General features: G+C 68.2%; 208 protein-coding genes, 1 tRNA gene, 2 pseudogenes and 1 riboswitch (2 of these 212 cut by a window edge). Of the genes and pseudogenes, 108 read left to right on the top strand and 103 right to left on the bottom strand.

Features of this window, described 5'->3' with window-relative positions:
- A protein-coding gene (locus ACT009_RS11400; protein ID WP_445191198.1) for a sigma-54 interaction domain-containing protein crosses the window boundary here: on the bottom strand, window positions 1–387 show its 5' portion. Its footprint begins 930 nt before the window's first position; 387 of the gene's 1,317 nt are visible here — the first part of the coding sequence; it begins with the start codon at window positions 385–387; the stop codon falls past the left edge of the window.
- A gap of 281 nt (window positions 388–668) precedes the next feature.
- Here ACT009_RS11400 and ACT009_RS11395 point away from each other — a divergent pair, with 281 nt between their 5' ends.
- Window positions 669–1,490 (top strand): flagellin, encoded by an 822-nt coding sequence (locus tag ACT009_RS11395; protein ID WP_445191197.1) that lies wholly within the window; start codon window positions 669–671, stop codon window positions 1,488–1,490.
- Window positions 1,491–1,644: 154 nt separating this feature from the next.
- Here the strand turns inward: ACT009_RS11395 and ACT009_RS11390 are convergent, their stop codons facing one another.
- From ACT009_RS11390 to ACT009_RS11350, 9 genes are all read right to left on the bottom strand, one after another.
- Window positions 1,645–2,268: a hypothetical protein gene (locus tag ACT009_RS11390; protein ID WP_445191196.1), complete on the bottom strand. Its 624-nt coding sequence runs from the start codon at window positions 2,266–2,268 to the stop codon at window positions 1,645–1,647.
- 86 nt (window positions 2,269–2,354) lie between these two features.
- Window positions 2,355–3,104, bottom strand: a complete 750-nt coding sequence (locus ACT009_RS11385) for a sigma-70 family RNA polymerase sigma factor (protein ID WP_445191195.1) — start codon at window positions 3,102–3,104, stop codon at window positions 2,355–2,357.
- Window positions 3,101–5,170 carry a flagellar biosynthesis protein FlhA gene (gene flhA, locus ACT009_RS11380; protein WP_445194073.1) on the bottom strand — a complete coding sequence of 690 codons (2,070 nt, stop codon included), beginning with the start codon at window positions 5,168–5,170 and terminating at the stop codon, window positions 3,101–3,103. The genes ACT009_RS11385 and flhA overlap by 4 nt, the downstream gene beginning before the upstream one ends.
- Before the next feature lies 1 nt (window position 5,171).
- On the bottom strand, window positions 5,172–6,026 hold the full coding sequence (locus ACT009_RS11375; protein WP_445191194.1) for a lytic transglycosylase domain-containing protein: 855 nt from the start codon (window positions 6,024–6,026) through the stop codon (window positions 5,172–5,174).
- A 191-nt stretch (window positions 6,027–6,217) separates the two neighbouring features.
- Window positions 6,218–6,532, bottom strand: a complete 315-nt coding sequence (locus tag ACT009_RS11370; RefSeq protein WP_445191193.1) for a flagellar protein FlgN — start codon at window positions 6,530–6,532, stop codon at window positions 6,218–6,220.
- Complete coding sequence (gene flgM / locus ACT009_RS11365; RefSeq protein WP_445191192.1) at window positions 6,519–6,836, bottom strand: flagellar biosynthesis anti-sigma factor FlgM; 318 nt, start codon at window positions 6,834–6,836, stop codon at window positions 6,519–6,521. The genes ACT009_RS11370 and flgM overlap by 14 nt, the downstream gene beginning before the upstream one ends.
- 71 nt (window positions 6,837–6,907) lie before the next feature.
- A complete protein-coding gene (locus ACT009_RS11360; protein WP_445191191.1) occupies window positions 6,908–7,405 on the bottom strand; it encodes a flagella basal body P-ring formation protein FlgA in 498 nt (165 codons plus the stop codon).
- Window positions 7,402–7,917, bottom strand: coding sequence for a hypothetical protein (locus tag ACT009_RS11355; RefSeq protein WP_445191190.1), 516 nt, complete (start codon window positions 7,915–7,917; stop codon window positions 7,402–7,404). The genes ACT009_RS11360 and ACT009_RS11355 overlap by 4 nt, the downstream gene beginning before the upstream one ends.
- Window positions 7,914–8,579 (bottom strand): MotA/TolQ/ExbB proton channel family protein, encoded by a 666-nt coding sequence (locus ACT009_RS11350; RefSeq protein ID WP_445191189.1) that lies wholly within the window; start codon window positions 8,577–8,579, stop codon window positions 7,914–7,916. The genes ACT009_RS11355 and ACT009_RS11350 overlap by 4 nt, the downstream gene beginning before the upstream one ends.
- 310 nt (window positions 8,580–8,889) lie before the next feature.
- On the opposite strand from ACT009_RS11350, the gene ACT009_RS11345 reads away from it, so the two are divergent.
- The 13 genes from ACT009_RS11345 to ACT009_RS11285 all read left to right on the top strand — a co-directional run bounded on the left by ACT009_RS11345 (window position 8,890) and on the right by ACT009_RS11285 (window position 19,470).
- Window positions 8,890–9,234, top strand: a complete 345-nt coding sequence (locus ACT009_RS11345; protein ID WP_445191188.1) for a flagellar basal body rod protein FlgB — start codon at window positions 8,890–8,892, stop codon at window positions 9,232–9,234.
- A gap of 1 nt (window position 9,235) precedes the next feature.
- On the top strand, window positions 9,236–9,643 hold the full coding sequence (gene flgC / locus ACT009_RS11340) for a flagellar basal body rod protein FlgC (protein ID WP_445191187.1): 408 nt from the start codon (window positions 9,236–9,238) through the stop codon (window positions 9,641–9,643).
- A gap of 2 nt (window positions 9,644–9,645) precedes the next feature.
- Window positions 9,646–10,323 (top strand): flagellar hook assembly protein FlgD, encoded by a 678-nt coding sequence (locus ACT009_RS11335; RefSeq protein WP_445191186.1) that lies wholly within the window; start codon window positions 9,646–9,648, stop codon window positions 10,321–10,323.
- A gap of 26 nt (window positions 10,324–10,349) precedes the next feature.
- Window positions 10,350–11,618, top strand: a complete 1,269-nt coding sequence (locus tag ACT009_RS11330) for a flagellar hook protein FlgE (protein ID WP_445191185.1) — start codon at window positions 10,350–10,352, stop codon at window positions 11,616–11,618.
- Between the two features lie 23 nt (window positions 11,619–11,641).
- Window positions 11,642–12,394, top strand: coding sequence for a flagellar basal body rod protein FlgF (locus ACT009_RS11325; protein WP_445191184.1), 753 nt, complete (start codon window positions 11,642–11,644; stop codon window positions 12,392–12,394).
- Window positions 12,395–12,406: 12 nt separating this feature from the next.
- A complete protein-coding gene (flgG, locus tag ACT009_RS11320; RefSeq protein ID WP_445191183.1) occupies window positions 12,407–13,195 on the top strand; it encodes a flagellar basal-body rod protein FlgG in 789 nt (262 codons plus the stop codon).
- Entirely contained in the window at window positions 13,195–13,878 is a 684-nt protein-coding gene (locus ACT009_RS11315; RefSeq protein ID WP_445191182.1) for a flagellar basal body L-ring protein FlgH, read from the top strand. The genes flgG and ACT009_RS11315 overlap by 1 nt, the downstream gene beginning before the upstream one ends.
- A 38-nt stretch (window positions 13,879–13,916) precedes the next feature.
- On the top strand, window positions 13,917–15,014 hold the full coding sequence (locus ACT009_RS11310) for a flagellar basal body P-ring protein FlgI (RefSeq protein ID WP_445194072.1): 1,098 nt from the start codon (window positions 13,917–13,919) through the stop codon (window positions 15,012–15,014).
- The gene (locus ACT009_RS11305) at window positions 15,011–15,340 is read left to right on the top strand and encodes a rod-binding protein (protein ID WP_445191181.1); all 330 of its coding nucleotides are present in this window, start codon (window positions 15,011–15,013) and stop codon (window positions 15,338–15,340) included. The genes ACT009_RS11310 and ACT009_RS11305 overlap by 4 nt, the downstream gene beginning before the upstream one ends.
- Window positions 15,337–16,683 (top strand): flagellar hook-associated protein FlgK, encoded by a 1,347-nt coding sequence (gene flgK, locus ACT009_RS11300; protein ID WP_445191180.1) that lies wholly within the window; start codon window positions 15,337–15,339, stop codon window positions 16,681–16,683. Before ACT009_RS11305 ends, flgK begins: the two co-directional genes overlap by 4 nt.
- Window positions 16,684–16,688: 5 nt before the next feature.
- A complete protein-coding gene (locus ACT009_RS11295; RefSeq protein WP_445191179.1) occupies window positions 16,689–17,579 on the top strand; it encodes a flagellin N-terminal helical domain-containing protein in 891 nt (296 codons plus the stop codon).
- Between the two features lie 91 nt (window positions 17,580–17,670).
- On the top strand, window positions 17,671–18,534 hold the full coding sequence (motA, locus tag ACT009_RS11290) for a flagellar motor stator protein MotA (protein ID WP_445191178.1): 864 nt from the start codon (window positions 17,671–17,673) through the stop codon (window positions 18,532–18,534).
- Between the two features lie 18 nt (window positions 18,535–18,552).
- On the top strand, window positions 18,553–19,470 hold the full coding sequence (locus ACT009_RS11285; RefSeq protein ID WP_445191177.1) for a flagellar motor protein MotB: 918 nt from the start codon (window positions 18,553–18,555) through the stop codon (window positions 19,468–19,470).
- Between the two features lie 104 nt (window positions 19,471–19,574).
- On the opposite strand, the gene ACT009_RS11280 is transcribed toward ACT009_RS11285, so the two are convergent.
- On the bottom strand, window positions 19,575–20,057 hold the full coding sequence (locus ACT009_RS11280; protein WP_445191176.1) for a MucR family transcriptional regulator: 483 nt from the start codon (window positions 20,055–20,057) through the stop codon (window positions 19,575–19,577).
- Window positions 20,058–20,403: 346 nt separating this feature from the next.
- Here ACT009_RS11280 and ACT009_RS11275 point away from each other — a divergent pair, with 346 nt between their 5' ends.
- From ACT009_RS11275 to phbB, 3 genes are read left to right on the top strand one after another with little or no spacing between them, the layout of a single operon-like run.
- A complete protein-coding gene (locus ACT009_RS11275; RefSeq protein WP_445194071.1) occupies window positions 20,404–22,614 on the top strand; it encodes a molybdopterin cofactor-binding domain-containing protein in 2,211 nt (736 codons plus the stop codon).
- A gap of 31 nt (window positions 22,615–22,645) precedes the next feature.
- Window positions 22,646–23,653: a ferrochelatase gene (gene hemH / locus ACT009_RS11270; protein WP_445191175.1), complete on the top strand. Its 1,008-nt coding sequence runs from the start codon at window positions 22,646–22,648 to the stop codon at window positions 23,651–23,653.
- Window positions 23,654–23,684: 31 nt separating this feature from the next.
- Window positions 23,685–24,407, top strand: coding sequence for an acetoacetyl-CoA reductase (phbB, locus tag ACT009_RS11265; RefSeq protein WP_445191174.1), 723 nt, complete (start codon window positions 23,685–23,687; stop codon window positions 24,405–24,407).
- Between the two features lie 353 nt (window positions 24,408–24,760).
- Here phbB and ACT009_RS11260 read toward each other — a convergent pair whose 3' ends face one another.
- Window positions 24,761–25,138, bottom strand: a complete 378-nt coding sequence (locus ACT009_RS11260) for a glycine zipper 2TM domain-containing protein (RefSeq protein WP_445191173.1) — start codon at window positions 25,136–25,138, stop codon at window positions 24,761–24,763.
- A gap of 158 nt (window positions 25,139–25,296) precedes the next feature.
- Here ACT009_RS11260 and ACT009_RS11255 point away from each other — a divergent pair, with 158 nt between their 5' ends.
- A complete protein-coding gene (locus ACT009_RS11255; RefSeq protein ID WP_445191172.1) occupies window positions 25,297–26,304 on the top strand; it encodes an esterase-like activity of phytase family protein in 1,008 nt (335 codons plus the stop codon).
- Window positions 26,305–26,365: 61 nt separating this feature from the next.
- On the opposite strand, the gene rpmB is transcribed toward ACT009_RS11255, so the two are convergent.
- Window positions 26,366–26,659 (bottom strand): 50S ribosomal protein L28, encoded by a 294-nt coding sequence (gene rpmB, locus ACT009_RS11250; RefSeq protein WP_445191171.1) that lies wholly within the window; start codon window positions 26,657–26,659, stop codon window positions 26,366–26,368.
- Between the two features lie 158 nt (window positions 26,660–26,817).
- Between rpmB and ACT009_RS11245 the strand changes: the two genes are divergently transcribed.
- Together ACT009_RS11245 and ACT009_RS11240 are read left to right on the top strand one after the other, a co-directional pair.
- On the top strand, window positions 26,818–27,027 hold the full coding sequence (locus tag ACT009_RS11245) for a hypothetical protein (RefSeq protein WP_445191170.1): 210 nt from the start codon (window positions 26,818–26,820) through the stop codon (window positions 27,025–27,027).
- A gap of 57 nt (window positions 27,028–27,084) precedes the next feature.
- Window positions 27,085–27,513, top strand: a complete 429-nt coding sequence (locus ACT009_RS11240; protein WP_445194070.1) for a nucleoside deaminase — start codon at window positions 27,085–27,087, stop codon at window positions 27,511–27,513.
- Between the two features lie 20 nt (window positions 27,514–27,533).
- On the opposite strand, the gene ACT009_RS11235 is transcribed toward ACT009_RS11240, so the two are convergent.
- Complete coding sequence (locus ACT009_RS11235; RefSeq protein WP_445191169.1) at window positions 27,534–28,214, bottom strand: OmpA family protein; 681 nt, start codon at window positions 28,212–28,214, stop codon at window positions 27,534–27,536.
- A gap of 227 nt (window positions 28,215–28,441) precedes the next feature.
- Here ACT009_RS11235 and ACT009_RS11230 point away from each other — a divergent pair, with 227 nt between their 5' ends.
- Complete coding sequence (locus ACT009_RS11230) at window positions 28,442–29,743, top strand: hemolysin family protein (protein ID WP_445191168.1); 1,302 nt, start codon at window positions 28,442–28,444, stop codon at window positions 29,741–29,743.
- Between the two features lie 35 nt (window positions 29,744–29,778).
- Here the strand turns inward: ACT009_RS11230 and ACT009_RS11225 are convergent, their stop codons facing one another.
- Both ACT009_RS11225 and galA read right to left on the bottom strand, forming a co-directional pair.
- Window positions 29,779–31,659 (bottom strand): methyl-accepting chemotaxis protein, encoded by a 1,881-nt coding sequence (locus ACT009_RS11225; RefSeq protein WP_445191167.1) that lies wholly within the window; start codon window positions 31,657–31,659, stop codon window positions 29,779–29,781.
- A 182-nt stretch (window positions 31,660–31,841) separates the two neighbouring features.
- Window positions 31,842–34,745, bottom strand: coding sequence for a beta-galactosidase GalA (gene galA / locus ACT009_RS11220; protein ID WP_445191166.1), 2,904 nt, complete (start codon window positions 34,743–34,745; stop codon window positions 31,842–31,844).
- A gap of 196 nt (window positions 34,746–34,941) precedes the next feature.
- Between galA and ACT009_RS11215 the strand changes: the two genes are divergently transcribed.
- Window positions 34,942–36,264, top strand: a complete 1,323-nt coding sequence (locus ACT009_RS11215; RefSeq protein ID WP_445191165.1) for an amidohydrolase family protein — start codon at window positions 34,942–34,944, stop codon at window positions 36,262–36,264.
- A 65-nt stretch (window positions 36,265–36,329) separates the two neighbouring features.
- Here ACT009_RS11215 and ACT009_RS11210 read toward each other — a convergent pair whose 3' ends face one another.
- Window positions 36,330–37,967 carry an NAD(P)/FAD-dependent oxidoreductase gene (locus ACT009_RS11210; protein WP_445191164.1) on the bottom strand — a complete coding sequence of 546 codons (1,638 nt, stop codon included), beginning with the start codon at window positions 37,965–37,967 and terminating at the stop codon, window positions 36,330–36,332.
- A 92-nt stretch (window positions 37,968–38,059) separates the two neighbouring features.
- On the opposite strand from ACT009_RS11210, the gene ACT009_RS11205 reads away from it, so the two are divergent.
- Window positions 38,060–38,863, top strand: a complete 804-nt coding sequence (locus ACT009_RS11205) for a DUF72 domain-containing protein (RefSeq protein ID WP_445191163.1) — start codon at window positions 38,060–38,062, stop codon at window positions 38,861–38,863.
- Between the two features lie 214 nt (window positions 38,864–39,077).
- Here ACT009_RS11205 and ACT009_RS11200 read toward each other — a convergent pair whose 3' ends face one another.
- From ACT009_RS11200 to hemC, 3 genes are read right to left on the bottom strand one after another with little or no spacing between them, the layout of a single operon-like run.
- Window positions 39,078–39,986, bottom strand: coding sequence for a hypothetical protein (locus tag ACT009_RS11200; RefSeq protein ID WP_445191162.1), 909 nt, complete (start codon window positions 39,984–39,986; stop codon window positions 39,078–39,080).
- Window positions 39,987–39,990: 4 nt separating this feature from the next.
- Entirely contained in the window at window positions 39,991–40,656 is a 666-nt protein-coding gene (locus ACT009_RS11195) for a uroporphyrinogen-III synthase (RefSeq protein WP_445194069.1), read from the bottom strand.
- A 2-nt stretch (window positions 40,657–40,658) separates the two neighbouring features.
- Entirely contained in the window at window positions 40,659–41,570 is a 912-nt protein-coding gene (gene hemC / locus ACT009_RS11190; RefSeq protein ID WP_445191161.1) for a hydroxymethylbilane synthase, read from the bottom strand.
- 63 nt (window positions 41,571–41,633) lie between these two features.
- Between hemC and tsaD the strand changes: the two genes are divergently transcribed.
- Entirely contained in the window at window positions 41,634–42,656 is a 1,023-nt protein-coding gene (gene tsaD, locus ACT009_RS11185) for a tRNA (adenosine(37)-N6)-threonylcarbamoyltransferase complex transferase subunit TsaD (RefSeq protein ID WP_445191160.1), read from the top strand.
- Window positions 42,653–43,630, top strand: a complete 978-nt coding sequence (locus tag ACT009_RS11180; protein ID WP_445191159.1) for an NAD(P)H-dependent glycerol-3-phosphate dehydrogenase — start codon at window positions 42,653–42,655, stop codon at window positions 43,628–43,630. Before tsaD ends, ACT009_RS11180 begins: the two co-directional genes overlap by 4 nt.
- A gap of 31 nt (window positions 43,631–43,661) precedes the next feature.
- Here the strand turns inward: ACT009_RS11180 and ACT009_RS11175 are convergent, their stop codons facing one another.
- Complete coding sequence (locus tag ACT009_RS11175; RefSeq protein ID WP_375422145.1) at window positions 43,662–43,823, bottom strand: DUF1674 domain-containing protein; 162 nt, start codon at window positions 43,821–43,823, stop codon at window positions 43,662–43,664.
- Window positions 43,824–43,935: 112 nt separating this feature from the next.
- Here ACT009_RS11175 and ACT009_RS11170 point away from each other — a divergent pair, with 112 nt between their 5' ends.
- The 4 genes from ACT009_RS11170 to purH all read left to right on the top strand — a co-directional run bounded on the left by ACT009_RS11170 (window position 43,936) and on the right by purH (window position 49,312).
- Window positions 43,936–45,207, top strand: a complete 1,272-nt coding sequence (locus ACT009_RS11170) for an RsmB/NOP family class I SAM-dependent RNA methyltransferase (RefSeq protein WP_445191158.1) — start codon at window positions 43,936–43,938, stop codon at window positions 45,205–45,207.
- A gap of 109 nt (window positions 45,208–45,316) precedes the next feature.
- Complete coding sequence (rpe, locus tag ACT009_RS11165) at window positions 45,317–45,976, top strand: ribulose-phosphate 3-epimerase (protein ID WP_445191157.1); 660 nt, start codon at window positions 45,317–45,319, stop codon at window positions 45,974–45,976.
- Complete coding sequence (locus ACT009_RS11160; protein WP_445191156.1) at window positions 45,973–47,706, top strand: heparinase II/III family protein; 1,734 nt, start codon at window positions 45,973–45,975, stop codon at window positions 47,704–47,706. Before rpe ends, ACT009_RS11160 begins: the two co-directional genes overlap by 4 nt.
- Window positions 47,707–47,740: 34 nt before the next feature.
- Complete coding sequence (purH, locus tag ACT009_RS11155; protein WP_445191155.1) at window positions 47,741–49,312, top strand: bifunctional phosphoribosylaminoimidazolecarboxamide formyltransferase/IMP cyclohydrolase; 1,572 nt, start codon at window positions 47,741–47,743, stop codon at window positions 49,310–49,312.
- 345 nt (window positions 49,313–49,657) lie between these two features.
- Here the strand turns inward: purH and ACT009_RS11150 are convergent, their stop codons facing one another.
- Together ACT009_RS11150 and polA are read right to left on the bottom strand one after the other, a co-directional pair.
- A complete protein-coding gene (locus tag ACT009_RS11150) occupies window positions 49,658–51,187 on the bottom strand; it encodes a lipopolysaccharide biosynthesis protein (protein WP_445191154.1) in 1,530 nt (509 codons plus the stop codon).
- Window positions 51,188–51,218: 31 nt separating this feature from the next.
- A complete protein-coding gene (gene polA / locus ACT009_RS11145; RefSeq protein WP_445191153.1) occupies window positions 51,219–53,972 on the bottom strand; it encodes a DNA polymerase I in 2,754 nt (917 codons plus the stop codon).
- A gap of 537 nt (window positions 53,973–54,509) precedes the next feature.
- Between polA and ACT009_RS11140 the strand changes: the two genes are divergently transcribed.
- The 3 genes from ACT009_RS11140 to ACT009_RS11130 all read left to right on the top strand — a co-directional run bounded on the left by ACT009_RS11140 (window position 54,510) and on the right by ACT009_RS11130 (window position 58,961).
- Window positions 54,510–56,621, top strand: coding sequence for a transglycosylase domain-containing protein (locus tag ACT009_RS11140; RefSeq protein ID WP_445191152.1), 2,112 nt, complete (start codon window positions 54,510–54,512; stop codon window positions 56,619–56,621).
- 416 nt (window positions 56,622–57,037) lie between these two features.
- Complete coding sequence (locus tag ACT009_RS11135) at window positions 57,038–58,039, top strand: threonine aldolase family protein (RefSeq protein ID WP_445191151.1); 1,002 nt, start codon at window positions 57,038–57,040, stop codon at window positions 58,037–58,039.
- Entirely contained in the window at window positions 58,002–58,961 is a 960-nt protein-coding gene (locus tag ACT009_RS11130; protein WP_445191150.1) for a DMT family transporter, read from the top strand. The genes ACT009_RS11135 and ACT009_RS11130 overlap by 38 nt, the downstream gene beginning before the upstream one ends.
- Here the strand turns inward: ACT009_RS11130 and ACT009_RS11125 are convergent.
- Both ACT009_RS11125 and ACT009_RS11120 read right to left on the bottom strand, forming a co-directional pair.
- Window positions 58,871–59,707, bottom strand: coding sequence for an NAD(P)-dependent oxidoreductase (locus ACT009_RS11125; RefSeq protein ID WP_445191149.1), 837 nt, complete (start codon window positions 59,705–59,707; stop codon window positions 58,871–58,873). The two genes, ACT009_RS11130 and ACT009_RS11125, sit on opposite strands and share 91 nt — an antisense overlap.
- Window positions 59,707–61,377: a M28 family metallopeptidase gene (locus tag ACT009_RS11120; protein WP_445191148.1), complete on the bottom strand. Its 1,671-nt coding sequence runs from the start codon at window positions 61,375–61,377 to the stop codon at window positions 59,707–59,709. The genes ACT009_RS11125 and ACT009_RS11120 overlap by 1 nt, the downstream gene beginning before the upstream one ends.
- A 97-nt stretch (window positions 61,378–61,474) precedes the next feature.
- Here ACT009_RS11120 and pepN point away from each other — a divergent pair, with 97 nt between their 5' ends.
- The 4 genes from pepN (at window position 61,475) to ACT009_RS11100 (ending at window position 65,389) form a co-directional block, all read left to right on the top strand.
- Complete coding sequence (pepN, locus tag ACT009_RS11115; RefSeq protein ID WP_445191147.1) at window positions 61,475–64,075, top strand: aminopeptidase N; 2,601 nt, start codon at window positions 61,475–61,477, stop codon at window positions 64,073–64,075.
- Between the two features lie 47 nt (window positions 64,076–64,122).
- Complete coding sequence (locus ACT009_RS11110; RefSeq protein WP_375422124.1) at window positions 64,123–64,248, top strand: hypothetical protein; 126 nt, start codon at window positions 64,123–64,125, stop codon at window positions 64,246–64,248.
- Window positions 64,249–64,376: 128 nt separating this feature from the next.
- Window positions 64,377–65,057, top strand: coding sequence for a uracil-DNA glycosylase (ung, locus tag ACT009_RS11105; RefSeq protein ID WP_445194068.1), 681 nt, complete (start codon window positions 64,377–64,379; stop codon window positions 65,055–65,057).
- A gap of 53 nt (window positions 65,058–65,110) precedes the next feature.
- Window positions 65,111–65,389 (top strand): hypothetical protein, encoded by a 279-nt coding sequence (locus ACT009_RS11100; protein ID WP_445191146.1) that lies wholly within the window; start codon window positions 65,111–65,113, stop codon window positions 65,387–65,389.
- A gap of 134 nt (window positions 65,390–65,523) precedes the next feature.
- Here ACT009_RS11100 and thiC read toward each other — a convergent pair whose 3' ends face one another.
- From thiC to ACT009_RS11060, 8 genes are all read right to left on the bottom strand, one after another.
- The gene (gene thiC / locus ACT009_RS11095; protein WP_445191145.1) at window positions 65,524–67,386 is read right to left on the bottom strand and encodes a phosphomethylpyrimidine synthase ThiC; all 1,863 of its coding nucleotides are present in this window, start codon (window positions 67,384–67,386) and stop codon (window positions 65,524–65,526) included.
- Window positions 67,387–67,425: 39 nt separating this feature from the next.
- Window positions 67,426–67,535: riboswitch (TPP riboswitch) on the bottom strand.
- 50 nt (window positions 67,536–67,585) lie between these two features.
- Complete coding sequence (locus tag ACT009_RS11090) at window positions 67,586–68,593, bottom strand: ferritin-like domain-containing protein (protein WP_445194067.1); 1,008 nt, start codon at window positions 68,591–68,593, stop codon at window positions 67,586–67,588.
- A gap of 79 nt (window positions 68,594–68,672) precedes the next feature.
- Window positions 68,673–69,668, bottom strand: coding sequence for a ferritin-like domain-containing protein (locus tag ACT009_RS11085; RefSeq protein WP_445191144.1), 996 nt, complete (start codon window positions 69,666–69,668; stop codon window positions 68,673–68,675).
- 160 nt (window positions 69,669–69,828) lie between these two features.
- Complete coding sequence (locus ACT009_RS11080) at window positions 69,829–70,824, bottom strand: ferritin-like domain-containing protein (RefSeq protein ID WP_445191143.1); 996 nt, start codon at window positions 70,822–70,824, stop codon at window positions 69,829–69,831.
- A gap of 17 nt (window positions 70,825–70,841) precedes the next feature.
- A complete protein-coding gene (locus tag ACT009_RS11075; protein WP_445191142.1) occupies window positions 70,842–71,798 on the bottom strand; it encodes a ferritin-like domain-containing protein in 957 nt (318 codons plus the stop codon).
- A 203-nt stretch (window positions 71,799–72,001) separates the two neighbouring features.
- Entirely contained in the window at window positions 72,002–72,892 is an 891-nt protein-coding gene (locus ACT009_RS11070) for a MipA/OmpV family protein (protein WP_445194066.1), read from the bottom strand.
- Window positions 72,893–72,953: 61 nt separating this feature from the next.
- Complete coding sequence (locus ACT009_RS11065) at window positions 72,954–73,352, bottom strand: DUF2141 domain-containing protein (RefSeq protein WP_445191141.1); 399 nt, start codon at window positions 73,350–73,352, stop codon at window positions 72,954–72,956.
- Window positions 73,309–74,130, bottom strand: a complete 822-nt coding sequence (locus ACT009_RS11060) for a sterol desaturase family protein (RefSeq protein WP_445191140.1) — start codon at window positions 74,128–74,130, stop codon at window positions 73,309–73,311. Before ACT009_RS11060 ends, ACT009_RS11065 begins: the two co-directional genes overlap by 44 nt.
- Before the next feature lie 116 nt (window positions 74,131–74,246).
- On the opposite strand from ACT009_RS11060, the gene crtY reads away from it, so the two are divergent.
- Genes crtY through ACT009_RS11040 form a run of 4 tightly spaced genes read left to right on the top strand, consistent with a single transcriptional unit; the run spans window position 74,247 to window position 78,415 of the window.
- Entirely contained in the window at window positions 74,247–75,407 is a 1,161-nt protein-coding gene (crtY, locus tag ACT009_RS11055; RefSeq protein ID WP_445191139.1) for a lycopene beta-cyclase CrtY, read from the top strand.
- A complete protein-coding gene (locus ACT009_RS11050) occupies window positions 75,404–76,882 on the top strand; it encodes a phytoene desaturase (RefSeq protein WP_445191138.1) in 1,479 nt (492 codons plus the stop codon). Before crtY ends, ACT009_RS11050 begins: the two co-directional genes overlap by 4 nt.
- Window positions 76,879–77,460 (top strand): LOG family protein, encoded by a 582-nt coding sequence (locus ACT009_RS11045; RefSeq protein ID WP_445191137.1) that lies wholly within the window; start codon window positions 76,879–76,881, stop codon window positions 77,458–77,460. The genes ACT009_RS11050 and ACT009_RS11045 overlap by 4 nt, the downstream gene beginning before the upstream one ends.
- Before the next feature lie 10 nt (window positions 77,461–77,470).
- On the top strand, window positions 77,471–78,415 hold the full coding sequence (locus ACT009_RS11040) for a phytoene/squalene synthase family protein (RefSeq protein ID WP_445191136.1): 945 nt from the start codon (window positions 77,471–77,473) through the stop codon (window positions 78,413–78,415).
- A gap of 651 nt (window positions 78,416–79,066) precedes the next feature.
- Here ACT009_RS11040 and ACT009_RS11035 read toward each other — a convergent pair.
- The 5 genes and pseudogenes from ACT009_RS11035 to ACT009_RS11015 form a co-directional block, all read right to left on the bottom strand.
- A pseudogene (locus ACT009_RS11035) lies at window positions 79,067–79,186 on the bottom strand (PEPxxWA-CTERM sorting domain-containing protein); the annotation flags it as partial.
- Between the two features lie 78 nt (window positions 79,187–79,264).
- Window positions 79,265–80,317: pseudogene (locus tag ACT009_RS11030) on the bottom strand (NF038122 family metalloprotease); the annotation flags it as partial.
- A 191-nt stretch (window positions 80,318–80,508) separates the two neighbouring features.
- A complete protein-coding gene (locus ACT009_RS11025; RefSeq protein WP_445191135.1) occupies window positions 80,509–81,720 on the bottom strand; it encodes an NF038122 family metalloprotease in 1,212 nt (403 codons plus the stop codon).
- Window positions 81,721–81,940: 220 nt separating this feature from the next.
- Window positions 81,941–82,030 carry a PEP-CTERM sorting domain-containing protein gene (locus tag ACT009_RS11020; RefSeq protein WP_445191134.1) on the bottom strand — a complete coding sequence of 30 codons (90 nt, stop codon included), beginning with the start codon at window positions 82,028–82,030 and terminating at the stop codon, window positions 81,941–81,943.
- 547 nt (window positions 82,031–82,577) lie between these two features.
- Window positions 82,578–83,804: an NF038122 family metalloprotease gene (locus ACT009_RS11015; RefSeq protein WP_445191133.1), complete on the bottom strand. Its 1,227-nt coding sequence runs from the start codon at window positions 83,802–83,804 to the stop codon at window positions 82,578–82,580.
- Window positions 83,805–84,024: 220 nt separating this feature from the next.
- On the opposite strand from ACT009_RS11015, the gene ACT009_RS11010 reads away from it, so the two are divergent.
- Window positions 84,025–85,485 (top strand): sulfotransferase, encoded by a 1,461-nt coding sequence (locus tag ACT009_RS11010; RefSeq protein ID WP_445191132.1) that lies wholly within the window; start codon window positions 84,025–84,027, stop codon window positions 85,483–85,485.
- Here the strand turns inward: ACT009_RS11010 and ACT009_RS11005 are convergent.
- A complete protein-coding gene (locus ACT009_RS11005; RefSeq protein ID WP_445191131.1) occupies window positions 85,482–85,712 on the bottom strand; it encodes a hypothetical protein in 231 nt (76 codons plus the stop codon). The genes ACT009_RS11010 and ACT009_RS11005 overlap by 4 nt on opposite strands.
- Window positions 85,713–85,824: 112 nt before the next feature.
- Between ACT009_RS11005 and ACT009_RS11000 the strand changes: the two genes are divergently transcribed.
- The 5 genes from ACT009_RS11000 (at window position 85,825) to ACT009_RS10980 (ending at window position 91,340) form a co-directional block, all read left to right on the top strand.
- Complete coding sequence (locus ACT009_RS11000; RefSeq protein ID WP_445191130.1) at window positions 85,825–87,639, top strand: ABCB family ABC transporter ATP-binding protein/permease; 1,815 nt, start codon at window positions 85,825–85,827, stop codon at window positions 87,637–87,639.
- 40 nt (window positions 87,640–87,679) lie between these two features.
- Entirely contained in the window at window positions 87,680–89,443 is a 1,764-nt protein-coding gene (recQ, locus tag ACT009_RS10995) for a DNA helicase RecQ (protein ID WP_445191129.1), read from the top strand.
- Window positions 89,444–89,544: 101 nt separating this feature from the next.
- Window positions 89,545–89,979 carry a TIGR01244 family sulfur transferase gene (locus ACT009_RS10990; protein ID WP_445191128.1) on the top strand — a complete coding sequence of 145 codons (435 nt, stop codon included), beginning with the start codon at window positions 89,545–89,547 and terminating at the stop codon, window positions 89,977–89,979.
- Window positions 89,976–90,368, top strand: coding sequence for a hypothetical protein (locus ACT009_RS10985; RefSeq protein WP_445191127.1), 393 nt, complete (start codon window positions 89,976–89,978; stop codon window positions 90,366–90,368). The genes ACT009_RS10990 and ACT009_RS10985 overlap by 4 nt, the downstream gene beginning before the upstream one ends.
- A gap of 45 nt (window positions 90,369–90,413) precedes the next feature.
- Window positions 90,414–91,340: a sterol desaturase family protein gene (locus ACT009_RS10980; protein WP_445191126.1), complete on the top strand. Its 927-nt coding sequence runs from the start codon at window positions 90,414–90,416 to the stop codon at window positions 91,338–91,340.
- An 86-nt stretch (window positions 91,341–91,426) separates the two neighbouring features.
- On the opposite strand, the gene ribH is transcribed toward ACT009_RS10980, so the two are convergent.
- From ribH to ACT009_RS10940, 8 genes are all read right to left on the bottom strand, one after another.
- Window positions 91,427–91,849 carry a 6,7-dimethyl-8-ribityllumazine synthase gene (ribH, locus tag ACT009_RS10975; protein ID WP_445191125.1) on the bottom strand — a complete coding sequence of 141 codons (423 nt, stop codon included), beginning with the start codon at window positions 91,847–91,849 and terminating at the stop codon, window positions 91,427–91,429.
- Between the two features lie 25 nt (window positions 91,850–91,874).
- A complete protein-coding gene (gene ribB / locus ACT009_RS10970; RefSeq protein WP_445191124.1) occupies window positions 91,875–93,014 on the bottom strand; it encodes a 3,4-dihydroxy-2-butanone-4-phosphate synthase in 1,140 nt (379 codons plus the stop codon).
- The gene (locus tag ACT009_RS10965) at window positions 92,998–93,609 is read right to left on the bottom strand and encodes a riboflavin synthase (RefSeq protein WP_445191123.1); all 612 of its coding nucleotides are present in this window, start codon (window positions 93,607–93,609) and stop codon (window positions 92,998–93,000) included. The genes ribB and ACT009_RS10965 overlap by 17 nt, the downstream gene beginning before the upstream one ends.
- Window positions 93,609–94,580 carry a bifunctional diaminohydroxyphosphoribosylaminopyrimidine deaminase/5-amino-6-(5-phosphoribosylamino)uracil reductase RibD gene (ribD, locus tag ACT009_RS10960; protein ID WP_445191122.1) on the bottom strand — a complete coding sequence of 324 codons (972 nt, stop codon included), beginning with the start codon at window positions 94,578–94,580 and terminating at the stop codon, window positions 93,609–93,611. Before ribD ends, ACT009_RS10965 begins: the two co-directional genes overlap by 1 nt.
- Window positions 94,568–94,915 (bottom strand): hypothetical protein, encoded by a 348-nt coding sequence (locus tag ACT009_RS10955; RefSeq protein WP_445191121.1) that lies wholly within the window; start codon window positions 94,913–94,915, stop codon window positions 94,568–94,570. Before ACT009_RS10955 ends, ribD begins: the two co-directional genes overlap by 13 nt.
- Before the next feature lie 274 nt (window positions 94,916–95,189).
- Complete coding sequence (locus tag ACT009_RS10950; RefSeq protein ID WP_445191120.1) at window positions 95,190–95,489, bottom strand: hypothetical protein; 300 nt, start codon at window positions 95,487–95,489, stop codon at window positions 95,190–95,192.
- A 25-nt stretch (window positions 95,490–95,514) separates the two neighbouring features.
- On the bottom strand, window positions 95,515–98,340 hold the full coding sequence (locus ACT009_RS10945) for a M16 family metallopeptidase (protein WP_445191119.1): 2,826 nt from the start codon (window positions 98,338–98,340) through the stop codon (window positions 95,515–95,517).
- Window positions 98,341–98,516: 176 nt separating this feature from the next.
- Window positions 98,517–100,853 carry a TonB-dependent receptor gene (locus ACT009_RS10940; protein ID WP_445191118.1) on the bottom strand — a complete coding sequence of 779 codons (2,337 nt, stop codon included), beginning with the start codon at window positions 100,851–100,853 and terminating at the stop codon, window positions 98,517–98,519.
- 236 nt (window positions 100,854–101,089) lie between these two features.
- Between ACT009_RS10940 and clpB the strand changes: the two genes are divergently transcribed.
- Window positions 101,090–103,669 (top strand): ATP-dependent chaperone ClpB, encoded by a 2,580-nt coding sequence (gene clpB / locus ACT009_RS10935; RefSeq protein ID WP_445191117.1) that lies wholly within the window; start codon window positions 101,090–101,092, stop codon window positions 103,667–103,669.
- A gap of 57 nt (window positions 103,670–103,726) precedes the next feature.
- Here clpB and ACT009_RS10930 read toward each other — a convergent pair whose 3' ends face one another.
- The 3 genes from ACT009_RS10930 to ACT009_RS10920 all read right to left on the bottom strand — a co-directional run bounded on the left by ACT009_RS10930 (window position 103,727) and on the right by ACT009_RS10920 (window position 111,488).
- A complete protein-coding gene (locus ACT009_RS10930; protein WP_445191116.1) occupies window positions 103,727–106,753 on the bottom strand; it encodes a TonB-dependent receptor domain-containing protein in 3,027 nt (1,008 codons plus the stop codon).
- A gap of 349 nt (window positions 106,754–107,102) precedes the next feature.
- The gene (locus ACT009_RS10925) at window positions 107,103–108,386 is read right to left on the bottom strand and encodes an aspartyl/asparaginyl beta-hydroxylase domain-containing protein (RefSeq protein WP_445191115.1); all 1,284 of its coding nucleotides are present in this window, start codon (window positions 108,384–108,386) and stop codon (window positions 107,103–107,105) included.
- Window positions 108,387–108,494: 108 nt separating this feature from the next.
- Window positions 108,495–111,488, bottom strand: coding sequence for a TonB-dependent receptor domain-containing protein (locus ACT009_RS10920; protein WP_445191114.1), 2,994 nt, complete (start codon window positions 111,486–111,488; stop codon window positions 108,495–108,497).
- A 227-nt stretch (window positions 111,489–111,715) separates the two neighbouring features.
- On the opposite strand from ACT009_RS10920, the gene ACT009_RS10915 reads away from it, so the two are divergent.
- The gene (locus tag ACT009_RS10915; protein ID WP_445191113.1) at window positions 111,716–112,222 is read left to right on the top strand and encodes a hypothetical protein; all 507 of its coding nucleotides are present in this window, start codon (window positions 111,716–111,718) and stop codon (window positions 112,220–112,222) included.
- A gap of 26 nt (window positions 112,223–112,248) precedes the next feature.
- Here ACT009_RS10915 and ACT009_RS10910 read toward each other — a convergent pair whose 3' ends face one another.
- Genes ACT009_RS10910 through xseA form a run of 3 tightly spaced genes read right to left on the bottom strand, consistent with a single transcriptional unit; the run spans window position 112,249 to window position 114,746 of the window.
- Complete coding sequence (locus tag ACT009_RS10910) at window positions 112,249–113,148, bottom strand: M23 family metallopeptidase (RefSeq protein WP_445191112.1); 900 nt, start codon at window positions 113,146–113,148, stop codon at window positions 112,249–112,251.
- On the bottom strand, window positions 113,145–113,345 hold the full coding sequence (locus tag ACT009_RS10905; RefSeq protein WP_445191111.1) for a DUF2093 domain-containing protein: 201 nt from the start codon (window positions 113,343–113,345) through the stop codon (window positions 113,145–113,147). The genes ACT009_RS10910 and ACT009_RS10905 overlap by 4 nt, the downstream gene beginning before the upstream one ends.
- Before the next feature lie 27 nt (window positions 113,346–113,372).
- Window positions 113,373–114,746 (bottom strand): exodeoxyribonuclease VII large subunit, encoded by a 1,374-nt coding sequence (gene xseA, locus ACT009_RS10900; protein ID WP_445191110.1) that lies wholly within the window; start codon window positions 114,744–114,746, stop codon window positions 113,373–113,375.
- On the opposite strand from xseA, the gene purD reads away from it, so the two are divergent.
- From purD to ACT009_RS10885, 3 genes are all read left to right on the top strand, one after another.
- Entirely contained in the window at window positions 114,745–116,025 is a 1,281-nt protein-coding gene (purD, locus tag ACT009_RS10895) for a phosphoribosylamine--glycine ligase (RefSeq protein WP_445191109.1), read from the top strand. The genes xseA and purD overlap by 2 nt on opposite strands.
- 38 nt (window positions 116,026–116,063) lie before the next feature.
- Window positions 116,064–116,684, top strand: a complete 621-nt coding sequence (locus ACT009_RS10890; protein ID WP_445191108.1) for a hypothetical protein — start codon at window positions 116,064–116,066, stop codon at window positions 116,682–116,684.
- 211 nt (window positions 116,685–116,895) lie between these two features.
- On the top strand, window positions 116,896–118,779 hold the full coding sequence (locus tag ACT009_RS10885; RefSeq protein WP_445191107.1) for a methyl-accepting chemotaxis protein: 1,884 nt from the start codon (window positions 116,896–116,898) through the stop codon (window positions 118,777–118,779).
- 422 nt (window positions 118,780–119,201) lie between these two features.
- On the opposite strand, the gene ACT009_RS10880 is transcribed toward ACT009_RS10885, so the two are convergent.
- Window positions 119,202–119,276 (bottom strand) — tRNA-Gly (locus ACT009_RS10880).
- A gap of 135 nt (window positions 119,277–119,411) precedes the next feature.
- Here ACT009_RS10880 and ACT009_RS10875 point away from each other — a divergent pair.
- The 10 genes from ACT009_RS10875 to ACT009_RS10830 all read left to right on the top strand — a co-directional run bounded on the left by ACT009_RS10875 (window position 119,412) and on the right by ACT009_RS10830 (window position 131,913).
- Window positions 119,412–120,191 (top strand): hypothetical protein, encoded by a 780-nt coding sequence (locus ACT009_RS10875; RefSeq protein WP_445191106.1) that lies wholly within the window; start codon window positions 119,412–119,414, stop codon window positions 120,189–120,191.
- Window positions 120,151–121,650, top strand: coding sequence for a DinB/UmuC family translesion DNA polymerase (locus ACT009_RS10870; protein WP_445194065.1), 1,500 nt, complete (start codon window positions 120,151–120,153; stop codon window positions 121,648–121,650). Before ACT009_RS10875 ends, ACT009_RS10870 begins: the two co-directional genes overlap by 41 nt.
- A 309-nt stretch (window positions 121,651–121,959) precedes the next feature.
- Entirely contained in the window at window positions 121,960–125,421 is a 3,462-nt protein-coding gene (locus tag ACT009_RS10865) for an error-prone DNA polymerase (RefSeq protein ID WP_445191105.1), read from the top strand.
- Window positions 125,422–125,483: 62 nt separating this feature from the next.
- The gene (locus tag ACT009_RS10860; RefSeq protein WP_445194064.1) at window positions 125,484–126,380 is read left to right on the top strand and encodes a tetratricopeptide repeat protein; all 897 of its coding nucleotides are present in this window, start codon (window positions 125,484–125,486) and stop codon (window positions 126,378–126,380) included.
- Window positions 126,377–126,988 (top strand): LON peptidase substrate-binding domain-containing protein, encoded by a 612-nt coding sequence (locus tag ACT009_RS10855; RefSeq protein WP_445191104.1) that lies wholly within the window; start codon window positions 126,377–126,379, stop codon window positions 126,986–126,988. The genes ACT009_RS10860 and ACT009_RS10855 overlap by 4 nt, the downstream gene beginning before the upstream one ends.
- Window positions 126,985–127,170: a Trm112 family protein gene (locus tag ACT009_RS10850; RefSeq protein WP_445191103.1), complete on the top strand. Its 186-nt coding sequence runs from the start codon at window positions 126,985–126,987 to the stop codon at window positions 127,168–127,170. The genes ACT009_RS10855 and ACT009_RS10850 overlap by 4 nt, the downstream gene beginning before the upstream one ends.
- 41 nt (window positions 127,171–127,211) lie before the next feature.
- Entirely contained in the window at window positions 127,212–128,792 is a 1,581-nt protein-coding gene (locus ACT009_RS10845; protein ID WP_445191102.1) for a lysine--tRNA ligase, read from the top strand.
- Window positions 128,793–128,912: 120 nt separating this feature from the next.
- A complete protein-coding gene (locus tag ACT009_RS10840) occupies window positions 128,913–130,112 on the top strand; it encodes an MFS transporter (RefSeq protein ID WP_445191101.1) in 1,200 nt (399 codons plus the stop codon).
- Window positions 130,109–131,311 (top strand): Na+/H+ antiporter NhaA, encoded by a 1,203-nt coding sequence (gene nhaA / locus ACT009_RS10835; protein WP_445191100.1) that lies wholly within the window; start codon window positions 130,109–130,111, stop codon window positions 131,309–131,311. Before ACT009_RS10840 ends, nhaA begins: the two co-directional genes overlap by 4 nt.
- 62 nt (window positions 131,312–131,373) lie before the next feature.
- Window positions 131,374–131,913 carry a hypothetical protein gene (locus ACT009_RS10830; RefSeq protein WP_445191099.1) on the top strand — a complete coding sequence of 180 codons (540 nt, stop codon included), beginning with the start codon at window positions 131,374–131,376 and terminating at the stop codon, window positions 131,911–131,913.
- An 18-nt stretch (window positions 131,914–131,931) separates the two neighbouring features.
- Here the strand turns inward: ACT009_RS10830 and ACT009_RS10825 are convergent, their stop codons facing one another.
- Complete coding sequence (locus ACT009_RS10825) at window positions 131,932–133,191, bottom strand: dipeptidase (protein ID WP_445191098.1); 1,260 nt, start codon at window positions 133,189–133,191, stop codon at window positions 131,932–131,934.
- 94 nt (window positions 133,192–133,285) lie between these two features.
- On the opposite strand from ACT009_RS10825, the gene ACT009_RS10820 reads away from it, so the two are divergent.
- Window positions 133,286–136,018, top strand: coding sequence for an ATP-dependent DNA helicase (locus tag ACT009_RS10820; RefSeq protein ID WP_445191097.1), 2,733 nt, complete (start codon window positions 133,286–133,288; stop codon window positions 136,016–136,018).
- A 12-nt stretch (window positions 136,019–136,030) separates the two neighbouring features.
- Entirely contained in the window at window positions 136,031–136,570 is a 540-nt protein-coding gene (locus ACT009_RS10815) for a SixA phosphatase family protein (RefSeq protein WP_445191096.1), read from the top strand.
- A gap of 1 nt (window position 136,571) precedes the next feature.
- Here ACT009_RS10815 and ACT009_RS10810 read toward each other — a convergent pair whose 3' ends face one another.
- Window positions 136,572–137,090, bottom strand: a complete 519-nt coding sequence (locus tag ACT009_RS10810) for a YceD family protein (RefSeq protein ID WP_445191095.1) — start codon at window positions 137,088–137,090, stop codon at window positions 136,572–136,574.
- Window positions 137,087–137,593, bottom strand: coding sequence for a ubiquinol-cytochrome C chaperone family protein (locus tag ACT009_RS10805; protein ID WP_445191094.1), 507 nt, complete (start codon window positions 137,591–137,593; stop codon window positions 137,087–137,089). The genes ACT009_RS10810 and ACT009_RS10805 overlap by 4 nt, the downstream gene beginning before the upstream one ends.
- 112 nt (window positions 137,594–137,705) lie before the next feature.
- Between ACT009_RS10805 and ACT009_RS10800 the strand changes: the two genes are divergently transcribed.
- From ACT009_RS10800 to ACT009_RS10770, 7 genes are all read left to right on the top strand, one after another.
- Window positions 137,706–138,200: an outer membrane protein assembly factor BamE gene (locus tag ACT009_RS10800; protein WP_445191093.1), complete on the top strand. Its 495-nt coding sequence runs from the start codon at window positions 137,706–137,708 to the stop codon at window positions 138,198–138,200.
- A 335-nt stretch (window positions 138,201–138,535) separates the two neighbouring features.
- Entirely contained in the window at window positions 138,536–139,042 is a 507-nt protein-coding gene (locus tag ACT009_RS10795) for an RcnB family protein (RefSeq protein ID WP_445191092.1), read from the top strand.
- 269 nt (window positions 139,043–139,311) lie between these two features.
- The gene (locus ACT009_RS10790) at window positions 139,312–140,718 is read left to right on the top strand and encodes a glycosyl transferase family protein (RefSeq protein ID WP_445191091.1); all 1,407 of its coding nucleotides are present in this window, start codon (window positions 139,312–139,314) and stop codon (window positions 140,716–140,718) included.
- Window positions 140,715–141,686, top strand: coding sequence for a hypothetical protein (locus tag ACT009_RS10785; RefSeq protein WP_445191090.1), 972 nt, complete (start codon window positions 140,715–140,717; stop codon window positions 141,684–141,686). The genes ACT009_RS10790 and ACT009_RS10785 overlap by 4 nt, the downstream gene beginning before the upstream one ends.
- A 32-nt stretch (window positions 141,687–141,718) precedes the next feature.
- Window positions 141,719–142,627, top strand: coding sequence for a sulfite exporter TauE/SafE family protein (locus ACT009_RS10780; RefSeq protein ID WP_445191089.1), 909 nt, complete (start codon window positions 141,719–141,721; stop codon window positions 142,625–142,627).
- A 32-nt stretch (window positions 142,628–142,659) separates the two neighbouring features.
- Complete coding sequence (locus ACT009_RS10775; protein ID WP_445194063.1) at window positions 142,660–143,379, top strand: TIGR02186 family protein; 720 nt, start codon at window positions 142,660–142,662, stop codon at window positions 143,377–143,379.
- A gap of 259 nt (window positions 143,380–143,638) precedes the next feature.
- The gene (locus ACT009_RS10770) at window positions 143,639–145,309 is read left to right on the top strand and encodes an ATP-binding protein (RefSeq protein WP_445191088.1); all 1,671 of its coding nucleotides are present in this window, start codon (window positions 143,639–143,641) and stop codon (window positions 145,307–145,309) included.
- A 102-nt stretch (window positions 145,310–145,411) separates the two neighbouring features.
- Here the strand turns inward: ACT009_RS10770 and ACT009_RS10765 are convergent, their stop codons facing one another.
- Window positions 145,412–146,905 carry a peptidoglycan DD-metalloendopeptidase family protein gene (locus tag ACT009_RS10765; protein ID WP_445191087.1) on the bottom strand — a complete coding sequence of 498 codons (1,494 nt, stop codon included), beginning with the start codon at window positions 146,903–146,905 and terminating at the stop codon, window positions 145,412–145,414.
- Window positions 146,906–147,127: 222 nt separating this feature from the next.
- Here ACT009_RS10765 and ACT009_RS10760 point away from each other — a divergent pair, with 222 nt between their 5' ends.
- The 6 genes from ACT009_RS10760 (at window position 147,128) to ACT009_RS10735 (ending at window position 152,644) form a co-directional block, all read left to right on the top strand.
- On the top strand, window positions 147,128–149,602 hold the full coding sequence (locus ACT009_RS10760) for a helicase-related protein (RefSeq protein WP_445191086.1): 2,475 nt from the start codon (window positions 147,128–147,130) through the stop codon (window positions 149,600–149,602).
- Window positions 149,595–149,888 carry an RNA-binding S4 domain-containing protein gene (locus ACT009_RS10755; protein ID WP_445191085.1) on the top strand — a complete coding sequence of 98 codons (294 nt, stop codon included), beginning with the start codon at window positions 149,595–149,597 and terminating at the stop codon, window positions 149,886–149,888. The genes ACT009_RS10760 and ACT009_RS10755 overlap by 8 nt, the downstream gene beginning before the upstream one ends.
- A 68-nt stretch (window positions 149,889–149,956) precedes the next feature.
- Window positions 149,957–150,298 (top strand): ferredoxin FdxA, encoded by a 342-nt coding sequence (gene fdxA, locus ACT009_RS10750; protein WP_445191084.1) that lies wholly within the window; start codon window positions 149,957–149,959, stop codon window positions 150,296–150,298.
- 228 nt (window positions 150,299–150,526) lie between these two features.
- A complete protein-coding gene (locus ACT009_RS10745) occupies window positions 150,527–151,060 on the top strand; it encodes a CarD family transcriptional regulator (protein ID WP_375421648.1) in 534 nt (177 codons plus the stop codon).
- Window positions 151,061–151,178: 118 nt separating this feature from the next.
- A complete protein-coding gene (locus ACT009_RS10740) occupies window positions 151,179–151,901 on the top strand; it encodes a head GIN domain-containing protein (RefSeq protein ID WP_445191083.1) in 723 nt (240 codons plus the stop codon).
- Between the two features lie 47 nt (window positions 151,902–151,948).
- Entirely contained in the window at window positions 151,949–152,644 is a 696-nt protein-coding gene (locus tag ACT009_RS10735) for a GIN domain-containing protein (RefSeq protein WP_445191082.1), read from the top strand.
- On the opposite strand, the gene ACT009_RS10730 is transcribed toward ACT009_RS10735, so the two are convergent.
- Window positions 152,645–153,049 carry a DUF1489 family protein gene (locus ACT009_RS10730; protein WP_445191081.1) on the bottom strand — a complete coding sequence of 135 codons (405 nt, stop codon included), beginning with the start codon at window positions 153,047–153,049 and terminating at the stop codon, window positions 152,645–152,647. It abuts the gene before it with no gap.
- A gap of 42 nt (window positions 153,050–153,091) precedes the next feature.
- Window positions 153,092–154,501 carry a magnesium transporter gene (mgtE, locus tag ACT009_RS10725; RefSeq protein WP_445191080.1) on the bottom strand — a complete coding sequence of 470 codons (1,410 nt, stop codon included), beginning with the start codon at window positions 154,499–154,501 and terminating at the stop codon, window positions 153,092–153,094.
- 111 nt (window positions 154,502–154,612) lie between these two features.
- Here mgtE and ACT009_RS10720 point away from each other — a divergent pair, with 111 nt between their 5' ends.
- The gene (locus ACT009_RS10720) at window positions 154,613–155,068 is read left to right on the top strand and encodes a peptidylprolyl isomerase (RefSeq protein WP_445191079.1); all 456 of its coding nucleotides are present in this window, start codon (window positions 154,613–154,615) and stop codon (window positions 155,066–155,068) included.
- A 193-nt stretch (window positions 155,069–155,261) separates the two neighbouring features.
- On the opposite strand, the gene ACT009_RS10715 is transcribed toward ACT009_RS10720, so the two are convergent.
- Window positions 155,262–156,149 carry a LysR substrate-binding domain-containing protein gene (locus ACT009_RS10715; protein WP_445191078.1) on the bottom strand — a complete coding sequence of 296 codons (888 nt, stop codon included), beginning with the start codon at window positions 156,147–156,149 and terminating at the stop codon, window positions 155,262–155,264.
- A 261-nt stretch (window positions 156,150–156,410) separates the two neighbouring features.
- Between ACT009_RS10715 and ACT009_RS10710 the strand changes: the two genes are divergently transcribed.
- Entirely contained in the window at window positions 156,411–158,705 is a 2,295-nt protein-coding gene (locus ACT009_RS10710) for a CDC48 family AAA ATPase (protein ID WP_445191077.1), read from the top strand.
- A gap of 47 nt (window positions 158,706–158,752) precedes the next feature.
- On the opposite strand, the gene ACT009_RS10705 is transcribed toward ACT009_RS10710, so the two are convergent.
- From ACT009_RS10705 to ACT009_RS10695, 3 genes are read right to left on the bottom strand one after another with little or no spacing between them, the layout of a single operon-like run.
- Complete coding sequence (locus ACT009_RS10705; RefSeq protein WP_445191076.1) at window positions 158,753–159,802, bottom strand: 5-(carboxyamino)imidazole ribonucleotide synthase; 1,050 nt, start codon at window positions 159,800–159,802, stop codon at window positions 158,753–158,755.
- Window positions 159,799–160,281, bottom strand: coding sequence for a 5-(carboxyamino)imidazole ribonucleotide mutase (purE, locus tag ACT009_RS10700; protein ID WP_445191075.1), 483 nt, complete (start codon window positions 160,279–160,281; stop codon window positions 159,799–159,801). The genes ACT009_RS10705 and purE overlap by 4 nt, the downstream gene beginning before the upstream one ends.
- Before the next feature lie 53 nt (window positions 160,282–160,334).
- Entirely contained in the window at window positions 160,335–161,531 is a 1,197-nt protein-coding gene (locus ACT009_RS10695; protein WP_445191074.1) for an acetyl-CoA C-acyltransferase, read from the bottom strand.
- A gap of 121 nt (window positions 161,532–161,652) precedes the next feature.
- Between ACT009_RS10695 and ACT009_RS10690 the strand changes: the two genes are divergently transcribed.
- Window positions 161,653–162,432, top strand: coding sequence for an enoyl-CoA hydratase/isomerase family protein (locus ACT009_RS10690; protein WP_445191073.1), 780 nt, complete (start codon window positions 161,653–161,655; stop codon window positions 162,430–162,432).
- A 186-nt stretch (window positions 162,433–162,618) separates the two neighbouring features.
- Here the strand turns inward: ACT009_RS10690 and gorA are convergent, their stop codons facing one another.
- Genes gorA through pgi form a run of 4 tightly spaced genes read right to left on the bottom strand, consistent with a single transcriptional unit; the run spans window position 162,619 to window position 166,119 of the window.
- Window positions 162,619–163,968: a glutathione-disulfide reductase gene (gene gorA / locus ACT009_RS10685; RefSeq protein ID WP_445191072.1), complete on the bottom strand. Its 1,350-nt coding sequence runs from the start codon at window positions 163,966–163,968 to the stop codon at window positions 162,619–162,621.
- Window positions 163,968–164,381: a type II toxin-antitoxin system VapC family toxin gene (gene vapC / locus ACT009_RS10680; RefSeq protein ID WP_445191071.1), complete on the bottom strand. Its 414-nt coding sequence runs from the start codon at window positions 164,379–164,381 to the stop codon at window positions 163,968–163,970. The genes gorA and vapC overlap by 1 nt, the downstream gene beginning before the upstream one ends.
- The gene (locus ACT009_RS10675) at window positions 164,378–164,584 is read right to left on the bottom strand and encodes a type II toxin-antitoxin system VapB family antitoxin (protein WP_445191070.1); all 207 of its coding nucleotides are present in this window, start codon (window positions 164,582–164,584) and stop codon (window positions 164,378–164,380) included. Before ACT009_RS10675 ends, vapC begins: the two co-directional genes overlap by 4 nt.
- A 44-nt stretch (window positions 164,585–164,628) precedes the next feature.
- Window positions 164,629–166,119 (bottom strand): glucose-6-phosphate isomerase, encoded by a 1,491-nt coding sequence (gene pgi, locus ACT009_RS10670; protein WP_445191069.1) that lies wholly within the window; start codon window positions 166,117–166,119, stop codon window positions 164,629–164,631.
- Between the two features lie 160 nt (window positions 166,120–166,279).
- Between pgi and lepB the strand changes: the two genes are divergently transcribed.
- A complete protein-coding gene (lepB, locus tag ACT009_RS10665; protein ID WP_445191068.1) occupies window positions 166,280–167,083 on the top strand; it encodes a signal peptidase I in 804 nt (267 codons plus the stop codon).
- Complete coding sequence (rnc, locus tag ACT009_RS10660) at window positions 167,080–167,748, top strand: ribonuclease III (RefSeq protein WP_445194062.1); 669 nt, start codon at window positions 167,080–167,082, stop codon at window positions 167,746–167,748. The genes lepB and rnc overlap by 4 nt, the downstream gene beginning before the upstream one ends.
- An 80-nt stretch (window positions 167,749–167,828) precedes the next feature.
- Here rnc and ACT009_RS10655 read toward each other — a convergent pair whose 3' ends face one another.
- The 4 genes from ACT009_RS10655 to ACT009_RS10640 form a co-directional block, all read right to left on the bottom strand.
- The gene (locus ACT009_RS10655) at window positions 167,829–169,430 is read right to left on the bottom strand and encodes a cisplatin damage response ATP-dependent DNA ligase (RefSeq protein WP_445191067.1); all 1,602 of its coding nucleotides are present in this window, start codon (window positions 169,428–169,430) and stop codon (window positions 167,829–167,831) included.
- A 49-nt stretch (window positions 169,431–169,479) separates the two neighbouring features.
- Window positions 169,480–169,971 (bottom strand): Dps family protein, encoded by a 492-nt coding sequence (locus ACT009_RS10650; RefSeq protein ID WP_445191066.1) that lies wholly within the window; start codon window positions 169,969–169,971, stop codon window positions 169,480–169,482.
- 66 nt (window positions 169,972–170,037) lie between these two features.
- Window positions 170,038–170,604, bottom strand: a complete 567-nt coding sequence (locus tag ACT009_RS10645; protein WP_445191065.1) for a TMEM165/GDT1 family protein — start codon at window positions 170,602–170,604, stop codon at window positions 170,038–170,040.
- Window position 170,605: 1 nt separating this feature from the next.
- Window positions 170,606–170,926, bottom strand: coding sequence for a hypothetical protein (locus ACT009_RS10640; RefSeq protein WP_445191064.1), 321 nt, complete (start codon window positions 170,924–170,926; stop codon window positions 170,606–170,608).
- Window positions 170,927–171,090: 164 nt separating this feature from the next.
- Between ACT009_RS10640 and rpmG the strand changes: the two genes are divergently transcribed.
- Window positions 171,091–171,258 carry a 50S ribosomal protein L33 gene (rpmG, locus tag ACT009_RS10635; protein WP_445191063.1) on the top strand — a complete coding sequence of 56 codons (168 nt, stop codon included), beginning with the start codon at window positions 171,091–171,093 and terminating at the stop codon, window positions 171,256–171,258.
- Window positions 171,259–171,701: 443 nt separating this feature from the next.
- Here the strand turns inward: rpmG and ACT009_RS10630 are convergent, their stop codons facing one another.
- On the bottom strand, window positions 171,702–172,064 hold the full coding sequence (locus tag ACT009_RS10630; protein ID WP_445191062.1) for a response regulator: 363 nt from the start codon (window positions 172,062–172,064) through the stop codon (window positions 171,702–171,704).
- A 33-nt stretch (window positions 172,065–172,097) separates the two neighbouring features.
- Here ACT009_RS10630 and ACT009_RS10625 point away from each other — a divergent pair, with 33 nt between their 5' ends.
- The 4 genes from ACT009_RS10625 to ACT009_RS10610 all read left to right on the top strand — a co-directional run bounded on the left by ACT009_RS10625 (window position 172,098) and on the right by ACT009_RS10610 (window position 174,854).
- The gene (locus ACT009_RS10625) at window positions 172,098–172,370 is read left to right on the top strand and encodes a DUF3572 domain-containing protein (protein ID WP_445191061.1); all 273 of its coding nucleotides are present in this window, start codon (window positions 172,098–172,100) and stop codon (window positions 172,368–172,370) included.
- Window positions 172,367–173,014: an HAD family hydrolase gene (locus tag ACT009_RS10620; RefSeq protein WP_445191060.1), complete on the top strand. Its 648-nt coding sequence runs from the start codon at window positions 172,367–172,369 to the stop codon at window positions 173,012–173,014. The genes ACT009_RS10625 and ACT009_RS10620 overlap by 4 nt, the downstream gene beginning before the upstream one ends.
- Window positions 173,011–173,475: a RidA family protein gene (locus tag ACT009_RS10615; RefSeq protein ID WP_445191059.1), complete on the top strand. Its 465-nt coding sequence runs from the start codon at window positions 173,011–173,013 to the stop codon at window positions 173,473–173,475. The genes ACT009_RS10620 and ACT009_RS10615 overlap by 4 nt, the downstream gene beginning before the upstream one ends.
- A gap of 242 nt (window positions 173,476–173,717) precedes the next feature.
- Complete coding sequence (locus ACT009_RS10610; protein WP_445191058.1) at window positions 173,718–174,854, top strand: GNAT family N-acetyltransferase; 1,137 nt, start codon at window positions 173,718–173,720, stop codon at window positions 174,852–174,854.
- On the opposite strand, the gene ACT009_RS10605 is transcribed toward ACT009_RS10610, so the two are convergent.
- The 4 genes from ACT009_RS10605 to ACT009_RS10590 all read right to left on the bottom strand — a co-directional run bounded on the left by ACT009_RS10605 (window position 174,826) and on the right by ACT009_RS10590 (window position 181,110).
- Window positions 174,826–176,412: a hypothetical protein gene (locus tag ACT009_RS10605; RefSeq protein ID WP_445191057.1), complete on the bottom strand. Its 1,587-nt coding sequence runs from the start codon at window positions 176,410–176,412 to the stop codon at window positions 174,826–174,828. The two genes, ACT009_RS10610 and ACT009_RS10605, sit on opposite strands and share 29 nt — an antisense overlap.
- Window positions 176,413–176,428: 16 nt before the next feature.
- Window positions 176,429–178,216 (bottom strand): hypothetical protein, encoded by a 1,788-nt coding sequence (locus ACT009_RS10600; protein ID WP_445191056.1) that lies wholly within the window; start codon window positions 178,214–178,216, stop codon window positions 176,429–176,431.
- A complete protein-coding gene (locus ACT009_RS10595; RefSeq protein ID WP_445191055.1) occupies window positions 178,213–179,727 on the bottom strand; it encodes an NAD(P)/FAD-dependent oxidoreductase in 1,515 nt (504 codons plus the stop codon). Before ACT009_RS10595 ends, ACT009_RS10600 begins: the two co-directional genes overlap by 4 nt.
- Before the next feature lie 165 nt (window positions 179,728–179,892).
- Window positions 179,893–181,110: an argininosuccinate synthase gene (locus ACT009_RS10590; RefSeq protein ID WP_445191054.1), complete on the bottom strand. Its 1,218-nt coding sequence runs from the start codon at window positions 181,108–181,110 to the stop codon at window positions 179,893–179,895.
- A gap of 109 nt (window positions 181,111–181,219) precedes the next feature.
- Between ACT009_RS10590 and ACT009_RS10585 the strand changes: the two genes are divergently transcribed.
- On the top strand, window positions 181,220–181,603 hold the full coding sequence (locus tag ACT009_RS10585) for an EF-hand domain-containing protein (RefSeq protein WP_445191053.1): 384 nt from the start codon (window positions 181,220–181,222) through the stop codon (window positions 181,601–181,603).
- Between the two features lie 36 nt (window positions 181,604–181,639).
- Here ACT009_RS10585 and ACT009_RS10580 read toward each other — a convergent pair whose 3' ends face one another.
- From ACT009_RS10580 to ACT009_RS10570, 3 genes are read right to left on the bottom strand one after another with little or no spacing between them, the layout of a single operon-like run.
- On the bottom strand, window positions 181,640–182,896 hold the full coding sequence (locus tag ACT009_RS10580; protein ID WP_445191052.1) for a class I SAM-dependent methyltransferase: 1,257 nt from the start codon (window positions 182,894–182,896) through the stop codon (window positions 181,640–181,642).
- A gap of 23 nt (window positions 182,897–182,919) precedes the next feature.
- Window positions 182,920–183,681, bottom strand: a complete 762-nt coding sequence (locus tag ACT009_RS10575) for a molybdopterin-dependent oxidoreductase (RefSeq protein ID WP_445191051.1) — start codon at window positions 183,679–183,681, stop codon at window positions 182,920–182,922.
- Window positions 183,678–184,394 (bottom strand): cytochrome b/b6 domain-containing protein, encoded by a 717-nt coding sequence (locus tag ACT009_RS10570; protein WP_445191050.1) that lies wholly within the window; start codon window positions 184,392–184,394, stop codon window positions 183,678–183,680. The genes ACT009_RS10575 and ACT009_RS10570 overlap by 4 nt, the downstream gene beginning before the upstream one ends.
- Before the next feature lie 48 nt (window positions 184,395–184,442).
- Between ACT009_RS10570 and ACT009_RS10565 the strand changes: the two genes are divergently transcribed.
- Window positions 184,443–185,063 (top strand): flavin reductase family protein, encoded by a 621-nt coding sequence (locus ACT009_RS10565; RefSeq protein ID WP_445191049.1) that lies wholly within the window; start codon window positions 184,443–184,445, stop codon window positions 185,061–185,063.
- Between the two features lie 334 nt (window positions 185,064–185,397).
- Here the strand turns inward: ACT009_RS10565 and ACT009_RS10560 are convergent, their stop codons facing one another.
- From ACT009_RS10560 to ACT009_RS10545, 4 genes are all read right to left on the bottom strand, one after another.
- The gene (locus ACT009_RS10560) at window positions 185,398–186,165 is read right to left on the bottom strand and encodes a sulfite exporter TauE/SafE family protein (RefSeq protein ID WP_445191048.1); all 768 of its coding nucleotides are present in this window, start codon (window positions 186,163–186,165) and stop codon (window positions 185,398–185,400) included.
- The gene (gene rlmN / locus ACT009_RS10555; protein ID WP_445191047.1) at window positions 186,162–187,370 is read right to left on the bottom strand and encodes a 23S rRNA (adenine(2503)-C(2))-methyltransferase RlmN; all 1,209 of its coding nucleotides are present in this window, start codon (window positions 187,368–187,370) and stop codon (window positions 186,162–186,164) included. The genes ACT009_RS10560 and rlmN overlap by 4 nt, the downstream gene beginning before the upstream one ends.
- A 217-nt stretch (window positions 187,371–187,587) precedes the next feature.
- Window positions 187,588–188,076: an invasion associated locus B family protein gene (locus ACT009_RS10550; RefSeq protein ID WP_445191046.1), complete on the bottom strand. Its 489-nt coding sequence runs from the start codon at window positions 188,074–188,076 to the stop codon at window positions 187,588–187,590.
- Window positions 188,073–188,708, bottom strand: a complete 636-nt coding sequence (locus ACT009_RS10545; protein ID WP_445191045.1) for a histidine phosphatase family protein — start codon at window positions 188,706–188,708, stop codon at window positions 188,073–188,075. The genes ACT009_RS10550 and ACT009_RS10545 overlap by 4 nt, the downstream gene beginning before the upstream one ends.
- A gap of 140 nt (window positions 188,709–188,848) precedes the next feature.
- Between ACT009_RS10545 and ACT009_RS10540 the strand changes: the two genes are divergently transcribed.
- From ACT009_RS10540 to gyrB, 5 genes are all read left to right on the top strand, one after another.
- The gene (locus tag ACT009_RS10540) at window positions 188,849–189,460 is read left to right on the top strand and encodes an outer membrane protein (protein ID WP_445191044.1); all 612 of its coding nucleotides are present in this window, start codon (window positions 188,849–188,851) and stop codon (window positions 189,458–189,460) included.
- Between the two features lie 118 nt (window positions 189,461–189,578).
- Complete coding sequence (dnaN, locus tag ACT009_RS10535; RefSeq protein ID WP_375422665.1) at window positions 189,579–190,694, top strand: DNA polymerase III subunit beta; 1,116 nt, start codon at window positions 189,579–189,581, stop codon at window positions 190,692–190,694.
- A gap of 269 nt (window positions 190,695–190,963) precedes the next feature.
- Entirely contained in the window at window positions 190,964–191,731 is a 768-nt protein-coding gene (locus tag ACT009_RS10530) for a Coq4 family protein (RefSeq protein WP_445191043.1), read from the top strand.
- A gap of 46 nt (window positions 191,732–191,777) precedes the next feature.
- Window positions 191,778–192,818 (top strand): DNA replication/repair protein RecF, encoded by a 1,041-nt coding sequence (recF, locus tag ACT009_RS10525; protein ID WP_445191042.1) that lies wholly within the window; start codon window positions 191,778–191,780, stop codon window positions 192,816–192,818.
- 83 nt (window positions 192,819–192,901) lie between these two features.
- Window positions 192,902–195,421: a DNA topoisomerase (ATP-hydrolyzing) subunit B gene (gyrB, locus tag ACT009_RS10520; protein WP_445191041.1), complete on the top strand. Its 2,520-nt coding sequence runs from the start codon at window positions 192,902–192,904 to the stop codon at window positions 195,419–195,421.
- A 568-nt stretch (window positions 195,422–195,989) separates the two neighbouring features.
- Here gyrB and ACT009_RS10515 read toward each other — a convergent pair.
- From ACT009_RS10515 to ACT009_RS10485, 7 genes are all read right to left on the bottom strand, one after another.
- Window positions 195,990–197,021, bottom strand: a complete 1,032-nt coding sequence (locus ACT009_RS10515) for a sensor histidine kinase (protein WP_445191040.1) — start codon at window positions 197,019–197,021, stop codon at window positions 195,990–195,992.
- Window positions 197,018–197,464: a response regulator gene (locus tag ACT009_RS10510; RefSeq protein WP_445191039.1), complete on the bottom strand. Its 447-nt coding sequence runs from the start codon at window positions 197,462–197,464 to the stop codon at window positions 197,018–197,020. The genes ACT009_RS10515 and ACT009_RS10510 overlap by 4 nt, the downstream gene beginning before the upstream one ends.
- On the bottom strand, window positions 197,461–198,972 hold the full coding sequence (locus ACT009_RS10505; RefSeq protein ID WP_445191038.1) for a sensor histidine kinase: 1,512 nt from the start codon (window positions 198,970–198,972) through the stop codon (window positions 197,461–197,463). Before ACT009_RS10505 ends, ACT009_RS10510 begins: the two co-directional genes overlap by 4 nt.
- A 56-nt stretch (window positions 198,973–199,028) precedes the next feature.
- Window positions 199,029–199,790, bottom strand: a complete 762-nt coding sequence (locus ACT009_RS10500) for an exonuclease domain-containing protein (RefSeq protein WP_445191037.1) — start codon at window positions 199,788–199,790, stop codon at window positions 199,029–199,031.
- A 64-nt stretch (window positions 199,791–199,854) separates the two neighbouring features.
- The gene (locus tag ACT009_RS10495) at window positions 199,855–200,319 is read right to left on the bottom strand and encodes a PH domain-containing protein (RefSeq protein ID WP_445191036.1); all 465 of its coding nucleotides are present in this window, start codon (window positions 200,317–200,319) and stop codon (window positions 199,855–199,857) included.
- Window positions 200,316–200,591, bottom strand: a complete 276-nt coding sequence (locus ACT009_RS10490) for a DnaJ domain-containing protein (RefSeq protein WP_445191035.1) — start codon at window positions 200,589–200,591, stop codon at window positions 200,316–200,318. Before ACT009_RS10490 ends, ACT009_RS10495 begins: the two co-directional genes overlap by 4 nt.
- Before the next feature lie 24 nt (window positions 200,592–200,615).
- The gene (locus tag ACT009_RS10485; protein WP_445191034.1) at window positions 200,616–201,401 is read right to left on the bottom strand and encodes a division plane positioning ATPase MipZ; all 786 of its coding nucleotides are present in this window, start codon (window positions 201,399–201,401) and stop codon (window positions 200,616–200,618) included.
- A 73-nt stretch (window positions 201,402–201,474) separates the two neighbouring features.
- On the opposite strand from ACT009_RS10485, the gene panC reads away from it, so the two are divergent.
- Window positions 201,475–202,317, top strand: coding sequence for a pantoate--beta-alanine ligase (gene panC / locus ACT009_RS10480; protein ID WP_445191033.1), 843 nt, complete (start codon window positions 201,475–201,477; stop codon window positions 202,315–202,317).
- Window positions 202,318–202,382: 65 nt separating this feature from the next.
- Window positions 202,383–202,679, top strand: a complete 297-nt coding sequence (locus ACT009_RS10475; protein WP_445191032.1) for a hypothetical protein — start codon at window positions 202,383–202,385, stop codon at window positions 202,677–202,679.
- A 1-nt stretch (window position 202,680) separates the two neighbouring features.
- On the opposite strand, the gene ACT009_RS10470 is transcribed toward ACT009_RS10475, so the two are convergent.
- The 4 genes from ACT009_RS10470 to plsY all read right to left on the bottom strand — a co-directional run bounded on the left by ACT009_RS10470 (window position 202,681) and on the right by plsY (window position 209,449).
- Window positions 202,681–204,810 (bottom strand): S9 family peptidase, encoded by a 2,130-nt coding sequence (locus tag ACT009_RS10470; protein WP_445191031.1) that lies wholly within the window; start codon window positions 204,808–204,810, stop codon window positions 202,681–202,683.
- Window positions 204,811–205,027: 217 nt separating this feature from the next.
- Window positions 205,028–207,550: a type I DNA topoisomerase gene (gene topA / locus ACT009_RS10465; RefSeq protein WP_445191030.1), complete on the bottom strand. Its 2,523-nt coding sequence runs from the start codon at window positions 207,548–207,550 to the stop codon at window positions 205,028–205,030.
- A gap of 227 nt (window positions 207,551–207,777) precedes the next feature.
- Complete coding sequence (gene dprA, locus ACT009_RS10460) at window positions 207,778–208,851, bottom strand: DNA-processing protein DprA (protein WP_445191029.1); 1,074 nt, start codon at window positions 208,849–208,851, stop codon at window positions 207,778–207,780.
- Window positions 208,844–209,449 carry a glycerol-3-phosphate 1-O-acyltransferase PlsY gene (plsY, locus tag ACT009_RS10455; RefSeq protein WP_445191028.1) on the bottom strand — a complete coding sequence of 202 codons (606 nt, stop codon included), beginning with the start codon at window positions 209,447–209,449 and terminating at the stop codon, window positions 208,844–208,846. The genes dprA and plsY overlap by 8 nt, the downstream gene beginning before the upstream one ends.
- Before the next feature lie 100 nt (window positions 209,450–209,549).
- On the opposite strand from plsY, the gene murI reads away from it, so the two are divergent.
- Window positions 209,550–210,344, top strand: a complete 795-nt coding sequence (gene murI, locus ACT009_RS10450; RefSeq protein ID WP_445191027.1) for a glutamate racemase — start codon at window positions 209,550–209,552, stop codon at window positions 210,342–210,344.
- Between the two features lie 66 nt (window positions 210,345–210,410).
- The gene (gene hemA / locus ACT009_RS10445; RefSeq protein ID WP_445191026.1) at window positions 210,411–211,658 is read left to right on the top strand and encodes a 5-aminolevulinate synthase; all 1,248 of its coding nucleotides are present in this window, start codon (window positions 210,411–210,413) and stop codon (window positions 211,656–211,658) included.
- Window positions 211,659–211,670: 12 nt separating this feature from the next.
- Here hemA and ACT009_RS10440 read toward each other — a convergent pair whose 3' ends face one another.
- The 5 genes from ACT009_RS10440 to ACT009_RS10420 all read right to left on the bottom strand — a co-directional run bounded on the left by ACT009_RS10440 (window position 211,671) and on the right by ACT009_RS10420 (window position 214,601).
- Complete coding sequence (locus ACT009_RS10440; RefSeq protein WP_445191025.1) at window positions 211,671–212,132, bottom strand: DUF3429 domain-containing protein; 462 nt, start codon at window positions 212,130–212,132, stop codon at window positions 211,671–211,673.
- Window positions 212,129–212,680, bottom strand: coding sequence for a Uma2 family endonuclease (locus ACT009_RS10435; RefSeq protein WP_445191024.1), 552 nt, complete (start codon window positions 212,678–212,680; stop codon window positions 212,129–212,131). The genes ACT009_RS10440 and ACT009_RS10435 overlap by 4 nt, the downstream gene beginning before the upstream one ends.
- A 221-nt stretch (window positions 212,681–212,901) precedes the next feature.
- On the bottom strand, window positions 212,902–213,609 hold the full coding sequence (locus tag ACT009_RS10430; protein ID WP_445191023.1) for an anti-sigma factor: 708 nt from the start codon (window positions 213,607–213,609) through the stop codon (window positions 212,902–212,904).
- Window positions 213,599–214,171, bottom strand: coding sequence for a sigma-70 family RNA polymerase sigma factor (locus ACT009_RS10425; RefSeq protein WP_445191022.1), 573 nt, complete (start codon window positions 214,169–214,171; stop codon window positions 213,599–213,601). The genes ACT009_RS10430 and ACT009_RS10425 overlap by 11 nt, the downstream gene beginning before the upstream one ends.
- Before the next feature lie 22 nt (window positions 214,172–214,193).
- Window positions 214,194–214,601 (bottom strand): hypothetical protein, encoded by a 408-nt coding sequence (locus ACT009_RS10420; RefSeq protein ID WP_445191021.1) that lies wholly within the window; start codon window positions 214,599–214,601, stop codon window positions 214,194–214,196.
- A 137-nt stretch (window positions 214,602–214,738) separates the two neighbouring features.
- On the opposite strand from ACT009_RS10420, the gene rpiB reads away from it, so the two are divergent.
- The 5 genes from rpiB (at window position 214,739) to ACT009_RS10395 (ending at window position 218,488) form a co-directional block, all read left to right on the top strand.
- On the top strand, window positions 214,739–215,179 hold the full coding sequence (gene rpiB, locus ACT009_RS10415; RefSeq protein ID WP_445191020.1) for a ribose 5-phosphate isomerase B: 441 nt from the start codon (window positions 214,739–214,741) through the stop codon (window positions 215,177–215,179).
- A complete protein-coding gene (gene glyA, locus ACT009_RS10410; protein ID WP_445191019.1) occupies window positions 215,176–216,486 on the top strand; it encodes a serine hydroxymethyltransferase in 1,311 nt (436 codons plus the stop codon). The genes rpiB and glyA overlap by 4 nt, the downstream gene beginning before the upstream one ends.
- A 4-nt stretch (window positions 216,487–216,490) precedes the next feature.
- Window positions 216,491–216,670 carry a hypothetical protein gene (locus ACT009_RS10405; RefSeq protein ID WP_445191018.1) on the top strand — a complete coding sequence of 60 codons (180 nt, stop codon included), beginning with the start codon at window positions 216,491–216,493 and terminating at the stop codon, window positions 216,668–216,670.
- Window positions 216,671–217,129, top strand: coding sequence for a transcriptional regulator NrdR (gene nrdR / locus ACT009_RS10400; protein ID WP_445191017.1), 459 nt, complete (start codon window positions 216,671–216,673; stop codon window positions 217,127–217,129).
- Window positions 217,130–217,354: 225 nt separating this feature from the next.
- Window positions 217,355–218,488 carry a TrmH family RNA methyltransferase gene (locus ACT009_RS10395; RefSeq protein ID WP_445191016.1) on the top strand — a complete coding sequence of 378 codons (1,134 nt, stop codon included), beginning with the start codon at window positions 217,355–217,357 and terminating at the stop codon, window positions 218,486–218,488.
- Between the two features lie 107 nt (window positions 218,489–218,595).
- On the opposite strand, the gene ACT009_RS10390 is transcribed toward ACT009_RS10395, so the two are convergent.
- Window positions 218,596–218,910, bottom strand: a complete 315-nt coding sequence (locus ACT009_RS10390) for a chorismate mutase (protein WP_445191015.1) — start codon at window positions 218,908–218,910, stop codon at window positions 218,596–218,598.
- Window positions 218,911–219,088: 178 nt separating this feature from the next.
- On the opposite strand from ACT009_RS10390, the gene rpsD reads away from it, so the two are divergent.
- From rpsD to aguB, 4 genes are all read left to right on the top strand, one after another.
- Window positions 219,089–219,703 carry a 30S ribosomal protein S4 gene (gene rpsD, locus ACT009_RS10385; protein WP_375419849.1) on the top strand — a complete coding sequence of 205 codons (615 nt, stop codon included), beginning with the start codon at window positions 219,089–219,091 and terminating at the stop codon, window positions 219,701–219,703.
- A 111-nt stretch (window positions 219,704–219,814) separates the two neighbouring features.
- Window positions 219,815–221,446 (top strand): M28 family metallopeptidase, encoded by a 1,632-nt coding sequence (locus tag ACT009_RS10380; protein ID WP_445191014.1) that lies wholly within the window; start codon window positions 219,815–219,817, stop codon window positions 221,444–221,446.
- Window positions 221,443–222,411 carry an agmatine deiminase family protein gene (locus ACT009_RS10375; RefSeq protein WP_445191013.1) on the top strand — a complete coding sequence of 323 codons (969 nt, stop codon included), beginning with the start codon at window positions 221,443–221,445 and terminating at the stop codon, window positions 222,409–222,411. The genes ACT009_RS10380 and ACT009_RS10375 overlap by 4 nt, the downstream gene beginning before the upstream one ends.
- A 31-nt stretch (window positions 222,412–222,442) precedes the next feature.
- The gene (gene aguB, locus ACT009_RS10370) at window positions 222,443–223,291 is read left to right on the top strand and encodes an N-carbamoylputrescine amidase (protein ID WP_445191012.1); all 849 of its coding nucleotides are present in this window, start codon (window positions 222,443–222,445) and stop codon (window positions 223,289–223,291) included.
- 131 nt (window positions 223,292–223,422) lie between these two features.
- Here aguB and pdeM read toward each other — a convergent pair whose 3' ends face one another.
- Window positions 223,423–224,085, bottom strand: a complete 663-nt coding sequence (gene pdeM, locus ACT009_RS10365; protein WP_445194061.1) for a ligase-associated DNA damage response endonuclease PdeM — start codon at window positions 224,083–224,085, stop codon at window positions 223,423–223,425.
- Window positions 224,086–224,241: 156 nt separating this feature from the next.
- On the opposite strand from pdeM, the gene ACT009_RS10360 reads away from it, so the two are divergent.
- Both ACT009_RS10360 and ACT009_RS10355 read left to right on the top strand, forming a co-directional pair.
- Entirely contained in the window at window positions 224,242–226,182 is a 1,941-nt protein-coding gene (locus ACT009_RS10360; protein ID WP_445191011.1) for a potassium transporter Kup, read from the top strand.
- 227 nt (window positions 226,183–226,409) lie between these two features.
- On the top strand, window positions 226,410–226,724 hold the full coding sequence (locus ACT009_RS10355; RefSeq protein WP_445191010.1) for a hypothetical protein: 315 nt from the start codon (window positions 226,410–226,412) through the stop codon (window positions 226,722–226,724).
- Here the strand turns inward: ACT009_RS10355 and ACT009_RS10350 are convergent.
- Window positions 226,705–227,671 carry the 3' portion of a M20/M25/M40 family metallo-hydrolase gene (locus tag ACT009_RS10350; protein ID WP_445191009.1) on the bottom strand. Its footprint extends 428 nt past the window's final position, so only the last 967 of its 1,395 coding nucleotides appear in the window; its start codon lies off the right edge, out of view — the gene reads right to left on this strand; the stop codon is at window positions 226,705–226,707. The two genes, ACT009_RS10355 and ACT009_RS10350, sit on opposite strands and share 20 nt — an antisense overlap.

Raw genomic sequence — 227,671 nt, 5'->3', positions numbered from 1 at the left:
GCCGTTGATCAGCACGGTGATGTCGGCCTGTGCGACACGCTCGGCGAGCGCGAGGAGGGCGAGGCTCTCGGGGTCCGCCGCGGTCGGGGTGTCGGGTCCGGCGACGAGGGCGCGGGCGAAGCCGTAGCCGATCGCGGCATCGGCGGCGCCGAACGCGATCCGCGCCGGGTTGCCGTCCTGCGACGGGATGACGTGGCGGCCGTCTTCGCCGATCACCACGGTGCGCGCCGGGGCGGTCACCGCCTCGCCGTCGGCGACCAGGAACAGATCGCGCGGGCCCGCCGGCCCGGTCTCGAAGGACCCGACGCCGAACCCCTGAGCCCGAAGGCTGGAGATCAGCGCGTAGCGGCGGGCGGTAACGGCAGCAGTCGGAAAGATCGTACGCATGGTGTTCCCCCAAGAACAGCCCGGGGAATGCGACCAAGGTGGTAAATCTCTGGTTAAAGGCCTTGCCGCCCCGGCAAATTATTTCCGGGCGCACATACGGGCGGGCGCGCCGCCGCCTACGCGCGCGCGTGAACGGAGCCGGGCGGGGGCGGCAACGGGCGCCCAGGGACGATGCATTTTCCCGCTAAAGCCCGGTCCTGTCCTGCCGTTCTAGCATTTGGATGCTTGGTCCTTCCGCTCTGGGGGCGGCGGGGAGCACCGATCAGACGGAGATTTGGACCATGACTGTTATCGCTTCCAACATCTCGGCGCTTCGCTCGGCGAATGCGTCGATGAAGGCCAATACCATGTTGTCGACCGCGATGGAGCGGCTCTCGACGGGCAAGCGCATCAATTCGGCCAAGGACGATGCGGCCGGCCTCGCGATCGCCTCGTCGATGACCGCGCAGGTCCGCGGCATGAACCAGGGCGTGCGCAACGCCAACGACGGCATCTCGATGATCCAGACTGCCGACGGCGCGCTCGACGAGGTCACCAACATGGTGCAGCGGATGCGCGAACTGGCGGTGCAGGCGGGCAACGGCACCTATTCGGTCGACGATCGCAAGAACATCAAGGAAGAGATGGACGCGCTCGGCAAGCAGATCGACAGCACGCTGACCAACACCAAGTTCAACAACGTCGCGCTGTTCCCGACCACCGCCGCGACCGTGAAGGTCCAGGCCGGTGCGGTCGCCGCCGACGCGGTCGACATCAGCTTCGGCGGCGTCGACGTCTCGGGCGTCGCGACGTCGAGCGGCTCGGCGATCGACGTCAGCACCGCGACCTATACCTTCAGCGAGACCGCGTTCGACACCGCGCTGACCAACGTCACCACGGCACGCGCAAAGCTCGGCGCCTCGCAGAACCGGCTGCAGTCGGCGGTCACCAACCTGACCTCGAACGCGACCAACCTGTCGGACGCCAAGAGCCGCATCGAAGACGCCGACTTCTCGGCGGAATCGACCGCGCTCGCCAAGGCATCGATCCTGAGCCAGGCGTCCACCGCGATGCTCGCCCAGGCGAACCAGACCCAGCAGAGCGTGCTTCAGCTGCTGAAGTAATCAGGCGTTCCCGCCCCGGCACCGCCCCCCAAGGGTGACGGTGGCGGACCACAGCGAACCCCGGTGGCCACCAGCCGCCGGGGTTTTGTTGTTTTCGAGGGGGCTCAGGCATGGCCGGAGGTAAGCGGAACGCCAGCCGCTAGACCCCGCCCGCTCAGAACGAAAACGACGTCAGGATCAGCCACCCGGTCTGGGCGACGTCCTTGAAGCGGATCTCGGTCTCGTTGCCGGGCAACGGCTTGTTCTTGACGATCCCGTCACCGAGCACACGGGTGTTGGGATCGACCACATAGCCGACGCCGACGTTGAAGCTCTGTCCGGTCTGGCCGCGGCGGAACCCCACCATCACGCCCATGCCGACCGCCTCGATCACTTCGTCGGTGCCCGGCTGGAGCGCGACGAACGGACCGACGCCCCAGCGCGCGAGCTTGACGTCCTTGCCGTCGCCCATCGCCGATCCGACACCGGGGGTGAAGAAATAATGCGACTCGAGCATGACGCGCGCACGGTCGTTGTTCTCGTCCTCGATCCGCACGAGATTGTCGACCAGCGTCGCGGTGACCACGCGGTCGCGGACCCCGATGTCGACCGAGAACGACAGTCCGACACCGAAGTCGAGCCCCGCGAACTGTCGGTTGCTCTCCTCGGTCTTCGCGTTTTTGTCGGCCAGCGTCTTGATCGTCTCGGCCCGCGCGGCCTCGTCGGCCTGCGCAGAAGCGGCAACGGGTGCCGCCGCGATCATCGCAGCGCACCCGATCGATATCAGTTTCGTTATCATGCCAGTGTCCCCCCTTGCATCGACGGGGAGAGGCTCGATCGGATCGCCCGCTGGTTCCAGCGGAGATGGATCGATAACGGTGCGACCTAAATTCGGCGGCCGAGCGCGCGCTTCAGCTTGGCATGGGCGGCGCTCTTGATCTGGCAGACGCGTGCCGAACCGACGCCGAGCACCAGGCCGATCTCCTCGAGATTGAGTTCCTCGACATAGTAGAGCTGGATCACCTGAGCCTCGCGCTCGGGCAGTGCCGAGATCGCTGCGATCAGCGTATCGCGCAGGTCGCTGTCGGCGAGCTGTTCGAACGCGTCGGGCGCGTCGTCGGCGAACCACGGCAGGTCGTCGGCATAGACGTCGTCGATCGGTTCGAACCGGATCGCCTCCGCGGTGACATAGTCCGCACGCAGCTTCTCGATCGTGACGCCGAGGTGGTTGGCGAGCATGGCTTCTCCCGGGGCGGTGCCCGTCGCTGAGGTAAGGGTTGCGACCGCGGTGGCGTATTGACGTCGCCGGCGCATCGCGCCCCGCGTCGTCGTGGCCTGGCGGCGCAGTTCGTCGATCATCGCGCCACGCAGGCGGGTCTGCAGATAGCTGCGGAAGCTCGGGCCCTGTTCTTCGGCCGCGCCCGCCGCCTCGACCAGCGCGACCAGGCCGATCTGGACGAGATCCTCGACCTCGACGATCGAACTCATCGATCCGTGGACGTGCCACGCGATCCGGCGGACCAGCGGCAGATGCTGGCGGACCAGCGCCTCCGCGTCGCCGCCCGGGCGCTGCTTGGGCGAATAGGTCAGCGGCTGGGCCGCGGCGAACGCGCCCTTCATCGGTTCCGCGCTCATGCCGCGAGCGCCGGCTGCGCGGCGCCGATCACGGCGACGACTTCGACCGACTTCTCCTCGGGCACTTCGAAGAAGGACAGCACCGGGGTGTCGGGCAAACAGGTCTTGACGAGCTTGCGGATCGCGATCCGGATCGCGGGCTGGACGACCAGCGCGAACGGCTTCGCCTCGGCGACCAGCGGCGCGGCGGCGCGTTGCAGCGCCTCGACGATGCGGCGGCCGAGATCGGGCTCGATGACGTGGCGGCGCGACGTGTCCGCGCGCATCGCCTGGCCGAGTAGCCCTTCGAGCTGCCCCTCCAGCGTCATGACGCGCAACGGCTCGCGCACACCGCACAGCTTCTGGATGATAAGCGCGCCGAGTTCGGGGCGGATCATCTCGATGATCTCCTCGGCATCCTGCGAGCGTTGCGCGGCGACGGTGATCGCCTGCGCGATGCGACGGAATTCCTTCAACGGGATGTTCTCCGCGAGCAGACCCTTCAGCACCTGGGTCAGCGTGGTCAGTGACAGCGGCTGCGGGGTGAGCGAGGCGACCAGATGCCCGGCGCGCTCCTTCAGCCCGTCGAGCAGCGCCTGAACTTCGTCGGGGCCGAGCAGATCGGTGGCGTTCTGGCCCAGCAGGTGGTTGAGGTGCGTCGCCATCACCGTGCCCGCATCGACCACAAGGTAGCCCGCACCGGTCGCGGCGTCGGCATCGCCCGGCGCGATCCAGGTCGCGTCGAGCCCGAAGGTCGGGTCCTTGGCGGTCTTGCCGGACAGCGCGCCGAACGCCTGGCCGGTGTCGAGCGCGAGCATGTCGTCGGGCGAGACCTGGTCCTCGCCGACGATCACGCCGTTGACGAGGATGCGATAGGTATAGGGCGCCAGATTGATGTCGTCGCGGACCCGGCATTGCGGGACGACGAAGCCGAGTTCCTTCGACAGCTGTCGCCGAACGCCGGTGATCCGCCCCATCAACGGCGCGCCGCGGCGCTCGTCGACCAGCGGCACCAGCCCGTAGCCGATGTCGAGATTGACCTGCATGCCGTCGGCGACCTCGTCCCAGCCGATCCGCGACTGGTCGACGGCCTCGACCGGCACCTCGACCACCGGCGGCGGACGACGCTCGATCTGGCGCAGCTTCCACGCGGCGAAGCCGGCGATCGCGGCGGCGGTGAGGATCACCAGATGCGGCATGCCGGGGAATACCCCGAGCAGGCCGAGGATGCCCGCGACCGGCATCCAGGTCCGCGATGCGCCGAACTGGCTGCCGATCTGGCCGGCAAGGTCCTTGTCCGACGCGACCCGAGTGACGATCGCGGCGGCGGCGATCGATAGCATCAGCGACGGCAGCTGCGCGACCAGCGCGTCGCCGATCGCGAGCAGGATGTAGCTCTTGGCGGCCGCTGCGATCGTCATGCCGTGGCTGACCGGGCCGAGGATCAGCCCGCCGATCACGTTGGCGGCGAGGATCAGCATCGCCGCGACCGCATCGCCCTTCACGAACTTCGACGAACCATCCATCGAGCCGTAGAAATCGGCCTCGGTCGATACTTCGACCCGGCGCGCCTTGGCTTCGTCGGGCGTGATCAGGCCGGCGTTGAGATCGGCGTCGATCGCCATCTGCTTGCCGGGCAACGCATCGAGCGTGAACCGCGCCGACACTTCGGACACCCGGCCCGCGCCCTTGGTGACGACGATCAGGTTGATGATCATCAGGATCGCGAACACGAAGATGCCGACGACATAGTCGCCGCCGATCAGGAAGGTGCCGAACGCCTCGATCACATGGCCGGCCGCGGCCTCGCCTTCATGGCCATGGACCAGCACGATGCGGGTCGAGGCGACGTTGAGGCCGAGGCGGAACAGCGTCGCGAACAGCAGCACCGTCGGGAAGGCGGAGAAATCGAGCGGCTTCTGCGCGTTGAGCGCGACCATCAGCACCGCGAGGCTGATCGCGATGTTGGCGACGAAGAACACGTCGAGCAGCGCCGCCGGGATCGGCACCACCATCACCACGACCAGCAGCAGGATCGCGAGTGGCAGCGCCGCGGCGCGGCCGTTGGAGAGCAGCTTGTTGAGCATCTCAGCCACCCATCCGCGCGAGCATCATGTATGCGAGGCGGGCGGTGTCGGGGGTCGGCCGCAACAGGCTGGCGCTGGCGACTTGGGTATCGCCCTTGAACCGGCCGATCGCCGCGGTCGCCCAGCTGAGCGCGTCCTCGGCGCTCTGGTTGGTCCCGGTGATGACGGTCGATCCGTCGACGTCGAGCGCCTGCGCGGCGTAGTTGGCCGTGGCCGCGGCGCCCGGAACGACGCCCGCGCTGGCGGACGCGTTGTCGAGCTTGGCCGCGAACCGGTCGTAGATCTGCGACAGCGAGCGGGGCTGCCCGTTGGCGGCGTAGAAGATGTTGCGGTTGGCGCCGGCAGCGGCGGGGAACAACGCCGATGCGCCGGCGTCCGGATTGTTCTGCATCGCCGACAGGAACTTCTTGGCGCCGCCGAGCCCCAGGAAATGTGCCATGTAGAGATCGGTGCCGTTGGCGGTCCGCCCCAGCGTGCCTTCCAGCGCGCTCTTGTTGTCCGACGCATGCTCAGCGGCCATCAGCGAGGCGGCGGCCGGATCGTTGCGCAGCGCGAGGATCGACTGGCGCGTCGCGCCGTCGGCGACGGTGTAGCGGCCGCTGCCGGTCTGGCCGATGCTGTCGGCGGCCCAGGCCATGCCGTTCTCGGCGCCGTGCTTCTTAACCACCGCGAGCCAGCTCTGTTCGATGAACTGGTACAGCCCCGACGCCGAGGAGGTGCCCGCGCGCGCGGACGCGTTCAGCCCGCTCTCGAGCTTGGCCTGGCCGAGCAGATACGAGAAATCGACGCCGGTCCGGCTGCTCGCCTGGGCGATCGCCGACTGGATCCGGCCGGTGGTGATGGAGTTGACGGTCATGCTGGTGGATTATCAGCAAGACGCGTGCCAGAATGGATGCGCGGAGCCGTCGCTATCTCAAGTCACCACCCCGGCGAAGGCCGGGGCCCAGGTAAACGGGCTTGGGTGACGGAGCGCGGCGATCAACCGCTTGGCTTCCCCACCTGGGCCCCGGGCTTCGCCGGGGTGGTGGAAGCGGGGAGGGTAATCCCCTACGCGTACGCCCCGGCAAGCGTCGGCCGGTAGCCGGCACCGCTTTCGCCGGTCAGAACTTGCAGGCGGCGGCGGACATTTGCCGCCATCAGGTTGACATAGATCCGGCTGGTCTCGTTCAGCCGGTTCGCCTCATCGGCGAGTTCGCGCAGCTCGGGGCCGGCGGGGCCGGTGCCGAGCAGGGCGAGCGTCTCGATGCCCGCGAGCTTGTCCGCGGTCGCGCGTTCCAGCGCCACCACGTCGTTGGCCTTCAGCGCCGCGATCTCCGCATGGAGCGCGTCGATCACCCGGATCAGGGCCTCACGCTTTGCCATTGGGTGCCCATTCGAGCCGGAGGGCGAGCAGCCGATCGGCGATCGTCGACGGCAGGATCGGGAAGGATCCGTCCGCGATGGCGCGCTTGATCGCGGCGACGCGTTCCATGTCGACCGGGGGCGACGAGGAGAGCTGCTTGGCGACGCCGGCTGCCTGGCTGGCGATCGGCGAGGGTGCCGGGGTGGGGGTGGGTGCCGGGGTCGGCGTGGCGGCGCTTGCCACCGGCGTCGCAGGCGCGGTCGCGGCGATGCGCGTGACGCTTCGCTCCCCTCCTACTGCCTTGATCCCGATCGCTTCCATCATGTCCGCACCCTTCTGGTCTGGCTGACACGTGGATAAACGGCCTGCCGCGGACGAAGTTTAGCGAAAAAGATTCACTCGCCCCAGCCCGGCAGCGTGGCGCGGCCATCGGCGACCGCGACCGCCTGGACCGGCTGGCGCGCATCGTCGACGCGGACCAGGAAACGCGCGCCCGGCTGGGCGTCGGCCAGCGCGACGCCTTCGCGGCTGATGGCGAAGCCCGTCGACCCTGCCTCGATCACCACCGGATCGCCGCGGCGGATCACCGGATCGACCTTGATCGGCTTGGCATAGGCGGCGGGCTGCACCCGGGCGGCGGCGGCACCGACCGGCATGTTGACAGGCACGTAGATCCGCCAGTCGGGGCCCGCGCAGCTCACCACCACCGCGTCGTGCGCCTCGGTACGCCACGACAACGCCACCGTCGGGCAGGCGGCGAGCCGCAGCCGCGTGTCGATCGGGGTGCGCGCGCCGCCTTCGGCGCCGAGCGGGCGGCCGGTGAAGGCGGAGACCGTGCGGTCGAGCGAGGCGGTATCCTGGAAGGCGGCGGCGAGAAGCAGCAGGGCGATCATGGTTGGTCCTTGCGCTCGCCGGCGAAGGCGAGGGTGACCAGCGCGGCGCGACGGCCCGGCGTTTGGCTGGTGGTGATGGCGATCCGCGCGCTGGTGCTGCCCGCGATCGCCGCCGCGACCGCGCGGGCGCGATCCGCTGCCAACAACGCAGCGCTGCGCGTGGCGGGATCGACGTCCGCGGCGCTGCCGTCGACGAAGCCGGTGACGGTGAGCATCACCCGCGGATCGCGTGCGGCGTCGCTCGCCCATCGCGCGATCGCGTCGGTCGAGCCGGGCAGCGCTGCCGAACCGGGGGCGAAATCGAATACACCGTCGGCGGCGACCGGCAGGGGGGTGGGATCGGGGGTGGAGACGCCGAAGCCTTCGCGCAAACCGCGCGCCAGCGCCGCGCGATCGTTGCCCTGGGCCTGGAGCAGCACGAAGAAGCCGACCAGCAACAGTGCGAGATCGGCGAGCGTCACCAGCCAGAGCGGGCGGCCGGCGGGCGGATCGGGATAGGCGATCGCGGTCACGCGGCGTTCTGCAACGTCGTCGCGGGGGTCAGCGCGCGCGGGGTCTCGCGCGTCGCCAGCCTGGCGAGCGGCGCGGCGATGCGCGCGCGCTCGGATGCCTCGGCACGCCCCGCAGTGCGGAGCCGGCTGGCGACCGGCAGGAAGACGAGGTTGCCGAGCAGCGCGCCATAGAGCGTCGCGAGCAGCGCGATCGCCATCGCCGCGCCGATCGCGCCCGGATCGCTCATCGCCGAGAACATCCGCGCGAGCCCGACCAGCGTGCCGATCATGCCCATCGCGGGCGCGGCCTCGGCGGCGGCGGCCCAGACGTCGGCGGCGGCGACGTGGCGATCGATCCGCGCGCGGCGGCGATCGTCGACCAGCGCGGTGACCTCGTCGGCGGGCAGGCCATCGACGATGGCGGCGATCCCTGCGGCGAGATCGGGGTCGGTGATCACCGATTTGTCGAGCGTGATGACGCCGTGGCGCTTGGCGATCCGGGCGAGGGCGGCGAGCTGTTCGACCAGCGGCGTCGCGTCGAACCGCCGCCGCGCCAGCGTCCGCAGCGCCGACAGCGCCCGAGCGATATCGCGCGCCGGCGTCCGCAGGCAAACTGCGAGCAGCGTACCGCCACCGACGATGGCGACCGCGGCGGGATCGATGAGGAAGGCGACTGCATCCATGCGCGAGGGCTGTGCAAGGGGCGTGCCAACGGGGCTTTGAATTGGTGGAGAGGCCCCCTCCGCCACCAGCGAAATCGGGGGAGGATCTACACTCCTCCCATGCCGGGGGTGCGAGGTAAGCACGGGAGCTATCCCGGACCTCCCCGGCAACCGACCCTTGCCGCACCGGCAACAACTTGCCGTTATCGTTGCCGGTCCCCCGCTCGCACCCGAAAAACCGGCAAATTCATCGCTTTCGACCCACTGATCCACAATCTGGCACGTCCATTGCTTAGTCGACCATGCGCACTCAAGCGCAGGAGATACGGCGATGGCCGGAGAAAGTCTGTTCGGGGTTCATGGTGCGGCGCTCGCGGTGCGGTCGCAGCGCATGGGCGTGCTGGCGTCGAACATCGCCAACGCCTCGACCCCCGGCTTCAAGGCACGCGACATCGACTTCAAGGCGGCGCTCGCGTCGGCCGAGGGCGACAATGCGGGCGGGATCGAGGCGGCGACCAAATACCGGGTGCCGCTGCAGACCTCGATGGACGGCAACACCGTCGAACTGAGCCAGGAACAGACCGCCTTCGCCGAGAACGCCGTCCAGTATCAGACCACCTTGTCGTTCCTCAACGGCCGTATCGGGCAAATCACCCGCGCGCTGAAGGGCGAATAGGATGGCCGACCCGCTCTCCATCTTCCAGGTCGCCGGCCGGGCGATGACCGCGCAGCTCGTGCGCATGAACACAACCGCGTCGAACCTCGCCAATGTCGGCGGCACCGCGGGATCGGCGGAGGCCGCGTACAAGACGATGAAGCCGGTGTTCCGCACCAGCTTCGACGCCGCGTCGGGCATGTCCACCGTCGACGTCGAGAAGGTCGTCACCGCGGGCGAAGAGCCGACCAAGCGCTACGATCCGTCCAACCCGCTCGCCGACAAGGACGGCAACGTCTTCGCTGCCGCGGTCGACGAGACTCGCGAGCTGGTCGACATGATGGAGACCGCGCGCTCCTACCAGAACAATGTCGAGGTGATGCAGACCGCCAAGTCGCTGATCATCGACACCCTCAAGATGGGCCGCTGATCATGGCAACTTCCTTCGACACCACGCTCGCCAACCTCGGCATCGCGCGGACCTCCAACCCTGCGACCGTGAAGGCGTCGGGCGCCTCGACGCTCGGGCAGAACGACTTCCTGAAGCTGATGACCGCGCAGATGAAGAACCAGGACCCCTTCAGTCCGGTCGACAACACCCAGATGGTCGCGCAGATGGCGCAATTCTCGTCGCTCGCTGGCATCTCCGAGATGTCGTCGACGCTGAAGTCGATCTCCGACAAGCTGGGCGGCACGACCACCGCCGATGCGGTCTCGTATATCGGCAAGACCGTGCTGACCGCCGGCAACACCGCCTACCCGCGCAGCTCGGGCGGGATCTCCGGCGCGGTCGAGGTCGGCGCCGCCGCCTCCGACGTCCGCGTCACGATCGCCGACAGCAACGGCGCGGTGCTGAAGACGATGTCGCTCGGCAAGCAGGCGAAGGGCACCACCAGCTTCGACTGGGACGGCACCACCGCCTCGGGCGAAGCCGCCGGCCCCGGCCCCTACACCGTCAGCGTCTCCGCACAGAACAACGGCACCACGGTCGGCGCCACCGCGCTGGTCTGGGCGCCCGTCGAATCGGTGTCGACCGCCTCGGGTGCCGCCACCCTCACCCTGCCCGGCATCGGCCAGGTCCCCGTCACCGCCATCCGCTCGATCGGCTGAAACCCGTTTTCCAGGAGTAAATTCCCATGTCCTTCTACACTTCGCTTTCTGGTCTCCAGGCCTCGCAGACCGAAATGGCGACGATCTCGCACAATCTGGCGAACGTCGCGACCAACGGCTTCAAGAAGAGCCGCACCGAATTCGCCGACGTCATCGCTTCGTCGGTGTCGCTGAACCCCGCGCAGCAGGTCGGGTCGGGCACCGTGGTGAAGGCCAATCGCCAGCAGTTTGGCCAGGGCAACCTGATCCAGTCGGCCAACACGCTCGATCTCGCGATTTCCGGCGACGGGTTCTTCGCGGTCAAGCCCGAACTCGAGAGCGCACGGGTCGACTATACCCGCAACGGCGGCTTTCTGGTCGATGCCGATCGCTACGTCGTCGATTCGCAGGGTGGCCACCTCCAGGTCTATCCGGTCGACGGTTCGGGCGCCGTCGTCGCCACCGGCCTCGACGCCGCGATCAGCCTGCAGCTTCCCGCGACCAGCGGCACCGCGGTGCCGACCAAGAACGTCGCGATGTCGCTGAACCTCAACGCCAACGCCGCGGTGCCGTCGACCGCCACCTTCGACCGGTTCGATCCGACCAGCTACAATCAGTCGGCGCAGACCACGGTGTACGACACCAACGGCAACGCGCTGACGCTGACCAACTATTTCAAGCGCGCGACGACACCGACCGGCACCGATCCGAACAGCACCTGGCAGGTCTACAGCTTCGTCGGCGACAAGCAGCTGACCGTCGGCAGCCAGCCGAGCGTCACCGCGACCTTCGATCCCAGCGGCGCGCTCGTCAGCCCGACCAGCGCCTTCAACTTCGACCAGTTCACCACCGCGGGCAGCACCTCTCCGCAGCAGTTCGCCTTCCAGTTCGGGGTCGATTCGACTCAGCTGGCGCAGCCGTTCAACGTGTCGTCACGCAGCCAGGACGGCAAGGCGGTCGGCCAGATCCAGGGCGTGTCGGTCGACGAGCGCGGGATCGTGAAGGCGAGCTTCTCGAACGGCGACACCCAGGCGCTCGGTCAGGTCGTGCTCGCCAACTTCTCCAACCCCGAAGGGCTTCGCCAGCTCGGCAGCAGCTATTGGCAGGCGACCGGCATCTCGGGCGAAGCGAAGCTCGGCTCCGCGGGCGTCAACGGCTTCGGCAATCTGATGTCGGGCACGATCGAACGGTCGAATGTCGATATCACCGAGGAACTGGTCAACCTGATCGCCGCGCAACGCGATTTCCAGGCGAACGCCAAGGCGCTCGATACCGCGAGCCAGATCTCGCAGACCATCTTCAACATCCGCTCGTGATCGACGCGGGCCGGGGATAGCGCATGGACAAGCTGGTCTACACCGCGGCGACGGGCCTGCGCGCGCACATGGCGGCGCAGGCCGCGATCGCCAACAACATGGCGAATTCGTCGACGACCGGCTTTCGCGCCGATCGCGTGGTGTTCGACCGGATCAGCCTGACCGGCAACGGCACCACGCTGGAGGCGCGCGCGCCGACCAGCGAGGAAGTCACCGACGCGGATCGTTCGCCCGGCTCGATCCAGCAGACCGGACGTCCGCTCGACATCGCGATCAACGGCAACGACGATTGGCTCGCGGTGCAGGCCGGCGACGGCAGCGAGGCCTATACCCGCCGCGGCGATCTCGAGGTCGCGCCTTCGGGCGTGCTCCAGACCGGCGACGGCTTCATCGTCCAGGGCCAGTCGGGCCCGATCACGGTGCCGCCGTACGATTCGTTCTCGATCGCGGGCGACGGGACGATCTCGATCGTGCCGCGCGGTGGCGATCCAAAGGCACCGACGGTGCTCGACAAGCTGAAGATCGCGTCGACCAAGGGTTCCGACACGGTGAAGGGCCTCGACAATCTGCTCCGCGTCCGCGGCGGCGGGGCGCTGCCCGACAATGCCGATGCCAAGATCCAGGGCGGTGCGCTCGAAGGATCGAACGTCAACATGACCCAGGCGCTGGTCGACATGATCGAGAACCAGCGCAGCTACGAAGTGCAGGCCAACCTGCTGAAGTCCGCCAAGGACATGGACGAGAGCGGTGCATCGCTGATGCGCCTGCCGAGCTGAAGGATCTGATCGATGCCGACATCCGCCATGCACGTCGCACGTACCGGGCTCGACGCCCAGGACATGCGCATGCGCGTCATCTCGAACAACCTCGCCAACGTCAACACGACGGGGTTCAAGCGTGATCGCGCCGCGTTCGAGACGCTCGCCTACCAGATCGTCACCGCGCCCGGCGCGGCGAGCAGTTCCGAAACCAAATACGCGACCGGGCTGAACCTCGGCACCGGCGTCAAGATCCAGGGCACTGCGCGGATCGACACCCAAGGATCGATGCAGACCACCGGCAACAGCCTCGATCTCGCGCTGGACGGCGACGGGTATTTCCAGGTGCAGCTGCCCGGCGGCCAGCTCGGCTACACCCGCGCGGGCAATTTCTCGCGCAGCCCCGAAGGGCTGGTGATCACCAGCGAAGGCTATCAGGTGATGCCGGGGATCACGATCCCCGAAGGCACCACCAACATCACGATTGGGACCGACGGAACCGTGTCCGCGACCGTGCCCGGCGCCGATGCCGCGCAGCAGGTCGGCCAGATCCAGATCGCGAGCTTCCCCAACGGCGCCGGGCTCCAGTCCAAGGGCGACAACTATCTGCTGGAGACCGCGGCATCGGGCGCGGCGAACCTCGGCATCGCGGGGCAGGAGGGTCGCGGCAACGTCCGTCAGGGCATGCTGGAGGCGTCGAACGTCAACGTCGTCGAGGAACTCGTCGACATGATCGAGACCCAGCGCGCGTACGAGGTCAATTCGAAGATGATCTCCGCGACCGACGACATGCTCAAATACGTCAACCAGAACATCTGATGCGCCGCACCCTCACGCTCGCCGCATTGCTCGCCGTCGCGCTCGCCCCGGTCGGTGCCGACGCGCGCCTCTTCAAGAAGCGCAAGCCGCCCGAGGACTTCTCCTCGGCGCGCGCCCCGATCGCGCCGGCGACGCCGCCCGCTTATGCCAACGGCTCGATCTTCCAGGCGTCGACCGGCTATTCGGCACTGTACGAGGGCTGGCGCGCCGGCCGCGTCGGCGATCCGCTGACGATCGTGCTGGTCGAACGCACCGCGGCGTCGAAGTCGGCGAGCTCCAAGCTCGACAGCAGCGGCAGCGGCGGCATCACCCCGCCCGCGACCGGGTTGCTCAACCTGTTTAGCCGCAGCGACGCGAGCGCCAGCGGCAACCGCAGCTTCGACGGCAAGGGATCGACCGACCAGGCGAACTCGCTGTCGGGCGAGGTCAGCGTCACGGTGGCGGAGGTCTATCCCAACGGCACGATGCTGGTTCGCGGCGAAAAGCGCGTCACGCTCAACCGCGGCGACGAATATGTCCGGATCAAGGGGCTCGTCCGCCTCGCCGACATCAGCGCCGACAACCGCGTCCTGTCGACCCGCGTCGCCGATGCGCAGATCGCCTATACCGGCAAGGGCGACGTCGCCCGCGCCAGCCGACAGGGGTGGCTGAGCCGCTTCTTCTCGGTCGTGAGCCCGTTTTGAGGATGCCCGGCATGTTTTCCTTCGGTGTGTTCCGCGCGATGCGCACGGGCTTTATGGCGATCGCGTCGACCTTCATGCTGCTCGCCACGCCCGCCCAGGCCGACCGGATCAAGGATCTCGGCGGTTTCCAGGGGATCCGGTCGAACCAGCTCACCGGCTACGGCGTCGTCGTCGGCCTGCCCGGCACCGGCGACGACAATCTCGAATATACCGTGCAATCGCTGAAGGCGGTCGCATCGCGGTTCGGGCTGCAACTGCCGCCGAGCGCGAATCCGGGAATGAAGAACGCCGCGGTGGTGCTGATCACCGCCGATCTGCCGCCTTTCGCAAAGCCCGGCCAGAAGCTCGACATCACCGTCGCGTCGATGGGCAAGGCCAAGTCGCTGCGCGGTGGCAGCCTGATCCTCACCCCGCTGCTCGGCGCCGACGGCCAGATCTACGCGATGGCGCAGGGCAATCTCGCGGTCGGCGGGCTCGGCGCGGAAGGTGCCGACGGCTCCAAGATCGTCGTCAACATCCCTTCCAGCGGCCGCATTCCCGAAGGTGCCACCGTCGAACGCGCGGTGGAAACCGGCTTCGACAAGGCGCCGACGCTGACCTTCAACCTTGCCCAGGCCGATTTCACCACCGCGCAGAACGTCGCCGGGGTGATCAACGGCAAGCTCGGCGCGGGCACCGCGCAGGCGATCGACGCGGTTTCGGTGGCGGTCCGCGCGCCGTTCGGCGCCGACGTTCGCGCGACGCTGATGTCGACGATCGAGAACCTCGACGTGACCTCCGCCGAGCCGTCCGCGAAAGTAATTGTAAATGCGCGGACCGGAACGGTCGTTATCAACTCTGCGGTACGGGTCGGTCCGGCCGCGGTGACCCACGGCAAGCTGACCGTGCGCATCGACGAGAACCAGCGGATCAGCCAGCCGGCGCCGCTCAGCCAGGGCCAGACCGCGGTCGAGCAACGCTCGAACGTGGGGGTCGAAGAGGAGAAGAAGCCGATGTTCCTGCTCGCTCCCGGACCCCGGCTGGCGGACGTCGTGAAGGCGGTGAACGCGATCGGAGCATCGCCCGCGGACCTCGTCGCGATCCTCGAGGCGCTGAAGCAGGCCGGTGCGCTGAAGGCCGAGTTGATCGTGCTATGACACCGATCGCCACCACGCCGTCGATCGCCCCTACCGGCATCGGCAACGACAGCAGCCGGCTGAAGTCGACCGACAATCTCGACAAGGCGGGGCAGAAGTTCGAGGCGATCTTCACCGGCATGATGCTGAAGAGCATGCGCCAGGCCAAGCTAAGCGATTCGCTGTTCGAATCGAAGGCGCTCGATACCTTTACCGAGATGCAGGACGGCGAGGTCGCGAAGGCGATGGCGTCGCATACCCCGCTCGGCATCGGCAAGGCGATGACCGACTTCCTGTCGAAATCTCAACCCGATCTTAACCAGCCGACGTCAGACCCGCCGAAATGAGCGACCTGCTCTCGATCGGCGCGTCGGGCGTCCGCGCGTATCAGACCGCGCTCAACACCGTTGGCGAGAATATCGCCAATACCGGGGTTGCGGGATACACGCGTCGTACGACCGGGCTGTCCGAGATCTCCGCGACGTCGAGCTCGATCAACGCGCGCTACGTCACCAGCGGCAATGGGGTCGCGATCACCGGCATCGGCCGCAACGCCGACATGTTCAAGGCGGCATCGGTCCGCCAGTCCTCCAGCGATCTCGGCCGCACCGAAACCGGCGCGACCTGGCTCGACCGGATCGAAAGCGGGCTGACCGAAGGCGGGCTGTCCGACAAGCTCACCGGCTTCTTCACCGCCGCGCGCACGCTCTCCGCGGATCCGACCTCGATCCCCGCCCGCGCGGTGCTGATCGAATCGGCGACCTCGGCGGCGCTCGGCTTCCAGCAGACCGGCACCGCGCTCGATCGCTCGATGACCGAGCTCGATGCGACCGCGCAGCAGGCGACGCGCAGCCTCAACGTGCTCGGCACGCAGCTCGCGGCGATCAACGATGGCCTCGGCCGCACCTCGCCGAACAGCGCGACCGCGGCGCAGCTGATGGACCAGCGCGACCAGGCGCTCGAACAGATGAGCGCGTTGAGCGACATGACCGTCAAGCTCGACGATCTCGGCCGCGCCACCGTGTCGCTGGGCGGCACCAACGGCCCGATGTTCGTCGCCGGCAACGTCAGCGGCACCGTCTCCTATCGGCGCAGCGCCACCGGCGTCGCCTCCTACCTCGTCCAGCGCACCGGCACCGTCGCGACGATGTCGCCGACCGGCGGCGCGCTCGCCGGGATCGTCGACGGCGCGCAGCGGATCGCGGAGACGCGGACCTCGCTCAACGCGATCGCCGCGGATTTTACCAGGCAGGTCAACGCGGTGCAGGCGCAGGGTCGCGACCTCGACGGCGTCGCCGGCCAGCCGATGTTCGCGACCGGCGACACCCCGACCGACATCACCGTCACCCTGACCGATCCGCGCGGCATCGCCGCCGCGTCCGGCACCGGCGGCACTCGCGACGCATCGAACCTGGTCGCGCTCCAGTCGCTGCGCACCGGCAGCAATTACGAAGGGCGCACCACCGCGCTGATCACCGCCAACGCCGCGGCGCTCGACCAGAAGAAGCAGGTCGCCGGCGCGCAGAGCTCGATCCTCGACGGCGCGGTGGCGGCGCGCGATGCGGTGTCGGCGGTCGATCTCGACGCCGAGGCGGTCGAGCTGCTCCGCTTCCAACAGGCCTATCAGGCATCCGCCCGCGTGATCCAGGTCGCGCGCGAGACGATGCAGTCCATCCTCGAGATCCGGTAGTCGCCATGCAGATTCCGACGAACGCCTTTTACGATCGCGCGACCCAGTCGATGCGCGGGCTGACCGTGCAGGCGGATTCGCTCCAGACCCAGATCTCCACCGGCAAGAAGCTGTCGGCACCGTCGCAGAACACCGCCGCCTATCAGCGTCTCGCGACGCTGAAGCAGGCGGGCGCCGATGCCGACGCCTATGGCACCAATCTCAGCCTCGCCGGGTCGCTGCTCGCCGGCGCCGACACGACGCTCGGCGCGATCGGCAGTCAGTTGCAGCGCGCCTCCGAACTGACGCTGCAGGCACGCAACGGCACCCAGAACGATTCGAGCCGCAAGGCGATTTCCGACGAACTCGACCAGATCGTCGAATCGCTGGTCGCGCTCGGCAACACCCGCGATCCGCGCGGCCAGCCGCTGTTCGGCGGCGTCGACGGCGGCGCCGCGGTGACCAAGGTCAATGGCGGCTACAGCTTCGCGAGCACGCCGCTGACCGCGATCCCGATCGGCGACGCGCAATCGGTCCAGGCGACCGAGCCTTCCGCACGCGTGTTCGCATCGGGCAGCACCGACATCCTCACCGCGCTGTCCGCCTTCTCGACCGCGTTGAAGGCCGGCGGCGACATCGACACCGCCGCGACTACCGCGCTCGGCGACATCGCCGCCTCGAGCGAGCAGGTCGATACCATCCAGGCGTCGCTCGGCGCCCGCGCCGCGCGGGTCGACCTCGAACAGAGCCAGCAGAAGAGCGCATCGACCGATCGCGAAGTGGTCCGTTCCTCGCTCGAGGATACCGACATCGCGACCGCGATCACCCAGTTGCAGAAGACGATGACGATCCTGTCGGCGACCCAGGCGAGCTTCAGCAAGCTCTCCAGCCTGACGCTGTTCAATTATATCAAGTAACGACGTTCATGGTAACCGAATGGACAGGATATCGAGTTAATCCGGGACCCTAAGCCGTCGGCATCGCCGACATAGCCCAGGGGTCTGCCACTTGTTTCCTGCCATCGGCCTCGTCGTCCTGCTCGCCATGGTGTTCGGCGGATTCGCCATCACCGGTGGTGCGCTCGGACCCGTCATGGAGGCGATCCCTCATGAAATGCTGATCATCGGCGGCGCCGCGGCCGGCGCGCTGATCATCGGCAATTCGGGGACCGAACTGAAGGCGATGGGCGGTGGCCTCGCCAAGGTCTTCAAGGGCCCGAAATACAAGAAGCAGGATTATCTCGACGCGATCTTCCTGGTCTCGAAGCTGATGAAGATGCTGCGGATGGACGGGCCGATCGCGCTCGAGCCGCATGTCGAGGATCCGAAATCCTCCGCGGTGTTCGCCGAATATCCGCGGCTGCTCGCCGATCACACGCTGATCGACCTGATCGCCGACACGCTGCGCCTGGTCGTGGTGTCGTCGGGCACGCTGGACGTCCACGCGGTCGAGGAGGTGATGGATCACGCCATCAAGACACATCATCACGCCGTAGAAGGCCCGCACACGACGCTGTCGAGCCTGGCCGATTCGCTCCCCGCGCTCGGCATCGTCGCCGCGGTGCTCGGCATCGTGAAGACGATGGGCTCGATCGACAAGCCGCCCGCGGTGCTCGGCGGCATGATCGGTTCGGCGCTGGTCGGCACCTTCATGGGCGTGCTGCTCGCCTACGGCATCGTCTCGCCGCTCGCCGGCCGGCTGAAGCAGGTGATCGACGCCGACGGCGCGATCTACGATGTCGTCAAGCAGATCATCATCGCCTCGCTCCACGGCCACCCGCAGCCGCTGGTGATCGAAGCCGCGCGATCGGGCATCGCCCACAAGAACCAGCCGGGCTTCGCCGAAGTTTTCGACGGCCTGCGCGGCAAGTAAGGCGACGGACCCCGTATCATGGCCGCGCGCGCACCCCATGGCTCCAACCAGCCACCCAAGGTCATCGTCAAGAAGATCTATATCGAAGGGCATGGCGGGCATCACGGCGGTGCGTGGAAGGTCGCCTATGCCGATTTCGTGACCGCGATGATGGCGTTCTTCCTGCTGCTGTGGCTGCTCGGCGCGACCACCGAGAAGCAGCGCAAGGGCATCGCCGACTATTTTGCGCCGACGCTGATCGATACGCATGCGGTAGGGATGGGCGGATCGGGCGTGCTCGGCGGCGAATCGATCATGAGCAACAACAAGACCGGGCCGCGCGCCGCCGCCGCGCGCATTGCCTCGGTCGGCATGCCGTCTCCCCCCGCGGACGGGCCGATGGACGGCACCGGCAAGAAGGGCTCGTTGCGCAGCAGCACCGCGATGGCGGCCGAGGACAAGAAGAACTTCGACGCGATCCACCGCCAGCTCGCCCGCGAGATCTCGACTTCGGCGAAGCTGGCGCGGCTGGCGAGCCATGTCCGGTTCGTGCCGACGCATGACGGACTGCGCATCGATCTGGTCGACGACGCGGATTATTCGATGTTCGCGCTCGGCACGACGACGCTCGCGCCCGAGGCGGCGGAGCTGATCGGGCTGATCGCGGGATCGGTGAAGGGCATGAAGAACGCGCTGATGATCCGCGGCCACACCGACAGCGTGCCCTATGGCGATCCGCGCGCGATGAACAACTGGATGCTGTCGTCGGGCCGCGCCGAAGCGACGCGTCGCCGGCTTGCCCAGGGTGGCCTGCCCGAGGCGCGGTTCGAACGGATCGAAGGCGTCGCCGACCGCGAACCGATGATCGAGCAGAACCGGCTCGATCCACGCAATCGGCGGGTCGCGATCACCCTGCTCTACCGGCGCAGCAGCGCAGTGGCGACCGATCCGGCGTGATCGGGTAGCTAATTGTGCTTCCGCGAAGGCGGGAGCCCAGTACCGGGACCCCGCCTTCGCGGGGACACATCGGACTGGAACTCCAATCGCCCGAACGTTTATTCTTACTCCGGCGCGTCGGTCTTGCGCTTGCGGCCGGCGGGTGCCGCGTCGGGCTTGCGCGCGCCGGGCTTGCGGCCGAGGCCGATCTTCTTGGCCATCGCGCGGCGGCTTTCCGAATAGGTCTCGGCGACCATCGGATAGTCCGCCTTCAGGCCGTAGCGTTCGCGATATTCGGGGGGCGTCATGCCGTGCGTCGCGAGGTGGCGGCGCAGCGTCTTGTAGGGCTTGCCGTCGATCATCGAGATGATGTGATCCTTCGACGCCAGCGATTTCCGCACCGACACGGCAGGAGTGTATTCGGTCGCGGCAGGGGCATCTGCCGCGGGGGCGCCCGATCCGAGCAACGCCGACACGGTATCGTGCATCTTGCCGAGAAACGCCGGAACATCTTCGGCAGAGCTCCGTGTGTTGGGATTGCCGAGCCAGGCAATGGTCAGTTCCGTTGCCAGCTCAACGGCATTCATATCGGTAGTTTCGTCAGTCATCGTTCGCTCCTTTGACTAAATACAGCCCTAGACGCGTTCAGACTAGCGTCAAGAGCCATTTGCCCGCATATCTGGCCTTGAGGCAATCCCAACAAGACCCGCTTGCGATCTGACCACCGATCAAGAATAGCGTCGTCTTGTGCCGATGCACTGCCATGAAACCGCGAGCATCTTGTATTTCGTGGATATTATCGTGACGACGCCCCGGCACGACGATCACCTTGGCGGCGCATGATCGCACGATTTCGAAACGGCGGATCGCGGCCCGATCCCCGATCCGGCCATGATTTGGTCTGCATTCCTCGCGTGCTGGCGCTTGCGCAAGGCCATCGGTAGAGCGGTGACGATGGCGGGGATCGACAGACGCAGCATCTTGATCGGCGGTGGCGCCGGCGTCGGGCTGATCGTCGCCTGGGCGCTGTGGCCGCGCAGCTACCGGGAGACGCTGGTCGCGGGGCCCGACGAACGCGTGTTCGGCGCCTGGCTCAAGATCGGCGTCGACGGCCATGTCACCGTCGCGGTGCCGCAGCTCGAACATGGCCAGGGCGTCTACACCGCCTTGCCGCAGATCGTCGCCGACGAACTCGGCGCCGACTGGCGCACCGTCGGGGTCGAGCCGGCGCCGCTCAGCCCGCTCTACGCCAACCCGCTGGCGTTGGACGAGCTGTTCGACGGCGCCTTTGCGGGCATCCCCGCCGCGGTCCGCGCCACGCTCGCCGAACGATCGTCGCTGATGCTCACCGGCGGATCGACCTCGATCCGGATGTTCGAGGAGGCGTGCCGCACCGCGGGCGCCGCGGCGCGCGCGCTGCTGTGCCAGGCGGCGGCGGCGCGCTGGGACGTGGCATGGACCGACTGCGCGGTCGACAAGGGCTTCGTCACCCATGCCGGCAAGAAGATTCGCTTCGCCGATCTGGCGGACGCCGCGGCGACGCTCGAGATTCCCGACCCGCTGCCGATCGGCGTGCAGGGCGCGGGGTCGCTGATCGGCCAGTCGGTGCCGCGGCTCGACACCCCGGCCAAGGTCGACGGCTCCGCCAATTTCGCGGGCGACATCCGCCTGCCAGACATGGTCCATGCCGCGATCCGCCAGGCGCCGGCCGGCGGGCGGCTGGTCGCGGTCGATCGTGCCGCGGCGGACCGGGTGTTCGGCGTGCTCCAGATCGTCGAGCAGCCCGGCTGGGTCGCGGCGGTGGCGACGACGTGGTGGGCGGCGGCGAAGGCGCTCGATGCGATGCGGCCGCGCTTCGCAGTGCAATCGGAACGAACGATCGACAGTGCCGGGATCGACCGCGCGCTCGCCGCCGCGATCGAGGCGCCCGGCACGCGAATGGCGTCGGCGGGCGATCTTGCCGCGGTGTTCGCCGGTGCGCAGGTGGTGACCGCGGACTATTCGGTGGCGCCCGGCGTGCATGCCGCGGTCGAGACGACGAGCGCCACCGCGGCCTATCGCGGTGGTCGGCTGGAGCTGTGGCTGCCGACCGCGGCGCCCGGCCTCGCACGCGACGCCGCGGTGCGCGCGACCGGCCTGTCGGCAGGCGACGTGATCGTCCATCCGATGCTCGCGGGCGGCTCGTTCGGTGCCGATCTGGAAACAAGCGTGGCGGAGCAGGCGGCGGTGCTCGCGGTGACGCTGAAGCGCCCGGTCGCGCTGGTCTGGTCGCGCGGCGAGGATGCGCTGCACGACCGCTTCCGCCCACCGGCGCGCGCGCGGATGGCGGCTCGGCTCGGCGGCAACGGCGCAATCCTCGGCTGGAGCGCCAGGATCGCCGCCCCCGCCACCGGACGCGAACTCGCCGATCGGGTCATGCCCGGTGCGCTGTCCACCGCCGCGGCCGCTGCGACCAGCGGCGATCGCTATGCCGTCGCGGGCGCCCTGCCCGCCTATCGCCTCCCCGCCTATGCGATCGAGCATCACGTCGCCGAGATCGGCGTGCCGACCGGGCATCTGCGCGGCGGTGCGCATGGCTACACCGCCTTCTTCACCGAATGCTTCATCGACGAGCTCGCCCAGGTCGCGTCGAACGAACCGCTCAGCTATCGGATCGGCATGCTCGGCGGGCAGGTACGGCTGGCGCGCTGCCTGTCGACGGTCGCGGCGCTCGGCGGCTGGGACGGCGGGGGGCGGGGCAGCACGCAGGGGATCGCGTGCCACGCGTTCCGCGGCAGCTATATCGCGGTGCTGGCGGAGGCGCATGTCGGCGACGGTCGCCGGATCGTCGTCGACCGGCTGGTCGCCGCGGTCGATTGCGGGCGTATGATCAACCCCGATCTGGTCCGCCAGCAGATCGAGGGCGGATTGCTGTTCGGCATGGCGAGTGCGCTCGGCGCCTCGACCGCGATCGCGCGCACCCTGCCGACCACGCGGGGGCTCGCCGGGCTCGATCTGCCGCTGCTCGATCACACCCCCGACATCAACGTCGAATTCGTCCGCAGCGACGAGGCACCCGGCGGCGCCGGCGATCTCGGCGTTCCCGCGGTCGCCCCCGCGATCGCCAACGCGCTGCACGCGGCGACGGGGGTGCGGATCAGGCAATTGCCGCTGCGGATCGGTTGAGGCGCCCGCGATCATCGCCTAGGCCGTCCGCATGCTCCCACCCCCCAATCACCCGCCGATCGTGCCGCCACGTATCGGTGTGTTGCTGATCAACCTCGGCACCCCCGACGGCCCCGATGCGCGGTCGGTCAAACGCTACCTCGGCGAGTTCCTGTCCGATCGCCGCGTCGTCGAACTCCCGGCGATCGCGTGGCAGCCGATCCTGCGCGGGATCATCCTCAATACCCGTCCGAAGAAATCGGCGCACGCCTATGGGTTGGTCTGGCGCGAGGACGGGTCTCCGCTCGCCGCGATCACCCGTGCGCAGAGCGAGGCGTTGCAGGGCGCGTTCGGCGCCGGCGTCACGGTGGACTGGGCGATGCGCTACGGCAACCCGTCGATTCCCGATCGGCTCGCGGCGATGAAGGCGGCGGGGTGCGAGCGCATCTTGCTCGCGCCGCTCTACCCGCAATATTGCGCGGCGACGACCGCAACCGCCAACGACAAGGCGTTCGCAGTGCTGGCGGGAATGCGCTGGCAGCCCGCGATCCGCACCTTGCCGCCCTATCACGACGATGCCGGCTATATCGACGCGCTGAAGACCTCGCTCGAGGCGGGGCTGGCAACGCTCGATTTCCAACCTGACACTATCCTCGCCAGCTTCCACGGCATGCCGAAACGGACGCTGCAGCTCGGCGACCCCTATCATTGCCATTGCCAGAAGACCGCGCGGCTGCTCGGCGAGGCGACGGGTCGCGATCTGGTGATCGCGTTCCAGTCACGCTTCGGCCCCGCCAAATGGCTCGGCCCGGCGACCGACGAGACGCTGGAGGCGTTGGCGCGGGCGGGCAAGAAGAAGGCCGTGGTGATCGCGCCGGGGTTCTCCGCCGACTGTCTGGAGACGCTGGAGGAGCTCGCGATCCGCGGCCGCGAGTCCTTCGTCGGCGCGGGCGGCACCGACTTCGCCTATCTGCCGTGCCTCAACGACGGCGAGCCGGGGATGGCCATGTTGCGGCGTTTGCTCGCACGCGAGCTTGAAGGCTGGGTGCGCTCCGCCTAGCCTGTCGCGAAACGGCGTTAGGAGAGTATGGATGGCACGGGTCGCAATCGTAACCGGCGGGACACGCGGAATCGGCGAGGCGATTAGCCTGGCACTGCACGAGGCGGGGATGATCGTCGCCGCCAACTATGCCGGCAACGACGAGCGCGCGAACGGCTTCACCGAGCGTACGGGCATTCGCGCGTTCAAATGGGACGTCGCGGATTACGACGCCTGTCAGGCGGGCTGCGCACAGGTCGCCGAGGAGCTCGGCGCGATCGATGTGGTCATCAACAATGCCGGCATCACCCGCGACGGCACCATCCTGAAGCTGACCTATCAGGCGTGGAAGGAAGTGATCGACACCAATCTGGGCGGTTGCTTCAACATGGCGAAGGCGACGTTCCCCGGCATGCGCGAGCGCAAATGGGGGCGGATCGTCAACATCGGCTCGATCAACGGACAGGCCGGGCAATATGGCCAGGTCAATTATGCTGCGGCGAAATCGGGCATCCACGGCTTCACCAAGGCGCTGGCGCAGGAAGGCGCCCGCGTCGGCGTCACCGTCAACGCGATCGCGCCGGGCTATATCGACACCGACATGGTCGCCGCGGTGCCGGCCGACGTGCTCGAGAAGATCGTCGCCAAGATCCCGGTCGGACGGCTGGGCCAGGCGTCCGAGATCGCGCGCGGGGTGGCGTTCCTGTGTTCGGACGAGGCGGGTTTCGTGACCGGATCGACGCTGAGCATCAATGGCGGGCAGCATATGTACTGACGGGCGCAGGCGGCAAGGCGCCGGTGCGCCTGCGGCGCAGCGCCCGGCGGGCGGTCAAAGCCGGACCCGACCGACGGCGGCTTTGCCGTCGTGCATTTAAGACGCAAGTCCTTCCCCGCAAAACGGGAGCGCAGGGCTCGATTACCCCCGGCAATCCAGCCTCGCTATCCTGGCGCGGGGAGGGGCTTGGGCGCGCGCAAGGCGCACGGCAACCAATGCTACCGCCCGCCGGCCGGTTCGCCTTCGCGGTGGCCGCGTCGCCGCGCCCCAAGGCGAATTAAAGGAGGGCCGGCCCTTTCGGACCGACCCTCCACCCTCAATACGCAACGCGAGGGATACTCAACTGCCGCCGATCAGCGGCAGTATCCGCGATTACCCGACTTATCGATCGCCCGGCCTGCCAGCGCGCCGCCGGCGCCGCCGATCACCGTGCCGAGAAGCTTGTCGCCGCGACCCGCGACGGTGTTGCCGAGCAAGCCGCCTGCGATCGCGCCGATCACCGTGCCGCCATCGCCGTTGCTGCAGCCGCGACCGCGATTGTTGCGATAGTAGCGGCGATCGTCATAGCCGCGACGATCGTCGTACCGGCGATTGTCGTAGCCGCGACGCTCGTAGCTGCGCTCGTAGCGATCGCCGTAATAGCCGCGCTGCGCGACCGACGGGGTGGCAGGGATGATGGCCGCCGCGCTCATCGCGAAAACGGCACCGGCGAGGGACAGCTTCTTGAACATCGGTCTTCTCCCAAAAATTCCTGGTGGCGCTGGCTCCGAGGAGCCGGGGGTCACCGTCGATGGAGAGGTTTTGCCCGAGTCGCATTGAGCGGAGCCTGAATGCCCTCGTTATCGTGGGTTCATGCTGTCGCCGCCAGCGAACCGCCTTATGAGGCGGCGTGCGAATCCTCTTCGTCATCCTGTGCGTGCTGCTGATCGTGCCCGGCTGGACCCGCGAAGAGCGCGTTACCGCCTACCCGGCGCGACCGACGGTGACCGTGATCCCGGTCAAGCTCGACCCGGATGATCCCGCGCGGCGGCGCGTCGGTGCGCTGACCTTTCTGGGCGGTGTCAGCCTGTCGAGCGCGACGCGCGGGTTCGGCGGCTTCTCCTCGATCGCGGTGGCGGGGGATCGCTTCGCGCTGCTGAGCGACAGCGGCAACATGCTCCGCTTTCGCTTGGACGCAGGCTGGCGGATCCATGACGTGACGGGAGTCGACTTGCCGGCGGGGCCGGGCACCGGGTGGGACAAGCGCGACCGCGACAGCGAGTCGATGGTGGTCGATTCGGCGGGCAAGCATCTCTGGGTAGGCTTCGAGCGCGCGAACCAGATCTGGCGCTATTCGGCGGACCTCCTTCGAGCGGACGGGCGGGTGGCCCCGCCGGCGATGAAGCGCTGGCCATCGAACGGCGGTGCCGAGGCGATGGCGCGGCTCCGCGACGGCCGGTTCGTCGTGATCAGCGAGGAGGCGCGGGTGCCGAAGCGGCGCTGGCCCGGCAGAGACGATGCCAGGAAGACCAGCCGCGAAGGGCTGATCTTCCCCCGCGATCCGCTGGCCGGGGACGTGCCGAAGCACTTCACCTACTTGGTCCACCCGAAATTCGACGTTGCCGATGCGGTGGCGCTACCCGGTGGCGACCTGCTGGTGGTCGAGCGCCGCTTCCAGCTGCCGTATCGCTTCACGACGATCGTCACCCGAGTCGCGGCAGCGGATATCGCCGAAAACGTGATCGCGCGCCCACGCGAAGTCGCGACGCTGGCATCGCCGCTGATCCACGACAATTTCGAGGGGATCGCAGTCGCACGCGAGGGCACGGCGACGATTATATGGCTGGTGTCGGACGACAACCAGTCGCTGCTCCAACGCAGCCTGCTGTTGAAATTCAGGCTCGATCGACGCCCATAGAAACGCCGACGGCCCGCGGCCCCGGTGGAGCGGCGAGCCGGACGACGGGCAGCACGACCACTTATGCGGCGGCGGCGGCGCGCTTCTTGACGATGTCGCGCTTCAGGCGGCGGCAGCGCAGCGACAGCTTGTCGTCGCTGGTCTTCACCAGCCAATTGTCGAGACCGCCATTATGCTCGACCGACCGCAGGCCATGGGTCGAAACCCGCAAGCGCACACTCGTCTCGAGCGAATCGGAGATCAGCGTGACGTTCTGCAGGTTCGGCAGAAAGGTACGCTTGGTCTTGTTATTGGCGTGGGAAACATTGTGACCCACCTGCCGGCCCTTGCCGGTCAGCTCGCAAATGCGCGACATGCGTTTTATCCTGAGTTTCGGTTGCCCGGAAAGTGGGCGCCGATAACGACTGACCGCGCCGCCGTCAACCTTCGGGTGGACCGAGCGCCGGTGCAACCCCGCCGCACCGCCGGCGTTGTTACGATCACGAATCGGTTTTCGCAAAAGGGATAATCATCATGCGCTCGCTTCTCGCCCTGCTCGGGGTCGCTGCACTGGTCGTGGTCGCGCTCATGTATTTCGGCCTGATCAACATCGATCAGACCAGCCCGGCCGTCGTCCAGGCACCGACCTTCAAGGCCGATGTCGCACGGGTGTCGGTGGGCCGCGAGGACAAGACGGTGTCGGTTCCTACCGTCAACGTCGAACGCCCCGGCAACGCCCAATAGGCTTTACGCCCGTCGCGGGGGCGGGCAGGGCGGGGCGTGCTCGCGCTGCCTTTCCAGATGCGTGCCGCGCTCGACGCGGCACGCGATGCCGCCGCAGCGGGTGAAGTGCCGGTCGGCGCGGTCATCGTCCGGGCAGGGCGGATCGTGGCGCAGGCGGGCAATGCCCCGCGCCGCCTCACCGATCCGACCGCGCATGCCGAGATGCGAGTGATCCGCGAGGCGGCGGCGACGCTGGGCCGAGATCGGCTGGAGGATTGCGACCTGTGGGTGACGCTCGAGCCATGCGCGATGTGCGCCGGGGCGATCGCCCATGCCCGGATTGCGCGGCTCTATTACGCCGCGCCGGATCCGAAAGGCGGCGCGGTCGAACACGGCCCGCGTCTCTTCGCGCAGCCCACCTGCCACCACCGGCCGGAAATCTATTCCGGCATCGGCGAGAGCCAGGCGGCCGGCATGTTGCGCGATTTCTTCGCGGGCCGGCGCTAGCCGCACGCCGGCCTAGCGCCTCAGCCGCCGACGTCATTCTGGGTGATCGGCACGATCTTGACCTCGACCCGGCGGTTCGCGGCGCGCCCGGCGTCGGTGTCGTTCGATGCGATCGGCTGGGTCTCGCCATAGCCGCGGGTGCCGATCCGCGCGGTCTGGACGCCACGGCTCGACAGATAATCCGCGACCGCGGTGGCGCGACGTTCGGACAGCGTCTGGTTGTAGCTGTCGCTGCCGGTCGAATCGGTGTGCCCGTATACGTCGATATAGGTCTGGTTGTATTGCGACAGCGTGCTCGCGACCTGATCCAGCGTGCGCTGGAACTGCGGCTGCACGTCGGCGCTATCATAGGCGAAGGTGATCCCGGACGGGATGTTGAGCACCAGATTATCGCCCTCGCGCGTCACCTGCACATCGGTGCCCGCGGTCCGCGCGCGCAGGTCGCGCTCCTGCTTGTCCATGTACGCGCCGATGCCCGCACCCGCGAGGCCGCCGATTCCTGCGCCCAGGATCTTCTCGGTCCGGTCGCGGCGCCCACCGACCAAATCGCCGAGCAGATACCCACCGAGTGCGCCGCCGATGCCGCCCAGCGCGGTCTTCGAGATACGGCGCTCGCCGGTCTCGGGATCGGTGGTGCAAGCGGTAGTCGTGACGAGGGCGCCGAGCGCGGCGGCGGCCAGGATCCTGGACTTGAAGATCATCGAAACGCTCCCTTTGCTGTTGCCGGGTCAAACCCGTGCCGATGGCGGGTTGTTCCGCCTCCGCACTGAACCGGGGATGAGCGACAGCGCGCCGATTTGCGCAGCTTGGTGTCCGCTTGGATATGCGCTGAAGGCGCAGTTCGGCTCTTTCGTCGAATTCAAAAGAGACTCTTCGCGACTGAGTTGTTGTCGTTGCGACCGTTGTGCGGCAAAGCGGTTGCGCGCCGATGGCACCGCTTCCCCCCTTCCCCTGGATCGACGTCCTGATCATCCTCGCGCTGGTCGCGCTCAACGGCGTATTCGCGATGAGCGAGCTGGCGATCGTATCGTCGCGCAAGGCGCGGCTGGAAGCGATGGCGCGGACCGGGCGCAAGGGTGCCAGCGCGGCGATCCTGCTGGCCGCCGATCCCGGCAAGTTCCTGTCGACCGTCCAGATCGGCATCACCCTGATCGGCATCGTCGCCGGCGCCTATTCGGGCTCCAGCCTCGGCATGCCGACCGCGCTGCGGCTCGAGGCGGCGGGGCTGGCGCCGGAGACCGCGCGCTCGGTCGGCTTCGCGCTCGTGATCGGCCTCACCACCTATGCCTCGCTGATCATCGGCGAACTCGTCCCGAAACAGTTCGCGCTGCGCAAGCCGGAGGCGATCGCGGCGTTGGTCGCGCGGCCGATGCAGTGGCTCGCGATCGGCACCGCACCGCTCGGCTGGCTGCTCGATCGCACCAGCGCGCTGATCTTCAAGCTGCTCCGGCTCGATCGCGAGACCCAGGAACACGTCACCGCGGAGGAGCTCCACCTGATCGTCGCGGAGGCGTCCAAATCGGGGGTGATCGAGGAGCATGAACGCACGATCATCTCGGGCGTGGTGCGGCTCGCCGATCGCCCGGTTCGCGAGGTCATGACGCCGCGGACCGAAGTGGACTGGCTGGATTGCTCGCTCGACGCCGACGGCATCCGCGACAAGCTGCTCGCGACCCCGCATACCCGGCTGCCGGTCGCGGACGGATCGGTCGACGCGGTGATCGGCGTGGTCCAATCGCGCGACATCGCCGCGGCGCTGTTCAGGGGCCAGGCGCTCGACTTGAAGGCGTTGATGCGCAAGGCGCCGGTGGTGATCGATCAGATCGACGCGATGGACGCGCTGATCGCGCTACGCGAGGCCGAGGTGCCGATGGCGCTGATCCACGATGAATACGGGCATTTCGAAGGCATTGTCACCCCGGCGGACCTGCTGGCGGCGATCGCGGGCGAATTCGCTTCGGATACCGACCCCGACGATGCGCCGTCGGTCGTGGTCCGCGAGGACGGCTCGCTGCTGGTCGCGGGGACGATGGCCGCCGACACGCTCGCCGAACGGCTCGGCATCGATCTGCCCGAGGACCGCGACTATGCGACCGTCGCCGGCCTTGCCCTCGCCGCCTTCCGCCACCTGCCCGGTGAAGGCGAGAGCTTCACCGAGCAGGGCTGGCGGTTCGAAGTGGTCGATCTCGACGGCCGCCGCATCGACAAGCTGCTCGTCAGCGAAACCTGAGCGAGCGAGCTCCCGCGTTCGCTAGTTTGCGCTCGTCAGAAGTCCTTCCAGTCGTCGGCGCTTGCCGGGGTCAGCGCGGCGACGGCGGCGGCGGGGAGGGGCTTGATCGGGGAGCTGTAGCCCGACGCCTTGGCGAAGGAGGCGGCCTTGGCGGTCTTGGCGGGCGGGCGCGTCGCGCCGGCTTGCGTGCCGGTGTTGAAGCGGCTGGCCTGGTCGCTGAGGCTGGTGACCTCGCTGACCAGGTTGCGGGCGGCAGCGGAGGTCTCCTCGACCATCGCGGCGTTCTGCTGGGTGGACTGGTCCATCGTCCCGACCGCGGCCGAGATCTGGGTGATCGCCGCCGACTGCGCCTGGTTGTCCGCGGCCATCGTCGCGAGCAGTTCGTGGACCTGGGTGACGTCGCCCGAGATCGCCGCGAGCGCGCCGTCGACCTTCTGCACCGCCTCGACCGCGGTGACGATGTCGGTCTGGGTGACGGTCAGCTGGTCGCGCGCGCGCTTGGCCTCCTCCTCGGCGCGCATCGCCAGCGCGGAGACGAGATCGGCGACCACCGCGAAGCCGCGCCCGGCATCGCCGGCACGCCCCGCCTCGACCGCGGCGTTCATCGCCAGCACCCGGGTCTGGAAGGCGATCTTGTCGAGCCCTTCGATGACGCTGTCGATGCCCTTGGCGCTGTCCGACACCCGGCCCATCGCCTGTACCGCCTCGTCGGCGACCGCACGCCCGCCGCCGACGGTGGCGATCGCCTGGTCGGCGCGCTCGACGGTGCGGCTGGCCGCCCCCGCCGATGTTTTCAGCCGGCCGTCCATCTGGGTGATCGACGCCGCGGTCTCCTCCAGGCTGGCCGCGTTGCTCTCGGTACGCCGCGCCAGATCCTCCGAGGCCTGCGCGATCTCGCCCGATCCGGTGCGGATCGAATTCGCGCTCTCGCCCACCGCCGCGATCAGGTCGCGCAGCTTGTCGAGCGCATCGTTGAAGTTGGTCTTGAGGATCGCGTAATCGCCCGGGAACTCGGTCTTGATCGACGCGGTGAGATCGCCGTCCGACAGGTGCGCGAGATGCGACGACACCGTGTCGACCACCACCTTCTGCTCGGCATCCGCGCGCGCCTTGGCCTTGTCGGCCGCCTCCTTGGCGATGCCGTTCTCGCGGAACACCCGCACCGCCTTGGCCATCGCCCCGACCTCGTCGCCGCGATCCGTCCCGGCGACGTCCTTGGCGTAATCCCCGCCCGCGATCTCGCCCATCTGCGCCTGCAACCGCGACAACGGACCGGTGATGCCGGCGCGCACCACGAACAGTGCGAGCGCGCTGGCCGCGACGATGCTGCCGATCGCGAGCATCCACAGCGTCGTCCGCGTGCTCAGCGCGGTCGCGGACAATTCGTTCGAGATCCGCGCGTTCCCGGCGGCGCGTTCGCTGAGGAGGTCGCGCATATAGGGCGACAATCGCTGCTCGATCGCGTCGCCATCCGCGAGTACCCGCTGCGCCTCATCGTTGCGATTGGCTAGACCCAGCTCACTTGCGCGCCCGGTGATCGCGTGAAGCGCGTCGAGATCGCGCTGCAGCCGCTTGGTCACCGGATCGCCGGGTAGCGACGTCTCGGCCTCCTTCAGCCGCATCGACCCGCCTCGATAGTCCTCCTCGACCTGCTTGGCGGCGGCCCGCGCCTCGGCGCTGGCGCCGTCATAGACCAGCGTCCGGTACGTATTGTACAACATGGCCGTCATTCGCTGATAGGACCGCCCCTGCGCCAGGGTGGCCGCGGCCTTCGAATCCGCCAGGACGCCGTAGGCAGCGTCGCTCGCCATCAACCGCGACGATCCGAACCACGCCACGAACATCGTGACCGTCCCCAGCAAGAGCAACAGGCCGATGATCTTCGGCAGGATCGTGGTTCTTTCCAGCAGCTTCACGGCGTTCTCCACAGCTACGATGTGCGGCGGCCACGGGCGCGCCTTCGACGAAGCGTCGATGCCGGTCCGCTCACCGGATCGACCAACGACTTCATAGGACTGCGCCGGCCGATACGGTCCGGTTTGGCCCTATTTAATCGTCGGGGAAGTCGGGCGGAACGCCGCCGCCCGGCAGGCATGGCTCACCCCATCGGCTGGATGGTGACCCCGCCGGTCAGGCCCGAGGGCTGGCCCGCCGGCGCCGCCACCATCAGCACGATGATGCGCGTGCCGCTGCCCTTCGGGAAGTCGACCGTCAGCGGCGCGGTGCCGGCGACCGTCTTTTCGGCAACGCGCCTGCCGTCGATGAACAGCGCCGCGCGCCCGGCGACGCCGGCGAACGTGAGCCGCCCGCCATCCGCCGCGATCCGCCGGCGCGGCGTAACCACGATCCGGTAGAGCCGGTAACCCGCCGCCGGCTCGGCCGCGGTCTCGCTCCCGGCCCGAACGAAGGCCCAGCTGTTGTTGTCGCCGTCCGCGGGCGCGAGCGTGGGATCGGGACGCTCGGCGAACACCGGCGAGCGCCGCCATTCGCGCAGCGTCATCGGCGCCACCGTCACCGCGACCTGCGCGCGCGGCGCCACCGCCGCGCGGCCCAGCGTCAGCGTCGCGGGTTTCAGCCCGTCCGCGGTCGCACGGACCGTGATCGTGCCGCGCCCCGTGCCCGCCTGGACGATCATCTGGGCGAGCCCGTTGAACAAGGCGCGTTGGCCGCCCTTTTCCGGTTCGTGGCTGGTCGGGTCGCCATTGCCGACCCCGATGATCGTGGCGCCGTCGACGGTGAAGCGCGTCATCAGATTGGCAGTGGGCACGTGCCGCCCCTTGGCATCGACCGCGTCGATGGTGATCGGCTGGACGTCCTCGCCGTCGCCCGCGAGCGTCGTCCGTGCCGGCGTCAGGCGAAGCGCCACCGGCGCGCCGGTGGTCTCGTGCACCGCGCGCGCGACCTCGCGGCCACCGCGATAGGCGATCGCCTCGATCCGCCCCGGCGCGTATGGCACCGACCATTCGTTGCCCATCACCCGGTCGACCGCCTGTTCGCCGATCGCGCGGCCGTTGAGCCGCAGCGCGACGCGGTCGGCGTTGCTGGTGACGAAGACCTTGATGGCTTCGCCCTCGCGCCCCGGCCAGGTCCAGTGCGGTGCGAGTCCCACCACCGGGGCATCGTCGACCCAGTGCGCGCGGTGGATGTCGAACGCGGTCTTGGGAAAGCCGCACAGGTCCATGATCCCGAAATAGCTGGAGATCACCGGCCAGGCATTGGGGGTCGGTTCGCCGTGATAATCGAACCCGGTCCAGACGAAGGTGCCCGCGACGAACGGGCGTTCGACGATCGCCTTCCAGGTGTTGCGGTGGGTGGCGCCCCAGTCCGCCGCCTCGGTATCGTAGGACGAGATCACCTTCTTCGCGGGATCGTTGGCGAAGGCGCCGCGGGTCTCGAACGAGCTGGTGTCCTCCGAGCTGGTGATCGGTTGCTTGGGGCGCAGCGCATGGAAGCGGTCGTAATCGCCGATATAATAGTTGAACCCGGTGACGTCGACGACCTGCGAGACGTTGACCGGTTCGAAGAAGGCGCCGTTCATCGCCGCGGTGACCGGCCGGCCGTCGTCGAGCCGGTGCACCGCGGCGGCCATCCGCCGGACCATCTCGACCCCCGATTCGGTGCCCTGCATCGGTTCTTCGTTGAACACCGACCACATGATCACGCTCGGGTGGTTGCGGTCGCGGCGGACCAGCCATTCGAGCTGCGCCATGTAATCGGGCGCGGGATTAAAGTTGCGGTTCTCGTCCATGACCAGGAAACCCATCCGGTCGCACAGGTCGAGCAGCTCGGCGGTGGGCGCGTTGTGCGACGATCGGATCGCGTTGCAGCCCATCGCCTTCAGCCGCTGCAGCCGCCACGCGATCAGCGCATCGGGCACCGCGACGCCGACCCCGGCATGGTCCTGGTGGATGCACACGCCCTTCAGCTTAACGACGCGCTCGTTGAGCAGGAACCCGCGATCCGCATCGAACCGGGCGGTGCGGAACCCGATCGGCGTCCGGCGTTCGTCGACGATGCTGCCGCCGCGCAGCACCCGGGTGCGCACCGTGTAGAGGGTGGGCTGATCGACCGACCAGCGCTCGGGCGTCCCCGCCTCGATCGTCATCGTCGCCTCAGCGGTGCCGAGCGCGGGCACCGTCGCGGTGGTGCGCGCGGTCGCGACCACGCCGCCGCGCGGATCGAGCAGCGTCGCCTCGACCTCGATCGCCGCCGCGCCCGCTTCGATGCTGGCGAGGCTCACCGCGACCGGCACGCGCCACGTGCCGCCATCGGCCAGGCGAGGGTCGCAATGCACCCCATCGGTGACGATCGCGACGGGCGCGCGGCGGGCGAGCCAGACGTGTCGGTAGAGCCCGGCACCCTCGTACCACCAGCCCTCCATCGCATCCGCATCGACGCGGATCGCGATGATGTTGAGCTCGTCGTCGTAACGCGCGAACGGGGTCAGATCGATATAGACGCTGTTGTAGCCCGACCAGTTGTGCGCGGCGATCGAGCCGTTGACCCAGATCGTCGCATTGGTCGCGATCGCGTCGAATTGCAGCTCGATGCACTTGCCGCGGTCCGCCGGATCGAGCCGCAGCGCGCGACGATACCAGCCGATCCCGCGCGGGCGGGAGCCCTGCGAGAGGTTCGCGCTCTCGACGAACGGCTGGAACGACGCCCAGTCGTGGGGCAGCGACACCGTCGGCCAGTCGCTGTCGTCGTAATCCATCGCCGCCGCGCCCGCGGCGCTCGCCGCCTTGGCGCGCGAATAGGTCTCGTTGTGGCCGACCGGCATCGGCATCGGGATGTCGCCTTCGTGGAACAGCCAGCCGCGATCGAGCAGCATACGCGAGGGATCCTGCACCGGCAGCGGCGGCGGCAGCGCGCGCGTCGGCGGGGGCATCGGCAGCCCGGTGCCCGCCGTCGCGTCCGATTGCGCCGCCGCCGCACCGAGCGGATCGACCGCCAGCAGGATCGAACCGCCGGCCGTGCCGACGAGGAGCTGACGACGGTTCATTGGCGGCTGATCCCTCTCTCTGGCCGGATCTCGTATCCGGTCCGATGCGCCACATGCTAGAGCCTGTGGCGACATCCGCAACCATATTCACATGCGAAAACGCGTTTGCATGACGGAAAGCAACCTAAGGCGCTTGCGATCGATGCTTGCCCCGGGCGCGGGCTTCGACGAGCATGGCGCGATTAGGGGAGATACGATGATGAAGCCATTCCTGCTCGCACTGCTGGCGACCGTCGCCGCACCGGTCGCGGCCCAGGCGCCGGCGACGACTGCCGACGGCACGACGTCGACGACGACCTACATCCAGGCGGGCAACGTGCTGGACCGGCCCGGCCAGGCGCCGCGCGGCAAGACCACGATCATCGTCCGCGACGGCAAGGTAGTCGAGCTGCGCGACGGCTTTGTCGCGCCCGAGGCGGGGGCAGCGCTGGTCGATCTGCGCGACCGCTTCGTGCTGCCGGGGCTGGTCGACATGCACGTCCATCTCTGGGGGATCGGCGGCGATCCGATGCGGGCGCGGCTGGAGGCGCTCAATCGCGACCGGTTCGACGACGAGATGACCGCGGTCGCGAACGCCCGTGCCACGCTGGCGGCGGGCTTCACCTCGGTCCGCGATCTCGGCGGCGACCCGCGCGGCATCCGCGCGCTGCGCGATGCGATCGATGCCAGGATCGTCGACGGGCCGAGCATCACCAATGCCGGCGAGATGATCTCGGTCACCGGCGGCCACGGCGACGGCGGCAACGGGCTGGCCGAGGAGTTCGCCGACATGGTGCATTCGCGCGAGGTCAACCTCTGCGACGGCCCTGACGATTGCCGCCGCGCGGTGCGCGCGCAGGTCGCGCTCGGCGCGCGGGTGATCAAGTTCGCCGCGACCGGGGGCGTGCTGTCGAACGTCAGCGGCGGGCTCGGCCGCGCGATGACGCCGGAGGAGATGCGCGCGATCATCGAGACCGCGCATACGCTCGGCCGCAAGGTCGCCGCGCACAGCCACGCCGCGGAGGGCACCCGCGCGGCGCTGGAGGCGGGGGTCGATTCGATCGAGCACGGCACCTTCCTGGACGCCGACACGATCAAGCTGTTCAAGACCAAGGGCGCCTATCTGGTGCCGACCGAGATCGCCCCGGTCGCCGCGCTCGCGCAGGCGCGGGGCGGCGCGCTGCCCCCGGCGACGATCGAAAAGGCCGAAGCCGCCGCCGCGGCGATGGCCGCCAGCCACCGCCGCGCCTATGCGGCCGGCGTGAAGGTCGCGTTCGGGACCGACACCGGCGTGTCGAAGCACGGCGACAACGCCACCGAATTCGCGTGGCTGGTGAAGAACGGCCTCACCCCCGCCCAGGCGATCGCCGCCGCGACGGTCGGTGCCGCCGACCTGCTCGGCCGCGACGACATCGGCACCCTCGCCCCCGGCAAGACCGCCGACATCATCGCGGTCGCCGCCTCGCCGCTCGATGACGTGACGCGGCTGGAACATGTCGACTTCGTGATGCACCGCGGCAAGGTGCTGGCGGCGCGATAGATAGGCCGGGGCCGCGGGAGATACTCCCCCGCTTCAGCGGGGGGAGGCGCCTATCCGCTTGGCGCTCACCCTTGAGCCGCAGCCGCCCCCACCAAGCTAGTCGCGACCGCCTCCGCCACCTTGATCCCGTCGACCGCCGCCGACAGGATCCCGCCTGCATACCCGGCGCCCTCGCCCGCGGGAAACAGCCCGACCGTGTTGAGGCTCTGGAAATCCTGACCACGGGTGAAGCGCACCGGCGACGAGGTCCGCGTCTCGACCCCGGTCAGCGTCACGTCGGGATGGTCGTAGCCGGGGATCTGCCGCCCGAACACCGGCAGCGCCTCGCGCATCGCGGTCACCGCGAAGTCCGGGAGGCATTCGGCGAGATCGGTCAGGTGCACCCCCGGCCGATAGGAGGGGATCACCTCGCCGAGCGCGGTCGACGCCTGCCCGCGCAGGAAATCGCCGAGCTTCTGCGCGGGCGCGGCATAGGTCGATCCGCCCGCCACATAGGCACGCGATTCCCAGTGCCGCTGGAAATCGATGCCCGCCAGCGCGCCGCCGGGATAGTCGCGCGCCGGATCGATCGCGACCACCAGCCCGGAGTTGGCGTTGCGTTCGTTACGCGAATATTGGCTCATGCCGTTGGTGGCGACCCGTCCCTCCTCCGACGTCGCCGCGACCACCGTGCCGCCCGGGCACATGCAGAAGCTGTAGACCGTGCGCCCGTTCGAACAATGGTGCGACAGGCTATAGTCCGCCGCGCCGAGCACCGGATGCCCAGCACTCGCGCCGAACCGCGCCCGGTCGATCCAGGATTGCGGGTGTTCGATGCGCACGCCGATGGAGAACGGCTTGGCCTCGACATGCACCCCCGCCTCCAGCAGCATCGCGAAGGTGTCGCGCGCACTGTGGCCGACCGCGAGCACGACGTGATCCGCGGCCAGATATTCGCCGGTATGCAGGTGCAGCCCGCGCATCCGCCGCGTGCCGCCCGCCTCGGTGACGATGTCGAGCCCGTCGACGCGGTGCCCGAAGCGATACTCGCCCCCCAACCCCTCGACCGTCTCGCGCATGCTCTCGACCATCGTCACCAGCCGGAACGTGCCGATATGCGGATGCGCCTCGGTGAGGATCTCGGCCGGCGCGCCCGCCTTCACGAATTCGGTCAGCACCTTGCGATCGAGATGCCGCGCGTCCTTGATCCGGCTGTAGAGCTTGCCGTCGGAGAAGGTGCCCGCCCCGCCCTCGCCGAACTGGACGTTGGATTCGGGGTTGAGGACACTGCGCCGCCACAGGCCCCAGGTATCCTTGGTCCGCTCCCGCACCATCTTTCCGCGATCGAGGATGATCGGCCGCAATCCCATCTGCGCCAGGATCAGCCCCGCGAACAGGCCGCACGGCCCTGTTCCGATCACCACCGGACGCCTGGCCGTACCGCCGGGCGGCGCCTGCGCGACGAACTTGTAGCGGGTGTCGGGCGTCGGCTGGACGTGGCGGTCCTTGCGGAACCGGGTGAGGATCGCCGCCTCGTTCTTCAGCGTGACGTCGACCGAATAGACCAGCATGATGTCCGTCTTGTCTCGCGCGTCGTGCGCCCGCCGCGCCACCGCGAACCGGATCAGCTCGCGCGGGGTGATCCGCAGCCGCTTGCAGATCGCCGCCGGCAACGCCTCGTCGGCATGGTGGAGCGGCAAGGCCAGTTCGGTGACGCGCAACATCCGCGCGCTCTAGCCCCACCCCGGCCATCGCGGCAATCGCGCCGCGTCCGGAACCACGCTAGGGTTGCGCTCAGGGCAACGAGGACGGGCGCATGGCGAAGGCGGGAACGATCCGGGTCGGCATCGGCGGATGGAGCTTCGCGCCGTGGCGCGATAGCTTCTACCCGCCCAAATGGCCGCAGAAGCGCGAGCTCGAATATGCCGCGTCGAAGCTCACCGCGATCGAGGTCAACGGCACCTTCTACAGCGGCTTCAAGCCCGCGACCTTCGCCGGTTGGGCGGAAAGCGTGCCCGACGGCTTCGTGTTCGCGCTGAAGGCATCGCGCTACTGCACCACGCGCAAGATCCTCGCCGAGGCGGGCGACTCGATCGAGCGGTTCGTCGGCCAGGGCATCGTCGAACTCGGCGACAAGCTCGGCCCGATCCTCTGGCAATTCGCGGGCACCAAGAAGTTCGACCCCGACGACATGCGGGCGTTCCTGGCACTGCTGCCCGCGCGCCACGCCGGCGTCGCGTTGCGCCACGCGGTCCATGTCCGCCACGACAGCTTCGCGGTGCCCGAATTCATTGCGATGGCCCGCGCCGCCGGAGTCGCGATCGTGTTCGCGGATTCGACCGACTATCCCGCGATCGCCGACGTCACCGCCGACTTCATGTACGCCCGCCTCGAAGCCGGCATCGAGGAACACGCTACCGGCTACGACGCCGCCGCGCTCGACCGCTGGGCCGATGCGGCGCGCGCCTGGAGCGAAGGCGGCGCCCCTCCTGGGCTGCCCTATGTCGAGGAAACACCGCCGGCGAAGAAAGCCCGCGACACCTTCGTCTTCTTCATCAGCGGCGCGAAGGTCCGCGCCCCCCACGGCGCGATGGCGTTGATCGAGCGGGTCGCGCGTTAGTCACGCTCGGCCGGCATCCGATCGATGCTGATCCTCCCCTGCAAGGGGAGGTGGCAGTCCGCAGGACTGACGGAGGGGTGACCCGCAATCCGGAGAAGGTGTCACCCCTCCGTCTGGCTGACGCCAGCCACCTCCCCTTGCAGGGGAGGAGCTTAGAGGCGTTCCGCTTGGCTCGATGCCTCCGGCAAGCATCGGTCCAACCGCGCCACGACCACTACGGCGCCGGCGTCACCGCCGCGGCGGCGGGTTGCGCGCCCTGTCCGAGGATCGCGGCGCTTTCCACACGGTCGAGTGCGTTGCGGGCGGCGATGTAGCGGTCGGCGGCGGCGGTCCAGTTGGCGGCGTCGCCGGCGCCGGGCAGCCGGGCGACTTCGGCGCGGGCGGCTTCGACCTGGCCGCCGTCGAGCAGCCGCTTGGCGCGGGCGAGGCGGTCCGCGGGTAGCGGCGACGGGGTGCCCGCCTTGCGGAGCACCACCAGCGTGCCGATCTCGCGGCGCAGCGCGCGCCACCAGCTGTCGTCGCTGACCGTCGCGATGTTGGGCGCCACCGCATCGAGCCCCTGGCGCAGCGCCTCCAGCGTCAGCGGCTGGCGCGACGCCTCGATGATCGTCGCCACCGCCGCGGGCTGCGCCGTGCCGAAGCGCGCGCGCAGCTGTTCCTCGAGATAGCCGAGCCCCAGGCCGCGATCGAGCGCCCGGCGCGCGGCGAAGGCGACCAGCAGCCCTTCCGCGCGGGTCGCCTGGCTGGCCGCGCCGACCGCCTCGGTCTGCACCGTCGCGGTGCGGGTCTCCAGCGCGGTCAGCTGCCCGGCGAGCGCGGCTTCGCGCGTCGCGAGCGTGTTGACGTCGATACCGGGGGCGTTGCCGCTGGCGTCGAGCGGGTTGGCGGGCAGATATTCGCCACCGCCATTGCCGGTGGTCCGCGCGGCGGTCGCGGTTGCGGGGGCGGCCTGCCCGCCGATCGCGGCGAACCAAGGCACCTGGCGAAGCGCGAAGCCGGCGAGGACGAGACCGGCGGCGAAGGCCAGGAGGATCAGGACGACGATCAGCCCGGTCCGCGATCCGCGCGCGCCGCCACGGGGGTCGCGCGTACGCAGCGGATCGATCGGCGCATAGTCGGTCATGCGGTCACTTATCCGCGCGCGGTGGGCGCTGGTCAATCGCGGCCTCGATCAGCGCGGGATCGGTCGGCGCCGACGCGATCGCGACCTCCTGCCAGCCGTCGCCCACCGCCGCCGCGACCGCCGGACTGAACGCCGCCAATCGCACCCTGGCCCGATCGATCCCGTCCCGATCGACCAGCCGGGCGACCATCGTCGCAGCGCGCGCCGAATGGAGCAGGACGGTCGCGCCCGCGAATCGTGCGACGTCATCCGGCGACACGGCTAGCGCTTCGCTGGCATAGACCGTGATCGCCGTCGCACCCGCCGCTTTTCGGTCGCGCCCGGCGAGGTGCAGCAGCCGGCCGAGCCCCGCCGACGCGGCCTCGTCGCACACCCGCGCGACGTCGCCATCGCCGGTCAGCGCGACCACGAACCCGGCAGCCCTGGCCGCCGCCGCGGTCGCCGCACCGACCGCGACGACCGGCAGCCGGCGCAGGCGATCGAGGCCGGTGCCGCCATGACGTAAGGCATTGGCGCTGGTGAGCAGCAACGCGTCGAACGCGGCGGGTTCGGGCGGCGTCCATGCGACCGGCCGAACTGCGAACAGGGGGATCAACTCCACATCCACGCCTCGCGCGGCGAGCCGTTCCAGCGTCCGCGCATCGCCCGGCGCGGGCCGGACGACGATCATCCTCACGCCGCGAACAGCCTCCGCACCGCTTCCGGCGCGCGATCGAGCAGGTCGGCGGCGAGCGCGGGGCCGAGATCGTCGCCGATCGCCCCCTCGATCGCCCCGGTGACGAAGGCCGATCCATCCTCCGCGATCAGCTCCGCGCGAAGCGACAGCGTCTCCCCCGCCAGCGCAGCGAGCGCCGCAACCGGCGAGTGGCAATCCGCCTTCAACGCCGCGAGCAGCGCGCGTTCGGTGTTGACGCAAAGGCTGGTCGCACGGTCGTCGATCGCCGCGACCAGCACCGCCGCGCCTTCGTCGGCCATCCGCACCTCGATGCCAACCGCGCCCTGCGCCGGTGCGGGTAGCATCGCGTCGGTCGGGATCGCCACGCCCACGGTGTCGCGCCCGAGCCGGTCGAGCCCCGCCGCCGCGAGCAGCGTCGCATCGACCTCCCCCGCCGCCAGCTTGGCGAGCCGGGTGTCGACGTTGCCGCGGAAGGTGATCACCGACAGATCCGGCCGTTCGCGCAGCAATTGCGCGCGCCGTCGCGGCGAGCTCGTCCCGATCACCGCACCCTGGCGCAAATCCGCAACGGCGTCGGCGCCGATCAGCCGGTCGCGGACGTCGCCACGCGGCAGCATCGCGGCGATCGCGATTCCCGCAGGGCGCACCGTCTCGACATCCTTCATCGAATGCACGCACCCGTCGATCTCGCCGCCGAGCAGCGCACGATCGAGCTCCTTCGTCCACAGCGCCTTGCCGCCGATCTCTGCCAGAGCCCGGTCCTGCACCCGGTCGCCGGTGGTGCGGATCACCACCGTCTCGATCTCGTCGTCGCGCCAGCCATGCGCGGCGCACAGCGCGGAACGGACCATCGCCGCCTGGGTGAGCGCCAGCGGCGAACCGCGCGTGCCGAGCCTGAACCGGATCATCGCGCGGCCATGCCCAAAGCACCCCCCTTCGACAAGGGGAAGCCGAGCCGCTAGACCGACGCGATGATCGTGCTCGGCCTCGAATCCTCCTGCGACGAGACCGCCGCCGCCCTCGTCATGCACGATCGCCGCGTGCTCGCGCACCGGCTGGCGGGTCAGGAAGCCGCACACGCGCCGTTCGGCGGGGTGGTGCCGGAGATCGCGGCCCGCGCGCATGTCGAGGCGCTGGAGCCCCTGATCGCGGCGGCGCTCGCCGATGCCGGACTGACGCTCGGCCAGGTCGATGCGGTCGCGGCGACCGCGGGGCCGGGGCTGATCGGCGGGGTGATGGTCGGGCTCGTCACCGGCAAGGCACTCGCGCATGCCGCCGGCAAGCCGCTGATCGCGGTCAACCATCTCGAGGGCCATGCGCTCAGCCCGCGACTGTCCGATCCCGACCTCGATTTCCCCTATTTGCTGCTGCTGGTGTCGGGCGGGCATTGTCAGCTGCTGCTGGTCGAAAGCGTCGCGCGCTATCGCCGGCTCGCGACGACGATCGACGATGCGGTCGGCGAGGCGTTCGACAAGACCGCCAAGCTGCTCGGCCTCGGCTTTCCCGGTGGCCCTGCGGTCGAGCGGGCGGCGGCACTCGGCGATGCCCGCAAGGTCCCGCTGCCGCGCCCGCTGAAGGGCTCGCCCGAGCCGCATTTCTCGTTTGCGGGGCTGAAGAGCGCGGTGTCGCGCGCGGTCGGGCATCATGCGCCGGAGGACATTGCGGCGTCGTTCCAGGCGGCGGTGGTCGATTGCCTGCTCGATCGCACCAAGCGGGCGCTGGCGTCGGTCGAGGCGACCGCGCTGGTGGTCGCGGGCGGGGTCGCCGCGAACGGTGCGGTCCGCGCGTCAATGCAGGCGCTGGCCGAGGCGCACGGCCTCCGCTTCGTCGCGCCGCCGCTATGGCTGTGCACCGACAACGCGGCGATGATCGCCTGGGCGGGCGCCGAGCGCTTCGCGGCGGGGCTGACCGATCCGCTCGACGTTCCCGCCCGCGCGCGCTGGCCGCTCGATCCGTCCGCCGAGGCGGTACGCGGCGCGGGGGTCAAGGCATGAGGATCGGGGTGATCGGCGGCGGCGCCTGGGGCACCGCGCTGGCGCAGATCGCCGCGCATGGCGGCCGGGCGGTGACCTTGTGGGCACGCGAGCCCGAGGTGGTCGCCGACATCACCGCGCATCACGAGAATCGCAGCTTCCTGGCGGGCGTCGCGCTGTCGCCGACGATCACGGCAACGGAATCGCTCGACGATCTGGCGGGGTGCGACGCGATCCTCGTCGTCGCGCCGGCGCAACACGTCCGCACGGTGCTGGCGCAGGCGCCGGTCGGGACGACGCCGCTGGTGCTCTGCGCCAAGGGGATCGAGGCAGGCACCCGCCTGCTGGTCGGCGAGGTCGCGCGCCAGGTGCATCCGCAGGCGCCGGTCGCGGTGCTGTCGGGGCCGACCTTCGCGCACGAGGTCGCGGCGGGGCTGCCGACCGCGGTGACGCTGGCCGCGGTGGATCCGGCATTGCGCCGGCGCCTGTCGGACCGGCTCGCCGCCCCGCATTTCCGCCCCTACGCGAGCGGCGACGTGATCGGCGCGGAGATCGGCGGCGCGGTCAAGAACGTGCTCGCGATCGCATGCGGCGTAGTCGAGGGCGCGGGGCTGGGCCAGAACGCCCGCGCCGCGTTGATCGCGCGCGGATTCGCGGAGATGACCCGGTTCGGCCTCGCGCGCGGCGCGCGTGCCGAGACGCTGGCGGGGCTGTCGGGGCTCGGCGACCTGGTGCTGACCTGTTCGTCGACAAGCTCGCGCAACTTCTCGCTCGGCGTCGGGCTGGGCCGCGGCGGCAGCGCGGCGGAGTTGCTCGCCGATCGCCGCACCGTCGCGGAAGGCGCGTTCACCGCCCCCGTGCTCGCCGAGGCGGCCCGCGAGGCGGGAGTGGACATGCCGGTGACCGACGCAGTGTGCCGCCTGTTGTCGGGCGTCGCCGCGAGCGCGGTGATCGGCGACCTGCTGGCACGGCCGTTGCGGGAAGAGGGGGCTTAGGGTTCGATCGTTGCGCGGGAAGGCGCCCCCATCAGAAATCGATCGCGATGCCCTTCAGCTCCCAGTCGCCATACCGCACCGGGTCTCGCCCCAGGGGATCCACCGCAGGCCGCGGCTTGTCTTCGGGGGTCGGCACCGGGGTGTTCTTGCTCAGATAAGCCGGTGGTTTCACATGATCTGGACGCTGTCCCATGCGGCCGATGTAAGGTGCGCGCGCGGCGATGCAAAGACGTGCGCGGGCGACAATGATTGCGCTGGCGCCGCGCGCACGCCACATCGCCCGCGATGACGACCGTTTCCGCCTGATGGCCAAGCCCCCCGAACCACTCGGCACCGCATCGCGCCGTGCCGCGATGCGGCTGCTCGACGCGGTGCTGCGCCGTGGCGAGCCGCTCGAACAGGCGCTGACCGCGGCGACGCGCGGCGTGCACGGCCCCGACCGCGGGCTGGCGCATGCGATCGCGGCCGAGGCGCTGCGCCGGCTGCCCGACCTCGACGCGCTGATCGATTCGGTCACCGACCGCGCCTTGCCCGACGATGCCAAGGCACGCACCGCGCTACGCATCGCGCTGGTCCAGGCGCTGGTGCTCGGCACCCCGCCGCACGCCGCGATCTCGACGGTGCTGCCGCTGGTCGATGGCGGTCCGCGCAAGCTGGTGCACGGCGTGTTCGGCACGATCATGCGCAGCGGCGTACTGCTGCCCGAACTGCCCGCGCTCCCCGCCCCGGTCGAGCTGCGCTGGGACGCCGCCTGGGGTGAGGCGATGGTCGACGCCGCCGCACGCGCGATCGCGGCGCCGCCGTTGCTCGACGTCACGCTGGCCGATGCCGCCATGACCGATCACTGGCGGGAGACGCTCGGCGGGACCAGCCTCGCGCCCGGCCATATCCGCGTCGCCGAACACGGCCCGGTGCCCGAGACGCCGGGCTTCGCGGAAGGCGCCTGGTGGGTGCAGGACATCGCCGCCTCGATCCCCGCGCGGCTGCTCGGCGCTGGCGAGGGCCGGCACGTGCTCGATCTCTGCGCCGCGCCGGGCGGCAAGACGCTGCAGCTCGCCGCCGCCGGCTGGCGGGTAGGCGCGGTCGACGCGTCGCCGCAGCGGATCAAGCGGCTGCGCGAGAACCTGTTCCGCGCGCGGCAGAAGGCCGAAGTGGTGGTCGCCGACGTCCGCCGCTGGACCCCGCCCGAGCCCGCCGACGCGATCCTGCTCGATGCGCCGTGCAGCGCCACCGGGATCTTCCGCCGCCATCCCGACGTGCTCCACCGCGTCCGCCCGTCGATCGTCGCCGAGATGGCGGTGCTCCAGGCCGAGCTGCTGGCGCGCGCCGCCGACTGGGTGAAGCCGGGCGGAAGCCTGGTCTACGCGTCCTGCTCGCTCGAACCCGCCGAGGGCGAGCGCCAGGTCGAGGCGCTCCTCGCCGCGCGCCCCGATTACGCGATCGCGCCGCCCGACGCGGCGCTGCTGCCCGCGGGCATACCGGTCGCCGAGCAGGGCTGGGTCCGCTTGCTGCCCGGGATGCTCGCCGACCACGGCGGCTGCGACGGCTTCTTCATCGCCCGCCTCGTCCGCCGCTAGGGCACGTCAACGCGTCAACCTCCGTTCGCTAGAAGATGGACATCGGCCCATCGCGAGCCGCGGCTGAAACGGGTTCCACCCGCGCGCATCCGCCGATAGAGCGGCGGCCATGCAATCCGTTCGCATCGCGCCATCGATCCTGTCCGCCGACTTCGCGATGCTCGGCGAGGAGGTCCGTGCGATCGACGCGGCGGGGGCCGACTGGATCCATATCGACGTGATGGACGGGCATTTCGTCCCCAACATCACGATGGGGCCTGCGGTGGTGAAGGCGATCCGCCCGCACACCACCAAGCCGTTCGACGTCCACCTGATGATCTCGCCCGTCGATGCCTATCTCGATGCCTTTGCCGAGGCCGGGGCCGACACCATCACCGTGCATGTCGAGGCGGGGCCGCACATCCACCGCTCGCTCCAGCATATCCGCGGGCTCGGCAAGCGCGCCGGGGTGGTGCTGTGCCCGGGCACGCCTGCCAAGATGCTCGACTATCTCGTCGACATGGTCGACCTGATCCTGGTGATGAGCGTCAACCCCGGCTTCGGCGGGCAGAGCTTCATCGACAGCCAGCTGAAGAAGATCGCCGCGATCCGCAAGATGATCGACGCGAGCGGCCGCACGATCGATCTCGAGGTCGATGGCGGGGTCGATCCCATCACCGCGAGACAATGCATCGATGCGGGCGCCGACGCGCTGGTCGCGGGCACCGCGGTGTTTCGCGGCGGACGCGACGCCTATGCCGCCAACATCGCCGCGCTGAGAGGCGGTTGACCGCGCCGGCGCCCGACCCCGCGACCGACGGGATCGAGGAAGGCAAGCGGCTGATCACGCTGGGCGGCGACAAGGGTCTGTCGCTGGCCGAGCGACTGGCCGACCGGTTCCAGCGGCTGACGTGGCGCACCCCGCTCCACGGCATAAGGCTGAAGGGACGCTATCCGCTGAAGCTGATCGCGGTGCCCAACGATCCCGTGCCAGGTGACGTCCGCCGCGGCCGCGCGCTGCTCGCCGGCATGGTGTCGTTCCGGGGCGAGAGCCGCGCGATCGACCGGCTCGACTATGCCGAGCGCGATTGGGGGCGGCCGTTCGCGGATCACCTCCACGGCTTCGGCTGGCTGCGCGACCTGTCGACCGTCGCCACCCGCGCGCAGGGCGCGCCGGTCGCCGAGACGCTGATGGCGAAGTGGCTCGCCGCCTATGCCGACAAGGTCGACGCGCACGCCTGGCGCCCCGATCTCTGGGGGCGTCGCATCCTGCTCTGGACCGCGCACGCGCCGCTGATCCTGTCGTCGAGCGACATCGTCTATCGGTCGAGCGTGCTGAACGCACTCGCCCGCGGCGCGCGCCACCTCGATCGCGGTGCGGACAAGGCGTCGCCGGGTGCACCGCGGATCGCCGCTTGGTCGGGGCTGATCGCGGCGGGGTTGCTGATCCCCGGCGGCGACCCGCGGCGCAGCTTCGGCGAGGCGGGGCTGATCCGCGCGCTCGGCACCGGGCTGTTCGACGATGGCGGGTCGGTCTCGCGCAGCCCGGCGATGCTGCTCGATTCGATCATGCTGCTGGCGATGCTGCGGGAGACCTATGCCGCGCGCCGGCTGGTGCTGCCGGAGCCGGTGCAGGCCGCGCTCAACCGGATGGTCGCGGCCTTGCTCGGCGTCACGCATGGCGACCGCGCCCTCGCCAGCTGGCAGGGCGGCGGCCCGGCGACCGCCGAACAGGTCGCTGCAGTGATCGACGCCAGCGGGGTGCGCACCCGGCCGCTTCGGCAGGCGCGCGACTGGGGCTATCAGCGGCTCGCCGCGGGCACCACGACCCTGATCGTCGACGCTGCCCCGCCCCCCGTCGCGCGGGTGGTCGAGGGCGGCTGCGCATCGACGCTGGCGTTCGAATTCTCCGACGGCGCGGCGCGGCTGATCGTCAATTGCGGCGGTGCGCGCGCCGCGACCGCGCGCCTGCCCGCCTCCTTCGCCGCCGGGCTGCGCACCACCGCGGCACATTCGACGCTGACCGTCGCCGATAGCAACTCGACCGCGATCCATGCCGACGGCACGCTCGGCCGCGGGGTGTCGTCGGTCGAGCTCAGCCGCCAGGAAAGCGACGCCGCGAGCCGGATCGAGGCGACCCATGACGGCTATGTCCGCCGCTTCGGCTTCGTCCACCGCCGCCAGCTGCTGCTCACCGGCGACGGCCGCGAGCTGCGCGGCGAGGACTCGCTGTTGCCGCAGGGGCGCAAGGGCCGGGTCGGCGCGAACAGGTTCGCGGTCCGCTTCCACCTCGGCGTCGGGGTCCAGGCATCGCCGACCGCCGACGGCATGGCCGCGATCCTGCGCCTGCCCGGCGGTCCGCTCTGGCAGTTCCGCTGCCGCGGCGGCATGCTGGGGATCGAGGACTCGCTGTGGATCGACGGCGACGGTCGTCCGGTCCCGACCCAGCAGCTGGTGATCAGCGGCGAGGCCCAGGCGGGCGGCGCCAGCGTCAGCTGGGCGATGAAGCGCGCGCTGTAGTCGCTACCCCATTTTTCTGTCGAAGGCCGAGACGATGACCACGATCCCGATCACCCGCGCGCTGCTCTCCGTTTCCGACAAGACCGGGATTGTCGATCTCGCCCGTTCGCTGGCCGCCGCCGGCGTCGAGCTGGTCTCGACCGGCGGCACCGCCACCGCGCTGCGCGACGCCGGGCTGACGGTGCGCGACGTGTCCGATCTCACCGGCTTTCCCGAGATGATGGACGGTCGGGTCAAGACGCTACACCCGATGGTGCATGGTGGCCTGCTGGCGGTCCGCGACGATCCCGGCCACGTCGCCTCAATGCAGGAGCACGGGATCGGCGCGATCGACCTGGTCGTGGTCAATCTCTACCCGTTCGAGGCGACCGTCGCGAAGGGCGCGGACCGCGACACGATCATCGAGAATATCGACATCGGCGGCCCGTCGATGGTGCGATCGGCGGCGAAGAACCACGCTCATGTCGCGATCGTCACTGATCCGGCGGATTACGCGCTGGTTGCGGACGGCAGTACGACGATCGCGGATCGCAGACGCCTCGCCGCCAAGGCCTATGCCGCCACCGCCGCCTATGACGGCGCGATCGCCGCCTGGTTCGCGGGCGTCGACCAGGGCGAGACCTTCCCCGAGCGGCTGACTCTGTCCTACCGCCGCGGCCAGACGCTGCGTTATGGGGAAAACCCGCATCAGCAGGCGGCTCTCTACGTGCCCGAGCCGCCCGTGCCCGGCAGCCTCGCCGCTGCCGAGCAGGTCCAGGGCAAGGAGCTCAGCTACAACAACATCGCCGATGCCGACGCCGCGCTCGAACTCGTTGCCGAGTTCCGCGACGGTCCGCCGACCGTCGTGATCGTCAAGCACGCCAACCCCTGCGGCGTCGCCACCGGCGAGACGCTCGTCGAGGCGTATGAGAAGGCGCTGGCCTGCGACAGCGTCTCCGCGTTCGGCGGGATCATCGCGGTCAATCGCCCGCTCGACGGCCCGACCGCCGAGGCAATGACCGGGATCTTCACCGAAGTCGTCGCCGCCCCGGCCGCCGACGAGGCGGCACGTGCGGTGTTCGCCGCCAAGAAGAACCTGCGGCTGTTGCTGGTCGGCGACCTGCCCGATCCGGCGCGCGCGGGCATGACCGTAAAGACCGCTGCCGGGGGGGCGCTGTTCCAGTCGCGCGACGCCGGGACGCTCGACGACGCGATGATCAAGATCGTCACCAGGCGCGCGCCCTCCGACCGCGAACTCGCCGATTGCCGCTTCGCCTGGACGATCGCCAAGCACGTCAAGTCGAACGCGATCGTCTATGCCAAGGACGGCGTCAGCGCAGGGATCGGCGCGGGGCAGATGAACCGGCTGGAATCCGCGCGTATCGCCGCGTGGAAGGCGAAGGACGCCGCCGAGAAGGCGGGCTGGGCGGAGCCGAAGACGATCGGCTCGGCGGTCGCGTCCGACGCGTTCTTCCCGTTCGCCGACGGGCTGCTCGCCGCGGTCGAGGCGGGTGCCACCGCGGTGATCCAGCCGGGCGGATCGATCCGCGACACCGACGTCATCGCCGCCGCGGACGAGGCCGGCCTCGCGATGATCTTCACCGGGATGCGCCACTTCCGGCATTGATGGAGAGGTTTTGGCCCGGCGGCGAGGCCCCCTCCACCAATCGCTACGCGAGCGGTCCCCCTCCCTGCGAGGGCAGGGCAATCGCATATGAATTGCGCCCTCTTGATCTTCTTCCGTCACCCCGGACCTGATCCGGGGTCCCGCTAATCGTACGAGGCGGCTTCGTGAATCTCGGAAAAAGCGGGACCCCGGATCGAGTCCGGGGTGACGGAAGATTATGGGAAGTCTGATGACAACTGCGGCCGACCGCGCAGCCATCGTCCATATGCGATAGCCCTGCCCGCAAGGGGAGGTGGCAGTCCGCAGGACTGATGGAGGGGGAGGTAACTCCGGAAGCTCTCGCCGCTAGCGGATCGGCGACCCGAGATGGGGCAGCGTCGCCTCCTCCCGCCCCGGCATCTTGCCGAATAGCGCGCGGTCGGCGGGGCCGAAGGCGTAGCGCCACAGGATGAACAGGTAGACCGACGCGATCGCGGGTTCGCCGAACAGCAGTTCCGCCCATTCGAGACTCGGCGGCAGCGCGGTGAACAGTGCGCCGACCAGCCCCGCCGCCAGCCCCGCCCACACCAGCGGCCAGCGCCACGGCGACACCGGCGCGGCCAGGATGGCCGACAGCAACCGCGCCTTGAACACCGATGTAAGCCCGACGCTGACCATCAACGCCACCGCCGGCCCTGCCGCCTGCCAGGTCCGCGGCCATTCCAGCCGCCGCATCGCCAGGATCAGCGCGAAGCTCAGCGCGATCTGGAAGGCGAGCATGACGATCGAGATGATCAGGTTACGGTGCCGCGCGGTGTAGACCAGCGCCGATTCGCACACCGCGCCGGTCGAGGCGAGCACCTCCGCCGCCAGCAGGAAGCCGAGCGCCGCGGTCCCCGCCACGAATTGCGGACCGACGACGCCCATCACCGCCTCGCCGGGGATCGAGCCCATCAACGCCAGCCCGCCCTGCGCCGCCATGATCCAGAACGCCACCTGGCGCACCTGGTTGGCGATCGCCGCGCGGTCGTCGTTCGCCAGCGACTGGGTGATCACCGGGCCCAGGATCGGATCGAAGCTCGTCTTCAGCTTCTGCGGCAACGATGCGACCTGTTGCGCCATATAATAGATGCCGACGATCTTGGGTTCGAACATCACCCCGAGGATGAAGCGATCGACGTTGCGACTGCCCCATTCCAGCGCGTCGGCGCCCGCCAGCGGCATGTTCGACCGGGCCAGCGCTGCGAGCGGGCGGACGTGCGGCGACCATCCATGCGGCAAGCCGTAGCTGCGCAGGAACGGCACGATGCTCGCGATCAGCGCCGCGGTCATCGATGCGACATAGGCGAGCACCAGCCCGTCCTTGGTGGTGAAGAACGAGAACGCCCACGCCGCGATCGAGATCGTCCACGGCTCCACCACCGCACGCGCGGTCACCGCCGCCTTCACGTTCAGCCGATAGGCGAGCGCGGCGAGGCTGACGTCGGACCAGGCGATCGCGACGATGATGCACGGCAGCCAGCGGTCGAGCCCGGTAATTGCGCTGTTCGGGTACATGATCTGCGGGAAGGTGCAGAGCACCGCACTCGCCGCGATCGAGGCGATGAACGCGACCGCGAGCGCGTCCCAGACCACGCAGGCATGCGGCCGTTCCGCCGACGCCAGCGCCTGCGCCAGCCCGCGCTTCAGCCCCAGCGTCGCGAGCAGCGCCGCGATCTCGACCACCAGCACCGCCAGCGCGAAGCGGCCGACCAGGTCCGGCCCGTACAGCCGCCCGGCGATGAACAGGAACGGGATCCGCGCGAGCAGCCGAAGCACGAACCCCGCGATGTTGGTCCGCCCGCCCTTGGCGAGCGTATCGATATGCTGGTCCTGCGCGGATGCGTCAGCCGTCACGGGCAATTCCCGTGGCGCGGTCGGACCACGATCAATGCGCCGCGCCCCAGCTCTTGCCGGTGCCGATCTCGACCGCAAGCGGCACCGACAGCGGCATTGCCGGCGCGGCGGCCCCCGCCATCACCGCTTCGATCACCGGCGTCGCGGCGGCGACGTCGCCTTCCGGCATTTCGAAGACCAGTTCGTCGTGGACCTGGAGGAGCATGCGGACGTGACCGAGGCCCGCCGCGGCAAGCGCGGGTTCCATGCGCACCATCGCGCGCTTGATGATGTCGGCGCAGGTTCCCTGAATCGGCGCGTTGATCGCGGCGCGTTCGGCGCCCTGGCGCTCGTGCTGGACCTTGCTGCGGATCCGCGGAAAGTGGGTCTTGCGCCCGAACAGCGTGGTGGTGAAGCCGCGCCCGCGCACCTCCTCCAGCGTCTCGGCGATGTAGCGGTTGATCCCCGGGAAGCGCTCGAAATAGCGATCGATCATCGCCTGCGCCTCATCGGCGGTGACGTCGAGGCGGCCGGCCAGCCCCCATCGGCTGATGCCGTAGAGGATCGCGAAGTTGATCGTCTTGGCGCGCCCGCGGGTGTCGCGGTTGACCTCGCCGAACAGCTCCATCGCGGTCAGGCTGTGGATGTCGTCGCCGCGCGCGAACGCCTCCTTAAGCGCAGGCACATCGGCCATATGCGCCGCGAGCCGGAGCTCTATCTGCGAATAATCGGCCGCGAGCAGGACGTTGCCCGGCTCTGCCACGAAGGCGTCGCGGATCTGGCGGCCGATCTCGGTGCGGATCGGGATGTTCTGCAGATTGGGTTCAGTCGACGACAGCCGCCCGGTCTGCGCGCCGGTCAGGCTGTAGCTCGTGTGCACGCGGCCGGTGACCGGGTGGATCTGCTGCTGGAGCGCATCGGTATAGGTGTTCTTGAGCTTGGCGAGCTGCCGCCAGTCGAGCACGCGGGCGGAGATCTCCGCGCCGGGCGAATCCTTATCCGCGGCGATCCGCTCCAGCTCGGTCACGTCGGTCGAATAGACCCCCGACTTGCCCTTTCGCCCACCCTTGATCCCCATCCGCTCGAACAGCACGTCGCCGAGTTGCTTGGGGCTGCCGATCGTGAACGGCGCTCCCGCCAGACCGTGGATCACGGTCTCGAGGTCCGCCATCCGCGTCGAGAAATCCGCCGACAGACGCGAGAGCACGTCGCGATCGACCTTGATCCCGCGCTGCTCCATCCGCGCGATCACCGGCACCAGCGGCCGATCGACCATCTCGTACACTCGGGTCGCCGCCTCGGCGGGCAGCCGTGCCCTGAACCGCTTCCACAAGCGATAGGTGACGTCGGCGTCCTCCGCGGCGTAGCGGGTCGCGGCCTTCAGATCGACTTCGTGGAAGCCGCGCTGGGTCTTGCCGGTGCCGACCACGTCCTTGAACGCGATGCAACTGTGCGACAGGTGCGTCGCCGCCAGTTCGTCCATGCCGTGGCCGTGCAGCCCGGCGTCGAGATCGAAGCTCATCACGATCGTGTCGTCGAACGGCGCGACCTCGATCCCGCACATCCCGAGCACGACCATGTCGTATTTGAGGTTGTGCCCGATCTTCAGCACCGCGGGATCCTCGAACAGGTCCTTCAGCGCGGCGAGCGCGGCGGTGCGATCGACCTGGACCGGGTTCTCGGCGAGCAGATCGGTGCCGCCATGGCCGAGCGGCACGTAGCAGGCGCGGTTGGGATGGAGCGCCATCGACACCCCGACCAGATCGGCGCGGGTCGCGTCCGTCCCGGTGGTCTCGGTATCGATCGCGATCCAGCCCTGGTGCCGTGCCTTCGCGATCCAGTCGTCGAGCGCGGCGAGATCGACCACGGTCTCGTAGCCATCGTGATCGCAGGGCGGATCCTGCTCGAACGGCACGCTGGCGGGGGCCGGCACCGGGGCGTCGGCGACTTGGCCGAGCTTGGTCAGCAGCGACTTGAAGCCATGATGTTCGAGGAACGCGCGCAGCGGCGCGTCGGGAATGCCCTTCAGCTCGAGCTCGTCGAGAGGCTCGGGCAGCGGCTCGGTGCAGTTGAGCGTGACCAGCACTTTGCTGAGCCGCGCATTGTCGGCCTGTTCGATCAGGTTGTCGCGCAGCTTGCCGGGCTTCATCGACGGCGCCGCGGCGAGCACGCCCTCTAGATCGCCATGTTCGTTGATCAGCTTCGACGCGGTCTTGGGGCCGACCCCGGTGACGCCCGGCACGTTGTCGACGCTGTCGCCCATCAGCGCGAGCACGTCGCCGAGCCGATCGGGCATCACCCCGAACTTCTCCACCACATGCTCCGCACCCAGGCGACGGTTGTTCATCGTGTCGTAGAGGTCGAGCCCGGGCTCGATCAGCTGCATCAGGTCCTTGTCCGAACTGACGATCGTCACCGCCCAGCCCTGCGCCAGCGCCGCCTTGGCATAGCAGGCGATGATGTCGTCCGCCTCCAGCCCCTCGGTCTCGATGCACGGCAGCGAGAAGGCGCGGGTCGCGTCGCGGATCATCGGGAACTGGGGGACCAGATCCTCGGGCGGCGGCGGACGGTGCGCCTTGTACTGATCGTAGAGGTCGTTGCGGAAGGTCTTCGACGATTTGTCGAGGATCACGGCCATGTGCGTCGGCCCGTCGGCCGCATGGACCTCGTCCGCGAGCTTCCACAGCATCGTCGTGTAGCCATAGACGGCGCCGACCGGCTCGCCATGCACGTTGGTGAGCGGCGGCAAGCGGTGATAGGCGCGAAAGATATAGCCGGAGCCGTCGACGAGATAGAGATGGGGCATCGTTCGCGCGGTCTAGCGGATGCACCGCACGCGACCAACCAAATGTTCCGGCGGTTGGGGGCCGGGGGTGGTGCAATGTCCAACACCGCTCTTCCGGGTCACCCCGTCATCCAATTCCGTTCGTCTCGAGTAGGGATCGAGCGAAGTCGAGAGCCCGTATCGAGAGACAGTGCCCCAAGAGAGCACCTCTCGATACGCCGTCTCGACGAGCTCGACGGCTACTCGAGGCGAACGGAAGTGGGGCTTGGCCGGGGTGGCTGGCTCTGGTTCACGCGAAGGCGCGAGGGCGCCAAGAAAGGGATTTCACGCGGAGACGCGGAAGAAGAACGAGAGAAGCGAGAAGGAGGATGCCTGCGGCGCTTGGCTCCCCATTCGGCACCTCCGCGGCTCCGCGTGAACCCTCTTAAAATCTTCGCGCCTTCGCGCCTTCGCGTGAACACCCCCCGAAACTCAAGGGTGACGCCCCAACCCATAACCCGCTAAACCCCCGCAACCGCATGAAGCTTGCACCAGCTGTCTTGGGAAGATAATACACCGATGGCTGACCGCCAGGATAAGCCGATGCGCTACGACCCGTTGGATGCCACCTCCCGTTCCTCCATCGCAAAACGCTACGCGCTCGACGAGCCCGTCGCGCCCGGCGATTGGGAGGATGCGCCGTACGGCGGCCCCTACGACGCCCCGTTGCCGAGCCGGCGCGCGACGATCCTACGCTGGACGCTGCGCGCGGTGGCGGCGGGGATCGTGCTGCTGGTGATCGCGATCGCGTGGCTGGCGATCACCGCGCCGCTGTCCAAGTCGCTCGAGCCGCCCACCCCGCCGTCGATCACGCTGACCGCGGACGACGGCACGCCGATCGCGCGCCGTGGCGCGATCATCGGCGCGCCGGTCGATGCCGCCAAGCTGCCCAGGCACGTCACCGAGGCGTTCCTGGCGATCGAGGATCGCCGCTTCTATTCGCATTGGGGCATCGACCCCCGCGGCATCGCCCGCGCCGCGGTGTCGAACGTCGGGTCTGGCGGCGTTCGCCAGGGCGGCAGCACGATCACCCAGCAGCTGGCGAAGAACGCGTTCCTCGATTCGGATCGCACCGCCGCGCGCAAGATTCGCGAGATGCTGATCTCGTTCTGGCTGGAGGCGTGGCTGACCAAGGACCAGATCCTGTCGCGCTACCTGTCGAACGTCTATTTCGGCGACAACGTCTATGGGCTGAGCGCGGCGTCGAAGCATTATTTCGGCCGCACGCCGCAGACGCTCAACATCGGCCAGGCGGCGATGCTCGCAGGGCTGGTGAAGGCGCCGTCGCGGCTCGCGCCGACCGGCAATCTGGAGGGCGCGCGCAAGCGCCAGATGCTGGTGGTGTCGGCGATGGTCGACGCCGGCTTCCTCGCCAAGGCGGAGGCGGACCGCGTCCAGCCGCAGCGCGTGCTCGCCGCGTCGCCGACGCAATTGCCGAGCGGCACCTATTTCGCGGACTGGGTGCTGCCCGCCGCGCGCGACCAGGCCGGCGAGATCAAGACCGAGGCGACCGTCGAGACCACGCTCGATCGCCGGCTGCAGCGGGCCGCCGAACGCGCGGTACGCGGCGCCGGGCTGCGCCAGGCCCAGGTCGCGCTGGTGGCGATGCGCCCCGACGGCCGGGTCGTCGCGATGGTCGGCGGGCGCGACTACGGCAAGAGCCCGTTCAATCGCGCGACCCAGGCGCGGCGGCAGCCGGGGTCGACCTTCAAGCTGTTCGTGTACCTCGCAGCGATGCGGGCGGGGATGACGCCGTCGTCGACGGTCGACGATTCGCCGGTCGACATCGCCGGGTGGAAGCCGCGCAACGACGATGGCCGCTATCTCGGGCAGATCAGCCTTGCACAGGCGTTCGCGCGATCGTCCAACGTCGCCGCGGCACGGCTGACCCAGGAGCTCGGCGTCCGCAACGTCATCAAGGCCGCGCGCGATCTCGGCATTTCGACGCCGATCCCGGCCGAGGCGACGATCGGGCTCGGCACCGCGGAGGTCTCGCTGCTCGAACTCACCTCGGCCTATGCCGCGGTCGCGTCGGGCCGCTACCCGGTCCAGCCGCGCGGCGTGGAGAAGCCGAGCGAGGATGGCGGCTGGCTGAAGTCGCTGACCGGCGGCACCACCGAGATGCCCGACGAGATCCGCACCAACATGCTCTCGCTGCTCAATTCCTCGATCCGCGGCACCGGGCGCGAGGCGGTGCTGAGCGTGAAGGCCTATGGCAAGACCGGCACCTCGCAGGATAGCCGCGACGCCTGGTTCATCGGCTTCGCGGGCGATCTGGTGGTCGGCGTGTGGGTCGGCAACGACGACAATTCCGCCAACCCGGGGCTTCACGGCGGCACCGTCCCGGCGCGAATCTGGCGATCGTTCATGCAGGCGGGGCTCGGGCTGGCGCCGCCGGTCCAGCCGGTGATGGTGGAGGACACCGGCGACGACGAAGCGATCGACAATGCCGGCGACGGCGACGTGCTGCCGAACGACGCGACGCTGCGGGGCCTCGGCGTCGAGATGAAGCTCGACCGCGACGGCAGCTTCACCGTCGGTCCCGACCGCAGCCGCGACGAGCCACCGCCCCCGTCCCGCAACGATCGCCGCCCGCCCGAGGAGGAGCCCTCGCCGGATGAGGGGTTCTGAGCCCCAGGTCTCTACCACCCCGGCGGAGGCCGGGGCCCAGTCGGGAGACGATCGTGATGACGGGCAGCGCTCCGTTACCTCGGCCTTCCCAACTGGGCCCCGGCCTCCGCCGGGGTGGTGGATCAACAGGGCGCAAAGAAGCAGCGGGTTCTCCCCTCGACCCCCAGGGCAATCGCATATGAACTGCGGCCTCTTGACCTTCTTCCGTCACCCCGGACCTGATCCGGGGTCCCGCTAACCGCACGAGGCGGGATCGTGGATCTCGGCGAAAGCGGGACCCCGGATCAAGTCCGGGGTGACGAAAATTATGGAAAGTCTGACGACAATCGCGTCTGACCGAGCAGCCATCGTCCAAATGCGATAGCCCAGCCTCATCCCCGTTGACCCACGCGGGCACGCGCCTCAAAGCCCCACCCATGCGCTTCTTTTCCGACAATGCCGCGCCGGTTCACCCGAAGGTGATGCAGGCGATCGTCGACGCCAACACGCTCGACACCGCCTATGACGGCGACGCCCGGTCGAAATCTCTCGATGCCCGAATGTCCGCGCTGTTCGAGACCGACTGCCGGGTCTTGTGGGTGCCGTCGGGCACCGCGGCCAATTGCCTCGCGCTCGCGGCCTTGTGCCCGCCGCATGGCGGCATCGTCTGCCACCGCGACGCGCACATCCAGAACGACGAGGGCGGCGCGCCGGAGTTCTACACCCATGGCGCCAAGCTGTTCCTGGCGGGCGGGGACGGCGCCAAGCTTACCCCGGCGACGATCGCCGAGACGCTCGACGCGATCGTCGACGACGTCCACCGCGTCCAGCCGCACGCGATCTCGATCACCAACGCGACCGAATATGGCCGCGTCTACACGCCCGCGGAGGTCGCCGCGATCGGCACGATCGCGCGAGACCGCGGGCTCGGGCTGCACATGGATGGCGCGCGCTTCGCCAACGCGGTCGCGCATCTCGACTGTAGCCCGGCGGACGTGACGTGGCGCGCCGGGGTCGATGCGCTGAGCTTCGGCTTCGTCAAGAATGGCGGCATGAGTGCGGAAGCGCTGGTTTTCTTCCGTCCCAATCTCACCGGCGCCAGCTTCTACCGCCGCAAGCGCGCGGGACTGCTGCTGTCGAAGGGGCGATACCTGGCCGCGCAGATCCTCGCGATGCTCGACGGCGACCTGTGGCTCGATTGCGCCCGTGCCGCCAACGACCGTGCGCAGACGATCGCTGCGGCGGCCGGCGGCCGACTGGTCCATCCGGTCGAGGCCAACGAGGTGTTCCTCCACGCCTCGCCCGGCGAAGCCGCGACGCTGCGCGCGCATGGCTTCGACTTCTACGACTGGGCGCCGGGCGAAATCCGGCTGGTCACCGCCTGGGACAGCGATGCCGGGCATGTCGACCGGCTCGCCAACGCGATCGCCGCGTTGTGACCGGGGCGTGACTGCGTCGCCACCGCAATCGACCCGCGCCGCGATCCTGATCCCGTTCGCGATCGTCACGCTGATCTGGGGATCGACCTGGCTGGTGATCCGTGACCAGATCGCGGTGGTGCCGCCGAGCTGGTCGGTCAGCTATCGCTTTCTGATCGCCGGCATCGCGATGGGCATCTACGCACTGGCCCGCGGCGAGCGGTTCACGCTGGATGCGCGGGGATGGGGGTTCGCCACAGCGACCGCGCTCACCCAGTTCTGCCTCAACTTCAACTTCGTCTACCGCGCCGAACAGTTCATCACCTCGGGGCTGGTCGCGGTGGTGTTCGCGATGCTGCTGGTGCCCAATGCCGGGCTGGCGCGGATCTTTCTCGGCCAGCGGCTGGGCCGGCAGCTGGTGATCGGATCGTCGATCGCGATGGCGGGGGTCGTGCTGCTGTTCATCCACGAGGCGCGGAGCGATCCGAACGGGCCGAGCGCGTCGCTGGCGGGGATCGGCTTCACGCTGCTCGCGATCGGATCGGCGTCGATCGCCAACGTCATGCAGGCGACCGAGACAGCCAAACGCTATCCGATGGTGCCGTTGCTCGCGGTGGCGATGCTGATAGGATCGGCGATGGACGCGGTGCTCGCCTGGTGGCTGACCGGGCCGCCGGTGTTCGAGGCACGGTTCGGCTATGTCGCCGGGATCGTCTATCTCGGGCTGTTCGCGTCGGCGCTGGCGTTCCCGCTCTATTTCACCGTGCTGCGGGTGATCGGCCCCGCGAAGGCGGCCTATTCGAGCGTGATCGTGCCCGTGATCGCCATGCTGCTGTCGACGCTATTCGAGGGTTACCGCTGGTCGCCGCTCGCCGTCGGGGGTGCGGTGCTGACCGGGATCGGGCTGGTGGTGGCACTGAGGGCACGCAGGCCCGCGCGGTAATTGGGAAAGCGCGGCGCCCAGCCGAGCAGCCGCTTGGCTTTGCCGCTCGCGACCCGCCGGTTCTCCGCATAGAAGCCGCGCGCCATGGGCGACAGCGTGTCGAGCGTCACGAAGGGCGGCGCCGGCTGCCCCAGCAGTCGCGCGGCGAATTCGATCACGCTGTTCTGCGAGCATGGATAATCATCGGCGAGGTTGTACGCCCCCGCCGGCCCGTCGAACCCGGCGATCACTCCCGCCGCGATATCGTCGACATGGACCCGGCTGAACACCTGGTCGGGCAGGTCGACGCGGTGCGCCTTGCCCTCCGCGACCCGGTCCAGCGCCGATCGGCCCGGCCCGTAGATGCCAGGCAGGCGGAACACCCGCGCGCCGATCGCGAGCCAGTCGCGGTCGGCGGCGTTGCGGGCCGGCCGCCGCCCCGCGACCGGCGCGGTCTCGTCGACCCACGCGCCAGCCGCGTCGCCATAGACGCCGGTGGAGGAGAGATAGCCGACCCACCGCGACGTCCGGGCGATGGCGGCGCCATAGCCGGCCAGCACCGGGTCGACTCCGTCCATCGGCGGCACCGACGAAAGGACGTGCGTCGCCGCCGCGATTTCCGCCGCCACCGCGTCGCGATCGTCGAAGCGCAGCGTCCCCGCCCGTCCGTCGCGCGAGGTGCCGACGACGTGCCACCCCTCGCCCGCTAGCCGTCCGGCCAGATGCGACGCGGCATAGCCGAGCCCGAAGATCAGCAGCCGCGCCACTATCGCGCCATCGGGCCCTTGTAGAGCGTGCCGAAATAGTCGCCCTTGTTCCACACCGGCCGGGTCGGCCCGTCCGCGATCTCGCGCGCGATCCGGTAGTTGGCATCGACGAAGCGGATGCCCTGGTCCCACAGGATCGCCTGCGACAGGTCGTCGCTCGGTTTGTGGTAGTTGTTGGCCATGAAGAAGTCGGTGGCGGCCTTGCCCGTGCCCTTCGGCCCCGGCCACAGGAACACCGACGGGATGCCCTTCTGGACGAAGCGGAAGTGATCCGATCGCACGAAGATGCCCTGTTCGGGCATCGGATCTGGGGACAACCCGACCCCGATCGTGCCGATCGCGCGCCGCACCACCGGGCCGAGCGTCGACCGCTCCGCGCCGTACACGATCATGTCCTCGAACTTGTAGGTCAGGATCGGCATGTCGAGATTGACGTCCGCCACGATCGACGAGAGCGGCATCAACGGATGATTGACGAAATAATCGGAGCCGACCAGCCCCTTCTCCTCGCCGGTCACCGCCAGGAACAGGATCGAGCGTTTCGGCGGCTGGCCGCTCGCGGCGAAGCGCTTCGCCTCCTCGATCAGGCTGGCGATACCGATCGCATTGTCGAGCGCACCGTTGTTGATGCGGTCGCCGGACCCGGTCTTGCTGATCCCGATATGGTCGAGGTGCGCCGACAGCACGACCACTTCCTTGCCGAGCACCGGGTCGGCGCCGGGGATCAGCCCGGCGACATTGCTGCTCGACAGCGCGGTGAAGCCGGTGCGCGTCGCTACCGACAACGTGCCCGGCAGCGCTTCCGCCTTGAACCGGGCGTCGTCCTTCTGTGCTTCGACCGCGATCTTCGACCAGGGTATGCGGGCGGCGGCGAACAGCCTGGTCGCGCCGGCGTCGCTCAGCGTCGCGAGGACCGGCGTCTCGGGCGCCACCGCGTTGCCGGTGCCGTCCGCCTTGGCCCAGGTTACCCGCGGGTTCTCGTAAGTTTCCACCATCCGCGCGAACGGCTGCACGCGGCTACGAACACTCGGCAGGTTGACGATGCCGATCGCGCCGCGATCGCGCGCGATCGTCGCCTTGGTGCCGGGCGATCCGAAGAAGGCACGCTCCTCGCCGCCGAACCGGGCGGGGGCGCCACCAATCACCGCGACGATCTTGCCGCGGACGTCGACCCCGGCATAGCCGTTCTCGCGATACTGGGAGGCGACGATGCCGTAGCCGACGAATACGACCGGCGCGGAGACGCTGGTCTCCGCCCGCGCCGGGTTGGCGGCAGGGACGTAGTCCTCCCCGAACGCGAGCGGTGCCGGCGCCGAGCCGCGCCGCGGGCTCCACACCATGTCACCCTTCGACCCCGAGCGGTACGACACCAACGGCACCCGCTGGCGATACCCGCCGTCGTCGCCGGCCGGCCGCAGCCCTGCCGCGTAGAATTGCGCCGCGACATACGCGGCGGCGATGTCGAATTCCGGCGTCCCCGCCTCGCGGCCCTTCATGGCGTCGTCGGCGAGGAACAGCACATGCGCCTTCATCGCCGCCTGATCCGCGGGCAGCGGCGCCGCGAGTCGGGCGTTGACGGCGGCCGCGGACTCGGCCACCGGCGGCTTGTCTTGCGCGGGCGCGGTACCGGCGAGCGCGAGCAGCGACAAGGCTGCCATCGTACGGAACATGCGGGAGTAATCCTTCGGCGATACGTCGCCCTGCGCTACCACAGGCGGCGCCCCGCGCAAGCTTCCGCAGCGGCATCCGCGCTCCTATAGCAGCAGCATGCTCGACGCCCTGCAAAGCCTTGCCCATCCCGCCGCCACCCGCCGCAGCGACTATGTCGCGCCCGCCTGGTCGATCCCCGACATCAGGCTGCACTTCGATCTCGATCCCACCGCCACGCGGGTTCGCGCGACGTTGTCGGTTGAGCGCACCGCGGGGCGGCACGATCCGTTGCGGCTGGACGGCGCCGGCCAGGCGCTGCTGTCGGTCACCGTCGACGGCATCGCCACCGACGACTGGCGGATCGAAGGCGAGCAGCTGGTGATCCCGCTCGCCGGCGACGCGCATGTCGTCACCACCGAGGTCGAGATCGCGCCCGATCGCAACACCCAACTGATGGGGCTTTATGCGTCGAACGGAATTCTCTGCACCCAGTGCGAAGCTGAGGGCTTTCGCCGGATCACCTATTTTCCCGATCGGCCCGACGTGCTCAGCCGCTATTCTGTCACGATGGCCGCAGACAAGCTGCGCTTTCCGGTACTGCTCGCCAATGGCGATCCGATCGGCGCGGGCGATCTCGACGACGGGCGTCACTGGGCCGAATGGAACGATCCCTTCCCCAAACCGAGCTATCTGTTCGCGCTGGTCGCGGGCGATCTCGCGGTCAACCGCGGCGCGTTCACGACGCGCACGGGACGTGAGGTCAGCCTCGGCATCTGGGTGCGCGAGGCGGATCTGGCCAAGACCGGGCACGCGCTGCACGCGCTCGAACTGGCGATGGCGTGGGACGAGCGAGTCTATGGCCGCGACTACGATCTCGACGTGTTCAACATCGTCGCGGTCGACGACTTCAACTTCGGCGCGATGGAGAACAAGGGGCTCAACATCTTCAATTCGCGGTACATCCTCGCCGATCCGGACACCGCCACCGACTATGACTACGACGCGATCTCGACCGTCGTCGCGCATGAATATTTCCACAATTGGTCGGGCAACCGGGTCACCTGTCGCGACTGGTTCCAGCTGTCGCTGAAGGAAGGCTTCACCGTCTACCGCGACCAGGGCTTCTCCGCCGACCAGGGATCCGCCGCGGTCAAGCGGATCGAGGACGTCCGCACGCTCCGCGCCGCACAGTTTCCGGAGGATGCGGGGCCGCTCGCGCACCCGGTCCGCCCCGAAAGCTATCTGGAGATCTCCAACTTCTACACCGCGACGATCTACAACAAGGGCGCCGAGCTGATCCGGATGCTCGCGACGATGCTCGGGCCGGTCGCGTTCCGTGCTGGATGCGAACTGTATTTCGACCGGTTCGACGGCACCGCGGCGACCTGCGAGGATTATGTCGCGTGCATGGAGGAGGCGAGCGGCGTCGATCTGGCGCAGTTCCGCCTCTGGTACAGCCAGGCCGGCACGCCTCGGGTATCCGCCAGCCTGACCCAGCAGCCAGGCGGCGGCCGTGCCGAGCTGCGGCTGGCGCAGCAGGTGCCCGCAACCCCGGGCCAGCCGGTGAAATCGCCGATGGTGCTGCCGTTGCGGCTGAAGCTGTTCGCCGCCGCGAGCGGCCGGGCGCTGGTCGAGGAGCAGCTGGCTTTGCTCACCGATACCAGCGAGACGATCGTGTTCGACGGGCTGACCGAGCGCGCGATCCTGTCGATCAACCGCGGCTTTTCAGCGCCGGTGATCGTCGAGAGCGACCGCACCGCCGAGGAGCTGGCATTCCTCAGCGCGCATGACGACGATCCCTTCGCGCGGTACGAGGCGATGCAGCAGTTGATGCTCGACACGCTGGTCGCGGGCGCGGTGTCGGGCGGGCACGGCCATCATCATGCGGTGGTCACCGCGATCGCGCAGATTCTTGCCGACCCCGATCTCGATCCCGCCTTCGTCGCGGAGGCAGTGCTGCTGCCGTCGGAAAGCTTCATCGGCGACCAGATGGCAACAGTCGAACCCGACGCGATCTTCGCAGCGCGCGAGGCGCTGAGAACCGAGATCGGCCGCCAGCTCGCCGACCAATGGCGTCATGCCTATGATACCGCGCCCCCCGAACCCTATGCCTATACTCCCGCCGCCAAGGGCCGGCGCCGGGTGCGCAGCGTGGCGCTGAGCTACATCGCGGCGAGCGGCGCAGCGGATGCGGCCTCGATCGCGTTTGCGCAGTTCGAGAGCGCGGACAACATGACCGACCGCCAGGGCGCGCTGACGACGTTGTCGAACGGCACGGCGATGGAACGCGAGCGCGCGCTCGACCAGTTCTACGATCGCTATGCGGGCAACTCGCTGGTGCTCGACAAATGGTTCCAGACCCAGGCGCTGGCGACCCGCGACGATACCGCGGCGGTGGTGGCGGCGCTGGCGGGACATCCCGATTTCACGCTCGCCAACCCGAACCGGGCGCGCTCGCTGATCGGCGCGTTCGGCGCGAACCAGCGCAGCTTCCACGTCGCGGGCGGGGCCGGATACCGCTTCCTCGCCGACCAGTTGATCGCGCTTGATCGGCTCAACCCGCAGACCGCGGCGAAGCTGCTGCCTCCGCTCGGCCGCTGGCGGCGGTTCGCCGAAGACCGATCGACGCTGATGCGCGCGGAACTCGAACGGATCGTCGCGACGCCCGGGTTGTCGAAGGATCTGTTCGAACAGGCATCCAAGAGCCTCGAAGGATAGCCGCGGCGACGGCGATGCCGTAAAGAAGCGCTTGAAGGAGAACGACGATGGCCAAGGGTCAGATGAAGTCGAACAAGGAAACCCGCAAGCCGAAGGCGGAGAAGGCGCCCAAGCAGAACGCGTCGAACCCGACGACCAAGGGCAAGGCGCCGGAAACCTCGCCCAAGCCGTAACGCCCGCGCGCGGCGCGATTGACAGCGTCGCGCCGGCCCGGACAGAAGCGGCGATGACCACCGCGCCACCGACCGATCACGTGGGCACCGATCCCGTCGGCATCGACCCCTTAAGAGTCGACAAGGTAATGCTGCCCGACGCGTGGCGCGAGGCGCTCGCCGCGGAGATGGACGCGCCTCACATGGCGACGCTGCGCGATTTCCTGCAGCGCGAGATCGCTGCGGGAGAGCGAATCTTCCCGCGCGGCGCCGATTGGTTTCGCGCGCTGGACCTGACCCCGCCCGATGCGGTCCGGGTCGTGATCCTCGGCCAGGATCCCTATCACGGCGCCGGGCAGGCGCACGGGCTGTGCTTCTCGGTCAAACGGGGCGTTCGCACGCCGCCGAGCCTGGTCAACATCTACAAGGAACTGCGCAGCGATCTCGGCATCGAGCCTGCCCGCCACGGGTCCCTGGATCATTGGGCGGCACAAGGCGTGCTGCTGCTCAACGCGGTGCTGACGGTGCGGATGGGCGTCGCCGGATCGCACCAGAAGCGCGGGTGGGAGCGATTCACCGACGCGGTAGTCCGCATCGTCGCGGCGAGCGAGCAGCCGATCGTGTTCATGCTCTGGGGCGCGCATGCCCAGAAGAAGGCCGCGTTCGTCGAGGACGTCGCGCGCGGCGGGCGCCATCTCGTGCTCACCGCCGCGCATCCGTCGCCGCTGTCGGCGCATGGCGGCTTCTTCGGCTCCCGGCATTTCTCGAAGGCTAACGCGTTTTTGGTCGCTAACGGCCGGTTGCCGATCGACTGGGCACTTCCGGCGTAACGGAACCTCTGCGCCTTCCGCCCATTGAGCCGCTCTCAACAGGGAGACCGACCATGTCCTTTCCAATCAAGGCCGCCGCGGTGGCGGGCGCGCTGCTTCTGACCGCCTGCGGCGGCAATGCCGATGACCGCGCCGCGGACAACATCGAATCGATGACCGACAACCGCGCCGACGCACTCGACGCGCAGGCCGACGCGACCACCAACGAACAAGCCGCGGACGCGCTGGAAGACCGTGCCGACAACGTCCGCGACATGGGCGAGAAGAAGGCCGAGGAAGCCGACGACAACGACGATGCGCGGGTCGAGGGTCAGGTCGCCAACGCGATGTGAGGTACGGGGGGCGAGAGCTCCGCCCTTACCTCCCCCTCCGTCAGCCTGACGGCTGCCACCTCCCCCTTGCGGGGGAGAGGAACAGCGGCCGAAGACAGTGGTGGAGGGGGCCTCTCCGCCAGACGCGACGGCGTCTACTCCGCCGGCAGGTAAACCTCGCCGCCCTTTTCGCGGAAGCGGTCGCTCATTTCCGCCATTCCCGCTTCCGCATCGGCGGCGGCGATGAACGCGTCCGCCGGCTGGTTCTGCTTGGCGGCGAAGTCGCGGACTTCCTGGGTGATCTTCATCGAACAGAATTTGGGCCCGCACATCGAACAGAAATGCGCGGTCTTGGCGCCTTCCGCGGGTAGCGTCTGATCGTGATACTGCTCCGCGGTGTCAGGATCGAGCGACAGGTTGAACTGGTCGCGCCAACGGAATTCAAAACGGGCGCGTGACAGCGCATCGTCGCGCATCTTCGCCGCGGGATGCCCCTTGGCGAGATCCGCGGCATGCGCCGCGAGCTTGTAGGTGACGACCCCGACCTTCACGTCGTCCCGGTCGGGCAGGCCCAGATGCTCCTTCGGCGTCACGTAGCAGAGCATCGCGGTTCCATACCAACCAATCATCGCCGCGCCGATGCCGCTGGTGATGTGGTCGTATCCCGGCGCGATATCGGTGGTGAGCGGCCCAAGCGTGTAGAAGGGCGCCTCCCCACAGACCTCGAGCTGCTTGTCCATGTTCTCCTTGATCTTGTGCATCGGCACATGGCCGGGCCCCTCGATCATTACTTGGACATCGCTCTTCCACGCGCGGTGGGTGAGTTCGCCTAGCGTATAGAGTTCACTGAATTGCGCCTCGTCATTGGCATCGGCGATGCTGCCCGGCCGCAGCCCGTCGCCGAGAGAATAGGCGATGTCGTATGCCTTCATGATCTCGGTGATCTCGTCGAAGCGTTCGTACAGGAAGCTCTCGCGGTGGTGGCTGAGGCACCATTTCGCCATGATCGATCCGCCGCGCGAGACGATGCCGGTGACGCGCTTGGCGGTCATCGGGATGTACGCCAGCCGCACGCCCGCATGGATGGTGAAATAATCGACGCCCTGTTCGGCCTGTTCGATCAGCGTGTCCCGGAAGATCTCCCAGGTCAGGTCTTCGGCGACGCCGCCGACCTTCTCCAGCGCCTGATAGATCGGCACGGTGCCGATCGGTACCGGCGAGTTGCGGATGATCCATTCGCGAGTGTCGTGGATGTTGCGACCGGTCGACAGGTCCATCACCGTGTCCGCGCCCCAGCGGATCGACCAGACCATCTTGTCGACTTCGTTGGCGACGTTGCTCGCGACCGCACTGTTGCCGATATTGGCGTTGATCTTGACCAGGAAGTTGCGCCCGATCGCCATCGGCTCGCTCTCGGGATGATTGACGTTGTTGGGGATGATCGCGCGGCCGCGCGCGATCTCGTCGCGGACGAATTCGGGTGTGACATAATCGGGGATCGACGCGCCGAAATCCTGGCCGTCGCGGATCAGCGCTTCCTTTAGCTGCGCGCGGCCGAGATTCTCGCGGGTCGCGACATAGTGCATCTCCGGCGTGACGATGCCCTGCCGCGCATAGTGCATCTGGCTGACATTGGCGCCGGCCCGGGCGCGCAGCGGACGCTTGACCGGGTTGGGGAAGCGCGGGACGCCGCCCGAACGATCCGGCCCCAGCTGGCCATTGTCCTCCGGCCGCATCTCGCGCCCGTCGTAGCTCTCGACGTCGCCGCGCGCCTCGATCCAGGCGCGGCGGAGCTGGGGCAGGCCCTTGTCGATGTCGATCGTCGCGGCGGGATCGCTGTAAGGCCCGCTGGTGTCGTAGACCCGGAGCGGCGGCTCGCTGCACGTCGGATCGAGCATGATCTCGCGCATAGCGACGCGGTGTTCGCCGACATGGATCTTGCGGCTGCCGCGGATCGGGCCGGTGGTGACGCCGATCGCGGCGGCTTCCTTTTCGTAATGCGCAGGAATGTCGGCCATCGTGCTTGCTCCAAATGCGTCGGAGCGAGGACGGTCCTGTGGTGGCGACCGCTCCCTCCCTCCGCCGGCGCTAACCGGATCAGGTTCAGCGGGTCGAGAGCTGCGGCTCTCCTCTCAGCCGCTCAGTCGCGGCCCCCCGGGGATACGCCGAGCATAGGCGCATGCGGCGCGCGCGCAAACCGAAAAGGGGGCGGGGCGGTCAGGCGTTTGCGGCGGAGGTGCGGATGTTGCCGTTGACGCCCGACGGGAAGAACCCGCCGCTCGAGATCGCGGCCTTGCTGAGATAGGCGATGTTCAGCACCTGCCCGGTCGAGCGGCTGAACGCGATCGCGTTGCCGTCGGCGGGCACGATGTTCGAGACCAGGGCGGTACCGAGGATCCCCTGGTCGTCGTCGCCGATCACCCCCGTCGCCGCGTTCGACACGGTGCCGTCGAGGCTGTCGCGCGCGTCGCTGATCAGCCCGGCATTGGTCGCGAGCGCTGGCGTGTCGAGCCCCTTGCGGTACAACAGCGTCCGGATCAGCCCGGCATGATAGGCCTCGGTAGCGAGGATGCCCGCCGCGGCCTCGATATAGGTCTTGTTGGTGATCAGCGGCGCAGCGCCCTTGTAGGCACTTACGCCGACATCCTCGAAGATGAACGCGCCGAGCAGGAAGCTGTTATCGTCGGCATAGGGGTTGAATACCCCGGTGGCGTCGACCACGCCGGCCGCGCGCGCCGCCTGCGTGAAGGCGCCGGTCGCGCTGCCGTCGATGTTGATCGCGGGCATCGCCACGGTGGCGCTGCCGAGCGCGGTGCGCAGGAAGGCGACGTGCGCGATTTCGTCGAACGCGATCTCACGCGCATAGGCGGCGACCAGCGTGTCCTGGAACGACACCGCCGCGCCGCCGGTCACCGTACCGGGCGTGCCGATCCCGGTGGTCAGCGACGCGTCGAGCCCGCGCCCGAAGCACGCCCAGGAATAGAATTGCGCCTCGAGATATTCGAGGTTCAGCGCAAAGTTGAGCACGTCGATGTCGAGGTTTGCGGTGGTCGGCGTCGGCGTTGGGGTCGGCGCGGGATCGCTGTTGCCGCCGCAGGCCGACAGCAACGCAGCGCCGCCGGCTACCGCGGCCGCGCCACCGGCATAGCGCAGGAAGCCACGCCGCGCGGCACGACGCTGCTCGATCGCGGCGAACACGCCGCCCGTATCGATTTCGGCGGACATACTGGCCGGAGCGATCGCGGCCTCGAAGCTATGGTCGGTCATGATACTCTCCCAGGGGCGGGGCAGGAGGCGCAAAGGCTCACGCTGCGGCGGCCGCGGTCTTGATGGTGCCGTTGACGCCAGCCGGGAAGAACCCGCCGAGCCCCGCCGCGGTGGCGGTCAGGTAAACGATGTTGAGCACTTGGCCGGGGGTGCGGCTGTACGCGATCGCGTTGGCGTCGGTCGGTGCGACGTTCGACGTGGTGTAGGTAGTCGTGGTGGTGCCGTTGACCACCGACACGCTGCGCGGGCTGATGCCCTGATCGATCTCGGTACCGCCGTCGAGCGTGTCGCGCGCGTTGGAGATCGCATCGGCTTGGGTCAGCAGCGTCGGGATCGCGAAGCCCTTGCTGCTGAGCGTCGTGCGGATGATCGCGGCATGATAGGCCTCGACCGCGAGGATGCCGGCGGCGGCCTCCAGATAGGTCTTGTTGGTGAGCAGCGGCGCTGCGCCCTTGTAGGCGGTGACCCCGACATCCTCGAAGATGAACGCGCCGAGCAGGAAATTCTCGTCGTTAAGATAGGGATCGAAGGTCTGCCCCGCGGTGATCAGCCCGGCGGCGGTCGCAGCCTTGGAGAAGGCGCTGGTCGCGCTGACGCTGACGTCGATCGCCGGCTGCGCGACCGCGGCGGTGCCGAGTTGCGCACGCAAGAAGGTGACGTGCGCCACCTCGTCGGCGGCGATCTCGCGCGCATAGGCGGCGACCGCAGGATCGGTGAAGGTCACGCGTCGCCCGCCGGACACCGCGCCCGGTGCGCCGGTGCCGCCGAGCAGCGTGTCGGGCAGGCCGACATCGTTGGCGGCGAAAGAATAGAATTGCGCCTCGAGATATTCGAGGTTGAGCGCGAAGTTGAGGACGTCGGCATCGGTGTAGGTGACGGTCTGCGCCGCCGCCTCGCTGCCGATCGACAGCGCCGAGGCCCCCGCCGCAGTGATTGCCGCAGCGCCGATCGCGGTTTTGAAGAACGCGCGGCGATCCTCGCGTCGCCGCACCCGCGCGTCGAGCGCGTCGATCAGTTGCTCGCTGTCGGTCATTCGCAGGTCCTCGCCTTGCCTTATCGGATCATCTTCCCGCGTCTGGTCGATTCAACGGCCATAATCAACGGGTCGCGCGCTTTGCGCGACCAGACGAAAAGGGCCGCGTGATCGCTCACGCGGCCCGGATCGCCTCGATCGAGACGCTCGTCGGCAGTCGTTATACCGCGGCGACGCTCGTCTTGATGTTGCCGTTCAGGCCCGACGGGAAGAACCCGCCGCTCGATGCGGCCTTGTTGTTGAGGTAGACGATGTTGAGCACCTGGCTGGTGCTGCGGCTGAACGCGATGCCGTCGATATCGGTTGGCACGATGTTCGACATGGTCGCGGTGCCGGTAATCCCCTGGTCGAGATCCGATGCCCCATCCAGGCTGTCGCGGGCGTTCGAGATCGCATCCGCCGAGGTGCGCAGCGACGGCGTCGCCAACCCCTTCGAATAGAGCACGGTGCGCACCAGGCCGGCATGATAAGCCTCTGCGGCGAGGATGCCGGCGGCTGCCTCCAGATAGGTCTTGTTCACGAGCAGCGGCGAGGCACCCTTATAGGCGCTGACCCCGACATCCTCGAAGATGAACGCGCCAAGCAGGAAGTTCTCGTCCGACGCGTAAGGATCGAAAGTGCCAGTCATCGGCACCAGTCCCGCCGCGCGCGCCGCCGCGGTGAACGCACCCGTCGCGCCGCCGTCGATGTTGAGCGCGGGCAATGCCACCGCCTGCGACCCGAGCGCCGCACGGAGGAAGTTGACGTGCGCGACCTCGTCCGCCGCAATCTCGAGCGCATATTGCTGCACGACCGGGTCGGTGAAGCTCACCTTGCGGCCGCCGGTGACGGTGCCCGCTGTTCCGGTGCCAGACGTGCTGAGGGTCGACAGCGGCGAGCCGAACGCGGCGTAGGAATAGAACGTCGCCTCGAGATATTCGAGGTTGAGCGCGAAGTTCAGCACGTCGAGATCGATCTGCGCGACCGACGCGGTCGGCGCGGGAGTCGGCGTCGGCGCCGGAACCGACTTGTCGTCGTCGCCTCCGCAGGCGGAAAGCATCGCGAGGCCACCGGCGGCGGCAACCGCGCTGCCGGCCGTCTTCATGAAGCGCCGACGCTCGGTGCGACGCTGTTCGGAGCGCTCGAGGATCTCGAGCATCATGGTGTTCTGGATCATGGATTGTCTCCCCTGGATCAGGCGTTGTTGGCGCTGGTCTTGATCGACCCGTTCACGCCGGCGGGGAAAAATCCGCCCATCGTGACAGCCGCCTTGTTGAGGTAGACGATGTTGAGCACTTGCCCCGTCGTCCGGCTGAAGGCGATGCCGTTATTGTCGAGCGGCACGATGTTGGACGTGAGCCCGGTTCCGGTAGTGACCGGCGAGATCCCCTGATCGAGATCGGTCGAGCCATCCAGGCTGTCGCGCGCGTTCGAGATGGCGTCGGCCGAGGTGCGCAGCGACGGCGTCGCGATGCCCTTCGCATAGAGCACGGTACGCACGATGCTGGCGTGATACGCCTCGACCGCGAGGATGCCGGCGGCGGCTTCCAAATACGCCTTGTTGGTGATCAGCGGCGCCGCACCCTTGTAGGCGGTAACGCCGACGTCCTCGAAGATGAAGGCGCCGAGCAGGAAGGCTTCGTCGCTCGCATAGGGATCGAAGAAGCTGGTCGCGCCCGTGATCAGCCCGGCCGCACGGGCGGCATTGCTGAAGGCCCCGTCGGGGCCGATGCCCACGTCGATCGTCGGCTGCGCGGTGGCGGCGCTGGTCAGCGCGCTGCGCAGAAAGGCGACGTGCGCGATCTCGTCCTGCGCGATCTCGTTCGCATAGTCGCGCACCACCGGATCGGTGAATGTCACCTTACGGCCGCCGGTCGCCAGGCCCTGAGTACCGGTGCCGGTGACCAGCGAAGGTGCGATCGGCGTGCCGAACACCGCATAGGAATAGAAGTTCGCCTCAAGATATTCGAGGTTCAGCGCGAAATTGAGCACGTCGGTGTCGGTCACCGCCTGCGCTTCGGCTGCACTGGCGAACGCGAAGGCGCCGCCTACCGCTGCTGCGCCCAGCGCCGCTTTGAAAAAGTCGCGCCGCCCTTCGCGCCGCTTTACGCGCCCGTCGAGCGCTTCCATCATCAGCGTGCTATCGGTCATCCGTCATCACTCCCTGGCCGTTATCAGGAGAGGGCGATGCGGCCTAAGTGCCCGGAACCACGCACGAACCTGCTTATGGTACGCAGCGGTAAGCGGACACGATCGAGCCGATCGCTTGCTTTCCATCAGTGAGGTACGGCGCAGGTCGTGGTGCGGACGCAATCGGTGACGTCGTGACGTCGAATTGCGAAAACTTCTTCCGATCAGAAGGTGTAGGCGACGCCCAGCACGCCCAGCCACTGGGTGCGGCTGCCGGCGATCCGAACCACCGGGCTGCTGGCGAAGCGGTCGAACTGGCGGCCATAGGTACCGCCGCCGACGAGCTTGAACCCGTGAAGTAGGTCGCCGGTCAGCGAGTAGGTGCCGAGCGCTCCCAGCGTCCAGTTCTTCCAGCCACGCGGCGCGGCGTAGACGGGCAGGCCGCTCGCGACGCTCTGCGCCGCGTCGACGCCGAAATAGGCGCGGCCATAGCCCCGCTCGACCCGCTCGGCCGAAGCGAACAGCCCGAACGCCGCCTTGCGGCTGAGCGGGGTCAGGTAGGTGACCGACGGTTGCAGGATACCGCTGCTGTGCGCGCCATTGACGTCGTAGCGATAGCTGAGCGACACCGACAGCTTGTCGTAGGGGCTGGTGATCACCCCGGTCTTGCCGAGACCGACATAGCCGCCGAGTTCGATTCCCGCGTCGCGTTCGCCCAGCGCGCGCACGCGGCGATCGTCGATATTGTCGATGTTGGTACGGTTGAGGTTGAGGACTGCGATCGGCCCTGCCTGCACGTCCCAGCTCGGGCCGGGCTTGTTGGGGATCAGATCGAGCGATGCGCGGTTTCCCGCGACCGTAAACGAATAGCCGCGATAGGACCCGATCGCGCCGGGGGCGGGGGTGAAGCGATAGTCGTTCGACCCCTCGTAATCGGGCAGATACGCGAAGCCGCCGCCGAGCGTGATCGAATCGCCGTCGAAATCGGCCGCTGCGACCGCACTGCCCGTGTCGGGCGGCGCGATCGTCGTATCCTGCGCGAAAGCCGGTGAGGTGACGCTCGCGAGCGCGAACGCCGCGGCGAGCGTGGATAGGATCTGACGCTGCAAGGAAATCGCTCCAATTCTGTTACGTCCGCGCAACGCAGCAGCAAGCGTATCTTTCCGTCGGACTCGCTCAGAGGATGTAGCGCATCCTGATGCGTTGTATTTCGGCATCACTCGTCACCGCGAATTTGGCCGCGGCGAACCGCGGCGGGCCGAAGGTAATTGCGGGGTTCTGCGAGAAGCCGAAGCCTTCGCGCGGGATGCCGGCGAGCGTGTCGAGCTTCGAATTGCCGTTCTCGTCATGGATCACCGCGATCGCGTAATTGCCGTGGGGCAGCCCGTCGAACCGCATCATATGGGTGTTTGCGGCGACGGTGCGGGTGATCGCGTCGGCATCGTCGACGCAGGCGGGGAAGTTCGCCGGATCGGCGGTGAGGCAGACCCGGATCAAACCCTTGGCCGAGCGCAGCTTGTCGACCGCGACGTCAAGCCGTCCGATCGGCGCCGCGCCGACCAGCATCGACGCCATCGCGGGGAGCGCCAGTGCCGCGACCCACCGCGCGCTGCCTAGCCTGCGCATGCGATCGGGCGAAGTCGCCGACGCCGCCGTCGGTGCCGCAGAGCCGGTCCCAGATGCGGAAATAGAGCCCATAATTGCACCCATATTGCTCATGATGACGCTGATGGTGGCTCGCGGTGATCAGCCAGCCCCCCAGCCGCCCGCCCCACATGAACCTTGGGAAAATCTCCCAGCCCATATGGTTGGTCACGCCCATAACCGTCATGATCGCCAGCACGAAGCCCAAGCTGCTGACATGGATCGGAATCACGAACACCAGTAGCGGAATTGCCACAGCCCCGGTCAGGGCCTCGATCGGGTGGAACGCCATTGCCGCCCACGCGGTCGGCGGGCGGCTGGCGTGATGGACCGCATGAGCCAGCCGGAACGGCTTAGGGCGGTGCATCCAGCGATGCGTCCAGTAGAACCAGCAATCGTGCGCCAGCATGTAGAGCAGCACCGACACAGGAAGATACCATAGCGGATAGGCGTCGACGTGGTCGTAGATCCTGGTCCACCCGCGATTATGCCAGCCCCAGGCGACAACGCCGGCGGGAATGCCGTAGATCGCTGCCGACGCCAGGCTCCAGACGATCTCGCGCCGCATCTGCCGGTCGAGCCCCTGGTACAGCCCGGGGTGCCGCGCCCTGGTCGCCGCGGCGAACGCGCCCGACACGATCAGATAGCGCAGGCCGACGATGAGGGTCATCGCCAGCGCCGACAGCAGGATCGCGAAAACGGCGGTCATTCCCGCCCCTTACCCGCAATGCGCACTACCGGCCAGCGTCGCGGTCATAAGGCGTCTTACGAACATCGCGAGCACGCCTTCTCGCCGCCCGCGCTTTGGGCTAGTCGCCTCGGACGATGGGATCGACGATCACTTGCGACGTTGCGATCGTCGGCGGCGGGCTCGCCGGCGGCCTGATTGCGCTCGCGCTGAAGGCACGGCATCCCGCGCTCGACGTCCGGATGATCGACGCTGCCCGGGTGGTCGGCGGCAATCACCGGTGGTCGTTCTTCGACAGCGACGTGTCGGAGGGCGACCGGTGGATCGTCGCGCCCCTGATCGGCAATAGCTGGATGAGCTACGAGGTCGCCTTCCCGGCGCATCGACGCACCATCGGGACCGTCTATCATTCAATCGACAGCGAGCGACTCGACGCCGTGGTGCGGCAGACGCTGAAACCGTCGGCGCTGATGCTGTCGCGCGTGGTGACCGAATTATCGGCGACCAGGATATCTTTCGCGGACGGCGACCGCCTCGATGCGCGCGGCGTGATCGATGCGCGCGGGACCGGCGACCTGTCGGTGCTCGATCTGGGCTGGCAGAAATTTGTCGGTCGCGAATTGCGGCTATCGGTTCCGCACGGCAGCGAGCGGCCGATGGTGATGGACGCCACGGTCGATCAGCTCGACGGCTATCGCTTCGTGTACTGCCTGCCGCTGGCGCCCGATCGGATGTTCGTTGAAGACACCTATTATAGCGACCACCCCACACTCGACCGGGCGGCGATCGGCGACCGCATCCATGATTATGCCGTCGATCAGGGATGGCAGGTAGAACAGGCGGGCCGCGAGGAAGCCGGTGTGCTTCCGGTCGTCATGAGCGGCGATTTCGAGCGATATTGGCAATCCTCCGGCGCCGGCATCGCGAAGGCCGGGATGCGCGCCGGGCTGTTCCACCCGACCACCGGCTATTCGCTGCCCGACGCAGTGCGCACCGCGGCCCTGATCGCGGCCCGCACCGACTTCACCGGCGTAGGGCTGCATGAAGCCACCCACGAATTCGCCCGGGAAAAATGGCGGCGACGGGGTTTTTTTCGGATGCTCGACACCATGTTGTTCAAGGCGGCGGATCCGGCGGAGCGTTATCGCATCCTGGAACGCTTCTACCGGCTCGATCCTTCCCTGATCGGTCGCTTCTATGCAGGAACTTCGACGATGATCGACAAGGCACGCGTACTGACCGGCAAGCCGCCGGTGCCGATCGGCCGCGCAGTCCGCGCGCTGGCGGGCCGGTCATGACGTCGGCGGTGGTGATCGGCGCCGGCTTTGGCGGGCTCGCGCTCGCGATCCGGCTGCAATCCGCGGGCGTCTCTACGACGATCGTCGAGGCGCGCGACAAGCCCGGCGGCCGCGGCTATTATTGGGAACGCGACGGCTTCACCTTCGACGCAGGCCCGACCGTGATCACCGATCCCGATTGCCTGCAGGAGCTGTGGGCGCTGACTGGGCGCGACATGACCGAGGACGTGACGCTGGCGCCGGTCAGCCCCTTCTATCGCCTCAACTGGCCCGACGGCACAAATTTCGACTACACCAACGACGACGTCCTGCTGCGGTCGGAGATCGCCAAGCTCGATCCAGCCGACGTCGAGGGTTACGGCCAGTTCCTCGACTACGCCGCCGGGGTCTATGAGGAAGGCTATCTGAAGCTCGGCCATGTTGCGTTCCTCGACTTCGCGTCGATGATCAAGGCTGCGCCCGCACTCGCCAAATACCAGGCGTGGCGTTCGGTCTATTCGATCGTGTCGAAATACATCCGCAACGAGAAATTGCGCGAGGCGCTGTCCTTCCACACGCTGCTGGTCGGCGGCAACCCGATGACCACCAGCGCGATCTACGCGCTGATCCACAAGCTGGAGCGCGACGGCGGCGTCTGGTTCGCGATGGGCGGCACCAACCGGCTGATCGCGGCGATGGTCACCCAGTTCCAGCGGATCGGCGGCACCATCCGCCTCGGCGATCCGGTCGCGCAGATCGAGACGCTCGGCGATCGCGCCACCGGCGTCATCACCGCGAGCGGCTGGCGCGCCGATGCCGACATGGTCGCCGCCAATGCCGATATCGTCCACACCTATCGCACCCTGCTGTCGGGATCGCGCAGCGCGCAGCGCACCGCGGGCAAGCTCGAGAACAAGAAGTACTCGCCGTCGCTGTTCGTGGTGCATTTCGGTATCAAGGGCAGCTGGCCGGGCATTCCGCACCACATGATCCTGTTCGGCCCGCGCTATAAGGGGCTGCTCGCCGACATCTACGATCACGGCGTGCTGAGCCAGGATTTCTCGCTCTACCTCCACCACCCGACCGTCACCGATCCGTCGCTGGCGCCGGAGGGGCATTCGACCTTCTATGCGTTGGCGCCCGTGCCGCACATGGGCAAGTTCCCGGTCGACTGGGACGAGATCGGCCCAATCCTCGAAAAGCGCATCCTGGACGAGATCGGGCGCCGCCTGATCCCCGACATCCACGAGCGGATCGTGACGAAGTTCTCCTACGCGCCGAACGATTTCGCGCGGGATCTGAACGCGCATCTCGGCAGCGCGTTCAGCCTGGAACCGACGTTGACCCAGAGCGCATGGTTCCGCGTCCACAATCGCGACGATCACATCCCCAACCTCTATTTCGTCGGCGCGGGCACGCATCCGGGCGCCGGCATCCCCGGCGTGGTCGGCAGCGCCAAGGCCACCGCGGCGCTGATGCTGGAAGGCGCGCGGTGAAGCGTGTCGCGGTCTATTGCGGATCGGCCACCCCCGCGGATCCGCGCTATCTCGAGGATGCCCGCGCGGTCGGCACCACGCTCGCCAAACGCGGGATCGGGGTTGTCTATGGCGGCGGTCGGCTTGGGCTGATGGGCGCGATTGCCGACGCTGCGCTGGCGGCGGGCGGCGAGGTGATCGGGGTGATCCCGCAGGCGCTGGTCGACGCCGAGGTCGCGCATAGCGGCCTCACCGAGCTCCACGTCGTCGGCGGGATGCACGAACGCAAGGCGAAGTTCACCGATCTGTCGGACGGCTTCGTCACCATCCCTGGCGGCACCGGCACGATGGACGAATTGTGGGAGGCGCTGAGCTGGGCGCAGCTCGGCTATCACGCGAAGCCGGTCGGACTGCTCAACAGCGCCGGCTATTACGATCATCTGATCGCGTTCTGGGAGAAGATGGCCGAGGTCGGCTTTCTCCGCGCGCAGCACCGCGACCTGCTGATCGTCGGCGATACGCTCGACGCGCTGCTCGCGGGGATGAGTGCACATGTCCCGACCCAGCCGATCGTGCGAATGGCGATGTCGGACCTGTGAGCACGGATCGGTGAACGAGGCATTGCCGTCGCGCGACGCGATCGTCGCGACCGCGCGTGAATCGATCGCGAAGGGGTCCAAGAGCTTCGCGACCGCCAGCCTGTTGTTCGACCGCGCGACCCGCGAGCGGGCGTGGCTGCTCTATGCGTGGTGCCGTGCCTGTGACGACATCGCAGATGGCCAGGATCACGGCCACACCATGCATGCGGTCGACGACGCCCCGGCGCGCACCGCGGCGATGGCAGTGCTCACCGATGCCGCGCTGGATGGCGAGGTGATCGGTGAGCCCGCGTTCGATGCCCTGCGGATCGTCGCCGCCGAAACCGGCATGCCGCGGCGGCTGGCTCATGACCTGATCGCCGGGTTCCAGCTCGATGCCGAAGAATGGCAGCCGCGCACCGAGGACGATCTGTACCGGTATTGCTATCATGTCGCGGGGGTGGTCGGCTGCATGATGGCGGTGGTGATGGGGGTGTCGCCCGACGACGACGCGACGCTCGACCGCGCGTGCGACCTCGGCATGGCGTTCCAGCTCGCGAATATCGCCCGCGACATCGACGAGGATTCGCGTGCGGGGCGCTGCTATCTGCCGAGCGAATGGCTCGCCGAGATGGACATCCCGCCCGGCGAGCAGATGAAACCCGTCTACCGCCCGCGGGTGGCGACGCTCGCTCGCCGGCTGGCCGACCGCGCCGCTTCGTTCGAGGCGAGCGCGCGCCAGGGGACGCGCGCCCTGTCGTTCCGCTCGGCGTGGGCGGTGCTGTCGGCCGCGGAGATCTACGGGGCGATTGCGCACAAGGTCGCCGCCGCGGGCGATCTCGCCTGGGACAACCGCGTCACCACGTCGAAGGGCGAGAAGCTGGCCTTCATCGTCCGCGCCTGGCTCGCCGCACGCCGACGCTCGCTGGCGCCGGTCGAGCCGCGCTCGCCGGGATTGTGGACGCGGCCTCGGTAAAGGCGTCGTTTGGGGAAATCGCCGAAACGGGGTGTTCGCGCAGAGACGCGGAGAACGCAGAGGGATTAAGATGACAGCCGCGTTGCAGGGTCGTTCGTCGCGATCGATCCATTGATGAAGGCACTACGCGCGGCCGACCATTCTTCCGCAAGCAACCACCACCATGCCCGTGCTCCTGCAAACGCAGGAGCCCAGAGCCACGCACGCCACGCTCGGCCACCCTGGACCCTGCTACGCAGGAGCACGCAAACGATCTTCACTGCGGCGGCTGTCCAGCAAGATGCCGACCCACATGATGACGCGCCGCTTCTTCTCCGCTTTTCCGCGTCTCCGCGTGAACCAAAACCTTCGCTCGGCGGGCAGAACCCCGACGCCGCTCCTGACCCGCCGCGGCGGCAGCGCGACTTCGATCGTCGATTAGGTGAGGAGCATCATCGCCAGCCATTGCCTTCGCCGGCCAAGCCCGCGCTCCCTCAATGGAAATACGTCCGCGAGACGACCTCGCTTTGCGCCAGCGTCCAAAAGAGTTGTTCACGCGGAGGCGCGGAGAAGAAGAGGGGAGGAGATCGGTTGCCTGCGCCGCCGGGCGGCGCTCAGCGCGGTCCCGATCCCGCTGCTTTCTCCTGATCGCCTCCGCGTGAACCCCAAACCTCATCCCGCGGAGGCAATCCCAAAACCGGTTCCGGAACGCCGCGCGCGCAACATGCCGCCCACCATGGCGAAGCCGGCGAGCATCATCGCCCAGGTCGCAGGCTCGGGAACCGCGGGCGTGAACCGGCGGTAGATCTCCGCGGTAGACATCCGATAGCCGGGGTTCTTCAGCACATCGACGTTGAGGTTCCAGCCGATCGCGTCGAACGCGGCGAGATCGAGCGCGGTGACCTCGCCGAGCTGGCCGGGGCAAATCAACGGGTCGATCAAACCCAAGTCCGTGTTGCAGAGCGCGTCATAGGTACTGCCGATATTGTCGCGCCAGTGCGAGGCCTGGTAGCCGTCGCCATTATAGCCGCCGGTCGAGAAGGCATTGTCGAAAAGGGCGCGCTTGCCGCCATCGATCGAGAAGTAGCTTTTCGTGCCGATCGACAGGTCGAGCACGGGTGCGTCGCCGTCGATCATGTTCTTGGGATCGTCGCTGTAGCGGAACATATCGAGCGGGGTGAAGAGCGGCGTATCGACGAGCGAGCCGGCCCCGGTGCCCGCTGTCTGGCCATACGGATCAGCATGTTCGTCGAGCGCATCGACACCCGAGATGAAGCCGAGCGCGTGGCCGAGTTCGTGGATGGCCATGGCGATGAAGTCGAACGAATTCGATCCCAGGCCGTCGCTCGGATCGAAATCGAAATCGAGGCCGGTGGTGTCGAACAGATCATTGGTGAAGATGATGCTGCCGTCCAGATTTCCATAGGTCGGGTCGTCGGCGGTGAGCGCGCCGATCGCCTTCAGCACCGACGTGTTCGCAAAGAGCTTCTTGCTGCTGACCGCGTCCCCATCGACGACCCTCAGGATCGTGCTGTCGTCATAGCCGTCCGCGTTGGTCCCATTGGTGACGAAGGTCGCCCCGCCCTGTGCGTTCAGGGCCGGCAACACCGCCATCTGGTCGAGCAGTGAATCGCTGCGGGTCTGCGCGATCCGCTGTTCCCAGTCGCCGACGCTGTACGCGGTCTGGATGGCGTCGGTGCCGCCGAGCCGCCCGAACTTCAGCTTCGCGTAGCTTATTCCGATGTTGATTGTCACATCGTTGGTCAGCACCGATTCCCAATACCGCGCCGCGGTCTCGAATCCACGCTCGGCAGGCGAGCCTCTGACGCCCCCCTGATCGACCAGGTTGATGACCGCGGCACTGGCGCCCGTGCTGGTGACGCAAGCTGCCGATATGCAGCAGAGATAATGCTTGAATTTCATTGTCCACCCCAGATTGAATGCCCCATCCACCGACAGCGGATAATGAATATTCCGTTGAAATAACGACAGGAGTCAACAGGATATTATTCAATTAGAAGTGTCGTTTTAAGAGGTTCGTCATTTCGTCGCCGAATACGTAACATCGCCGGCCTCTCGGACCGGCGATGTTTGTACTTGTCGCAACTATACGATCAGCCTGCAAAGCTAACCTTGACCTTGGTTCGCGGACGGCCGCCGCGCAGCGCGCCGCCGACCATCGCAAAGCCGGTGAGCATCATCGCCCAGGTCGTCGGTTCGGGCACCGCCGACAGGAACTGGCGGTAGATATCCGCGGTGTTCACAAGATAGCCGGGGTTGTCCAGCACGTCGAAGCTGATGTTCCAGCCCATCGCGTCGAACGACGCGAGGTCGAGCGCGTTGACCTCACCAATCTGTGCGCGACACGAGGTCGGATCCATGATCCCCAACTGCTCGACGCAACGCTTGTCGCCATATGTATCACGCCAGTGCGACGCCTGGCGACTGTCGCCGTTATAAGCGCCGGTCGAGAAGAAATTGTCGGACAGCGCGGTCTGCCCGCCATCGATCGAAAAATAGGACTCCGTGCCGACGGACAGGTCCAGGACTGCCTTGGTGCCGGATACCAGGTTCGTCGGATCCTTGCTGTAGCGGAACATGTCGAGCGGGCTGAAAATTCCGGTTTCTTGAAGGCTGGATCCGAACCTGCCGGCACCGGGACCGTCTGGATAGCTATAGATATCGAGGAGATCGACGCCTGAAGCGAAACCGAGCGCATGACCGATCTCGTGAAGGGCGACGCTGATGAAATCGTAAGCATCCTCATCGATGCCGTCGGTCGGATTGAAATCGAACTTCAACTTGGTGCTGAAATAGACCCTCGCATCGAGCGCGGTGTTGGTCTTGATCGCGCCCATCGCCTTCAGGAGCGACGTATTGGTGTAGAGGAGCTGGCTGCTGACGGTGTCGCCGAGGACCACCGACCGCTTGGTCGCGTCGTCCGCGCCTTCGGCGTCGATACCGTTGGTGATGAAGGTCGCACCGCCAGCCTCGTTGAGCTTCGGCAGGATCGCAGTCCGGTCCAGCCGTGAATCGCTCTTGGTCAGGCCGATCTGTCGTTCCCAATCGGCCACCAAATAGTCGGCGCGGCTGGAGCCGGTCGAACCGATGACCCTGTCCGACAACGGCTGGAAGCCGATAGCGATATTGATCTCTGCGTCGTTGGTCAGCACCGATTCCCAGTAGAGTGCGGCCATCTTGAAGCCGTGTTCGGCCGGCGAACCGGCCACGCCGCCCTCGTCGATCAGGTTGAGCTTCGCGGCATGCGCCACAGAGCTGGCGCTGCACGCCGCAAGTAGACAGTAAATATAGTATCTTTTTTTCATCGACCGACCCCCGATTATCAGTGATCATGCCCCCTGCATGATTAATGGATATTCACTTGAGCACTCATCGGAGTCAACAGGATATCGACTGTTTAAACACGCGTTTGCAGTAGTTCGCGTCGTGCTAGATACTAATACGCAGCCGACCCCTTTGGGTTGACGGCGTCTGTACTTATCGCGAGTAGATGGTCGGCCTGCGAAGCTTAACCTTTATTTTGATTCACGTACGGCGTTGGAAGAGCGCGCCGCCGACCATCGCGATGCCGGTCAGCATCCTCGGCCACGTCGTCGGTTCAGGCACTGCCGTCATGAACTGGCATTCCGCAATTCCGTGGTGCAGCGTTCGCCGCCGACGCGTCGCGCCGAGGCGACTTCTGGCCACTGTCGCCGTGATAATCGCCGGTCGAGACGCTGTTGCCGATCAGCGTGTCTTACCGCCGTCGACCGAGTAATAGCTCTCCGCCCCCGGCCGATAAATCGAACACCGGATCGGTGCCGGGAACCGGATCGGTCCGATCCTTGCTGTAGCGGAACATGTCCAGCGCACCGTAGATCGCCGAGTAGTTCAAGCTGTAGCCGAGCGTGCCCGCCTCCGGTCCATTGAATCAGCAATATTCGTCGAGTAAATCAAGACCCGAGGAGAAGACGAGCGTATTGCCGATCTTTATGGATCGCCACATCCCGCCCCCGGTTACGACTATCTCATGCCCGACACGAATGATGTATACTCGTCCAACGAAGATATGGAATTGAAAAGGATACTATCAGTCACAAGTTTAACTCGTCTTGTGCTTCGGACACGACAACGCCGCCGATCCTTGCGGACCGGCGGCGCTGTTCTTGTCGCAACTAAACCATCAGCCTGCGAAGCTAACCTTGACCTTCGTCCGCGAACGGCCACCACGCAGCGCGCCGCCGACCATCGCAAAACCAGTCAGCATCATCGCCCAAGTCGTCGGCTCGGGCACCGCCGACAGGAACTGGCTGTAGATGCTTGACGTCGTCGCCAGGTAGCCGGGGTTCTGCAGCACGTCGAAGCTGATGTTCCAGCCCATCGCGTCGTAGGCGGCGAGATCTAGCGCCGTCACTTCGCCACGCTGCCCGCGGCAGAAAGTCGGATCCATGATCCCCAGCTGCTTGGTGCAGACCTGCTCGTACGTCGTGCCCATCGCGTCGCGCCAGTGCGACGCCTGGCTCTCGTCACCATTGAAGGCCCCGGTCGAGTAGGTATTGCCGAACAGCGCGGTCTTGCCGCCGTCGATCGAAAAGTAGCTGTCGGTCCCCACCGACAGATCGAGCACCGGCTTGTTGCCGAAGACGAGGTTCGACGGATCCTTGCTGTAGCGGAACATGTCGAGCGCGCTGTAGATCGACGTATCGTTCAGGCTGTAGCCGAGCGTGCCGGCCTTCGGTCCGTTCGGGCCTCCATAATAATCGATGATATCGACGCCCGAGACGAACCCGAGCGCATGGCCGATTTCATGAATCGCGACACCGATGAAGTCGAACGAATTGCGATCGACCCCGTCGGATGGATTGAAATCGAACGCGAAATCACTGCTGAAGGTGACGTTGCCGTCGATCGCAGGGTTGTTGGAGTTGCGCGCGCCGATCGCTTTCAGGACCGACGTATTGGCGTACAGAATCTGGCTACTCGTTGTGTCGCCGAGAACGACCGCCTTCACGCTCGTATCGTCGTTGCCGTCCGCATCGACGCCGTTGGTGATGAAAGTCGCGCCGCGATCGCCGCCGAGCTTGGGCAGGATCGCGGTCCGATCGAGCAGCGAACCACTCTTCGTCAGGCCGATCTGGCGCTCCCAGTTCGATACCGAATAGTCGGCGCGGCTGCTGCCGGTCGAGCCGAGGACGTTTGGCGCCAGGGAACTGAAGCCGACTCCGAGGTTGATCGTGACGTCATTGGTGAGGACCGATCCCCAATACAGCGCGGCGATCTTGAACCCGTTTTCGGCCGGCGAGCCGTTCACGCCGCCGATGTCGATCAGGTTGATCACCGCTGCATTCGCGTTGGTCGCGGAGAGTGCGATTGCCGCACCGCAGCAGAGAAGTTGCTTCAGCTTCATCATGGACCCCTGTTGTCGGACCGCACATTTGCTGCCGGTCGCTTGCAGTCCACACATGCGTTGTCAGTTTGTTAACTGTCAATCGGACGGTAACCATGATCGTGAACCATAATGGCACCGTCGGGTTATTGCGCGATCTCTGTTGCTCTGCAGCAACACCGGTTTCATCTGTTATCGTCACCGGGCACCGTGACGAACCGTCATTTGCGGGATAGGATCGAGCGTGACCTCATCGCCCTCAGCCCTTACCGCGACCGTCGCCGCCCTGAAGCAGGCGACCGCGACTCGCGACCGTGCGGGTACGCGGGAGGCGGTGCGTCGACTGATCGCGATGCGCGCGCCGATCGGCGGCGAATGGCGACGGATCGCCGAGCTGATGCGCATCAGCGGCGAGGTGGCGCTGGCGCATGACGCGATCGATGCGTTCGTCGCGGCGGCCGGCGATACGCCAGCGGCGCGGCTGTCGAAGGTCGTGCTGCTCACGCAGACTGGCCGGATTCGCGAGGCGCACGCGCTGATCTCGACGCTGCCCGACACCGTCCCCGATCGCGGGGGCCATGCCTACCTGCGCGGCAACACCGCCATGACGCTGGGAATGGTCGAGGAGGGCCGCGAGCAGCTCGATTTGGCGCTGCGCGAACGCCCGGGCTGGGGCCCCGCCTGGCTGACCCTCGCATCGGCCTTTAACCTCGCCAAGGATCCGATCGGCAACCGCCTGCTTGCGGATGCCTCGATCGCCGAACGCCAGCCACCGGCAGAATTCGCGCGCTATTGCTACGCGCTCGGCAAGCTCCACGCCGATCGCAAGGACCATCAAGCCGCCTGCGCCGCTTATTCACGCGGCGCATCGCTGCTCCGGGCGGAGATACCGTATAGCCGCCAAGGCAACGAGGCCGCCGCCGAGCGCGCTATGACCGGCTTCGACGCGGGCTTCTTCGACCGTCATCGTCGCGCGGCGACACACGGGACCGATCGGCCGATCTTCGTCACCGGCCTGCCGCGATCGGGCACCACCCTGGTCGAACAGATCCTGACCAGCCACAGCGAGGTCGCGGACGGTGGCGAAATCAGCCTCGCGCATCATCTAGCGGTCGAAGCCGGCGGCGTGTCCGGCGACGCGATCGAGCGTCGCATCGCCGGCGGCGGATCGCTGGCGACGCTGGGCGATCTGTATCTGCACCTGCTCACCGAGCGGTTCGGCGGCGGCGGGCGGATCGTCGACAAGACCATCGACAACAGCCGCTTTCTCGGGCTGATCGCGGCGGCGCTCCCCGATGCGCCGCTGATCTGGATGCGTCGCGATCCGCTGGACAGCGCCTGGGCGTGTTTCCGCACCTTCTTCATCCACGGCGTCGCGTGGAGCTACGATCTCGAAGACATCGCGCATCACTTCCGGCTGGAGGACGCGTTGCTGGCCTATTGGCAGGAGCGGTTGGGCGATCGGCTGCTCGTGGTGCCGTTCACCGACTTCGTGACCAGACCCGACGCCTGGATCGCGCGGCTGCTCGCGCATTGCGGTTTGGCGGAGGAACCCGGCGTTTACCGCTTCTACGAAACCAATCGCGCGGTCGCGACCGCGAGCAGCCTGCAGGTGCGCCGGCCGATCAACCGCGACGGCGTCGGTGTCGCCGAGCCCTATCGCGCGTTCCTGCAGCCGTTCGAACAGGCCTATACCCGCGGTTAGCCGTGCGGCGGCTTCGCCTCGGCCTTCGCCACCATCATGCCCTGCCCGCGGCAGGCGGCACCGATCATCGGGTACGGCACGTCGGTGTTACGCGCGATCTGGTCGGGCAGCGCCGCGCGGCACGCCGCCATGCTTTCGTAGCGGACCGGCACAATCCGCGCTTCGGTGCATTGGACGTTGCCGTCGCCGCAGCCCATGATCGCCATCACGTAGATCAGCGGTTCCATCGGATCCTCCACTCGCAGCACACGGGTCCCGGCATCAATGACCGGTCCTGCGCAATGTTCCGGTCGAGGTGCTTTGCGATTCGGGGGCACGCGTCCTACATCGGCACGACCGATGCCCCCGCAAAGCCTTGCCCCTTCGAGCGAACAGCCGCTGCTGCCGACGCTGCGCCGTTTCCTGCCCTATCTCTGGCCCGCGGGCGAGACCGGGCTGAAGGTGCGCATCGTCGGCGCAATGACGCTCGTCGTCATGTCGAAACTGGTCCAGGTCTATGGCGCGCCGTTCGCGTTGCAGGGCGCGGTCGACGGCATGGGAGCGGGGGACCGTTCGGCGACGACGCTGATCGTGATGTTGGTGCTCGGCTATGCTGCGGCGCGCTTCGGCACCACCTTGTTCGACAATCTGCGTAACACCGTGTTCGAACGCGTCGGGCAGGATGCGACCCGCCGTCTCGCGGCGCAGGTGTTCCGGCATCTTCATGCGTTGAGCCTCGACTTCCACCTGTCGCGGCGTACGGGCGCGGTGACCAAGGTCATCGAGCGCGGCACCAAGAGCATCGACACGATGCTGTATTTCCTGCTGTTTAACATCGCGCCGACCGTGCTCGAGCTGGCGCTGGTGATAGGTCTATTCTGGACCAAGTTCGGGTGGCCGCTGGTCGCCGCGACCCTGATCATGGTGGTCGCCTATATTTGGTTCACCCGTGTCGTCACCGATTGGCGCGCGGCGCTGCGCACCCAGATGAACGATCTGGACACCGGTGCGGTCGCGCATGCGGTGGATTCGCTGCTGAATTTCGAGACGGTGAAATATTTCGGTGCCGAGGAGCGCGAAGCGCGGCGCTACGATCGCGCGGTCGACGCCTATGCGCGCGCGGCAGTGCGGTCGGAGAATTCCCTGGCGTGGCTCAACGTCGGGCAGGCGGTAATCACCAACCTGATGCTCGGCGCCGGTATGGCCTATATCGTCTGGGGCTGGAGCCAGGGCCGCTTCACCGCGGGCAACGTCGTGTTCGTGTCGACGCTGCTGGCGCAGCTGTTCCGCCCGCTCGACCTGCTCGGCATGGTCTATCGCACGATCCGCCAGGGGGTGATCGACATGGGCGCGATGTTCGAGCTGGTGGATACGCCCGCGACCATCGTCGATGCGCTTGGCGCTGCGACGCTTTCGATCGGGCGTGGGCATGTCCGCTTCGAAGGCGTTCGGTTCGGCTATGAGGCGGGACGCGATATCCTTCATGGACTGGACCTCGACGTGCCGGCGGGCAGCACGCTCGCGGTGGTCGGCCGGTCTGGCGCGGGCAAGTCGACGCTCGCACGGCTGCTGTTCCGCTTCTACGACCTCACCGGCGGCCGGATCACCATCGACGGTCAGGACATCGCGCAGGTGACGCAGGCATCCTTGCGTCGGGCGATCGGCATCGTCCCGCAGGACACCGTGCTGTTCAACGACACGATCGGCTACAACATCGCCTATGGCCGCGAAGGCGCCGGGACCGACGAGATCGCCGGCGCCGCGCGTGGTGCCGCGATCGCCGACTTCATCGAGCGCCAGACCGACGGCTACGGCACCCGCGTCGGCGAGCGCGGGCTGAAACTGTCGGGCGGCGAGAAGCAGCGCGTCGCGATCGCGCGGACGCTGCTCAAGAACCCGCCGATCCTGATCCTCGATGAGGCGACCAGCGCGCTCGACAGCCGCACCGAGGCCGACATCCTCGCCACCCTGGAGGCCATCGAGCGCGGCCGCACCACGATCGTCATCGCGCACCGCCTGTCGACGGTGGTCCATGCCGACCAGATCGTCGTGCTCGACGCCGGCCGCGTCGCCGAGCGCGGCACCCATGCCGAGCTGCTCCGCCGTGGCGGCATCTATGCAGAGATGTGGGCACGCCAGGCGCAGGAGCGGCAAGAGGCGCTCGCCGCGGAGTGATCGCTCGACCCTGTGTCCCCCGCCCGCTACAGCGCCGCCGATGATTGCCGACCCCCTTCCGACCCTGCAGCGCGTCTTCGGCTTTCCTGCCTTTCGGGGCGTGCAGGCCGATGTTGTCGACCGCGTGCTCGCGGCGAAGCGGACGCTGGCGGTAATGCCGACCGGGGCGGGCAAGTCGCTCTGCTACCAGTTGCCCGCGGTAATGCTGGAGGGGACCTGCGTCGTCGTCTCGCCACTCATCGCGCTGATGCACGACCAGCTTCGCGCCGCGGAGGCGGTCGGCATCCGCGCCGCCACGCTCACCAGTGTCGACGAGAACCGCGCCGAGACGATCGCGCGTTTCCGCGACGGCGCGCTCGACCTGCTCTACATCGCCCCCGAGCGCGCCTCGACCGGTCATTTCCGCGACATGCTCGGCCAGGCGCCGCTATCGCTGTTCGCGATCGACGAGGCCCACTGCGTTAGCGAATGGGGCCACGACTTCCGCCCCGATTATCGTCTGCTCGAACCGTTGCTCGACGCGTTTCCGGACGTCCCGCGGCTCGCGCTGACTGCCACCGCCGACGCGCACACCCGCGCCGACATCTGCAAGCAGCTCGGCATCCCGGTCGAGGGCATGATCGTCAGCGGTTTCGACCGGCCCAACATCCGCTACGCGATCAGCCCCCGCGCTAATACGTCCAAACAGATCGCCGACGTCATCGCCGCGACCCCGGGCCCCGGCATCGTCTATGCGCAGACCCGGGCCGCGACCGAGAAGCTCGCGGAGGCGCTCGCGCGCACCGGCCGCCCGACGCGTGCCTATCATGCCGGGCTCGACGCGCGCATCCGCCAGAAGAACCAGGCCGATTTCGTCGCCAGCGAAGACATGGTCATCTGCGCCACCGTCGCGTTCGGGATGGGGATCGACAAGCCCGACGTCCGCTTCGTCGCGCATGCCGGGCTGCCGAAGTCGATCGAGGCCTATTATCAGGAAACCGGCCGCGCCGGTCGCGACGGCGATCCTGCGATCGCGCATCTGTTCTGGGGCGCGGAGGATTTCGCGCGCGCTCGCCAGCGGATCGGCGAAGTCGAGCCCGAACGCCAGCCCGGCGAACGCACACGTCTCGCGGCGCTCGGCGCGCTGGTCGAGACCGCGGGCTGCCGCCGTCGCATCCTGCTCAAGCATTTTGGCGAGGACCGCGTCGACGATTGCGGCAATTGCGACAATTGCCTCGGCACCACCGAAGCGATCGACGCGACCGAGACCGCCAAGAAGTTCCTGAGCGCGGTGTTCCGCACCGGGCAAATGTTCGGGGTCGGCTATGTCGAGCAGGTGCTGTGCGGCCAAGCCACCGACCGCAGCGTCGATCGCGGCCACGAGGCGCTGTCGGTCTGGGGTATCGTCGAGGGCGAAGAGGCGGCGCTGATCAAGCCGGTCGCGCGCGCGCTGCTGCTGCGCGATGCGCTGCGCACCAACGCGCATGGCGGGCTGGAATTCGGGCCCGGTGCGCGGCCGATCCTGAAGGAGGATGCGCGGGTGACGCTGGTGGTTCCGCCCAAGCGCGCGCGGTCGCGTAAGCGCGATGCCGCGATCGCGGGTGATCCCGCCGACAGCCCGCTGTTCGAGGCCCTGCGCGCATGCCGCCGCGATCTCGCCAAGGATGCCGGGGTGCCGCCCTATGTGATCTTCCACGATTCGGTGCTGCGCGACATGGCGGCGCGGCGGCCGGCGAGCCGCGCGGAGTTGATGCACCTTTCGGGGATCGGCGCACGCAAGCTGGAGGCTTATGGCGACGCGTTTCTGGCGGTGATCCGGGGTTGATGGGATAGGACCCGAAAATACCTCTCTCTAGCCACCGAACAAACGCGATTTTGCCACGGTTCACCCTCCCGCTTGCAGGCCGATGACGCTATAGCGCCGGGATGCTCGATATCCGTACGCTCAACGATCATGTCTCGGTCGCGCCGCAGATCGCTCCCGAGGACATCGCCGCGATCAAGGCGGCGGGCTTCGTCGCGATCGTCAATAACCGGCCAGACGACGAAGAGGCCGGGCAGCCGTCGGGCGACGCGATCCGCATGGCCGCGGAGGATGCGGGGCTCGCCTACACCTCGATTCCCGTGACCCATGCCGGTTTCTCACACCCCCAGCTCGACGCCATGGCGGCGGCGCTGGCGGCGGTGGAGGGGCCGGTGCTCGCCTATTGCCGCTCGGGAACACGATCGTGCAACCTGTGGGCGCTCGCCGCGGCCAAGGCAGGTCGCGCGCCGCACGTGCTCGTCGCGCAGGCGGAGGGCGCGGGCTACGATTTGGGCGCTATCCGCCCGACGCTGGATGCGCTGTCGGGCGGACGATGAACTGGCCGGTGCTCGGCGGCTCGCTCGCCGCGATCCTGGTGCTCGCCGGCCTCTGCTGGGTGCTTAAGCTGGGCCGCGTCGAACGGATAGCGAGTGCCGAGGACGCGGCCGACGCGGCGGATCAGTCGCTGCCGGGATTCGTGACGATCGGCGCGGCGGTCGGGGCGGACGGCAGCGGCGCCTTGGCGGTCACTGACGACGGGCGGGTCGCGGTGATGAAGCGTCACGGCGCGCGGATCGCGGTGCGCGAGGTTACCTGGAACGCACTGCGCTCGACCCCCGGCGGGATCGTCGTCGAGACAGGCGAGAGGCGGTTCGGCTCGGTTGCGCTCACCGGGGTGAACGCGCTCGATATCCGCCGGCTGGCGCCGCAACTGACACGGGTGTAAGCGACTACCGACGCCGCGCGGCAACCGATCGTGTGCGTCGGAGGGATGCCGTTGGTCCTGCCCAACCCGATCGACTATGCCATTCCGGCGTTCGTGCTGCTGGTGCTCGCCGAGATGCTGTTCGCGCGGCTGCGCCATCGCGACCGCTACGAACCGCGCGATACCCTGACCAGCCTGGCGCTCGGGCTTGGCAGCACCGTCGCCGGCGTGCTCTCCGCCGGCGCAGTGCTCGCGCTCGCCACCTGGGTGTGGGGGTTCCGCCTTTTCGACATCGACTATGCCTGGTATTGGTTTGCGCTCTGCTTCGTGCTCGACGATCTGGCCTATTACGCCTTCCACCGTTCCGCGCACCGTGTGCGCTGGTTCTGGGCGAGCCACGTCATCCACCATTCGAGCCAGCATTATAACCTGTCGACCGCGCTGCGGCAGACCTGGACCGGCTTCTTCAGCCTTGCCTTCCTGTTCCGGCTGCCGCTGTTCCTGATCGGCTTTCCGCCCGCGATGGTGTTCTTCGTCGCGGCGCTGAACCTGATCTACCAATTCTGGATCCATACCGAGGCGATTGGCCGCCTGCCGCGCTGGTTCGAAGCGGTGATGAACACGCCGTCGCACCACCGCGTCCACCATGCGACCAACGCGCGCTATCTCGACCGCAACTATGCAGGGGTATTCATCGTCTGGGACCGGATGTTCGGCACCTTCGTCGGCGAACGCGACGACGATCGACCACGCTACGGCCTAGTCAGAAACCTCGGTTCGTTCAGCCTATGGTGGGCGGCATGCCACGAATGGATCGGCATCGCACGCGATGTATGGCAGGCGCCGTGGCGCGCCAAGCTCAGCTATGTCTGGCGCCCACCCGGCTGGAGCCATGACGGCAGCCGCGAGACCAGCGAGACGATCCGCGCGCGCTGGGAAGAAGTTGAAGCGAGGCGAAAGGGAGAGCCGAATCGGCCGTCACCTTGGGCTTGACCCAGGGTCCCGGTTTTTGGGACCCCAGTTGTAGCGGGTTTCCGGGTCGAGCCCGGGGTGACGAGAGTTGGGTGGGACTTGGCGTCCTACCCCGCGAACCGTTCGCGCAGCGCCAGCATCGCCAGTGCCGCCTCGGCCGCGCCGCCGCCCTTGTCGAGCTCGGTCGGGCGTGCCCGGGTCAGCGCCTGCGCCTCGTTCTCCGTCGTCAAGATGCCGTTGCCGATGCACAGCCCGTCCATCGTCAATGCCATGATGCCACGCGCGCTCTCGCCCGCGACGACTTCGAAATGATAGGTCTCGCCGCGGATCACCACGCCCAGCGCGACGAACGCGTCATAGTCGCCGCCCTCCGCCGCCAGCGCGATCGCGCCAGGCACCTCGAGCGCACCCGGCACCGTGATCGTCTCGTGCTGGTGCCCCCCGCGCTCGATCGCGGCGCGCGCGCCGGCGAGCAGCAGGTCGTTCAGATGGTCGTAGAAGCGCGCCTCGACGATCAGTATTCTGGCCATGTGCTATTCCGTTCGGATGTACGGGTCAGTCCGCGACGTCGATCGCGCGTTCGCCGACGATCGACAGCCCATAGCCGTCGAGGCCGACCAGCGTGTGGTGGGTGTTGGTCAACAACACCATCTCCTCGACGCCGAGTTCGGTGAGGATCATCGCACCGACGCCATAATCGCGCAGCTCTTCCATGTCCGCGGCGGGCAACGTCCCGGCCTTCGCCTGCAGCGCAACGGTGAACTGGTCGGTGCGCGGGCGGTTGATCACTACAACGACCCCCGCGCCCTCGGCGCCGATGATCTCCATTGAACGGTGGAGCAGATTGCCGCGCGCGCTGTCCTCGCCGAAGATGTCGGCGAAGGTCGACAGCGCGTGCATGCGCACCAGCGTCGGCTTGGCGGGATCGACCTTGCCCTTCACCAGCGCGATCTGTTCGGTGCCGGTCGCCTTGTTCCAATAGGTCAGCGCGGTCCACTCGCCACCCCAGCGGCTGACGAACTTGGCCTCTGCGCGCTTCTCGACGAGGTGATCATAGCGGCGGCGGAACGCGATCAAGTCGCGGATCGTGCCGATCTTGAGGTTGTGGTGCTGCGCGAAGGCGACGAGGTCGTCCATCCGCGCCATCGTCCCATCCTCGTTCATGATCTCGCAGATCACGCCGGACGGGTTGAGCCCGGCAAGGCGCGACACGTCGACCGCAGCCTCGGTATGCCCGGTGCGGACCAGCACGCCGCCATCGCGCGCGACCAGCGGAAAGACGTGGCCGGGGGTGACGATCTCGTCCTTGCCCTTAGACGAATCGATCGCGACCGCGATCGTCCGGGCGCGGTCGGCAGCCGAGATCCCGGTGGTGACGCCATCGCGCGCCTCGATCGAGGTGGTGAAGGCGGTTTCGTAGCGGGTGCCGTTGTTGCGGCTCATCAACTGGAGCCCGAGCTCCTCTACCCGGCGCTTGGTCAGCGCGAGGCAGACCAGGCCGCGGCCGTGCTTGGCCATGAAGTTGATCTTCTCAGGCGTCGCCATCTGCGCGGGGATGACGAGGTCGCCCTCGTTCTCGCGATCCTCGTCGTCGACCAGGATGAACATCCGCCCGTTCTTCGCCTCGTCGATGATCTCCTCAGGCGACGAGAGAAATCCATGACGCAGGCGTGCGAGTTCAACCGGCTTTGGCACGATAATGCTCCATCCGTTGCAGGTAGCGAGCCAGCACGTCGATCTCGATGTTGACCGCTTGTCCGGGCTCAAGCGTGCCGAGCGTGGTCATCGCCTGGGTGTGCGGGATTATGTTGACGCCGAAGCGGCTGGCGGTGGCATCGTCCTGCACCTTGTTGACGGTCAGCGACACGCCGTCGATCGTGATCGATCCCTTGGTTGCGACGAACGGCGCGATGTCGCTCGGCACCACCACCTCGATGCGCAGCGAATCGCCGTCGGGCGCGACCGCCGCGACCTCGGCGATGCCGTCGACATGCCCGGTAACGATGTGCCCGCCGAGCTCGTCGCCGAGCTTCATCGCGCGTTCGAGGTTTAGGCGCCGCCCGGCGATCCACTGGCCCTGCGCGGTGCGGTCGATCGTCTCGCCCGACACATCAACCGCGAACCAGTTAGGCCCCTTGTCGACGACGGTCAGGCAGACCCCCGAACAGGCGATCGAGGCGCCCAGATCGACCGTCGTCGTATCATAGGCGGTGCTGACGACGATCCGCGTGTCGCCGCGCGGTTCGACGCGGTCGATCGTGCCGATGTCAGAGACGATTCCGGTAAACATCAGCTGCGCTCGTAGACCTCCAGCCGGTCACTGCCAAGCATGCGGCTGTCGTGCAGCCGCCAGACGCCGTGAGCCGCGTCAAGCCCGGTCAACCCGATGTCGCCGAGCGCGGGCTTGCCGCTGCCGATCAGAATCGGGGCCCGGTACAGCAGCAGCCGATCGACCAGGTCCGCGGCAAGGAACGCCGCCGCCGCTTGTGCGCCGCCTTCGACCAGCAAATGATCGACGTCTGCCAACGCCGCGATCGCCGCGGGGTGGGGGACGACCTCCCAACCGGGCGGCGCCTCCCCGCGCGACAGCAGCAACCGGCGCAGCGCGCGCATCTCGAGCCCGGCAAGGCGGACGTCGAGAGTCGGGGCATCGACGTCGAGCGTGCCCCGCCCGATCAGGATCGCGTCGTGCCGGCTACGCTCCAGATGCGCGTGCGCGCGGGCAGGGGCGCCGGTGATCCAGCGGCTGGTGCCGTCCGTCATCGCGATGCGGCCGTCGAGCGAGGTGGCAAGCTTCAGCGTGACATGGGGACGCCCGAGCGAGCGGCGGGTCAGGAAGCCCGCCATCGACCGTCGCGCCTCGTCGGCTCGGACCTCGACCGCGGTGGCGATGCCCGCGCTGCGCAGCCGGTCCAGCCCCGCGCCGTCGGTGCGCGGATCGGGGTCGCCGATCGCCGCGACCACCCGCGCGACGCCGGCCTCGATCAGCAGATCGGTACAGCCGGGGCCGCGGGCCGAGACGTGCGCACAGGGCTCGAGCGTGACGTAGCAAGTTGCGCCGCGCGACTTCGTGCCGGCCTCGGCCAGCGCCATCGCCTCGGCATGCGGGCGGCCACCGGGCTGGGTCCAGCCACGGCCGACGACGCGATCCTGCGCGACGATGATGCACCCGACATTGGGATTGGGGACGGTCCGTCCGCGACCGCGTTCCGCGAGCGCCAGGGCGGCACCGATCCAGCGCCGATCGGTCAGAGACCCCATTTCGTCATCTGGTCGTCGAGCTTCTTGAACGACGCGCGCTTCTTGTCGTCGAACGCCTTTTCTTCCGCGAGCCGCTTTTCCTTCTTCGCCTGGTCGACGATCTGCGCGGCGCGGATCTCGGCATCGGTGCGGTTCAGCGTCCACTGCTCCACATAGATGATCTCGGGCTTGTACGCCGGCTCGCGGTAGCTGTCCTTCAGCAACGCCCAGACGACGACCCCGGTGACCGCCATCGCCAGCGCCAGAAAGCCGAGCTCGTAAGGCTGGCGCTGGGCGAGGAATAAGCGGAGATCCTTGTACGCGCGCAGTGGCGAGAGACGGGCGAAGAACTGCATGATCGCCAAGATAGGTAAGTGGACGCGCTGAAGCCAGCCCCGCCTTCAGACGTTCCCCTCGTCGGACACCGCCGGGCCATGACCAAACACCACCCCGGCGCAGGCCGGGGCCCAGTCGGAAAGACCAGGATTACGGAGCGCTGGCCCAAGCCACCTCTGTCGCCCACCTGGGCCCCGGCCTCCGCCGGGGTGGTGTCGTGACTATCCGTTCGAAACTCGAAAAAGGCCTGCCGCCGTCGCCGGAAGCAGGCCCTTCGAACGCAACCGAGCCCGCTCAGGCGGTACGGGTGCCCGACAGCGGGAAGCTGCCGAACGCGCCGGCGCCGACGGTGCCGGTCAGCGTGTCGCCCTCCGCCGTCGCCTTGCAGTCGAGCGTCATCGGCATCGGCACGGTCATCTGCTGCTTCCAGCTGATGGTGTTGCCGTCGGCCTCGCCGCTTAGATCGCTCGATCCCATCGCGCCGGCGACGGTGCCGTTCCAGCTATTGCCCTCGGTCTTGACCACGACGGTCATCTTCTGGTCGCCCAGCGGCGATTTGACGGTGCAATCCCAGCTGCCATCGACATCGGCCATCATATTCTCCTTGGTGAATCTGAATCTATCGTGCGCCGGTGACCGACGCCGCGGGAACGACGTCGACCGGGAGGCCGACCCTGTCAAGCTGCGGCCTGACCTTGCCGGCGTCACCAATTACAACCCATGTGATCGCCGCCGGATCCAGCGCCCTGGCGATATCGGCGCGCACCTGCGGCAGGGTCAGCGCGCGGTAGCGCCCGGTGATCGTGGCATAGTAATCGTCGGGCCGGCGGAACAGGTCGTTGGTCTGCATCGCGGTGAGCACCGCGCCCGACGTCTCGAACTGCCCCGACATCGCCCGCACCGCGCCGTTGATCGACCGGTCGAATTCGACCTGCGTCATCGGCTTGGTGGTGACGAAGTCGGTCACGTCCTGGCGCAGCGCCGCGACCGACGGACCGGTCTGGTCCGCCTGCACCGGCGCGGACACCGAATAGGGCGCGGCGAATTCGTTGCGGTTGAAGCCGCCGAACACCCCGTAGGACCAGTGCTTGTCTTCGCGCAGGTTCATGTTCAGCCGGCCGAGGAAGCTGCCGCCGAGCGCATCGTTGGCGGCGATCAGCGGCAACAGTTCGTCGGTGCCCTTCAAGCGGGTCGGCAGCGCGACCGAGATCAGCGACTGCGGGCTGTCGGGCCGGTCGACCAGCACGATCTTCGCAGCGGCGGGGGCGGGAAGCGAGGTCGGGAAGCTCTTGGTTCCGCCCGTGCCGATCGCCTTCCAGTCGCCGAAGCCCGCGGCCATCGCAGCGCTGATCTCGGCCAGCGGCCGATCGCTGACGACGAAGATCTTGGCCTTGTCGGGCCGCAGCCAGGCCTGTTGGAACGCGATCAGATCGGTGCGCGAAAGTGACGCGACGACCTTGGGATCGCCGCTGCCACCGGGACGGCCATAGGGCGAGGTCGCGCCGTAGAGATAGCCGGGCAGCACCCGCTGCGCGAGACCCTGCGGATCGGTGAGTTCCTGCGCGATCTGCGCCAGCTGCTGGTTCTTGAGCCGCGCCACCTCGGCCTCAGCGAATGCCGGGTCGCGGGTGACGTCCGCGAGCAGATCGAGCGCGGGGGTCAGGTTGGCGCTCGGCACGACCAGCGAGACGGTGGTGCGATCCGCCGATGCGCCGGTGCCGATCTGCGCGCCGAGCCGCTCCTTGGCCTCGGCGACGGCGATCGAATCGAGTGTTCTGGTGCCCTCGTCGAGCATGTCGAGGGTCAGCTGCTGAGTGCCGAGCCGGTCCGCCGGATCCGCCGCGCGGCCGGCGTCGAAGCTGATCACCGCCTGAGTGACGGGCACCGCGCTACGCTGCGCATAGACCAGCTCGATCCCGTTCGGCAGCCGGGTGCGGCTGACCGCGGGGAAGGTCAGCCCGGCGACCTCGCCGACCGCGGGCAGCGCGCCGCGCGTGCCTTTCACCGGTGTTTCGGGTGCGGGCTTCACCGTCACTGCGGGCGGCACCTGCGCCTCGGCATAGGCATCCCGCGCGCCTTCGACGACGTTGACGGTGAGCACCGGGCGCGACAGCCATTTGTTCGCCGCCGCCTTCACGCTCGCCGGAGTCTGCGCCGCGAGCGCCGCGAGCTGTTTCTTGTAGAAGCCGGGATCGTTCGAATAGAGCGCGCCCTCGGCTAATGCGACCGCCTTGCCGCCGAACCCGCCGACCGATTCCAGCCCGCGGATGCGTCGCGCCACCGTCGACGTCACCACCCGAGATACCTCGTCCGCGGTCGGCCCGGTCTTGAGGAAGTCGGCGATTACCGCGTCGAGCCGCTTGCCCGCGAGCACCGGATCGACCCCCGGCCGCACCAGACCGAAGATGTTGAAGGTGCCGACCTGTGCGAACGCCGAATTGTCGACCGAGATCTGCGTGAAGAGCTTCTCCTTGCGCACCAACTGGTTGTTGGTACGCGACGAAGACAGCCCGCCGAGCACCGCCGCCGCGACCTCGAGCGCCGGCGATTGCGGATCGTTGAGCCCCGGCACCGCCCAATTGCGGGTCAGCGCGACCGCAGCGACCCGGTCCTTGATCGTCTCTACGACGGGCGCGGCCAGCGTGGTCACCGGCGCGGCGGGTAGCGCGGACTTGGGCCCCGCCTTGATCGCGCCGAAATACTTCTCGACCATCGGCTTCGCGGTCGCAACGTCGATGTCGCCGGCGAGCACCAGCACCGCGTTGTTCGGGCCGTAATGATCGCGGAACCACGCCTTCACGGTGGTCACGGTGGCGGCGTCGAGATCCTCCATCGATCCGATGGTGTCGTGCGCATAGGGATGGCCGGCCGGGAACAGCCCCTCGGTGATCCGATAGCCGAGCAGCCCGTAAGGCTGGTTGTCGCCCTGGCGCTTTTCGTTCTGGACGACGCCGCGCTGTTCGTCGAGCACCGCTTGGGTGATCGCGCCGGTCAGATAGCCCATCCGGTCGCTTTCGAGGAACAGCGCGCGGGGCAACGCCGCGGTCGGCACCGTCTCGAAATAGTTGGTCCGATCGAAATAGGTGGTGCCGTTGAAGTCGGTGGCACCGACCTGCTTAAGCGGTTCGAAGAAGTCGCCCGGCGCGTTTTCGCTGCCGTTGAACATCAGATGTTCGAAGAGATGCGCGAAGCCGGTGACGCCCTTCGGCTCGTGCTTGGACCCGACATCGTACCAGACGCTGACCGCCACAACCGGTGCCTTGCGATCGGTATGGACGACGACGCGCAGGCCGTTCGCCAGCGTGAAGGTCTGGTAGGGAATATCGACCGCCTTCACTAGGCTTGCGACCGGTGCGGCCATCGTCCGCGCCTTGGTCTGCGCGACCGCGGGGAACGCGAGCGCACCCAGTGCAACACTCAACAACACACGTGATTTCAGCTTCATTCGCGACGCTCCAGGACTGCTTTAGTCGAGCATAGCAGTGCACCCGAGCGCGGCAAGATAAGTAGTAGTACCTGCCGTGGTCCGTCGCCTTCCTTGCAGAAGGATCGCGCGCAGAGACGCGGAGGACGCGTCCGCCGCGTCTCTGCGCGACCTAAGTTTCCGAACCGCGCAACGCGTCAGAACGCGGTCTTCAGCGTCGCGAACACCTGCCGCGGCGCACCGATCAGCAGGGTCTGGTTGTCGCCCGAATTGCCGAAGCCGTTCGACCCGATCGTCGCGACATAATCCTTGTCGAGCAGGTTGGTGGCGTTCAGCTGCAGCTCGACCTTGCGCTCCCCGAAGGTCAGTCGCGTGCCGAGCGTCGCATCGAGCAGCACCCGTCCCGGCACCGACTGATCGTTGGTGTAGGTGAAGAAGCGCTTGCTCATGTAGTTTGCACCCGCGCGAGCGAAGAAGCGGGTGTCGTCATAGGTGATCTCGCCCTTGGCAAGGTTCCGCGGGGCATCGACCACGGTCTTGTCCTTGATCGCCACCGTGCCGCTCGCGGTGGTGACGTCGTTGCGGTAGGTCGAGTCGTTGTAGCTGTAGGACGCGAACAGGCCGAAGCCGCGCCCGACCTTCCACTCCGCGGTCGCTTCGGCGCCATAGGAGCGCACGCCGCCGACATTCTGGAGGATCGCGGGATTGCCGACGATCCCTGCGCTGGTCGTCACGCCGAGCAGGCGGTTGCGGAACTCGACATAATAGGCAGCGAGCGAGGCGTTGAAGCCGCTGCCCTTCACGCGCGCGCCTAGTTCGTAGGTGTCCGATTCCTCCGGCTTCAGCTCGGTCGCCCCGTTCAGCAGGGCGTCGAACCCGGCCTGAGTGGTCGCGAACGGGCCGCTGGTCGCCGCGGAGACGAACGCCCGCGTCACCTGGGTGAAGCCCGCGAACAGCTCGGCATCGTCGTTGACCGCATAGGTCGCGCCGGCATGCGGCTGGAACCAGTCGGTGACCTTGATCTTGCCCGCCGCGAGCCCGCCGCGAGTGATCGGATCGGCCGAGTTGCGGACGTCGTAGCCCTTCCAGCCGAGGTTCAGCGTCAACGCGCCGATCGGGATTCGATCCTCGACATGATACTGCACGGTCTCGGTGTTATAGTCGAAATCCCACTGGGTCGCGAAGGCGCCGCGCTGGAAGTCGAGCGGGTCGCGCGTGCGGACGGTGCGGCTGTCGAGCCCGTAGAAGCGCCGCGCCTGACGGAAATCGTTGTCTTCGTACCAGCCGCCGACGGTCAGATCGCCAAAGGCGTCCAGTGAGCTGCCGACCGAGGCGAACGCGCCCTTCCGGTGGATGCCGTATTCGGTGGTCCGGATCGAGATCGGCACCCCCGATGGCGACGGCACATAGGGGGTGTACCAGATCCCCTGGCCACGATTGTCGTGGTAATAGCCCTTCAGCATCGCATGTACCGGCGCGCCCGCCTGGGTCTCGACGCCGATCGAGGCGAGATAGTCGGTGCGCAGGCCCGCGGCGTCGTAATAGGCGTCATCGGCGTTGGCGAACGGCGCTGGATAGGTCGTTCCCGCGGCGGGGTTCAGCTTTGGCGCGCCGGTATAGCCGGTGTTGGCGCCGACATCGGCGACCCGCACCGCAAGCGGGAAATCGTTGGATATGTTGTCCCAGCGATAGCCGAGCCGCCCGATCATCCCCAGCGACATGTCCTGATAGTCGTTCTCGCGCCGATCGGAGAAGTCGAAGGTGCCAGCGAGGCGAAGCCCTTGGCCGATCGGCGCGACGAACTTGGCGTTGACCTGGCTCTGGCGCTGCGAGCCGAAGCCCTTCCACTTGTCGGTGTCGAGATAGCCGTAGGAGACATAGGCGCTGGGACCGTTGTCGCCGAGCACGCCGGTGTCGAGCCGACCGAATGCGCGGACCGTGTTCTCGCTGCCATAGGTGCCGTTGAGCGTCAGCCCGAACACCGGGGCGGGATCGGACGAGAAGAATTCGATCGTGCCGCCGAGATTGTTGGTCGCCTGGGTCCCGACCGATCCTGCGCCCTGGCTGACCAGCGTGCGGCCGATATTCTCCGAACTGATCGCGCGGCTGATGTGCAGCCCGTTGGTGTTGCCGTAGCTGCCATCGCCGAGCGGGATCCCATCGAGCGTGAAGCCGATCTGGTTCTGGTTGAAGCCGCGGATGGACACCCGCTGCGCCCATTCATACGCCCCGAACGCGTCGGCAGACTGGAAGTTGACGCTCGGCAGCTTCTCGATCGCCTTCAGCGGGCTGGTGCCGGGAGTAAGGATCGCGATGTCGGCGGCGCGCAGTTCCTGGACCTGACGCGATTGGCCGCGACCGGTGACGATGATGTCGCTTCGATCGTTCTCCGCGTCGGCCTCGATCTCGGGCTCGAGTGCCATGCCGGGCGTGGCGACGACGGCGGCATCGCGGGTCGGTTCGGCGGCGTGTGCGGCGAGCGGCCAAAGCAGCGCAGCGCCTGCAAGCAGGCCGGGTGCGAGGTGGCGAAGCATGGTGATCCCCTTCGAAGCTGAACTGCTTCCTTGGGTTTGCGCTAGGCGGCCAATGTTGCAGCGTTGCGCAAGTCCCGCGTCGGATCCGCGTCGTGACGATGACGGTTCGGTGGCAAACCGGATCTGCCCCCCGAGGGATGCCTCGCCAAGCCGCAGATTTCGCGCCATCTTGTCCCCACCCTCTTGTGTTGCTCAAATACAACACCATTTGGGCGTTTCGGAGGACAGGCAACAGCATGAACATCGAAAAATTCACCGACCGCGCCAAAGGCTTCCTGCAATCGGCGCAGACCGTCGCGATCCGCATGAACCACCAGCGGATCGCGCCCGAACACGTTCTGAAGGCGCTGCTCGAGGACGAGCAGGGCATGGCCGCGGGGCTGATCCAGGCGGCAGGCGCCGATCCCAAGCGGGCGGTCGCCGAGATCGACCAGGCACTCGCGAAGATCCCGGCGGTCAGCGGTTCGGGCGCGCAACAGACCCCGGGCCTCGACAACGACACCGTACGCCTGCTCGACCAGGCCGAGCAGATCGCGACCAAGGTGGGCGACAGCTTCGTCACCGTCGAGCGCCTTCTGGTTGCGCTGTCGCTCGCGCTCACCACTGCGGCGGGCAAGGCGTTGAAAGCGGCGGGCGCGACGCCCGAGGGCTTGAACGCCGCGATCAACCAGCTCCGCCAGGGGCGGTCGGCCGATACCGCGGGCGCCGAGGATCGCTACGATGCGCTGAAAAAGTTCGCGCGCGACCTGACCCAGGCGGCGCGCGACGGCAAGCTCGATCCCGTCATCGGCCGCGACGAGGAGATCCGCCGGACCATCCAGATCCTGGCGCGCCGGACCAAGAACAATCCTGCGCTGATCGGCGAACCCGGCGTCGGCAAGACCGCGATCGCGGAGGGGCTGGCGCTGCGCATCGCCAATGGCGACGTGCCCGATACGCTGAAGGGACGGCGGCTGATGTCGCTCGATCTCGGCGCGCTGATCGCAGGGGCGAAGTATCGTGGTGAATTCGAGGAGCGGCTGAAGGGCGTGCTCGACGAGGTGAAGGCTGCAGAGGGCGACATCGTCCTGTTCATCGACGAGATGCACCAGCTGATCGGCGCGGGCAAATCCGAAGGCGCGATGGACGCGGGCAATCTGCTGAAGCCCGCACTCGCGCGTGGCGAGCTGCACTGCGTCGGCGCCACCACACTCGACGAATATCGCAAGCATGTTGAAAAGGATCCCGCACTCCAGCGACGGTTCCAGCCGGTGTTCGTCGGCGAACCCACTGTCGAGGACACGGTGTCGATTCTGCGCGGGCTGAAGGAGAAGTACGAGTTGCACCACGGCGTCAGGATCACCGACGGCGCGCTGGTCGCCGCGGCGACGCTCAGCAACCGCTACATCACCGACCGGTTCCTCCCCGACAAGGCGATCGACCTGATGGACGAGGCCGCGAGCCGGATCCGGATGGAGGTGGAGAGCAAGCCCGAGGAGATCGAAACGCTCGACCGTCGAATCCTGCGCCTCAAGATCGAGCGCGAGGGATTGAAGCGCGAGACCGACCCCGCCTCGCGCGACCGGCTCGATACGATCGAGGAGGAGCTCGCCAATCTCGAGGATCAGTCCGCGGCGCTGACCACGCGCTGGCAAGCGGAGAAGGACAAGATCGCGGGCGAGGCGAAGCTGAAGGAACAGCTCGACGCCGCCCGCCTCGAGCTCGACCAGGCCCAACGCTCAGGCGACCTCGCGCGCGCCGGCGAGCTCTCCTATGGCCGCATTCCACAGCTGGAGAAGCAGCTCGCCGAAGCCGCGGGCGCGACGCAGGGCGCGATGCTGCGCGAGGAAGTCACCGCCGACGACATCGCCGGGGTGGTCAGCCGCTGGACCGGCATACCCGTCGACCGCATGCTCGAGGGCGAGCGCGAGAAGCTGCTCCACATGGAGGAGGCGATCGGCAAGCGCGTGATCGGGCAGATCGACGCGGTACACGCGGTGTCGACCGCAGTCCGCCGCTCGCGCGCCGGGTTGCAGGACCCGAACCGGCCGATGGGCTCGTTCCTGTTCCTGGGGCCCACCGGCGTCGGCAAGACCGAATTGACCAAGGCGCTGGCGGAGTTCCTGTTCGACGATCCCGCCGCGATGGTCCGCATCGACATGAGCGAATTCATGGAGAAGCACGCGGTCGCGCGGCTGATCGGCGCGCCGCCGGGCTATGTCGGTTATGAGGAAGGCGGCGTGCTGACCGAGGCGGTGCGGCGCCGGCCGTACCAGGTGATCCTGTTCGACGAGGTCGAGAAGGCGCACGGCGACGTGTTCAACGTGCTGTTGCAGGTGCTCGACGACGGGCGGCTGACCGACGGCCAGGGCCGCACGGTCGATTTCGCGAACACGCTGATCATCCTGACTTCCAACCTCGGCAGCCAATATCTCGCCAATCTCGGCGACGGCGAGGATGTCGCCACCGTCGAGCCGCAGGTGATGGAGATGGTTCGCGGGCATTTTCGGCCGGAATTCCTGAACCGGCTCGACGAAATCATCCTGTTCCACCGGCTCGGCCAGGCACAGATGGCGCCGATCGTCGACATCCAGGTGTCGCGGGTCGATCGCCTGCTGGCCGACCGCAACATCACGCTCGAGCTTACCGATGCGGCGCGGCTGTGGCTGGGACGGGTCGGCTACGACCCGGTCTACGGCGCCCGTCCGCTGAAGCGCGCGGTCCAGCGGTATCTGCAAGACCCGCTCGCCGACCTGATCCTGCGCGGTGAGGTACGGGATGGGTCGACGGTGAAGGTCGACGAAGGCGACGGCAAGCTGGTGCTGGCCGTGGTGTGAATAAAAAAAGGGCGGCTCCTGTGGGAGCCGCCCTTCTTGTCTGGTCGTGGCGTCCGATCAGAAGTTGAACTGGGCGCCTGCACGGAACAAGCGACCGACCACGCCCGCCGAGCTCCAGGCGGGATTGTAGTTGTTGCCGCCATACGTGTTGGGATCGAATGGCGCCTTCGCATCGAAGGCGTTGATCACGTTCACGTAGAAGTTGAACTGGTCGTTGACCTTGATGTTCACGTTCGCGTCGACCTGCAACCAACGGCGGACGTTGCACTGGATCGGCGTGTTGCCACCGCCCGAACCGGCTGCGGCACCCGAACCCTCGGCATTGTACTGGATCGACTGTTCCACTGCCTGCGCGCAGGTGCTGCCCGGGCCGGTGTTGTCATCGGCATAACCCTTATAGCCGCTGACATAATAGGCCGTGCCGGTGAACGTGACGTTATCCAGCGCGAGCGAGTTCTGCCAGTTGGCGCGCCAGCGGGGCGTGCCCGATGCCGACGTAATCGCATAGGAACCGAGCGTTCCGACGAACTTCTGGATGCCACCGCCGGTGCCATCGTCGATGTTGTACTTGTTGATCCACGTACCCTCGAAGGTCGAGGTCAGCTTGACGCCTTCCGCCAGCGGGATCGATGCCTGAACCTGGGCATCGATGCCGTCGGTGATCAGCGACGTGCCGTTCGAATAGAGGTAGTTGACCGATAGCAGGGTCGGCCGCAGCGTTGGGTTCGCCGGGTCGCTCGGGTTCGGCGTCACGGTGACGCCAGCCGGAACGGCGCCGGTCAGCAGATAGTTGCTGGCGATCGACGCGGTGTTGCCCGCGCCGGCCAGAACCAGCGCCTTCTTTTTGATGTTGTAATAGTCGACGGTGGCGCTCAGCCAGCTGACCGGCTGGAACACCACACCGCCCGTAAACGAACGCGATTTCTCGGGCTTCAGATCCGGGTTGCCGGTCGAGTTCTGCCCAATGCCGTAAGTGGAGGTGATGTAGGAGTTGTTGCCGTAGCGCGACAGCAGTGTCGCGCGATCGGCAGCCGACAGGCCGTCACCCGGGGTGTAGTTGGTGAAGCCGATCACCGTACCCGACGTTTCCGGGATCGAAGGAGCGCGGAAGCCCTGCGAATAGGTGCCACGGAACGAAACCTGGCTAATCGGCGAGAACTTCGCACCGATCTTCGGCGAGAAGCGGCTGAAGCCCGTCGAATAATCGTCATAGCGGCCCGACGCGTTGATCTCCAGCTGGTCGAGGATCGGCGCGTTGATTTCGAAGAAGCCGGCCTTCACGTTGCGGTTGCCGACTGCCGAGAAGGGGTTGACCGTAATGAAGTCGCGGTTCGGCACTGGGTTCGGATCATAGACCGCTTCGTAACGGAACTGGCCGCCGACACCGATCTGCAACGGGCCACCCGGCAGCTGGAACAGATCCTTGGTGATCGTCGCCTGAACCTGCGCGAGTTCGGAGTTGTTCCGGCCCTGCAGCGTCGGCGAGATGCTGTCGCGAACCGCCTGGTTGTTCAACGACGGATTGATGAAGTTGTACGTGCCGTTGTTGATCGCGTTGACCAGCCCCGGAATGTACAGGAACCCGCGGCGGGTCTGCTCGAGATCGGTGCGCATGTACGTAGCCGCGACCGAATAGGCGAAGCCGGAGTCGCCGATCGGGCCGTCGATGCCGCCCGCCACACGGTAGCTACGCGACAGGTTGGTCAGGTTCGACGGAATGTCACCGAAGCGATAGTAGATGATCGCCGACTGGCCCTGTGCCGCGAACGGGTTCTGCGGGTTCAGCGAGCCGTTGGCGAGCAACGCCGGCAGCGCGATGCCGCGGGTCTCGAGCGGGTTGCCGTTTGAGCGGATCGACTGCGGGGTCCCGTCGATGAAGACCTTGCTCTGGTAGAACGTCGCCGCGATGTACGCCTGCGTATTCTCGCCGATGTTGGCGGTGAAATGCGCGGTGCCGCCGAAACGCTCCTGATCGGGCTGGATCAGGCCGTAGGTGTTGACCAGGTCCTGCTCGCAATACGTGCCTGCCGACGTGTTGCGGGTGATCAGGTTCTGCGAGGCGCAGCTGCCGAGCGTCTGGAAGCGACCGCCGGCGATCGGGGTCGCGAACGGCAGGCCGGCGCTGTTGGCAGTCGGCGTTCCCGGCTGGACGATGCCCACCGTTGCGCCGCCGGCCGACGCGGCGGTCGGCGTGGTGTAGAAGGTGTTGCCGTTACGACCGGTATAGCCGTTGCCGAGATTGATGCTCTGCAGGTTGTTGGTGTTGTACGGGAAACCGCGATCGCGATTGTAGAGGCTCGCGAGGTGCTGGTACTCGCCGCTCAGGTAGACGTTGAAGCCCTGATCGCCGAGATCGCCATAGCCGGCGGTCAGCTGGACGCGCTGATTGGCGCTGTCGCCACGCTCGGAAATGCCGGCCTCGACGCGGCCGAGGATGCCTTTGACTTCCTTCTTCAAGATAACGTTGACCACGCCCGCGATCGCGTCCGCGCCATAGGTTGCCGAGGCGCCGTCGCGCAGCACTTCGATCCGGTCGACGATCGCCGACGGAATGGTGTTCAGATCGACGATGCTACGCTGGCCGTCATCGGCGAGCGGATAGTAGGCGGGGCGAAGGCCGTCGAACAGCGTCAGCGTCGAATTGGTGGTCAGGCCGCGCAGCGAGATCGCGGTCGCGCCCGATGCGAACGCACCAGTGAAGTTCTGCGGCACGCCACCGCCGTTGCCGGCGGCGATAGAATTGACGGCCTCGGACACCGTGGTGAAGCCGCGCGCCTCGAGGGTCGCTGCGGTGAGTACGGACACCGGCGATGGGGTCTCGGTGTCGGTACGGCGGAACAGGGTGCCGGTGACGACGATGTCGGAGGACCCGGTATCGGTTTCAATGCCGGTCTGCGCGCTATTCTGAATCGAAACCGCTGCCGCGCCTGGCTGGGTGGCATCGGACTGCACCGGCGCGCCCTGATCATTGGTCACGGCCGACGAGTTCTGCGCCTGGGCGGGAGTGCAGAACATCGCACCTGCACCGAGCAGAGCCAGCGCCTGGAGCGCGCTTCCCGCGCGCAACTGACGGGCGAATGTCATGGTCTTGATCACGGTCGTTTTCCCCTTGCAAGGCCCTGACGACCCGTTTGACGGTGTCGTCCGGAATGTCTCACGTACTCGCCGGTGCCGCAGGAGACCGCCGATATACATGCTGCGGGAGATGACGCTGTGCCTGACTACTGTAAAGGCGGCTGCCTATGTGTCGAAGAGTTTCGGAACCCTATGTATCCCAAATGACACAAAACTTGGGTGTGATTAGTCTCAGGCCGGCGATCGATGTCGACGCTCGATGCAACGGCTTGGCCTTCGCCCCGATAGCAGGCTTCAAGTGAATGGGTAGCGGCAGTCGCAAGCCGCCGCGCGATGCAGCGGTTTGTGGGTCGAGTACTCAGTCCTTCGGCACCGGCGCCCCGAACCCGCTGGCGTCGCTCGCGACGAAGAACGTCCGGATCATCTCGCGCTCTTCGTCCTGCAGATGCGGATTCCAGGTGTCGAAGATCAGGACGGCGCGCAGATCGGGCCCTTCATTCCAGGCTTCGTGCTCGATGGTATCGTCGAACGCGAAAGCCTCGCCTTCGCGCCAGATCCGCGTTTCGCCGCCGACCCGGAACCTGCAGCCGGCCGGGATCACCAACGGAAGGTGGACGATCGCCCGCGTGTTGGTGACGCCGGTATGTGGCGGGATGTGGGCGCCGGATTCGAGCAGCGAGAAGAACACGGTGGGGGCGCGGCCCGGGATGTCGGCCAGGGGCAGTCGCTCCACCGCGGCCGCGGTGACAGGGCAGGCGCTGCATGCGGCGTCGTTGCGCTCCCCGTGACGCCACAGGAAGAAGGCGCTCCATCTGGTGCTGCGATCGAGCTCGCTCCACTTGTTGTGCGGCGTGCCGGGGTCCTGCTGGACATAGGCCACGATCGCATCGCGACGGTCGGCGAGAAGGGCGAGTAGTTCGTCGCGGATGGCGTCGGCCTGCTCCTCGATCGACGCGAGCCAGGGAAAATGGCTACGATCGAAGAATTCGTCGGCCGGCAGGAACGGGTAGTGAAGGCCGTGACACTCGTTCGGGTAAATCCGCCGTTTGCCGAGCGCGGTGTCAACGCATACGTCGAAGCGACGCCCCGCAAGGTGCGACGCCGCGGCGCGGCCCGCCGCCAGCGCCGGCCGGACGGCCTCTTCGAAGCGGTTGATGTGGTCCGCAATGAACGCGCGCGCATGATCCAGCACCGGCTGCAGCGCCGGCGGACAATCCGCCGCTGCGGGCGCCAAGGCCAGGACCGCGCCCCAATGCAGCGCGGCCGCGCCCGGGTTGCCGATCCGTTCGTGTAGTTCGGCGGCGCGCAGCCGTGCCATAAAGTGTCGCTGATCGAGTGCCAGCGCGGCGTCGAGCGCGGCTTCCTCGGCGGCGTCGTCGCGCGCCAGGCGGCAGGCTTTGGCGAGATTGAGCAGCAGCTCGGGCGCCATCGGATCGAGGGCGGCGGCGCGTTCGAAATGCTGGCGTGCATCGTCCGCGGCCCCGGTCGATAGCAATGCGTTGCCGAGCGCGTTGTGCGCCATCGCGCTGGACGGATCATGGCCGATCGCGCGTCGATAACCAGCGATCGCCGTCTGCACATCCCCGCGCCGAATGGCTTGCGCAGCGGACGCGATCGCGGTGGCAAAATCCTGTTCGATCAACTGAGCCAATCCGAAAACGGCAACGCCGGCCCTCGCGATCGATCGATCGCGAAGGCCGGCGTCGCGAACGACGGGCTCCGTAAGGAGCCCATCGTCGACGTCAGGTTCTTAGAAGCGGACGCGCGCGCTGGCGGCAAAGCGGCGGCCGATCGGATCGTAGGTCGATGGGAAGGTGTTACCGCTGTTGAAGGTAGTGACACCGATGTTGCTGCCGACCGTCGGCGGCTTCTTGTCGAGGATGTTGAGCCCGGTGAAGGTGACCTCGAGATTTTCGGTCACGCTCGCGCGGATCGTCAGATCGAAATACTCGGTCGCCTTGATCCGGCGGAACGGCGCAAACGCCGGCCCGTTCGAACCGAAGTTGCCGGCATCGGCGTCGAACGGCTCCTGACGGGTCGCCGAGAGGTGACGCCACAGCAGCGACAGATCGATGTCGCCGAACGACAGCGTGGTACGCTGGTTGAACGTGAACTTCGGCAGGATCGACCCCGTAAGGCTGCAGTTGATGCTGTAATAGCCGACGCATTCACGGTTGAGGCCACCAGGTGTCGCCTGGAACTTGGAGTGCAGGGCGTAGTTGGCGTTCATGCTCATGCCCAGCTTCACGTCCTGGGTGATCCCGGTACGGAAGTTGGCGACCAGATCGATGCCGTCGGTCTCCAGTCGGCCGCTGTTGGTCAGCGGCTGGGGCAGGCCCGGCGTGGTGCTGGCGTCGCCGTCGAGACCGCCGGTGAGCGGGTCGCGCCGGATCGAGGTGCACGCCGCGCTGGTCGCGCTTGCCGCGGTCAGATTGCCGAAGCAGGCGCCGATGATGTCGCCGGCCGCCGGGGTCGACAGCGCGTTGCGTACCTTGATGTTGTAGTAATCGACCGACAGCGTGAAGTTCGACAGGAACGACGGCACGAACAGGGCACCGAATGTATAGGTGTCCGCCGTCTCGGGACGGTTGTTGGTGCTGTAGCTGAAATCGCCGTTGACCTGGCCCGCGGACGGCGGATCGATCACGCCGATCTGGCTGGCAGGAGCACCCTGCGCGATGCAGACCGCGCGCAGCTGCGCGTTGGTGGTCGGCGCCGCGCCCTGGCAAGGATCGTTGCGCAGGTTGATCAGCCCGACCGCGTTCGGCGTGAACAGCTCACCGATGTTCGGCGCGCGAACGGCGCGCTGGTAGTTGCCGCGCAGCTTGAGCGATTCGATCGGCTCCCAGGTCAGGCCGCCCTTGTACGTCCAGGCGTCGAACTTCGGGTTGCCTGGCGCGTCGACCCGGTAGCTCGAATAGCGGACGCCGGCTTCGGCGGTCAGGCTGTGGAGGAACGTCTGATCCGAGATCAGCGGCGCGACGATCTCGGCGAACCCCTCGACCACGTCATAGCCTCCCTTCACCGGGGTCGTGGCGCCACCGGCGCCGCCCAGCGCGCCGGGATCCTGCGCCAGCAGATCGGCGAAGACCTCGGCGGTGTACTTGCGATACTCCGAGCCGACTGCGACCGACACGGCTTCGGTCGCGCCCAGCGTACCGAGCTCGGCGTTCACCAGGCCGTGTACCTGCGCCAACGCCGAGCGGTTGCCCGAGGTCGCGGGAACGAGCAGGAAGTTGACTTGATTCGAGTCGATTGAACCCGAGGCACCGAACAGGTTGATGGGAACGCAACCGTTCGACGGATCGATACAGGTCGTCGTGTTGGTTGCCCGCAGGCCCTGCTGAACCCGGTCGGTATAGACATAGTTCAGGATGGTCTGCGTGTTGGTGCTGCGGCCGTACGCGCCATAGAGGTCGTAGCTGACCGCCTCGGAGATCTTGCCGCGGAAGCCCGCCTTGAAGTTGAAGAGCTCGGTACGATAGCTGCTGATGCGCCCGCCCGCCTCGACCAGGCGACGCGAGACGTTGGAGATGACCTCGCGATAATTGGGGTTGCTGGGATCGGTGGTCGCTGCAGCAGCGGCGCACTGGGCCGGGGTCAGCGTCTGGATGCCCGGCACGTTCGGGTTCGAGTCGTTCTGTGCGCAGAAGGTCGAACGCGCCGCGGCCGGCAGGTACGGATTGCCGATCGGGATGAATAACGGCGTCGAGAAGGTCCCGGACGGCGCGATGATGGTCTGTACGGTGTTCTGCGAGAACAGGCCTTCGCTATACACCTCGACCGCGTCAGACACTTCGTAGCGGGCCGAGCTGAACAGGTTGAACCGTTCGAACGGCGTCTGGAAGATGTTGTAGGGGTTGAAGTTGAACAGCGCGGTCGACGGTGCGACCAGGGCGCCCGTGGTCGGGTTGATATTTGCGTTGCCGATCCCCGAAACCGAGAAGCGAGCGGGAACCGCGGTGGCCGATGCGCCGCTGCCGGAGCCGTCGAAGGAGTCGATGGTCAGATTCGACCGCTCGCGCTCGCCGCCGAAGAAGACGGGGTCCGCTTCCTGGTAGCCGAGCGAAAGGACGGCATTACCGCGGCCGTCGTCGAAATTGGCACCTACCGCGAGATCGGCGCGGAAGACGTTGCCGTCGCCCCGCTCGGTGATCTGCTCGCTCACCGTCATGTCGACGCCGGAGAAGTCGCGCTTGGTGATGAAGTTGACCACGCCCGACACCGCGTCCGCACCGTAGGTGGTGCTGGCACCGCCGGTAAGGATGTCGACGCGATCGAGCAGCGCGAGCGGGATGTTGTTCAGATCGACCGCGCCGTTGAGGTTTGCGGGAACAATGCGCGAGCTGTTGAGCAGTACGATATTGCGGTTCTGGCCGAGGCCACGAAGATCGACGAACGACGCACCGCCGTTGCCGTTGTTGACCGACGAACCGATGCTCGCGGCGACGCCCGGCGTCTCGCGCAGGATCTGCTCGGCGACATTGGTCTGGCGCAGCGCGAGTTCGTCCGAGCCGATCGAGGTAACCGGGGTCGCGCTGTCAAGGTTGGGATTGCGGATAAGCGAACCCGTCACGATGATGTCGCTGCCGACTGCGGCATCGTCGGCCTGAGCGATATCCTGCGTCTGGGTCGGCGATCCGGGCGTTTGCGGCGCAGTCTGCGCGGTGACCGACTGCGCGAGCAGGGTCGAACTAATCAGCAGCGACGACGCGAGCAGACGTTGACGGGTCAGCTTCTTCATGTGGTGTAATCCCCCTTTGACGTCGCCAGGAGCAATTGCTCTCTGACGGCGATGTTACCGGTCGGTCCGAACCGGCACTAGATATCCTTTACTGTCGGCTCGTGAGCGCCGGCAATCTCCATTAAGCGGGGTGCTACCGCTTTCATGACGATGGTGTTAAAATCGCCACACTAGGTGTTGCACCGCTGCTTTCTTTTGATGTGACAGCCAACGAGGGAGACGTCTCGATGCGGATAATGGTCGGCGCACTCATGGCGATGGTGGCGGGGCAGAGCGCTGCGGACGCGCAGGGTCGTCGCGGCGAGGAACCGGTCGACGCGGTGGTCGCGTGTCGCACCGAGCGGGACGACAAGGCACGCCTCGCCTGTTTCGACCGCACGAGCGCGACCATCGCGTCGGCGCGGCAGTCGGGCGACCTGATCGTCCTAAACCGAGCGAAGGTGGTCGATCGGCGACGGCGAAGCTTCGGACTTCCATCGGCGAACGCGCTGGCGGTGGCGGACGTCCGTGGCGCAACCGTCAAGGAGCTGAGTGGAGTCGTGCGCGCCGTCTCGCTGACGCGGACTCCCGGGCGATACGTCTTCGAACTCACTGACAACTCGGCCTGGGAAATGCTCGAGCCTTCGGCGCCGCCAAGCGCCAAGGAGGCGGTCAACATCACCGCGGTGCGTTTGGGCGGGTTCCGCGCCAAGATCGGCCGGGGTCGCGCGGTGATGGTCAAGCGCGTTCGCTGAAGCCTGCCGCGCGACTTCACGATACCTCAGTCCACCGGCATCGGCCCGGCCACCAGCATCGGGTCGAGCCGCGCCTCGCCCCAGCGCAGGCCCCAGTGGAGATGGGGGCCGGTCGCGCGCCCGGTGGCGCCGACCAGGCCGATCGGATCGCCCCGCCGCACCACCTGGCCTTCGCGGACGTCGATGCGCGACAGATGGAGGAAGGCGCTATTGAGGCCGAGGCCGTGATCGATCATCAGCAGCTTACCCTCCAGCGTATAGGGCCGGTCGGCGGCGAGGATCACGACGCCGTCGGCGGGCGCACGGATGATCGCGCCGGTGGGCTTCGCCACGTCGACGCCGCCGTGATAGGCGCCGGGCTCGCCGCGGTAGATGCGTTGCGCGCCGAACAGGCCCGAGATGCGGCCGGTGGCGGGCCAGGCGAAGGGCTGGCGCCAGCCTGCAGCGCTGGTGACCCGCACGCGCGCCGCGGCAATCGCGGCGAGCTCGGGCGGGCGCATCCTGGCGAAGATCGGATCGGGCGCGGGAAAGCGTGGCAAGGTCGTCAGCCGCTCGATCCGCCATGCGCGCGGGGCGATCGTCAGTTGCTGGGCCACCCGCCGCCCGTCGCCCAGTGTCGCAACCAGCGTCGCGCTTGCGGGTGCGTCGCGATCGAAGCCGATGACGAAGGCGCCATCCGCGGCGATCGGCACCGGCCGGCCGTCGAACGTGACCGTCGCCGTGCCGCCCGGTGCCTGGGCGCGGATCAATCCGCCCTGGCTGATCGTGCCCTGCCAGCGGAACGGGGTGAGCGGGATCGGCGCAGGAACGGGCGCCGAGGTCAATGGCGCCGCCGCGACTGGCGTCACCTCGCTGACCGGCGCCACGCAGCCCGCCAGCGGGATCGCCACGGCGGCCGCGAGCGCCACAGCGCGGCGGTCGATCATCGCGGCGCCATCGCCTCGCTCGCGATCGCGGCGCTGGCGAACGCCTCCTGCCGCTCGACGCTCCAGTAGCGCAGGTCCTGCAGCGCGATCCGCGCGCCCGTCACCGCGCAGACGACATGATCGCCGGGGCTGAGCACGCGAAAGCCGTTGGCCATGTAGTGGAGCCGCGCGGGGCGGTTGGAATTGGAAACGAGCATCGGGTTCTTTCGCGTGGTCGGGTCGCGTCAGAGCAAAGACGGTTGCTCTGACGCGACCCGACCATAGGTTTTGCCGCCCGCGCGCTCAACCCGCGCGTCGACCGATCCGTCCGCGAAGCGCAAGGTCACCGCCCCCGCGGTCCGCACCGCGGCGCTCGACGACAGCGTCGCTCCACCGACCCGAGCGGTGACGCGGGCATAGCCGCGATCGAGCATGGTATCGGGGTTGAGCGATTGCACCAGCCGCCACGTCGCCGCCAGGCTGGCGCGCTTCGCCTCCAGCTGGCGCAGCAGCGCCGCGGGGCGCAGCGCGCCGCCGGTCCGGTCGAGCTGCCCACGCGCAAGCGTCACCCGCCGCTCCAGTCCGCGATCGAGCCGCTGGCCGGCCTCGTCAGCGCGCTGGCGTTGCGGCCCCAGCAGCGCGTCGCGCTTTGGCAGCAGCCGCGCCAGCGCCGCCAGCCGTTCGCGGCCGCGCTCGACATGCCGCCTTGCGCAACGCTCGGTCCGGGTCGCCTGCGCCGCGAGCGTCAGCCGCAGGTCGGCGAGCACCGGCACCGCGATCTCGGCCGCGGCGGTCGGGGTCGGCGCGCGCAGGTCCGCGGCGAAATCGCACAGCGTGGTGTCGGTCTCGTGCCCGACCGCAGAGATGATCGGGATCGAACAGGCGGCAACCGCGCGGACCACCGCCTCCTCGTTGAACGCCCATAGATCCTCGATCGAACCGCCGCCGCGCGCGACGATCACCAGGTCGGGGCGTGGTACCGGGCCACCCGGCGCGATCGCGTCGAACCCGCGCACCGCGGCGGCGATCTCGCCCGCGGCGCCCTCGCCCTGGACCTTCACCGGCCACACCACGACATAAGTCGGGCAGCGATCCTCGAGCCGGTGGAGAATGTCGCGGATCACCGCGCCGGTCGCCGAGGTCACCACCCCGATCACGCGCGGCATGAACGGCAGCCGCTGCTTGGCGCGGGGATCGAACAGCCCCTCGCCGCCGAGCTTGGCCTTCAGCTTCTCCAGCAGCGCCATCAGCGCGCCCGCGCCGGCCAGCTCCATCCGCTCGATCACGATCTGGTATTTCGACCGCCCGGGATAGGTGGTCAGCTTGCCGGTGGCGATCACCTCGACGCCGTCCTGCGGCACGAAGGCGAGCGCGCTGGCATTACCCTTCCAGATCACGCCGTCGATCACCGCCTGATCGTCCTTCAGGCACAGGTAGCTGTGCCCCGACGCGACCCGCTTGTAGCCCGAGATCTCGCCGCGCAGCCGGACATGACCGAATTCGCCCTCGACCATCCGCTTCAGCTTGAACGCGAGTTCGCCGACCGACAGCGCAAGCGCGTTGTCGCCGGTCACCGGCTCGGCTACCAGCCGCGCGTCGTCGGAAAAGGGATCGGGCATGAACGTCCTGCTGATCGGGTCGGGGGGCCGCGAACATGCGCTCGCCTGGAAGCTCGCGCAATCGCAAGCGCTCGATACGCTCTATGCCGCGCCGGGCAACCCCGGGATCGCGGCGCACGCGCGCTGCGTCGATCTGGCGGTGACCGATCACGCCGCGGTCGTCGACTTCGCGCGCGACTCCGCGATCGGGCTGGTGGTGATCGGCCCGGAGGCGCCGCTGGTCGACGGCCTCGCCGACACCCTGCGCGCTGCCGGCTTCCCGACCTTCGGACCCGGCAAGGCCGCCGCGCAGCTCGAAGGATCGAAGGGGTTCACCAAGGACCTGTGCCGCCGCGCTGACATCCCCACCGCGGGATATGTCCGCTGCGCCGGCCGCGCGGAGGCCGAGGCGGCGCTGGTGCCGTTCGGGTATCCGGTGGTGATCAAGGCCGACGGGCTCGCCGCGGGCAAGGGAGTCGTGATCGCGATGTCCCCCGCCGAGGCGCAGGCCGCGCTCGACGCGATGTTCGACGGCGGCTTCGGCGCGGCGGGCGCCGAGGTGGTGATCGAGGAATTCCTGAGTGGCGAGGAAGTCAGCCTCTTCGTCCTGACCGACGGCACCGCGCTGATGCCGTTCGGCACCGCGCAGGACCACAAGCGCGTCGGCGAGGGCGATACCGGCCCGAATACCGGCGGCATGGGCGCGTACAGCCCCGCCCCGGTGCTCACCCCCGCGCTGGCGGCGCGCGCGATCGCGGAGATCGTCGCACCGACCGTGGCGACGATGCGGGCGGAGGGAATACCGTTCTCGGGCGTCCTCTATGCCGGGCTGATGCTGACGCCGGCCGGGCCCAAGCTGATCGAATACAACGCGCGGTTCGGCGACCCCGAATGCCAGGTGTTGATGGCGCGGTACGAGGGCGACCTGCTCGCGCTGCTGCTGGCGGTCGCGACCGGCACGCTCGCCGCCCAGCCCGCGCCAGTCTTCGTCGAGGATCCGGCGCTTACCGTGGTCGTCGCGGCACGCGGCTATCCGGGCACCGCCGAGGCGGGCGGCGCGATCGCGGGGATCGACCGGGCCGAGGCGACCGGCGCGCGCGTCTTCCAGGCGGGAACACGCGTCGAGGGCGATCGCCTCGTCGCCGCCGGCGGGCGGGTGCTCGCGGTCACCGCGACCGGCGTCGACCTCGCCGCGGCACAGGCCGCCGCCTATCGCGGCGTCGATGCACTGGACTTTCCGACCGGCTTCAGCCGCCGTGACATCGGCTGGCGGGAGATGGCGCGGAATTCGAAGCGATAGTCCTCGCCCGCCGCTCGCTGCGCGGCTAACGTGACGGCATGAACGACACGTCCGCTACCTCCGCGCCCGGCGCCAGCCTCATCCCCGACGGGTCGGGGGTGATCACGACGATGCATTTCGCGATCATCGGGGTGCTGGCGGTGCTCGCGGTGATCGCGATCCTCTACGGCATGCGCCAGAAGCGCCGCCGCCGCGATGCGGACCACGCCGTCGCCGACCATAACGAGCAGGTCGAGGCGACCGGCAGCGAACCGCCGAGCATCACCGCGCTACCGCCCGTCGAACCGGTCGACGAGGCCGAGGCCGATCCGGTTGCCGCACCCGACCCGCTCGACGACGAACCCATCGCCGCCGCGGCCCCGCTCGCGGCCAGCCCCGCCAGCGAAGCCGCCACCGCGACGATCGGTTCGACCGGCTATGCCGATGCACCGGTGACGATGCTGAAGGGGCTGGGCCCTAAGGTCGCGGCCCGGCTCGCGGAGTCTGGGATCACCACCGTCCGCCATCTCGCCGCGCTCGACGACGACGAGGCCGCCCGGCTCGATGCGCAGCTCGGCAGCTTCGCCGGGCGGATGAGCCGCGATCGCTGGCTCGAACAGGCGCGGTTCCTCGCGGCCGGCGACAAGGCAGGGTTCGAGGCGGTGTTCGGCCGTCTCTGACGCCGCTGCGCACCGCGCGCTGTTCCATCGCTGACAAGACCCCTCCCGACGCACGGCTTCCGTAGCGTCAGGCGATCGCCCTCGCGCGATGAATCGGGCTGGCTACGCCCGCATACCTTTCGCACCGCCTACAATGTCGTTTGTCGATCCGGCGAACGGGGCCGGCATGCAATCGAGCCGGCCACAGCCGAGCGCCAGCGAAGGGTTTCTCATGAGAATTCTGGAAAACGTCAAGATACTGCCGAAGATGGTGGCATTATTGCTTCTGCTAGGTGCCATCACGTTGTTCATCGGCTGGAACGGCGCCAGCCGCATCCGCCAGACCAGCACGGAATATACCTCGCTGGTCGATACGGCGATGCCCAACACGACGCGGATAGCAAGGATCAACGCGCGCATGAACGCGGTGGTGTACGCCGCCTATCGCGGCATCATGTACGATGGTGCGTCGCAAAAGGCTCGCGAAGCGCAGACTGCGATGAAATCCGCCTATGGGTCGGCGCAGACGATGATGGGCGAGATGAAGTCGACCGAACCCACCGTCAGCGGTGAAGTCGATGAAATCGCCGGCAAGGCCGACGCCATATATCGCCTTGCCGAGGACGCGATGAGCCGCGGGCTGGTCAACGACAACGATGCCGCGCGCCGGATCGTCTCGCAGGCGGACCCGCTGATGGCGGCGTTCAGCGCCGACATGCAGAAGCGCACCACCGGCCGCAACGCGGCCGCGTCCAAGCGGGCGCTGACGCTTGCCGAGGCAGGCTCTTCGACCTCGACGACGCTGCTGGTGATGGGCGTGGTCGGCGTGGTCGTCGGCGTCGGCCTGGCGTTCTTCGTGATCCGGTCGGGCATCACTGGTCCGCTGTCGCGGTTGCAGGCGCAGATGGGCGAGATCGCGGGCGGGGATTACGCCAAGGACGTCGCCGGGACGGATCGCGGCGACGAGGTCGGGGCGATGGCCAAGGCGGTGCGGGTGTTCCGCGAGAACGGCATCGCCAAGGAGGCCGCCGACAAGGCGAAGGCGCGCGCGGATGCCGAGCAGAAGGTGGTGGTCGACACGGTGTCGTCGCATCTCGCGCACCTGTCGGACGGCGATCTCACCGCGTCGATCAAGACCGAGTTCCCGGGCGATTACGCGATCCTCAAGACCAACTTCAACGATGCGCTCGACAAGCTGCGCGACCTGATCGCGGCGGTCGGCGAGAGCGCGAATTCGATCCGCACCGGATCGGGCGAGATCGCGCAGGCCTCGGAGGATCTGGCGCGGCGTACCGAGAGCAACGCGGCCAGCCTGGAGGAGACCGCGGCGTCGATCACCCAGATGGACGGCCGGCTGAAGGCATCGGCGGGGGCGGCCAGCCGCACCGTCGAGCGCGCCGACCAGGCGATCGCCACCGTCGGCGGCGGGCGTGCGGTCGCCGACGAGGCGGTACAGGCGATGGGCCGGGTGTCGGACAGCGCCAAGGGCATCGACAGCGTCATCGAAGGGCTCGACAAGATCGCCTTCCAGACCCGGGTGCTGGCGATGAACGCCGCGGTCGAGGCGGGGCGTGCCGGCGATGCCGGGCGCGGCTTCGCGGTGGTCGCCGATCTCGTCTCCGCGCTGGCGATGCGCGCCGAGGAGGAGGCCAAGCGCGCGCGCGACCAGCTGACCGTCACCCAGACCGACATCGTCACCGCGGTCGAGGCGGTGCAGAAGGTCGACGGCGCGCTCGCGGCGATCTCGGGCGACGTCACCCAGGTCCACGAACTGCTCGCGACGATGGCCGCGGACAACCAGGCGCAGTCGGCGGCGATCACCCAGATCTCGGCCGCGGTCGGGACGATGGACCAGTCCACCCAGCAGAACGCCGCGATGGTCGAGGAGACCTCCGCTGCCGCCCGCAACCTGGTCAGCGAGGTCACCAGCCTCAGCGACCAGGCCAGCCGCTTCAACACCGGCACGCAAGCCGGCGCGACGCGCCCGCCCGCCAAGACCGCCAAGGCCGCCTCCTTCGCCAAGGCGTCGGGCTACAGCTCCCCGATCAAGCCCCTCCCCGCCGCCGCCGTCGCCGCGCTGACCCCGGCAAGCGCCGACGACTGGAAGGACTTCTGAGGAGCGCGAGAGAATAGCGGAGAGCTCACCGACCTCGGGCTGCAAACTCACTCCGTCATCCCGGACCCTTCGACTTCGCTCAGGAGAGCCTTGTTCCGGGATCCACTGTACCGCACGGGCATAAGCCATAATTTTGCGGAACGGTGGACCCCGAACGAGTCCGGGGTGACAAATGAATTTGGCGAATCCGGCGACTTTCGCAGAGGTCTCGCCTTGGCGGGAGCATAAGGAGTGCGGGAGGGGGCATACAAATCGGCGGAGCGATACCCGCCGTCCGCCTCACCGGCAGAAGCGCACCAGGGCGCTAGCGGTGTCGTAGCCGGTCCGATGTCGAGCTGGCCATCGGCGCGCTGATCGTCGCCATCACCAAATACGAGCCGCAGCACCGAAGTGGCGGCCACGATCGTTGTCGATGTGGAAACTGGAGCGGGCGAAGGGATTCGAACCCTCGACCCCAACCTTGGCAAGGTTGTGCTCTACCCCTGAGCTACGCCCGCTCTGGCGCCATGCCCGGAAGAAATCCTCCGGGCGGGTGGAGGCGGGGCCACTAGCACCCGCCTTCATGGGCTGCAACCCTCCCGCGAACAGATTCATGCTTGGCGACTCACCAAGAAGAACATTACAAGAACGATATGCACGAGTCGTCCGCCCTGATCACGCGTTTGCGCAGCGTCGCCGCCGGTGGCGTTGCCGCGCAGACCGATGTGCGGCCCCCCTCGGCGTGGCTGGAGCAGGGGTTCGTGCCGGCGCAGCTCCATGAACTTTATGCCTGCGATCAGGGCGATGCGGCAAGCGGCGCGGGTTTCGCGATCGCGCTGGCACTGGCGGCGGGGGCCTTGCCGCTGGTGTGGATCCGCACCGAAGCCTGTGAGCGGCAGGCGGGCAGGCTGCATGCGACGGGGCTGGCCGAGCTCGGCCTGGATGCGGATCGGATCGTGGTCGTCGTGGTCGCCGACGAGGCCGCGGCGTTGCGCGCGGCGGCGGATGCGGCGCGCTGCACCGGGCTCGGCACGCTGCTGATCGAGGCATGGGGGCGCGCGCCGGGGATCGACCTGACCGCGACGCGGCGGCTGATGCTGGCCGCGGAAACGTCGGGGGTGACGGTGCTGTCGCTCAGGGTCGGCGCCGAACCGACGCCGAGTGCCGCGGCGAGCCGCTGGGGGGTGGCGTCGGTCGCGTCCAGCGCGCTCGAGGCGGGCGCGCCGGGGCTGCCCGCCTTCGACATCGAATTGCTGCGCCGGCGCGGGGGCCCGCCGGGCGCCCGCTGGCGCGTGGAGTGGAATCGTGATGCCAAGTGTTTCGTCCCCCTCGCAGGCGCCGACCGCGCGTCGCTACCTGGCGCTGGTCTTCCCCTGGCTCCCGGTCGAGCGGTTGCGCGCCACCCGGCCGCATTTGTTCGTCGGGCAGGATGAGGCGCCGATCGCGTTCACGACCAGCGTCGGCAATGCGGTGCGGCTCGCCGCGGTCGATCTCGCGGCTGCGCGACTCGGCCTGCAGGTCGGGCTGACGCTGGCCGATGCGCGGGCGCGGGTGCCAGAGCTGGAGGTGCATCCGCAGGACGACCATGCCGATCTCGACTGGCTGGAGCGGCTCGCCGACGGCTGCGTCCGCTACACGCCGTCGGTGGCGCTCGATCCGCCCAACGGGCTGGTGCTCGACATCGCGGGATGCGTGCACGCGTTCGAGGGCGAGCGCCCGCTTGCCGCTGACGTCGAGGCGCGGCTGGCGCGGCGCGGGGTGCTGGTGCGCCACGCGTTCGGCGACACGCCCGAAGTGGCATGCGCGCTGGCGCGGTTCGCGGGTGCGCCTGCGCCGGACGAGAAGCGCGCGGTGCGCCGGTTGCCGGTCGCGGCACTCGGGCTCGACGAGGATGCGACCGGGGCGCTCGCGCGCGCCGGGCTGAAGACCGTCGGCGACGTCATGACGCGGTCGCTGGCGACGATCGCGGCACGGTTCGGCGAGGCGGCGGCGACCGCGGTCAGGCGGCTGAACGGCGAGGTGCATCGGCCGATCGCGCCGCGGGTGTCGATGGCGCCGATCGCGGTCGAGCGGCGCTTCGCCGAGCCGATCGCGCGCACCGACTATGCGCTGGAGGTGATCGCCGCGCTGGCCGACGACGCGGCGCGGCAGCTCGGCGAGCGGCATCAGGGCGGACGGCGGTGGGAGGTGCGGCTGTTCCGTGCCGACGGGCAGGTGCAGCGTTTGCGGGTCGAGACAGGACAGCCGACCCGCGACACCGCGCTGCTGATGCGGCTGTTCCGCGAACGGATCGATGCGCTGGCCGATCCGCTCGATCCCGGCTTCGGCTACGACCTGATCCGGCTCGACATCGCGCTCGCCGAGACGCTGGGCGCGTCGCAGCTGAAGCTTGAGGGTGGCAAGCTGGTCCAGGGCAGCGCCGAGGATGCGGGCATGGCCGAGCTGGTCGACCGGCTGTCGACCCGGTTGGGGCGCGAGCGGGTCCGCCGGTTCGCACCGCGCGACAGCCACATCCCCGAACAGGCCGAGTTGATGCTGCCCGCCGCGGCGCCGCCGCGGGTCGGCAACTGGCCGGTGCCGGCGGCGGGCGAACCGCCGCTCCGGCCGATCTATCTGTTCGATCCCCCGCAGCGCATCGAACAGGTGATGCACGAGGTGCCCGACGGCCCGCCCCGGCGGTTCCGCTGGCGGCGCACGGTGCACGAGGTCGCGCGCGCGGAGGGGCCGGAGCGGATCGCGGGCGAATGGTGGCGGCGCCACGACGCGACGATCCCGACCCGCGACTATTACCGGATCGAGGATCGCCGCGGCCGACGGCTGTGGATCTTCCGCCACGGCCTCTATGCCGAGCAGGACGACCCGGCCTGGTACGTCCACGGGCTGTTCGCGTGACTGGGGTCGTCGCGTGACCAGGGTAGCGCAAGATGTGTCTCCGCGAAGGCGGGGACCCAGTACTGGGCTCCCTCCTTCGCGAGACCTCTGCGAAACTCGTCGAATTCGCCAAACCAATTCGTCACCCCGGACTCGTTCCGGGGTCCACCGTCCCGCAAAAACAAAGGCTTATGCCCGTGCGGAACAGTGGATCCCGGAACGAGTCCGGGATGACGGAGTTGGTTTTCAGAGGTCTCGCCTTCGCCAGAGCACAATTGGCGGCTCGATGATCATCGCTGCCGTGATCGGTCGCCTCGCCGACGCCGCGCCATGACCGACTTCACCGAACTGGTGGCGGCGAGCAATTATTCGTGTCTCCACGGCGCGTCGCATCCGTCGGACATGGTCGCGCAGGCGGTGGCGCTGGGGCTGGGCGGGATCGGCATCGCCGACCGGAACACCGTCGCTGGGGTCGTCCGCGCGCACGATGCGCTCAAGAAGGCGCGGCTGGGGCTGCTCGGGCTCGATCTGCCGCCGATCGACTTCCGGCTGGTGGTGGGCGCACGGCTGGTGTTCACCGACGGGACGCCCGACATCGTCGCCTATCCCACCACGCGGTTCGGCTGGGGAAGGCTGACCCGGCTGCTCACGCTCGGCAACCGGCGCGCGGTGAAGGGCGGGTGCATCCTGGGGCTGGGCGATCTCGAACGCCATGCCGAGGACCTGCTGCTGATCGCACTGCCCGATGCGAGCGGCAACGATCCGGAGCCCGCTGGCGATGCGATCCTGCCGCCGATGCGCGCCGATCCGGGGCTGGCCGCCACGCTGTCGGCGCTGGTCGCTGTGGCACCGGGGCGGGTGTGGGTCGGTGCGACGATGCCGCACAACGGCAGCGACGCGCGCCGGCTCGCCGGGCTGGCGCGGACCGCTGCCGGCGCGGGCGTGCCGCTGCTCGCGACCTGCGACGCGCTCTACGCCGCTGCCGACAATCGCCAGCTCCACGACATCGTCACCTGCATCCGCACCGGCAGCACGATCCACAAGGCCGGGCGTATCCTTGCCGCCAATGCCGAGCGACACCTGAAGCCACCCGAGGAGATGGCGCGGCTGTTCGCGGCGCAGCCCGATGCGGTCGCGCAGAGCCGCGTGATCCTCGATCGCATCGCGTTCACGCTCGACGACTTGCGCTACGAATATCCGCACGAACCGGTTCCGGCCGGGTGGGAGGCACAGGACTGGCTCGAACATCTCGCCTGGCAGCATGCGATCGAGCGCTGCGACGGCTATGTTCCCGACAAGATGATCGCGCAGCTGCACGAGGAGTTCGCGCTCATCCGCGAGCGCAACTACGCGCATTATTTCCTGACCGTCCACGACATCGTCCGCTTCGCGCGATCGGTCGAGCCGCCGATCCTCTGCCAGGGCCGTGGTTCGGCGGCGAACTCGGTAGTCTGCTACGTGCTCGGCATCACCTCGGTCGATCCGATGCGCCACGACCTGCTATTCTCGCGCTTCGTGTCCGCCGAACGCGACGAGCCCCCCGATATCGACGTCGATTTCGAACATGAGCGCCGCGAGGAGGTGATGCAGTACATCTACCGTCGCTACAGCCGCCACCGGGCGGCGATCGCGGCGACGGTGATCCATTACCGTCCGCGCAGCACGGTGCGCGAGATCGGCAAGGCGCTCGGCCTGACCGAGGACATCACCCAGCGGCTGACCAGCACGGTATGGGGCAGCTTCTCCAACCGGTTCGAGGAGAAGCGCTTCCGCGAGACCGGCTTCGATCCGGACAATCCCGAGATCGTGAGACTGGCCGACCTGGTCAACCAGCTGCTCGAATTCCCGCGGCATCTGTCGCAGCATGTCGGCGGCTATGTGCTGACCCAGGACCGGCTCGACGAGACCGTGCCGATCCACAACGGTGCGATGAAGGACCGCACCTTCATCGAATGGGACAAGGACGATATCGACGTGCTCGGCCTGATGAAGGTCGATATCCTCGCGCTCGGCATGCTGACCTGCATCCGCAAGGCGTTCGACCTGATGCGCGATCACGGGTTGGGCGATCACGCGCTGGAGACGATCGCCAACGACGAACATCCCGCGGTCTACGACATGCTCTGCAAGGGCGACAGCATCGGCGTGTTCCAGGTCGAGAGCCGCGCGCAGATCAACATGCTGCCGCGGTTGAAGCCGCGCAAACTCTACGATCTGGTCGTCCAGGTCGCGATCGTGCGGCCGGGGCCGATCGAGGGCGACATGGTCCATCCCTATCTGCGCCGCCGCGCGGGCAAGGAGCCGGTCGAGTTCCCGTCGCCATCGCGGCTGCACGGACCCCCCGACGAATTGCGCCAGTTGCTCGGCGACACCTACGGCGTGCCGCTGTTCCAGGAACAGGCGATGAAGCTCGCGATCGTCGCCGCCAAGTTCACGCCCGAGGAAGCCAATCAGCTGCGCCGCGCGATGGCGACGTTCCGCCATGTCGGCGCGATGGACAATTTCGAGGCCAAGCTGGTCGCGGGGATGACCAGGCGCGGCTACGACGCGGAGTTCGCGCTGCGCTGCTACCGGCAGATCGAGGGGTTCGGCAGCTATGGCTTTCCCGAGAGTCACGCGCTGTCGTTCGCGCGGCTGGTCTATGTGTCGTCGTGGATCAAATGCTTCCAGCCAGCGGTGTTCGCCTGCGCGATCCTCAATTCGCAGCCGATGGGTTTCTACGCGCCGGCGCAGCTGGTGCGCGATGCGGCCGAACACGACGTCTGTATTCTGCCGGTCGATGTGAACCACAGCGATTGGGACAACAGCCTCGAATCCTCCCCGGCACGGGGAGGGGAACCGTTCGCCGCAGGCGAAGGGTGGAGGGGGGGATCCCCAGGCGGTGCGTTCGTGGAGAGCCCCCTCCACCATGCTTCGCATGGTCCCACTCCCCGTGCCGCGGAGGAATTCGCGCTACGGATCGGATTTCGGCAGATCGACGGGTTCCGCGAGGAATGGGCAAAACGCCTCGTCGCGGCGCGGACCCACCCGTTCGTGTCGATCGAGGATCTCGCCACCCGCGCGACGCTGCCGTCGCGTGCGCTCAACCTGCTAGCCGATGCCGATGCGTTCCGTTCGATCGCCAAGGACCGGCGCGACGCTGCGTGGGAAGTGCGCCGGACCCCGCCCAAGCAGTTGCCGCTGTTCGCGGCGGCGGCGGCACCCGAGCTCGGGCAGGAACCCGACGCGAAGCTGCCGGCGATGCCGATGTCGGAACAGGTCGCCGCGGATTATCAGGTGCTGCGGCTGTCGCTGAAGGATCATCCGATGACCTTCCTTCGCCCGATCTTCCGTCTCGAGGGAATCATGTCCAGCGCGGAGGCGGCGCGGGCGAAGGACGGCAGCCGTGCCAGGGTCGCCGGGATCGTGCTGGTCCGCCAGCGTCCCGGCAAGGGCAACGCGATCTTCGTCACGATCGAGGACGAGACCGGCATCACCAACGGCTTGATCTGGGCGCGCGATTTCGAGGCCAACCGCCGCGACGTCATGGCCGCGCGGCTGATGGTGCTCGACGGCGTGATCCAGCGCAGCGAGGAGGGAGTCACCCATCTGATCGCCAACCGGGTGCGCGATCGCAGCGACGAGCTGTCGCGGCTGTCGTCCGATCACGTCACGGTACCGCCGCTCGCGCATGGCGACGAGGTGGTGCATCCGCAGCCCAACCGCGATCCGCTCGCCGGCCCGCGCCGCGAACACCGCGCCGCGCATCCGCGCGACGTTCGGGTAATGCCGAAGTCGCGGGACTTTCATTAGCCCGCGTGCTCCCCCAAATAGGGGTGACGCAAGCACGGGAGCAATCATTGGCCACGCTAGGTATGTCGCCTGCCGAAAAGGAAGCCGTCGAGACATTCCGTCGCGACGTCGTCGAACCGTCGATGACCAACTTGGTGATCATCGATTTCTGGGCCGAATGGTGCGGGCCCTGCAAGGCATTGTCGCCGACGCTGGAAAAGATCGCCGCGGACTATGCCGACAAGGGCGTGGTGCTCGCCAAGATCGATACCGACAAGAACCAGTTCATCGCCGCGCAATTCCAGATCAAGTCGATCCCGACGGTCTATGCGATGTTCCAGGGACAGCTGGTCGCCGACATGACCAGCGCACGCACCGAATCGGCGCTGCGGGTAATCCTCGACCAGTTGCTGAAGCAGCTGCCGATCCAGTCTGAGGCGGCGAGCGCCGAGGCCGAGCTGGAGCCGCTGATCGCGATGGGCGAGGAGGTGCTCGCCGGCGGCGACGCCGAGCGCGCGCTGGCGATCTTCGATCAGCTCGTGGAGATGGCCCCCGAACACCCCGCCGTCGTCTCGGGACGGATCCGCGCGCTCGTCGCGGGCGGAAAGGTCGACGAGGCCGAGGCGATGATCGCGGCCCTGCCCGACGCGCTCGCCAAGGATCCCGCGGTCGAGCGCGCCAAATCGGCGCTCGCGCTCGCGCAGTCGGCACCGCCGGTCGACGACCTGTCGCCGCTGATCGCCGCGGTCGAGGCGGCGCCCGACGATCTCGACGCGCGCTTCACGCTCGCCAACGGCCAGGTCGCGAACGGCGATCGTGACGCCGCCGCCGACACGCTGCTCCACATCATCCAGGTCGATCGTACCTGGAACGAGGGTGCGGCACGCCAGCAGCTGCTGAAGCTGTTCGAGGTGGTCGGGCTCGAGGATCCCTGGGTGTCGGCGCAGCGCCGGCGTCTATCGGCGATCCTGTTCGGATGACCGTCACCCGCCTCTCGATCTTCCCGCTGCCGGGTGCGTTGCTGTTCCCCGGCATGCACCTGCCGCTCCACATCTTCGAGCCGCGCTACCGGGCCATGGTGTCGGACGCGATGGCGCGCGATCGGCGGATCGGGATGATCCAGCCGTCGGGCGACGGCGACAGGCCGTCGCTCTACGCGATCGGCTGCGTCGGCCGGATCGCCGAGGTGGAGGCGCTCGACGACGGCCGCTACAACCTGATCCTGGAGGGATTGTCGCTGTTCCGCGTGATCCGCGAGCTCGACGTCGCCACCGCGTTCCGCCAGGTCGAGGCGGAGCTGTTGCCGGTGACGAGCGGCGAGACGCTATCGCTCGGGCGGCGATCGTCGCTGGAGCTCGAATCGCGCCGCTTCGCGGATGCGCAGGGCTATGCGGTCGATTGGGACGCGGTCGGCCGGCTCGACGACGAGAGCCTGGTCAACGGCATCGCGCAGATCGCGCCGTTCGACACCGCGGCGAAGCAGGCGTTGCTCGAAGCGACCGATATCGAGACGCGGGCCGAGCTGACGATCCAGCTGATGCAGTTCTTCGGCCGCCACGACGGCGAGGAGCGGGTGACGCTGCAATGAGCGGTGCGGCGCCCGGGATCGATCCGTGGCTGCTCGAACGCCTCGTCTGCCCGGCGACGCGCACCCCGCTTCGCTACGACGAGGCGGCGCAAGAGCTGGTGTCCGACGCGGCGGGCGTGGCGTATCCGGTGCGTGACGGGGTGCCGGTGTTGCTGATCGAGGCGGCGCGGACGATTGGGTGACCGCCCTAGCAGCGCCCCGATGCGCTCGCTAGGAGCCGGTCATGACCGACGATCTCCGCTCCGCCGCTCTCGATGCCAAGGTCTGGCCGTTCGAGGAAGCCCGCAAGCTGCTGAAGCGCTATCCCGACGGCAAGCCCGGTGGCGCCCCGGTGCTGTTCGAGACCGGCTATGGTCCTTCTGGGCTGCCGCATATCGGCACCTTCAACGAAGTACTGCGCACGACGATGGTCCGCAACGCGTTCCACACGCTGTCGGACCAGCCGACCCGGCTGATCGCGTTTTCGGACGATATGGATGGGCTACGCAAGGTGCCCGACAACATGCCGAACGGTGCGATGCTCGCGGAATATCTCGGCAAGCCGCTGACCAAGGTGCCCGACCCGTTCGGCACGCACGACAGCTTCGCCGCCCACAACAACGCGCTGCTCCGCGACTTCCTCGATCGCTACGGCTTCGATTATGAGTTCGTGTCATCGACCGATCACTATACCGGCGGGGTGTTCGACGAGGCGCTGAAGGGCGTGCTGCGCGCGTTTCAGGGGATCCAGGACGTCATGCTGCCGACGCTGCGTGCCGAACGCCGCGCGACCTATTCGCCGGTGCTGCCGATCAGTCCCATGACGGGCATCGTGCTGCAGGTGCCGGTCGAGGTGATCGATGCCGAGGCCGGGACGATCGCCTTCACCGACGAGAATGGCGAACGGGTGGTGCAGTCCGCGCTCGGCGGGCTCGCCAAGCTGCAGTGGAAGGTCGACTGGGCAATGCGCTGGGTCGCGCTCGGGGTCGATTACGAGATGGCGGGCAAGGACCTGATCGATTCGGTCGTCCAGTCGTCGAAGATCGCGCGGGTACTCGGCGGGCGCCCGCCCGAGGGGTTCAACTACGAGATGTTCCTCGACGAGAAGGGCGAAAAGATCTCCAAGTCGAAGGGCAACGGCCTGACGATCGACCAATGGCTCACCTATGGCCCCGACGAGAGCCTCGCCTTCTACATCTACCGCGAGCCCAAGAAGGCCAAGTCGCTGCATCTCGGGCTGATCCCGCGCGCGATCGACGATTATTGGCAGTTCCGCGGCAATTATCCCGACCAGCCGATTGCGCAGAAGCTCGGCAACCCAGTGCATCACGTCCATGACGGCAAGGTCCCGACAGCGACGTTGCCGGTGACGTTCGGGTTGCTGCTCAATCTGGTCGGGGTGATGGGCGAAGCGACCAAGGAGCAGGTCTGGGGCTATCTCGCCAACTATGTGCCCGACGCGTCGCCGGATCGCGATCCCGAGCTCGACCGGCTGATCGGCTACGCCCTCGCCTATGCGCGCGATTTCGTGGTGCCGACGCTGGTCAGGCGCGCGCCCGAGGGCGTGGAGGTGGCCGCCCTCGAACGTCTCGACGCCGATCTCGCCGCGCTGCCCGACGGCGCGAGCGCGGAGGACATCCAGAACATCGTCTACGAAATCGGCAAGACCGGCGGCTTCGCGGAGCTGCGCGACTGGTTCAAGGCGCTGTACGAGACGCTGCTGGGTTCGTCGCAGGGCCCGCGGATGGGGAGCTTCATCGCGCTTTACGGGGTGGCGAACACACGGCGGCTGATCGCGGACGCGCTGGCGCGGGTGGGCGGGTAGGTCGCAAGATCCGTCCCGCCCTACGCATTCTACCTGCTCCCGCTCGAACCCGACCATCTTAACGGGAACGACCACCTCGTCCACCCGTTGTTGCTGCACTGCAACATCAGGAAACAGCTATTGGCTCGTCGAGAAGCCCCGGTCGGGCTCGTCCATCTTGCGCTCGCGGTCGGCGGGTTCGCGATCGGCACTACCGAATTCGCGGCGATGAGCCTCGAACCCGATCTGGCGCGTGGGCTCGGGGTGTCGGCGCCGATGGTCGGGCATCTGATCAGCGCCTATGCGCTGGGCGTGGTTATCGGTGCGCCGACGATCGCGGTGCTTGCCGCGCGGCTGTCGCGCCGTACCCTGCTGATCGCGCTGATGCTGGTGTTCGCAGTCGGCAACGGCCTGTCTGGACTGGCGCCGGACTATCGCTGGATGTTCGCCTTCCGCTTTCTCGCCGGGCTGCCGCACGGCGCCTATTTCGGCATCGCCGCTCTGGTGGCGGCGTCGCTGGTGCCGACCGAGAAGCGGACCATGGCGGTCGGGCGGGTGCTGCTCGGGCTGACCGTCGCGACGATCGTCGGGGTGCCGGTCGCGACCTGGCTGGGGCAGGTCGCGAGCTGGCGCTGGGTGTTCGGGATCGTCGCGCTGCTCGCCCTGCTGACCGCGGCGCTGGTGGCGGCGTTCGCCCCCGCCGACGAGCCGGACGTCGCCGCGAGCCCCTTGCGCGAACTCACCGCCTTGGCGCGACCGCAGGTCTGGCTGACGCTCGCGACCGGCGCGATCGGCTTCGGCGGGCTGTTTGCGGTCTATACCTATCTCGCCTCCACCCTCGCCGAGGTCACGGGCGTTACCGGCGCGACCATACCGCTGGTGCTCGCGGCGTTCGGGGCAGGGATGACGCTCGGCAACCTGCTGGTGCCGCGTTTTGCCGATCGCGCGCTGATGCCGACCGCGGGCGCGCTGCTGGTGTGGATGGCGGTAGCGCTCGCGCTCTATCCGCTGGCGGCGGGCAACGTCTGGACGATGACGCTCGACGTCTTCGCGATCGGGTTCGGCGGGGCGCTCGGCACCGTGCTGCAGACCCGGTTGATGGACGTCGCGGGCGATGCGCAGGGGCTTGCCGCCTCGCTGAACCATAGCGCGTTCAACACCGCCAATGCACTCGGGCCGTGGCTCGGCGGTATGGCGATCTCGGCCGGCTATGGCTGGACCTCGACCGGCTATGTCGGCGTCGCGCTGGCCTTGAGCGGGCTGGCGATCTGGGCGGTGTCGGTTGCGGTCGACCGCCCAGCGCTTGTCCTTCGGCCGGCGGCGGCTACACGGGGCGGGTGACCCAAGCGAAGCTTCGCCGCGAACGCCCATCGGCGCTGCGTGATTTCCTCGCGAGCGAGGCGCTCGGCGGCGTCGTCCTGATCGTCGCTGCGGTGCTGGCGCTGATCGCCGCCAACAGCCCCGCGGCCAGCGCCTATTTCGCGCTGCTCCATCTCGAGACCGGCCCAGTGCTGGCGCCGGAACTTGGACCGATGACGGTGCACCTATGGGTCAATGACGGCTTGATGGCGGTGTTCTTCCTGCTCGTCGGGCTGGAGATCAAGCGCGAGTTCGTCGATGGCGAACTCGCGACATGGAGTCGCCGGCGCCTGCCGGTGATCGCTGCGGTCGCTGGCATGGCCGCACCCGCGCTAGTCTATCTGGCAGTCGCGGGCGACGACCCGGGCCTGCATAGGGGATGGGCGATTCCCGCGGCGACCGATATCGCGTTCGCGATCGGGGTGCTGGCGCTGCTCGGCCCGCGGGTGCCGTCCTCGCTCAAGCTGCTGTTGACCACGGTCGCGATCGTCGACGACATGGGTGCGGTCGCGATCATCGCGCTCGCTTATACCGCGGCGATCCACTTGCCTGCCCTGCTGGGCGCGGCCGGATTGTTGCTGCTGCTATACATCTGCAACCGCCGCGGGATCACCGCCTTGTGGGTGTATCTGATCGGGTTCGCCGTCCTGTGGCTGCTGGTGCTGATGTCGGGCGTCCATGCAACGATCGCGGGTGTGCTCGCGGCGATGGTGGTGCCGATCCGGCGATCGCCCGGCGCGCCCGATCATATCGATTCGCCACTCCACCGGCTCGAACATGCGCTGCACCCCTGGGTCGCCTATGCGATCGTGCCGCTGTTCGGCTTCGTCAACGCCGGCGTGTCGTTCGCGGGCACCGGCATCGCGACGTTGACCGAGCCGCTGGTGCTCGCGATCGCGCTTGGTCTGTTCGTCGGCAAGCAGGTCGGGATCTTCGGCGCGATCTGGGTGGCGTGCCGCACCGGGCTAGCGCGCATGCCCGCCGGCGTGACGTGGCGACAGCTCTACGGCATGGCGCTGGTCGCCGGGATCGGTTTCACGATGAGCCTGTTCATCGGCGGCCTTGCTTTTCCCGACCGCCCCGACCTGATCGATGCGGTCAAGATCGGCGTGCTCGGCGGATCGATCCTCTCCGCGATTGCGGGCGCGATCCTGCTCGCACGCAAGCCGGTGCCGCGCTGACTTGACGGAGCCGGCCGCGCGGCCGAACCATTGCAGGTCAAGCGGCGATTGACGGATAGCGGATGACGATTTCCCACGAACAACGATTGCGCGATCTGGCACGGGCGCTCGGGCTGGCCTGGCACGAGGGATCGTTCGGGTCGTTCGAAGGCGAGCGGCGCGAGGAATATGCGCGGATGATCGTCGCGTCGCAGATCCTGGCGGACGAGAGCCGCCGCTCGCTCGGCCTGTGGATCGACGCGTCCCGGCGGGCGGGGATGAGCTGGGTCGATATCGGCGCACTGCTGGGGATCAGCAAACAGGCCGCGCAACAGCGCTTCGGCGGTCAACGCGACGATGCCGAGCCGCCCGCGGAGGCGATCGTCGTCAAGCTCGGCACCACGCCGCTGACCGAAGCCCAGATCCTGGCGCAACAGGGCGCGGCCGGACGCGAGCTGATCGAGATCGGCACCTTCCGCCTGGTGTTCCGCGCGAGCGGCACCGCATGGGACTATCTGCGCAGCGTCCGCCCGCTGACGGCGGACCGGCTGGAGAACGAAGGATGGCAAGCGGCAGGGCGTTGGTTCGTGTTCCACTATTACAAGCGGCAGGCAGGCGGCTGACGGCTGACGGCTGACGGCTTACCGCGCCGACACCGCGAGCGCATCCGCGGGCGTCTCGTCGCCCAGGCTCGCCGCGACCTTTTCGACCGCATCCATCACTCGCAGAATGTTGCCGCTGGCGAGCTTGGCGAGATCCGCGTCGCTCCAGCCGCGCCGGGCCAGTTCGGCGAACAGCGCGGGGTAGCCGTCGACGCCCTTCATCCCGATCGGTCCGGTGCCGTTGATGCCGTCATAATCGCCGCCGACCCCGACATGATCGTGGCCGGCGACGCGCGCGACGTGGTCGACATGATCAGCGACCTCGACCGCCGTCACCCGCGGTTCGAAATGCGCCGCCTCCCATGCGATCAGCGGCGCCGGCACCCGCGCGCCATAGACGTTGGCCGGCACCCCCGCGCCCGCCGCATAGGCGGTGCGCGCCGCGTCCCAGGCGCGCCAGGCGTTGGACACGAAGGCGGGGTAGAAGTTGACCATCACCACCCCGCCATTGGCGCCGATTGCGGCGAGCAGGTCGTCGGGTATGTTGCGCGGCGCAACTGTCACCGCGCGCGCCCCCGAATGCGACGCGATCACCGGCGCGCGCGACACCGCGAGCGCATCGCGCATCGTGCTGTCGGCGACGTGGCTGACGTCGACGATCATGCCGATCCGGTTCATCTCGGCGACCACCCGCTTGCCGAACGCATCGAGCCCGTCGGCGCGGGGTGCGTCGGTCGAGCTGTCCGCCCAGTCGAGGCTCTTGCCGTGGGTCAGCGTCATGTACGACACGCCGAGCGCCCGATATTGACGCAGCACCGATAGCCGCCCGTCGATCTGGTGACCGCCCTCCACCCCGATCAACGACGCGATCCGCCCCGCGCGCTCGACCCGGCGCACATCGTCCGCAGACGCCGCGAAGCCGAGCGCGCCCGGGTTGGCCGCGATCATCCGCCGGACGATGTCGATCTGCTCCAGCGTCAGTTCGACCGCGCGCGCACCCTGCGTGTCGGCGGGGATCCACACCGACCAGAACTGCCCGCCGACATGCCCTTTGCGCAACCGCGGAATGTCGGTCTGGAGCGGGCTCGGCAGCGCAGCGGTGTCCTTGCCGAGATCGACCGCCTCGACCGCGCCCTTCTGGGTATCGCGGATCTCCCAGGCCAGATCGTTATGCCCGTCGATGACCGGGTTCTGCGCGAGCACGCGCTCGATCCGCGCGGTCAGCTTGGCGTCGGTCTGCGCGGTCGCGGGGGCGGCGAGCAGCGCCAGGGCGGCGAGGGGGCGGCGGAGATGGTTCATCGGGGCAATCGAGCAGAGTTTGGCGGCGCGGAACAGCCCCTGTCGCGGTTTGATCGCGCTTCCGTTTCCTGTTCGTTCCGCTAAGACGTCGCCGGTGACCGCGCCGCTCCTCCATCCTGCGCTGCATGCCAGCCATGGCGGCATCTGGCTCGCGACCGCCGAGGAGACTCGCCAGATCGGGCGCAGCGAGGCGATTCGGATCGCCGCCGACACCCCGGTGCTGCTGCTCAACGCGCCGCTGATCGGGCAGCGGCTCGGCTATGCCGAGCTGTCGGGCCTGGACCTGCTCGAGCTGTTCGCGTTCCTGCATCCGGCGCGGTTCGCGGTGCCGACACCGAAGGGCCTGGCGCGCGCGGTCGACCTGTCGCCGCCCGAGCGCGACGAAGATGTCGCCGCGTTCCTGCGCGAGGCGGCGGCGGCGCTGATCGCGGTGCCCGACGGCGACTGGGCGGAGCGCGAGGGGGCGTGGGCGGCGGCGCAATCGCTCGCGCGGCTGCGCTGGCCTTGGGCGCAGGTGGTCGCGGGATCGATCCGCAAGCCGCCGACCGACGAGCGCTGGCTGTTCTCGAAACTGCCCGAATGGGACGAGCACGCGCCGCGCCCGGCACCACGGACCGTGGCCGTCGAGCCCGGCGAGGCGGAGGCGCGGCTGATCGACCTGACCGGCGAGGGCGCGGAGGAACGGCTCGGCCAGCGCGCCTATGCGGCGGCGGCGAGTGCGGCGTTCGCGCCGCGTGCGGTGCGCGATTCTCCCAACCTGGTGCTGGCGGAGGCGGGGACCGGAATCGGCAAGACGCTGGGCTATCTCGCGCCCGCCGCGATCTGGTCCGAGCGCGCGGGCGGCGCGGTGTGGATCTCGACCTATACCAAGGCGCTGCAACGCCAGCTCGGCCGCGAGACCGCGCGGCTCTACCCCGACGAACGGATCCGAAAGGAACGCGTCGTCACCCGCAAGGGCCGCGAGAACTATCTCTGCCTGCTCAATCTGGAGGATGCGCTGCAGGGCGGCTTCCAGGGTCGCGCGGCAGTGCTCGCGCATCTGGTCGCGCGGTGGGCGGCGTTCAGCGTCGATGGCGACATGGTCGGGGGCGACCTGCCCGGCTGGCTGCCGACGCTGTTCCGGCGCAACGGCCCCGCCGCGCTGACCGATCGCCGCGGCGAATGCGTCTATGCGGGATGTCCACATTACCGGAAGTGCTTCATCGAGCGCGCTGCCCGCGCCTCCGCCGATGCGGATATCGTCGTCGCCAATCATGCGCTGGTGATGGTCAACGCGGCGCGCGGGCGCGAGGTGGCGACCCGCCCGACCCGCTATATCTTCGACGAGGGGCATCACCTGTTCGACGCCGCCGATTCGATGTTCGCGGCGGCGCTGACCGGGCAGGAGACGATCGAGCTGCGCCGCTGGATCCTGGGCCCGGAAAGCGGTGGCCGCGGGCGGCGGCGCGGGCTGCAGGCACGGCTGTCGGACGTCGCCAGCTATGACGAGGCCGGGGGTATCGCGATCCAGGACGCGATCGAGGCGGCGCGGCACCTGGCGAGCGACGGCTGGTTGCAGCGACTGGCGGAGGGCCAGCCCTTCGGTCCGATCGAGGCGCTGCTCGCGGCGGTGCGCGGGCTGACCTATGCGCGCGCCGAACAGCCGGGCGATGCCGGCTATGGGCTCGAGACCGAGCTGGCCGAACCGACGGCCGAGCTGATCGAGGCCGCTGCCCCCGCCGCCGCCGCGCTCGACGCGCTGGTCCGGCCGCTGGTGACGCTCGGCCGGCGGCTGGAGGCGGTGCTCGCCGAGGCGCCCGACTGGATGGATGCCGCGGCGCGCGCTCGGGTCGAGGGCGCGATCGCCTCGATCGGCTGGCGTGCGGAAACGGTGGCGGCGTGGCTGTCGCTGCTCGCGCGGGTCGGCGGGCCGGTCGATGCTGATTTCGTCGATTGGCTCGCAGTCGATCGGGTCGAGGGGCGCGAATATGATGTCGGGCTTCACCGCCACTGGCTCGATCCGACCCGGCCGTTCGCGGAGATCGTGCTGAAGCCGGCGCACGGCGCGCTGGTCACTTCCGCGACGCTCACCGGCGGCGGCGACTGGGACACCGCGGAGGCGCGGGTCGGGGCGCCGCATCTCGCCCGCGCGGCGGCCCGGTTCGAGGCGCCGAGCCCGTTCGATTACGCCAACCAGGCCGAGGTGCTGATCGTCACCGACGTCAAGCGCGGCGACATCGGCAGCCTCGCCAACGCCTATGCGCGGCTGATCGTCGCGGCGGGCGGCGGGACGCTCGGGCTGTTCACCGCGATCCGCCGGCTGCGCGGGGTGCACGGCCGGATCGCGGACCGGCTGGCGCGCGAGGGGCTGCCGCTCCACGCGCAGCACGTCGATCCGATCGACACCGGCACGCTGGTCGACATCTTCCGCGACGATGCGGGATCGTCGCTGCTCGGCACCGATGCGCTGCGCGACGGGGTCGACGTCGCAGGCGATTCGCTGCGGCTGGTGGTGATGGAGGGCGTGCCTTGGCCCAAGCCGACCGTGCTCCACGCCGCGCGACGGCTGGCGGGGGGCGGCAGCGCCTATGACGATCGACTGGTCCGCGCGCGGCTGGCACAGGCGTTCGGGCGGCTGATCCGGCGCGCCGACGATCGCGGCGCGTTCGTGATGCTGTCGGCGGCGATGCCGTCGCGCTTGCTGGCGGCGTTCCCACCCGGTGTCGGGATCGCGCGGGTGACGCTGGACGAGGCGGTGGCGCGGGTGCGCGCGCGGCTCGGCCCGCTGCATGGGCCGACCCTTCCCATCACCCCGACTCTGGGGCATGAGGCGGCTCTCGACGCCTGACGGAGACACCGGTTGAAGACGCTGACGCTGCTGCGCCACGCCAAGTCCGGCTGGAACGATCCCGTCACGCGCGATTTCGATCGTCCGCTCAACCCGAAGGGCCGGCGTGCCGCAACGATGATCGGCCGACACCTGCGCAGCCTCGACGTCGCGTTCGACCATGTCGTCGCCTCGCCCGCGATCCGGGTGGTCGAGACGCTGGGCGAGGTCGCTACCGGCTATGGCCGTGCACTCGATGCGGTGTGGGACCGGCGCATCTATCTGGCGTCGTCGGTGACGCTGCTCGACGTGGTGCGCGAGCTGCCGGCGGCGGCGACCCGCGTGCTGCTGGTCGGGCATAATCCGGGGCTGGAGGATCTGGTGCTCCAGCTCGTCCCCGATTCGCAGGATCGGCTGCGCGACGCGGTGGAGGCGAAATACCCGACCGCGAGCGTTGCCGAACTCGGGCTCGCGATCGACGATTGGGCGAAGGCTGGGCCCGCGGGCGCGACGCTCGCCCGCTTCATCCGCCCGCGCGATCTCGATCCGAGCCTAGGGCCGGACGACGACTGATCTAGCGCTGGAGCTTCGCCTTCAGCGCCTCGGTGAGTGCGTTGAACGGCACCACTTCCTCCTCGCCGATCACCCCGGCCGCCTTCAGCGCCGCCGCCGCGCCGGGACCACGCGGGAAGGGATCGAGCGCCAGTGCCATCGTCTCCGCTGCGGCCTCGCCGAGGTCGATGACGCCGTTCTCGATCTCCACGGTGTCGAGTGCGCCCTCGTCGAGCTCGACCTCCTCGCCCAGATCGAGCGCCTCGACGAAGCGCAGCGCGACCGGCTCGTCGATCGTGACCGCGAGCGGCTCGTCGGTGACCGAGCAAGCCTGCACCACCGCCGCGGCGACGCTGCCCGTCACGGTGATCCCGCCCCCCTCCCGACGCACGGTCAACTGCGCATCGAGCCGGTCGATCGCGACCAGATCGAAGCGCCGCGCCAATGCCGCACGCTCGGCCTCGTCGGCGCCGATCTCGATCGCGCGGGCGCGGTCGCCGATCGTGTCGACCCGCTCGGGGCGGCTGAATTCGGGTGTCACGGCAGCTCCCCCGCGATCAGCCGGTCGAGCGGCGTCGTCGCCAATGCCGTGCGGAACGACGTCAAGCCGGCATCGACATGCGCGAGCGCGTCGGGGGCGGGCGCCGCGCCGCGATAGAGGTTGCGGACCAGCGCGGGGGAGAGGTCCCCCGCCGCGATCGCGCTGCGATAGGCGCCGAGCCGGCCGCCGAGCATGCTCATCATCTTGCCGATATGCTTGCCGACGATGATGTCGCCGATGCCGAGCTGGCGGAGCTGCCCGTCCATGTCGTCGACGAATCGTTCGGTGAGGCGTGCGTTGGTCTCGGCCGCGGCAGGATCGGTCTCGAGCCGCAGCAGCACCATCGTCAGCACCGCGGCGATCATGTCGAAGCGCCCGTCGACGGTGTCGGGCACCGCGCCCTCGCGATACCAATGCGGCGCGCGGCCGCGCGCAACCACCGCGTTGTAGAGCGGCAACGCCTCGTCCTGGCGCTGCCCCAACAACCTGCCAAACCAACCCAATGAACGGTCCTTATCCGCGCCGAAGCTTGATGCCCGCGCTCTCCTCGCATATCGACACGATCGCCGGACGATGCAATCGGCCGATCGGCGCCGCGCGCCGCTGGAGATAGTGATGAGCGTATATCTTGCCCGCAAGCGCCTGACGGCCATCGTCGGGCTGGCCCTGATCATGGCCGGCTGCGCGCCGCTGAAGTCGCATCAGGGCTATATCGTCGATGCCGATCTGGTGAACACCGTGCAGCCGGGCGTCGACAACCGCCAGTCGGTGCTCCAGGTACTCGGAAAGCCGACCTTCGCCAGCCAGTTCGACCAGGGCGACTGGTATTATATCGCGCGCGACAGCCGCAATTACGCGTTCAACGATCCGAAGGCGCGTGCGCAGATCACGCTCAAGATCAGCTTCGACAGCGCCGGCAACGTCGCCTCGATCAGCCGCAGCGGCGTCGATCAGGTCGCGAGCATCGACATGTACGGCAAGACCACGCCGACGCTCGGCAAGAAGCGCGGTTTCTTCGAGGATCTGTTCGGCGGCATCGGCACGGTCGGCGCGGCCGGCGGCGGGCAGGGCGGCCCCGGCGGCGGCGGCGGGCAGCGCGATACGCCGTAAACGTTTCTTCGAAAATTGGCGAAAGTGCCAATTTCAGGCGGTGCCGGCCCGCTCCCCCTCCCGGCCACCCATCAGGATACCGTGTGGGTGGCCGGGAGGGGGAGTATCGGGTCGGCCATGCCCCCGGCATTGCCTGAACGGCGCGGGGCGCCGTTCACCCGATACTGGCCGGCACCGCCGAAATGCGCTTTCAGCGCATTTTCAAACAGATGCCAAGCGCCGCGCGCTGAGGCTTGCTCCAAGCTGACCGACCCATTCGCGCGGCGTTCAGGCACCGGGTGCGAGATCGGCGCCCCCGGACGGCACGTCGTCGTCCGCCAAGATGGAGGCCGATCATGCGAAAACTGATCACCCTGGCACTGCTCGCCGCGACCGCGATGCCCGTAGCGGCGGGCGCGCAATCCAACGCCGAGCTGCGCCGCGACCGCCGCGACGTTCGCCAAGAGCAGCGCGAACTCGACCGCGCCTATGACCGCGGCGACCGGCGGGACATCCGCGAACAGCGCCAGGACGTCCGCGAGGCGCGGCAGGAGTTCCGCGAGGATCGCCGCGATCGTGATCGTCGCTGGGGCGACAACGACTGGCGCGACTATCGTGGGCAGAACCGCAACCTCTATGCCCGCGGCAATTGGCGCGCGCCGTTCCGGTACAACAGCTTCCGCGACGGCGCCCGGATCGCGCCGAATTATTATGGCCGCGGCTATTGGATCAACGATCCCTGGCGCTATCGCCTGCCGCGCACCGTCGGCTACCAGCGCTGGGTGCGGCATTATGACGACGTGCTGCTCGTCGACACGCGCCGCGGCTATGTCGTCCGCGTGATCCGCAACTTCTACCGCTGAGATCGCGGCGTCCCAGCCGGGCGAGAGCCTCGCCCCGCCCGGTTTGGCCGCGCCGTGTGCTACGCAGCGGCGCGGCCGTGCCGTGCTTGGACCGGCACTGATCCCGAAAGGGGAAAAGGGATCGGGGCGGCAACGCGCGATCGACCCGATGGTTCTCGGCTGGTCGCGACAAAAACTATTATCGAAAAACTCGCGCCGGAACAGTGCCTGATCGGGACTGCGTCCGGCGCGCCTACGTATCTCTCCGAAGTATTCAAGGCGCGCCCGACGTGGCAGCAACCGCCGCGGGCGGGGGCTGGGCGATGGTGGCGCAAGCGCTGTGGGTGGTCGATCACGTCGCGCACGAGTCGATGCTGTTTGCCGGCCTCGGGCTGCTGATCGGCGGTATCGACGATCTGCTGGTCGACCTTTGCTTCATCGGGGGTTGGTTCGCGCGCTGGCGAACTCCGGAACCGACCTTGGCGACGCTGCCGCCGCCGAGTGAGCCCGGTCGGCTGATCGTCTTCGTGCCTGCATGGGATGAGGAGGCGGTGATCGGCCGGATGCTCCGCGCCGCGCTCGATCGCTACGATCATCACGATTACGCGATCTATGTCGGTGCCTATCCCAACGATCCGGGCACGATCGCCGCCGCGAACGCGATCGCGCGGACGGATACGCGGGTGCGACTGGTCGTCGGCCACGCCGACGGGCCCACGACCAAGGCCGATTGTCTCAACAATCTTTGGGAAGCGCTGATCGCCGACGAAAAAGAGGCGGGGTTCCGCACCAAGGCGATCGTGCTTCACGATGCCGAGGACGTGGTCCACCCCGCCGAGTTGCGCGTCGTCGATTCGTTGATCGAGGGGCGCACGGTGATCCAGATGCCGGTGCTGCCGCTGATCGCGCCGGGATCGCGGCTGGTATCGGGCCATTATGCCAACGAGTTCGCCGAGGCGCATGGCAAGCAGCTGATCGTCCGCGTCGCGCTCGGCGCGGCGATGCCGCTCGCGGGGACCGGCTGCGGGATCGCGCGCGCGACCCTGGCGCGCATCGCCGCGGAGCGCGGCGGGCGGCCGTTCGACGCGGCGAGCCTGACCGAGGATTACGAGCTCGGCCTGCGGATCGCGGAGCAGCCCGGCCGGGCGCTGTTCGCGCGGGTTCGCGAACGCGACAAGGGGCCGTTGGTCGCGGTTCGCGCCTATTTTCCATCCACGCTGCAGGCCGCCGCGCGTCAGAAGGCCCGCTGGATGACGGGCATCGCACTCGCGGGGTGGGATCGGACCGGCTGGGGGCGGGTGCTCGCGATCGCCGATCATTGGATGCGGATGCGCGATCGGCGCGCGCCGCTCGCGGTGATCGCCGTCGCCGCCGCCTATGTCGCGACGCTCGCCTGGCTGGTGCGCGGCTTGCTGCACTGGGCAAGCGACGTGCCGCTGCACGCGAACCGGATCGAGCAGGCGCTGATCGGCGCCAACGCGTCGCTGCTGGTATGGCGGCTCGGCTGGCGAATGGGCTGCACCGGCCGAACCTATGGGTGGCGCGAGTCGCTGTGGTCGGTGCCGCGTTTCTTTGTCGGCAACGTCGTCGCGTTGATGGCGACACCACGGGCGATCCGCCGCTACGTCGCGATGCTGTCGGGCGCGGCGCCGGTGTGGGACAAGACGCGCCACGACTTCCCGGCGATCGATCCTTGAGAGCGGGCCGGCCGATCAGGTTCCTGGCGATCGCGATCAGCGGGTGGACCGCTGGGCGGGCGGTGATGCTGTGGCCCGTGGCGCAGCTTGTCGAGGCGGTGGCGCCGCGGATGTCGGCCACGCCTGCTGCAGCGCTGATGGCGCGCGTCCTAGCGGCGGATCAGCCGACCATGATCCGCCGCCGGACCAAATCATCCGCCGCCTTCCGCCGACCGTTACCCGATCAGATCGCTGCCGATCCGGTAGCTACCGCGGTCACGGATGAACCGAGCGACGAGCCGCCGCCGCTCGCCGAGCCGACGGTCATCGTGCCGTTCGTGCCGATACCGTCGGGGCGAGCGGTGCAGCGCCTCTCCGCCAGCGCCTGGCTGATCGCGCGCCCGGGCCAGGGCGAGCCGAGCGCGGGGGGCCTGCTCGGCGGCTCGCAGCTCGGAATGCGGGGCACCTTCATGCTCGACCGCGCTCACCGGATCGCCTTGGCCGCGCGGCTTTCCGCACCGCTGTCGGGCAGGGGCCGGGAGGCAGCGGTCGGGGTCGATTGGCAGCCATTGCCCGCGCCGGTGCACCTCGTCGCCGAACGCCGCCTTTCGCTCGACGGCGGGCGCGGTGGCGCCGCGCTGTTCGTCATCGGCGGCTTCGGACCACGGCGGATCGCGTCGCAAGTGAGCGCCGAAGCCTATGCGCAGGCCGGCGCGATTGCCCGCGATGGGATCGAGCGGTTCGCCGACGGGGCGGCGCGCGTGTCCTACGATCTCGGCAGCGTCGGCGGTGTCGACATGGACGCAGGCGCGGGTGCCTGGGGCGGAGCGCAACGCGGCGCGGCGCGGCTGGATCTCGGTCCTTCCCTGGGCATGCGCCTGCCGATCGGCGGACCGGCGATCCGCCTGACGCTCGACTGGCGGCAGCGGATCGCGGGCGCGGCGCGGCCGGGGTCGGGCCCGGCGCTGTCGATCGGCAGCGGCTTCTAGCCGCGCGCGCGCCGACGCGTTAACGCAGCCATGTGGACCTGTACCTTCCCATCGCCAACCTGTCGGTCAACGCGATCGTGATCGTGCTGCTGGGCGGCGGCGTCGGGCTGTTGTCGGGCATGTTCGGGGTCGGTGGCGGCTTTCTCACCACGCCGCTGCTGATCGTCTACGGCATCCCGCCGACGGTCGCGGCGGCCTCGTCGGCGAGCCAGGTCACCGGTGCCAGCGTGTCGGGCGTGTTCGCGCATTTCAGGCGCGCCGGCGTCGACGTGAAGATGGGCGGCGTGCTGGTCGCGGGCGGGATCCTCGGCGCGTTCTTCGGCGCTTGGCTGTTCCGCCTGCTCCAGCAGAGCGGGCAGATCGATACCGTGATCGCGATCGTCTATGTGCTGATGCTCGGATCGATCGGCGGGTTGATGGCGCAGGAATCGGCGCGCGCGATCCTGTCTGGGCGGAGCGGCGGTCGCGCGCGGAAGCGACGCCACCACCCGCTGGTCGCGGCGCTGCCGCTGCGGACACGTTTCTACGCCTCGGGACTCTACATCTCCCCGCTTGCCCCGCTCTTACTCGGCTTCTCGACCGGAATCCTGACGATGCTGCTCGGGATCGGTGGCGGCTTCATCCTCGTGCCTGCGATGATCTACCTGCTCGGCATGTCGACCAACGTCGTGGTCGGCACATCGCTGTTCCAGACCCTGTTCGTCACCGCGGTAGCGACGATGGTCCACGCGACCACCACCAAGGCGGTCGACATCGTCCTCGCCGGGCTGCTGCTGATCGGGTCCGTGGTCGGCGCGCAGGTCGGCGCGCGGCTCGCGACCAAAGTGAAGCCCGAATATCTCCGCCTGCTGCTCGCGGTGATGGTGCTGCTGGTCGGCGGGCGGATCCTGCTCGGGCTGGTCTGGCGGCCGGCGGAGCTGTTCTCGGTCGAGCTGTCGTGAGGCATTGGGTCGTCCTCGCCGCGCCGCTGCTGATGGCACAGGCCAAACCGGTGCTGGTGCCCGACGTTTCCCAGCGCAACATCGAGATCGCGTACAGCTTCACCGGCGCCGAGCTGCTGCTGTTCGGCGCGATCCTCTATCCCGGCGGCAAGCTGCCGCAGGGCGAGAAGCCGACCGAGATCGTCGTGGTCGTGAAGGGCCCGACCCAGTCGATCCGCGTCCGCGAGAAGGAAAAGGTCGCGGGCATCTGGGTCAACGCGTCGCAGTTGCGCTACCAGTCCGCGCCGTCCTTCTATGCGATCGCATCGTCGCACCCGGTGAAGGGGCTGGTCGATGCGCGGACCCGGGCGATCTACGAATTGGGGCTCGACAGCCTGCAATTGTCGCCGTCGTCGAACGCCGATTCGAGCGTGCAGCGGCGGTTCTCGAATGGCCTGGTCGATCTCAAGCGGCGAGCGGGCCTCTATTACGAGGCGCCGGGCGCGGTCGAGATCACCGACGGCGTGCTGTACCGCGCCCGGCTGGTTATCCCCGCGCGCGTGCCGGTGGGGCGGTTCACCGCGGAGACCTTCCTGATCCGCGACGGGCGGGTACTGGCCGCGGCGGTGCGCGACATCGACATCCGCAAATCCGGCTTCGAACGCTTCGTCGCGCGCGCCGCGGACCGCGCCTCGATCCGTTACGGGCTGACCGCGGTGGCGCTGTCGGTGCTGCTGGGGTGGACCGCGGGCTGGGTCGCGCGGCGGATTTGACCCTAAACTCCTCCCCCGCAAGGGGGAGGTGGCAGCCGGAGGCTGACGGAGGGGGAGGTGACTCAAGACCACGCTCGCGGCACCGCCCCCTCCACCACCGGCTAACGCCGGCGGTCCCCCTCCCCCGCTGAAGCGAGGGAGGAGCTAGCGAGTCGGTCCCCCCTGCGCCGCCGCTGCGCGAGGGAGGAATAAGGCATCCACATGATCTTAACGCGTACCCGTGCATGTCCCGGCTGCTGACTGAACGGGACTCCGCCGAATGAACGATATGTCGGGCTCGCATGCCTTCGAAGACGCCACCGCGCTGCCGCTCGGCACGTCCGATTATGGCGGCAAGGGGGCGATCGGATGCGTGGTGTCGATCGCGGGATCGAGCAGCCGGGTGTTGTTCGACCGCGCCTCGCTCGCGCGGATCGCGCAGCATGCCGATCCGGTCGTCGGATCGGCGGGGCAGGTGGGTGGCCAGATCAAGATGCGGGTCGGATCGGCCTGGCTGGTCGCGAACATTCGCTCGCTCGCGCTAGAAGACATCGACGGCGACTGGGTCGCGGCCGACATCGATTTCCTCGGCGAGGGCGACGAGGAGCGGCTGACCGGCAAGCTCTATCATTTCCGCCGCGGCGTGACGCGCTACCCGATCCCTGGTTGCGAGGTCTTCCCGGTCACAACCGCCGACCTCAAGCAGATCTATTCGGCGGAGGATCGCCCGCATATCGCGGTCGGCACCGTCTACCCGACCCGCGACGTTCGCGCCGCGCTGTACGTCGATGCCATGCTCGGCAAGCATTTCGCGCTGGTCGGATCGACCGGCACCGGCAAGTCGACCAGCGCCGCGCTGATCCTCCACCGGATCTGCGATCTCGCGCCTCAGGGCCATATCGTGATGATCGACCCGCACGGCGAATATGCCGCCGCGTTCCGCGGCAACGGCGCGATCTACGACGTGTCGAACCTGCAGATGCCCTATTGGCTAATGAACTTCGAGGAACATTGCGAGGTGTTCCTGACTGCGGCGGGTGGCGATCGTCAGATCGATGCCGACATCCTCGCGAAATGCCTGCTGATGGCGCGCGGCAAGAACCGCCTCGCGCAGGACATCCCCAAGCTCACCGTCGATGCGCCGATCCCGTATCTGCTCAGCGATCTCGGCAATCTGATCCAGCTCGAAATGGGCAAGATGGACCGCGCCGGCGACACCGCGCCGTATCTGCGGCTGAAGACCAAGATCGACGAGATCAAATCCGATCCGCGCTACGGCTTCATGTTCTCCGGCATGCTTGTCGCCGACACGATGGCCGATTTCCTCGCGCGGATCTTCCGCATGCCCGGCGACGGCAAGCCGATCTCGATCGTCGACGTGTCGGGCGTGCCGTCGGACATTACCGCGGTGGTGGTGGCGGTGCTGAGCCGGATGACCTTCGACTTCGCGATCTGGTCGCGCAACGAACCGCAGCGCCCGATCCTGCTCGTTTGCGAGGAGGCGCACCGCTACATCCCGAGCAAGAACGGCGAGGCGACCTCCTCGGTCGGGCGGATCCTCGGCCGGATCGCCAAGGAGGGCCGCAAATACGGCGTCTCGCTAGGGCTGATCACGCAGCGGCCGTCGGATTTGGAAGAGGGTGTGCTGTCACAGTGCGGCACGATCATCGCGATGCGGCTCAACAACGAGCGCGATCAGGCGTTCGTGCGCGCGGCGATGCCCGAAGGCGCGCGCGGCTTCCTCGAATCGATTCCCGCGCTGCGCAACCGCGAATGCGTGATCTGCGGCGAAGGCGTTGCGGTGCCGATCCGCGTCGCATTCGACGACCTCGTCGAAAGCCGGCGCCCGGCGTCGAGCGATCCGCTGTTTTCCGACCTGTGGCGCGACAGCGGCGGCGAGGAAGGCATCATCCAGCGCACGATCATGCGCTGGCGGGCACAGGGGAAGTAGCTTCGCGTTGATCCAGCCGTGTTCCTGCGAACGCAGGAACCCAGGGTCACGATCGTCGACCCTGGTGGCCCCGGGCTCCTGCGTGCGCAGGAGCACGGGAGCTCAATGTAAGCCCGGGCGTACCGACAAGAGGTTCGCGACCCGTTCCTTGAATGCGCGCAGGTTGGCGCCCGACAGCGTCGCGATGCTGGAAAAGGAGATCGAGCGCGGATTGATCGTGGCGCCGTTCTTCCACACTTCCCAATGGAGGTGCGGGCCGGTCGAGTTGCCGGTCGACCCGACATAGCCGATCACCTCGCCCTGGCGGACGCGCTCGCCGGCATACACCGCGATCCGGCTCATATGGCCGTACCCGCTGGCGAGACCGCCGCCATGCGCCAGCTTGACGAAATTGCCGTAGCCGCCCGATCGCCCGGCGAAGGCGACGACGCCGTCGACCGCGGCATAGATCGGCGAGCCATAGGGGGCAGCGATGTCCATGCCCTTATGCATGCGCAGGAAGCCGAGCAGCGGATGCATCCGCATGCCGTAGCTCGAGCTGATCCGCCCGGCGACGGGCATGCCCATCGTGCCGCGGCGCTGGGTCTGACCATTGGCGTCGAACCAGCTGCCGCCGTCGCCCCTATCGCTATCGCGATCGCCGGCGTTCCAGCGCAGCAGCTGGACCTTCTTGGCGCCCTGGTCGATACCGGCGAAGATCAGCTTGCCGAGCCGGACCTCGCCGGTCGCGGCGCGATCCTGCTCGACGATCAGGTCGAAGCTGTCGGCGGCGGTGACGTCACGGCCGATCGAGACGCGGGTCGCGATCGCCTTGATATAGCTTTCGACGATCTTGGTCGGCGCGCCCGCCGCCCGGGCCGACCGGTAGAGGCTCGATCCGACGAGGCCCTGGATGCGGAGCGGCGTGCTGTCGATCGCGATCGGCTGGCGCGTCATCGCCAGCGCGCTGCCGGCGCGGTCGAGCGTCAGCGCGAGATCGAAGCGCGCGCGCAGGGCCAGCTTCTCGAGCGGGCGCGCGACCGACCGCGCCGGGCGGCGACCGAGCGTCAGCGAGATCCGGGTGCCAGGAACGATGGTGTCGAGCGCGACCGCCTGGGCCACCAGGCCCGCGGCGGCGGCGGCGTCGCGGCGGCCGACCCCGGCCCGCTCCAGCACCCGGTCGAAGCCGTCGCCCTGGCCGAGCGTCGCCGATAGCTCGATTTCGGGGCGCTCGGGCGCCTCGGCGAGCGGGCGGACCAGATCATTGGCGGCCATTCGGCGCCCGGTGGCGCTGCCCCAGGCAAGCGGGGCGATGCCCTGCGCACGGCGTTCGTCCCATTCGCTGCCGGACAAAGGCGCCGGCACCGCGCCGACGATCGGGCGCAGGAAGCCGGGCGAACACATGAAGGCCGCGGTGCAAAGCGCCGAGCAGGTCGCTGCACCGCGCCACCAGTCGAGGCTGCCGATCTGCGAGCCGAGATCGGGGACCCAGTCGATCCGCGCGGCATGCGCGCGCAGCTTGTCGAGCGATGAAAGGTCGCTCTGCAGGACGAGCGCACGGCCGAAGGATCGCGAGGCGGTGCCGCCTGCCAGCTCCAGTCCCTGATCGTTGCGCAAGAACAACCGACGATGCCTCTTTCAGCCCGCCGTTCCCCCCGGCGCAGGTGAGGTCGTTGTGCAGCCGACATGCTAATGTCAAATTAACCGCGCCGCGCGTGCCGGGCTGCTGCGACGAGGCGTGGCGGTGCCGAGGTCGGTAGAAGGCCGATGCGAAACCCGCAGCGAATCCAATGCGGTGGATCATTGCGCCCGACGCCGGAAGCCCCGATGTTGGTATCCATGAACCCCGCCGTCACCGCGGTCCTCGGGCCGACCAATACCGGCAAGACGCATCTCGCGGTCGAGCGGATGTGCGGCCATTCGAGCGGGATCATGGGCTTTCCGCTGCGGCTGCTGGCGCGCGAGGTCTATGACCGGGTGGTGGCGATCAAGGGTGCCGATCGCGTCGCATTGGTCACCGGCGAGGAGAAGATCGTCCCAAAGGACGCGCGCTGGTTCCTGTGCACCGCCGAATCGATGCCCGATCACGACGGCGCCTTCGTCGCGCTCGACGAAGCGCAGCTCGGCACCGATCCCGAACGCGGGCACGTCTTCACCGATCGGCTGCTGCGCCGGCGCGGGCGCGAGGAGACGATGATCCTGGGGTCCGAAGCGCTGCGGCCGATGATCCGCACGCTGATCCCCGATGCCGAGATCGTCGCCCGGCCGCGCTTCTCGACCCTCACCTATGCGGGCGCGAAGAAGATCAGCCGCCTGCCCAAGCGCTCCGCGATAGTCGCCTTCTCTGCCGAGGAGGTCTATGCGGTCGCCGAGATGCTGCGGCGGCTGCGGGGCGGCGCCGCGGTGGTAATGGGGGCGTTGAGCCCACGCACCCGCAACGCGCAGGTCGCGATGTTCCAGGCGGGCGAGGTCGATTATCTGGTCGCCACCGACGCGATCGGGATGGGCCTCAACATGGACGTCGCGCATGTCGCGTTCGCCGGGCTCAACAAGTTCGACGGACGCCGCAGCCGCCGGCTGACCGTCGCGGAGATGGCGCAGATCGCAGGACGGGCGGGGCGGCACCAGCGCGACGGCAGCTTCGGCGCCCTGGTCGAGGAAGGGCCGGGCGCGTTTCTTCCCGAGGAAGTGCTCGCGATCGAGGAGCATCGCTTCCCGCGGCTCGACCATCTGTGCTGGCGCGAGGGCGATCCCGATCTGACCAGCATCGACACGCTGGTCGCCGATCTCGAACGCCGCCCGCCGCCGGGCGTGCTGCGCGCGGCGCCGCAATCGGTCGACCTCGCGGTGCTGAAGCGGCTCGCGGAGGAACATTGGGTGCGCGACCGCGCGCGCCATCCGGCAATGGTCGCGCGGCTTTGGGCGGCGGCGGGGGTGCCCGATTTCGCCAAGCTCGGCCTCGATCCGCATGCGCGCTTCGTTTCGCGGCTGTTCGGTCATCTGAGCGAAGGCAGCGGCCATATCCCGCACCAATGGTTCGCGGACGAGATCGCGCGGCTGGATACGGTCGCGGGCGATGTCGAGACGCTGGCCGGGCGGATCGCCGCGGTGCGGACCTGGGCGTATATCGCCAACCGCCCAAATTGGCTCGCCGAGCCGGCGCATTGGGCGGATCGCACCCGCCAGATCGAGGAACGGCTGTCGGACGCGCTGCACGCCAGCCTGACCCAGCGTTTCGTCGACAAGCGCACCACCGCGCTTATCCGGCAGATCGGGGTCGATGCGTCGACGCTGCCGGTGGTGATCGGCGCGGAGGGCGAGGTGCTGGTCGAGGATCATCCGATCGGGCGCCTCGATGGGTTCCGCTTCACCGTCGCCGCCGACGCTCGCGGGGCGGAGAAGCGGATGCTGCTTGCCGCCGCGGAGAAACGGCTGGCGAGCGAGCGCACGCGACGCGTCGACGCGCTGGTCGCGGCGGAGGATGCCGGCTTCGCGGTCGCGGAGACGGCGGTGGTCTGGGGCGGGCACCCGGTGGCTAGGCTGGCGGCGGGGGTGTCGGTCGCCCGGCCGCGCATCCTGCTCGACCGCGACCTCGACTGTCTCGACAAGCGCCAGCGCGAGGCGGCGCTGGACCGCATCGCGCGGTGGGTCGCGGCGATGTCCGCGCAGGCGTCGCCCGCGCTGGTCGCGCTGGCAGGGGCGGCGCGCGATCCGCAGGCGACACCGGCGTTGCGGGTGGTCGCGGCGGCGCTGGAGGCGGGCGGCGGCATCGCCGCGCGCGCGCCGCTGCGATCGTCGCTCGACACGCTAGGGCCGGACGAGCGCAAGCGGCTGCGCACGATCGGGGTGACGATCGGTGCGATCGACCTATTCGATCCGCGGCTGTTGAAACCCCGTGCGGCGCAGTGGCGGCGGGCGCTGCTGGCGGCGGCTGGCCGGAACCTGATGCTGCCCCCGGACGGCGCGACGGTGCTGCCGCGAACCGCACCGGGCGCGACGCTCGCCGCGGGCTTTCGGCCGTTCGCTCAGCAGGCGGTGCGGATCGACCTGGTCGAGCGGCTGGCGCGCGCGACCCACGATGCGCGGCAGGGGCGGGCGCCGTTCGCGACCGACCCCGCGCTGGCGACCTCGATGGGGCTCGAGCCCGCGACGATCGAGCGGCTGATGGCGGAGCTCGGATTTCGCAGCCGCAAGTCCGACGAGGGGGATCGCTGGATTTGGCAGGGGCGCCGCGCCCCACGCACGGCCGCCGCGCCGCCGCCCGATCCCGGGAACGCCTTCGCCGCGCTCGCTGGATTAGTGCGCCATGGCTGACACGATGCGGCTCGACCGGTTCCTGTGGTTCGTGCGCCTCGCCAAGACCCGCGAGGTGGCGCGCGCGATGGCGAGCACCGGGCGGCTGCGGATCGACGGCCGCCCGATCGATCGCGCGCATGTCGCGGTGCGGATCGGCAACATCCTGACCTTCGTTCATGGCAATACGGTGCGCGTCGTCAGGGTGGAGGCGCTGCCGCTGCGGCGCGGCCCCGCCCCCGAGGCGCAGGGCTGCTATCAGGAGTTGACGGTTGCGAACGTCTCGCAGCAAGCGCCGATCGATTGACGAGCCCGGGAACGCGGCATAGCAGCACGTCGTTCTAAGACGGCAGTTGCCGCCCGAGGGGAGCCAGAATGACCTACGTCGTCACCGATGCCTGCATCCGCTGCAAGTACATGGACTGCGTCGAGGTGTGCCCCGTCGACTGTTTCTACGAGGGCGAGAACATGCTGGTGATCAATCCCAGCGAATGCATCGATTGCGGCGTCTGCGAGCCCGAATGCCCTGCCGAGGCGATCCTGCCGGATACCGAGAGTGGGCTGGAGCAGTGGCTCGAACTCAACAACACGCTGTCGGCGCAGTGGCCGAACGTCACCCGCAAGGGCGACCAGACGCCGGCGGACGCCGACGAGCACAAGGGCGAAACCGGTAAGTACGACAAGTATTTCTCGGCCGAGGCTGGCGCCGGCGACTGATTACAGTTAGTATCGCTAGCGTACATCACCCTGCGGCTCCTGCCGCGGGGCTGCCTTCGCTGCGGGCTGGTAATTTTATTACGAAGCTGTTAAAAGGGCGTGTGCCGGGTGCGATGATCATCGTGCCCGCTTCCGGAGACACTCGAACCGTCATCCCCGATCATCCTGTCCGTCGGCCAACGCCGCCAAGGACGGGATCGCGGCGGATGCGATCCAGAAAGGCCCTATATGGCTGCCAAGGCATTGTCCTTCGATGTCGGTGATTACGTCGTTTATCCAAAGCATGGCGTCGGCCGCGTAATCGAGCTGCAACGCTCGGAAATCGCGGGCATGACGCTGGAACTCTACGTCCTGCGTTTCGAAAAAGAGCGGATGACGCTTCGCGTCCCGACCAACAAGGCCGAAAGCGTCGGCATGCGCAAGCTGTCGTCCGACAAGACGATGCGCGAGGCGATGGACACGCTGAAGGGCAAGCCCAAGGTCAAGCGGACCATGTGGTCGCGCCGTGCGCAGGAATATGAGGCGAAGATCAACTCGGGCGACCTGGTGTCGATCGCCGAAGTGGTCCGCGACCTGTTCCGCGCCGACGACCAGCCCGAGCAGAGCTATTCCGAGCGCCAGATCTTCGAAGCGGCGACCAGCCGTCTCGCCCGCGAATTGGCGGCGATGGAAGAGGTAGACGAGCCCAAGGCGCAGGAGAAGATCCTCGAGATCCTTCGCGCCGCGGCGGCGATCTACAACAAGGACAAGCTGCCCGCCTGACCTAGGTCGGCGGCACGCGAGCTGAAAAGGGGGCGGTCCTGCGGGCCGCCCTTTTTTGTTGCGCCTGATCAATCCTAGTGTATTAGTATAGCAGTACACGGGAGAGAAAGAGATGCGCATGATCGCGATCGCCATGCTGGCTGGACTGTCGGCCTGTTCGTTCAACAGCGGGGACGACCGTGACGGGCCCGGCGTCGCGGGCAGCGGCAGCGGTTCCGCGCGCAGCTTCCAGGTCGCCGATTTCACCGCGATCGACCTGCGCGGGTCGGACGATGTCGACGTCCGCGTCGGCACCGGTTTCTCGGTGCGTGCCGAGGGGCCGGCGGCCGAGCTGGATCGGCTGCGCATCGCCAAGGACGGCTCGACGCTTACGGTCGGCCGGATCAACGGCAAGGGGATGAGCTGGGGCAAGCGCAACAAGGTCACGGTCTACGTCACCCTGCCGCGGCTCGCTGGCGCCGACGTCGCCGGTTCGGGCACGATGTCGGTCGACCGGGTCGAGGGCGCGCGCTTCGCCGCCAGCGTCGCGGGGTCGGGCACGCTCGCGGTCGCGACGATGACGGTCGACGCGGCGGTGTTCTCGATCGCGGGATCGGGCGACGCCAAGGTCGCGGGCACCACCAAGCAGCTGCAGGTCGACATGGCCGGATCGGGCAGCCTCGACGGCGCCGCGCTGACCGCGTCGCAGGCGTCGGTCTCGGTCGCCGGGTCCGGTAATGTCCGCGCGACCGTCAACGGCACCGCCAAGGTCAACGTGATGGGCTCCGGCGACGTCGATCTCGGCCGCAACGCCGATTGCAGCGTCACCAAGATGGGATCGGGCAGCGTCCGCTGTCGCTGACGCGCGGGACTTGCCTCGGCAGCGCATTCGGTGCGACGCTGCCGGGGATGACCTATCGCGCCCTCCTGTCGCTCGCCCTGCTCTCGTCGGTCCCTGCCTCGGCGGCGGAGCGCGTGCTCGGGGTCGGGAGCTTCACCCGGTTGCGGGTCTCGGGCAGTTACGACGTCCGGGTCGCGCCGGGATCGCCCCGGGTGCGGGTCAGCGGCGATCGTGACGCGATCGAGGCGATCGACGCGCATGTCGACGGCGACACCCTGATCCTGCGCCCGACCGGCAACGGTGAGTGGGGCGAGCGCCCTGCCGCCCGGGCGGCACCGGTGGTGGTGACGATCACGACGCCGTCGCTGGTCAATCTTTCGTTGATCGGCAGCGGCAAGGTCGCGGTGGCCCGGATGGCGGGCCCGCAGCTGGCGCTGGCGCTAACAGGCACCGGCAGCATCGCGGTCGACGGATCGCAGAGCGACCGGCTCGACGTGCGGCTGATCGGCACCGGCACGATGGCGATCGCAGGTCGCACCGCGTCTGCGCGCTTCCTGACCAACGGGCCGGGCACGATCGTCGCCGACAAGCTCGATGCGGGCGACGTCGTCGTCCGGCTCGACGGGCTCGGCTCCACCACCGCCAGCGCGCGCTACACCGCAGCGGTGACCAACACCGGGCTCGGCAGCGTCGTCATCGCCGGTAACGCCAAATGCACCGTGAAAGCCGATGCCGGCGGTCCGGTGAGCTGCGGCGGCCGCTGATCAGATCAGCGCCAGTTCGGCGAGCTTGCCGACCAGCGCACTCGGCATCTCCGCGATTCCCGTCGAATCGCCACCGAGATCGAGCGGCGCGTCGCTTCCCTCCAGATAACGCCAGCCCTGATGCGCGCGCTTGGGGCGCGCCTGGACCAGCACCAGCAGCGGATCGATGTGGATCGCGACGCGGCCGCCTTCGGCCTCGCCGAATGCCAGGATCGGCGACCTTGCGACGAGCTGGTGCTTGAGGATCCAGTAAAGCGATCCTTGACCCGTCACTTCCTCGTGGCGCTTCGGTAAATAGCGCGTCGTCAGGAACACCGCGCCCTCCTCGCTGCGGATCTGCAGCCGTTCGGCGAGGTGATCGACGCTGGCGGCGCCGAACGCGACTTTGGTCAGGTGAAGCGGCATCGGGCACCGATGTGGGCGGGCGCCCCGCTCACCGCAAGGCGATCAGCTGCCCAATCCCCATAGCGAGGCGAGGCCCAGGAACGACAGAAAGCCCATGCAATCGGTGCACGTGGTCACGAAAACCGACGACGCCACCGCGGGATCGACGTCGAACCGATCGAGCGTGATCGGCACGACCACCCCCGCCAGCCCCGCGACCAGATTGTTGATGAGCAGCGCCGACCCGAACACCATCGCCAATGCGGCATTGCCCGACCAGAGATAGCAGCCCGCACCCACGACCAGGCCGAGCGCGATGCCGTTGCTCCCCGCGATCCGCATCTCGCGCACGATCATCCGCATCGTATTGGAACTGGTCAGCTGGTTGGTCGCCAGCGCGCGCACCACGACCGCCAGTACCTGCGTCCCGGCGTTACCCCCCATGCCGCTGACGATTCCCATCAGCTGGGCGAGCACCGCGAACCGCGCGATCCGATCGTCGAACAGTCCGACGACGGTGGCTGCCAGCATCGCGGTCGGCAAGTTGATCAGCAGCCACATTAACCGGGTCCGCACGGTCAGTCGGATCGGCTCGTTGATGTCGCCTTCGCCCGCGCCCGACAGGCGCAGCACGTCCTCGCCTGCCTCCTGCTGGATGATATGGACGACGTCGTCGACCGTGATCATGCCGACCAGCCGGCCACCGTTATCGACCACCGCGGCCGAGATAAGCGCATATTTCTGAAAGCGGAGCGCGACCTCCTCCTGGTCCATGTCGACCGGGATCAGCGTCTGTTCGCGCTGCATGACGTCGGCGATCGCGATCCCGCGCGGGGTGCGCAGCATCCACGACAGTGCGCACGTACCGACCGGCTTGTGCGCGGGATCGACGACGAAGATCTCCCAAAAGTCGGTCGTCAGCTCCTCGTGTCCGCGCAGATAGTCGATCGCGTCGCCGACGCTCCAATGTTCGGGCACCGCGATCAGCTCGCGCTGCATTAGCCGGCCCGCGGATTCTTCCGGATAGGACAGCGCTTCCTCGATCGCGGCGCGATCGTCGGCGTCCATCGCCCGCAGCACCTCGCGCTGCTCGTCGGGCTCCATGTCCTCGATGATCGCGACCGCATCGTCGGTATCGAGTTCGGAGGCGAGATCCGCGACCTCGTGCGGCTCGAGCGCGTCGATCAGGTCCTCGCGGACATAATCGTTCATCTCGGCGAAGACGTCGCCGTCGAGCAAGTCGGTGACCGCATGCGCCAGCGCGGCGCGGTCCTCGTGCGGGGTCAGCTCGAACAGGTCGGCGATGTCGGCGGGGTGGAGCGGCTCGACCAGCGCCCGGGCGCCCTCCGCATCGCCCGCATCGACCGCATCGAGCACCGCGCGGACGAACTCCGGCCGCAGGCGATCGTCGCGATCGAGCCGGCTGTCGCCCTCCGCCTCGATGTCCACCTCGGGAAGCTCGGTTTCGATCATCGCGCTACCCCTCGTCGATGCGTCGGCGTGCCCTACCGCGGCGCCGCGCGATTTGCCAGCGGGCCCCGCCATCCCTATCTGCGCCGCCGACAACAAGAAGGACGCTTCCGCATGGCCGATACTTTCGAAACGCTGACGATGACGCTCGACGACGGCGACGTCACGATCAAGCTGCGCCCCGATCTCGCCCCCGATCACGTCGCGCGGATCGCCGAGCTCGCCAATGACGGCTTCTACGACGGTGTCGTGTTCCATCGCGTGATCCCGGGTTTCATGGCGCAGGGCGGCGATCCCACCGGCACCGGCACCTCGGGGTCGGACAAGCCGAACCTGAAGCAGGAATTCTCGAAGGAGCCGCACGTCCGCGGCGTGTGCTCGATGGCGCGCACCAACGATCCGAACTCGGCGAACAGCCAGTTCTTCATCGTGTTCGACGACGCCAAGTTTCTCGACGGCCAGTACACCGTCTGGGGCCAGGTGACCGACGGCATGGAGCTGATCGACGCCCTGCCGAAGGGCGAGCCGCCCCGCGCGCCGGGCAAGATCGTGTCGATGCGCGCGAGCTGAGGTGAGGGGGGCGGAGCCAGATAAAGTAGGCGCCTCGCCTCCCATCTTCAATCGTCATCCCGGACTTGATCCGGGATCCCGCTAGTCCGCACGAGCAGAAGCTACTGCTTTGGCGGCACAGCGGGACCCCGGATCAAGTCCGGGGTGACGGAGAATGTGAGGTGACGGGTCGCCAACGTGCGGCCCTGCTACCCTACCGATCCTCCCCCAGCGTTGCGATCAGCCAGTCGTGGAACAGCTTCACCGGCTTCTGCTGGAGCGCGCGGGGGCGGCAGACGAACCAATAACTGTACGGGCTCTCCACCGGGATATCGAACAGCCGCACCAGCCGCGGGTCGTTCGCGTCCTCGAAATGGCTGGCGTGCATGAACGCGATGCCGAGCCCCTGCGCCGCCGCTTCGAGCATCAGCGGCCCCGAATCAAAGTGATCGACCGCCAGCGGCTCGAGCGCGGTCAGCCCCGCCGATTGCCGCCACGCGGTGAAGGTATCGGGCATGTCGCGGTGGACCAGCGCGGTCAGCTCCGAGAGTTGTTCGGGCCGGGTCACCGCATTCGGCCCCTCGAGCAGCGACTTGGCGCCGATCACATAGACCGAATTGCGGTCGAGCCGCTTGGCGTAGAGAGTCGGATCGATGTCGCGGGCGAGCGCGATCACCGCGTCGAGCCCGTCGCCGAGCCGCGCGACGCCGTGGCCCGCGGTATCGATGTCGAGATGCAGCTCCGGATGCGTCGCGCGCAACTCGCCCAGCCGGGGGAACAGCCGCTGCGAGGCGAACAGCGGCAGGATGCCGAGTCGCAGCCTCAGCACCTCGGTGCCGCTGGTCATCGCCTCGACCGCGTCGGACAGCGCATCGAGCACCGGCGCGATCTGCGCAAGCAGGCGCTCACCGTCGCCGTTCAGCACCATCGCTTGGTGCCGACGGGCGAACAGCGGCTTGTCGATGAACCGTTCCAGCGCCTGCACCCGGCGGCTCAGCGCGGGGGCGGAGAGCGCGAGTTCGTCCGCGGCAGCCTTAACCGATCCAAGTCGCGCGACTTGGACGAATGCCTCGATCGCTCCCAGCGGCGGCAGTCTGCGCATCGCATTCTCCCGGGTGACACGCACTGCTTTGACGATGATGGCGATTGCACCCGACGCAATCGTAGCAAATCATTTCGCACTTGCAACATAGGATCCGGCGACGCAAAAAGACGGTGCCTTTCAGGCATCCTCTCCTAAAACTTTCACGGGCTGGCCCTCACGGGTCGGCCCTTTTTTCTTGTCGTCCGTCGGTGGCATGCTCGTATCGCAGGAACCGCGTTCCTATCTGGCGCGCTTCGAGGGGCGACGAGGAAGAGCGACATGGCCGATAGCGACGTACCGACACGCAAGATCCAGGTGGCGAACAGCCGCCCCGAGGACAGCGGTCGCGGCCTGGCGCATCTGCCGCGCGCGCTGATGGCGGCGCTCGGCGTCGGCGAGGGCGACGTGATCGAGATCCTCGGCAAGCAATCCACCCCTGCGCGCGTGGTCGGTCCCTATCCCGAGGACGAGGGACTGGATGTGCTCCGCATCGACGGGCTCCAGCGCGCCAATGCCGGGGTCGGCTCGGGCGATTTCGTCGAGGTCCGCAAGGCCGAGTCGAAGCCCGCCGCGCGCGTGGTGTTCGCGCCGGCCCAGCAGAACCTGCGGCTCCAGGGCTCGGCCAATGCCTTGAAGCGCACCTTCCTCGGCCGTCCGTTCTGCCAGGGCGACATCGTCGCGACCGCGGGCCACCAACGGGTGGGAAACATGCCGCCGGGGGTGCAGCAGTTCATGAACGCGCCCGCCTATGCGCTGCAGGAGATCCGCCTCGCGGTGATCGCCGCCAGCCCCAAGGGCATCGTCCATATCGACGAGAATACCGAGATCGAGCTGCGCCCCGAATATGAGGAGCCCGCCGCCGCGCGCCGCGCCGACGTCACCTATGACGATATCGGCGGAATGGCCGCGACGATCGACCAGCTGCGCGAGATGGTCGAGCTGCCCTTGCGCTATCCCGAGCTGTTCCAGCGGCTTGGCGTCGATCCGCCCAAGGGCGTCCTGCTCCACGGCCCGCCCGGCACCGGCAAGACCCGGCTGGCGCGCGCGGTCGCCAACGAATCCGACGCGCAGTTCTTCCTGATCAACGGGCCAGAGATCATGGGCTCTGCCTATGGCGAGTCCGAAGGCCGGCTGCGCGAGGTGTTCGAGGAAGCCGCCAAGGCAGCGCCCTCGATCGTCTTCATCGACGAGATCGATTCGATCGCGCCGAAGCGCGGGCAGGTGCAGGGCGAGGCGGAAAAGCGCCTGGTCGCGCAGTTGCTGACGCTGATGGACGGGCTGGAGGCGCGCGCCAATCTGGTGGTGATCGCGGCGACCAACCGGCCCGAGGCGATCGACGAGGCGCTGCGTCGGCCCGGCCGGTTCGACCGCGAGATCGTCGTCGGCGTTCCCGACGAGCGCGGGCGCCGCGAGATCCTCGGCATCCACACCCGTGGAATGCCGCTCGGCGACCGGGTCGATCTGGAAGAGCTGGCGCGGACCACCTATGGCTTCGTCGGTGCCGATCTCGCCGCGCTGACCCGCGAGGCCGCGATCGAATCGGTCCGCCGCAACATGCCCAAGCTCAACCTGGAGGAGCGGACGATCCCCGCGGAGGTGCTCGACCAGCTCTCGGTCACCCGCGAGGACTTCGTCGAGGCGCTGAAGCGCGTCCAGCCGTCGGCGATGCGCGAGGTGATGGTTCAGGCGCCGAGCGTGCGCTGGGACGATGTCGGCGGTCTCGACGATGCGCAGAGGCGCTTGAAGGAGGGCGTCGAGCTGCCGTTGAAGGATCCCGACGCGTTCCGCCGTCTCGGCATCCGCCCGGCCAAGGGCTTCCTCCTCTACGGCCCGCCCGGCACCGGCAAGACGCTGCTGGCGAAGGCGGTGGCGCGCGAGGCGGAGGCGAACTTCATCGCCACCAAATCGTCCGACCTGCTGAGCAAATGGTATGGCGAGAGCGAGCAGCAGATCGCCAAGCTGTTCGCCCGCGCCCGGCAGGTGGCGCCGTGCGTGATCTTCATCGACGAGCTCGATTCGCTGGTGCCCGCGCGCGGCAGCGGCGGTGGCGAGCCGCAGGTGACCGAACGCGTCGTCAACACGATACTCGCTGAGATGGACGGGCTCGAGGAGCTGCAATCGGTGGTGGTGATCGGCGCCACAAACCGGCCCAACCTGGTAGACCCCGCGCTGCTACGCCCCGGCCGGTTCGACGAATTGATCTATGTCGGTGTGCCGAGCGCGGCAGGGCGGCGGCGAATCCTGACGATCCAGACGCAGAAGATGCCGCTCGCCGACGATGTCGATCTCGACCGCGTCGCCGATCGCACCGATCGCTTCACCGGCGCCGACCTGGAGGACGTGGTCCGCCGCGCCGGCCTGGTCGCACTGCGCCGGTCGCTGCAGTCGACCCATGTCGCGATGGCCGATTTCGAGGAGGCGCTGACCGAATCACGCGCCAGCGTCACCGCGGAGATGGAACGCGACTATGAACAGATCGCGGCGAAGCTGAAGCAGAACGCGGCGGCGATCCAGCCGATCGGCTTCATCTCGCCCGGCCAGCTCCAGCCCCGCGGGCCGAAGGGGACGGATTAGAAACCACACCCTCCCCTGAAAGGGGGGGCTGAGAGTATCGAGCCGGTCTACCGCACTACCCGCGTCACATGCCCCATCTTGCGCCCGGCCCGTGCCGCACCCTTGCCGTAGAGGTGCAGGTGCGCGCCCGGTTCGCCCAGCGCCGGTTGCCAGGCGTCCTCGCCGATCAGGTTTTCCATCGTCACCCGGCTGCCGGTCAGCGCGGTGCTGCCGAGCGGCAGGCCGCAGATCGCGCGGATGTGGTTCTCGAACTGCGAGGTCTCGGCACCCTCGATCGTCCAATGCCCGGAATTATGCACCCGCGGCGCCATCTCGTTGAACACCGGGCCGTCCGCACCGACGAAGAACTCGCACGCCAGCACCCCGACATAATCGAGCCGCTCGGCGATGCGCAGCGCCAGCGCGGTCGCCTCCTCCGCCTGCGCGATCACCGCCGCCGGCGCAGGCAGCGTCGAGGTGCGCAGGATCGCCTCCTTATGGACGTTGTGCGGCGGATCGTAGCGCACGCACGCCCCGTCCGCCCCGCGCGCGATCAGGATCGAGAATTCATGATCGAACGGCACGAACGCCTCGAGGATCGCGGGGCCGCCGATCGTCGCCCAGGCGTCGTCGGCGTCCGCGGCGGAGGCGAGCTTGACCTGCCCCTTGCCGTCATAACCGAACCGCGCGGTCTTCAGCACCGCCGGCGTGCCGACCGCGTCGATCGCGGCGGCGAGCGTCTCGCGACTGTCGACCGCCGCCCAGCGCGCCGGATGCCCGCCGACCGATTCTACGAAGCGCTTCTCGGCGATGCGTTCCTGCGCCAGCGCACGCGGGTGCGGGTGGACCGGCACGCGCTGGGCGAGCCATTCGACCGGCGCCAGCGCGATGTTCTCGAATTCATAGGTGACGACGTCGCACGACGCCGCGAAATCGGCGAGGACGATGCGGTCGTGGTAATCCGCGCGGGTCAGGCTCGACGCGGTCTGCGCGGCGACGCTTTCGCGGTCGGGCGCCAGCACATGGGTGCGGTAGCCGAGTTGCGCGGCGGCGACCCCGAGCATCCGGCCAAGCTGGCCTCCCCCCAGGATGCCGATCGTCGCGCCGGGCGGGATCATGCCGGCTCGGTCGCCACGGCCTCGGTCTGCGCGGTGCGCCACGCCACCAGCCGCTGCGCCAGCGCATCGTCGGCGGTGGCGAGGATGGCGGCGGCGAGCAGCCCCGCATTGGTCGCGCCCGCCTTGCCGATCGCGAGCGTGCCGACCGGGATGCCCGCGGGCATCTGCACGATCGACAACAGGCTGTCGCGGCCCTTCAGCGCCTTGGATTCCACCGGCACGCCGAGCACCGGCAGGTGCGTCAGCGCCGCGACCATGCCCGGCAGGTGCGCCGCGCCGCCCGCGCCCGCGATGATCACCTTCAGCCCGCGATCCGCGGCGGTCTTGGCATAATCGTAGAGCCGGTCGGGGGTGCGGTGCGCCGACACCACCCGCGTCTCGTGTGCGATGCCGAGTTCGGAGAGGATGTCCGCGGCGCGCGTCATCGTCTCCCAGTCGGAGGTCGAGCCCATGATGATGCCGACGATCGGGTGCGCCATCGGCCGCGGTTAGCGGGCAGGCCGGGTGGCGGCAAGCCCTGCCGGCGACCTTCTCACACGATCTCGAACAGCCCCGCCGCGCCCATCCCGCCCGCGGTGCACATCGTCACCACGACGTAGCGGACCCCGCGCTTGCGTCCTTCGATCAGCGCGTGGCCGACCAGCCGGCTGCCGGTCATCCCGAACGGGTGGCCGACCGCGATCGCGCCGCCGTTGACGTTGTACTTGTCGGGATCGATGCCGAGGAAGTCGCGGCAGTACAGGCATTGCGACGCGAACGCCTCGTTCAGCTCCCATAGCCCGATGTCCGCGACCGACAGCCCGGCGCGCTCGAGCAGCTTGGGGACCGCGAAGATCGGCCCGATACCCATCTCGTCGGGGCCGCAGCCCGCCGCCTGGAAGCCGCGATAGAGGCCCAGGATCTCCTTGCCCTCCGCCACCGCGGTGTCGCGGTCCATCAGGATCTGCGCCGATGCGCCGTCGGACAATTGACTGGCGTTGCCCGCGGTAACGTTGGCGCCCGGCCCCGAGAACGCGCCACCCGGCCATACCGTCTTGAGCCCCGCGAGCCCCTCGGCGGTGGTGCCGGCGCGGATGCCCTCGTCCTGCGTCACCGTCACCGTCTCGGTGCCGGTGCGATTGCCCTCCTTGTCGAACAGCGCCTTTTCGACCGTGATCGGCGCGATCTCCTCGGCGAAGGCGCCCGTCGCGATCCCCTCGGCGGCGCGCTGCTGGCTCATCGCCGCATAGGCGTCCTGCGCTGCGCGGGTGATGCCGTAGCGCTCGGCGACGATCTCCGCGGTCTCGATCATCGGGATATAGGCGGCGGGTTCCTTGTCGACGACGCTCTGGTTGACGAAGCGCGGCGCGTCCTTGTTGACGGTGTAGCTGATCGATTCCATCCCGCCGGCCAGCGCAACCTCGGCTTCGCCGCAGATGATCGTCCGCGCCGCCATCGCCACCGCGGTCAGCCCCGATCCGCACTTCCGGTCGAGCGTGAACGCCGGCACGCTCTGCGGCAGGCCGCCGGCGAACACCGCCATCCGCCCGGCATTGCCGCCCTGCGTGCCCCATTGATTGCCGACCCCCCAGAAGATCTCGTCGATCCGCGCGGGATCGACCCCGGCTCGCTCGACCGCGGCGGTCATGACGTGCCCGGCAAGCGTCGGCGCCTCGGTGGCGTTAAAATAGCCGCGATAGGCTTTGCCGATACCGGTACGGGCGGTGGAGACGATCGCTGCTTCGCGCATGACAAACCTTTCGAAGATCGGGTGTGGTCGATTAGCCGATCCCGGACGGCTTCGCTACGGCGATCCTTGGCAAGCTGCACGATCCGCGGCAAAGCGCCGCCGGACGAGGGAGAGACGGGCGATGAGCGACGACAATGGCGTGACGGTCGGCCGGGACGGGCATGTCGCGATCGTCACCTTCGCGCGCCCGCCGCATAATTTCGCCGATCTCGCGCTGATCCAGGCGATCGGCACCGCCTTCGATGCCAGCGACGCGGACCGCGAGGTGCGGGCAATCCTGCTCCGGTCCGACGGCCGGATCTTCTGCGCCGGCGCCGATCTCGCCAACGCCAATCCGGTCGCGGAGGATCGGCCCGCAGGCGAGCGCAATCCCTTCTACGTCGCCGCCGCGAAGCTGTTCGCGGTGCGTAAGCCGGTGGTCGCCACGATCCAGGGCGCCGCGGTCGGCGCCGGGCTGGGGCTCGCGCTGGTCGCCGACTTCCGGGTGGCGGCGCCCGAGGCGCGGTTCGTGGCGAACTTCGTGCAGCTCGGCTTCCACCCGGGCTTCGGCATCTCCGCGGTGCTCGACCGCGTGGTCGGGCGCCAGCGCGCGCTGCTGATGGCGCTGACCGGGCGGCGGGTGCGCGCGGAGCAGGCGGCCGAGTGGGGCCTGGCGGACCTGGTGGTGCCCGCCGACCGGCTCCGCGCCGAGGCGCTGGCGCTGGCGCAGGAGATCGCCGCGGGCGCGCCGCTCGCGGTGCAATCGACCCGCGCGACGATGCGCGGCGATCTGGCGGCGCTGGTGGCGGCACAAACCGACCACGAGCTGGCAGAACAGGCGTGGCTGCAGAAGACCGCCGACTTCGCGGAAGGCGTCCGCGCGGTCAACGAGCGCCGGCCGGGGGTGTTCAGGGGGGAGTAGGGTTACCAGCGGTACGGCAGGCCCCCAGCACCTCTCTTACCACCCCGACCTCCGCCGGGATGGTGGAAGCGGTGGGGGCAGAACCTCCCCCCCAGCTTGTGTCCCCGCGAAGGCGGGGACCCAGTACTGGGCTCCCGCCTTCGCGGGAGCACGATGTTGCAGGGCGTCATTCGACCTCCGACACCCTCACCGCATCAACACCAGTTCCTCCGCCATCGTCGGATGCAGCGCGACGGTCTCGTCGAACTGGTCCTTGGTCAGCCCCGCCTTCACCGCGATCGCGGCGGCCTGGAGGATTTCCGGCACATCGGGTCCGATCATGTGCAGCCCGACGATCCTGCCGGTCTCGCCGTCGCAGATCATCTTGTAGAGCGCGCGTTCGTTGCGGTTGGCGAGGACGTTCTTCATCGGCCGGAAATCGGACGAATAGACCCGGATCGATCCCAGCGTCTGCTTGGCCTCGCTCTCGGTCAGCCCGACCCCGGCGAGCGGCGGGTGGCTGAACACCGCGCTCGGGATGTTGGTGTAGTCGACCCTGGTCGGCTTGTTGCCATAGATCGTGTCGGCGAACGCCTGCCCCTCGCGGATCGCAATCGGGGTCAGCTGGACGCGATTGGTGACATCGCCGATCGCGTAGATGCTCGGGCAGGTCGAGCGATTGTCCTCGTCGACCACCACCGCCCCCTTGGCGTCGAGCTCGACACCCGCCGCGTCGAGCCCCAGCGACCCGGTATTGGGCACGCGCCCGGTCGCGAATATCACCATGTCGACCGTCACCGGCTCGTGGTTCGCCATGCTCACCGTCAGGCAGCCGTCGTTATTCTTCTCGATCCCCTGGAACGCGGCATCGAAGCGGAATTCCAGCCCCTTCATCAGCGAAATCTGCAGCAGCCGATCGCGGATCGACAGGTCGTAACCGCGCAGGATGTCCTGCGTGCGGTTCATGATGATGACGTGCGCGCCGAGCTGGTGGAAGATGCCCGCGAATTCATTGGCAATGTATCCCGCCCCCGCGATCAGCACGCGCTTCGGGATCGCTTCGAGGTGGAACGCCTCGTTCGAGGTGATGCCGTGTTCGGCGCCTGGGCAGTCAGGCACCGCGGGGTGTGCGCCGACCGCGATCAGGATGCGTTCGGCGGTCTTGACGGTGCCATCGGCCAGCGTGACCTGGTTGGGGCCGGTAATGGTGACGCGACTGTGGATGATCTCGACGCCGTGGCTTTCCAGCGTCGTGGTGTAGGCCGCGTTGATCCGATCGACCTCCTCCATGACGTTGTCACGCAGTGTCGGCCAGCTGAACTCGCATTGATCGGGCACCTGCCAGCCGAAGCGTTTTGCGTCGGCGAGGTCCTCCGCGAAGTGCGCGCCGTAGACGAGCAGCTTCTTGGGAACGCAGCCGCGGATCACGCAGGTGCCGCCGACACGGTACTCCTCCGCCACCGCCACGCGCGCGCCGTGCGCCGCCGCCACCCGCGACGCCCGCGTCCCGCCCGATCCCGCGCCGATGACGAAGAGGTCGTAGTCGTAATCGGCCATCAATTCACTCCAATGGGGGTAGCCATCGCCGACCGCAGGCCGAGATGCTCGACGAAGGGATCGAAATCGCGGTCCCGGTACAACAAGGGCAGTCCATCGAGGATGCACCGCGTAGCGATCAGCGTGTCGATCGTCTTTCGGATAGTGATCCCGATGCCGCGCAAACGGCGATAGTTGCGCGCGGCCTGAACGGCCACCTGCTGGTCGCAGACGGTCAAAGGATAGGCCAACGCAAGCCGGGCCTCCGCCAGTTCGAAGCTGCGTGCGTCATGAAAGCCCTGCAGAACCTCGGCCACGACCAGATCCGCAGCGATCACCGGGTCTCGACCGAAGCTGTAGTCGAGGAACTCGGTCTGGACGGTGGTTGTGCCTCGGAAATAGTCGATCCAAACGCTGGAATCGACGACGATCATTCAGCGGGAATGTATTTGCTGGTCCGCATGTCGTCGAGGTCGCCGTCCCAGCCGATGCCGCGCAGATCACGCAACGCCTCCTGCTGGCGCAGCCGCAGCGTCGTCCGCAGTGCCTGGTCGATCGCCTCGCTCTTGGTCTTGGCGTTCAGTGCGCGCATAACCGTTGCCATCAGCGTCTCGTCGATCTGGATACTGGTCCGCATGGGCATGGCTCCGTGGAGCCGTGCCTATAGCAGTCCCGCCGGCCTCAATCCAGTCCGGCGCGGCGGATCAGGTCGGTAGTCGAGGGATCGAAGTCGCCGCCGCCCTTGGCGGCTTCCTTGGCCATTTCCTTGCCGAGCTCGACCCCGAACTGGTCGAACGAGTTGATCCCGAGCAGCACGCCGTTCACGAACACGCGGTGTTCGTAGAAGGCGATCAGTGCGCCGAGCGTGCGGGGGTCGAGCTGGTCGAGCAGCAGCGTCGACGACGGCCGGTCGCCCGAATAGCTGCGCGCGGGATCGTCGACCGATTTGCCCTTCATCAGCGCTGCGCCCTGCGCGAAGGCGTTGAGCAGCAGCTGGCGGTGATGATCCTCGTTCAGCGTGTCATATTGTTCGATCACCGCGATGAATTCGACCGGCACCAGGTGCGTGCCCTGATGGAGCAGCTGGAACACCGCATGCTGCGCGTCGGTGCCGACCCCGCCCCACGTGATCGCCGCGGTCGGGCGCCCCACCGGCTGGCCGTCGACCCGCACGCTCTTGCCGTTCGATTCCATCTCCAGCTGCTGGAGATAGCTCGGTAGCAGCCGCAGCCGCTCGTCATAGGCGAACGGCGCCCGAGTCTCGGCATGGCGGACCTGGGTGTAATAGAGATCCGCAAACGCTGCGATTGCGGGCGCGTTCTGGTGCAGCGGCGAGAGGCGGAAATGCCGGTCCATCTCGGCGGCGCCTTCCAGCAGCTCCTCGAACGCACCCCAGCCGAGCCCGATCGCGGCGGGAAAGCCGATCGACGACCAGAGCGAATAGCGCCCTCCGACGCCTTCGGAGAAGGGCAGCACGCGGGTCTCGTCGACGCCCCATTCGACCGCCTTGTCGGGCGACGCGGTCAGCGCGATGACGCGGCCATAGGGATCCTCGACGCCGTGTTCGGTCATCCAGCCGAGCACCGACTCGGCATTCAGCATCGTCTCGGTGGTGGTGAAGGTCTTGGAGGCGATCACCAGCAGCGTCGCGGCGGGATCGAATCGGTCGAACACGTCCTCCAGCGCGGTGCCGTCGACGTTGGAGACGATCGCGACGTCGTAGCGTTTGTCCTCGCGCCCGAGCGCGTCGATCAGCAGATGCGGCCCGAGCGCCGAACCGCCGATGCCGACATGCAGCACGTGCCGCACCTCGCCGAGCGCACCGCCCTCGATCGCATCGATCAGCGTGCGCATCCGGGCGTGGAACTGGCGCGCGATCGCGACGCTCTCCGCCTTGCCCTCGCCGCGCTCCGCGGTGTGTTCGACCGGGCGGTTCTCGGTGACGTTGACGACCGCGCCACCGAACATCGCATCGCGCTTGCCGGTCAGGTCCTGCGCCGCAGCCAGCGCCGCGAACGCGGCCATAGCGTCGGCGGTCAGGTGGGTTTTCGACCAGTCGAAATGGATCCCCGCGACGTCGAGGCTGAAGGTCGCGAGCCGATCGGGGTCGGCGGCGAACAGGTCGACCAGCTTGGGGGAGGGGAGGGCTTCGATCGTCGACCAGTCGCTCATCGTCGCGTCATCCTAAGGCTGAGTTGGGGAGGTCACAGGGCAATGTCGTTCTGCAAGCGTCGCCCGTATCGCATGGGCCGGCCGCGGCAAGCCCGTTCGTCGCGTGCCGGTGCGGGCGAGGCGACTACTCAGGACGAACGGAGACGGTTATGGGTCCATCATGGCCAAGACAAAGTCCGCCCGCTCGGAAACCAGCGAGACCTTCCGCTTCCTGCTGAAGCTCGCGCTGTTCGTGTTCGTCCTGCGCAGCTTCGTGTTCGCGCCGTTCTCGATTCCCTCCGAATCGATGCTGCCGCGGCTGCTGATCGGCGATTACCTGTTCGTGTCGAAGTGGAATTACGGCTATTCGCGCTGGTCGCTGCCCTGGGGCCTGCCGCTGATCCCCGGGCGGGTGCTGCCGCATGATCCGGTGCGCGGCGACATCGTCGTGTTCCGGTCGATGGGCCCCGACGACCACGACGTCATCAAGCGCGTCATCGGCCTGCCCGGCGATACCGTGCAGGTCACCCACGGGCAGGTGATCCTCAACGGCAAGCCGATCTCCAAGCAACGGGTCGCCGATTTCACGCTTCCGCTCACCCCCAATTTCGACGCCGAGAAATGCGGTGCGGCGTTCCAGGACGTCGACACCGGCGGCAAGCCGATCTGCCGCTATCCGCGCTTTCGCGAGACGCTGCCGAACGGGCGCAGCTATATGGTGCTCGACCAGCGCGAGATCCCGGAAGCGGACGAGACCGGGCAGTACACCGTTCCCGCCGGCGACGTGTTCCTGATGGGCGACAATCGCGACGACAGCGCCGACAGCCGCTTCGCGCCGCCGATGGGGATGGGCTACATCCCGATGGAGCGGATCGAGGGCAAGGCGGTGGTCGGCTTCTTCTCTACCGACGGATCGGCATCGTGGCTGCTGCCTTGGACCTGGTTCAGCGCGGCGCGGTGGGAGCGGATCGGAGCAGGGTTCTGACCGCCGAACTGGCGACCTGGCTCGCTGCGACCTTCGGCCGCGCGCCCGGCGATCCGGCCCCGTTCGAACGCGCGCTGACGCATGGCAGCCAGGCCGCGGCGAATTACGAACGGCTCGAATTCCTCGGCGATCGCGTGCTCGGGCTGATTATGGCGGAATGGCTGTGGCAGCTGTTTCCCGACGAACCCGAAGGGCAGCTGTCGAAACGCTTCAACGCGCTCGTCACCGGCCCGGTCTGCGCCGGCATCGCCCGCGAACTCGGCGTCCGTCCGCATCTGCGGCTCGGCAAGCAGGCGCGCGACGACGGCGCGTCGGAAAGCGACAATGTCCTCGGGGACGTCATGGAGGCGCTGATCGGCGCCTGGTATCTGGAAGCCGGGCTTGACGCCGCACGCGGCTTCGTCCGCGCCGCCTGGGGCGACCGGGTCGCCGCGGGGGCGAAGGCGCCACAGCATCCCAAGTCGCAGCTTCAGGAATGGGCGGCCGCGCACAACCGCCGCCCGCCCGACTATGTGGTCAGCGACCGGTCGGGCCCGCACCATGCGCCGCGCTTCACGGTAACGGTGACGATCGGCAAGCTCGCGACCGCCAGCGCGACTGGCGCCAACAAACAGGAAGCGGAGACCGCCGCGGCGAAAGCGTTGCTGGAGCAGCTCGGGGGATAGGAGAGATACGCCTTTCACTCCCTTCGTCCCCCGCATGCGCGAGGATGACGAAGAAGGTAGGGGACGCGCCGCCCTCAGCCTCAGGTGATCATCCGCATCAACGTCTCGATCCGATCCGCCTCCGCCGCCGGCTTGTCGGTCCGGATCCGCGCGATCCGCGGGAAGCGCATCGCCACCCCCGACTTGTGCCGCTTCGACGCGTGCAGCGAATCGAACGCGATTTCCAGTACCAGCGTCTTCTCGACCTCGCGCACCGGCCCGAACCGGCTGAGCGTATGCCCGCGCACGAACTTGTCGAGCATCCGCAGCTCGTCGTCGGTGATCCCCGAATAAGCCTTGCCGACCGGCAGCAGCTCGCCCGTCTCGGTCCAGCAGCCGAAGGTATAGTCGCTGTAATAGCTCGATCGCCGCCCCGATCCGCGTTGCGCGTACATCATCACGCAGTCGGCGGTCAGCGGATCGCGCTTCCATTTGTACCACAGCCCGACGCGGCGCCCGGTCACATAGGCCGAATCGCGGCGTTTCAGCATCACGCCCTCGATCGCGGCATCGCGCGCACCGCCGCGGATCGCCTCCAGCGCGGTGAAATCAGGTGCGTCGATCACTTGGCTGAGGTCGAATCGCTCGGGGTCGAGCCGCGGCACGAAAGCCTCCAACCGCGCGCGCCGCTCGGTCCAGCTGAGCGCGCGCAGATCCTCCGCCCCGTCGAACAGGATGTCGTAGAGCCGGACGAAGGCGGGGTAATCGGCCTGCATCTTCGCCGACACGGTCTTGCGGCCGAGCCGCTGCTGGAGCGCGTTGAAGCTCGCCGCGCCGCCATCGGCGCGATCCGCGTCGAGGGTATGACCCTGCGCCTCGCCCTTCACCAGCAGCTCGCCGTCGACCACGCCGGGGGTGGAGAAGGCGGCGGCCACCTCCGGAAAGCTACCGGTCACGTCGTCGCCGGTCCGGCTGTAGAGCTTGGTGACGCCCGCGACATGGACGATTTGGACGCGGATGCCGTCCCATTTCCACTCCGCGGCGTAATCGGCGAGATCGACGCGCAAATCCTCCAGCGGGTGCGCGAGCATGAACGGGCGGAACACCGGCACGTCGACGGGGGTCGGCTGCTCGCCCTTGCCCTCGGCCCAGGCGAACAGCGTCGGATAGGGAGGGGCGAGCCCGTGCCACACCTCCTCGACCGCCTCGACATCGATCCCGAACGCCTGCGCCAGCGCGGTCTTGGCCAGCCGCGCCGACACCCCTATCCGCAGCGCGCCGGTCGCCATCTTGAGCAGCGCGAACCGCTCCTCCGCGTCCGACCGGTCGAGCATCTCCGCAAGCGCGGCGGGCGCGTCGGAGCGCGACAGCGACAACAGCCGGTCGACCACCGCGCCGATCGACAGCGGCGCCGGGTCGACCGGCAGCGCCGGCGCGGGCCACAGCAGCGCCACCGTCTCCGCGGTATCGCCGACATAATCGCGGCTCATCCGAAACAGCACCGGATCGACCCGCGCCTCGATCAGCGCCCGGATTACCGCGGATTTGACCCCCGGCAGATCGAGATCGCCGGTCAGGGCCGCCATCGCCCACCCGCGATCGGGATCGGGCGCCGCCTGCAGGTAATCGCCGATGAGCTTCAGCTTCGCATTTCGCGAGCGGGTGTAGATCAGCGAGTCGAGAAGCGCGGCGAAGGCGTGCATCGGGGGCTAACGCGCAGGGAACGCGAAGCGGTCCCGACCCGGTGCTACGTCAGGCCTTGCGGCTCGCCTCGAACAGGAACCAGGCACGTTCCTCTGCCTCGTCGGTCCAGTCGTCCACGATGCCGCTGGTGGCGTTGTCCTTCGCCTCCTCGGCGGCGTCCTTCACGACGCGGAACGCCTCGACCAGCTTCAGATTGTCCTCGCGCAGTTCGGCGAGCATCGCGTGCGGATCGACGAAGTCGGCGTCGTTGTCCGCGATCGTCTGGCGGCGCGAGATGTCGCCGATCGACCGCAGCGTGACGTTGCCGGTCTTGCGGACGCGCTCGGCGATGGCGTCGGTCACGCCGAGGATCTGGGTCGCCTGGTCGTCGAGCATCAGGTGATAGTCGCGAAAATGCGGTCCCGACACGTGCCAGTGGAAATTCTTGGTCTTGAGGTACAGCGCATAGCAGTCGGCAAGCGAGGCGTTGAGCGCATCCGCGACCGAACGGGTGTTGCTGAGCCCGGTCGGGGTATCGAGCGCGGGATTGACGGTGGCCATGGGGAACTCCGGATGATGTCGGCGCGAGAACGAACCGTCCGCGCTTTTGCTCCGTCGCTCCGGGCGTCAGACCAGCCCCATCGCGGCGAGCCCGATCGCCACGCCGACGATCGCGAAGACGGCGCCGATCGCCGTCCGCGCGGTACGCAGCGGCAGCGCCCGCCACGCGCCTTCGCCGAGCGTCGCCGCGGGCAGGATCACCGCGAGCGAGCCGATCACCGCACCGACCGGCGCGAGCCACGGCACCGCGGAACGCGCCGCGATGGCGAGAACGATGAACGGCACGCCGCCGCCGATCGCGAGCGCCAGCAGCCCGACGAAGCTCGTCGCGACCGTGCCCAGCCGCCACCCGTGCAGCCGGCCAGGCGGCTTGGTCCGAAACACCGCGCCGCCGCCCTGTGCGATCAGCGCGAGCGCGAGCAGCAATTGTTTCGCCTCGGGGGTCAGTCGCGGTACCAGCAGGATGCCCGCCGCGGTCGCTGCCGTCGCCGCGATCGCGACCGCAAACGCGGCGATCGCCGCCACCAGCAGTGGCGAGCGACAACGGTCCGCCAAGATCGCGGCGAGCCACGCCGTGCGGTCGCCGACCTGCGCGCCGGCGGCGGCGACCAGCGCCGCCATCAGCGCATCCACTTCAGCCCGCCAGCCGGACCGAACAGGCGGCGGCGAACGAATCGCAGGCCGCGACGTCCTGCCGGTCGCTGCCGACCGCGTCGCGCAGCACCGCCAGCCAGCCATGGACCAGCGCGCCATGCTCGCCGCGCGAGAGCGCCGAGCCGAGGAAATGGGCGACGGTCACCGCCGGGTTGAGCCCGGCATGATGGGCGATCGCCCGGATCGCATCGACGTCGGGTGCGAGTTCGCAGGCGCGCGAATAGGGTGCCCGCACGTCGATCGCGGCGATTCGCGCCGCCAGATCGGCTTTGACGTTTTCCAGGTCGCCCGACATCGTCATCACCGTCTCCGTTCGCGTCGTGCGATGCTGCGCCCGGAGTGGTGAAGGGCCGGTTAAACCGTTCCCGTGGTTGACTTGCACGGGACGATCCGTCATGCGCCGCGGCTGATCGAGCGGTGGCACGCGTGCCGCGGCTCTTCTTCGTATTGCAGGAACACAGGCTCATGGCCAAGCCGACTACCGTCAAGATCAAGCTCGTCAGCACCGCCGAGACCGGCTTCTTCTACGTCACCAAGAAGAACCCGCGGACCAAGACGGAAAAGCTCGTCTTCAAGAAGTACGATCCCGTCGTGCGCAAGCATGTCGAGTTCAAGGAAGCCAAGATCAAGTGATCGCCGCGGTGGCGTGATGCCGCCGTGCGACGCTGAGGTATGGGACCGCGGGCGCCAGCTCTGCGGTCCTTTCGGCGTCTGGGGTCCTTTCGGCGTCTGGGGTCCGCGGCGAGGGTAGAAGAAGGTTCGCGCGGAGACGCGGAGGAAGAAGGGTCGAGGGCCTGCGGCGCTTTGCCCGAGCACAGACCTTTCTCACCCACTCCCGTTCGTCTCGAGTAGGGATCGAGCGAAGCCGAGAGCCCGTATCGAGAGACATTGCCCCGAGAGAGCACCTCTCGATACGCCGTCTCGACAAGCTCGACGGCTACTCGAGGTGAACGGGTGGGGAGTGGCAGCGGACGCGAAGCGCGCAGGCACCTAACCCCTTCTTCCTCCGCGCCTCCGCGTCTCCGCGCGAACTCCCTTCTTCGCGCCCTCGCGTGAACCACCCCGCAAAGCCCCGCCTACAGCAACGCCCCAACCGCATCCATGAAGCGCGCCAGGCTGATCGGCTTCGACACATACGTGTCCGCCCCCGCCGCCCGGATGCGTTCCTCGTCCTCGCGGCCGGCATAGGCGGTGACCGCCATCACCGGGATGCTCTTCAGCGTCGGGTCGGCCTTCAGCTCCAGGATCAGTTCGTAGCCGGTGACGTGCGGCATCTGGATGTCCATGATGATCAGGTCGGGCTTGAAGTCGCGTGCGCGGTCCACGGCTTCGCGGCCGTCGCGCACCGGCTCGGCGGTGTATTCATGCGCGCGCAGCAGATCGCAGAACAGCTTCAGATTGAGTTCGTTGTCCTCGACAACGAGCACCCTTTTTGCCAACGGGATCGCTCCTTCGGAACGGGACGATAGGCAATGCTGCGTACCGATACAAACGACAACGCAGATGCCGTCGCGCTGAGCGCGCTGGTGTGGACGCTGGCGGAGCCCGATCGCGCGGCGCGGCTGCTCGCCACGACCGGCCTGGATCCCGAGGATCTGCGCGCCCGCGTCGGCGATCCGGTGGTGCTCGCCGCCGCGCTCGGCTTTCTCGAAGCGCACGAGCCCGATCTGGTCGCCTGCGCCGCCGCGCTCGACATGAAGCCCGAATCGCTGGTCGCCGCCCGCGCGGCCCTGGAGGTTCGATGAAGACGCTGCTGATCTGCGACTGCGACGAGGTGCTGCTGCACATGGTGCGGCATTTCGGCACCTGGCTCGATCAGGAACATGCGATCGACTTCGATATCGCGGGGGGCGATTTCGCGACCAGCATGACCCGGCGCGACGGCAGCCCGGCGCCCTCGCGGGAGGACATGTGGGGGATGCTCAACCAGTTCTTCCCGAACGAGATGCGCCGCCAGACGTTGGTCCCGCACGCCGCGGAGGCGCTGGCGCGGCTCGCCGCGCGCGCGGACATCGTCATCCTCACCAATCTGCGCGACGAATGCCGCCAGCCACGGATCGACCAGCTCGCGCGCTTCGGGATCGCGCACCGCGTCGAATGCAACCAGGGTGGCAAGGGCGAGCCGGTCGCGCGGCTCGTCGCCGAATATGGCGATCCGATCACCGTGTTCGTCGACGATCTGCCGGTCCATCACGAATCGGTCGCGCGGCATGCGCCCGACGTCCACCGGCTGCACATGATCTCGGAACCCGATCTGGCGCGGACGATGCCCCCCGCGCCCGACGCCAACGCGCGGATCGACGATTGGCGCGAGGCGGTGACGTGGATCGAGGCGCGCTTCGCCGAAGGCTTGACCGCGACCGGCGAGCGCCCGAAGACGCCCGCATGACCGACCAGATTGACCGCGCGCTGGAGGCTCTCGGCCTCTCCCTTCCCCAGGCCGCCGCCCCGGTGGCCGCCTATGTCCCCGTCGTCGAGGCGGGCGGGCTTCTCCATCTGTCCGGGCAGCTGCCGTTCATCGACGGCATGCTCGTCACCGGGCGGCTCGGCGAGGACGTCGATCTCGATCGCGGGCAGGAGGCGGCCCGCGCCTGCGGGCTGATGATCGTGGCGCAGCTGAAGCAGTATCTGGGCGATCTCTCTCGGGTCGAGCGGATCGTGAAGCTCGGCGTGTTCGTCAATTCCGCCGCGGGGTTCTCCGATCAGCCGAAGGTCGCGAACGGCGCGTCCGAATTGATGGTCGCGCTGTTCGGCGACGCCGGCAAGCATGCCCGCAGCGCGGTCGGCGTCCCCGTCCTGCCGCTCGGCGCCGCGGTGGAGATCGACGCGATCGTCCAGATCAAGGGCTGACGGGCGCGCTCCGCCTCGTCCGAGGAGGACGATCGATCTCACGACCTCTTGCTTGAGTCCCCGCGAAGGCGGGGACCCAGTACTGGGCTCCCGCCTTCGCGGGAGCACAACGCTCCACGGCCTGAGTATCGCCTGATCGCCACCAAGACATACGCCGGTAGCCAAGCGGTCGATACATATCCGCCCCCATCGACCCGCCACAACTAGCGCCGGCGCGCGCGCCACCCTATCTGCCGCAGCGAATGACCGCGCTCATCGCCCGCCTCGCCGACGGCGTCGCAGCCATCCCTGCCGACCAGTGGGACGCGTGCGCCGGCACGGGTAACCCGTTCGTCGGCCATGGCTTTCTCGCCGCACTCGAGGCATCGGGCAGCGTCGGTGCGCGATCGGGGTGGCAGCCGATCCCGATCGTCGTCGACGATGCCGATGGCGTGCCCATCGCGGTCGCGCCTGCGTACGGCAAGAGCCACAGCCAGGGCGAATATGTCTTCGACCATGGCTGGGCTGATGCGTGGGAGCGGGCAGGGGGCGCTTATTACCCCAAGCTCCAGGTCGCTGCGCCGTTCAGCCCGGTGCCTGGGCCTCGGCTGCTGTTGCGCGACGACAGCGCCGCACCCGCGCTGATCGCGGCGATCGAGGCGGTGGCCGACCAGCACAAGCTGTCGAGCGCGCACGCCACGTTCATCGCGCCTGCACAGCTGCCGTTCTTCGAACGCGCCGGCTGGCTGATCCGCCAGGGCACCCAGTTCCACTGGGCGAACGACGGCTATGCGACCTTCGACGATTTCCTCGCCGCGCTGGCGAGCCGCAAGCGCAAGGCGATCCGCAAGGAACGCGCGGCCGCGGTCGAGGGGCTGACGATCCGCCACCTCACCGGCACAGACATCGAAGCGCGGCACTGGGACGCGTTCTGGCGCTTCTATCAGGACACCGGCAGCCGCAAATGGGGCCAGCCATACCTGACCCGTAGCTTCTTTTCGTTGCTCGGCGAGGCGCTGGGCGACCGCGTGCTGCTGATCCTCGCCGAGCGCGACGGCGTGCCGATCGCGGGTGCGCTCAACCTGATCGGCGACGACACCCTCTATGGCCGCTATTGGGGCTGTACCGAGGAGGTGCCCTTCCTCCATTTCGAACTCTGCTATTACCAGGCGATCGACGCCGCGATCGCGCGCGGGCTGAAGACCGTCGAGGCGGGGGCACAGGGCGAGCACAAGCTGGCGCGCGGCTATGTGCCGGTCCCGACCTGGTCGGCGCACTACATCCCCGATCCGGGCTTCCGCCGGGCGATCGCCGATTTCCTGGTGCGCGAGCGGGCGTCGGTCGCGGCGGATCAGGACTATCTCGGCGAACTCACCCCGTTCCGCCGATCGACTTCATAGGCGCGAGCTCCGCCTCCCCGCGCGGCGGCTTGCGATCGATCCGGAACAGCGTGCTGTGGTCGTTGCGCCAGATTGGGGTCATGCCCTCTACCAGCGCCGGATCGTAGCGCGGGGGCCGGATCAGCCAGACATAATCGAACGCGTCGCGCGGGAACGTTTCCAGCGCCATCGAGATCGGGCGCCACCATTCGCCGCGGCAGCGCAGGCCGGTGACGATCTCCGACGGATCGTGCGCGAAGCGCTGGGCGGGGCGGTAGCGGGCGGTGAGCAGTTGCGCGCCTGCCATCGACCATTGATCGTTGGTGTAGGCCAGCCGCCGTTCCAGCGCGAGCGCGGGGACGTGTTCCAGCCGCGAATAGGCCCATTCGTCGGCGCAGCGCTCGCGCCCGACGAACGACACCAGCCGCGCGCCGACCGGCACGTGGTTCAGCGCCACCAGCGTGCGGTCGTAGCTGTCGGCATACATCCAGTAGCTGATGGTGGTGCCGATCAGCCGCGCACTGACGAAGACCAGCCCCAACGCGGCGAAGGTCGCGGCGCCGCGGAACGACAGCCCGCGCTTCGGCCGCAGCGCGATCAGCGCGATCGCGACCACGTACGGCGCCAGCCGCATGTCCGCATAGGCCGATCCGAACACGATCCGCGGCAGCAGCACGAACACCGCGAGCAGGAACAGCGCCGATAGGATCAGGTTGCGCGAATATTCGATCCGGTAATCGCGCACGCCCTTGAACAGGATCATGAACATCACCGTCACCGATGCGATGTCGAACGCCATCCAGCGGTCGCGCAGCATCATCGACACCCAGTTGATCTTGGCGCGCCAATCGAACCAGTCGGTGGTCTGGCCGGTGACATGATCGCCCGATCGCCAGAAGATCATCATCAGGATCGGCAGCGCCAGCGGCAGGCAGCCGAGCCCTGCCCGGATCCACGCCTTGAACCAGCGTTCGCCGGCATCGTGCTGGCGGATCATCTCCGCGGAAAAGGCGAGCACGCCGAGCACGCCCCAGCCGAAGGTATGGCACAGCCACAACAGGCACGATCCCGGCACGAACAGCGCCGCGCGCAACCCGAACCGTCGCAGCCGCCCGAGTCGCAGCCACAGCGCGAACAGGTTGAGCGCCACCGCCATCGACAGCACGAAATTGATGAACCCGAATTGGAACGGGTAGCTGTAGGCGAGCGGCAGCGCGAACAGCGCGGTGGCGGGGATGCGGCCATGCACCTCGCGCGCGATCCACAGCAGCCCGGTGACGGTCAGCGCCGGGATCGCCATCACGATCAGCTTGACCGCCATCTCCAGCCCGAAGACCGGCGCCAGCGGCACGATCAGCAGGTCGATGCCGAGATTGCCGATCAGCGACCAACGGAAATCATACCAGTCTGCGAGCCAGGGATGCGCGCCGTTGTCGAGCTGAACGCGGTAGCGCCCGAGATGCCCCGGCAGGTCGACCAGCGGCGGGATCTCCGGACGCAGCAACGGCACGATCGCCGCGAGCGCCATCGCGACCACGAACCACCGCGTCTGCCACCAGTGAAGCTGCTGCCCCTCCATGGGCGCAGCCTTAGTGTCAGGAAGCGTGCGGCGACAAGGGTCTGCGCGACGATCCGATCACGCGCCACGCCAGCACCGGCGATCCGGGCAGCGCCACCGGGGCGAGCCAGTCGACCCGTTCGCCGCGTTCGAGCCGCGCCCACAGCCCGTTCGGCGCGACGTTCCTGTAGAGTTCCGTCTCGTTGAGCGACGGGCAGCCGGCGACATAGGTCGCACCCGTGGCGCGGACGATCCGCTCCGCGCGCGCCGGCGATCCGGTGAACGCGGCCAGCACCTTGTGCATCGCGGCGCCGCCGCGGTGGTATCCGCCGGCGATCGCGCGGTGCCCGGTGGTGGCGATCAGATCGGGGGTGACGTCGAGCGGCAGGAAGATCGTCGCCGGCCGCAACCGGCCGAGCGCCCGGATCTGGTCGAACGTGTCGCAGCCTTGCCGCGCGCGCCCGGCGATCGTCGTCGACGGTCCGCGCGGCGGTCCGATCCCGGTCAGGACCGACAGCGTCGCCCCCGCCGCCAGCCCCGGCGACGCGATCAGCAGCGCGCCCGCGGTCGCTGCGATCCGCGGCACCACTCCGCGCACCGCCCTCGCGCGCACCAGCATCGCCAGCAGCAGCGACGCCGCACCCGGCAGCGCCAGCGCATTGGCGGTGGCGCCGGTGCGATTGACCAGGCAGCACAGCAAGGTGGCGGGGATCAGCACGCCGAGCATCAGCAGCCACCGCGCCCGCGCCTCGCCGGTGCTGGCGAGCAGCGCGCGGACCGATCCGGCGAGACCAACCAGCGGCAGCGCGATCGTGATGATCGCCCAGCCCGGGGTCTGCTGCCACAGCGGCAATCCTTCGCTGACGTGATCGTACCAGATCGTCCGCACCAGCGGATCGAGCGTCGCGAACGGCCCTTGCAGGCACACAGGCGCCGCGAACCGCAACGTCGTCAGGCAGGCGACGCCGCATCCGGCGAGCAGCGCGACCCGCACCGCGCGAGTCGCCGGGGCGATCAGCGTCGCCGCGATCGTCCCCGCCGCACCGACGCCGAGCACCGCGAGCCACGCCGGCGACATCGCGTCGCAGGCGGGCGCGAACATCCCCGGTCCGCGCGTCGCGACGTGGAATACCAATGCGGCCAGGAAGAAGCTGCCGATCAACGCCGTCGAGAAACCCCCACGCCGCGGCTCGAGCGCCCAGCCGAGCGCGGCGACCCCCGCGATCGTCGCGGCGATCGGCAGGCCCTCCATCGAAATCGTCACCAGCGTCGCCAGCGTCAGCCCCGCCAGCGCACCGCGCCTCTGCGTCGGCGGACCGACCAGCAGCGCGACGGCGGCGATCGCGAGCACGATCTGCCAGCCATGATGATCGATTCGCAGCGGCCGCAGCTGGTAGATCAGCGGGATCGACAGCGGCGCAAGCAGCATCGACAGCCGCGCGGTCTCAGCATCGGTCAGCCGGCGCGAGACGCAGGCGACCGCCGCCATCACTCCCAGCAGCGTCAGCATCGGCACCAGCGTCATCGCGATCCGCGTCGCCATCGGCGCGCCGACCAGCGGATCGACCACCAGCAATACCGCGGCCAGCGGCAGATCGACCAGCCGCGACCAGTGCATCGGAAAATTGCCGCCGTTCAGCCGGTGTTGGGCGACGTCCCACCAGCTCTGCCCCGACAACCAGTCGCGCACCTCCAGCAGCCGCATCGTGTCGTCCGGATCGGGGAAGCGCAGCGCGACGATGGTCGGCGCCAGCGCCGCGCACAGCACCGTCGCCGCCAATCCCCAGGCCAGCAGGACCGCCGGCCAGAGCCGCTCGCGGGTCATGCTGCGCGCAGGCGCCCGGGCACGTCGCGGACGCTCGCCAGCGCGGCGCGTTCGCCCTCGGTGCCGGCCTCGTGATATTCGGCGTCCTCGTTGACGCCCCAGATGTCGTAGATCCGCTCGCCCGCGACGATGTTGCGGACGGTCAGCATCGCCGTCATCATCGCATGATCCTGGTTGTTGTAGCGGTGCATGCCGTTGCGACCGACGCAGTGGAGCGACGGATAGCGCGCCTCGATTTCGGTACGCAGCGCGTCGACATTGTCGCGGTAGCTGTCGTCATAGACCGGATACGCCTTCTCCTGGCGTACCACGACTCCGCCTTCGACCTGCGCGGCGTCGCACAGCCCCAGGATCGCCATTTCGCGGGTCGCCAGCGCGACCAGCTCGTCGTCGCTCGCCGACCACAGGCCGTCGCCTTCGAAGCAGAAATATTCCAGCCCCACGCACGCGATCGCGGAATCGGGCACCATTTCCGGGCTCCAGCTGCGGAAATTCTGCACCCGGCCGACCTTCACCTTCGAATCGTGGATGTAGATCCAGTTGTCGGGAAACAAGTCCGGCGACCGGATCATCAGCGCGACCGTCAGGAAATCGCGGTAACGCAGATCGGCGGCTTGCGAGAGCGTCGCCGGGAGCGGCTGCAGCCGCGCGGCGAGCTCGCGCATCGGCGCGCTGCTGATCACCTGCGCGGCGTTGATCGTGACCGTGGCGCCGTCCGGATCGGTTGCGGTCACGCGCCAGCGGTCGCTCACCTCGTCGCGGGCGAGCTGCTTCAGCGAATGCCCCATCAGGATACGGTTGCCGTGGTCGATGACGCGGTCGCGCGCCGCATCCCACATCATCCCCGGCCCCAGCCGCGGATAACGGAAACTCTCGAGCAGCGACTTGGTCTGCATGCCGTCGTTCGGGCGCTTGTTGAGCCCGAGCGACCGCTTCAGCCCGTCGATCACGGCGCTGCCGAGGCTCAGCCCCTTGATGCGCTGCGCCGCCCAATCCGCCGACATCGTGTCGCACGGCATTCCCCACACCTTCTCGGTGTAGGTCTTGAAGAAGATCGAATAGAGCTTGTGGCCGAACTGGTTGACCACCCAGTCCTCGAAGCTGCGGACCTCGCGCCGCGGACGCATCTTCCACCGCAGGTAGCTCGCCATGCACAGCGTCGATCGCCAGATGCCGAGGTTCGCGAGCGCCTCGAACGCGCGCAGCGGATAGCTGTAGAACTTGCCCTCGTAATAGATCCGGCTCATCCGCGGGCGCTCGATGAAGTCGTCGGGCAGCAACTCGTTCCAGAGATCGACGACCTCCTTCGATCGCGAGAAGAACCGGTGGCCGCCGATGTCGAAGCGGAACCCGTCATGCTCGACGGTACGGCTGATCCCGCCGACATAGACCGGGTCCTTCTCGATCACCGCGACCGAATAGCCGGCCTTGCCGAGCAGATAGGCCGCGGTCAGCCCCGCCGGCCCCGCCCCGATGATCGCGACGTCCACAGCGCCCGTGCCATTCGCCATTGTCCGCCGTCCCCCGTTCGATCGCCCGGGAATGGCGGCAAAGCGCTAAAACGAGGTTAACGGCCGTTAGGAGAGCCAGACCTCGATCCTCGCCCGTCAGGGGGAGGTGGCGGCGAAGCCGACGGAAGGGGGAGTCAGCGCTCGCTCGTTACGGCACCCCGACGCTCACCCGTCCCGCCGCCCCAGCAGCCGCAGCCGCAGCGCGTTCAGCTTGATGAACCCCGCCGCGTCGCGCTGGTCATACGCGCCCTGATCGTCCTCGAAGGTCACGACCTTCTCCGAATAGAGCGAGTTGGGGGATTTGCGCCCGGCGACGTACACCCCGCCCTTGTACAGCTTAAGCCGCACCGTGCCGGACACCTTGGCCTGGCTGTGGTCGATCGCGGCCTGCAGCATCTCGCGCTCGGGGCTGAACCAGAAGCCGTTATACACCAGCTCGGCATAGCGCGGCATCATCTCGTCCTTCAGATGCGCGGCGCCTCGGTCGAGCGTCAGCTGCTCGATCCCGCGGTGGGCGGCGTGGAGGATGGTGCCGCCGGGCGTTTCGTACATGCCGCGGCTCTTCATGCCGACGAAGCGGTTCTCGACCAGGTCGAGCCGGCCGATGCCATGGGTGCGGCCCAGGTCGTTGAGCTTGGCCAGCAGCGTCGCCGGGCTCATTCCCTCGCCGTCGATCGCGACGGCGTCGCCGCGTTCGAAATCGATCGTGATCGTCTGCGGCGTATCGGGCGCCTGTTCCGGGCTGACGGTGCGCGAGAAGACATAGTCGGGCACCTCGTCCCACGGATCCTCCAGCACCTTGCCCTCGCTGGAGGTGTGCAGCAGGTTCGCGTCGGTCGAGAACGGCGCCTCGCCGCGCTTGTCCTTGCTCACCGGGATCTGGTGCTGCTCGGCGAATTCGATCAGCCGGGTGCGGCTGGTCAGGTCCCATTCGCGCCAGGGTGCGATGACCTTGATGTCGGGCGCGAGCGCGTAATAGCCGAGCTCGAAACGGACCTGGTCGTTGCCCTTGCCGGTGGCGCCGTGGCTAACCGCGTCGGCGTTCACCGCGCGCGCGATCTCGATCTGGCGCTTGGCGATCAGCGGGCGCGCGATCGAGGTGCCGAGCAGGTACAGCCCCTCGTACAGCGCATTGGCGCGGATCGTCGGGAACACATAGTCGCGGACGAATTCCTCGCGCAGATCGTCGATGAAGATGTGTTCGGGGCGGACCCCGGCCATCTCCGCCTTCTTGCGCGCGGGCTCCAGCTCCTCGCCCTGCCCGAGATCCGCGGTGAAGGTGACGACCTCGCACTTATAGGTCTGCTGGAGCCATTTCAGGATCACGCTGGTATCGAGCCCGCCCGAATAGGCGAGGACGACGCGGTTGATCGGATCGGTCATGGGCAAGGCTCCTTGGCAGCGCGCGAGCGCTTACGTGGCGGCGCGGGCCCGCGCAACCGCGCGAAAACCGTTCAGGTCGGGTTTAGGGCCGCGCGGGCAGGGGGCGCGCATGATCCGCACCGTCCTCACGCTTGCCACGCTCGCGAGCCTCGCCGCCCCGGCCGTCGCGCAGGAAACCCGCGCCTCCGCCACCGCCAAGTTCAAGACCGAGTTCGCGCAAACCGACACCGATCACGACGGCGTGCTGACCCGCGCCGAGGTCCAGGCCCGCATCGCGCAGATGAAGGTCGGCCCCGGCCATCCCGATCCGGTCCACGCCAAGCGGCTCGCCGACCTGTGGTTCGACCGCGCCGACGCCAACAAGAACGGCAAGGTGACGCAGGCCGAAGCCGAGGCGCTGCTGGCGGCGACCTTCAAGCGCTACGACACCGACGGCGACGGCAAGATCGGCCCCGAGGAACGCGGCACCGCGAAGAAGGCGCTGGGTCGGTAGATTTCCGTCACCCCGGACTTGATCCGGGGTCCCGCTTTATACGCGGGGGTGTGGGGCACCGCTCCTTACACCCCGCAGCGCCTGTTCGCCCTCGAACATGTAATCCCGCGTGATCGGCAGTTCGGTGCGGCTGCGCGAGAACTGCACCTGGTAGTTGCACAGCCCGCCATTCTCGAACGCCATCGCCGCGCCCGCGAGATAGAAGGTCCACATCCGGAAGAACCGCTCGTCGTACAACGCGACGATCGCCGCCTTCGACGCGACGGTGCGCGCATACCATTGCTTCAGCGTCAGCGCGTAATGGAGCCGCAGCACCTCGACGTCGGTGGGGAACATCCGCAACCCTTCGTTGGCGCGGATGATCTCCGACAGCGCAGGGTTGTAGCCGCCGGGGAAGATGTACTTGGCGGTATAGTCGTCGGTGATCCCCGGCCCGCCGAGGCGGCCGATGGTGTGAAGCAGCATCACGCCGTCGGGGGTCAGCAGGTCGCGGCACTTGCGAAGGAAGGTGCGGTATTGCGGCGGGCCGACATGTTCGAACATGCCGACCGACACGATCCGGTCGAACTGCCCCTCGACCCGGCGATAGTCGATCAGTTCGAACGTCACGTGATCGGCGACGCCCTTCGCCGCGGCGCGTTCGCGCGCGATCTTGATCTGCTCCTCCGACAGCGTGACCCCGACCACGTCGCAGCCGAGCTTCTCGTGCAGGTACAGCGCCAGCCCGCCCCAGCCGCAGCCGATGTCGAGCACCCGCATCCCCGGCCGAATTAGCAGCTTGGCGGCGATGTGGGCCAGCTTGTCCTGCTGCGCCTGGTCGAGACTGTGATCGGGGTCGGTGTAATAGGCGCAGCTATATTGGCGATCCGCGTCGAGGAACAGATCGTAGAGCCGCGCCGACAGATCGTAATGATGCGCGACGTTGCGTTTCGACCGGCGCTCCATGTTGTAGCGGTCGACCCGGTGCTTGACCGACCCGACCGATCGCACCAACCACGACGGCTCCAGATTGTTCTGGCCCTTCTCCCATTTGTCGTTGGCGGTGAGCAGCCGGACCAGATCCATGATCTCGCCGTTCTCGACGATCATCCGGCCGTCCATGTACAGCTCGCCCGCCGCGGTCGCCGGGTTGCGCACGATCCGCCCGGCGACGCCGCGATCGGCGAACCGCAGCGTCACGTCGGGGAAGTCGGGATCGGCGGTGCCGAACGTCTTGGCGGGCTTGTCGGGACGCAGCAAGGTCAGACGGCCGCGCTTCACCGCGCGGGACAGGAACAGATCGATCAACGCCATCAGTATCTACTCGTCAGGACCCTTCAGATTCCCGCGTACCAATCGTAATCGACATTGTCCTCCCAATATCCGCCCTTGCCCTTGCCGACCGCGTCGAGGCTGGCGACCGCATCGATCCGCGACACGTATTTCGCGTGCTTGTAGCCGAGCTGCCGCTCGACCCGCAGCCGCACCGGCGCGCCATTGCCGATCGACAGCAGCGCATCGTTCATCGCCCAGGCCAGGATCGTCTGCGGGTGGAAGGCGTCGACCAGGTCGATCGATTCGTAATAGGGCGCGCCGCCGTACAGGTCCGCGCAGGTGAAGACGATATAGCGCGCCGCATCGCGCAGCCCCGCCGCCTTCAGCACCGATCCGAGGGTCGGCCCGTGCCATTTGCCGATCGCGCTCCACCCCTCGACGCAGTCGTGGCGGGTGATCTGGGTGCGCGCCGGCATCGACCGGAGCTGCGCGGTCGACAGGGTCAGCGGACGCTCGACCAGCCCGCCGACGCCGATCCGCCAGTCGGCGAACTTGCTCGCGACCGCCTGCTCATAGGCGGGGGTGCCGGGATTGCGCGTGCCGTTGACCCGGAACACCGGCGACATCTGCGCCGGCGAGAACTCGCGGGCCAGCGCGTCGCGGTGCATCAGCGCGCGTTGCAGCCCGCGGTTCATCTCCTCGCCCATGAACAGGATCCGCCGCGCCTGCGGGATCTGCGCGACGCGGTCGCATCCGGCGAGTACCAGCCCGGCGGCGCTCGCGCCCCCGGCGATCAGCGTGCGACGGGTCAGCAGGTTCGTCATCGCTCCTCCTCCGGCACCCGCCAGCGCCCGGTGATCATCGACATCGTCTCGGGCACCACGCCCGCCAGGATAACCAGCGTCAGGTGGACGACGATGAACGCGCCGATCGCGATGCAGGCGATGAAGTGGATCGACCGCGCCGACTGCCGCCCGCCGAACAGGTCGAGCAGCCACGGCCAGGCCGCATCGATCCCCGGTGACAGCGTCAGCCCGGTCAGCACCGCGAGCGGCAGCAACACGAACAGCACGACGATATAGGCCAGCTTCTGCAGGATGTTGTAGTCGCGCGGGTTCTCGGCATCGTGGAAGCGCAACGCCGCATGCTCCTTCACATCGGCCCAAAGATGCCGCGCGGTGAGGTCGCGGCGGCGCAGCTTCAGGTCGCGCTGGAAATGCCGGTTGAGCAGGCTGACGACCATGAACACCAGCAGGGAAAAGGCGAAGACCAGCGCGAACAACAGGTGCCAGCGTCGCGCCAGCGCCAGATTGTAGCGCTCGGGGATCGTCACCCACCCGGGCCAGTAGACGACGTTCAGCCACGCATGATCGGGATTGGCGCCGAACTGCCCCCAATAGAGCCGCCGGTGCGCATTGGAGATCGTCAGCCCGGAGCCGAGCAGGATCACGATCGCGACCGCGTTGACCCAATGCCACAGCCGCGTCGCGATCCGGTGGCGAACGATGACGGTGCCGGGGGCGATCGGCTCTTCCATGCTCATCCTTCGTTGACGGGACGGGTAGTTGTTAGCAGGTAAATCGTCATGACCGAATGGCATTTCTACGAACCGCAGGCGGGGCACGGCCTGCCGCACGATCCGCTCAACGCGATCGTCGCGCCGCGCCCGATCGGCTGGATCAGCACCACGTCCGCGTCCGGCGTGCGCAACCTGGCGCCGTACAGCTTCTTCAACCTCGTCAACTACACGCCGCCGCTGATCGCCTTCTCGTCGATGGGCTGGAAGGACAGCGTCGCCAACATCGCCGCCACCCGCCAGTTCGTCTGGAACCTGGTGACGCGCGACCTCGCCGAGGTGATGAACGCGACCTCGGCGGGCGTATCCGCCGACGTCGACGAATTCGCGCTGGCCGGGATCGAACAGACCCCCTCGCGCCTCGTCGCGCCACCACGCGTGGCCGCCAGCCCGGTCGCGTTCGAATGCGTGCTTACCCAGCTGATCCGGCTCGAGGACCGCACCGGCCGCACACTCGACCAATGGCTGGTGATCGGCGAGGCGATCGGCATCCACATCGACCGCGCGTTGCTCGACGACGGCGTGTACCAGACCGCCCGCGCCCACCCGGTGTCGCGCGGCGGCGGGCCGGCGGACTATTTCGAGACCCGCGAAGACGCGCTGTTCAAACTGTGGCGCCCGCGCAGTTGATTTTCTCCCAATACAGCCTATAAATCCCGTACCAAGCGACAATGGCTCTGCCGTTGGATGAACCCCCGTCACGGCAATGACGGGGGTTCAATCATTTTGGGGGACACGCGGCAACGCGCCCCCCGCTTTTGCCTATTTGTGACGTGCCACCTCGACCACCTTCAACAGAAGGGTGCCGAAGCCGAACAGCGCCGCAAGGAATAGGCACAAGTCACCAAACGACATTGCTTTCTCCCGTTGGAACGACGGCGTAAATGCCGCCGCCTTCGTCTTACGAAGTCGCCGCCGGATTTGTTATTGTTCTCCGCGTATATAGTAGTTGTACTTAGTCGGCTTACCCATAAGCCCGCCAGAAGAACACCGCCGTCGTGACCGCGGTCACCAGTAGCGTCCACACCCGGATCACCCCCGGCGACAAGCGCGCGCCGAGCTTCGCGCCCAGCAGACCCCCCACGATCGAGCCCACCAGCATCGGCACGCACCACCGCCACGCCACCATCCCCGATGCGACGAACACGATCGTCGCCGCCGCGTTGGCGACCGCGAGCAGCAGCGTGCGCGGTGCCATCAGCCGCGCGGGTTCGGTGCCGACCAGCAGGCCCCATGTCGCGGTCATCATCAGCCCGACTCCGCCCCCGAAATAGCCGCCATAGATCCCGAGCAGCGCTTGAGCGGCGACCAGCGTGCGCACCCCGACGCGGGCCCGCTCGGCGAGCCACGCCGCGAGCGACTTGCCGAACGCCAGCGCGATCGTCGCGAACAGCAGCAGCCACGGCACGACGACGTCGAAGGTCCGCTCGGGCGTCCACACCAGCATCAGGCTGCCCGCGAGCCCGCCCATGAAGGTGATCCCCGCGAGCAGCCGCACCGACAGGCCGCCGATCGGCGCCAGTCCCTTGCGGTAGCTCCACGCACTGGCGAACGCACCGGGCTGGAGCGCGACGTTGCTGGTGGCGTTGGCGATCGGCGAGGGCAGGCCCAGCGCGATCAGCGTCGGCAGCGTCGCGAAGGTGCCGCCGCCCGCCAGCGCGTTCATCGCACCGCCGAGCATCCCCGCGCCCGCGGCGAACAGCAGCTGCATCGGCTCGGCGGCGCTGCTCACCCGAGCGCGAGCAGCTTTTCCTCGGCCTGCCGGTCGAGCTCGGCCCGCGATTTCTTCTCCGACGCGGTCTTCAGCTGCCCGCACGCGGCGTCGATGTCGCGACCGCGCGGGGTGCGCACCGGCGCCGAGATCCCGGCCTCGAAGATGATCGTCGAGAACGCCCGCACCCGTTCGGGCGTCGAGGTGTCGTAGGGGGCGCCTGGCCACGGGTTGAACGGGATCAGGTTCACCTTGGCGGGCAGCCGGTATTTGCGGATCAGCCGCACCAGCTCGTGCGCCTCGGCATCGCTGTCGTTCTTGTCCTTCAGCATGACGTATTCGAACGTGATCCGCCGCGCGTTGTTGGCGCCGGGATAGTCCGCGCACGCCTGCAACAGCTCCTCGATCCCGTATTTGCGGTTGATCGGCACGATCTCGTCGCGGATCTCCTTGGTCACCGCGTGCAGCGACACCGCCAGGTTGACCCCGATCTCCTCGCCCGCGCGCGCCATCATCGGCACCACGCCCGACGTCGACAGCGTAATCCGCCGCTTGCTGAGTGCGAGCCCGTCGCCGTCCATCACCAGCTTCAGCGCGTCGCGGACATGGTCGAAATTATACAGCGGCTCGCCCATCCCCATCATCACGATGTTGGTGAGCATCCGCCCCTCCGGCTGCGACGGCCATTCGCCGAGCGAATCGCGCGCCAGCATCACCTGCCCGACGATCTCCGCGGGCGTCAGGTTGCGCACCAGCCGCATCGTGCCGGTGTGGCAGAACCGGCAGTTCAGCGTGCACCCGACCTGGCTCGACACGCACAGCGTGCCGCGGTCCGCATCGGGGATGAAGACCATCTCGTAATCATTGCCGTCGTCGGTCCGCAGCAGCCACTTGCGGGTGCCGTCGGTCGACACCTGCGCCTCGACCTCCTGCGGCCGGCTGATTGCGAAGCGCTGGTCGAGCCACGGCTGCATCGCCTTGGAGATGTCGGTCATCTGCGCGAACGACGTCGCACCGCGATTGTAGATCCAGTGGAACAGCTGCTTGGCGCGCAGCTTGGCCTGTTTCGGCTCGAGCTGCGCGGTCTCCAGCGCCATCCGCAGATCGTCCTTGGACAGGCCGAGCAGGTCGATCCGTCCGTCGCTGCGCGGCACGAAGCTGCGGGGGACGGGCACGGGATCGATGTGCCCCGGAATGGGCATGAGAGACGCTGCGGCTGACTGCATGCGCGCCACATAGGGCAAAAGGACGGGTTTTTCCATCCTTGGCGGTTGCGGGCGAGTCAAGGATCGGGCGCCCAGCGGCGAGGCTCCCTCCACCCCTCGCTATGCGAGCGGTTTCCCTGTCCCAGTTCCGAGGGAGGATCCAAACGGACGCTAAATTCCTCCCCGCCAGGGGGAGGTGGCAGCCGCAGGCTGACGGAGGGGGCGGTAACTTCGTGAGCTAACCGCGAGACCCGACACACCCCAACGCCGCCGCATCGATCGCCGTCGCCGCACCACCGAGCGCATAGACATCCGCGAACGGGCGCCCGCCGACCCCGACCGCCTCGACGCTCATGCTCCGCCCGCCGCGGATCGCGGCGACCAGGGCGCGGTCGCTCGGCGCGTCGGTCGCCCAGGCATCGACCCCGCTCGCGACCAGCGCGAAGCGGCGGTCGCCGACGCTCAGCGTCACCCCCGCGGACCGGTCGCGCTCGCGGCTCAGCCGCACGTACAGCGAGTTGCGCAGGCCGCGGCCCGGCCAGGTCGCGACGCTGGCGAATCCGCCGCTCCGGCCGTCCGCCGCGATCGGTCGCGCGATTGCGTAGCAGCGCGCCGGATCGGTGTCGCGAAATGCGCCCCAGCCTTCGTAGATGCCGATCGTGGTCCGCGCCGCCGCGACCGGCGCCGCGATCGCCGCGATCGTCAGCGCCAGCAGGCCGAGCTTCACGCCGGCGCTCGCCCCGTGCCGACATGCGCGACGGTTTCGACCCCGCGGTCGACCAGCACGATCGATCCCTGCGACAGCCCCGGCGCGATCGGCGCGCTGAAACCGCGATGCACCGCGGCACCGGTCATCACCCCGCGCAGGACCCGGCTGGAGATGCCGTGCATAATTACCAGCCGGTCGCCCTGATCGTCCGCGGTGTCCGCCAGCCAGCCCGACACCCGCGCCGCGATCGCAGGGTAATCCTCGCCGTCGGGGGCGGGGAGCAGCAGCCCCTCCGAGGTGATCACCGGCCCGACCTCGCCCACCACATCGGCGTAATAACGCCCGCCCCAGGCGCCCATGCCGATCTCCGCCAGTCGATCGTCGGTACGCACCCGGTGCCAGTCGAGCTCGAGATGCTCGGCGATGATCGCCAGCGTCTGCAGCGCGCGTCCCGCGGGCGACGACCACAAGGTCAGCGCCGGCCGCACGCCGAGCAGGTCGCGCAGCGCCAGGCCGAGGTCGTCCGCCTGCGCGAAGCCCGCGCGGGTGAGGGGGGTATGCGGATGATCCCCCTGCAGGCGACGCGCGGCGTTGAAGACGGTTTCGCCATGCCGCGCGATCAGATCGCGACCTGATCGGAGCTTGGTCATGGGCGCCGGCTTTCAACGCCCTGTGGCGCAAAAGCAACGAATTTTCCTGTTTATATGGGGTTCATGCAAGCCCGCCGCGGCACTCCTATCTGCCGGGTCCGCCGCCGGGTCGACCGGCGGCGCAACACATGGAGTTGATCATGCGTACACTCATCCTCGCCACCGCAGCGGCCGCCGCCGCGCTCGTCGCCAACCCGGTCCTCGCGCAGGACGTCGCCCGCGCGCCGTTCACCGGCCCGCGCGTCGAAGGCCTGGTCGGCTACGACAATCTGCGCGACGGATCGGACGGCAGGTCGGACGGCCGTGACGGCGTCGTCTACGGCGCTGCGGTCGGCTACGACGTCCAGGTCGGCGGCGCGGTGCTCGGCGTCGAAGGCGAGATCACCGACAGCTCGACCAACGTCCGCACCAGCGACCTGCTCGTGGCGAACGATTCGCTGCGGCTCGACGCGGGTCGCGATCTCTATGCCGGCGGGCGCCTGGGCTATGCCATCAACCCCCGCACGCTCGCCTATGTGAAGGGCGGCTACACCAATGCCCGGCTCGAGACCCGCTACGTCAGCGGGGCGACCAGCCAGAACGACAAGTTCGATCTCGAAGGCTACCGCGTCGGCGCCGGGCTCGAGCTCGCGGTGAGCGGCAACGCCTACGTGAAGGGCGAATATCGCTACTCGCATTACGGCAATGTCGAGGGCTACGACACCGATCTCGATCGTCACCAGCTGCTCGCCGGAGTTGGCGTTCGCTTCTGACGCGCGAGCTATCCACCGAAAAGAAGGGCCGGGGCGCTTGCTCCGGCCCTCTTCTATTGGCTAGGAAAACCAGCAGTTGCCCCCCGTGGATTCGTGAGGCGGGCCGGGGGACGGTGACATGAAGGCGACGATCGAACGCGCGACGCTCCTGAAGGGGCTGAGCCACGTCCAGTCGGTGGTGGAGCGCCGCAACACCATCCCGATCTTGTCGAACGTGCTGCTGGAGGCGACCGCCGAGGGCGCGTTGCGGCTGATGGCGACCGATCTCGATCTGCAGATCAACGAAAGCATCGCCGCCGCGGTCGACCAGGCCGGCGCCACCACGGTGTCCGCGCACACGCTGTTCGACATCGCGCGCAAGCTGCCCGAGGGCAGCCAGGTGCAACTGAGCGCCGCCGACGGCCGAATGACCATCGTCGCCGGCCGCGCGCGCTTCTCGCTCGGCACGCTGCCACGCGACGATTTTCCGGTGATCGCGGAAGGTGAGCTGCCGACCAAGTTCGAGCTGCCCGCCGAGACGCTGAAGCAGGTGATCGACAAGACGCGCTTCGCGATCTCGACCGAAGAGACCCGCTATTACCTCAACGGTATCTTCTTCCACGTCGCCGACGACGGCTCGACCCCGGTCTTGAAGGCCGCCGCGACCGATGGCCACCGGCTGGCGCGCGTGACGATGCCGCGGCCCGACGGGGCGGAGGGGATGCCCGACGTCATCGTACCGCGCAAATGCGTCGCCGAACTGCGCAAGCTGCTCGACGAGGTCGACGGATCGGTCGGCGTGTCGCTGTCGTCGACCAAGATCCGCTTCGACCTGGGGCAGGCGATTCTCACCTCCAAGCTGATCGACGGCACCTTCCCCGATTATTCGCGGGTGATCCCGACCGGCAACGACAAGATCCTCAAGATCGATCCCAAGAGCTTCATGCAGGGCGTCGACCGCGTCTCGACGATCGCCACCGAAAAGACCCGCGCGGTGAAGATGGCGCTCGATCGCGACAAGATCACGCTGTCGGTCACCTCGCCCGAAAACGGCACCGCCGCGGAAGAAGTCCCCGGCGAATATGTCGCGCTGCCGTTCGAGATCGGCTTCAACAGCCGCTATCTGATGGACATCCTCGGCCAGATCGACGGCGACACCGTCGAAGTCCACCTCGCCGACGCCGCCGCGCCGACGCTGATTCGCGAGAACGACAAGGCACAGGCGCTCTACGTGCTGATGCCGATGCGGGTGTGAGAGCGGGGGATCGGCACAGGCGCAGCGCCCTAACCCCCGTTCGTCCCGAGTAGGGATCGAGTAGCTGCGTCAGCAGCGTATCGAGAGCCTGTATCGAGGGATGGTTGGCGCCCGCAACGGTGCCTCGATACGAGCTCTCGTTACGGCCTTCGGCCTACTCGATCTCTACTCGACACGAACGGGTTGGGGATCGGCAGTCCCCGATACCCACCTTGACTCCACCACCACCCATCCTTACTAACATCACTGTCAGTAAGGAACCCGACTCGATGGCGACGCTCCCTCCGTTTCCCGGCACGTCCGGCCGTCGCGACTGGCGCGCCGCGTTCGATGCGATCGGCAAGTTGATGGCGAATGGCGACGACACCACGCAGGTGTTCCGGATCATGCGCGCGCTGAACGTCGGCAACGGGCCGATGAACTATGCGCGGTTGCTCGGCACCACCCAGGGCGGGCGGCTCGCCTACGAGCGGACCGAGCTGGCCCAGCGCTTCTCCGATCCCGCCTTCGTCGCGGCGTTCGCCCCGGGCACGGTCGGCGCAGCGTATCGCCACTTCCTCGAATCGACCGGCTATTCCGCCGACGGCCTCGTCGAGGTCAGCCGGATCGAGCCGAGCGAGGACGACATCACGCATCCCTATGCGTGGTTCGGCCGCCGCGTCCGCGACACCCACGACATCTGGCACGTGCTGACCGGCTACAAGGCCGACGAAAGCCTGGGCGAGGCCGCGCTGGTGGCGTTCAGCTATGCGCAGGTCGGCGGGCTCGGCTGGGCGTTCATCGGCGGCGCCGCGGCGCTCAAGAGCCTGAAGGTGACCAAGGGCACGCTGTTCGCCAAGGCGGTGTGGGAGGGCTATCGTCACGGCCGCAAGGCGAAGTGGATCTCGGGCGAGGATTACGAACAACTCCTCCACGAACCCCTCGACGCCGCCCGCGCGCGGCTGAACATCGCTACCCCCACCGCCTACCTGACCGCGCAGCGCGAACTCGGCGCCGAACTCGCTTCCTATCTGAGCACGCAGCGCGCCGCCGCCTGACCTCTCGCGGATTGCCAGCACGACAGGGCGCGCTAAGTCGGGCGCGATGCTCGCGCGCCTCGTCCTCACCGATTTCCGCAACCACGCGGCGCTGACGCTCGCGCCCGGGCCGGGCTTCGTGGTGCTGACCGGCGCCAACGGGGCAGGTAAGACCAACATCCTCGAGGCGGTGTCGCTGTTCGCCCCCGGCCGCGGGCTGCGCCGCGCCTCGCTCGGCGACATGGCGCGCGCCGACGGGCCGGGCGGGTTCGGGGTCGCCGCGGCGATCGCCGATGAGGTCGAGATCGCCACCGGCGCGCTGGCGAGCGCGCCCGAGCGCCGGATCGTCCGCATCCAGGGCGCGGCCGCGACCGCCAACACGCTGGCCGACTGGCTGACGATCCTCTGGCTCACCCCGGCGATGGACCGGCTGTTCGTCGAACCCGCAGGCGAGCGCCGCCGCTTCCTCGATCGCCTCACCCTCGCGCTCCACCCCGCGCATGCGCATCATGCCGCGCGCTACGAGGCCGCGATGCGCGCGCGCACCCGCCTGCTCACCGACGACGCACCCGCCGACCCGGACTGGCTCGCGGCGCTCGAGACGCAGATGGCGGAGCACGGCGCCGCGCTCGCGGCGGCGCGCGACGAGACGGTGACATTGCTCGCGGCCCGGCTCGCCGACCGCGCCGACGCCGATTTCCCTAGCGCCGGGCTCGCGCTCGAAGGGTGGGTGGAGACCGACCTCGCCGAGGCGCTCCGCCGCAATCGCGCGCGCGATGCGGCGGCGGGGCGCGCGCTGGTCGGCCCGCACCGGGTCGATCTCGTCGTCACCCATCTCGACAAGGCCCGCGCCGCCGCGCTCGCCTCGACCGGCGAGCAGAAGGCGCTGCTGCTCGGCATCGTCCTCGCGCATGCCGAACTCGTCGCCGACCGCACCGGCCGCCGCCCGATCCTGCTGCTCGACGAAGTCGCCGCGCATCTCGACCCCGATCGCCGCGCCGCGCTGTTCGATCGTCTGGCGGGGCTTGGCCAGGTCTGGATGACCGGCGCGGAAGAGGCGTTGTTCGCCGCCATCGGCGCCGAGAAGGTCCATATCGCGCTCGGCTGACCGATCGCCCGCCGTCGCCCGTCCCGCCCCGCTCGCGAGCCATTTCGCTTCCGTTTCGGGGGCGTCGTGCCTATATGCTGGGCATGGCAACCAACCCCGCTTCAAACCCCAATATGGGCGATTACGGCGCCGATTCGATCAAGGTCCTGAAGGGCCTCGACGCGGTCCGCAAGCGCCCCGGCATGTATATCGGCGACACCGACGACGGCTCCGGCCTCCACCACATGGTGTTCGAGGTGTCGGACAATGCGATCGACGAGGCGCTGGCGGGGCATTGCGACCGGATCGACATCGTCCTCAACCCCGACGGCTCGGTATCGGTCACCGACAATGGCCGCGGCATCCCGACCGGCATCCACACCGAGGAAGGCGTGTCGGCGGCCGAGGTCATCATGACCCAGCTCCATGCCGGCGGGAAGTTCGAGAACACCTCGGACGACAATGCCTACAAGGTGTCGGGCGGGCTCCATGGCGTCGGCGTTTCGGTGGTCAATGCGCTCAGCGAATGGCTCGACCTGACGATCTGGCGCGATGGCCAGGAACACTACATGCGCTTCGCGTTCGGCGACGCGGTCGCACCGCTGAAGGTCGTCGGTCCGGCGACCGAGGGGCAGAAGGGCACCCGCGTCACCTTCTTCCCGTCGCCCGCGACCTTCAAGATCACCGAATTTGATTTCGATAAGCTCGAGCACCGCTATCGTGAGCTTGCCTTCCTCAATTCGGGCGTCCGGCTGTTCCTCACCGACGGACGGCACGAGGAATTGAAGACCGTCGAGCTCTATTACGAGGGCGGGATCGCCGCGTTCGTCAAGTATCTCGATCGCGCCAAGACTTCGCTGATGCCCGAGCCGATCGCGATTTCCGGCACCCGCGACGACGTCACCATCGACGTCGCGCTGGAATGGAACGACAGCTATTACGAGAACGTCCTCGCCTTCACCAACAACATCCCGCAGCGCGACGGCGGCACCCATCTCGCGGCGTTCCGCGCGGCGCTGACCCGCACCCTCAACAACTATGCCGACAAGTCGGGCATGTTGAAGAAGGAGAAGGTCACCCTCACCGGCGACGACATGCGCGAGGGGCTGACCGCAATCGTCTCGGTCAAGCTACCCGATCCGAAGTTCAGCTCGCAGACCAAGGACAAGCTGGTCTCGTCGGAAGTCCGCCAGCCGCTCGAAAGCCTGATGGCGGACAAGCTCGCCGAATGGCTTGAGGAGAATCCAGCGCACGGCAAGGCGATCGTCGGCAAGATCATCGACGCCGCCGCCGCGCGCGAAGCCGCGAAGAAGGCGCGCGAGCTCACCCGGCGCAAGGGAGCGATGGACATCGCCTCGCTGCCCGGCAAGCTCGCCGACTGCCAAGAGCGCGACCCGACCAAGTGCGAATTGTTCCTGGTCGAGGGTGACTCGGCCGGCGGTTCGGCGAAGAGCGGGCGCGATCGCCACTTCCAGGCGATCCTCCCGTTGCGCGGCAAGATCCTCAACACCGAACGCGCGCGGTTCGACCGCATGATCTCCAGCCGCGAGATCGGCACGCTGATCCAGGCGATGGGCACCGGCATCGGCCGTGACGATTTCAACGCCGACAAGCTGCGCTACCACAAGATCGTCATCATGACCGACGCCGACGTCGACGGCGCACACATCCGCACGCTGCTGCTGACCTTCTTCTACCGCCAGATGCCCGAGCTGATCGAACGCGGTCACCTCTTCATCGCCCAGCCGCCGCTGTACAAGGCGACCAAGGGCCGGTCGGAAGTGTATCTGAAGGACGATGCCGCGCTCGACGAATATCTGGTCGAGGCGGGGGTTTCGATGATGGTGTTCGAGACGGTCGGCGGCACGCGCTCGGGCAAGGATCTGCGCACGCTGGTCGATCATGCTCGGCGGATGCGCTCGCTGATGCGCTACGTGCCCCGGCGCTACGATCCGGTGATCATCGAGGCGCTCGCGCTCGGCGGCGCGCTCGATCCCAACTTCACCCCCGCGCAGCGAGCCGATCGCGTCGCCGAGGTCACCCGCCGGCTCGATTACGGCGACGACGAGGCGGGCTGGTCCGCACGGCTGACCGAAGATGGCGGGATCCACTTCGAACGGCTGTGGCGCGGCGTCACCGATCACCACATCATCGAGGCGACGTTCCTCGGCTCGGCGGAGGCGCGCAAGCTCCACACCCTGTCCGCGGAGCAGGCCGACAGCTTCAATCAGGCCGGCAAGCTGGTCCGCGCGAGCGGCACGCCCCAGCCGAGCGAGGACGAGGAAGAAGTCGGCGACAACTCGACCGTGCCCGGCGGCGGCAACACCGCGACGCTCGCGCGCGGCGAAAGCCTGGTCGCGCGTCCCTCGCAACTGCTCGATGCGATCCTCGCGGCGGGACGCAAGGGCCTCGCGATCCAGCGCTACAAGGGATTGGGCGAGATGAACGCCGAGCAATTGTGGGAAACCACGCTCGATCCCTCGGTCCGCACCATGCTCCGCGTGACCACCGAGGACACGTCGGCGGCGGACATGATCTTCACCCAGCTTATGGGCGAAGTCGTCGAACCGCGGCGCGAGTTCATCCAGGACAACGCGCTGAACGTCGCCAATCTGGACGTTTAAGGAGGGGCGGGCCGCGCGCCCGCACCCTTGCATTGTTGGAGCCGCGCTGATCAAGCCGATCGGCAGCTGTTTCTCATCGTCGGTTTGATCACGTCACGGTAGCGGCACACCGCTTGCTTTTGCCACCCCGGCGAAGGCCGGGGCCCAGATAAGCAGGCTTCGGTGATGACGGGCAGCGCTCAGCACCTTCTATTCCCGACTGGGCCCCGGCCTACGCCAGGGTGGTGGTACGGAGGGGGGCGTTCCACGGCGCAACCGCCGGGATCCTGCGCACGCAGGAGCCCGGAGCAACGACCGCCGTTGCCCGTAACCCTAGGCTCCTGCGTTCGCAGGAACACAGTGGGTGTTTCCGGGGCACCGTATGTCACCACCCCGGCGAAGGCCGGGGCCCAGTTACGCGGGCTTCCGTGACGACGGGCAGCGCTCGTCACCTCAACCCCCGCCGGGCGCCGGCCTCCGCCGCGGCCGCTTAAAAAGTGTGGCAGCGGGGTCGCCTCTCACGCAGCGCGACCCACCCCTCGCACGCACGCGTGTGGGTGCGACTCTTGTGACTTTTGCCCGGCCCGGCTCAGGCCAGGCTCGCCCGCAGCGTCGCTCTCACCCCCGCCTCGCAGGGCTCGTATTCGACCACCGACTGCAGGCTCTGCGCCATCACCCGGATTAGCTTGGTGCCGAGGCCGGTGCCCTTCGGGGTCACGCCTGCGGGCATGCCGCAGCCGTCGTCTTCCACCGCGAGCAGAAATGCGCCGTCGCCGTCGCGTTCAAGCAGCACGCGGACGTCGCCATTGCCGTCGGGATAGGCGTATTTGCACGCGTTGGTGACCAGTTCGGTGACGATCACCCCGACCGACACCGCACGGTCGGTCGGCAGCCGCACCGCCTCCGCGGCGCAGCGCAGCGAATGGCCGCCGCTGTCGCCCGACAGCGTCGCGGCGAGTTCGGCAACCAGCGCGCCGAGATATTCACGCATGTCGACGCTCTCGACATCATTGGCCGAATAGAGCCGGCGATGAACCTGCGCGATCGCGCCGATCCGTCGCTGGGTGTCCTCCAGCGCCGCGCGCGCATTGGTGTCGGTCAGCGCGCTCGCCTGCAGCCCAATCATGGCCGACACCAGTTGCAGCGAATTGGCGACGCGGTGGTTTACCTCGCCGAGCAGCGCCTCGAGCCGCGCGTTGCTGCCGCGCAAATCGGCTTCCGCGGCGGCCTTGGCCTGTTCGAGCCGGGCGCGGGCGCGGACTTGTTCGAAGCTGGCGGCGAGCAGATCGAAGAAATCCTCGCCGACGGTCTTGACGACATAGTCGGCTGCGCCCGCCTTCAGCGCCGCGACCGCGATCCGGCCCTCTTCGGATCCGGTGACATACACCACCGGCGGCGTGTCGGGCAGCGCCTGCAACTGGCGCAGCGTCTCGATCCCGTCGATGCCGGGCATGTAGTGATCGACCGTGATCAGGTCGAACGCTTCGCGCTGCGCCAGTGCGACGCCCTCGACGCCACCCTCGGCGCAGGTCACGTGGAAGCCGCGCCGCATCAGTGCGCGCGACGCCAGCCGACGGATGCCGGGGTCGTCGTCGATATAGAGGACCCGGGTCTCGCTCACTGGTCCTCGATCTCGGGCACCTGGATCACCGACAGGAACAGCCCGAGCTGCCGGATCGCCTGGGCGAAGCTTTCGTAGTTCACCGGCTTGGTGATGTAGACGTTGCAGCCGAGATCGTAGCAACGCTGGATCTCGATCTTGTCGTCGGTGGTGGTCAGCACGACGACCGGGGTCCGCTTCAGCGGACTGCCCTCCGCCTTGATCCTAGTCAGGATGTCGGTGCCGCTCATGTCGGGGAGGTTGAGATCGAGCAGGATCAGCGCCGGGCCGTTGCGCGCGGGGCCGGTCGGATCCTCGAACAGGAACGACAGCGCGGTGTGGCCGTCGGTAAAATGCTTGATGTCGTTGAGGATACCGGCGCGGCGGATGTTCTTTTCGATCAGACGGGCATGGCCCTCGTCGTCCTCGATCATCACGATGCCGATCATCTGGTGCGCGTTCATGGCCGTTGTTCCTGGATCTGAAAGGTCTTGGGCAAGGTGAGCCGGAATGTCGATCCCTGACCCAATTCGGATTCGACGTCGATGGTGCCGCCGAGGCGATGGGCGAGGGCGCGGACATGCGCGAGGCCGATGCCCTCGCCGGGCTGGTCCTGCGCACCTGCCCGGCGGAACAGGTCGAAGATGCGCTGGTGGTCGCCCGGCGCGATGCCCCGCCCGTTGTCGGCGATCGCGATGGTGACGCGGCCGCGCGCCTCGCTGCCCGACACCGCAATCGTGCCGGCACGGTCGGGATGGCCGTACTTGGTCGCGTTTTCGATCAGGTTCGACAGGATCTGTTCCAGCGCGACACGATCGGTGACGATCGTCGGCAGCGGTCGCTCGATTGACAGCGTCACGCCGCGTTCGTCGATGACGTGGCGGATCGACGCGGCGATGCTGTCGACTACCGCCGCCGGATCGAGCTGTTCGGGCGCGATCGTCCGCCGCCCCTCGCGCGACAGCTTCAGGATCGCGTTGATCAGCCGGTCCATCTTCTGGGTGGACGCGCGGATGAAGCCGATCGCCTCGGGCAGGTCCTCGCGCACCGCGCCGCGGGCGTCGCTGGTCACGATGTCGGGCACGGTCGCCTCGGCGCGCTCGATCAGCTCGGTCAGCGGCGGGATCACCTCGGCCAGTTCCGCGGTGAAGCCCATCACGTTGACCAGCGGAGATCGCAGATCGTGGCTGACGATATAGGCGAAGCGCTGGATCTCCTCGTTGGCGCGCGAGAGATCGGCGGTCCGCTCGGCGACCTGCTCCTCCAGCGTGTCGGCGAAGTCGCGGAGCATGTCGCGCGATGCGGTCAGCGCCCGCGTGTTGTGCAGTACCACCAGCAGCGTCAGCACCACGACGAGCGCGAGCAGCACGGCGGCGATCCCTGACACGACGTAGAACCAGAAGGTGGCGCTGCGTTGCAGGTCGCTGCGCATGGCGAGCAGCCGGGTCTCCTCGTCCGCCATCGCCTTCAGCCGATAGCGGATCGCGCGGGTGAGGAGCACGCTGGTGTCGCTCGCAAATGCGGCGCGCGCGGCCTGAAGGTCCCCCGTAGCGGCCAGCGACACCGATGCCATCCGGGTTTTCTGGAAGGCACCGAGCAGTGGCAGGATGCGATTGACCCGGCGGATCTGATTGGCGTTGTCGCGGGTCAGCTGGCCGATCTCCGACAGCCCCGCGAACAGCGTGCGCGACGTCCGGCCATAGGCTTCTGCGAACACCGGGCCGGGCGCCAGCAGGTAACCCCGCCGCGCGGTCTCCGACTGCTCCAGCGCGACCTGCACATTGGAAATCGCCTGGCGCACGTCCTGGGTATGGACGACCGCCGCGGTATAGGCCTGGTTGCGCCCGTTGATCCACGCGATCGCGACCGCGGCGGCGATCAGCAGCAGCAGCGCAGTCGCCATGAATGCGACCAGCACGCGCCCGAACCGGCCTTCGGAAACCTTCAACCTGCCGACGACGCTGCCTACCATCCGCCTTCCCTTAGCCGAAGGCGCGGCATTTGCCAGCCGGCGCGAAAGACCGGATGCTAGAGCAGCAGTTCCTGCGGCGACGCCTTGCCGACATGCCCGCCGCCGCGGCGACGATCCATTTCGTGGTTGGCGGTGAAGCGGATGTCGGGGTCGCGATCGGTCAGGAACCCCATCAGCGTCTCATGGTCCAGCTCGCGCCATTCCTTGCCGCGATCGGGGCCGTAGCGTACCCGCGGGATCAGGCCGGGATCGCGCGACCATTCGATCAGTTGCGCAAGGCTCGCCTCGTTGAGCAGGTCGCGCAGGTGGAACGCGGTGACATAGGCGTCGGGAAAGGCGCGGTGCACCGGCAGCCCGCGTTCATGCTCCAGCCCCTCGGGCTTGCGCCAATAGCGCAGCACCTGGTTGGAAAAGCTCGGCGAATCCGGCCACATCCGCAGCGCGCACTTCCAGGTGCAGATCCATTCGGCGCCATGGGTCAGCGCCGAGGTGCAATATTGCTGCTCGAAATCGGCCCGGTGCGCGGCTAGCGCGAGCCGGCGCGGATAGGGATCGAGTACGCGCCGCGCGACGTCGTGCCACCACGGCGCGTCGGCGACCTGTTCGTCGAGAATATGATGCACCGCCTGCGTCACCGGTGGGATCGAGCGGCCGGGATTGACGAGGATGCTGCCGCCCTCGCCATACAATTCCCAGCGCCCGCCGGCGCCGAGTGCGACGTCCTGCCAGCCGATCTCGCACACCCCGTGCGCGGGCGGCGCGCTACCGGTAGTCTCGAGGTCGATGACGCGGACGATCTGGGGCTGGGGCGGGGGCATGATCGCTAGATGGTTGTTTCGACACGGTTTCGCCAGCCCGGTACGCCGGAAGCGCGGTGCCGGGTCAGAACGATCCGTCCCGATCGACGTCCAGCTCGCGAACGCCGCGACGCTGCCTGGCCCGGTCGACCAGCTTGCGCAGGCCCTCGCGCCGTTCGCGGGCGGCGGGCACGTCGCGCAGCAGGAACTCCTTGTCGCCGGTGGTGCGGTCGGACGAGGTGATCGTGATCGTGCCGATATCGGTGATCTGGTTGATCAGCGAGAACACCACGCGGACGTCCTTGATCCGGTACAGCTCGATCTCGTCGATCGACTTCATCAACAGCCCGCTACGGATGATCAGCCGCTGGTCGGTGATGACATAGGCCGACGACATGTTGCGCAGCCACCGGACCAGGATGATGACCAGCCCGACCCCGACCGCGCTCAGCAGCAGCGTGCCCCAGCCCGCGAGACTGCCGAACACCCAGCGCGCGGTGCTCGACCGGAAGCTGTCGACCTCGCGCTCGGCCGGAAGGTTCGTCGTCATCGCGTCGGTCTACTCCCCGCATCCGCCTTCAGCAACAAATCGCGCGCGGCGTTGACGCGGTGCGCGAGCTCGGCCGATCCGCCGCGATCGGGGTGGACCTGTGCCGCCAGCCGGCGATGCGCGACGCGGATCGCATCGGCGTCCGCATCGGCGCCGATGCCGAGCACCGCGCGCGCTTCGGCAAGGTCGGTCATCGGCCGGCGCGAGGTCGATTTGCGGAGCAGCAGCCAGACGCCCCAGATGATCGCCGCCGCGACGAGCCACTTCATCATGCGACCACCCTCATGCGACCAACCTCATGCAAAGAGCGGCGGTGCGGGCTCGGGCAGTTGCAGCGCCGCCATCATCTCGCGCAGTTCCTGGCGTGCGGCGACATGCGCCAGCCCCATCGCCCCGAACTCCTTGGAATCGATCATCGTCAGGCCCGCCGGGAACAGCTCGCGGTAGATCACGCGCTCACCGAGGCCGGGGATGATCCGGAAGCCCACGCGCTTGGCGAGCTGCCCCAGTGCGTCCGACACCCGGCGCATGTTGCGTGCCTCGATATGCTGGAGCCGGTTGCGCAGCACCACCCAGTCGATCTGGGTGCCGTCGGCGCGCGCGCGCTGCTTGCGGGCATCCCAGATCAGCTCGGAATAGAAGCTCGGCCGGGTCACCTGGTATGTCTCTGCATCGACCTGGCCGATCAGGTCGAAATCGACGAAGCTGTCGTTCATCGGCGTAACCAGCGTGTTCGATAGCGCCGCCGCGGTGCGCGCGAACGGATCGTCGCGCCCCGGGGTGTCGACGACCAGGTAATCCGCGCCGTCCGACAGCCGCGCCCACAGCTCCTCGAACACTGCCTCGTTGGTGCCGTCATGGGTGGCGTGGACCGGCATCGGCAGGTCGCTGCCGGTGCGCTTGGCAGTGGCGGCGCGGTTGTCCAAATAGCGGCCGACGGTGCGCTGGCGATGATCGAGATCGAGGCACGCGACGCGGGCGCCACGGGCGGCGAGCGCGATCGCGACGTGCACCGCGGTGGTCGACTTGCCGGTGCCGCCCTTCTCGTTGGCGAAGGCGATGACGTGAGGCCCTGCGGGCACGGCGTATTCCTTGTTGATCGGGTGTCGGACCCTCCATAGAAGCCGCGCGCTGATTGTTCGAGGGGGTTTGAAGGTGCAGACGATTGGTGATCTCCGGCGCCTGCGCGATGTGATCGCGCAGTGGCGTGCCGCGGGGCAGGCGGTGGCGCTGGTGCCGACGATGGGCGCGCTGCACGCCGGGCATGTCGCGCTGATCGACGCGGCCAAGCGCCCGGGGACCAGGGTCGTGGCGTCGATCTTCGTCAATCCCAGGCAGTTCGGCCCGAGCGAGGATCTCGGCCGCTATCCACGACGCGAGGCGAGCGACGCGCGGATGCTGACCGCGGCGGGCTGCGACCTGCTCTGGATGCCGTCGGTGGAGACGATGTACCCCGCGGGGTTCGCGACCAACGTCTCGGTCGCCGGGGTGTCGGACGGCTTCGACGGTGCGGCGCGACCGGGACATTTCGATGGCGTCGCCACCGTGGTGACCAAGCTGTTCAACCAGGTCAGCCCCGATCTCGCCTATTTCGGTGAAAAGGACTTCCAGCAGCTCGCGGTGATCCGGCGGCTGGTCGCCGACCTCGATCTGGCGGTCGAGATCGTCGGGGTGCCGACCCAGCGCGACGACGACGGGCTCGCGCTGTCGTCGCGCAACATCTATCTCGACGAGGTCCAGCGGGCGAGCGCGGTGGCGCTGCCGCGCGCGCTGGGCATCGCCGCCCGCTCGATCGCGCGCGGCGATGCGCCCGACGACGCGCTGGCCGAGGCGCGCGAGACGCTGATCGCGGCGGGGTTCGAGATCGACTATGTCGCGCTCGCCGATGCCGAGACACTGGCGCCCGATCCGGCCCCCGATCGCCCCCGCCGGCTGCTCGCCGCGGCGCGAATGGGGACCACCCGATTGATCGACAACGTGCCGATCGAACAGGGTTAAACGCATTAACCATTTGGATAGGCGAATCGGTTCAGAACACCCTCGAAGCAAGCGGGGTGAGTTCAATGGGCAGCAGCTACAAGAGTGCGCAATTTCTGATCGAGAGCCGGATGGCGGACGCCGCCGCCGGCGACATGGACGCGCTGTACGATCTCGGCGTCAGCTATTCGACCGGCACCTCGGGCGTTCAGATCGACCTGATCGAAGCGCATAAGTGGTTCAACCTCGCCGCGGTGTCCGGGCTCGAAGAAGCGCAGGCGTGCCGCGCCGAAGTCGCCGAGGACATGACCGCGCGCGAGATCGCGACCGCCCAGGCCGCCGCGCGCGCATGGCTCGGCATGACCCAGCGCCGCGCCGCCTGATCTAGCCGGTCACCGCCAGCTGCTGGAGCATGAACGCCTGCCATTCGGCGTTCTGGCGAAAGCGTTCGAACCGCCCCGATTTGCCGCCATGCCCCGCCTCCATGTTGACGCGGAACAGCAGCGGGTTGCGATCGGTCTTCATCTCGCGAAGCTTGGCGACCCATTTCGCGGGCTCGTAATATTGCACTTGGCTGTCCCATAGCCCGGTGCCGACATAGAGCGCCGGATAAGCCTTCGCCGCGACGTTGTCGTAGGGCGAGTAGCTCAGCATGTAATCGTAGAAGCGCTTCTGCGCCGGATTGCCCCATTCGTCATATTCGAAGGTGGTGAGCGGGATCGACGCGTCGAGCATCGTCGTGACGACGTCGACGAACGGCACCTGCGCCACGATCAGCTTATAATCCGCCGGCGCCATGTTCGCGACCGCGCCCATCAGCAACCCGCCGGCGCTGCCGCCCATCGCCGCGACCCGATCCTTCGCCGCATATTTCTGTGCGACGAGATAGCGGGTGACGTCGATGAAATCGGTGAAGCTGTTCTTCTTGTTGAGCAGATGGCCGTCGTCGTACCAGCCGCGGCCCATCTCCTGCCCGCCGCGGATATGCGCCAGCGCATAGACCATGCCGCGATCGAGCAAGCCGATCTGGCCGGGATCGACCCGCGGGTCCATCGACAGGCCGTAGCTGCCATAGGCATATTGCAGCATCGCCGCGGTGCCGTCGCGCTTGAAGCCCTTCTTGTAGACGATCGACACCGGGATTCGCGTACCGTCGCGGGCCGGCACCCAGACCCGCTCGGTCACGTAAGCGGCGGGGTCGTAGCCCGGCACCGGCGCGACCTTCAGCACGCGGCGCTCGCCCGTGGTGGCGTTGACCTCGTAGGTCGTCGTCGGGGTCACCAGCGACCCGTAGGTGTAGCGCACCCACGGCGTCGCGGGCTCTTCGTTGATGTCGAGCGCCATGCGATAGGCGGGTTCGTCGGCCTTCACCGGGATCGACTTGCCGGCGTCGGTCAACAGCCGGATCATGCGGTTGCCGCCCTCGCGCTGGTCGATCGCGACATAGCCGTCGAACGGCTTGAAGCTTTCGATGAACACGGTGTCGCTGGCGGGGGTCAGGTCGCGCCACGCCGCGGGGCCCTTGGCCAGATCGGCGTCGGCGACGGTCACCAGCTTGTAGTTCTTCGCGGCCTTGTTGGTGCGGACGATCCAGCGCGTGCCGATATGGTCGGCGCTGTAGCGGAACTCGCGTTGCCGCGGCGCGACGACGGTGAAGGCGGTGGGTGTCGCCACCGGCGCGCAGCGTTGTTCGTCGCTGACCGTCGTCTGAACGCCGATGCAGACGAACCTGTCGTCGGCGGTGCGCGCGATGCCCATCGAGAAGGTGTCGTCCTTCTCCTCGTAGAGTAGCGTGTCGGTCGCGGCCGGCGTGCCGAGCACGTGCGCCTTCGCCCGGTAGCCGCGCAGCGTCACCGAATCCTTCTCGACGTACAGGATCGTTTTGCTGTCGCCCGCCCAGACGATGTTGGGTTCGATGTTGGTGACGGTATCGGCGAGCATCCGGCCGGTGGCGAGGTCCTTCACCTTCAGCACGTACTGGCGGCGACCGACCACGTCCTCCGCCCAGGCGACTAGGCGGTTGTCGGGGCTGACCGACCAGTCGCTGAGCGCGAAGAAGCTGTGGCCCTGCGCCATCGCGGGCTGGTCGAAGATCGTCTCGGCAGGCGCGGTCTGCACGCCCTTGCGGCGCTCGACGATCGGATAGTTGCCGCCGACCTGGAAGCGCGATCGATACCAATAGCCGTTCTTGCGATACGGCACCGAGCCGTCGTCCTGCTTGATCCGCGCGACGGTCTCTTCGTAGAGCTTGGCCTGCAGCGGCTTCAGCGCGGCGAGCTGCGCATCGGCATAGGCGTTCTCGGCGGCGAGATAGCCGAGCATCTCGGGGTTCTTCCGGGTGTCGTCGCGCAACCAGTAGTAATCGTCCTCGCGGGTGCCGTTGGGCGAAGTGACCTCGAACGGCTTCTTGGCGACGCGGGGCGGCTGCGGAGAGGGTGCCGTCTGCGCGGTGGCGCCGGTGGCCACGATCAGGGCGACGGAAATCGAGAGACCAAAACGCTTGGTGATCGCCATGCTGCTTCCCCTTGTTCTTGGATCGATCGTAGCCGGAGGTTTGTGTCGCGTCAGTGAGTTTCTCGATCCTCCCTCGCTTCAGCGGGGGAGGTGGCTGGCGCAGCCTGACGGAGGGGGCCTCTCCACAAAGGCTGCCGCTTGGGCGAGGCGCCCTCCACCACTCGCTTCGCGAGCGGTCCCCCTCCCCCGCTGAAGCGAGGGAGGATCTAAGCCTCCTTCACGCCTTCTTCTTCGCCGCCACCTTCTTGGCCGGCGCCTTCTTCTTCGCGGGCGCCTTCTTCTTGCCCTTCGCGGGCGCCGCGGCGGCGCGGGCGTCGATCAGCTGGGCGGCTTCCTCCAGCGTCAGCGCGTCCTTCTCGATCGACTTGGGGAGCGTCGCGTTGGTGGTGCCGTCGGTGACATAGGCGCCGTAGCGACCTTCCATCAGCTTGATCTCGGCTTCGCTGCGCGGATGCAGCCCGAGTATTTTCAGCGGTGCCTGCGCGCCGCGTTGCGGGCGTCCGCCGCCGGCCGCGGCCTCGGCGAGCTTCACCACCGCGGCGTTCATGCCCGTCTCGAACACGTCGGACGTCGAGGTCAGCCGCGCATATTTGCCGGCATGCGCCAGATAGGGCCCATATCGCCCGATCGACGCGGTGATCGGCTCGCCCGATTCGGGGTGGGTGCCGATCGTGCGCGGCAGGCTCAGCAGCTTCAGCGCCCATTCGAGATCGAGCTCGGGGATGTCCTTCGGGATCGAGGCGCGCTTAGCGTCCTTGCCCTCGCCGAGCTGGATATAGGGCCCGAACCGCCCCGATTTGCGCTCGACCTCCAGCCCGGTCTCGGGATCCTTGCCGAGCCCTTCGGGGCCGGTGTCCTCGCCCTCGCCACCCGGCTGGGCGAAGCGGCGGGTGTATTTGCACTCCGGATAGTTGGAGCAGGCGATGAACGCGCCGAACTTGCCGCCGCGCAGCGCGAGCTTGCCCTCGCCGCAATTCGGGCAGAGTCGCGGATCGGAACCGTCCGCCTTGTCGGGGAACAGATAGTCGGCGAGAAACAGGTCGAGCGCGGCGGTCACCTCGCTCGGCTTCTGCTCCATCACCTCGGCGGTGCGTGGTTTGAAGTCGCGCCAGAACGCCTCGAGCACCGCCTGCCACTGCGCGCGGCCGCCCGAAACGTCGTCGAGCTCCTCTTCGAGCTCCGCGGTGTAATCGAACCCGACATAGCGTTCGAAGAAGCGTTCGAGGAACGCGGTGACGAGGCGTCCGCTCTCCTCCGCGAAGAAGCGGTTCTTCTCGACCCGGACGTACATCCGGTCCTTCAGCGTCTTGATGATCGACGCATAGGTGGAGGGGCGGCCGATGCCGAGTTCCTCCATCCGCTTGACTAGCGATGCCTCGGAAAAGCGCGGCGGCGGCTGGGTGAAATGCTGTTCGGCATCGACGCCCTTCTTGGCCGGGGCATCGCCCTCGCGCATGCGCGGGAGGCGGCGGGCGTCTTCATCCTGATTATCGTCGCTGCCCTCTTCGTACAGCGCGAGATAGCCGGGGAAGAGCACGACCTGGCCGGTGGCACGCAGCACGTTGCGTCCGGTGCCGTCGGCGAGCTCGACCGTGGTCCGCTCCATCCGCGCCGACGCCATCTGGCTGGCGAGCGCGCGCTTCCAGATCAGGTCGTAGAGGCGCGCATGGTCGCCGCCGCCGACGCGGTCCTTGGCGAAATCGGTCGGGCGGATCGCCTCATGCGCTTCCTGCGCGTTCTTCGCCTTGGCGGTATACTGGCGCGGCTTGTCGGGCACGTAGGACGCGTCGTAGCGGTTGGCGATCGCCAGCCGCGCGGCGGAGATCGCGGAGCCGTCCATCTGCACGCCGTCGGTGCGCATATAGGTGATCGCGCCGTCCTCGTAGAGGCCCTGCGCGATCCGCATCGTGTGATCGGCGGAGAAGCCGAGCTTGCGCGACGCCTCCTGCTGCAACGTCGAGGTGGTGAACGGGGCGGGTGGGTTGCGCCCGGCGGGCTTGGTGTCGACGGTCTGGACCGAGAAGCGGCCCTCGGCGACCGCCTGCTTCGCCTTCAGCGCATCGCCCTCGTTGCCGATCGACAGCCGGTCGAGCTTCTTGCCGTCCCATTGCACCAGCCGCGCGACGAACGGCGTGCCGTCATGCTCCATCGCCGCGGTGACCGACCAATATTCCTGGGCACGGAATGCCTCAATCTCGCGCTCGCGCTGGACGATCAGGCGCAGCGCGACCGACTGGACGCGTCCCGCCGATTTCGCGCCGGGCAGCTTGCGCCACAGCACCGGCGACAGCGTGAAGCCGACCAGGTAATCGAGCGCGCGGCGGGCACGATAAGCGTCGATCAAGTCGGTATCGAGCTCGCGCGGGTGCTGCATCGCGTGCAGCACCGCGGGCTTGGTGATCGCGTTGAAGGTGACACGCTCGACCTCCTTGGGCAATGCCTTGCGGGCGCGCAGCACCTCCTGGACATGCCAGCTGATCGCCTCGCCCTCGCGGTCCGGATCGGTGGCGAGGATCAGGCGGTCGGCCTTCTTCGCTTCGTCCGCGATCGCCTTCAGCTGCTTGGACTTGTCCGCATAATTTTCCCATTCCATCGCGAAATCGGCGTCGGGATCGACCGATCCGTCGCGGGCGGGCAGATCGCGGACATGGCCGTAGCTGGCGAGGACGCGAAAGTCCGAGCCGAGATATTTCTCGATGGTTTTCGCCTTGGCCGGCGATTCGACGATGACAAGCTGCATGGGGTTCGAAGCGTCCTTACGTGTACGCGCGAGGATGACGAGGCTCCGGCGGCGTCGTCAAGCGGGGGGTCAAGAGAGGCCAAAGGTCACAAGAGTCACACCCTATGCGCGGGCGCGAATGGAAAGACGGTGCAGTGTATAAATCGAACGGGCGGGGATTGCCGTCCTCGATGCACCGAACACGCGCTGTAGGACACCGGGCAATGCGCTAGGCGCAGAGCATTGGGTCATGCGAGGCTGACGCGCCCGCCCGCTTGCCGCTCAAGCCGCCCGGCGAGTTCGAGCTCCAGCAACACCGTCTGCACCGCGGCCGGCGAGCAGCCCGACTGCCGTACCAGTTCGTCGATCGCGACCGGCACCGACCCGAGCAGCGCGGTAACGACGCCGCGCTCCCGATCGCTGGCGTCGGCGGGGGGCGGCGCGGCGAAGCGGTCGGCGGGGGAGCGGACCGCGCGGGCGTCGATCGGGCGGATCTGGTCGAGGATGTCGGCCGCCGACTGGACCAGCGTCGCGCCGTCGCGGATCAGCAAATTGCCTCCCTGCGCGCGCGGATCGATCGGGCTCCCCGGCACCGCCATCACCTCGCGCCCCATCTCGCCCGCGAGCCGCGCGGTGATCAGCGAGCCCGATCGTGGCACCGCCTCCACCACCACGGTGCCGAGCGACAGGCCGGCGATGATCCGGTTGCGGTACGGGAAGTGCCGCGCGTGCGGCTCGGTGCCGGGCGGCTGTTCGGCGACGAGCAGGCCGCGCTCGGCAATGCTCTCCTGCAGCGCGGCGTTCTCGGGCGGGTAGGCGATGTCGATGCCGCCCGCGATCACCCCGATCGTGGCGGGCATCGCACCGACATGCGCGGCGGTGTCGATCCCGCGCGCGAGCCCCGACACCACCGTCGCGTCGGGGGCGAGGTCGTGGCCGAGCTGGCGCGCGAACCGGCAGGCGGCGGCGGAGGCGTTGCGCGCGCCGACCAGTGCGACGCAGGCACGGCCGAGCAGCGCGCGATCGCCGCGGACGATCAGGGCGGGCGGCGCGTTCTCGATCTCGGCGAGCAGCGGCGGATAGTCGGCGTCATCGATGAACAGATAGCGCGCGCCGAGCCGTGCGACCGTCGCTTGCTCGCGTTCGATCTGCGCGGCATCGGGCGTGCGCGGCGCTGCGCCGCCACCGCGCCGCGCGAGCATCGGCAGCGCTTCGATCGCGGCGTCGGCGGTGCCGAAGCGGGCGATCAGCTGGCGGTAGGTGACCGGGCCGATGCCCGACGTGCGCAGGAGGCGGAGCCGCGGCGTGGCGGCGTCAGCCATCCTTGCGGCCGATGCGGGGTTCGTCGCCCGCCAGCAGCCGTTCGATGTTCTCGCCGTGCTTCCACAGCACGATGATCGCGAGCACCAGCAACAGCATGACGAGATCGAACCGCCCGAACAGCGCCGCCCCGACCGGTGCGCTGATCGCCGCCGCCATCCCCGCCACCGACGAGATCCTGAGCAGCGCGAGCAGGCCCAGCCACACCAGCGCGTAGAGCAGCCCGATCGGCCAGTGCAGCGCCAGCACGATCCCCATCAGCGTCGCGACGCCCTTGCCGCCGCGAAACCCGAGCCACACCGGATAGCAATGGCCGACGAACGCGCCGATCGCGGCGAGCGGCGCCTGCCCGGGGAACAGCCGCTGCGCGATCAGCACCGCCGCCGCGCCCTTGGCGAGATCGAGCAGCAGCGTCGCCGCCGCCAACCCCTTGCGCCCGGTGCGCAGCACGTTGGTCGCGCCGATATTGCCCGATCCGACCTGGCGCAGGTCGCCCGCGCCGAACGCACGGGTCAGGATCACCCCGAACGGGATCGATCCCAGCAGATAGCCGAGCAGCAGCGCCAGACTGGGCGCTACCCAGGTGATTTCGGTCTGCACGGCACCCCCTTGTCGCGCCCCTACATATCGGGGTCGTGACGCTTCGCCAACAACCTCGGTCAGCTTGGCGCAGCGCCTTGCGCCGGATAAGGGCCCCGTGATGTCCGACGCGCCGATCCTGTTCTTCGATTCGGGCGTCGGCGGGCTGTCGATCGTTGCCCCGGCGCGCGCGCTGCTGCCGACCGCGCGCTTCGTCTATGCCGCGGATGCGGCCGGCTTTCCCTACGGCACCAAGAGCGAGGCGGAGATCGCGGCGCGGGTGCCGGCGCTGCTCGGGCGGCTCGCGGAGCGCTATCGCCCGCGGCTGATCGTGATCGCGTGCAACACCGCCTCGACGATCGCGCTGCCCGCGGTGCGCGCCGCGCTCGACCTGCCGATCGTCGGGACCGTGCCCGCGGTCAAGCGCGCGGCCGAGCTCAGCGTGACCCGGACGATCGGTGTCCTCGGCACCGACGCGACGGTGCGGCAGGCCTATGTCGCGGATCTCGCCGCGCGCTTCGCCGCCGACTGCACCGTGCTGCGGCACGGATCGGCGGCGCTGGTCGAGCTCGCCGAGGCCAAGCTGCGCGGTGCGGCTGCCGATCCCGCGGCATATCGCGCGGTGCTCGCAGGGTTGTTCGATCAGCCCGGTGGCGATTCGATCGACGTCGTCGTCAACGCCTGTACGCATTTCCCGCTGGTCGCCGACGAACTCGCGGCGGCTGCGCCGCGTGCGGTGCGCTTCGTCGATGGCGGTGCGGGGATCGCGCGGCGCATCGCGGCACTGACCGAGGGGCAGGACTGGCCAGACCGTGCCGCATCCGGCACCGCGGTCTTCACGCGACTCGGTGCGGCGGAACGCGCACTCGCGCCGGCGCTGGCGGCTTATGGGTTCGATGCGATTGAAGGCTTGTAAGGTCGATCGCGGTGACCCAGCAAATGCGCTGGAATTTATAACCTCTCGGGCGTAAACGCGCGTGCCATGAGCTTGGATCGTACCGACACCGGCGCGCGCGTCGATTATTCGCGGGTGTTCACCCAGGCGATCGATCGCCTGCACAGCGAGGGGCGCTACCGCGTCTTCATCGACATCCTGCGCAACAAGGGTGCCTTTCCCAACGCGCGCTGCTTCGCCGGGCATAACGGCCCCAAGCCGATCACGGTCTGGTGCTCGAACGACTATCTCGCGATGGGTCAGCATCCGGCGGTGATCGCGGCGATGGAAGAGGCGCTGCACGACGTCGGCGCCGGCTCCGGCGGCACCCGCAACATCGGCGGCAACACGCATTATCACGTCGATCTCGAGCATGAACTCGCGGACCTGCACGGCAAGGAAGCCGCGCTGCTGTTCACCAGCGGGTACGTGTCGAACGAGGCGACGCTGTCGACCATCGCCAAGCTGCTGCCCGGCTGCGTGATCTTCTCGGACGAGCTGAATCACGCATCGATGATCGCGGGGATCCGCCAGTCGGGCTGCGAGAAGCGGCTGTTCCGCCACAACGACCTCGCTCATCTCGAGGAGCTGCTGGCGGCCGAGGACCCGACGCTGCCGAAGCTCATCGCATTCGAGAGCGTCTATTCGATGGAAGGCGACGTAGCGCCGATCGCGGCGATCTGCGATCTCGCCGACCGGTACAACGCGCTGACCTATCTGGACGAGGTCCATGCGGTCGGCATGTACGGCCCGCGCGGCGGCGGCATCTCCGAGCGCGACTCGGTCGCCGATCGCATCACGATCATCGAGGGTACGCTCGGCAAGGCGTTCGGGGTGATGGGCGGCTACATCGCCGCGGATCAGACCATCGTCGACGTGATCCGCAGCTACGCGCCGGGCTTCATCTTCACCACCAGCCTGTCGCCGGTGCTGGTCGCGGGCGTGCTCGCCAGCGTCCGCCACCTGAAGGCGTCGAGTGTCGAGCGCGAGGGGCAGCAGGCGTCCGCGGCGATGCTGAAGGCGATGCTGCACGACGCCGGGTTGCCGGTGATAATGGGCGATACCCACATCGTGCCGGTGATGGTCGGCGATCCGGTAAAGGCCAAGAAGATCAGCGACGTGCTGCTCGCCGAATACGGCGTCTACGTCCAGCCGATCAACTACCCGACGGTACCGCGCGGCACCGAGCGGCTGCGCTTCACCCCCGGCCCCGCGCATACGCCGGCGATGATGCGCGAGCTCACCGACGCGCTGGTCGAGATCTGGAGCCGCCTGGAACTGCGCAAGGCCGCCTGACGACAGGCGTCGTCAGGGCACCATGAAGCCCGCAACGATCGTCAGCCCGCCCAACCCGACCGACAGTGGCACCCGCAGCCGCAGCCAGTCGGCGGGCGCGTCGCCGCTACGGGCGAGGTGACGGTCGACGATAAGCGTCATCAGCAGCGCGACGCCGGTGCCGATCAGCAGCAGCCCGAACCGGCCGGTGATCGTGGCCATCGCCAGCAGCCCCATCGCGACCAGGCTCGGCACCACCGCCAGCGCGGCGAGCGACGCCTGGCTCTCGCGCCGACGCACCGCGAAGCCCCACCAGATGCCGCCGAGGAAGCTCAGGATGATCAGCGGATAGGCGACCGCCACCGGCAGCGCGAGATCGCTGCGGCCAAGCGCGATCATCGTCACCGCAGCGAATTGTGGCGCGAGACCCGCAAAGCCCAGCAGCATCGCGGCCTGCGATACCCGCGGCCGATCGTCGACGGGCTCGGTCGTCACGAGACGGTGATCGTCGCCCCGGTGCCCGGAACCGCGAGCGGCTCGCCAAATCGCACCGTGGTAATCAGCGCGTAATCGCCATCGACCGGCTCGCGGTAGACATGCACCACCGCACGGTCGCCATCGACCACCCAATATTCGGGGATCGCCGCCGCCGCGTAACGGACGCGTTTCAGGCCCTTGTCGCGAGCGAGCGACGTCTGCGCGACCTCGACGATCAGCGCGAGGTCGTCGGGCACCAGGAGCCGCTGACCCTCGACCGGATGCCGGAGCAGCGCGGCGTCGCACCCGAGCACGGTGTTATCACTGACATCGACCCCGACATCGCCGCGGACGAGCGCTTCTCCGACGATCATGGCTAGGCGGATGATCACCAGCGTCTGGCGGCGCGAATGATCGTTCAGCGGACGGTTCATGCGCTCGAGTTCTCCGTCGACCAGCTCGATCTTCATGTCGTCGAAGGCACCCGACTCGCCCATCCGGAGATATTCGGCGGTCGTGAACGCGGCCTTGGTCGAGGTGTCGGCAAGCTGGAAGGGCTTGTTCATGGCATCAACCTCTAAGCGACGCACCGCAGGGGCGCGACTCGTGGTATATACCTAACGTAGGAGGGCGCGCCATGTTGCTCCCGAGGCAGTGATGTTCGAGACCTGCTTGTGCTCCCGCGAAGGCGGGAGCCCACTACTGGATCCCCGCCTTCGCGGGGATACGAGAAGGTTCAAAACCCTACCGGCGCTCTTTGCGGCGACGCTTGAAGGGAAGACCTCGGCTACACGCTCGACAGCGCGCCCTTCGCGACGACCGGCCCGGTAGGCAGCCCGGTCGGCGATCCGCCGAGCGGCTCGACCGAGATCGCCAGCACCGCACCCGCGGCAAGCCGCGCGCGGTTGGCGGCGGGCACCGTCAACGCGGTCGCTGCACGGGTCAGCAGGCCGAGCGAATGCGGAACGCCGTCGGCGCCGATCACCCACAATTGCGCGACCCGATCGGCATCGATGGCGGGCGACGCCGCCACCCGCAACGCACCGCGCGCCGGATCGTAGAAGGAGGCGATCGGCGTCTTCTCGTAATCGAGCGACGCGACCAGCACCGGGCCGGAACGCTCTATCGGGGCGGGGGCGGGGGTGAAGACCACCGGCGCGGGTTCGGGACGCAGCGCGATCACCACCAGCAGGCAGGCGGCGAGCGCCGAACTGGCGATCGCGAGCAGCGGCCAAGGCAGGCGCGATGGGCGGCGATCGGTGCCGGGGCCACCGAGCGTCGCATCGATCCGCTCGATCAGGTCCTCCGGTGCCTCGACACCCGGCCACAGATCGAACAGCTGCGCGAAGTGGAGCCGCCACGTCTCGACGTCACGCGCGAAGGCGGGCTCCGCGAGCATCCGCCGCAGCGCGACCGCCCGTTCCTCGCCGTCCAGCAGCCCGAGCGCGAGCTCGGCCGCCATCAGGTCTTCGGTTTCGTCGAACTCAGCCGGCATCGAGACAATCCTTCAGCCGGCCGAGGCCGCGGCGCACCCAGCTCTTCATCGTCCCGAGCGGCACGCTGCTTCGCTCGGCGAGCTCGGCATAGGTGACTCCGTCGAAGAAGGCGGTGCGGATGGCGCTACGCTGGCGGACCTCGAGTTCGTCGAGGCAATGATGGAGGCGGTGCGCGGTCTCGCCGGTGAGCATCGCCGATTCGGCGTCGGGCGCATCGTCGGCGATGTCGGGCGCGTCCTCGATCGGGCTGGCGCGGCGCACCGTCTGCGCGCGGCGCCAGTCGATCGCCCGGTTGCGCGCGATGGTCGCGAGCCAGGTGATCGGGCTGGCGCGACCGGGCTCCCAGGCGCCGGCGCGCTTCCAGATCGTGATGTAGACGTCGTGGAGCACATCCTCTGCGGCCTGCCTTTCGCCACAGATACGCAGGCAGATGCCGAAAAGCTTCGCACTGGTCAGCGTATAGAGATCGCGAAACGCCGCGCGATCCTCGGATCCGGTCCGGATCAGGATTTCGGCGAGGCGCGCCCGGGCATTGTCGGCGTCCGAGAGCGTTGTCGTCATGGTCGCGACCCTAGCGGGTGATTCACGCGCGGCAATAGCCCTCGCCCGGCTTTACCGTCAGGCAGCGATCCTTTTCCGCGAGATATTTCAATCCCGTCGCGGCGCCGTCGGTCGGGCGAAGCATTTCCGTGGTGCCGTTGCGGGTGAAGCCGATCGCGCCGTCGCGGGCAACGCCGGCGAAGCTGCCGCGGTGATCGAGGTCCCATTGCATCGTCAGCGCATAGCGGCCCGGTGTGGTGGTCGCCGCGACGTCGAGGAACATGCCCTCGACCCCGATCCAGCGACCGACCAGCGGATCGGCGGCGGTGGGCGCGGCCTGCGGCTGCGTCGCGGCGGCGGTGGGTGCGGGCGACGGTGAGGGCGCGCGGTCGCAGCCGGCCACGGCCAGGGCGAGCAACAAGGAGGGCATCGGCGATCGGGGCTTGGACATCGCCCGAGTTTCCCGCCCCCGGCGCGCACGGTCAACAAGATTTCCTATGACCGGCCCGCGCCATCGGGTGTGGCAATCGGCGGCACTCCCGCGTAGAGGGCGCGCATCCGTTTTCGCTGCCGACAGGGACGCCGCCGATGCGCATCGCCATCGCCTCCGATCACGCCGCCGTTTCGCTCAAGTCGCTGCTCGTGCCGTGGCTGCGCGACGCCGGCCACGACGTACTCGATCTGGGCACCGACGGCACCGCGAGCGTCGACTATCCGGATTACGGCTATGCGATCGCCGATGCGCTGGCGGACGGCCGCGCCGATCGGGGCATCGCGCTCTGCGGCTCGGGGATCGGCATCGCGATCGCCGCCAACCGCAACCCCGCCTGCCGCTGCGCGCAGGTGTCGGAGCCGCTCTCCGCGCGCTATGCCCGCACCCACAACGACGCCAACGCGATCGCGCTCGGCGCACGGATGATCGGCGAGGAGATGGCGAGGGCCTGTATCGAGGCATTCCTGTCCAACGAATTCGAGGGCGGCCGTCATGCCGCCCGTGTCGACAAGCTTTCCGCAAAGGAGCCCGTATGAGCACCCAGCCCCGCGACCTGCACGACGTCCAGCCGGACGGTTTCTTCACCCGCGGCCTCGCCGACGCCGATGCCGCGATCTTCGCCGGCATCGCGCACGAACTCGAGCGCGAACGCACCCAGATCGAGCTGATCGCGAGCGAGAACATCGTCTCGCGCGCGGTGCTCGAGGCGCAGGGGTCGGTGTTCACCAACAAATATGCGGAAGGCTATCCGGGCAAGCGCTACTATCAGGGCTGCGCACCCTCGGACGAGGTCGAACAGCTCGCGATCGATCGCGCCAAACAGCTGTTCGGCTGCGGCTTCGTCAACGTCCAGCCGCATTCGGGCGCGCAGGCGAACGGCGCGGTGATGCTGGCGCTGGTCAAGCCCGGCGAGACGATCCTCGGCATGAGCCTCGACGCCGGTGGTCACCTGACGCACGGCGCGCGCGCGGCGATGTCGGGCAAATGGTTCAACGCGGTCCAGTACGGCGTCGATCCGGTTACCCACCTGATCGATTACGACCAGGTGGAGGCATTGGCGGTCGAGCATCGGCCCAAGCTGATCATCGCGGGCGGCTCGGCCTATCCGCGGACGATCGACTTCGCCCGCTTCCGCGCGATCGCGGACAAGATCGGCGCCTATTTCATGGTCGACATGGCGCATTTCGCGGGGATCGTCGCGGCGGGGCTGCACCCGACCCCGTTCGGCCACGCGCATGTGGTGACGACGACGACCCACAAGACGCTGCGCGGCCCGCGCGGCGGCATGATCATGACCGACGACGAGGCGCTGGCGAAGAAGCTGAATTCCGCGGTGTTCCCCGGCCTGCAGGGCGGGCCGCTGATGCACGTGATCGCGGCGAAGGCGGTCGCGTTCGGCGAAGCGCTGCAGCCGGACTTCAAGAGCTATATCGCCGCGGTGGTCGAGAACGCCAAGGTGCTCGCGGCGACGCTGAAGGAGCGCGGCAGCAACCTCGTCGCGGGCGGCACCGACACGCATCTGGCGCTGGTCGATCTCACCCCGCTCGGCATTACCGGCAAGGATGCCGACGAGGCGCTGGAGCGCGCCGGGATCACCTGCAACAAGAACGGCATTCCCAACGATCCGCTGCCGCCGGTGAAGACCAGCGGCATCCGCGTCGGCAGCCCCGCGGGCACCACCCGCGGTTTCGGCCCCGCCGAGTTCCGCGAGATCGGCAACATGGTCGCCGACGTGCTCGATGGGCTGGCGGCGAAGGGCGAGCACGGGGACCCGCAGGTCGAGGCGAGCGTTCGGCAACGGGTGCGCGATCTGTGCGCGCGCTTCCCGATCTACGAAGGATGATGTGATGGCGTTCGACGATCTCCGCAACGAGGTGAAGACTACCCCCGGCCTCGGCAAGAGCATGGCGAAATGGGGCGCGCTCGGCTTCGTCGTCGCGATCCCGCTGCCGATCGTCGGCCCGGTTATCGGCGCCGCCGCGGGCATGGGCTATGCCTATTTCAAAGCGAAGAAGCGCGGCATCTGAATGCGGTGCCCGTTCTGCGCGCATGACGACAGCCAGGTAAAGGACAGCCGCCCCACCGAAGACGGGGCGGCGATCCGGCGCCGGCGCCAATGCGAAGGCTGCGCGGCGCGGTTCACGACGTTCGAACGCATCCAGCTCCGCGAGCTGACCGTCCTGAAGAGCGAGGAACGCCGCGAGCCATTCGATCGCGACAAGCTGCTACGCTCGGTGTCGATCGCCGCCCGCAAACGCCCGATCGACGCGCTGCGGCTGGAAAAGCTGGTCAGCGGCATCCAGCGTCAGCTGGAGACGCTGGGCGACTGCGAGGTGACGTCGAAGCGGATCGGCGAACTGGTGATGGACGGGCTGAAGGCGCTCGATTCGGTCGCGTACATCCGCTTCGCGAGCGTGTACCGGGACTTCAGCGAAGCGCGGGACTTCGAGGAATTCGCTGGGGCGGTGCATGAGGTGAAGGGGTAGAACCACGCATCGCGGTTCGGCCTTGGCCCCCTTCCGCTTGCTCCCCAACCGTTCGCCTCGAGTAGCCGTCGAGCTCGTCGAGGCGGCGTATCGAGAGGTCCCCTCTTAGGGCACGCTCTCTCGATACGGGCTCTCGACTTCGCTCGATCCCTACTCGAGACGAACGGGAGGGGGCGGGGTCGTCCCAATATTGGCGGAACAAGCATCCCACGGTAGAGCCCGCCGATGAGCTTCTGGGCCTATATCCTGCGCTGCGCCGACGGCAGCTACTATACCGGCCACACCGACGATCTCGAGCGTCGCATCGGCCAGCATCAGACCGGCGCGATCCCCGGCTATACCCACAGCCGCCGACCCGTCGAATTGATGTGGTCGCAAGATTTCCCGTCGCGGCTGGAGGCGCTGGCCGCCGAGCGGCAGGTAAAGGACTGGTCGCGCAAGAAGAAGGAAGCGCTGTTTCGCGGCGATTGGGAGGCGGTGTCTGCGGCGGCGAAGAAGGGGGACGGTGACCCCGGGCAACTTGCCTCTCGATACGGCGCCTCGACAGGGCTCTCCCGAGCGAAGTCGAGGGGCTCGACGCCTACTCGAGACGAACGGAGTGGGGGTGAGACAGCGGATCAGATCATGACGCCACCCCGTACCCCACCCCCCGTCATCGTCCTCGTCCGCCCGCAACTCGGCGAGAACATCGGCAAGGCAGCGCGGGCGATGCTCAACTTCGGGCTGGTCGAGATGCGGCTGGTGTCGCCGCGCGACGGTTGGCCGAACCCCGCGGCGGGGCCGGCCGCGAGCGGGGCGGACGTGGTGCTCGAACGCGCGGCGGTGTTCGACAGCGTCGAGGCGGCGGTCGCGGATTGCGCACACGTCTACGCGACGACGGTGCGCAAGCGCGGCGTGACCAAGCCGGTGGTCACGCCCGAAGCCGCGGCGCACGCGATCCATGCGGGGCCCGGACGGTCGGCGATCCTGTTCGGGCCCGAGCGCTCGGGGCTCGAAACCGACGACGTGGCACTCGCGCGGACCATCGTGACGGTGCCGATCAACGCCGAGTTCGGGTCGCTCAATCTCGCCCAGGCAGTGATCCTGGTGGCGTATGAATGGTCGAAGTCGATGGGCCTGGCGCAACCGCCCGAGGTGCCGCTGCCCGAACCGGCGCCACAGGAAGAGCTCGACGGCATGATCGCGCAGCTCGATGCGATGCTGGTCGACGCGCATTTCTTCTACCCGCCGGACCGCACCCCGGTGACGCGGCGGACGCTGCGGACGATGCTGACCAAGCCCGGCTGGTCGGCCCAGGAGGTGCGGACGTTCCGGGGGGTGCTGTCGGCGCTTGCCGGGCGGAAGCGGGCGAAGGACTGATCCGTTCGTCCTGAGTAGGGGCTGAGCCTGGCGAAGACCCGTATCGAAGGACAGTGCCTCGAACGCCGATCCTTCGATACGCCGCTTCGACTTCGCTCAGCAGCTACTCAGGACGAACGGGACGGAGAGGCGTCGAATGCCCGCATCTCATACGCGATCGACGCCTCCACCAGCGCGTCCCATAGCGCCGCGACGTCGTCGCCCGGCAGCCCCGCCGCCTCCGCCGCCGTGCGCGCGTTCGCGATCACCTCGGCCTTGCGCCCTTCGTCGCGCACCGCGTCGCGGGACGGCTTGATCCGGGCGGCGGCGTCCATGTACGCGAAGCGGCGGGCGAGCAGCGCGATCAGGTCGCGGTCGACCTGGTCGACGCCGGCGCGGACCTCGGCCATGGTGGTGCAATCGGGTCCGGAGAGGATGGTCATGGCGGCAGCCTCTGGCGGCGTCGGGCTGGCCTGTCCAGCTTGACTTGGCGACCCCTCGCCGCTAGGCGCCCGCGTTCGCAATGGCTCCGCACCCCGGTGAAGCGGCGGCCCTGCCCTCCTGATGGAGCAAGCAGAGCGATACCGGGACCAACGTTGTTCGAATTGCCAAGGATTACATATGTCTAAGCGCCATAGCGCCAAGCACAAGCTCGACCGCCGGATGGGCGAGAACATCTGGGGTCGCCCAAAGAGCCCGGTCAACAAGCGTGAATACGGCCCCGGCCAGCACGGCCAGCGCCGCAAGGGCAAGGTCTCCGATTTCGGCATCCAGCTGCGCGCCAAGCAGAAGCTGAAGGGCTATTACGGCGACGTGACCGAGAAGCAGTTCCGCGCCTGCTACACCGAGGCCGCCCGGATGAAGGGCGATACCGGCCAGAACCTGATCGGCCTGCTCGAGCAGCGGCTCGACATGATCGTCTACCGCGCCAAGTACGCGCCGACGATCTGGGCGGCACGCCAGCTGGTCAGCCACGGCCATGTCCGCGTCAACGGCACCAAGTGCAACATCGCATCGCGCCGCTGCTTCGTCGGCGACGAGGTCACGCTGGGCAAGAAGGCGCAGGAAATGGCGCTGGTGATGGAGGCGCAGAGCCTCGCCGAGCGCGAGATCCCCGATTACGTCGCACCCGACGGCACCGCCAAGGTGACCTTCACCCGCATCCCGTCGCTCGACGAGGTGCCCTATCCGGTGAAGATGGAGCCGAACCTGGTCGTCGAGTTCTACTCGCGCTGATCCGGCTTCGCTTCGGCGAGCGGCAAGAGGGCGGTCCTGCGGGGCCGCCCTTTTTCGTTTGGACAAGCCGCGCGCCGCCCGTCAGAACGCAGCACGAAGGAGCCCACGTCCATGCGCACGATCTTCCTGCCCCTGTTGCTCGCCTCCGCCGCCGCGACCGCGCAAGGCGGGCCGGCACCCGCGATCTCGGTGGACACGCTGAAGACCGTTACCAAGACGCTTTCGTCCGATGAATATGAGGGCCGCGCGCCGACCACGCCCGCGGAGAAGAAGACCGTCGACTATATCGTCGCGCGGATGAAGGCGGCGGGGCTCAAGCCGGGTAACAAGGGCGGCTGGTACCAGGACGTGCCGATGGTGGAGATCGACGCCACCGACGTCAGCCCGGTGCGCTTCGCCGGGGGCAAGACCCCGATCAGCCTCGCCTATCGCACCGACATGGTGCTCGGCACCTACCGCGTGGTGCCCAAGATTTCGATCGCGAACAGCGACGTGGTGTTCGTCGGCTACGGCATCAACGCGCCCGAGCGCGGCTGGAACGACTATGCCGGGGTCGACGTGAAGGGAAAGACCGTCATCATCCTGGTCAACGACCCGGATTGGCGCGAACCCGGCGCGACCGGGCCGTTCGGCGGCCGCGCCATGACCTATTACGGTCGCTGGACCTACAAGTTCGAGGAAGCCGCGCGACAGGGCGCCGCCGCCGCGATCATCGTCCACGATACCGAACCCGCCGCCTATGGCTGGGGCGTGGTGCAATCGTCCTGGACCGGCCCGCAGCTCGAACAGGATACGCCGGGCGGGCACATGGACCAGTCGCAGATGGTCGGCTGGATCCAGAACCCCGCCGCGCAGGCGCTGTTCGCGAGCGCGGGACAGGATCTCGCCAAGCTCTCCGCGGCGGCGGCGGTGAAGGGCTTCAAAGCGGTGCCGCTGGGGCTGAAGGCGAGCGTCGACTTCACCAACAAGATCCGCCGACAGTCATCGAAGAACGTCGTCGGCATCCTGCCCGGCACCAGCCGCGCGGACGAATATGTCCTCTATTCGGCGCATTGGGATCATCTCGGCCGGTGCGACGCGGTGAAGGGCGACGACATCTGCAACGGCGCGGTGGACAACGCCACCGGCGTCGCCGGGCTGATCGCGATCGCAGAAGCCGCGGTGAAGGCGGGTGCCACCCCGCGCAGCCAGGTCTTCCTTGCGGTAACTGCTGAGGAGTCGGGGCTGATCGGCTCCAAATTCTACGCCGAGAACCCGATCTATCCGCTCGCGCAGACCGTCGGCGGGGTCAATATGGACGGGCTGAACGTGGTCGGCAAGGCGAAGGACTTCGTGCTGGTCGGCGCCGGCAAGTCCGAGCTCGAGGATCTCGTCAAGCCGCTGGTGGCGGCGCAGGGCCGCGTGATCGCGAACGAGCCGTCGCCCGAGAAGGGCTCCTATTACCGCTCGGACCATTTCAGCATGGCGCGGCTCGGCGTACCGATGCTGTATGGCGAGAGTGGCGAGGACCTGGTCGTCGGCGGCCGTGCCGCGGGGCATGCGGCGGCGGAGGATTACGTCGTCAACCGCTATCACAAGCCGCAGGACGAATATGACGCGGCGTGGAACTGGGACGGCGCGCTGTCGGACCTGGCGATCTATGCGGGGCTCGGGCACCAGCTCGCGGCCGGGGACACCTGGCCGAACTGGTATCCGACCGCCGAATTCCGCGCGATCCGCGACAAGTCCCGCGCCGGCAAATGACGACGGCCTGTCCCGTCGCCGAATGGGCACGCCACGAGGCGGTGTGGATCGGCTTTCCGAGCCACCCCGAATTGTGGCTCGACGATCTCGCCCCCGCCCGTGCCGAGGTGGTCGCGTTCGCCAGCGCGGTGCATGCGCACGGGCATGGCGAGAAGGTGCTGCTGGTTGCCGCGGACGGCGAGGCGGCGAGCGCTGCGACCAGGCTGGCGCCCTTCGCGGAGATCGTGGTCGAGCCGTTCGGCGACATCTGGTTGCGCGACACCGGGCCGATCCTGTTGCCGCGCAAGCGTGCCGGCGGCTTCGCGTTCAACGGCTGGGGCGGCAAGTACGACCTGCCCGGCGACGACACGATCGCGCGCCGGCTGGCGGAGGGCCGCGGGCGGCACTTCGCGGCGCATCACTGGGTGCTGGAAGGCGGCGCGATCGACGGCGACGGCACCGGCACCGTGATCACCACCGAACAATGCCTGCTCAACCCCAACCGCAATCCGGGGATGAGCAAGGCCGAGATCGAATCGCTGCTCGCCAGCGATCTCGGCTTCACCCGGGTGGTGTGGCTCGGCGAGGGGCTGCTCAACGACCATACCGACGGCCATGTCGACAATCTCGCGCGGTTCGTCGGCGAGGGGCGGGTCGCGATCCCCGAGGCGGCGGAGAACGACCCCAATTGGCAGGTCTACCAGCATGCCCGTCGCGACGCCGAGGCGAGCGGGCTGGAGGTGGTGACGATCCCGTCGCCCGGCCGCGTGCTCCGCGACGACGAGATCGTGCCCGCGAGCTACATGAACTTCTACATCGGCAACGCCGCGGTCGTGGTGCCGGTCTATGGCGCCGCGAACGACGACGCGGCGGTGGCGGCGGTGCAGGCGCTGTTCCCGACCCGCAAGGCGGTTGGGCTGCGCGCCGATTCGATCCTGACCGGCGGCGGCAGCTTCCATTGCATCAGCCAGCAGATACCGGGCTGATCTTCGCGCGCGGCGCGGCTATGGCGCGGAGATGACCGAGATTACCGTCGCCGCGCTGCAGCTGGCGTTCACCCCCGATATCGACGCCAACATCGCGGGCGTCTCGCGGCTGGTCCACGAAGCCGCCGCGCAGGGCGCGCAGGTGATCCTGCCGCCCGAATTGTTCGAAAGCGAATATTTCTGCCGGGTCGAGGACGAATCGCTCTTCGCCAACGCCGCGCCGGTCGGCGAGCACAAGGCGGTGCTGGCGATGCAGGCGCTGGCCGAGGCGCTGAAGGTGACGATCCCGACCAGCTTCTTCGAGGCGGACGGGCCGCACCACTATAACAGCCTGGCGATGATCGGCCCCGATGGCGAGATCCAGGGCGTTTACCGCAAGAGCCACATCCCCGACGGGCCGGGCTATGAGGAGAAATTCTATTTCCGACCCGGAAATACCGGCTTCAAGGTGTGGCCGCACCCCGCCGCGACGCTCGGCGTCGGAGTGTGCTGGGACCAATGGTATCCGGAAACCGCGCGCGCGATGATGCTGATGGGCGCGGAACTGTTGTTCTACCCCACCGCGATCGGCAGCGAGCCGCACGATACCTCGCTCGACACCGCTCGGCTGTGGCGCCGTGCGATGGTCGGGCATGCGGTGTCCAACGTGGTGCCGATCGTCGCCGCCAACCGCATCGGCGTCGAACACGGCCAGACCTTCTACGGGACCAGCTTCATCGCCGACGAACGCGGCGATATCCTCGCCGAACTCGGCCGCGAGGAGGAGGGCGTAATCGTCGCCACGATCGACCTCGCCCGCGTCAAACGCCACCGCGCCGCGTTCGGCTTCTTCCGCGATCGGCGCCCGGACCTGTACGGCCGGCTGGTGGAGGATCGGTAGGGGGGCTAGCCCCTTTCCCTTCGTCATCCCGGACCTGATCCGGGATCCCGATTGGTGGCGTGAATAGCGGGCCCCCGGCTCAAGGCTCTCCTGAGCGAAGTCGAAGGGTCCGGGGTGACGGACGAACTTGCCTAAGCAGCGATCGGGAACCGCAGCATCCGTTGCTCCACCGGGACCAGCGCCTCCGCCCCGCGGCCGACCGCGCGGGTGATCTCCGGGTGATCGACGTCGAGCCCGCCGGTGAGCGAGCCGAAGGCGGGCAGGATCAGCTTGGTCGCGGTGCCGATGAAGCATCGCCGCGCGACCTGCTTGCCGCGCACCCGCAGCCGCAGCTTGGGGTGGAAATGTCCCGACACTTCGCAGCGGCCCTCGCGCGGCGCGGCCTCGTGGCGTAGCACCAGCCCGTCGACCTCGGCCTCCTCGACCACCGATCCGCCGCAGCGATCGACGATGTCGGGATCGTGGTTGCCGGTGATCCACGTCCAGTCGGTGCCGTCGGTCAGCGCGATCAGCATCGCCCGGGCGCGGGCGGGCAGGCGGTCGCAGCCGGCGACGTCGTGGAAGCTGTCGCCCAGGCACCAGACCTCGCGCGCGTCGGTGGCAGCGACCAGCGCGGTCAGATCGGCGAGCGTCGCGATCGAATCGTACGGCGGCAGCATCTGCCCGCCCTTGGCGAACCAGCTCGCCTTTTCGAGGTGGAGATCGGCGACCAGCATCGCACGCCGCGCCGGCCAGAAGACCGCGCCCTGTGCGAGCGCATGAAGCGCATGTCCGCCGAACGAAAAGGGAACCATTCCCGCGCCATGCCGCCGAACCGCACCCGGATCAAGCACGCATCGGGCATCGTCCGTCGGACCGAGTCGTTTGTGCGGTGCAACGCGAATCCGCTTAGCGTCGTCCTGCAATCGTCGTATAGCGGACAGTCCTTTGCTGAAGGGTCCTTCCCGCGCATGTCGCCCGACGTCGAACCGACTGCCGCTTCCCGAACCTCCATCCGTCACCCCGCCTTCGTCGCGCTGTCGATCGGCGCGATCGGCGTGGTGTTCGGCGACATCGGCACCAGCCCGCTCTACGCGTTCCGCGAGGCGCTGGCGCAGTCGAGCGCCGACGGCATCGATCCGTCGGAGATCCTCGGCGTGCTCAGCCTGGCGCTATGGACGCTGACGCTGATCGTCACCGTCAAATACGTCTCCTTCCTGATGCGCGCCGACAATCACGGCGAAGGCGGCGTGCTGGCGCTGACCGCGCTCGCGCGGCGGGTGCTGGGGATGCGCTCGCGGATCGCGATCGTGCTCGGCGCGGCGGGGGCGGCGCTGTTCTACGGCGATGCGATCATCACCCCGGCACTGTCGGTGCTGTCGGCGATGGAAGGGCTGCGGACGATCCCGACCACCGCGCACATCTTCGACGAAGGCACGATCCGGCTGCTGACGATCGCGATCCTGGTCGCGCTGTTCATGATCCAGTCGCGCGGGACCGCGCACGTGTCGCGGCTGTTCGGCCCGGTGTGCATCGTCTGGTTTCTCGCGATCGGCGGGCTCGGGCTGTGGCACATCGCCGACGAGCTATCGATCATGCGCGTGCTGTCGCCGACCTACGGCATCTCGTTCCTGGCGACCCACGGCACCGTCGGTCTGTTCGTGCTCGGCGCGGTGTTCCTGACGGTGACCGGCGCGGAGGCGCTTACCGCCGACATGGGGCATTTCGGCCGCGCCCCGATCCGCGCGGCTTGGTTCCTGCTGGTGTGGCCGGCGCTGGTGCTCAACTATCTGGGGCAGGGCGCCTTCGCGCTGTCGCAGCTGGAGGCCGCGAAGGCGGCGGGGCGACCGTTCAAGAACCAGGACTGGTTCTTCCTGATGGCGCCCGAGGGCATCCGGCCCGCGCTCGTCGTGCTCGCCGGGCTCGCCACGGTCATCGCCAGCCAGGCGGTGATCACCGGCGCCTTTTCGCTGACCCAGCAGGCGGTCCAGCTCGGGCTGTTGCCGCGGCTGCGGATCCGCCAGACATCGGCCGATTTCGTCGGGCAGATGTACCTGCCCGCGATCAACTGGATGTTGCTCGCGGGGGTGCTGGTGCTGGTGGTGCAGTTCAAGAGCTCGTCGGCGATGGCCGCGGCCTACGGCATCGCGGTGACCGGCACGATGGTGGTGACCACCTGCCTCGGCTATCTCGTCGCGCGGCATGTGTGGAACTGGTCGCGCCCGGTCGCGCTCGCCGCGATCCTGCCGTTCCTGCTGCTCGACCTGATCTTCTTCGGCGCCAATCTGGTGCGCGTGATCGAGGGCGGGTGGGTGCCGCTGGTGGTGGCGAGCGCGATCGGGCTGATCATCGCCACATGGGTGCGCGGGCGCAAGATCGTCGGCCTGTTCGAACAGCGCCAGAGCATCCCGCTGACCGATCTCGCCGCCGCGCTCGCCAAGCGCCCGCCCGAGCGGGTCGACGGCAATGCGGTGTTCCTGACCGGCAACCCGCATGCCGCGCCGGGCGCGCTGCTCCACAATCTGAAACACAACAAGGTGCTCCACGCGCGCAACTACGTCCTGAGCGTGCGCACCGCGGATCGGCCGGTGATCGACGAGGAGCACCGCGCGACGGTGGAGCGGGTCGACGACAACTTCACGATCGTGGTGCTGAAATACGGGTTCATGGAATCGCCCGACATCCCGCGCGATCTCGGTCTCGGCGGCAAGTACGAGAAGAAAGGTCTCGATCCGATGCAGACCTCGTTCTTCATCGGCCGCAACACGCTGAAACCCGATGCCGAAAAGGGCATGCCGCCCTGGCAGGATCGCATCTTCATGTTCCTGCAACGCAACGCCAGCGATCCGACCGATTTCCTGCGGATCCCGCCGGGTAAGGTGGTCGAGCTCGGGGAACAGGTGACGGTGTAATTCTTCGGCACTGCTTAAAGCTCGAAGTGATTCTCGTGCTGCATGTGCTCCGCGAAGGCGGGAGCACAGTACTGGGTCCCCGCCTTCGCGGGGACACGTGATTTGGTAGATCGCTTGTTCGTAACCTTCCCAATCGGTCCCGGGATGCCACCACCCATCTCGTCCCGGCCTGCCGAACGCGCTACAAGCGGCGCCGGCGCATCATGCGCCAACGGAGTCTCCGCGTCATGATCATCGCCATCCTCGCCGCCGCGCTCAGCCCACCCGTCGCTGCGGATGCGCGGTGCATCGCGCTGATGAACTTCATGATCGCCAAGGGCACCCCCGAGCAGCAGAACGCCGCACGCACCGGAACGATCTATTTCGTCGGCAAGCTGAAGGGCCGTCAGCCGGGCGTCAACGTCGCCGCGGTGCTGAAGACAGCGGCGGACGAGGCGACCCGCACCAAGATGAACGCGCAGAGCGAGGTCAAAAGGTGCGGCGAGGAAGTCAGCACCGCCGCGAATTCGATGCGCCCCGCCGCTACCCCGCGTAAGCCTTGACCAGGTCGAACAGATAGTCGCGGCCCTCGTACAGGGACTTGATCGAGACGCGTTCATTGAGCCCGTGGATGCCCGACATATCGGCATCGACGAAGATGCCGGGCGCGCCATAGACCGGAATGCCGATCGCCTGGAGGAAGATCCCGTCGGTCGCGCCGGTCGACATGATCGGCACCAGCGGCACGCCCGGGAAATGCTTGGCTGCGATCCTGGTCGCGGGGCCGACGATCTTGGGGTCGAGCGCGGGCGGGATCGCGGTCGGGCGGACCGGCTGGTTGGCGGTGACCGTGACCTTCGCTCCGGCGAGGCGCTTCAGCGTCGCGAGCGTGCCGTCCACCGTCTCGCCAGGGAAGATCCGGCAGTTGACGTTGGCGGTGGCGCGCTGCGGCAGGGCGTTTTCGGCATGGCCGGCGTTCAGCAGCGTCGCGACGCAGGTGGTGCGCAGCGTCGAATGCATCGCCTTGTCGCGGCTGACGATCAGGTCCGCGGCCTTGTCGGTGGGATCGGCGAGCAGGGCGGTGATCGCATTGCCGACGACACCCGGTTGGGACTTGGCGGTGGCGGTGAAGAAGGCGCGGGTGGTGTCGGTGAACTTCACCGGGAAGGAATAGCCGCGCACCGCCTCCAGTCCGTCGGCGAGTTCGTAGATCGCATTGTCCGGCACCGGCTGTGAGCTGTGCCCGCCGGGATTTGTGGCGCTGAAGGTGTAGTTCTGCGCGGCCTTCTCGCCGACCTGCATGGCCAGCACGGTGCGGTTGCCCTTGTCGTCCAGCCGACCCCCGCCGCCTTCGTTCAGCGCGAATTCCGCGGCGACCAGGTCGGGACGTTCCTTGGCGAGATATTGCGCGCCGTTCCACGCGAAGGTCGTCTCCTCGCCGCAGGTCAGCGCCAGCTTGATCGTGCGCCTGGGTGCCGGGCCCGACTGCTTCAGCCGGATCATCGTGTCG

Source organism: Sphingomonas sp. Tas61C01 (assembly GCF_052567495.1).
Note: the sequence above shows the minus strand (reverse complement) of the source record. Positions and strands in the feature narration are given on the sequence as shown.

Coding starts and splice junctions, on each gene's coding strand:
- ACT009_RS10490 (WP_445191035.1), bottom strand. CDS start 200,591: ATGATGAAGTGGCTCGTCGCGGCGGCGATCATCTGGGGCGTCTGGCTG.
- clpB (WP_445191117.1), top strand. CDS start 101,090: ATGAACATCGAAAAATTCACCGACCGCGCCAAAGGCTTCCTGCAATCG.
- ACT009_RS10800 (WP_445191093.1), top strand. CDS start 137,706: ATGAGCGTATATCTTGCCCGCAAGCGCCTGACGGCCATCGTCGGGCTG.
- ACT009_RS11240 (WP_445194070.1), top strand. CDS start 27,085: ATGCGTGCCGCGCTCGACGCGGCACGCGATGCCGCCGCAGCGGGTGAA.
- ACT009_RS10605 (WP_445191057.1), bottom strand. CDS start 176,412: ATGGAGGGGCAGCAGCTTCACTGGTGGCAGACGCGGTGGTTCGTGGTC.
- ACT009_RS11345 (WP_445191188.1), top strand. CDS start 8,890: ATGGCCGGAGAAAGTCTGTTCGGGGTTCATGGTGCGGCGCTCGCGGTG.
- ACT009_RS10695 (WP_445191074.1), bottom strand. CDS start 161,531: ATGCGCGAAGCAGCGATCGTCTCCACCGCCCGTACCGGTATCGGCAAA.
- ACT009_RS10495 (WP_445191036.1), bottom strand. CDS start 200,319: ATGACGACGAACCTTCCGGCCGAGCGCGAGGTCGACAGCTTCCGGTCG.
- ACT009_RS10650 (WP_445191066.1), bottom strand. CDS start 169,971: ATGGCCACCGTCAATCCCGCGCTCGATACCCCGACCGGGCTCAGCAAC.
- ACT009_RS10610 (WP_445191058.1), top strand. CDS start 173,718: ATGACCGCGCTCATCGCCCGCCTCGCCGACGGCGTCGCAGCCATCCCT.
- ACT009_RS10530 (WP_445191043.1), top strand. CDS start 190,964: ATGGCGACGCTCCCTCCGTTTCCCGGCACGTCCGGCCGTCGCGACTGG.
- ACT009_RS10355 (WP_445191010.1), top strand. CDS start 226,410: ATGATCATCGCCATCCTCGCCGCCGCGCTCAGCCCACCCGTCGCTGCG.
- ACT009_RS10705 (WP_445191076.1), bottom strand. CDS start 159,802: ATGATCCCGCCCGGCGCGACGATCGGCATCCTGGGGGGAGGCCAGCTT.
- ACT009_RS11285 (WP_445191177.1), top strand. CDS start 18,553: ATGGCCGCGCGCGCACCCCATGGCTCCAACCAGCCACCCAAGGTCATC.
- ACT009_RS11080 (WP_445191143.1), bottom strand. CDS start 70,824: ATGATCCAGAACACCATGATGCTCGAGATCCTCGAGCGCTCCGAACAG.
- ACT009_RS11090 (WP_445194067.1), bottom strand. CDS start 68,593: ATGTCCGCCGAAATCGATACGGGCGGCGTGTTCGCCGCGATCGAGCAG.
- ACT009_RS10760 (WP_445191086.1), top strand. CDS start 147,128: ATGAACCCCGCCGTCACCGCGGTCCTCGGGCCGACCAATACCGGCAAG.
- tsaD (WP_445191160.1), top strand. CDS start 41,634: ATGATCGTGCTCGGCCTCGAATCCTCCTGCGACGAGACCGCCGCCGCC.
- ACT009_RS10860 (WP_445194064.1), top strand. CDS start 125,484: ATGTCGCCTGCCGAAAAGGAAGCCGTCGAGACATTCCGTCGCGACGTC.
- ACT009_RS11195 (WP_445194069.1), bottom strand. CDS start 40,656: ATGATCGTCGTCCGGCCCGCGCCGGGCGATGCGCGGACGCTGGAACGG.
- ACT009_RS10565 (WP_445191049.1), top strand. CDS start 184,443: ATGACCGAATGGCATTTCTACGAACCGCAGGCGGGGCACGGCCTGCCG.
- ribH (WP_445191125.1), bottom strand. CDS start 91,849: ATGGCCAGAATACTGATCGTCGAGGCGCGCTTCTACGACCATCTGAAC.
- ACT009_RS11210 (WP_445191164.1), bottom strand. CDS start 37,967: ATGTTGCGCGTCACCGAACTGGCCTTGCCGCTCCACCATGCCGACGAG.
- topA (WP_445191030.1), bottom strand. CDS start 207,550: ATGCAGCTTGTCATCGTCGAATCGCCGGCCAAGGCGAAAACCATCGAG.
- pepN (WP_445191147.1), top strand. CDS start 61,475: ATGCTCGACGCCCTGCAAAGCCTTGCCCATCCCGCCGCCACCCGCCGC.
- ACT009_RS10845 (WP_445191102.1), top strand. CDS start 127,212: ATGACCGACGATCTCCGCTCCGCCGCTCTCGATGCCAAGGTCTGGCCG.
- xseA (WP_445191110.1), bottom strand. CDS start 114,746: ATGCCCGATCCCTTTTCCGACGACGCGCGGCTGGTAGCCGAGCCGGTG.
- ACT009_RS11235 (WP_445191169.1), bottom strand. CDS start 28,214: ATGATCTTCAAGTCCAGGATCCTGGCCGCCGCCGCGCTCGGCGCCCTC.
- ACT009_RS10435 (WP_445191024.1), bottom strand. CDS start 212,680: ATGAACAAGCCCTTCCAGCTTGCCGACACCTCGACCAAGGCCGCGTTC.
- rpmG (WP_445191063.1), top strand. CDS start 171,091: ATGGCCAAGCCGACTACCGTCAAGATCAAGCTCGTCAGCACCGCCGAG.
- vapC (WP_445191071.1), bottom strand. CDS start 164,381: ATGATCGTCGTCGATTCCAGCGTTTGGATCGACTATTTCCGAGGCACA.
- purD (WP_445191109.1), top strand. CDS start 114,745: ATGAACGTCCTGCTGATCGGGTCGGGGGGCCGCGAACATGCGCTCGCC.
- ACT009_RS10360 (WP_445191011.1), top strand. CDS start 224,242: ATGTCGCCCGACGTCGAACCGACTGCCGCTTCCCGAACCTCCATCCGT.
- ACT009_RS10615 (WP_445191059.1), top strand. CDS start 173,011: ATGACCGACCAGATTGACCGCGCGCTGGAGGCTCTCGGCCTCTCCCTT.
- ACT009_RS10545 (WP_445191045.1), bottom strand. CDS start 188,708: ATGACCAAGCTCCGATCAGGTCGCGATCTGATCGCGCGGCATGGCGAA.
- ACT009_RS11020 (WP_445191134.1), bottom strand. CDS start 82,030: ATGACGGCAGTGCCTGAACCGACGACGTGGCCGAGGATGCTGACCGGC.
- dnaN (WP_375422665.1), top strand. CDS start 189,579: ATGAAGGCGACGATCGAACGCGCGACGCTCCTGAAGGGGCTGAGCCAC.
- ACT009_RS10830 (WP_445191099.1), top strand. CDS start 131,374: ATGACGATTTCCCACGAACAACGATTGCGCGATCTGGCACGGGCGCTC.
- ACT009_RS11100 (WP_445191146.1), top strand. CDS start 65,111: ATGTCCTTTCCAATCAAGGCCGCCGCGGTGGCGGGCGCGCTGCTTCTG.
- ACT009_RS10420 (WP_445191021.1), bottom strand. CDS start 214,601: ATGTCCAAGCCCCGATCGCCGATGCCCTCCTTGTTGCTCGCCCTGGCC.
- ACT009_RS10905 (WP_445191111.1), bottom strand. CDS start 113,345: ATGCTCGTTTCCAATTCCAACCGCCCCGCGCGGCTCCACTACATGGCC.
- ACT009_RS11350 (WP_445191189.1), bottom strand. CDS start 8,579: ATGGATGCAGTCGCCTTCCTCATCGATCCCGCCGCGGTCGCCATCGTC.
- ACT009_RS11170 (WP_445191158.1), top strand. CDS start 43,936: ATGGCCAAGCCCCCCGAACCACTCGGCACCGCATCGCGCCGTGCCGCG.
- rpe (WP_445191157.1), top strand. CDS start 45,317: ATGCAATCCGTTCGCATCGCGCCATCGATCCTGTCCGCCGACTTCGCG.
- ACT009_RS10600 (WP_445191056.1), bottom strand. CDS start 178,216: ATGACCCGCGAGCGGCTCTGGCCGGCGGTCCTGCTGGCCTGGGGATTG.
- hemA (WP_445191026.1), top strand. CDS start 210,411: ATGAGCTTGGATCGTACCGACACCGGCGCGCGCGTCGATTATTCGCGG.
- ACT009_RS11215 (WP_445191165.1), top strand. CDS start 34,942: ATGATGAAGCCATTCCTGCTCGCACTGCTGGCGACCGTCGCCGCACCG.
- flgC (WP_445191187.1), top strand. CDS start 9,236: ATGGCCGACCCGCTCTCCATCTTCCAGGTCGCCGGCCGGGCGATGACC.
- ACT009_RS11120 (WP_445191148.1), bottom strand. CDS start 61,377: ATGTTCCGTACGATGGCAGCCTTGTCGCTGCTCGCGCTCGCCGGTACC.
- flgG (WP_445191183.1), top strand. CDS start 12,407: ATGCCGACATCCGCCATGCACGTCGCACGTACCGGGCTCGACGCCCAG.
- ACT009_RS11280 (WP_445191176.1), bottom strand. CDS start 20,057: ATGACTGACGAAACTACCGATATGAATGCCGTTGAGCTGGCAACGGAA.
- ACT009_RS11325 (WP_445191184.1), top strand. CDS start 11,642: ATGGACAAGCTGGTCTACACCGCGGCGACGGGCCTGCGCGCGCACATG.
- ACT009_RS10430 (WP_445191023.1), bottom strand. CDS start 213,609: ATGCCGGCTGAGTTCGACGAAACCGAAGACCTGATGGCGGCCGAGCTC.
- ACT009_RS10505 (WP_445191038.1), bottom strand. CDS start 198,972: ATGGTAGGCAGCGTCGTCGGCAGGTTGAAGGTTTCCGAAGGCCGGTTC.
- ACT009_RS11335 (WP_445191186.1), top strand. CDS start 9,646: ATGGCAACTTCCTTCGACACCACGCTCGCCAACCTCGGCATCGCGCGG.
- ACT009_RS10980 (WP_445191126.1), top strand. CDS start 90,414: ATGCCGTTGGTCCTGCCCAACCCGATCGACTATGCCATTCCGGCGTTC.
- ACT009_RS11140 (WP_445191152.1), top strand. CDS start 54,510: ATGGCTGACCGCCAGGATAAGCCGATGCGCTACGACCCGTTGGATGCC.
- ACT009_RS11275 (WP_445194071.1), top strand. CDS start 20,404: ATGGCGGGGATCGACAGACGCAGCATCTTGATCGGCGGTGGCGCCGGC.
- ACT009_RS10950 (WP_445191120.1), bottom strand. CDS start 95,489: ATGGCCGATGTCGATGGCAGCTGGGATTGCACCGTCAAATCGCCGCTG.
- ACT009_RS10710 (WP_445191077.1), top strand. CDS start 156,411: ATGGCCGATAGCGACGTACCGACACGCAAGATCCAGGTGGCGAACAGC.
- ACT009_RS10825 (WP_445191098.1), bottom strand. CDS start 133,191: ATGAACCATCTCCGCCGCCCCCTCGCCGCCCTGGCGCTGCTCGCCGCC.
- dprA (WP_445191029.1), bottom strand. CDS start 208,851: ATGGCTGACGCCGCCACGCCGCGGCTCCGCCTCCTGCGCACGTCGGGC.
- ACT009_RS11110 (WP_375422124.1), top strand. CDS start 64,123: ATGGCCAAGGGTCAGATGAAGTCGAACAAGGAAACCCGCAAGCCGAAG.
- ACT009_RS10755 (WP_445191085.1), top strand. CDS start 149,595: ATGGCTGACACGATGCGGCTCGACCGGTTCCTGTGGTTCGTGCGCCTC.
- gyrB (WP_445191041.1), top strand. CDS start 192,902: ATGGCAACCAACCCCGCTTCAAACCCCAATATGGGCGATTACGGCGCC.
- ACT009_RS11205 (WP_445191163.1), top strand. CDS start 38,060: ATGGCGAAGGCGGGAACGATCCGGGTCGGCATCGGCGGATGGAGCTTC.
- ACT009_RS10915 (WP_445191113.1), top strand. CDS start 111,716: ATGCGGATAATGGTCGGCGCACTCATGGCGATGGTGGCGGGGCAGAGC.
- ACT009_RS11245 (WP_445191170.1), top strand. CDS start 26,818: ATGCGCTCGCTTCTCGCCCTGCTCGGGGTCGCTGCACTGGTCGTGGTC.
- ACT009_RS10395 (WP_445191016.1), top strand. CDS start 217,355: ATGAGCTTCTGGGCCTATATCCTGCGCTGCGCCGACGGCAGCTACTAT.
- mgtE (WP_445191080.1), bottom strand. CDS start 154,501: ATGATCGAAACCGAGCTTCCCGAGGTGGACATCGAGGCGGAGGGCGAC.
- ACT009_RS10890 (WP_445191108.1), top strand. CDS start 116,064: ATGAACGACACGTCCGCTACCTCCGCGCCCGGCGCCAGCCTCATCCCC.
- ACT009_RS11135 (WP_445191151.1), top strand. CDS start 57,038: ATGCGCTTCTTTTCCGACAATGCCGCGCCGGTTCACCCGAAGGTGATG.
- ACT009_RS10640 (WP_445191064.1), bottom strand. CDS start 170,926: ATGACGATGTCGGGCGACCTGGAAAACGTCAAAGCCGATCTGGCGGCG.
- ACT009_RS10955 (WP_445191121.1), bottom strand. CDS start 94,915: ATGCAGTTCTTCGCCCGTCTCTCGCCACTGCGCGCGTACAAGGATCTC.
- ACT009_RS11200 (WP_445191162.1), bottom strand. CDS start 39,986: ATGACCGACTATGCGCCGATCGATCCGCTGCGTACGCGCGACCCCCGT.
- ACT009_RS10390 (WP_445191015.1), bottom strand. CDS start 218,910: ATGACCATCCTCTCCGGACCCGATTGCACCACCATGGCCGAGGTCCGC.
- ACT009_RS11130 (WP_445191150.1), top strand. CDS start 58,002: ATGTCGACCGGCTCGCCAACGCGATCGCCGCGTTGTGACCGGGGCGTG.
- rpiB (WP_445191020.1), top strand. CDS start 214,739: ATGCGCATCGCCATCGCCTCCGATCACGCCGCCGTTTCGCTCAAGTCG.
- ung (WP_445194068.1), top strand. CDS start 64,377: ATGCTGCCCGACGCGTGGCGCGAGGCGCTCGCCGCGGAGATGGACGCG.
- ACT009_RS11395 (WP_445191197.1), top strand. CDS start 669: ATGACTGTTATCGCTTCCAACATCTCGGCGCTTCGCTCGGCGAATGCG.
- polA (WP_445191153.1), bottom strand. CDS start 53,972: ATGCCCCATCTCTATCTCGTCGACGGCTCCGGCTATATCTTTCGCGCC.
- rlmN (WP_445191047.1), bottom strand. CDS start 187,370: ATGCAGTCAGCCGCAGCGTCTCTCATGCCCATTCCGGGGCACATCGAT.
- ACT009_RS10740 (WP_445191083.1), top strand. CDS start 151,179: ATGATCGCGATCGCCATGCTGGCTGGACTGTCGGCCTGTTCGTTCAAC.
- ACT009_RS10745 (WP_375421648.1), top strand. CDS start 150,527: ATGGCTGCCAAGGCATTGTCCTTCGATGTCGGTGATTACGTCGTTTAT.
- ACT009_RS11180 (WP_445191159.1), top strand. CDS start 42,653: ATGAGGATCGGGGTGATCGGCGGCGGCGCCTGGGGCACCGCGCTGGCG.
- ACT009_RS10850 (WP_445191103.1), top strand. CDS start 126,985: ATGAGCGGTGCGGCGCCCGGGATCGATCCGTGGCTGCTCGAACGCCTC.
- hemH (WP_445191175.1), top strand. CDS start 22,646: ATGCTCCCACCCCCCAATCACCCGCCGATCGTGCCGCCACGTATCGGT.
- ACT009_RS11370 (WP_445191193.1), bottom strand. CDS start 6,532: ATGGCAAAGCGTGAGGCCCTGATCCGGGTGATCGACGCGCTCCATGCG.
- ACT009_RS10380 (WP_445191014.1), top strand. CDS start 219,815: ATGCGCACGATCTTCCTGCCCCTGTTGCTCGCCTCCGCCGCCGCGACC.
- ACT009_RS10375 (WP_445191013.1), top strand. CDS start 221,443: ATGACGACGGCCTGTCCCGTCGCCGAATGGGCACGCCACGAGGCGGTG.
- ACT009_RS10425 (WP_445191022.1), bottom strand. CDS start 214,171: ATGACGACAACGCTCTCGGACGCCGACAATGCCCGGGCGCGCCTCGCC.
- galA (WP_445191166.1), bottom strand. CDS start 34,745: ATGAACCGTCGTCAGCTCCTCGTCGGCACGGCCGGCGGTTCGATCCTG.
- ACT009_RS10540 (WP_445191044.1), top strand. CDS start 188,849: ATGCGTACACTCATCCTCGCCACCGCAGCGGCCGCCGCCGCGCTCGTC.
- recQ (WP_445191129.1), top strand. CDS start 87,680: ATGATTGCCGACCCCCTTCCGACCCTGCAGCGCGTCTTCGGCTTTCCT.
- ACT009_RS11310 (WP_445194072.1), top strand. CDS start 13,917: ATGCGCACGGGCTTTATGGCGATCGCGTCGACCTTCATGCTGCTCGCC.
- nrdR (WP_445191017.1), top strand. CDS start 216,671: ATGCGGTGCCCGTTCTGCGCGCATGACGACAGCCAGGTAAAGGACAGC.
- ACT009_RS10775 (WP_445194063.1), top strand. CDS start 142,660: ATGGCACAGGCCAAACCGGTGCTGGTGCCCGACGTTTCCCAGCGCAAC.
- purH (WP_445191155.1), top strand. CDS start 47,741: ATGACCACGATCCCGATCACCCGCGCGCTGCTCTCCGTTTCCGACAAG.
- ACT009_RS11000 (WP_445191130.1), top strand. CDS start 85,825: ATGCCCCCGCAAAGCCTTGCCCCTTCGAGCGAACAGCCGCTGCTGCCG.
- ACT009_RS10770 (WP_445191088.1), top strand. CDS start 143,639: ATGAACGATATGTCGGGCTCGCATGCCTTCGAAGACGCCACCGCGCTG.
- ACT009_RS10795 (WP_445191092.1), top strand. CDS start 138,536: ATGCGAAAACTGATCACCCTGGCACTGCTCGCCGCGACCGCGATGCCC.
- ACT009_RS10875 (WP_445191106.1), top strand. CDS start 119,412: ATGCACGAGTCGTCCGCCCTGATCACGCGTTTGCGCAGCGTCGCCGCC.
- murI (WP_445191027.1), top strand. CDS start 209,550: ATGTCCGACGCGCCGATCCTGTTCTTCGATTCGGGCGTCGGCGGGCTG.
- recF (WP_445191042.1), top strand. CDS start 191,778: ATGCTCGCGCGCCTCGTCCTCACCGATTTCCGCAACCACGCGGCGCTG.
- rpsD (WP_375419849.1), top strand. CDS start 219,089: ATGTCTAAGCGCCATAGCGCCAAGCACAAGCTCGACCGCCGGATGGGC.
- flgK (WP_445191180.1), top strand. CDS start 15,337: ATGAGCGACCTGCTCTCGATCGGCGCGTCGGGCGTCCGCGCGTATCAG.
- ACT009_RS11305 (WP_445191181.1), top strand. CDS start 15,011: ATGACACCGATCGCCACCACGCCGTCGATCGCCCCTACCGGCATCGGC.
- ACT009_RS10885 (WP_445191107.1), top strand. CDS start 116,896: ATGAGAATTCTGGAAAACGTCAAGATACTGCCGAAGATGGTGGCATTA.
- ACT009_RS10910 (WP_445191112.1), bottom strand. CDS start 113,148: ATGATCGACCGCCGCGCTGTGGCGCTCGCGGCCGCCGTGGCGATCCCG.
- ACT009_RS10985 (WP_445191127.1), top strand. CDS start 89,976: ATGAACTGGCCGGTGCTCGGCGGCTCGCTCGCCGCGATCCTGGTGCTC.
- flgM (WP_445191192.1), bottom strand. CDS start 6,836: ATGATGGAAGCGATCGGGATCAAGGCAGTAGGAGGGGAGCGAAGCGTC.
- gorA (WP_445191072.1), bottom strand. CDS start 163,968: ATGGCCGATTACGACTACGACCTCTTCGTCATCGGCGCGGGATCGGGC.
- pdeM (WP_445194061.1), bottom strand. CDS start 224,085: ATGGTTCCCTTTTCGTTCGGCGGACATGCGCTTCATGCGCTCGCACAG.
- ACT009_RS10715 (WP_445191078.1), bottom strand. CDS start 156,149: ATGCGCAGACTGCCGCCGCTGGGAGCGATCGAGGCATTCGTCCAAGTC.
- hemC (WP_445191161.1), bottom strand. CDS start 41,570: ATGATCCGGTTCAGGCTCGGCACGCGCGGTTCGCCGCTGGCGCTCACC.
- ACT009_RS10500 (WP_445191037.1), bottom strand. CDS start 199,790: ATGCCCCCGCCCCAGCCCCAGATCGTCCGCGTCATCGACCTCGAGACT.
- ACT009_RS10655 (WP_445191067.1), bottom strand. CDS start 169,430: ATGCACGCCTTCGCCGCGCTTCTCGACTCGCTGATCTACACCCGCTCG.
- ACT009_RS11065 (WP_445191141.1), bottom strand. CDS start 73,352: ATGGCGTCGATGCTGGTCGGCGCGGCGCCGATCGGACGGCTTGACGTC.
- ACT009_RS10675 (WP_445191070.1), bottom strand. CDS start 164,584: ATGCGGACCAGTATCCAGATCGACGAGACGCTGATGGCAACGGTTATG.
- ACT009_RS11025 (WP_445191135.1), bottom strand. CDS start 81,720: ATGAAAAAAAGATACTATATTTACTGTCTACTTGCGGCGTGCAGCGCC.
- ACT009_RS10580 (WP_445191052.1), bottom strand. CDS start 182,896: ATGGCGTTGATCGATCTGTTCCTGTCCCGCGCGGTGAAGCGCGGCCGT.
- ACT009_RS11315 (WP_445191182.1), top strand. CDS start 13,195: ATGCGCCGCACCCTCACGCTCGCCGCATTGCTCGCCGTCGCGCTCGCC.
- ACT009_RS11015 (WP_445191133.1), bottom strand. CDS start 83,804: ATGATGAAGCTGAAGCAACTTCTCTGCTGCGGTGCGGCAATCGCACTC.
- ACT009_RS10570 (WP_445191050.1), bottom strand. CDS start 184,394: ATGGAAGAGCCGATCGCCCCCGGCACCGTCATCGTTCGCCACCGGATC.
- ACT009_RS11360 (WP_445191191.1), bottom strand. CDS start 7,405: ATGATCGCCCTGCTGCTTCTCGCCGCCGCCTTCCAGGATACCGCCTCG.
- ACT009_RS10585 (WP_445191053.1), top strand. CDS start 181,220: ATGATCCGCACCGTCCTCACGCTTGCCACGCTCGCGAGCCTCGCCGCC.
- ACT009_RS10855 (WP_445191104.1), top strand. CDS start 126,377: ATGACCGTCACCCGCCTCTCGATCTTCCCGCTGCCGGGTGCGTTGCTG.
- ACT009_RS10920 (WP_445191114.1), bottom strand. CDS start 111,488: ATGAAGAAGCTGACCCGTCAACGTCTGCTCGCGTCGTCGCTGCTGATT.
- ACT009_RS11375 (WP_445191194.1), bottom strand. CDS start 6,026: ATGACCGTCAACTCCATCACCACCGGCCGGATCCAGTCGGCGATCGCC.
- ACT009_RS10940 (WP_445191118.1), bottom strand. CDS start 100,853: ATGCTTCGCCACCTCGCACCCGGCCTGCTTGCAGGCGCTGCGCTGCTT.
- ACT009_RS10720 (WP_445191079.1), top strand. CDS start 154,613: ATGGCCGATACTTTCGAAACGCTGACGATGACGCTCGACGACGGCGAC.
- ACT009_RS11175 (WP_375422145.1), bottom strand. CDS start 43,823: ATGGGACAGCGTCCAGATCATGTGAAACCACCGGCTTATCTGAGCAAG.
- flhA (WP_445194073.1), bottom strand. CDS start 5,170: ATGCTCAACAAGCTGCTCTCCAACGGCCGCGCCGCGGCGCTGCCACTC.
- phbB (WP_445191174.1), top strand. CDS start 23,685: ATGGCACGGGTCGCAATCGTAACCGGCGGGACACGCGGAATCGGCGAG.
- fdxA (WP_445191084.1), top strand. CDS start 149,957: ATGACCTACGTCGTCACCGATGCCTGCATCCGCTGCAAGTACATGGAC.
- ACT009_RS10930 (WP_445191116.1), bottom strand. CDS start 106,753: ATGACATTCGCCCGTCAGTTGCGCGCGGGAAGCGCGCTCCAGGCGCTG.
- ACT009_RS10470 (WP_445191031.1), bottom strand. CDS start 204,810: ATGGCGATCACCAAGCGTTTTGGTCTCTCGATTTCCGTCGCCCTGATC.
- ACT009_RS10735 (WP_445191082.1), top strand. CDS start 151,949: ATGACCTATCGCGCCCTCCTGTCGCTCGCCCTGCTCTCGTCGGTCCCT.
- ACT009_RS11330 (WP_445191185.1), top strand. CDS start 10,350: ATGTCCTTCTACACTTCGCTTTCTGGTCTCCAGGCCTCGCAGACCGAA.
- ribD (WP_445191122.1), bottom strand. CDS start 94,580: ATGGGGTCTCTGACCGATCGGCGCTGGATCGGTGCCGCCCTGGCGCTC.
- ACT009_RS10405 (WP_445191018.1), top strand. CDS start 216,491: ATGGCGTTCGACGATCTCCGCAACGAGGTGAAGACTACCCCCGGCCTC.
- lepB (WP_445191068.1), top strand. CDS start 166,280: ATGGCCAAGACAAAGTCCGCCCGCTCGGAAACCAGCGAGACCTTCCGC.
- thiC (WP_445191145.1), bottom strand. CDS start 67,386: ATGGCCGACATTCCTGCGCATTACGAAAAGGAAGCCGCCGCGATCGGC.
- rpmB (WP_445191171.1), bottom strand. CDS start 26,659: ATGTCGCGCATTTGCGAGCTGACCGGCAAGGGCCGGCAGGTGGGTCAC.
- ACT009_RS11060 (WP_445191140.1), bottom strand. CDS start 74,130: ATGACCGCCGTTTTCGCGATCCTGCTGTCGGCGCTGGCGATGACCCTC.
- ACT009_RS11260 (WP_445191173.1), bottom strand. CDS start 25,138: ATGTTCAAGAAGCTGTCCCTCGCCGGTGCCGTTTTCGCGATGAGCGCG.
- ACT009_RS10945 (WP_445191119.1), bottom strand. CDS start 98,340: ATGAAGCTGAAATCACGTGTGTTGTTGAGTGTTGCACTGGGTGCGCTC.
- ACT009_RS11295 (WP_445191179.1), top strand. CDS start 16,689: ATGCAGATTCCGACGAACGCCTTTTACGATCGCGCGACCCAGTCGATG.
- ACT009_RS10865 (WP_445191105.1), top strand. CDS start 121,960: ATGACCGACTTCACCGAACTGGTGGCGGCGAGCAATTATTCGTGTCTC.
- ACT009_RS10575 (WP_445191051.1), bottom strand. CDS start 183,681: ATGACGAACCTGCTGACCCGTCGCACGCTGATCGCCGGGGGCGCGAGC.
- purE (WP_445191075.1), bottom strand. CDS start 160,281: ATGGCGCACCCGATCGTCGGCATCATCATGGGCTCGACCTCCGACTGG.
- ACT009_RS11050 (WP_445191138.1), top strand. CDS start 75,404: ATGACGTCGGCGGTGGTGATCGGCGCCGGCTTTGGCGGGCTCGCGCTC.
- ACT009_RS10590 (WP_445191054.1), bottom strand. CDS start 181,110: ATGACCGATCCGATCAACCGCGTCGTCCTCGCCTATTCGGGCGGGCTC.
- ACT009_RS11385 (WP_445191195.1), bottom strand. CDS start 3,104: ATGAGCGCGGAACCGATGAAGGGCGCGTTCGCCGCGGCCCAGCCGCTG.
- ACT009_RS10595 (WP_445191055.1), bottom strand. CDS start 179,727: ATGGCGAATGGCACGGGCGCTGTGGACGTCGCGATCATCGGGGCGGGG.
- ACT009_RS10730 (WP_445191081.1), bottom strand. CDS start 153,049: ATGCCGCTTCACCTGACCAAAGTCGCGTTCGGCGCCGCCAGCGTCGAT.
- ACT009_RS11390 (WP_445191196.1), bottom strand. CDS start 2,268: ATGATAACGAAACTGATATCGATCGGGTGCGCTGCGATGATCGCGGCG.
- ACT009_RS10475 (WP_445191032.1), top strand. CDS start 202,383: ATGGGCAGCAGCTACAAGAGTGCGCAATTTCTGATCGAGAGCCGGATG.
- ACT009_RS11005 (WP_445191131.1), bottom strand. CDS start 85,712: ATGGAACCGCTGATCTACGTGATGGCGATCATGGGCTGCGGCGACGGC.
- ACT009_RS10965 (WP_445191123.1), bottom strand. CDS start 93,609: ATGTTTACCGGAATCGTCTCTGACATCGGCACGATCGACCGCGTCGAA.
- ACT009_RS10690 (WP_445191073.1), top strand. CDS start 161,653: ATGAGCGACGACAATGGCGTGACGGTCGGCCGGGACGGGCATGTCGCG.
- ACT009_RS10510 (WP_445191039.1), bottom strand. CDS start 197,464: ATGAACGCGCACCAGATGATCGGCATCGTGATGATCGAGGACGACGAG.
- crtY (WP_445191139.1), top strand. CDS start 74,247: ATGGGATCGACGATCACTTGCGACGTTGCGATCGTCGGCGGCGGGCTC.
- ACT009_RS10620 (WP_445191060.1), top strand. CDS start 172,367: ATGAAGACGCTGCTGATCTGCGACTGCGACGAGGTGCTGCTGCACATG.
- aguB (WP_445191012.1), top strand. CDS start 222,443: ATGACCGAGATTACCGTCGCCGCGCTGCAGCTGGCGTTCACCCCCGAT.
- ACT009_RS11230 (WP_445191168.1), top strand. CDS start 28,442: ATGGCACCGCTTCCCCCCTTCCCCTGGATCGACGTCCTGATCATCCTC.
- ACT009_RS11085 (WP_445191144.1), bottom strand. CDS start 69,668: ATGACCGACAGCGAGCAACTGATCGACGCGCTCGACGCGCGGGTGCGG.
- pgi (WP_445191069.1), bottom strand. CDS start 166,119: ATGAGCGACTGGTCGACGATCGAAGCCCTCCCCTCCCCCAAGCTGGTC.
- glyA (WP_445191019.1), top strand. CDS start 215,176: ATGAGCACCCAGCCCCGCGACCTGCACGACGTCCAGCCGGACGGTTTC.
- ACT009_RS10990 (WP_445191128.1), top strand. CDS start 89,545: ATGCTCGATATCCGTACGCTCAACGATCATGTCTCGGTCGCGCCGCAG.
- ACT009_RS11075 (WP_445191142.1), bottom strand. CDS start 71,798: ATGACCGATAGCACGCTGATGATGGAAGCGCTCGACGGGCGCGTAAAG.
- ACT009_RS10625 (WP_445191061.1), top strand. CDS start 172,098: ATGCTGCGTACCGATACAAACGACAACGCAGATGCCGTCGCGCTGAGC.